We start from the raw sequence: 230,686 nt of genomic DNA, 5'->3' as shown, positions 1-230,686 counted from the left end.
CGTTTCAGACCGAAATCGAGTTTTCGCTGCCCAAAGGTTATCTTGACGGCGACGGAAATCTGCACCGCGACGGCACCATGCGCCTGGCCACAGCAGCAGACGAGATCCTTCCCCTGAAAGACCCACGGGTGAAACAGAACCCTGCCTATCTGGCAATCATCGTTCTGTCGCGTGTTGTGACCCGACTTGGGTCTGTACCCGACATCAACACCAAGGTCGTCGAAGGGTTCTTTGCGTCTGATCTGAATTACCTTCAGGCGCTTTACGAGACCTTCAATGACGGCGAAGCTGATCTGCCGGATCATGGCCAGCAAGCGGTCGGGCGGCCGGAAGGGTTCGGTCTGGTGGGGGAGGTCTGAGGCTTTATCCCCTCGGTGAGCTCTACCAGGAGATGGCCTTTATCGCGTTCCACTTTCACTGGTCGAGTGCAGAGCTTCTAGACCTCGACCACGCCGAAAGGCGGCGCTGGTGTTCCGAGATTTCAAACATCAACCGCCGTCTCGATGGCCCGCAGAACCAAAATCTGCTGGCAGCGCTTTAGACAGGAGTTACCGCAATGGCTGACCCGCATCGCAGTTTCCGCTTCCGGATTGAGGCTCAGGGCCTTGATCGCGGCGGTGTGCAGACGGTGGGCGGGCTGGAACGGACGACCGAGTTGGAACCCTATCGGGAAGGCGGCGTGAACGATCACGAAATTCAACTGGCTATCAAGACGACGCAGACAGCTCTGACCCTGAAAAGAGGGCTTCTGGATACTTGGTTCTGGGACTGGCACGAGGACGTCGTACGCGGTGAGATCGAACGGCGCACGGTGTCGGTGATCCTGCTGGATGAAGCGGGTGAAGAAGCGTGGCGTTGGGTATGTGCGGATGCCTTCCCGACAAAATGGACCGGTCCGGAACTTGACGCTGTTGGCAGTGCCGTCGCGGTGGAGACCGTAGAACTGGCCCATCACGGACTAACCCGTCAATGACACGTGCACCTCGGATATCACCTCGGCGGCCTCTGGTCGTTCCACCTGATTTTGGGGTGGTGGTCACGGGTTGGCCGATGCATCGGCAAGGTCGTGCCGGGCAGCATTCCGGCGAACACATCCATGAGGTTGATCGCCATTTCCGCGTCGAAAAACCGACGCAGCCTGCGCAACATTCCGAAGCGCCGATAAACCTGTCGGTCGCGAATTTCCATCTGTCGCCTCGGTTCTCGGTTATCTGGAATGAATGGAATGCTGCGGTAGAGCGACTACGGCAGCCCTTGAAGTCGAACATTGCAACAAACCGCGCGGAAACCTGGGACACGCACAAGGTCCGGCACCGCGTCAGGGCATCCTATTTCCATACGGAGACGCTGCTGGAACGCGTTCACCGCGCGTTGCCCGGGCCGCCGTCCTATTCACGATCTGCTGAGGTTTCGAAACCCCGCCATGGGCGATTGACGGCAGCGCTGTCAAAGCTCCGCTTCCGCGCTGTGATGCAAGATGAAGACGCAGGACCGTCAAGAACCGGTAAAGCTGCACGTGTCCATGGCGACGCAGTCGAGCAACGGACAGGCCGCTACGGTACAACTGAACACCGTGCGTTGCGCCACATCATCAGCACAGTCACGCGCCGCAATCTTGGCGTCGAGCCGGTCGAGATCGGTGAGGCGCAGATTACTGAGAGCAATCGAAAAGACTGGCGCAGCCTCCCTTCAACCGGGGAAACGGTCGCACCAAGAACCCGGTCGGTTCAGCAAACTGACGCGCCAACCAGCGTTCCTACACCTGCCCAACGGCTCTTTGCCAAGCAACCCTCGGCCGCGCTGGCCGACGAACCGACAACAACGCGCATGTCGCGCAGTGCTGCCGAACGAACGTTCCGGTCACCGGATCGGCAAACGCAACCTGAACGTCAGCCCGAGGTTCAAAGGCGCGTCCAGAAACCTCAAGAACCGAAAATCGACATTGCCCGGCTGGACGCCCAGCTTTGGCAACGTTTCCAGAAACGCCTTCGCATCGAACGCGAACGGCGGGGAAGGGGGTGAGTCATGGCAACTCAACTCGTCAAGGCCACGATCAAAATTCTCGAAGGCCGCAACAAGGATCAGGAACTAACCGTTCACTTCAACCCCACCGAATACGCGGTGGAATATGGTGCGAGTTATCAGGAAACTCCGGTTCCCGGCCTGTCGAACCCGATCCTGCAATTCGTCAACGGCAATTCGGAACTGCTGTCGATGGACCTTTTGTTCGACACCTACACGGATGGTGGCGGTCGTGATGTATCAGAAGACACCCGACGTTTTACCGATCTTCTGTCTATCGATGCCGACACACATGCGCCGCCGAGGGTGGAGTTCAAATGGGGCGTATTTGCTTTCCGGGCCATCGTGGAAAAGATCAGCCAACGCTTCACGATGTTTCAGGGCGACGGAACACCGGTTCGCGCGACACTGTCGGTCAGCTTCAAGCAATACCGGACCATCTCGGAACAGCTTGAAAATCCACGCCGCAACTCTGCCGACAAAACAAAACGCCGGGTGCTGGGCAAGGTGGAAGGTTTCCGGCCGACTGCCGCCACGCTGTGGCAACTCGCGGCCGAGGAATATGGCGAGGCCCGGTTCTGGCGGCAAATTGCGGCAGAGAACGGCGTTGAGGATTTGCGGGCATTACGACCCGGAGACGTGATGCGCGTTCCGCCGCTGGAAGGTTTCGCAACGAGGGAGAGTCTCAGTGGACGTCGAAACGCTTGAACAAAAGCACTCTGACTACTTCGCACCGGCATTTGTTATCACCGTTGGCGGCGATGATCTGGTGCGGGATCTGTTCCTGACGGTTGCTTCGATAAACGTTGATCTGAAGGAAAAGACCGCTGGTCGGTTTTCGATCACGGTCACCAATGCATTCAACTGGGAGCATCGCGAATTCGTTGCCGGTGAAACCGAAGAGCGTGTTGATCTCCTTGAACTTTTCGCCTTTGGAGCTGAGGTTGAAGTAAAGCTTGGTTATGGCGAACCGGCGCGGCTGGAAACGGTGATTGTCGGAACCGTCACCGAATTGAAGACAACCTTTGGGGCCGGGGGAACGCCCTCGCTGGAGATCGCGGGTTACGACAAGTTGTACCCTCTCACCATCGGTAAACAGACCCGGAATTGGGAAGACGTTCCCGATAGTGATGCCGTGGCCGACATTGCGTCTTTGCAAGGCCTGGACACTGAAATCGTCGCTACGGCGCCTGCCAAGCCGCGGATAGACCAGAACGAGGAAACCGACATGGCATTCCTCGAAAAACTGGCCGAGCGCAATTCGGCCACCTTCTACATTACGGATCGCAAGCTTTACTTCGGCCCGCGTCGGCGCGACCACGCGGCCGAGATCAGCCTGCCGTGGGGCGGGGGCCTTACGACCTTTTCACCCGAAGCCAATCTGGCCAAGCAGATTGCGGCCGTCGAGGTTGTCGGCACATCCGCCACCACTGGGGAACAGATTGTTGGCCGCGCCGAGCGCGGACAGGAAGAAGGCCGCGATCCGGGTGATGAAAGCGGCCCCGAACGCCTTGCCGGGGCGTTGGCCGCTCAGCCGGTCCTGCGTGTCCGGTCGGGGGTGCATACACAGGAAGAGGCTGACGCTCGCGCGCTTGCGATATTGCAGGAGCGTGCGCAGGACTTTGTGACCGGCAGCGCCGAGTGCATCGGCCTGCCGGAGCTGCGCCCCGACATGAACGTCGCCTTCGACGGGCTGGGACGGGGATTTTCAAAAACCTACTGGATCAGTGGGGTTGTTCACGACATTTCGGGAGGCGGCTTCACCACGACCCTCAGCGTACAGGAGCCATCCCTATGAACGATATGTACAACATAATGGCCGGTGGCGGCAGCGAGGAAGATCGTGGCAGCGGCTATCCCAAGGGCCTCGCCTTTGGGACAGTTCAGGGCGATCATGACCCCAGTGGTCTTGGTCGTATCCGTGTCAGGCTTGAACTGCATCAGGATGACGAGACAAGCTTTTGGGCACGGCTCGCGGTGCCGATGGTCGGCAATGAAACGGGAACATGGTTCCGGCCGCACGAAGGTGATGAGGTGCTTGTCGGGTTCATTGGAGAAGATGCCTCGCACCCCGTTATTCTGGGCGGAGTTTGGAACAGCAACGCCCCCCCGCCGGAATTCCAGTCGGATGAGAGCAACGAGGTTCGGGTCATCCGAACGCCAGACCGGCATGAATTGCGTTTCAATGATGGTTCCGACGCCGAAATCGAGCTTCAGATGAGCGATGGCAGTCGCCTGTTCCTGAAGGACGGTGAAGCGACGCTTGAAGACCGCCAGGGGACCAAAGTGTCGATGAAGGACGGCACACTGACTTTGGAAGCACAGACCAAAATCGAACTGTCGGCCCCGACGATTGAAATCAAGGCGCAGACACAGCTGAAGCTGAGCGGTGGCGGAAGCTGCAAGATCGAAGCCGGATTGGTGGAGATAAACTGATGGGACAACCTGCCGCCCGCCTCGGAGATCAGACCAGCCACGGTACACCGCTTGCGCCGGGAATAGGTGCGACGACCGTCCTGATCGGCAAACAGCCCGCTTGGCGCGTTGGTGTCGATACCCATGTCTGCCCGCTGGTCACCGGTGTTGTTCCGCATGTTGGTGGAACGGTCGCCATCGGTTCCCTGACCGTGAAAATTCAAGGTTCCTTTGCTGCCCGCCTGGGGGATCAGGTTGTCGAGGCTGGCCCGCCGAACACCATCGTCAAAGGTGCCTCTAACGTATTGATTGGATAGAAATATGCCGCGATCGATGACAGAAACCGACTATCCGCCTTTCCTCGGGCGCGGCTGGCGCTTTGGAACACTGCCCGAGGGTCGTCTGGGCGTCACGCTCGACCGTCGTTGGGGTCGCGTGGAGATGGTTGAGGGCGAGGAAGATGTTGAGCAATCCATCGCCATCATCCTCGGTACGGCCCGTGGCGAGCGTGTGATGCGACCGGATTTCGGATGCGGAATCCATGAGCTTCCGTTCGAGACAATTTCGTCTCCGCTCGTTGCCGAAGTTCGCCGCGTCGTGCGCGAGGCGCTGGTCCGGTTCGAGGCACGTATCGAAGTGCTGCGCGTCGAGGTTCACACAGGGCAGGCCATCAAGGGCAAGCTTGAGATCGAACTCGACTACCGCGTCCGCACGACGAACCAGACCGGGAACTATGTCTATCCCTTCTACTTCAAAGAGGTTTCGTGACCCGTTCGCCCGCATATCCCAAGGTCGATGGCCGCCGCGTCAGTGATTTGCGCTCTGATCTGTTGCGCGACATTGCGGCCCTTGCACCTGATTGGCGGGCGGTCTCGGCAGAGACAGGCGCCGATCGCGCGATCGTTGAAATCGCCGCGAGACTGGCCGAAGAGGCGACGCGCAGGCTCGACCAGACGCCCCAACGAGATGCCCTTGCGTTCCTCGAGCTATTTGATGTCGCGCCACCGCGCCCCTCTGCGGCACGCGGTGTTTCTGTTTTTGCATTGAAAGAAGACAATCCCGGGCCGGTCACCGCTGCCGCCCGAACCGGGCTGGAGATCGCGACCATCTCAGGAGAGGCCGCAAAATTCGAAACAGCCGAAGACATTCTTATACAGCCCACTCGGATCGGCCTGATTGCGACCTCGGATCCTTCAACGGATCGGTTAGAGGTAGCACCTGCCCAGATATCATCCTTCGATCCTGACCTTACGCCCCGGCCAGCTTACCGTCTTGCGACTTCTGCCGGCCCCGGTGCCACGGTTATCTCCATCGAGCCGCCCATAGGCATCCTGCCCGGCGATTTGCTGCGCATCGAAAGGATCGGCGCTGAACCGGTTTTTCTCGAAGTTGAAACATTTTCCGAGGATGGTCTTGCCACGCTTGTGACGCCGGTTGGGGAAACCGGTCTGCCGGTGGCCATGGTTGCCGGTATCGAACGCATGACCCGTCTTGACGCGTTCAGCATGCCTGACCAGCAGGAACATGGCCTTTATATCGGCGATGTAGATCTGTTGAACGTCAATGAACCGGCAACGATCACGCTCCGTTTTGATCCGGCGCCGATTGCTGCGCTTCTTGGCCCGAATTCGGTGGAATTCGAGCTTTGGGGTACGCGCGAAGCCCCCGGTGAGGCCGAGGACGCGCCGCGTTGGCACCGTCTGGTTCCGCTTGCAGGTGGCGCCGGACAGGACATTCGGTTGTATAAATCCTGGGTTGGCCCAGCCGATGAACTGGACCTTGGCGAAAAGAAAGCCCGTTTCATCCGTGTCCGTCCCAAGGACCCGATAGTTCCAACCGATGGTGAGCACCCGTTGACAGGCCGGGATGCGATGTTGGAGACAGTTCAACTGGGCATCAAGACCGAGCAGCCAGCGGATGCGTCAGGGGAAACCGTTGCGCAAATTGCCTACAACGGAACGCCTTTGCCGCTGACAACGGCCTTTCTTCCGTTTGGCGCGGAACCGCGCCGCTTTGATACGTTTGCTCTGGCGGCGCCCGAGGCATTCACCAAGCCGGGTGCAACGGCGACGCTGTCGTTCCACCTGACGGATGCGACTCTTGCGTCGGTTTCCGCGGCCTTCCGGTTTGATGGTGAGCGTCACGCCTATGGTGTCGGGTTCAACGGTCGCCTTCAGGCGCTGATTCTGACTGGTGAACGGACGGTCTGGCGCGATCTCGGCGGTCCACCGACCGAAGATGGTTCCAGCGATATGCTGCCGTTGGAGCCGAATGCAGGCGCGGTTGCATATGGCCGATCCATCGCCGGTGCGGGCGATGACGAGGCCAGCGATATTGTCGTCACTGCAAGCACGTCAGGCCGTGTGTTCACCGGCCGTATTCGTATCCAGCGCGACGCGCAGGCAAGTGCCGAGGATTCTGCCGCACTGGAACAATGGTACGAGATGCCCGGATTGCCGGACGGCTTCCGAGCCGAGGAGGGCACTCTGGCACTGGCGGTGGCGCCTCAGAAACTGGAAAATTCCGCAGGTTATCGCGGCTTCATTCTCGCGGCAGGGCAGGGTGGTGTTGCCTTCGTCCGCAATCGCTATGCAGGGTATGCGTTTACCAATTCCAACTGGCAGGCGGTGCCGCTACCACCGGACCTGACTGTGCCGGACCGGCCGGTCCTGCAGTTGATTGATGGTTCGGTGACCGATGACGAAGCACTGTATCTGACGGTTGACGCCGCAAGAAATGTTTGGGTTCTGACGATCAATCTTGATGGGACCAATCCCGTCTGGAACCCGCTTGAGGATGCGATTGGCGATCGGGTCATCTTGCCGGTTAATGCCCGGCCCACGGGGTTCTTTACAGGCGGCGCTGCCGGGCATTTGCTGTTAGGTTATCCGGCGGATGACACGCTTGATATCTGGGAATTCGATCGCGCCACAGGGTTTGGATATGTCGACGATTTCCAGTCTGCAAATGCCCAAGGCACTACCGCCACGACCCGCCTGCGCATCGTGCCGGGCCTTGAGACGGGTCTGGTCGCACCTCATGTGATCGGGTATCGCAACGGCCCCGGACCCGGAGAAGTCTTTGAATGGGCACCAACAAGGGACGTGTTTGCCCGTCACGTGCCAACCCCCGACATGGCACTTGATGATCCGCCATTGCATTCGGTATGCGCGATTTTCCCGCCCACCTCCGATGATCCGCGCGCGCGTGTCGTCTTCCCGGCGCAGGATCAGCGGTTCGCAAGCCTTCATGTAAACCCGTCCGTTCAGGTAACAGATCTGGAACATTGGGTGGCGGTTCCTGCCGCGTCGGGCGCTGGTTTGACCGATGTTTTGGTTGGTTTTTCGGATGCCAATACCGGTGACGCGCTTGTCGCACCCGGACTTGAACGCGGAAAGAACGAAGCCGGGGAAGAGGTTTATGCCTTTGGCGGAAACGCGGATTGGGATCCTCCACTGGACCTGTATCGCGCTGGGCCAACAATCGACGTGGAATACGAGGGCGCTTCACCCAATTCCGGTGAGTTAACCGGCGATACCGGAACTGCGCCGGCCGCTCTGATCGGGCGGACGATACTTGTGCGCACCAGTCAGGCCGATCAGAATTTCGAGCTGTTTACCGTGGCCGCCACCAACGACGATGACGTGTTGACCGTCAATGACGCCGACAGACTGGATGACCTGCTTGGGAACCCCGCCGACGGTGACATCGAAACCGCCGTCTGGGCCGTGGTTGAACAGGTTGGCACTGTCGCCGGGGCCCAGAGCAGCGAAAACGACAATACGCTGGCCGAGCTTGGCAATGCGACTTTCCCCGACGCCATCGCTGCGGGACATTTCTCCGAACCGGGACTTGCTGACAGCCCGCTGTTGACCGACACCACCGGTTCCGAACATGCGATCCTGCCGGACTGGGGCGGTAACGTACCACTGCCAAACGAGGTGTTCCTGAAGCTCGTTCCGCAAAATGGCGGCCCTGAGATTCTGACCATCCACTCCTTCTCATCCGAATTCGCGGAACCGGAACTGTCGTGGGAATACTACAACGGTGATGGCTGGAAGTTGCTGGATCAGGGCTTTCTGGACACCACTTCGGATTTCCAGCGCAGCGGCAGGGTACAGTTCACCGTACCGCGTGATCTATCGCTAACTGAGATCGGTGGGCAAGAAGACTATTGGGTCCGCGCTCGTCTTGTCGCCGGAGACTATGGTCAGCCGGAATACAAGGTTCAGATCAGTAACGGTGGCAATACCCAGACGGTTGAGATCGACACGTCCAAGCTGCATCCGCCCCAGGTTGCCAGCGTCACGGCTGCTTTCGATCTGCCGGTTGGCGCGTTACCCCAGTTTGTCGTTGCCCGGAACAATCTGCGCGATCTGGACCAGAGTTCTGCAAACAGCCTGAAGGGGGCTGAATATGCGATGTTCGAGGGTGCCTTTGCCGAACCGTTAGGCGCAGACGGAAGTCGCGCTATTTTTCTCGGCCTCACCCGTCCTCTCGAACCCGGTTCGGCAAGTCTTTTCGTGGCCGCATTGGACAATCCGGCCAAGGGAGAACTGGTTCTAGAAACTCTTGGGCCTGACAACACGTGGGCACCGGCGCCGTTGGCCGAAGAGGACCCGACATTTGGGTTGCATCGCACCGGATTGATCCGATTCACAGTGACTGAGCGCCCGGCGCAGGTGTTTCTGTTCGGCAAGGTCCTGCATTGGTTGCGGCTGAGGGTTCGGGAACTTACCGATTGGCAGCCGCAAATCACCGGCATTTGGCTGAACGGTGTACGGGTGGTGCAGGCGGAAACTGTCCGGCAGGAACTGCTTGCCTCATCAGCGGGTGAGCCGGACCTGCAACTGACGCTGTTGAAGCCGCCGGTGTTGGCCAACTCGCTTGAATTGCGCATTCGTGAACGCATCGGTGCCGAAGAAATAGAAAAACTGAACGCCGAAGGCGATCAGAGAGGCCCGATCCAGGTCCTCATCGATCCCCCTAATCTGCCGGGGAAATGGGTACTGTGGCGGCAGGTCGACAGCCTACAGAACCAGTCCGCAGATGCGCGGGTCTATTTGTTGAATCCGGATGGGCGACTGCGTTTCGGAAATGGCCGCAATGGTCGCATCGCTCCTGCGGGACGCGATAATATTCGCGCCTTCGTCTATCAAAGTGGCGGGCAGCGGGTAGAAACCCAAGCATTTGCAGATACCCGGCTGACCGGTTCCGTTGAAGGGCTGGAAGAGACGCTTACGCCTTCGCCCATCGCCGGAGGTACACATCCGCCGACCGAGCCGGAACTGGTTGCCCGCATGCCGGAAGCTCTGCGTAACGCCGGGTCCGCCCTGTCACTTGCTGATCTTGAGGCGCAGGCCCGTGATGCCGACAGTGAAATCGTTCAGGTTCGCGCTTTTGCTCCCGATACGGATGGTGGCAGTGTGCGTCTTGCGGTCCTTGCCCGGTCGGAAAGCCGGATTCCGGTTTATTCGCTTGCCCAGCGGGAAAATCTGAAACGCGTACTAGCTGCAAAAATGAGCGATGCCTGGGGCACGGTCTGTCTGGATGTGCAGTCGGCTGTTTTCGTGCCGGTCAAGGTCACGGTGCGTCTCCATTCACGACCGGGTGGGCTTGCGGCGCTGGAAACGGTGGCGTCCGCACAGTTGCGAACCTTCCTACACGCTGTATGGGGCGGCCCGGGCCTGAGCGGCTGGCCCCCGGGGCGCGCGCTTTGGCCCACCGACATTCGCCGGGCCTTGTCCGCTATCGATTCACTTGACCGGATCGAATCCGTTGAAATTGAAATGCCCGGAGACCGCGCGCTGGGCGAGATTGCCGCAAATGAGGTCATTACAACCGCAAGCTCTGCGGATATCCGCGTGCTGGTACTGGGGGAGGCTGAAACATGACTTCCTTTGTCCCTGTTCTGGACGACATTGAATTCGATCAATTGGTCGTGGATGGCCGCAGCCAAATTCCGCGCTATGCGCCCGACTGGACCGACCACAACCTGTCTGACCCCGGCATCACTCTGATTGATTTGCTGGCATGGCTGACCGATCAGCAAATCTATCGCATCGGATTTGTCGGAGACAGCCTGCGCGCCGCCTTTACTCGCGTCATGGGCATCGTCCCTCAAGGGCCAGTGGCAGCAGAAATGCTGGTCTGGCCGGAAAGAGGGGGGCCGGTGACCAGCCTGCGTGCCGGAACCCAGCTGCATTCCCCGGATGCAAACGATGCCCGCTTTACCCTGACCCACGATATTCGGACCGTCGAGCCCAGGATCCTCGAAATATACCTCTGGCAGGACGGTGCCCGACGCAAGCTTGGGACGGGGCTGACCGAAGGCCGCGACCCGCTGGACCTGTATCCCTATTCAGGCGGCGGCCCCGCGATGCTGGAAATCGAATTGGAGCACGAAATCACACCGCTTTCCGATGCTGGTCCGGTTTCACTGGGTTTGCAGATGGAAACCGAAGACGGAAACACTGAGTGGGGTGCCGTAACCGTCGAACAACAAGATGATACGGGCGATTTCTGGCACGTTCTGGAGACAGAAGACCTGACCGGCGGTTTGCGCAAAAGTGGCGCCATACTGTTTTATCCGAACACTGCAACCCGGGCACAAAGATTGCGCATTCGTCTTGATAAGGGGTTCCGCCCCGGTCTGGCGCGACTTTCCCGGCTGGCGCTTAACGTTCTGCCCGCCCGAGAAGGCGTGGATGATCCCGGGGGCGTAATCGGAGAGGGCACCGGGCTTCCCGATCAGTTGGTGAAACTGGATACGGATGACATCGTCGATCGCGAAACGCAGCTGACAGTCGTAACAAGTTCAAACGGGACAGAAACCAACTGGACCGCTACCGAAGATTTATCCCTATCCGGTCCGGCGGATGCACATTTCCGCCTTACATCTAATGGTCTGCTTTTTGGGAACGGGCTGAATGGTCGAACAATTCCGCCCGGTTCCCCGATACAACTCAGGCCCGTCCGCCGAACATGCGGTGCTGAAGGGACCGTTGCCGCTGGCCTGCGCTGGTCGATTGCGGGAACTGTATTTGGCACCAATATCACGGCCTCCACCCGTGGTCGCAACCGTGATGATCTGCGCGCGCTTATCGCCCGGGCGCGTTCCGTCAGCCGAGCCCGTAACGGATTATTGTCTGCTGACGAAATTCGCAAAACACTGCTCGCCGCCGGACTTGGGCTGGCCGACGTACAGGTGACGGCGCGCCGCCGCCCGGGGCTTGATGGCAGGGAAACACCCGGGGCGCGGACAGTACTGCTCATCCCGTTGCGCACTCCCGACACTGTGCCGAGGCATCCGTCGCTCCGGCTGCGGCGCCGGGCGGAACGGGCCCTCGCGCCTTTGCGGTTGCTGGGTGAAAGGCTTTATGTTTCGTTTCCGATCTATAGCACAGTCGATATTTCCGTGACCGTGATCGTCGATCCCGCTACGGACGTTCAGGCATTCCGTGCTGAGGCCGAGATGACGCTTCGCGCCCGCTTGTGGGATTGTCGTCGTCACGCCGAAATTGCACCGTGGCAACCCGGTCGGGTTGTGACAGTGGGTGAGATTGAAAGCCTTCTGTCCAGACTGCCCCAAGCCTCGCGCATTGCTGATTGCCGTATCGGTCCCACTGGCCGGACACCCGGCCGCGATGACATTCAGATAGGTGACCGAGGAATTGCTTTGGCCGGTGCTGTCGACATTCACGTTATCCGTGACGGAGCCGATGGTGCCGAAGACATTCCTGTTTGGATTGACATTTCTGCCGAACTCACCGTCCAACCCGGAGCTGACCGTAGCGTGATCAAAGCAGCTGCCGAAGATGCGGTGCGGGGTTGGAGCCAGACCGGTGGCACCTTGTCGACCGAGCCGCTGGCAACCATCCTGTCCGGTATATCCGGCGTTTCGAATGTTCGCGCAATTCAGTTTTCACGCGAAGAAAGCCACCCGACCCAACTCCGCCCGAACGAAATCGCCCGTGCTGGTTCCTTATCGGTGCATGCACGCTATCCGAGTGATTGGGGGGCGACATGACCCATCCGCTCGACAAAGTATATCGCTTCTCTACCCATCAGCACTGGGGTCTGGGGCATGCCGAGAACTTTTTATTCGGCGCTGGCTCAGGCGGCGGGCTGGTGGCCCCGGGCAAGCTGGAAGCGTCAATAATCGCGAAGGGTGACAAAGGCTCGAAAAACGATCCGACAACCATCCGGGCTTTGGCCGCCGATCCCTGTGGCAGCTTGCTGTGGTTGCAGTCAGACGGGGCCGTGTTCACGCTGTATAACGAACAGGCCTTCCAAATAGCATCATTGCCAGCCTCGGACGCGGCCAAATCCAGCCGGCTGATCTGGGGTCAGCAAGTCGGTTGGATCGTGTCAAACGGTGCGATTTTACGTATCGACACCCGGACCGGAGATCGCACTGGGAATTTCACCGCGCAAGACTGGCATGTGGCCGATGCAGTTCAGGACATCTGCGATGGCGCAATCGTCGTTGAGACGCGCGGCGAAAACATGCGTCTTCGCCAGATTCGGCCGGAAGGGCGCAGCCAGGTCCTGACTCAAGTCGAGGGGGATTTCGAACTGCTTGCTGCCTTGCGATGGCAAACCAGCGAGTACGTCAATCTGGTAGTCGCCTCTGAGAACGGCGTGCGGATTGTCGCCCTGGCGCTTGATGGGCACATTCTGACGGACCTGCAATATCCGGGTTATTTCCCGGCAGGGCCCGCGACGTTGGAAGGGCCGGAAAGGGTTGTTCTCGCCCATCGCGGTGGTGGCGTATTCACCATTGCAAGCGGTCTGGCAGAACCGGTTCGCCGGATCACTTCTGCCGACCCGATGTCCGCCTTTTCGGCGCTTTTGTTTGCGAATGGAACATTGTACGCGTCTGCGGGGCGCCGCATTCTGGCGTTGCATGAAGTCCACGGTGCGGCCGAGGCTGAATCTTCCACATACTATTCGCCGGTATTGCGCTCGCCTCTTGGGGATCGATCGGGCTGGTTGCGTGCAGATGTCGAGGCATGGCTTCCACAGGGCGCGCGCGTTCGTATTTCCAGCAAAGTGCTGGCCGATCAAACGGCTGTTGCGGTCTATACCGCCGCGCTCGAATCCGATCCCTCAAGCGATCACGTGACCACTGGCTGGTCGGAAGAAACCGCCAGCACGCATTTCGGCGACGGTAAGGCCAGCGTTCTTCGACATTACCTTGGCCACGAAACCGCCGAACACATCGCGCTGCGCATTGAGCTGTCTACTCCGGCCTGCGCGCCCGCCGCCGGGATTGCCGGTATGCAGGTTTATTACCCCAACCGATCTCTGATCGACAATTTGCCCGCGATCTATCGCAACGGTACGAGTTCCGAGGCGCAATTCCGTCGAATGCTTGCACCATTCCAGGGGCTGGCAGACGAGATTGATGATCGTATTGATGATGGCATCCGTCGTGTCGATCCGGCCCATTCTGATGATTTGTGGACCGGTTTTCTGCTTGGGTGGCTGGGTCATGCAGACTTTTCACGGCTTCCCAGCGGGCTCCGGCAGACATTCCTGCGGGCACTACCGGAAATCCTGCGTTTGCGTGGCACGCTCGCCGGACTTGCGCGTGTGATGCAATGCCTTGTTCCGGAAGGGTTCATTATTGAGGATGGTGGCCTTTCGCCGGACGTTTGGGTGCTCCCCGACTCACGAGATCCTGCAGGTGCGCGTCTGGGAAGGGAAACCGCCGCCGCATATCACCAGCCATTGGCCCTTGCGCTGGGCAATTGCGGCACGCCGCTCGGCGATGCGGTCCTGAAAGAGGCGTGCCTCAGCCTGACAGCACAGGTGTCCTGCAGTGCAATAGTCACAGTTCGGGTGTCAGGTGGTGACGCCGTACACGAGCGTCTTGATCCGTTCACTACACACATTGCCCGTCATTTTGCGCCGGCCAACACCCGTCTGAACTTTGTCTTTGGCGATCACCAACCGCCGCGGTTGCTGGAACGCGCGCATCCCGTGACCGCAGGAACGGATCCCGAGGCACTGTTTACTCTCGACGAAGAAGGTAGTCGCGCGTTGAGCGCGTGGCGGCTGCCATCGGTCGGATCCGCAGCCCATAGCGGCCCGCCAGTTCTGGACGAAGCGCACCTCGATGGAACCCTGGTCCTGGCTTAACGCCCCGGTAAGGAGGAACGATATGAAAGACGAACATGCCCCAAAGGAATGCTGGTCCAGCACTCCGTATTATCGTCCGGGCACACGCCTGACCGCTGAACAATTGAACGCTGCGCAAGAGGATGCGGTGCGTCGCGACCGGTTGGTCAATGTGGCAATGCATGGTGTCGGCGTGGCATACGGGTTCGAAATCAGGACCAATGATGACGGAAGAATGATCGTCGAAGACGGGTGTATCTACGTCAGCTGCGGTCTTGCTTTTGATCGTTATGGCCGGATGCTGTTCTGGCGCGGTGGATATCTGCACGTTCGCGATATTGTCGGCCCATCTCCGCAGTGCGAAGGCAAATACACGCTGGTCGTGCACTATGCCGAACAGGCGGATCGCGACGACTGTTTCGATCCCTGTAGCGAGAGTTCAGGGTGGGTCTGCCGGTGCGTTGCCTTCACGTTGAAACGTGACTGCGAACAGGCGGAGTTTTGCGCTCCGGACATCCCCGAAGACGAATGTATGACCCGACGTGACTGGATCTGCATCCGGAATGGGTTCCAGCAAGGTACGGTGCCGATGGATGAGGTGTTGAAGTACGCCTGCGCTGACCCCGAGCCCATGAAGGAGACGGATTGCGGCCGGGTGGCCTATGATCCGTATTCAGGCATACCGCTGAGTTGCCTGGAGATTTGCGATGTTGATCGCGAAAAGGAGGATTGCCATCCGCGATTTGAATTCTGCCACTGCGGATGTGTCGAAAGCTGCTGCGTCAGGCCCGTCGCATACCGCAATCAGCTGCTCTATGAACTTATCAATCTGGACGATGTTCCGCTTGCCAAGGTCGAAAGCTACAGCTGGTCCAGATGGGAGCTCAAGCGCTGGTCCGACAGTGATCGGATGCCGTTTTCAGCCTTTCGCAGGCTTGTGAAGAACAGCCAGCAACTCAATGTTGCCGGGGGACTTTCCCTGATGTTCGACCGTCCTGTCCAGCGGGATACCCTGCACCCGATGAGTGTCATTCTGGACATCTATATTCTGGAAACCCGCGCCGACTATTGGGAGCCATGGCGTATTCCACTGGAGATTCTGCATCTGGACAAACACGGTCGCATCGTCGGTGACGATTGGGAAGACGAATGTGTCTGGGGCGTGCTCATCAAGCCCGAGGATGCGTGGATTGAATACGAGATCGACGACAAGAAATCGACAATCCTCGATTGCGCCAACCGAGACCGTCTGGCGCGGGTTGAAATCAAGCTGCGCTGCCAGATCATCCGTGACTGCTGCGGGTTGATGCTGGATGCGCGACCCGTGGACATCGATCTCGAAGATCCGGATGGCCGCTGCAAAATCCATTGTGGCCACAGGGCCGGTCAGGATCGCACCGGCGGGGATTTCCTCAGCCTGTTCAGAATTGGCCGCGACAAGGCCGAAGACTGTGACGACGACGAATATCCCGATTCCGAAGAATACGTTCATGGCGACAAGATTCCGGACGGCAGGTCCGAAAAGGAAGGCAACTACGAGCAAAGAGGCGCCTCGGAGCAGGCCAGCTAGGCCCCAGAGTGAAAGGAGTGTAAGATGAACAAGCCATTTTCCGATACGGGCCGGACCTTTCCGATGCCGGCGACCTCGGTCAATTTCACCAACGGTATGATTGTCACTGCGGAAGATTTAAGTGTCGCAATGACTTACCCGGTGATGCTAATGCAGAGCGTGAATCGCGCTGTCTATGGTTGTGGTGTCGCTTGCGGCTTTCCGCTTGAACCGGACCCTGACCTTTGTGGGCGCGAGGAACCATGCGATCCATGCGATGAAAACTCAGAGATGGCGTATCCCAGCTTCACCGTTCAGGTGGGGCGCGGCACTGCAATCGACTGTTCGGGAATGCCTGTGGAACTGTGCAAGCCCGCCAAGATCGACCTTGGTGACCGGTCCTGCGGTTGTGAAGTGAAAGAAGGGAAAGTCTGCATCTACATTCGGCGGGTCAGCGCGCCGCAGGCTGCACGCGGTGACTGTTGTGGTGGTCAAACGGGGGTTGCGCAATGCTCTCGCATGCAGGACCACGTCGAAATCAGGGCTTTCCCATGGGACGAGCCGCCCGATCATGCCTGTATGCATCCAATGGCCGAAGATAACGGTGACTGCGGATGTAACGGCGACGGCAACGACAACGGTGGCCGCGGTCGATCCGAACAGAACTCTGGCTCACTGCGGGAGGCCGCGAGGGACCCAGAGTACCGTTATCCCGAACGCGACGAAATCTGCAAATGCCTGCTGCAATGCGGTGACTGTGATTGCTGCGGAGAAGGATGGATTCTGCTTGGCTGCTTAACCCTCTGCAAAGGAGGCATCGTCTCGGACAGCTTTGAAAACCCGTACAGTCACCGGAAGTGGATCAAAACGATCGAGTGCTTCTGTCGCAAGCGCAAAGTCGAAGAACAAGTGGAGCCCGAATATTACGTCCAGCAAGCCCAATCCGATGCCGAGGTTGAATTCTCCAGCGGCAGATCGCCGGATTATGCGGTTTTATGGGCCGAAGAACCTGAGCCGGGATTTGAAGAGAAGCTTCACGACCTGATAGGCGATTACAAACGCGAAGCGACCTTTGTGGCGGCCGGGGCAACGAATCTCGAGCGGCTTCGCCATTTGCTTGAGGTCCGGCAGGCATATCTTCAGGGCGCTTTCGGCCTCAAGAGCCCGGACGTGTTGCGCAATTATCTGCGGCGTATTGATGAAGACCTGTCAAAGGAGCGTAAGAAATAGTGCAACGCCCTTGGCGCTGCCTGTTCCGCTGTGCGCCTGAAAGGCATAGCTGATGGCCCGTGCGACGACCTCAAGGCGGTCCTCCGGCCGCATCCGACCCCGCCCGCCCGCGGCGACCAGGCCACCAATGCAAAGGTTGCCCGGGTCGGGTCCCGGCGGGCTAAGCGCCGGTCAGGTGGGTCGTGATAGTATTGGTCTGGCGGAACGGGCGCTGACTGCGGTGCCTTCGCTGAACGGTGAACCTGTCTCGACAAGATCGGAACCCGCCGCAGCAAAGCTGAAACCTACGGCACCAACCACGCCCGCTGTCGTACCCGAAGCCGTTACGTCCGAGGCGGCAACCCCTGAACCTGTTACACCCGTACCTGTCGAACCTGCCGCAGTTTCGCCGATTGTCGCGCCAGAACCCGTTGCGCCGGATACTGCCGAGCCATCCGGCACACCTGCCGCCGCTGCGCCAGCTGGAGTTCCGGCCCAAGCCGACGAACCCGAGGCGGGATCTGAAACCGTTGCGGAGACCATGGCTACAGATGCGGGGGGCGAAGCAGGCGGCGCCTCTGGTGCGATGGGCGGTGCCATTCCGCCCAGCGGAGAGGTGGTTGAAGCGCCCGTTCCGGACACACCTGCACCCACAGATGCCACGACGGGTGATCAAGCCGCATCGGATGCGGAAGCGGAAGCACCCGAGCCTGAGCCTGAACCAAGCCCGGCTGAGGCCACGGCCCCTGTCACCGCGGCAGTCTCGCGCCGCGCAAGGGCGTCTTCGGCACACCAACCTGCGCCAGCTGCGGCCTCCAATGCGGTTGCGTCCGGCAACCAGCCGGATGTCACACAGCGCCGGGCGGCCCAACAGCAGGGCGTTGCAGGCGCAGACGGTGCAACCACAGGCGAGGTTGATCAGGACAGCTTCGAAAAGGCTCTGCGTACCGCGATTGAAAACGCGATGCCCAAGCCCAGAAATGAAAGCGAGGCCAAAGATGTAATGAACCATGGTGCTGAGCGCGCAAATCGTGCGCTGGGTGAAACCATGGGTCAACAACAGACGCAGGCAGTTGGCAACCTGCCGGAAGCGGTGGATGAAACCCAACAGCCCAATCCCGGAGATATGCCCGGTGGCGACGTGGTTGAAATCTCTTCTGACGAACCTGGCCAGCCGCCGGCTGCCGTTTCCGCCGCGCCCGTGGTTGCCCCGCCATCCACAGAAGCAGCCATCGATACGTCGGAAAACCGCGAGCGTGTCGATGCACTGGAAGCTGAAAACAACGTAACCCGCGATCAGCTTACAAAGGGCCAGGACCCGCAATTCGAAACCGCGCTTGGTGCGCGCGAAGAAGCTGAAACAAATGACCGCGAAGCGCCGCAGCGGCTGCGCGAAGCCGAGGCCGTGGATCGCGCGAGCACCCGCGACCGTGCCGCTGGCGCCCTTGCTGGTGGTCTGAACGATTTCCACGGCGAACGAGTTGGCCGTCTTGCCAATGTCGCTGGTCAGCAAAGCGCGACCAAAGGGCTGACCGAAGAGCGCAAGCGTCAGATCACCGCCGATATCGAGGCCATCGGCAAAGCCACCCGTGACGGCGTGACGCAAATCCTCAACGACATGGATGCCAAGGTGAACAAGACCTTTGGCGATGCGCTCGATCAGGCGATGAAGCTCTACGATGCCGAGTTCGAGGACGTAAAGGGCGGCTTTGGCACATGGGTCAGCGATGTCTTCTCGGGAACCTCCAGTGAAGAACGGCTGGAAATGGCGTTCCGCGCGGGCCGTTCGGTTTATGACGAGCACATCAGCGGGGCGATCACCGAGGTTGCAGGTATCGTCGAGGATCACCTTCAGCGTGCCCGCGATCGCGTCGCCGAGGGCAGGGCGGAAATCGACCGTTACATGTCCGAAGAAGTTTCGGAAGCCGAAGCGGATTATGCAGAACAGGCGACCGCAACCATCACCGCCGATTTTGACACGCTGGAAGGTGAGATCGACGGCCGCCGCGATGCGTTGGTTAATCGTATGGTCGGAATGTATCGCGAAGGGATCGAGCGGCGAAATGCGCGCGAAGAGCAGCTTCGCGAGGAAAACAAATCCTTCTGGCAACGCGTCTACGATGCGACCGTTGGCGTTATTAAGAAGGTGTTGGAATTCAAGAATATGCTTCTTGGAATCCTTGCCCGTGCCGCGGGCGTGGTTGAAGCGATTATTCAGGACCCGATCGGATTCCTTAAAAACCTCATCGCAGGTATTGGCGCGGGGCTGGAACGTTTTGTTTCTAACATCGGCGAGAACCTGAAAAAGGCGCTGATGGGCTGGCTGTTCGGCGCGCTGGAAGGGGCGGGGATACAGCTTCCGGACACGTTCGATTTCAAGGGGGTTCTCAGCATTATCCTTCAGGTTCTGGGGCTTACCAAGGAAAACATCCGGGCAAGGGCCGTAAGAATTCTTGGGGAAGAAACCGTTCTCAAGATCGAGGCAGCGGTCGATTTCCTCCGCATTCTCTTTACCGAGGGACCTGCCGGTATCTGGCAGATGCTTTTGGAAAAGCTCGGCATGCTGAAGGATGCGATACTCGACGAAATCAAAAGCTGGGTCATCACGCAGGTTATCACGGCGGGCATCAAATGGATCGTGAGCCTTCTGAACCCGGCTTCGGCCTTCGTGAAGGCTTGTCTCATGATCTACGACATTGTCGTTTTCTTTATCGAGCGTGGACGGCAAATCATTTCAGTCGTCAACGCGATAATCGATTCACTTGCCATAATTATCGCAGGCAACATCGGCGCGATGGCAAAAGCCGTGGAAGAGGCACTGAACCGTATCCTGCCTGTCGTCATTTCCTTCCTTGCGGCGCTTCTTGGCCTTGGCGGTATCTCGGACACCATCCGGGGCATTATCGAAAAGATACAGGAGCCGGTGAATAAGGTGATCGACTGGGTCATCAACATGGGTTTGGGGATCGCGCAGAAGATTGCCGGGTTCTTTGGTGGAAAGAACGAAAACGACCGCGTGACGGAAGAAGAGCGCGACACGTCGACGGACGCCGAAGTCAGCGTGACCGACTCGATAACCATGGATGGTCATGGTCATACGCTGATTGCTGAAGTCCGTGGCGGGCAGATGTTCATTGGCATGGCGAGCGCGCGTTTCGACTCGCTGGAAACACTGATTTATGGCGCACGCCGACAGGAACAGAAGGGACAGAACAGGGGAGAGGTCGTCGCCAAGCTGGATGAAGTGCTCGACAAGATTAAAGATCTTCGAGAGGATTGGGCCGCCGCCGCGTACAGCGAGGAAGGTGAAGCGAAGGCCAAGGAGAAGGTGCTGAGCTGGCTCGATCGTATCGGTGTATTCTTGCAGCGGTTCGGAGACGACTACGACATTCCCGACCTGAAAAACCTCGGAAATCCTTCCAGGTTTGTCGAAGGCAACCAATTGAAGGACGAATACCACGGACGGGAACGCGAACTGTTCTATCCAGGCCGGTATTGGGCGAATGTTGAGCAGTGGAAGCAGGACGAGCTGGCCAAGTACCCCGGCAACACATTCAAGGATGCATTGACCGGGAAGATGGAGCCCAAACTAAAAGCGACCGTGGATCACAAGCCGATGGTTTGGGAGCATTGGTCCAAGAAGGGAGGGAATGACATGAAGCAGTCTCAGCGGGCGGTTTATTACCAAGATCTGGCCAACCTGAGTCTCAGTACCCACGCCAACAACAGCAGCGATGGCGCGCGCGCCAGGGCGATGGGGGCAAGCTATGTCAAAACCGTTGGCCCCAACTTCCGCGGACCGGGTGAGGAGGACCTTTGATGGAGGACTATGCGGTTTGGGGCATTCGAAGCGCAGGTGAAGCCGGGGCTGCCATAGACTTGGCTTGTGGTCAGGCAACGAGTCTGCGCCACGCAGATAGGCAATTCGTGTCAGCTGCGCTTGACCTCTTCGACAAAGGTCTGACGCCGGAAAGCTGGACGGTTTCGACAACCCGATCCCTGTTTTATACAGACTATCTCGACTCCGCTGACTGGCGTGATGTCTGGACGCTTGGCTGGACAATAGACGTCAGGCTTGCCTCTGGTGAGGTTTCGGAAAACCGCTTTCTCATGCCCTATGCGTGGCTTGAGCCATCTGGCGGAAAGTGGGGTGGGGAGACTCAGATTGACGAAACGCAGGCGACTGCACTTTTTGTCGCCGGACGCCGCGATCCTTCAGCGCAGCCTACAGTCGGCAAGCTTGTTGATGCATTGGAGGCTAATGGCCTGACGCGAATCGAAAGTCAGCCATTTACGATGAAAAAGCTGGACCAAAGCCGGGTTCCTTTGGTTCGAGTGGCTGTGAATAACGTCGATTTCAGCAAAGATTTGCAACCTTTGAATGACACGGTATCCGAGCTGCAGGACTCCGGTTGGTTCCTGAACTGGCGTGATTTCATTTAGAGAATTCGGTCAGCGGTCTGGTCAGGGTGGAGCAGGAGGAAAGCTGGCGTACTTTACCTAGGGTCAATTTTTCCGCTATCGCTTGTGATTGTTCCGATTTGACGCAACCTGTGGTATAACTGAACTCATTAATGGATTTGTTGATTGAGTGAGAGCCACATGAGAATTCTCGTATTCTCAGGCAATCGCCTGTTTGGTCAATGTCTTTGCCGCGGACTTTCTGAACAGCCCGACGTCGAACATGCCCACGCATGTGATTCCGCTTCTGATATTCCCGCTATGGCTCTGAGCAACGATGCAAGTGCCGTTCTGATAGATCTTGGTGACCCCGAGGGCGAACAGGCCGCCCGCACAATTGCTGCCGCCATTCCCGATACGCCGATACTCGCTCTTTCCGTCGATGACAGCGTCGCGGCTGAGATCATGGATTGTGCCCGTCTCGGCTTTCGCAGCTTTGTGCCCCGCAAGGCATCCATTTCCGATGTGGTCCGCATAATACACGCCGCCGAACGCGGAGAAGTGACGATGCGCCCTTCAGTTGCGGCCTGTTTGATGCAGGCTATCGCGGAAAAGGACGTCGCTGATCCAAACGGTTTGCCGGAATGCCTGACGCGCCGGGAAAAAGAGATCTGTTCGCTTATTTGCGAAGGGCTTACCAACAAGGAAATTGCGCGCGAAATTGGCCGTTCGGTCGGAACAATCAAAAACCACGTCAGCTCGATCCTATCCAAGCTGGATGTGCCTCGCCGCAGCGCAATACATAACTGTCTTGGCCACGATGGTGTTCGCTGACGGGGCGCTTAAGGCGTAGCGGTCAAAGCTTTCTGAAATGCCCAGTGGACCGTTGAAAAAGGTTCCGGACATCAGGGCCATCGACATCTACCAATTTTCTGCATTTTATGCGATTTGTGTGCGAATTCCGGGCTTTGATTTGGGTAATCGCTCAGATTAGGCGGAAAAATCCACCGATATCGCTAAATTCGCTTGAATGGTGACCGAATTTTGTGCCCTTATGTGGGGGAATTTGGGATTTCGGAGGTAATCTTGAAAAAACGGGCGCCCCATACGCATCGAGAGCTTGAGTTGCTGGATGTTCTCAGGCGGCTTGGTGGTACTGCGCGAAATACCGATCTGGCCAAGGCGCTAGACGTCTCTGAGGAGACCGTGCGCCGCACGATTAAGTCTCTGTCGAAATCAGGGGCGATTGAGCGGGTCCATGGCGGTGCGTATCTGGCTGGAACTCAGGGCGACCCCAGTTTTTTCAAGCGAATTTCACAACATTCCGACGAAAAGCGCCTGATCGCGATTCAAGTCGCACAGGAGGTCAGGGATGGAATGACCGTGTTTCTTGATGTTGGCTCGACAACTGCATTTGTGGCTGAAGAATTGCGGGCAAAAAGCAACCTGACGGTTGTCAGCAATTCTATCGGAGTTGTGCAGACCCTTGTTGGGGTAAACGGCAACCGTGTTCATCTTTTGGGCGGTGAAATGCAAAGCGACGAGCGCGGCTCGTTCGGATTTGTCACGCAACGGCAGATGCAGCGATACGCCTTCGATCTGGCAATTCTGAGCGCCGATGCGATTTCTCCCAAAAAAGGCTTTCTATACCTGAGTTCGGCCGAGGCGGATCTGAGTGCAGTTGTCGTGGACAATGCTGATCAGGTCATGATGGCATCCGCTCATTTTAAGTTCGGTGAAACAGCGCCTTATCGTGGGCCTGATCCGCGGAAAGTGCATGTTCTGGTGACGGATGAACTGCCAAGGGGAGCCATGGCAACCGCATTCAAGGAATGGGGCGTAAAGGTTATTGACGCGAGTGGAGCTGAGCGGAATGCTGAATAAGAACGATTACGCAAAGCACGCGGTCAAGATCGCCGAAATAGCATCTCAAGCGGCCCGGGGGTATTTTCGCGGTCGGCTCGGGGTCGAGTTCAAATCGGATGAAAGCCCGGTCACGCAGGCCGACAAGGGTGTCGAAGCCGAAGTGCGTGCCTATCTGCAGCACCATTTTCCGGATCATGGTATTTTCGGGGAAGAACAGGGGTTTGAAGGGCGAGATTGCCGCGAGGTCTGGATCATAGATCCGATCGACGGCACCCGCTCTTTCCTGTCGGGACATCCGCTATTCGGATTTCTGCTTGGACATCTTGTCGACGGGTCCCCACAGCTGGGTGTCATAGGGATGCCGGCGCTGAACGAAGTGTTTGTGGGTGTTCCGGGCCAGTACGCCACTCTGAATGGTGAGGCCATTTCGACCTCGCGCCAAACGCGTCTAGACCAGTCTATTCTTTTCGTTAACGAAGGGGACAAGATTCACCGGGATTACCCGGATTTGTTCGGAAAGCTGATGCAGACCGGCCAGACGCGCCGGTTTGCCTATGACTGCTACCCGCATGCTTTGCTGGCTGCTGGTTACGTGGATGCTGTGATCGATTACGACCTGCAGCCTTACGACTATCTGCCGGTTGCGGCGGTGGTCGAAGCAGCGGGCGGGGTCATGACGGACTGGGATGGAAATTCACTGGGGCTGAAATCCGACGGCCGGGTGATCTCGGCCGCGACACCTCAGCTTCATGCTGAAATGCTTGAACTTGTGAACGGTTAGACGAATGGCGGTTGTCAGCTTTCTCATACAGCTTGCAGGCGCAACGATGTTGCTTCTGTTTGCCGTGCGTATGGTGCGCACGGGGATTGAGCGCAGCTATGGGGCCTCATTCCAGCGATTGATGACGAGACAGCGCAATTATGTGCAGGCATCGCTGGCAGGCCTGATCATGGCAGTTGTCCTGCAAAGCTCGGCCGCTGTTGCGTTGCTAACGTCTGGATTTGCCGCAAGCGGTCTGTTGGCGTTCCCCGCTGGTCTGGCCATTGTTCTTGGTGGTGATCTTGGCTCTGCTTTGATCATTCAGGTGCTGTCGTTCAGGCTGGATTGGCTGGTTCCTTTGCTGCTGGCGGTTGGCGGCTACCTGTTTGTAAAGACTGACGCAAAGCGGGCGAGGCAAACCGGACGTATCCTGATGGGCATTGCCTTTATCCTGATCTCGCTGCGCTTATTGCGCGAGGCAATGGACCCGATCCGCGATAGCGCCTTTCTACCAGCCATGGCAGACTATCTTGCACGCGATTACGTGACCGCCTTTATCGTCGGTGCTGTGCTTGCTTTTGTCATGCATTCCTCGGTTGCGGCCATTCTTATGTGCGTAACGTTGGTCCAGATCGGGGCCATCCCGTTTGCTGCTGGCCTTTCCCTTGTACTGGGCGCGAACTTTGGTTCGGCCTTCATCCCGGTGTGGCTGAGCCGGGGCATGGACGTGCGCGCGCGACGTATCCCGATTACCAATCTGGTGATGCGTGGCAGTTGGGCGGTGTTCTGTTTGTTTGCGGTCAATCTGGCCTTGCGAAGCGGTCAGTTGGGTGCGCCTGAGGGTGGTCAGATGCTTGTGAATGCACATCTGGCATTCAATGCCTCTCTGTTGCTTCTGGCATTACCGTTTTGTGGCCGGGTGCAACATTTGATTGAGCGCCTTATGCCCGAACCAAAATCCGAGTCCACACCTGCTGAGCGCGGGCGCCCGGCGAGTGCATTGGACCTGAGCAACATCGGCAGCCCCAGTCAGGCCTTATCCAGCCTTAAACGTGAATTGCTGCGCATGTGCGATCTTGTCGAAACGATGTTTCGGCCATCTCTTGAGCTTTATCGCGGGGCGAGCAAGGACCAGATTCGCGCGGTGCAGGCTGTTGACGAAGATGTAAACGCCTGCCTTTCGGGCATCCGGGCCTTTGTTGCCGCCATTCCGACCGACGAATTTGGCAAACAGAACGCCAAATCCGCCCGCGACCTGATGGAGTATGCAATCCGCTTGGAAACCGCGGGCGATGTCGTGGCCAAGCGCCTCGCGACGCTGGCGGATGACATGCGAAAGAAGGGGGCCGCATTCTCGAAAGAAGGGTGGGCCGAGCTTGAGCGGATGCACGAAGATATCCTGGCCAACCTAAAGCTGGCGACCAATGTCCTTATCTCCGACGATCTGGAAAGCGCCCGTTTGTTGAGTCTGGAAAAGAGCGAGATCAAGCGCGCCGAGCGCGACAGTCGCAAGCGTCACCTCAGACGACTGCAGCATGGCAGCACCGAAAGCTTTGAGACCAGCGATATACATCTGGAAACATTGCGCGCGTTTCGCGAGTTCAACAGCCATATATCCGCGGTGGCATATCCGATCCTCTATCGTCACGGGCAGTTGCTGGAAACACGACTGATCGAAGAGATGCCCAATATGGCCGACCGGGCCTCGGATGAGGTGGAGCAATGAGCAATCCGGTCGAGGTTCTGAACGAATGCGGCAAGGGCAGGGTCGTTTTGCTGTGCGAACATGCAAGCTGTCACATTCCGCCTGAATACGATGGTTTGGGACTGGCTGAAGCAGATCGGCAAAGCCACGCTGCATGGGACCCGGGGGCGCGACCTTTGACGCTGTTGCTGTCAAAGGCGTTAGATGCCCCGGTTGTCGCATCGACTGTTTCGCGGCTGGTTTACGACTGCAACCGCCCGCCCGAAGCGGCAAGTGCCATGCCTAAAAAGTCGGAACTGATCGAGGTTCCGGGAAACAAAGGCTTGTCGCCGCAGGATCGATCAGAGCGCACAAAATCGGTTTATGAGCCGTTTTGCCGTGCGGTATCCGACGTGCTTGACGCGCGCGGTCCGGAAACGATTGTCGTAACGGTTCATTCCTTTACGCCGGTTTATTACGGGCGGCCGCGCGCGGTGGAACTGGGCCTGCTTCACGATGAAGATACCCGCCTTGTGGACGCAATGCTGGACCATGTGGACCGCATTCCGCATCGCAGGACAGAGCGCAATGAACCTTACGGGCCTGCCGATGGTGTTACGCATTCCCTTCGTTTGCATGCGCTAAGCCGGGGTTTGCCGAATGTAATGATTGAGGTGCGCAACGATCTGTTGCGCTCCGAGGAACAAATTTCCGCCATGGCGGACGAGATACTGGCGCTGCTGCAACCGGCGCTGAACGACATCGCGATCAGGGAGGATGACTCGTGAGCGGAACTCTCAACTTTGATGATCTCAAGGCGCAGGTCGCTGCCGGAGAGGTGGATACTGTACTGGTCTGTATGGTGGACATGCAGGGGCGGCTGATGGGCAAGCGCTTTCATGCGGGTCACTTTGTGGCCAGTGCGTGGGAAGAGACGCATTGCTGCAACTATCTGCTGGCGACGGATCTTGAGATGGGGACGCCGGATGGCTATGCCTCGACCAGTTGGGAGCGGGGCTATGGCGACTATGTCATGAAGCCCGATCTGAGCACCTTGCGCCCTGTGCCGTGGCTGGAAGGCACGGCGATGGTGATGTGCGATGTGCTGGATCACCACACGCACGAGGAAGTACCGCATGCGCCGCGCTCGATCCTGAAAAAGCAGGTCAACCGCCTGAAGGCCATGGGCTATGAGGCGATGTGCGCGACCGAGCTGGAGTTTTTCCTTTTTGAAAAGAGCTTTGATGCGCTCCGCAAGGAAGGGTTCCGCGATCTGGAGCCGATCTCGGGCTATAACGAGGATTACCATATCCTGCAGACCACCAAGGAAGAGCATGTGATGCGGCCGATCCGCAATCATCTGTGGGATGCGGGCATTCCGGTCGAGAATACCAAGGGCGAGGCCGAGACCGGGCAGGAAGAGCTGAACATCAAATACGCGCCAGCGATGGACACAGCCGAATATCATTCGATTGCCAAGAACGCAGTGAAAGAGATTGCCTGGCAACACGGCCATGCGGCGACCTTCCTGCCGAAATGGCATCATGACAAGGTGGGCAGTTCGTCCCATGTGCACCAATCGCTCTGGTCCGATGGCAAGCCTGCGTTTTATGAGGCGGACGATGAACTGGGCATGTCGGCACTGATGAAAAGCTACATGGCCGGGTTGCTGAAATACGCCGCCGATTACACCTATTTCATGGCGCCCTACATCAACAGCTACAAGCGCTTCATGAAGGGCACTTTTGCGCCGACGCGGATCATCTGGTCGGTCGATAATCGTACCGCCGGGTTCCGCCTGTGCGGCGATGGAACCAAGGCCGTTCGGGTTGAATGCCGTATTCCCGGCTCGGACATGAACCCCTATCTGGCGATGGCCGGGATGCTGGCCGCCGGGATTGCTGGCATCGAAGAGGGGCTGGAGTTGCAACCGCCCACCAAAGGAGACGTCTATCAGGGCGACACCGGCATGATCCCGGGCAATCTGCGCGCGGCGCGGGATGCTTTGCACGGGTCAGAGATGCTGAGGGCGGCCATGGGGGATGAGGTGGTCGAACACTATGCCCGTGCGGCCGAAGTCGAGATCGAAGAGTTCGATCGTGTAGTGACTGACTGGGAAATTGCCCGCGGGTTCGAGCGGGCGTGAGCCAACAGGTTCGGGCGCTGTGCGCCCGGATGCCTTCGGCGAGAGTATTTGGGAAAAGATGAAGCAGGGGGCCCTGCTTTCTTTCGAGATGGAGTGGATATGGGGCAGATGTTGAAATGTGTCTCGCCGGTTGATGGATCGGTTTTTGCTGAACGTGAGGTGCTGTCACGGGATGCGGCGTTTGAGGTTGCGGGCCGGGCGCGGGCGGCGCAGGCGGGCTGGGCGGCGCGGCCGCTGCAGGAGCGTATTGATCTGGTGATGGCGGGTGTCGCCGCTGTTGGCGCGATGAATGACGAGATCGTGCCCGAATTGGCGCATATGATGGGGCGTCCGGTTCGTTATGGCGGCGAGTTCGGCGGATTTAATGAGCGTGCCAGCCATATGGCCGAGATTGCTGAAACCTCTCTGGCCGATATCGTGGTGGGCGAGGACGAGACGTTCAAGCGCTACATCAAACGTATTCCGCATGGGGTGGTATTTGTGGTGGCGCCGTGGAACTACCCCTATATGACGGCGATCAACACCGTCGCACCAGCACTGATCGCGGGCAATGCGGTGATCCTGAAACACGCCACGCAGACCCTGCTGGTGGGTGAGCGCATGGCGCAGGCTTTCCACGGGGCAGGTGTGCCCGAGGATGTGTTCCAGAACGTGTTCCTGAGCCATGACGTGACCAATGATCTGATCGCAGGCAAAGCGTTCGACTTCGTGAACTTCACCGGATCGGTCGGTGGCGGTCAGGCGATGGAGCGCGCGGCGGCGGGCACATTCACCGGCGTTGGCACCGAACTGGGTGGCAAAGATCCCGGCTATGTCATGGAAGATGCCGATCTGGAGGCCGCCGTCGATACGCTGATCGACGGGGCGATGTTCAACTCGGGTCAATGCTGCTGCGGGATCGAACGGATCTACGTGCATGAAAGCCTCTACGATGACTTCGTCGCCAAAGCGGTAGAGATCGTGAAAGGGTATAAGCTGGGCAATCCGCTGGAGGCGGAGACGACGATTGGCCCGATGGCCAATGTACGCTTTGCCGATGAGGTGCGGTCGCAGATTGCCGAGGCGGTCGCGGCCGGTGCTGTGGCCCATATCGACACCTTCCCCGAAGATGACGGCGGCGCCTACCTGACGCCGCAGATCCTGACCAACGTGACCCACGATATGCGGGTTATGCGCGATGAGAGCTTTGGGCCGGTCGTGGGCATCATGAAAGTGTCCTCTGATGATGAGGCCATCGCGCTGATGAATGACAGCGAATTTGGTCTGACCGCGTCACTGTGGACCCGCGACGTAGATCGCGCGGCCCGGGTGGGTGATCAGGTCGAGACCGGCACGGTGTTCATGAACCGGGCCGATTATCTGGATCCCGGTCTGTGCTGGACCGGCTGCAAGAACACCGGGCGCGGCGGGGGCCTGTCCGTGATCGGCTATCACAACCTGACCCGCCCCAAATCCTACCATCTGAAGAAGGTGACATCATGAGCCTTGTTGGAAATTGGTCCTATCCGACCGCAATCAAGTTCGGCGCAGGCCGCATCAAGGAACTGCCCGAGGCCTGCGCGGCGGCCGGGATGAAACGTCCTCTGCTGGTCACCGACAAGGGGCTGGCCGATCTGCCGATAACCACGGCGACGCTGGATATCATGGAGGCGGCCGGTTTGGGCCGGGGCCTGTTTGCGGATGTGGACCCGAACCCCAATGAAAAGAATCTCGATGCCGGTGTCGCTGCATACAATGCAGGCGGCCATGATGGGGTGATTGCATTCGGCGGCGGCTCGGGGCTGGATCTGGGCAAGATGGTTGCCTTCATGGCGGGGCAGACGCGCCCCGTCTGGGATTTTGAAGACATTGGGGACTGGTGGACCCGTGCCGATGCCGATGCCATCGCGCCGATCATCGCGGTTCCGACCACTGCGGGGACGGGCTCGGAAGTGGGGCGTGCCAGCGTCATCACCAATTCAGAGACCCATGTGAAAAAGATCATCTTTCACCCCAAAGTCCTGCCGACGGTGGTGATCTGCGATCCGGAACTGACGGTCGGTATGCCCCAATTCATTACTGCGGGGACGGGTCTGGATGCCTTCGCGCATTGTGTCGAAGCGTTCTCAAGCCCGCATTATCACCCGATGAGCCAAGGCATCGCCTTGGAAGGCATGCGACTGGTCAAGGAATACCTGCCGCGCGCTTATGCCGATGGCACTGATATAGAAGCCCGCGCCCAGATGATGAGCGCTGCGGCCATGGGCGCCACCGCGTTCCAAAAGGGGCTGGGCGCGATTCACGCCATGAGCCACCCGATCGGGGCCGTCTTTAACACGCATCACGGAACCACTAACGCGGTATGCATGCCCGCAGTACTTGAGTTCAATTCACCGGTTATCGCTGACCGATTTGACACGGCAGCGGCATATCTGGGGATAACCGGCGGCTTCGATGGGTTTCGAACCTTTGTTCAAGAGCTTAACGACTCGCTCGGAATTCCGCGCCGCCTGTCCGAGTTGGGCGTGACAGAGGCGTCAATTCCCGAACTGGTCGAAGGTGCGATCATTGATCCGTCCTGTGGCGGCAACCCGATCGAACTGACCAAAGACAACCTGACTGGCCTGTTCAAAGCAGCGCTGTAATGGTTTGACCAAAAACCGAAATCTGTAAGACCGGCCCAACAGACGGGCCGGATCTTGCTAGCGGATAAGGTGGTTCCGTGACTCTGTTTGTCGTCGTCATAATCCTGTCTGCGGCGCTGTTGCATGCCGTCTGGAATGCAATCGTGAAAACTGCGGGCGATCGCACAACGACATTGGGTCTGGTGGCTTTCGGCCACGTCATTCCCGCAGGCGTCATGGTGGCGCTGTTGCCTTTGCCAAGCGCTGAGAGCTTTCCATACATCCTCATCTCGACGGTGGTGCATTTCGGCTATTATTTCATGCTGGGCAAGGCGTACCAGCACGGTGATCTGAGCGTTGTCTATCCTATTGCCCGCGGCATCGTGCCTGCTCTGGTGTCTTTGTGGGCGATGCTTCTCGTTGGAGAGGTTCTTCCCCTGCAGGCATGGGCTGGTATCGCGCTGATCGCAGTGGGCATTCAGTTAAGCAGCTGGCGCGCCCTGCGGCATGGGATCGGGCGGGCGGCGCTGGGGTTTGCGCTGGGTACCGGGTTTTGCATATCGATTTATTCGGTTGTGGACGGTATCGGCGTGCGTTTGTCCGGCAATACCCTAAGTTATTGGGCTTGGGGCGCTTTTTTACACATTTTCATTGCGGGGTTCGTAGCTATCCGCAAACGCACAACACTGAGGGAACTCCCGGTTAGGACCTGGCTTGTGGGCATTCTGGGCGGGCTTGTTTCAATGACTGCGTATGGCCTTGTTCTGTATGCCAAGAATTTTGCGCCGCTTGGTGCAGTATCTGCCCTGCGTGAAACGTCGGTAATATTTGCTGCGCTGATCGGGTTTGTCTTTTTGCACGAAGGCAACTGGTTACGCAGGCTTGGTGCGGCGTTTCTGATGGCCGGTGGTGTGGCCCTGATCGGATTGGCTGTATAGGCCGCAAATACTCAGGGAGTACCGGGCAGCAGGGGCCACGTTGGTTTGCAACGCCCGGGCACATTCCGATCCGGTCTACAGTGTTGAATGAGTCAAAAAAGTTTCATGCGCTCGGCGTATTCATCGCCTGGTTGTTGCGCGAACTGACGTCGCGTTGGCGGCAAAAAGAAGCAAATGAATCCAGAGTTTTGACGCGTTTTATTAAATTTCTTGCGAGAGGCGTTCGAAAAGTTTCAAATCAAGGAGGCAATATGCAAAGCTAAGTGTATGAGCACGCGCGACGTTTGCCCGAGGCCAGTTTAAAGCTGCTTCCAGAGTTAGCTGTCGAAACTGGACCTACTGAATGTCGAAACTGTCACTTTGGTGGAGGAGGGGAAGTCGCAAAAGTCGTGTTTGTGTAGTTATACAATACAAAAAATCAAACAACCAACTTGGGAGATCAAATCAATGACTAAGAGATCAACAGTATCGCGCCGTTCGGTGCTGAAAGGGGCCGGTGCTGCGGCACTGGCGGCACCGCTCTACTCGAAAAGCGCGCTAGCATCTTCGGGTGAAGTGAACATCCTGATGTGGTCCGACTATCTGCCGCCTTCGTTCATTCAGGAGTTCGAGACCCTGACCGGTATCAAGGTCAACTATACCGGCATCGGTTCGAACGAAGAAATCATCAACAAGATGAAGGCCACCAAGGGTCAGGGCTTTGACATCGTTTCACCGACCAACAACCGCTCGCTTCAATGGGAGCCGCTGGAACTGCTGCAGCCGTTCGACCTGAGCAAGGTGAACATCGACGCCGTGAACCCGGCGATGGCCAAGATCGGCACGGACGCCTGGAACTTTGGCGACAGCGGCGCACATTGGCTGCCCCATATCTGGGGGACTGAAGGTATCGCATATCGCACCGACCTGTGGCTGCCCGAAGGCGACGCGCCGTCCTACGGCGACGTCTGGTCAGAGGAAAACGCAGGTAAAACAATGGGTCGCGCGCATTCGATGATGCTTGGTGCGGGTCTGTTCATGGAGCGCTCGGGCGAGATGGAGCCGGGCTCTGTCTGGGCTGCGTACAATGACGAAGACACCATGCGCAAAGTCTGGGGTCAGATCGCTGATTGGTGCATCGCGCGCAAGGATCGTATCAAGCTGATCTGGAACGACGCCGATACCCAAAAGAACGGCCTGCTGAACGAAGGCGTCGTTGTTGGTCAGACCTGGGATGGCCCGCCTCTGGCCCTGAAAACGGCAGGTGAGCCGGTTCACTATCAGGCACCGATCGAAGGTGCGATGGCATGGGTCGACGGTATGTCGATGCCGGTCGGTGCGACCAATGTCGAACAGGTCTATGCCTTTATCGAGTTCGCCTATCAGGCGAAACCGGCTGGCGTAGCTATCGACAGCCATGGCTACAACTCACCAGTTCTTGGTGCGGATGGCTATTCCGGCGATGTTTACAAAAAGAACTTTGCCGAAGCCTATCCGGGCGACTCGCTTGCCAACTTGAACCCGTGGCCGGCCGAAGCGCCGTGGTACGCCGAAACCCGGACCGAGTTCGTCAACAAGTTCAAGAGCGCTTGATCGCTTTGAACATGGGTTCCCTGCGTACGCGCAGGGGGCCCTCTTTGTATGCGGGAAACGCATACGCAACTAACAACAAGGCGCGGCAATGACCTGCGTCACAGGGAGAAGCCAAAGATGAGTGCTGGGGTCGGCGTTGATCTGGAAAACCTTTGGATCCGGTTCGGAGATTTCGTCGCGGTGCGCGACGCGAATGTGAATATCAATGGGGGCGATTTCTTTTCGTTTCTCGGGCCCTCGGGCTGCGGCAAGACCACTATTCTGCGCGCAGTTTCCGGGTTCCTTGAGCCGAGCGAAGGCAACGTTCTGATTGGCGGCAACAATATGAAGGGGATCGGGCCCAACAAACGCCCGACCGCGCTGATCTTTCAGAACCTGGCATTGTTCCCACTGATGAAGGTCTGGGAAAACATCACTTTCTCAATGGAGATCAAAGGGGCCAGCAGTGCCGAGCGCCGAAAGCGTGGCGATGAGCTGCTGGAGATGATCGCGTTGCCGGGGCAGGGTGACAAGCTGCCTAGCGAGTTGTCAGGCGGTCAGCGTCAGCGTGTCGCCATCGCCCGCGCCTTGTGCGCCGAGCCGGATGTGTTGCTGTTGGATGAACCGCTGTCTGCGCTGGACCTCAAGCTGCGCCAGCATATGCGGACCGAACTACGCGAAATCCAGCAGCGGGTGGGGATCACGTTCATCTACATCACTCACGATCAGGGTGAGGCGCTGACGATGTCCGATAACATCGCGGTCATGAAGGCCGGGGTTATTGACCAGATTGCGGATGGCAAGACGATCTATAATGACCCCACGACTGCCTTTGCAGCCTCATTTGTTGGCGAAAACAACGTGTTCCGCGGAAAAATTAAACGAGTAATGGGCGAGGAGGCGTTGATTTCAACCAATCGTTCCGGCGATCTGGTTGCGCGCATTTCAACCGCCAATCAGGGCAAGATGAAAGAAGGCGATGACGCCATGATGTTCATCCGCCCCGAGGCGTTTGCCCTTGCACCGGACGGAGCCAGCGGAGATCACTTTGTGACCGCTCGCGTGAACCACGAAGAGTTCGAAGGCAACGTCTTTAACATCTTCACGGAAGGCGAAGGGGGAAAAGAGATCAAGGTTTCGATCCCAAACCTCGGTCAGTCTTTCGAAGATCACACAGGCCGGAACATCACCCTGGAATACGAGACCCGCAATGCGGTTTTGGTTCCGGCTGGTGAGCTGGCCGCTGAATAAGGGGGCCAGACAATGCCGGGCTTCCTCAAGGAATTCTTTAACCGCAACGGCACAGGCATGGGAATTGCGATCCTGGGTCTGGTCCTGTTCTGGACCATTGGCCTGATCATCCTGCCTCAGCTGTCGATGCTCGACTTCTCATTCCGTCCGAACCTGCCGCCGCCGGAAATTGGTGGGCCAAAGGACGTCTATACACTGGAGAACTACAAGTACCTGGTCTTTGGCCCCGAAGGCGGCAGTCAGGACTACAACACCGTTGATCTCAGGATCTTTTTCCGCACACTTGTCGCTGCGGTTTGCGTCACGATCTTCAACCTGATCATTTGCTATCCGATTGCTTATTACCTTGGGCAAAGTAAAGGCAATCACATCCGCATTTTTGCGATCATGCTGATCATCCCCTACTGGATCAACGAGATTCTGCGGGCCTTTGCATTGCGCATCATCTTTGGCGAAACGGGCGTGCTGAACACCTTATTGGTGGGTTCGGGCATCTTCGATACGCCGTTCGACTTTATCCGCAACGATATCGCGCTCTATGCCGGTCTGGGCTACGCGTATATCCTGCTGATGATCTTTCCGATGTATAATGTGATCGAAAGCCTTGATGGCAATCAGATCGAGGCAGCGCGCGATCTGGGCGCGCCTTGGTGGCGGATTCACTGGCGCGTGGTCATTCCATATGCCAAGCCGGGTATCAGCTCCGGGTGCACGATGGTCTTTATGCTCAGCGCCGGTGCGCTGGCTGCGCCACAGATTTTGGGCGGACCGTCATCGTTGTGGTTCACTCAGTTGATCTATCAGCAATTCAACGACAATAACGACTGGCCGCAGGGCGCCGCCTACGCGATCGTGTTGCTTGTGACCTGTATCCTGTTCGTTCTGGCCGCGATGCGTCTGTTTAAGGTCAACATGGGGGATATCGGGAAATGAACAATTCCTTCCTCCGTGTAAGTATCTGGGTCTATCTGACGATTTTCTTCCTGTACCTGTTGGGTCCGCTGGTGATCATGTCGGTCACGGCATTCAACTCGTCCGAGTTCCCACGGATGACGCCATGGGAATGTCTGACGTTCCAATGGTTCGGTGAGTTGTTTCAGGATCAGCGTATCCTGAATGGCATCAAGAACTCGCTGATCATCGGGATCGGTACAGTGGTCTTGTCGGTCGCGATGGGGCTGGCCGGGGCGCTGATGTTGACGCAGATCTGGCCCAAGCTAAGGGCGACCTACTATACGATCATCATCGCCCCGATCCTGATCCCTGGCGTGGTTCTGGGTATCTCGACACTGGTGTTCTGGGACCGGATCAACCGGATGCTGGGGCTGGGGGCGGACAGCTTTCTGTCGAACGGGATATTCCTGACGGTGATTGGTCAGTCCACCTTTATCGCCAGCTATTGCATGCTGGTGCTGGTGGCCCGTCTGCAGCGTTATGACGTCGCTCTGACCGAAGCTGCGCTGGACCTTGGCGCGACCCACGCACAGGCGTTCCGCAAGATCCTGCTGCCGTTCATGCGTCCTGCGATTGCTTCGGCAGCGGTGCTGGCGTTCCTTGCGTCCTTTGAAAACTACAACACCACCACTTTCACCTTTGGTGAGTACCCGACGCTGACGATCGAACTGGCGCAGAAAGTGCGCTATGGGATCACCCCGGCGATTTCGGCACTGGCCTTCATCATTGTCGTGTTGACGGTGTTCTTTGCACTTTTGAACGAGGCAAAGATCAAGCGTCAGGAGCTGGTGGCGGCGGCAAGGCGTAAAGCCACGGTCGAAGAACTGGCGGGTAAGATCAAACTGCCCAGTTTCTTTGCCGGGAATGTTGCTGCTGTTCTTTTGGTGGTCTTTGCGATCGCCACGGTGACAGTCGTTGGTACGGCGACTGCCTATAATCCGGGGCAGTGTATTGCCAATGTGAAAGAGGAGAAGCGTCTGGAAGCCGCCGAACGCATTCAGGAACTACGCCGTGAGCGCGAGGAGCGCAGGCAGCGTCGTTTTGAAGGTGTGTTTGAACCTGACGACCTGACGCCCGGAACCGAAGAAAAGGATACCCCATCCGATGCAGGTACCAACAATTCGGGCTTTGGTAATGTCTTTGCTCCGAACACTCTGAGCGGAGACGAGGAAGAAGACGACTCCGGCGCCAATGAACAACCGTCAAACAACAGCGGTTTTGGCAACGTATTCGCGCCGAACAGTCTGCAAAAAGACGACGAATAGGCCGTCTTTTTTAAAAGAAAGAAAAAGCCCCGGGCCGGTTGGCTCGGGGCTTTTTGTATAAGCTTCAGCAGCTTTACTCAGGCAGGCCCGCTTTGCGCAAACCTTCCAAATAGTGCTCGAGGTCTTCTGTGACCCGCCAGGGCAGAGCTTTGCTGATGAAAGTGACCGACAGCTGCGGGTTTCTTTTTAATGCTGACGCCATGGCAGTTTCTGCCGGTTCAACTCTTTCCTGTTGAGCTTGCGCGGCCGCCAGACATGTCCAGCACCAGAATCCCGCCCCCGGTTGGTGCGTCGATTTCTTAGCAACCTCAATCGCATCCTCATAGCGACGCAAATGGTACAGGGCGTGCGCCTTTACCTGCAGAAACGTCCAAATCATCGGGTCGCGCGGGGAAAAGCGAAGGGCCTGATCGGCATGCACGATGGCCTCTTCGTGACGCCCAAGCAAGGTAAGCGGAGTGACGATGCCATGATGCGCCTGAGCTGAACTGGGGTTAATCTCCAGAGCTGCTTCGAAGTGCAGGATCGCTCCCTCAAGATCGCCGCTTAGGGTGTAGGCACGCCCGAGCCCGAAATGTGTGCTGGTATCCTTGTTGTCCAGTGCAACACCGTGTCGACCGGCGGCAACGGCCTTGGCAATGATGTTCTCGGGGTCATCGACATGTCCAAGCAATACAAGCGCATGCAGCGCCGAGGCAATGGTGCCGTAGGCGCGTGCAAACTCAGGGTCGATCTCGATCGCTTTTTGCAAAAGACCCATCCCTGTCGCGAAATCCTCTTTGGTGATCTTGAACAAGTGCCAGAGCGCGCGGTTGTAGCATTCCCAGGCATCCAGACTGTCAGGCGGTTTTGAGCGGGCGCGTGCACTTTCTGCCTCGGCCAGTTCGGGTTCGATTGCCCCAACGACATTCAGGACAATCTCATCCTGTACAAGAAACACGTCATCCAAGTCGCGGTCGTAGGATTCAGCCCAAAGATGTTGATCGGTTTCCGCATCGATCAACTGTACTGAAATTCGGACACGATTGCCGGCCCGCCGAACACTGCCTTCAATCAGATACCGAATACCAAGCTGCTTGCCGATATCCCTGACGGAAATTGATTGCCCCTTGTAGGTAAAAGAAGAATTGCGAGCGATCGTATAAAACCCCCGCACATGCGACAGAGCAGTGATCAGGTCTTCGGTGATCCCGTCTGAAAAATACTCCTGCTCCAGATCGCCTGACATGTTGTCGAAAGGCAGGACCGCGATCGAGGGCTTGGGGTCCAGGTTTTCAGAAGTTTGAGCTTCCTGAGTTGCAGGTGCTTTTGAATTCGCCCATTGCCAAACCCTTACAGGCCGATCGATGTTCTTCAGTTGCTGAAAACCCAGATCATCGAACTCGACGTTCACGCGGTTCCGAACCTGTTCATGCACGCCGTCTGAAATACAAATCCCTCCGTTTGGTGAAAGCTGTTCAAGCCGGGCCGCTACGTTGACGCCATCTCCGTGTATGTCGTCATTATCGATCAGGACGTCCCCAAGGTTTACTCCAATGCGAAACTCAATTCGCTGGGCAACCGCTTGGTCATTGGCGTCATGCGCGAAAGCCAATTGAATTTCGATTGCGCAGCGCACGGCCTCGACCACGCTTGTGAATTCGGCCAGAATTCCGTCACCCATGAATTTAACCACCCGTCCACCATGCTGGGTGATCTGTGGGGTTATTTCGCGGTCGTAACACTCAGCTAGGCGCTGAATGGTACCTTCCTCGTCGCGCTCGACGAGACGGGCAAATCCAGCGACATCCGCAGCCAGTATTGCGGCAAGCCGTCTTTGAACAGGTTTCTCCGGCATGGGCCACCTCAGAGAGGATGGCACTATAGTACACCAATTCGAGGGAATTACGCAGGTGCCAGTCGGCAGGGTACTGAAAGCGTAGTGATCGGTGCTTGGGATGGCGTTCTGCAAAATGGCAGCCCGTAGGGGAATCGAACCCCTCTTTCCAGGTTGAAAACCTGGCGTCCTAACCGATAGACGAACGGGCCATGCATCTGAACGACGCAAATACAAGGTGGCAGCCCGTAGGGGAATCGAACCCCTCTTTCCAGGTTGAAAACCTGGCGTCCTAACCGATAGACGAACGGGCCACGCTTGCTTGTGGAGGGCCTTTTACGGATTACACCGTTCCCCCGCAAGCCGAAAAGTGCGGTGGCGCGTAACTTTTTTGGCGCCACGCAATGAGGTGCGGAATGACCCTCAAACAGCCTCGGCTGCGTCTTCGATGCGCAGCTGTGCGGTTTGGCGGCCACCCCAGGTATTGACCTCAAGACGGCCTGCAAAATGGAACCTTGCTCCGCCATGATTTACAAGCCGATCGCCCATAGGACTGTCGAAAGCACCAAATGCGATGGCGTCGATGCCACCGTTCATGCCGTCCGACAGCGACAGTTTCAGATGGGATTCGCCGACACGTTTGGCAAAACGGATTTGCAGATCGGGCAGGGCATATCGCGGGGCAGGGGCACCGGCACCAAACGGCCCCGCCTGTTCAATCTGCTCAATCAGATCCACTGTCGCAGCCCCCGGCATCAATGCGCCGTCCAGTTTCATATCGGCTGGCCCGCCTTTTCCCGCCCCCTGTTTGGCAAGCAGTTCCGACAGGCGGGCCATCGTGGGTTCCAACTGATCGCGCATCACCGTAAGGCCCGCCGCCATTTTGTGCCCGCCGCCCTTGACCAGCAATCCCTCTGCCGCCAGCCGCTGAATTGAAGCGCCCAGATCGACGCCCGAAACCGAGCGACCGGATCCCTTGCCCTCGTCCCCGTCGAAACCGATGACAATCGCAGGCCTGTTTGCCGTCTCTTTAAGGCGAGAGGCCACGATTCCGACCACACCGGGGTGCCAGCCGTCTGCAGCGGCCCAGACCAGCGGTGCATCCAGCCCCCGCTCCTCGGCTTGCTCAAGCGCGGCCGCTCGCACGGCGTTTTCAATTTCCCGTCGTTCCGTATTCAACTCGTCAAGACGTTGTGACAGGGCCTCTGCTTCGGTTGGCGACGCAGTGCTGAGAAGCCGGGCCCCCAAATCTGCCTGACCGATCCGGCCACCGGCGTTGACCCGTGGCCCAAGCAGAAAACCCAGATGGTAGGAATTGGGTGCTGCATCCATGCGCGATACGTCAGCCAGCGCAACAAGCCCCGGCCTTTGCCGTTGTGCCATGACCTTAAGGCCTTGCCGAACCAGAGCCCGGTTGGCATCGATCAGAGGCGCGACATCGGCGACGGTCGCAAGGGCCACCAGATCAAGCATCGACATAAGGTCCGGACCTCTGTTTCTGGCCTCTCGCAACTGCCTTCCGGCTTCGACCAGCATCAGGAACACAACGCCAGCCGCGCATAGATAGCCCAGATCGCCGCTTTCGTCCTGCCGGTTCGGGTTAACTACCGCAACACAATCTGGCAAAGTTTCTGCGCCAAGGTGGTGATCCAGAACAATGACATCCGCACCATCGGCTGCTGCAATGGGATCGTGGCTGAGTGTTCCGCAGTCCACGCAGATTATCAGGTCGTGACCGGCTGCCAGTTCCCGCATGGCAGGTACGTTGGGGCCGTACCCTTCGTCGATGCGATCGGGCACATAAAGCGTCGCCTGCAAACCCATCTGCCGAAGCCAGACCAAAAGCAAAGCCGCGGAACTTCCGCCATCCACATCATAATCGGCAAAGACTGCAATCCGCTGCTTCTTTGCCACCGCCTCAAGGAAACGTCCCGCAGCCTTTTTCATATCTTTCAGGGTAAGCGGGTCGGGCAGCAGTTCTTTCAACCGGGGTTCCAGAAAACCCTTGGCCTCTTCGGGGGGGACGCCACGCCTTGCCAGAACCTGACATACGGCACGTGGCAGATCAGCCTGCTGCACAAGCATTTCCACGGCGCGCTCGACCTCTGGCGATGGTCCGACCCAACGCCGATTGGTCAATGATTGTTCAACCCCAAGAAAGCTCATGGCACATTCCTAACAGACCAAGGCCGGACCCAATCGGGGCCCGGCCTATTAGTTTTGTTGATCAAGGTCGCGATGCAACCCCTCAATCCTTGTCGTGAGGCCACATCGGTGTGCGATAGGTCATCCGACGAACCGATCCCGTTTTCGAGCGCATCAGCAGCGTCGTCGTCTCGACCCAGCCCGGCTCGCGCTTGATGCGCGGCAGCAACGAACCTCCGGTCACACCGGTTGCGGCAAAGATCACATCCGCCGTCACCATCTCGTCCCGCGAATAGATGCGGTCCAGATCGGTGATACCTGCCTTGGCCGCGCGCCCACGTTCATCGTCGTTGCGGAACAGCAAGCGGCCAAAAATCTGACCGCCCATGCATTTCAGTGCGGCTGCAGCCAGAACGCCCTCAGGCGCGCCGCCTTGCCCCATGTACATGTCGATGCCGGTCACTTCGCTTTCGGCACAGTGCATGACACCGGCAACATCGCCGTCGGTGATCAGACGGATCGAAGCACCGGTTTCCCGCACCTCGGCGACCATTGCTTCGTGGCGGGGGCGTTCCAGAATGCAGACAGTGATGTCGGCCGGATCGCAATTCTTGGCCTTGGCCAGCGCTTCAACACGTTCCCGCGGGGTCATATCCAGCGAAACGACACCTTCTGCATAACCGGGACCTACAGCAAGCTTGTCCATGTAGACATCCGGTGCGTGCAGCATGGAACCGCGCGGTCCCATGGCAATCACGGTCAGCGCGTTGGGCATATCCTTGGCCGTCAGCGTAGTGCCTTCCAGAGGATCCAGCGCGATGTCCACACCCGGTCCGTCACCGGTGCCGACCTCTTCGCCGATATAAAGCATCGGCGCTTCGTCCCGCTCACCTTCCCCGATGACCACGACACCGGCGATGTCGAGCAGGTTCAACTGCTCGCGCATGGCATTCACGGCTGCCTGGTCGGCTGCTTTCTCATCACCGCGACCCACAAGTGAGGCAGAGGCAAGCGCGGCCTGTTCCGCAACCCGCGCAAGGCCCAGAGACAGCATGCGGTCATTGAAATCGATCTTGGCAGCATTCATGTTTCGTAATCCTTTGATCAGAGGGGGCCTTTTGTCCGGCATAGCCTGCCGATTGCGCAGGCCGCAAGGGGTCAGACCTGTTCGATACGCAAAGCAACCGGCTCACCGGCCACAACGTTGGTAGTTCTGAGCCCTTCGAGAGCTACATCCAGAGAGGTTCGCGTCGTTTTATGCGTCACGATCAGAACCGGCGCGGTGTTTTCGGTGTGCGCATATTGGCGCATCCGGTCGATGGACACACCGGCGTCGCCCAGAATGGCCGCAACCTTGGCCAGCGCGCCGGGTTTGTCCAGTAGTCCAAGGCGCAGATAATAGGGGGCGGGCAGTCCGGTGCGGGCAGGGGTGGACTCTTCCAACGTGTTTGCCCGGCGTCCAAAGGTCGAAATTTGCAGGCCACGCGCAAGATCGCAGATGTCCCCGAGAACCGCACTTGCGGTAGGACCTTCGCCGGCACCAGGGCCGCGCATCACGATCTGTTCCACGGCGTCGCCTTCGATCACAACCATATTGGTTCCACCTTCAAGCTGCCCGATAGGAGAGTCGCTGGGCACGAGGCACGGTTGCATACGCTGCTCCAGCCCACGCGCACTGCGCTGTGCGACACCCAGCAGCTTGATGCGATAGCCCATGTCGGCGGCCTGATGGATATCGTCCAGACTGATGTGCTGAATGCCCTCAATTTCGATGCCGTCAAAGTTCGGTTTGGTGCCAAACGCGATCGATGCCAGCAACGCCAGCTTATGCGCCGCATCAATACCACCGACGTCAAGGTTTGGATCGGCTTCAAGGTAGCCCAGCTTGGCGCATTCCTCGAACAGAGCGTTATAACCCAGCCCCTGAGATTCCATCCGGGTCAGAATGTAATTGCACGTGCCGTTCATCACACCCATGACGCGGGTCACATCGTTACCCGCAAGCCCTTCGGTCAGGGCCTTGATGACGGGAATGCCACCCGCCACAGCGGCCTCGAACCGGATGATGCGGCCTTTGCTTTCGGCCAGTTCCGCCAATTCCTGACCGTGGATTGCCAGCAGAGCCTTGTTTGCGGTGACCACATCCTTGCCGGTATTCAATGCCGCTTCGACCGATGCCTTTGCCGGACCGTTCTCACCGCCCATCAGTTCGACAAACACGTCGATATCGTCGCGGTTCGCCAATGCGACCGGATCGGTTTCCCAGGCATATCCGGAAAGGTTGACGCCGCGATCCTTGTCTGCGTCGCGCGCCGATACCGCCACAATCTCGACAGGACGGCCCGTGCGGGCCTGCAGCAAATCAGAATGGCGACGGATGATTTTGACCACGCCAACGCCGACGGTGCCCAAACCAGCAATTCCCAACCTCAGCGCCTGTGTCATATAGTAGAATCCTCTATGCTCGGACCTTTGGTCCCGGACAATTCGCCCCTTGCCGGGTGCCTTAGCCGGTTCGCGTTTGGGGCGCAATCCGTCACAGCCCGGTTGTCCTATTCATTGTTCGAAAACTCAGTCGATCGACACTTCCTGAAGCGCCTTGGCGCGCTCATCCAACGCTTCTTTGCGTTGGGTGAGTTCTTCTTCAACTTCGGCGGCCTCATCCTCGGGTTTGACTGGGGGGCCAAGTGTTTCCTGCAACGGGATCAGGCGCGGATAGGCGGCCTTGCGCACCCCAGGAGCCTCACTGTCTTCGAGTTCCGGGATGTTGACGCAGCCGGTACAGGCTAGCAACAGGATCAGCAGTGGCGCGGGCTTCATAGTCGGCCTTTCAGAAGCATCTTGATGTGTGATGCACTTTTTGGGTTATGCGTGCAAGCGGGCTTCTATCTGAACATCCGTTCATATATTGTGGCGCTATGGCACGTACTCAAGGTTCTCATTCTGATATTACCGGACCCCGCATCCGAAAGGCTGCGCTGCAACTGTTTGCCCGGCATGGGTATGCGGCGGTGTCCATGCGCCAGATCGCCGGAGAGGTCGGTGTACAGGCCGGTGCGCTGTACAACTACACGCCGGACAAACAAAGCCTGCTGTTCAGGCTTATGCGCAACCACATGGAAGAACTTCTGTCCGCTCGCGGAGCATCCGAGGTTCCTGACGATCCGGTCCAGGCACTCAGACAGTTTGTCGGTTTTCATATCCGGTTTCATCTGGAGCGGTCCGACGAAGTGTTCATCGCCTATATGGAACTCAGGAACCTGACGGCCGAAAATTTCGCAGATATCGAAGCGTTGCGCCGCCAGTACGAGGACGACCTGGAAGGAATACTGCGCAATGGGCAGTCCGTCGGCGTTTTCACGGTCCCGGATACCAAGATTGCAACTTTGGCGGTGATTGCGATGCTCAATGGTGTCAACACCTGGTACCGAAGCGGTGGCAGATTGTCCTTGGATGAGGTTGAAACGATTTACTGGGACATGGTGCGCAAGGCCGTATCTTCGTAAATATCAACCTTCCTCAGCAAGATCATAGTGGTGCAGAAACCGTTCTTTCACGATCCCTTCTTCTTCGGGCAGAACATGTGGCTGTTGCCAGTCGGGGCCAGCAAATTCGGCCAATGCTTCCACCGACTCCCACACCATTACAAAGCAGAATTCGTTTTGCGCTTCCTCCCGTGGCAGCCCGGCTGTGATTGAAACCAGCCCGCTCTGCCTTTTCATGAACGGCAAGGCGGTATTCAGAAAAAATTCGCGGAACTCATCGACCTTATCGTCGAAAATTCGCGCGCGAAATACACGTACGATCATGATGGCCTCCTGATCGGATAGAAGGCCATCTTAGCATGAATCAGTGAGCCGGCTGGATAAAGGTTCCGTTCCGCAGTTCGCGAAACGCCTTTTGCAGTTCATCCCGTGTATTCATGACTATCGGTCCGTGCCAGGCGACAGGTTCATTTATCGGTGCGCCGGAAACCAACAGGAACCTGACGCCATTCGGTCCGGCCTGAACGGTTACTTCCTCTCCGGTCCCGAAACGGACAAGCGTTCGGTCACCAGACAAATCGCGAATATTGACTTCCTGTCCCGCCACTTCCTTTTCAAGCAGGACGCCACTTGGCTGTGAAGCATCAGCAAACGCCGCCTCTCCTTCGAAGATATAGGCGAACGCCCGTCGATACGTGTCTATCGAGAACGTCTTTTTCACACCCGGGGGGATCGAAATGTCCAGATATTGCGGGTCGGCAGCAATACCATCCACCGGTCCTTTCTTACCCCAAAACTCACCTACGATCACCTTCACTTTGGTGCCGTCGTCGTCGGTGATTTCCGGAATATCTGTGCCACGCACATCCTGATATCGCGGGGCGGTCATTTTTTGGCTTGATGGCAGATTGCCCCACAACTGAAATCCGTGCATCTGACCATGAGAATTCCCCTTGGGCATTTCCTGATGGAGGATACCCGATCCCGCAGTCATCCATTGTACGTCGCCCGCGCCGAGAGCTCCTGTATTCCCAAGAGAGTCCCCGTGCTCGACCGTTCCGGAAAGCACATAAGTGATCGTCTCGATCCCTCTGTGGGGATGCCAAGGGAATCCGGCCTGAAAATCGGCGGGGTTTTCATTCCTGAAGTCGTCGAACAACAGGAACGGGTCAAGTTCGCTTGGGTCCTGAAATCCGAATGCGCGGTGCAGTTTTACACCGGCTCCTTCAACGGTTGGCTTTGCTTTGCGTGTTTCGATTGTTGGCCTGAGAGACATCCGATCCTCCTGACTGTGCACGTCAATTTAACCAGTGCACGAACGTATTCAATTTGCAGCAGATCACCGGCATTGTGCGATTTTGCAAAGGCACGGCTGAATATACGCTTACCCTGTTGTTCGCTGTGAAATCCCGTTATTGGGTGCAGGGATCGAATTTGGAGACCGGTATGCAGGACGAAGTTCTGGCTGTTGTAGAAGCATCTGAGCCAAGGCGCTGGACCGGGGTAGGGATGCTTGTCGCGCTTGGTGCGTTGGTTATCTATGTCGCGCTATCAACTCCGCCCGCGTTTGGATGGCAAGTGTTCTTGTTGGCCGCCGGGGCCGCTGCTCTTTGGCTGGCGCGACGGCTTTGGGTATCGACTGCGGATCGGATCGAACTGACGCGTAAAGAACTGCGAACGGGGGCAGGGGATGTGATTATTCGCATCGACGATGTTCAAACAATCGACCGGGGTGTTTTTGCGTTCAAGCCTTCAAACGGTTTCCTGATCCGCGCTCGGGAAGCGTCGGGAAACAGCTGGGCGCCAGGTTTGTGGTGGCGGCTGGGTCATAGAATTGGAATCGGCGGCGTCACCGCCGCCGCACAAACCAAATTCATGTCGGAAATGATCGCCGCCCTGCTGGCCGAGCGGGATTGAGTTCAGAAATTGTCGACGATCTGATCAAAGACGCGTGGATGGGTGAAAACGAAGTTTTCCAACCGCACTTCTCTTTCAAAGCCGATTTTATAGGGCCGTTGATAAAGGTTGTTGGTTTCGACCAGTATCATTCGGCCATAGTTCGGCATGACTGGCAGCTTGTCTTTTATTTCGGCGATATCGCTGTTTGTCATGTCATTAAAAAGAGGACCGCGACTTCTGGACCAATGCACCTCGTGCCGTTTTTCATCGTCCAGGTATTCAAAATACGTGACGCGCAGGTTCATCTCGGTACCTTCAGCGACCATGAACTCCATCACTTCCATCAGCGTATCAATATATGCGTCGTTCACGACGCCATCTTCCCGTGACACGATATCTGCGACAGCATAGGCGGCCTTGATATTGGCGGCGCTCTGCCGATAGCCGTCGAAGAATGTGTAAGACGCGATGATGGACCAGAACAGCCAGGGAACGATGATAATCGTTTCAATGGCCAGCGAACCTTCTTCGTTTTTTGCAAAACGTTTCAGGAACGACGACAAAAGGTTTGGGCGTTTAGTTTGGTTCATGGACAAACACCGTCGTTGCATGCAGTTCGAATTGACCATCTGAGTCACGCTGTGCCATCTGGCCGATGTTCGAGCCGTGGAAAATCGGGAAAATCTCAACGCAGGCACGCAGAACCATCAGCTCGTTCGCCGCACCTTGATTATATTCTTGTCCGGTGCCGCTTTCGGTGTTCCGGATATCTTCTGGGGTATCGACGCAAAACGGGGTTTCATGCAGTTCGATGCCGTTGCGCAGGTCGACACTTTTCATTTCAAGCGCCAGATTGGCGTCACAGTCTTTGATGAAATCCGCGTTATCGCAGATGATTCTTTTGAGCAGGTCGTGATCCCATTCGGCACCCGGGGTAGGGTCGTATTTTTCGATATGATTCAGCCTGACATCACGAACCGTCTCGTCCAGCGCCCTTTCTAGATTGGCGTGGTGAAAGGCGATCACACCGATCTCGACCCCTGCCATCATCAGGTACAGGAAGATTGGAACAACGATCACAAATTCAATTGATAACGAGCCGTTCTCGCGCCGGGCAAATCGGCGAAGTAGGCCAAGCAGTCTGTTGGTCATTGTGTCAGCCTCAGATTACGGATCGTGGAACCGATCGAGTCGAACACGCTGATGATCTCGGTCCCATTCGCCTCGTAGTATGTGCCGACACTTGTCTTGCAGTCCCAGAGAATACTCTTGCCGGCTGAAGGGGCCTCGAAAGCGACGGAGAAAATGATAATGTTCTCTTCCTTCGCAGCAGCGCACAGCGATCTTACACGTGGGTCTTTTTCCGCCCGGGCATAAGGTTCAGTTACACCGGCATGCCAGACGTCTGCCTGAGCGTCTCCCATCCATTCGGCGTACAACTCCCGGACGACCTCCGAGCCCGTGCTTTCCCAAACGTCATGCCACTCTAGATGCCGCGGATCAGGGTCGGAACTGGATACTTTTTCAGAGCGAATTCGTGTCCTGCTTTCGTTCCTGCTGGTACAGATTTCAGTAGAACCACTAGTGGTCCAGCTTGTGCATCTGTAGACGGTGTATTGCCCGCTACCGAAAGGGTGGTCTTGCCACTCATCTCTCACCCAGCGGCGACCTCTGCTGTCAGGATCTTCCAGCAACTGTACGTCGTGCCAGTAATACTGCTCATAGTAGGCGCTGTCTGGATCATCGTTTTGAGTCGAATATTTATTTTCTGTTTCAAACCAATGGATATTGGAAAAACCAAAACGATAAGGATCATTCACCCGGTAGTTCGTTGTGTTGTATCCATCGGTCATCAGAATGATGACTTTCATGACGTCAGAGCCCGTGTAGTTCTTGGGCCGATCATCGAATTCGGTCGGTACGAAGTTGTCTTCGGTCAGTTCCTGTATGACAGGATTGAAGCCTGGGTCCAGCAGGGTCAATCCCCACTTCATTCCGATATCCATAGAGGTATTGCCGCCTGCTTGTAGCCCCTGGATATGGGCCTTCAGAGCGGTTGCATCCTTTTGTGCAACTGTGATCACGTTTGAGTTGGTCGCAGTCTTTCTGATGCAGGCTTCATTGTCCAGAATGTCTCCTGAATTCCGAACGTCATCGTCTATGTAGTTTATGTTCCACGGGATCGGATAGTGGAGCGTTCTCGGCAATGCCACCGTCTCATCAAACGCGGCAATGCTGAAGTCACTTTCCGGGAAATCGATGCAATTTGCGTGAGGGTTTTCACCCTGAGTGTTAAGCTCATTCATCAGGTAATCAGGCAATCTTACCTGATTCGAGTACGGGATGATCGAGATGGAGAGCTTGCCGTCTTCGGTTTTCTCAACCATTTCGTCCACAAAACGCTGAGCAGCAACTTTCAGGTTGGTCAAACGGCTATACCGGCCCATCGAGCCCGAAACGTCCAGCACCATGGAAATTTCGACGTCCCCGATGCTTTCTTCGGCGACGCTCGTGGCAACCGTTGGAATGTAGTCAATGCCGGTAAAGCCTCTGAAGTTCAGGAAATGCGTTTCCACGTCCATGCGAGCTGTCGCCTGGACACGGCGATATCCTTCCAGTGTCGCAGCTGTCGACCCACAAGTGTCAGGCTGAACATCGATGGAACTTACATCCAGATACCGCAAAAGCCCGTCTTTTTCGAAGAAATCGACAATTACGTCTCGGGGGCACAGTTCCTGATCCAAATCGGCGGCAGCCAGCACGGCTCGGTCCAGAGCGTATTGCAGTCGGGCTCGTTCGCGATCAAAACGCATAACGTCAACGGCAATGCCTGCAGCGGCGAAAATGCCCATAATCAGGACCAGAGCAAGAATTGTCATGGCTCCGTTTTCAGAACGCAAAAACCGGATCGGGTGCCGCGACGGCTTGTTGGCCGAAATCTTCTCGGCTAGTTTCAGTATCCGAAATTGCTTTTGCATAACGAAATCCCTCTGCAGGTTCCAAACGGCGGCACCAGAGCTTTGCAACTTTAAGAAAATAGTCGCACAACGTGGCGAGATTTGGGCGGGATGGTCACTATGTTGCTAATATCCGGCCAAAAATAGTTGCAGTATGGAGCTTCTGAGGGGGTCTGTTTCCCTGACGCGAACAATCAATTTGAAATCGTTAAGGCGCCAGCGACTCATCATCACAAATTATGCCGCTTTCGCGAAGTGATGAAAAAAGTGGCGAATTTCCATTGAACGGTAACGATATGGGTGCGACAAATCGTCGGGACGAGAGTCGTTGCAGGGCACGGAGGAATTTATGACCCGAGTTACCGAACCCAGTTTCCGAGAGAGCGTGGATCTGATGTTCAACAGGGCGGCCGCCCTTATGGATCTGCCGCCGGGGCTGGAAGAAAAGATCCGGGTTTGCAACGCGACCTATACAGTTCGTTTCGGTGTACGCCTGCGGGGCCAGATACACACATTTACCGGATACAGGTCGGTTCACTCCGAACATATGGAGCCGGTCAAGGGCGGTATCCGCTATGCTCTGGCCGTGAACCAGGATGAGGTTGAGGCTTTGGCCGCGCTGATGACCTACAAATGTGCACTGGTCGAAGCACCGTTCGGAGGTTCCAAGGGGGGGCTGTGTATCGACCCCCGCCAGTACGAAGAGCACGAGCTGGAGCAGATCACACGCCGTTTTGCGTATGAGTTGGCAAAACGCGACCTGATCAACCCGTCTCAGAACGTTCCGGCGCCGGATATGGGAACGGGTGAGCGTGAGATGGCCTGGATGGCGGATCAATATGCGCGAATGAATACGACCGACATAAACGCGCGCGCCTGTGTCACCGGCAAACCGCTGAATGCCGGGGGGATCGCCGGACGTGTTGAGGCGACGGGGCGCGGTATTCAGTACGCCCTGCGTGAGTTTTTCCGACATCCCGAGGATGTCAAAAAGGCTGGCATGTCTGGCAAACTCGATGGAAAGCGGGTGATTGTTCAGGGTCTGGGCAATGTGGGATATCACGCTGCCAAATTCCTGAGTGAGGAAGACGGATCGCGAGTAATCGGGATCATCGAACGGGACGGTGCCCTTTATGACCCCGATGGAATCGATGTCGAAGCGGTGCGGCAGTGGATCGTGAAACACGGTGGTGTCGCCGGATATCCGGATGCGACACACACCGCTGAAGGCGGAGCCGTGATGGAAGAGGAATGCGATATTCTGATCCCGGCTGCGTTGGAAGGGGTGATCAACCTGACCAATGCCGACCGGATCAAGGCGCCGCTAATCATCGAGGCAGCAAATGGTCCGGTAACCGCTGGCGCCGATGAAATTCTGCGCAAGAAAGGCGTGGTGATCATTCCGGACATGTATGCCAACGCTGGTGGTGTGACGGTTTCCTATTTCGAATGGGTGAAAAACCTGAGCCATATCCGGTTCGGCAGAATGCAGCGTCGACAGGAAGAGGCTAGGCACGAACTGATCGTCAGCGAACTGGAGCGTCTCGATCGTTATCTGGCTGATGCCTGGTCGATGACGCCTGGTTTCAAGTCCAAGTACCTGAAAGGGGCCGACGAGCTGGAGCTCGTGCGATCCGGTCTCGATGACACGATGCGAATTGCGTACCAGTCTATGAGTGAGGTCTGGCATGATCGCGCAGATGTCGACGATTTGCGGACTGCCGCGTACATCGTTGCCATCGATAGGGTGTCCAAGAGTTACCGGGCGAAAGGTCTGTAATCTAATCCGAACATCACGAAAAACGCGCCTTGCGAGGCGCGTTTTTTTTGGCCCTATTAACTCGGATAAGTGTGTGTGCTGCAGTCGTGCACGCCTTGCAAATGGTCGCCATCGGACCAGAATTTGTCGAAAAGCGATATGGCCCAGAGCGCGCCGCGTTGTTAGGTGTGTGCAGACGGTGCCAAAAAGGCTCGATCTTTAGGGAGTGGATCATGCGATTTTCCGGCCTCCGTGTGGTGATGGAAGGTTTGACCGGCAATAAAGGCTGGACGCCACATTGGCGCGACCCCGAACCCAAATCGGAATATGACATCATCATTATTGGTGGGGGCGGGCACGGCCTGAGCACAGCCTACTATCTGGCGAAAGAGCATGGGCTGACAAATGTCGCTGTGCTGGAAAAAGGGTACATTGGCGGCGGTAACGTCGGACGGAATACGACAATTGTGCGCGCCAACTACTTCTTGCAGGGAAATTCGGAGTTTTACTCTCATTCCCTGAAGCTTTGGGAAGGGCTGGAAGAGGATCTGAACTACAACGTCATGCATTCGCAGCGTGGGATCATCAACCTTTTCCATTCGGATGGTCAGCGTGATGCCGCTGCCAGACGTGGCAACATGATGATCAGCCAGGGCGATGACGCCATCCTGTTGAACCGGGATGAGTTACGGACAATGGTGCCCTATCTGAATTTCGACGATCTGCGGTTTCCGCTTTATGGCGGGCTTTATCACCCACGCGGCGGCACAGCACGTCATGATGCGGTGGCTTGGGGATATGCCCGTGGAGCAGATCAGCGAGGTGTGGATCTGATCCAGAATTGTGAAGTTACCGGCATCGATATTGAAAACGGCGTTGTTAAGGGTGTTCAGACATCACGTGGCCCGATCCGCGCCAAAAAGGTGGCGATGGTCGTGGCGGGTCGTTCCGGGCAGGTGGCGGAAATGGCCGGTATGCGCCTGCCAATTGAAAGCCACGTCCTACAGGCATTTGTGACCGAGGGTTTGAAACCCTGTATCGATCACGTGGTCACCTTCGGGATGGGGCATTTCTATATAAGCCAATCCGACAAGGGCGGATTGGTTTTTGGCGGGGATCTGGATTTTTACGCCTCATACGCTGCGCGGGGTAATCTTCCGACAGTGGAAAGCGTGATGGAGGCAGGGATGGCCTTGATGCCGATGATCGGCAAGGCCAAGGTTTTACGCAGTTGGGGCGGGATCATGGATATGTCGCCCGATGGATCGCCGATCATCGACAAGACGGATGTCGACGGGCTGTATCTGAATTGCGGCTGGAACTACGGCGGGTTCAAGGCGGTTCCTGGTTCGGGCAACGTGTTCGCTCATCTGATCGCCACGGATCGGTACCACGACAATGCCACGGGTTTCCGGCTGGACCGGTTCCGCACCGGACGCGGCATTATCGATGAAGAGGGCAAAGGCTCTCAACACAACCTGCACTGAGGGTGGCTATGTCGGATTTCCGTATTTTTGACGAGAAGAAGCAGGGGGTGCGGTCATGAGGATTACCTGTCCGCATTGTGGCGAGCGGGATCGCCGGGAGTTTTATTACCGCGGAGCGGCCGTTGACCTGGTCCGCCCTGCGCCTGACGCGGGTCAGGAGGCGTGGGACAACTTCGTTTACTTGCGCGATAACCCGGCGGGCGAGACCCGTGACCTTTGGTACCACGAAGGGGGATGCGGCGCCTGGATCGTTGTGACCCGAAACACCGTCACGCATGAGGTTGTCGCTACCGAACTGGCGTCGGAGGCTAGGTCATGAGAATTAATGGCAAGGGATTGCTGGACCGAACCAAACCGGTTTCATTCGTTTTTGATGGCGTAAGCTATACCGGTTTTGAAGGAGATACGCTTGCTTCGGCCCTGTTGGCCAATGGCATTCGTCTGATGGGGCGTTCGTTCAAATATCACCGTCCGCGTGGTGTGTTGACTGCGGGCAGCGAAGAACCGAACGCACTGGTCACTGTCGGGCGTGGGGCCTCGCAAGAGCCGAATGTGCGCGCGACGATGCAGGAGATTTTTCCGGGCCTCGAAGCGCGCAGCCAGAACCGCTGGCCCAGTCTGAATTTCGATCTGCAGGCCGTGAACGACCTCGGGGCCCCGTTCTTGGGCGCAGGCTTCTACTATAAAACGTTCATGTGGCCACGGAGCTTCTGGGAAAAAGTCTATGAGCCGATTATCCGTCGCTCCGCCGGTCTGGGGGCACTGTCTGGCGAGGATAATGCGGATAAATACGAAAGCGCCTACGCATTCTGTGATCTGCTTGTAATCGGGGCCGGTCCTGCGGGTCTGATGGCCGCACTGACGGCAGGCAGGGCCGGGGCGGATGTCATTCTTGCGGACGAAAGCAGCCGCATGGGTGGTCGCCTGCTGTCAGAGACGATCGAGGTTGATGGTAAGCCCGGTTCCGTTTGGGTCGATGAAGTTCTGGCTGAATTGCGCTCGATGAACAATGTGCGGCTGATGACGCGCACGACCGTCGCGGGTGCATATGACCAGGGTACGTTTGCCGCTTTGGAACGGGTGTTGCATCATCGTGAGCGCCGTCCGAACGGTGCGCCACTTGAAACATATTGGCGGATCGCGGCGAAACGGTCGGTTCTTGCGGCAGGCGCAATAGAACGCCCTGTCGCGTTTCGCGACAATGATCGTCCCGGAATTATGACTGCCGGGGCAGTGCGGGCATATCTCAATCGTTGGGGCGTTGCCGCGGGTAAGAACGTGACAATTTTCGGCAACACCGATGAGATTCACCGCACCGCCCGCGATTTGCTGGAGGCAGGTGTTCACGTCGCCGCAGTGATCGACAGCCGTCACGACGCGCCTGTGTCCGATGACTATCACGTGCTTCGTGGTGCGCAGGTCTGCGGCAGTGCGGGCCGCAAGGGGTTGGAGGCTATCACCGTGCGTCGCCCCAGTGGAGAGGAGAGCATTCACACCGATTGTCTGGCGATGACTGGTGGGTGGAATCCATCGATCCATCTGACCTGCCATATGAACGGGCGCCCGACCTGGCGGCGTGACATCGCGGCCTTTGTACCAACTCCGGGTGCGATTCCAGGTATGGGGACCGCTGGTTCGTGTAACGGATCTTTCTCGACCGCGGCTTGCCTGCACGAAGGAGTTGCCGCCGCGCGCGAGGCGCTGGAAGGGATTGGGATGACGGCACCCGATCTGGCAGCACCTGAGGCAGAAGATGCGCCTTATGAAATTTCGCCACTTTGGTCGGTTCCCGGTAAGGGACGCGCGTGGCTGGATTTTCAAAACGATGTAACGGTCAAGGACGTCAAACAGGCTGCGACGGAAAACTTCCGCTCGGTCGAACACATGAAGCGCTATACCACGCAAGGTATGGCGACCGATCAGGGCAAGAATTCGAATGTTGCGGCGCTGGCGGTTCTGGCCGATGCGACGGGGCGTGGGATTTCCGAGACCGGAACCACGACATTCCGGCCGCCTTATTCGCCGATTGCAATTGCTGCATATGGGGCGGGGGCTGAGGGTAAAGGTTTCAAACCTCAGCGCTTTACGACATCTCACAAGGCAACCGTGGCGCGGAGCGCCCCGTTGATCGAAGCGGGTCTGTGGTATCGACCCAGCTATTTTCCGAATTCAGGTGAAACAACCTGGCGCGAGTCCTGTGACCGTGAGGTGAAACTGGTTCGTGAGGCCGTTGGCATTTGTGATGTCTCGACCCTGGGCAAGATCGACATACAAGGGCCGGATGCGGGGGCGTTTCTGGATTTTGTCTATACCAACATGTTTTCGACGCTGAAGGTCGGGCGTGTGCGCTATGGTCTGATGTTGCGCGAAGACGGCTATGTGATGGACGATGGCACGACCGCACGTCTTGATGAAAACCATTACCTGATGACCACAACTACTGCTGCGGCGGGCGACGTGATGAAGCATCTCGAGTTCGTGCATCAGGGTCTGCGCCCCGATCTGGACGTGGCCTTCACATCGGTCACCGAACAGTGGGCCCAGTTCGCTGTGGCCGGACCAAAATCGCGCGAGCTTCTGAATGGGCTTCTGGACCAGCCGATAGATGAAGAAAACTGGCCATTTATGGCATGTGGTCCGGTTAATGTTCTGGGTGTTCAGGGACGGTTGTTCCGTATCTCGTTTTCCGGTGAACATGCCTATGAAATTGCCGTACCTGCCCGCTATGGCGCGAGCTTGTTTGGTATTCTGACGGAACGAGCCGAAGCGCTGGGTGGCGGTCTCTATGGAATGGAGGCTTTGAACGTTCTGCGGATCGAAAAGGGCTTTATTACCCATTCTGAAATCCATGGCCGCACGACGGCCTATGATATTGGCATGGGCCGGATGGTGTCGCAGAAAAAAGACTGTATCGGCAAGACAATGTCGGAACGCCCCGGTCTGGAGGAGGCCGGTCGTGAACGTCTGGTCGGCCTGAAACCTATTGGCGAGAGCAAGCAGTTGCTGGCAGGTGCGCATCTGTACAAGGAAGAAGCAGAGCCGGTTCGAACCAGTGATCAGGGTTATGTGACCTCGGTCTGCTATTCACCGACACTGGGCAGCATGCTGGGTCTGGCGTTTCTGGCAGATGGCCCGGACCGATACGGCGAAGTGATCAAGATGGTGGACCACCTGCGCGGTGTGACCACTCTGTGCGAAGTGGTGAACCCTGTGTTCTTTGATCCCGAAGGAGGGCGTGTTCGTGGATAAACTAATTGCCACATCTCCCTGCGAAGGGTTGCTGCCACTGACCGTTGGCAACGTCACCTTGAGTGAGGTCGATGCCGGATTCATTACGTCTGTCGCTCCGTTCAAAGGTAAGGAGAAATCCTTGTCGGAGGCCATGAAGTCAGCGCACGGGATGGCATACCCGGCCGCGAATCGCGCAACAGGAAAGGCTGGTGCGCGGGCCATCTGGTTTGGGCATTCGCAGGCAATGCTGATAGGACCGCCTCCGGATGAGTCTCTGGCAGATCATGCAGCTGTCGTGGATCAGTCGGATGTGTGGACAGTTGTCAGGTTGGAAGGGGATCGGGCCGAAGATGTGCTCGCCCGTCTGGTTCCCATCGATCTGCGCGCCACGCATTTCAAGCGTGGCCATACCGTACGCAGCTTGTTGTTTCACATGACGGCATCGATCACGCGGGTAGGGGACAGTGCTTTTCAGATCATGGCGTTCCGTTCCATGGCCGAGACTTTGGTTCACGATATGAAAAGGGCAATGGAAGGCGTGGCCGAGCGAGGATAAGCTGCCCCAAAGAAACGATTCCGGGAGAACCCCATGTTGCGTATCGCCGTCGCCGCTGCCTTTCTGGCTACACCTCTGGCTGCAGCTGAAACCAAGGAACAAAGCTGCCGGTATCAGGCAGATGTTGTTGCTGCGGTTCAGAAGGCCAGGCTCGATAAGGTGAAAGAGCGCGATGTGCCCGGGGCCGTTGCCGCAACCAGCCCCACATGGCCCGAAAACTACAATGCAGCGATCCCGCTGATTACGCCGTGGGTCTATGAGCAAAAGATGCGCGATGTGCGCAAAAAGGACCTGGGCGCGGCCTGGTTGGAGCTGTGCCTGCAGCAATAATCCACAGGACCGTCAATTCGCTGTGGACAAACGCTCGTCACTCCCTTGGCGAGCGTTTCCGTTTCTGTCAGGTTTGATGCATGTCACTGCCCCCTGGATTTCTGGATGAATTGCGCACCCGGCTGAGCTTGTCTCAGGTCGTCGGGCGCAAGGTCGTGTGGGACGCCCGCAAATCCAATCAGGGTAAAGGCGACATGTGGGCGCCATGCCCGTTTCATCACGAAAAGACGGCATCCTTCCATGTGGATGATCAAAAGGGGTTCTATTACTGCTTTGGTTGCCACGCCAAAGGTGACGCGATCAATTTCGTGAAAGAGACCGAAAATGTTTCGTTCATCGAGGCGGTCGAGATTTTGGCGCGCGAGGCCGGGATGCCGATGCCGGCGCGCGATCCCAGGGCGCAGGAAAAGCAGGACCGCCGCACTCAACTGGCCGAGGTGATGGAGCAGGCAGTGCAGTTCTTTCGCCTGCAACTCAAGACCGGGGCAGGGGGTGCTGCGCGCGATTATCTGGCCCGGCGCGGATTGGACACGCAAGCACTGGAGCGGTGGGAAATCGGTTTTGCCCCTGACGGCTGGCAGGCGCTGTGGGATCATTTGCGCGGTAAGAACGTCGCTGAGGACCTAATTCTGGGGGCGGGGCTGGCCAAGCCTTCGAACAAGGGCAAAAAGCCCTATGATACGTTCCGCAACCGCATCATGTACCCGATCCGCGACCCGCGTGGGCGCTGCATCGCTTTTGGCGGTCGGGCTATGGACCCAAATGACAACGCGAAATACCTGAACTCGCCCGAGACAGAGTTGTTCGACAAGGGGCGCAGCCTGTATAATCAGGGCCCTGCACGTCAGGCTGCGGGCAAGGGTCAGCCGCTGATCGTTGCCGAAGGGTACATGGATGTGATTGCGCTGGCTGAGGCTGGGTTTGGGGCATCGGTTGCACCCCTGGGCACCGCGATTACCGAACATCAGTTGCAATTGCTTTGGCGTATCTCTGATGAGCCGATCATCGCACTGGACGGGGATACGGCGGGCCTTCGTGCGGCAATGCGTGCGGTCGATCTGGCGTTGCCTTTGCTGGAGGCAGGAAAATCCCTGCGCTTTGCCCTGATGCCCGAGGGGCAAGACCCCGACGATTTGTTGCGTGCCGAAGGAGCAGGGGCTGTGCAGGCGGTTCTGGATAATGCCATTCCGATGGTAAAGCTTCTGTGGCAGCGGGAAACCGAAGGCAAGGTCTTTGACAGCCCCGAGCGTAAGGCGGCGTTGGACAAAACGCTTTGGGACAAAATTAAAGTGATCCGGGATAAATCAATCCGGTCCCACTACGAACAAGAGATAAAGGACCTGCGCTGGCAGTTGTTCCGCCCGCAACGGCAGACACAGAACCGCGAGTGGCAGCCGCGTGGCAAGTGGCAGCCTCAGAAACAACCGGCATCAGCCGGAGCGCGGGCGTCTTTTCTGGCTTCTTCCGACAATGCGGACATCCGGATGCGCGAAGCGGCAATTCTTGCGATCGCCATCCTCAATCCGCAAGTCGTCGTCCAGTTCGAGCATCAGCTAGAAGAAATTGATTGCCATGATCCCGATCACGCAGCCTTGCGAGAGGCCATTTTAAGGCACGCGATAGACGATCCGGACAACCTGCAAGACCACATAATTGCAGCAATGGGTCCCGATGCCCTTGAAAACCTGCTGGGCCTTCGCCATGTCGCAGTTATCCCCTGTGTGTTCAAACCGGGCGATGTTGAAAAGGCCGAGATGACGCTGGCCGAAGAACTCGCGAAAATCAAAGCGCTCCGGGGGTTGGATGCCGAGATTGCCGAAGCTGCGGAGGAACTGACCGATCTGGCGGATGAGGCACTGACGTACCGGCTGGCCCAGGCCGCCGAAGAACGCAACCGCACGAGTCGCAGTCAGAACGAAGACAGGGCCATATTCGACATCGCCGACAACGGCGCGCGAATCAACCGCGACGAGAAAGACGCCTTTGAGGCAATCATGTCTGGTATCAATTTCGAACGGAAACGCCGGTAAACTGGTGTTTTCGTAAGGCACTGGAAAAGAAAAACGGGTAAATGGGTGGCCGAATCACTTCTACGCGCTAATGATTCGGATCAAACGAATCACCCATCCCTGCAGGAGCACTGAATGGCCGCCAAGGACACGACCGAGGATCGCAAATCCGAAGAGCAGGAACAGGAAATCTCGCTGGACATGAGCCAGGCCCAGGTCAAAAAGATGATCGCCGAGGCCCGCGAGAGAGGCTACATCACCTATGACCAACTCAATCAGGTGCTGCCGCCTGATCAGGTCAGTTCGGAACAGATCGAAGACGTTATGTCGATGCTGTCCGAGATGGGCATCAATATCATCGAAGATGAAGAGGCCGAAGAGGAAGAGCAAAAGGGCTCGACCGAACTTGTGGCGACAGACAGCAACCGTGAGGTTACGCTGGCCGGTGCCCAGACCGAAAAGCTGGATCGCACCGATGACCCCGTCCGCATGTACCTGCGCGAGATGGGATCGGTTGAACTGCTGAGCCGTGAAGGCGAGATCGCCATCGCCAAGCGGATCGAGGCAGGCCGGAACACCATGATCCTTGGTTTGTGCGAAAGCCCGCTGACCTTCCAGGCGATCACCATCTGGCACGACGAATTGCTGAGTGAGGACATTCTGTTGCGGGATGTCATCGATCTGGAAGCCACCTTTGGCAATCAGATGGATGAGGACGGCGATGTCGAGGAACCCGTCGTGGATACCTCGGCCGTACAAGCCGCCAAGCCGGCCAAAGATACCGGTCCTGAACTGGATGCTGACGGCAACCCCATCGCCAGCGATGACGATGACGACGAAGACGATCAGGCCAACATGTCCCTTGCCGCGATGGAAGCCGCGCTCAAGGATCAGGTTCTGACCACGCTGGAGCGTATCTCGACCGACTTCGCAATGTTGTCCGAGATGCAGGATAGCCGGATTTCGGCCACGCTGAACGAAGATGGCTCGTTCAGCGAAAAGGATGAGGCCACGTATCAGAAACTGCGCGCCGAGATTGTGGAACTGGTGAACGGTCTTCACCTGCACAACAACCGGATCGAGGCCCTGATCGACCAGCTGTACGGTATCAACAAGCGGATCATGTCTTTGGACAGCGCGATGGTGAAACTGGCGGATCAGGCCCGGATCAACCGGCGTGAGTTCATCGATGCCTATCGTGGACGCGAACTTGACCCGAACTGGCTGTCAGAAATGGCGGAAAAACCGGGTCGCGGTTGGCAGATGTTTATCGAACGCTCCTCCGACAAGGTCGAGGAACTGCGCAATGACATGGCGCAGGTAGGCCAGTATGTCGGTCTTGATATCCCTGAATTCCGCCGCATCGTGCAGCAGGTTCAGAAGGGTGAGAAAGAGGCGCGTCAGGCCAAGAAGGAAATGGTCGAGGCCAACCTGCGTCTGGTGATCTCGATTGCCAAAAAGTACACGAACCGTGGCCTGCAATTCCTTGATCTTATTCAGGAAGGTAACATCGGTCTGATGAAAGCGGTGGACAAGTTCGAATACCGCCGCGGCTACAAATTCTCGACCTATGCAACTTGGTGGATTCGCCAGGCGATCACGCGATCGATTGCTGATCAGGCCCGTACGATCCGTATTCCGGTCCATATGATCGAAACGATCAACAAGCTGGTCCGCACCGGTCGCCAGATGCTGCACGAAATCGGTCGAGAGCCGACGCCGGAAGAGTTGGCAGAAAAGCTGCAGATGCCGCTGGAAAAGGTTCGCAAGGTGATGAAGATCGCCAAGGAACCGATTTCTCTAGAAACGCCAATCGGCGACGAGGAAGACAGCCAGCTGGGCGATTTCATCGAGGACAAGAATGCTGTGCTGCCGTTGGACAGTGCCATTCAGGAAAACCTCAAGGAAACGACCACACGCGTTCTCGCATCGCTCACGCCGCGTGAGGAACGTGTTCTGCGGATGCGTTTTGGTATCGGCATGAATACCGACCACACCTTGGAAGAGGTGGGCCAGCAGTTCAGCGTGACGCGCGAAAGGATCAGGCAAATCGAAGCCAAGGCGCTGCGCAAGCTGAAACATCCCAGCCGCAGCCGTAAACTCCGGTCTTTCCTGGATCAGTAAGTAAAAAAGGCGCCTTGGATACGGCGCCTTTTTTCGTTCCGGTTGCGGTTGACGCCGGATCGAATGGCAGGTTTCGGAAACGAATTGGCAGAAATTCAAAAGAAACCGGCAAGGTCAATTCATACATCCGATTTGTCCACTCATGGGACCGGCCAGGGCGAGGTACCGTGCCGTTGACCCCTGGCCACCCTACGTCACGAGACGATGGGATGCTCGACCCTGTTGCGGAATGCACTGGGGGCCTGACCAGTCCATCTTTTGAACGCTGTCGAAAAGGCCGCCTGATCCGCATATCCGAGGGAAAAGGAAATTTCCGACAGGTTCATTCCGTTCTTGATGAACGTCTGCGCCAGATCGCACCGCAGATCATCCAGTATCTCTCGGTAGCTCGCTCCTTCGTCCTTTAGCCTGCGGGCGAAAGTGCGGGGGCTCATTCCCAGATTGCCTGCCACTTCATCGGCCTGAACGATGTTGCCGGGCAGAGACCTGGTGATCAGCCCCTCAACCTTCGGCCGCAGTTTGTTCTGCGGGGTGGCGTATTCGTCCAGCAGCCGCGCTCCGTATTGGATCAGATGTTCGCGAAGGCGCGGATCGTAGGTGGGGATCGGCAGATCCAGTGAGGACAAGGACAGAATGATCTCAAGTTTTTCCGCGCCGAAGATAACCGGAAAGCCTGCCATCTTCTGAATGTCCTTTGCGCTTGGACCAGCTTCGTGCTGCAGGTGAATTTCGATTGGAAAAAAGGTTGATTGCGTAATCGACCTCATTCGCGCGACGGCTGCAAAGATCAGAAATTCAGTTCGACGGTGGTAGCGGGCAAAGCTTGGGTCTTTCCACTCGGCCTCGAAGGCCGCGAAGTTGCCGGCAATTCTCAGGCTGAACATAATCGCAGGATCAATAATATCGTGAAACCGCGACGTATTTTCCAGCGCTTGCCGCAAATCCCTGGAGTACTTTCCGATATAGGCGGTAATGCTGGATGAGGACGTAAACCCGATCCCGGTTTTGGCAGCAAATGTGATGTCACCCAGAGCGTCGCAAGCCGCCCGTACAAAACAGGCCTCCTTATTGGCGGGATAAGTCTGAACCGAGGGGAGAAGGTCGGCTTTGCTCAGTCCGCATTTCTCCAAGGCCATTTCAACTGCATTCGGATCATCGGAAAATTCTTCAAACGACCGTACCAAAAGGTGAAGCCTTGCAATATCAACATCCATTGAAATACCCGGAAATAAATCAAGTCTAAGGCTCCCAGTTTAGCGCTGTACGGCTTTTTTTGAAACTCGGGACCTTTTGTTTGGGTGATTTGACGGATCTTGAGTGCCCGTGCAGTGGTTTCCGAACGGGCAATATTTGCTTCTATTGCGACGCTTCCCATAAGCAATGGATTGGTTGTTTTGGCAGGAGATCGAAAATCCTTGACCATCAATCGCAAGCTCTTTGCGATTCAATTGTCTATCTGGCCTATGTTGCCGGGTCGCGCTCTTATTAGGGGAGAGGGCCTGAGCCCGCAAAAACCGGTACATAGAACCGACGGTGGGCTCCCCGGCACGTCCCGGATTAATGCGTCTGGCTTGGAAACTTCGCAAAACCAGGCAGTGAATGGGCGTTCGGCTTTTTTAGTGTCGCATCGCCTCCCACAAAATAGCGCAGGTGTATTTTATCTGACCGGCGTTCAATGAGCGTTGCTGACACAAAGTAACAAATATTTTTTAGATTTTTTCTGTGCGATACGGATCGATCAAACTACGCTCATAAGAACATCGCATTATGAAAGTCATAGACCTATGAGAAAAATTTGGATTCTTGCAGCGACTGCGGTCGTGGCGCTGAGTACTCCGGCTCAGGCTCAGGCATTCAGTACGCAAAACGGCTATCGCGCGTATCAGGTGAATAACGCGGTTTTCGAAGTGGTGCCGCGGGGGCGCAGCCGCACCAATGACTATTGGTGTGCCGCGGCGGATTTCGCGCGGCGCGGTCTGGGTGCGGGTTGGCGTCAGCAAATCTACATCGTTCGCGGATACGGACCCAGTGAGGCGACAGGGCGTAAAACGGCTGTTCAGTTCACGCTTGATCCTCAGGCAGCTGGCGTGACACCTCTAGAAGGTGGCGGCATTCGCACAGGGTTTCAGCCTGGTGACAGCATGAGTATTCAGCAAGCCAACGGGTTTTGTGAACCCGGACCGTTCAGGTCTTAAGGGCTACGATGCGCAAGTCGGGCCGTGTCGGCAGGGTAGGGAAAAATGCTGACTGAGTTTCACGTGCACACGAGCGGCCCCGGCCTCTATGAGTTTACTTCGCTTGTGCGCGACTGGCTTCGGCCCGAGGGCCGGGATGGATTGCTGACGCTGTTCGTTCGTCACACATCCTGTTCTCTGCTAATTCAGGAGAACGCAGACCCAGAGGTGCAAACCGACCTTCACGCCTATTTTGAAAGGTTGGTTCCGCCATCGGATGATCCGTCGATGTCCTATCTGCGCCACACATATGAAGGGCCGGACGACATGCCGGCCCATATCAAGGCGGCGATGATGCCAGTATCCTTGTCGATCCCTGTCACGGGTGGAGTACCTGTATTGGGTACATGGCAGGGGATTTATCTGTTCGAGCACCGTCGCGCCGCCCATACGCGGCGGATTGCCGGGCATTTCGGATGAAACCCTTTATTTAGCGGTGTGAAATTCTGTCTACCCAAACTCTAGCGTCTGTCCTATAGTTGTGGATAAGTGAGCCAGAGCACTCACAAAAAAGAGGCGGACAAGGGACGAGGAGACGGCGGATGCGCTGCCCGTTTTGCGGAAATATCGATACTCAGGTCAAGGATTCACGGCCAGCGGAAGACCACGTGGCGATCCGCAGGCGACGGTTTTGCCCGGCTTGTGGCGGACGTTTCACCACCTACGAAAGGGTGCAATTGCGTGATCTGGTCGTCATCAAAACAAACGGCAAGCGAGAAGATTTTGATCGCGACAAGTTAGAGCGGTCCATTCGTATCTCGATGCAGAAGCGCCCGGTTGATCCCGAACGCATTGATCAGATGATATCCGGCATTGTGCGCCGTCTGGAAAGTATGGGTGAAACCGATATTCCTTCGAACAGGATCGGTGAGATCGTGATGGAAGCGCTGGCGCGGATCGACACGGTGGCCTATGTTCGCTTTGCAAGCGTCTACAAGAACTTTCAGGCGGCCGACGATTTCGAGGAGTTTGTTCACGAATTGCGCCCGCCGCAACCGTCGACTGAAGAGTGAACGACATCGATAAGCGATATATGGCGTTGGCACTTTCATTGGGCCGACGCGGACAAGGATCGTGCTGGCCCAATCCGGCGGTCGGTTGCGTTGTTGTGAGCAATGGCAGAATTGTCGGGCGGGGGTGGACCCAACCCGGGGGCAGGCCCCACGCAGAAACTGAGGCGCTGGCGCGTGCAGGAGAGGCCGCGCAAGGGGCAACAGCCTATGTCTCGCTAGAGCCGTGCTCACATCACGGTCAAACGCCGCCATGCGCCGATGCCTTGATCGCAGCAGGTATCAGTCGCGTTGTCTGTGCTGTCGAAGACAGTGATCCGCGTGTTGCGGGACAGGGCTTTGCCATGCTCCGCGAGGCGGGGATTGAAGTAACAACAGGCGTGCTGAGCGATCAGGCATCGCGGGACCACGCCGGTTTCTTTCTCAAGACCGAACAGGGACGCCCCTTTGTGACCTTGAAGCTTGCAAGCAGCTTCGATGGCCGGATTGCAACCGCAACCGGACAAAGCAAGTGGATCACGGGACCCGAGGCGCGCCGGGCAGTGCATGCGCTCCGTTCCTGCCACGACGCTGTGATGGTTGGCGCGGGCACGGCAAGGGCCGACGATCCATCCCTGACCGTGCGCGATCTTGGGATTGACCATCAGCCAGTCAGAGTCGTTGTTTCCAGGCATCTGGATTTACCGCTGATGGGGCAGCTCGCCCGAACAGCAAATGACGTGCCGGTATGGCTGTGCCATGGTCCGTCACCGGATGTTGAGCGCGTGCGGGCGTGGGAAGGTCTGGGTGCACAACTCATCCCATGTGCCCTTCAGGGCCATCACATCGATCCAACCGATCTTTTGCAGCAACTGGGTCAGGCGGGGTTGACCCGCGTGTTCTGCGAAGGTGGTTCGGCGCTGGCCGCGTCTCTGTTGGCCGAGGATCTGGTTGATGAACTTGTCGGTTTTTCTGCCGGTTTGGCAATCGGTGCCGAAGGATTACCCGCAATCGGTGCGCTTGGGCTGGAGCGGTTGGAGGCCGCGCCCAGATTCGATCTGATCGAAGTAGAACCGATTGGGCCTGATGTCATGCATCGCTGGGCGCGGGCCCTGGGGTGAACGGCTCAGGGCCGGTGCCCGCGCCAGAGGTGGGCGTGGGTCGCAAGCGCCCCCTGTGCTTTGGACAGAAGCCGTAACAAAATGCCGTGGCGCGCTGTGCCTTGCTGGGCCAAACGCTCGACAGCGACCTCAACAGGGCAGGGCAAGCCGGTCAAAGGATCCAGATAGCGGGGGTAGTCGATCAATGCCGCGTGAACGAGCCCCATCAAAGATGGCTTTGCACCCCGGCGCGCAGGGACTGAGCCCAAATCGGTTGTCAAACCCCACCCGGCATAGAACGGAGCCCCCAAAGTGGTCACTTTTACGCCTCTTAGCAAAGCCTCGAAACCCATAAGGGACGTCATGGTCCAGACCTCATGAACCTGCGACAGCAGGACTGCGGGATCGGTGTTGGTCACGATCACATCGGCCAGCCCATCAGCCTCGATCCCCCCGTCTCGTAATCCAGCTTCGACGTCGGGATGCGGTTTGTAGATAATGATTGCAAACGGGTTCGCATTTCGGGTCGCGCGCAACAGGTCAAGATTTGTTCGCACTGTACTTGTGCCCTTGAGGATCGATGCATCATCCTCGACCTGCCCGGGCACCAGTATGCGGTGCCCTTCGGGCAAAACAGGGGGCTGGCCACCTTCGTTATATTTGCTGAGCCCGAATTTCAGAATTTGTCCAACCAGTCTTTCACTGCGCAAAAACTGATCCCGCCGCAAAGTTTCGCGCGATGAGATTAAGATTTCTAATTCGCTGGGGCGGGTCGGATCATAGTAAATCCCCTGATTGTCCGTCACCAGAGAAAGCGGCGGAACCAGACGCGCGCCCAGACCGCGAGAGCGCAAAAAACCGTCTTCAACCCGCACCGCGTCGTCTTCGTCCTTGGCATATCGAGCCCAGATCATATGCGGTTGCGCCAAGTCGGGATTTTCAGAAAAGCGGATTTTCTTGTAGCGACCGAACATATCCTGCAAATGCCTGCGTTTCCACAAGCGCATCCCGGAGGCCGTCCATCCATGTCGGTCTTGTCGCCACGCCCGGGTTTGGGCTTCCAGCGTGTCCAGAACGGTCTCCAATTGACACAGCCTGTCGCGGTAGGGGTCATACCAGGTTGGATAGAGCAGCATTGTGGCGGCAAACAGTTGTGCACGTGTCAGATTGCGTTGCCTGCGGGGCACTGGAACTTCATCCTGGGTTAGTCCCCAACCAGAATAAAACGGCTGCCCAAAGATGCGGGGCTTGTGCCCGGCCAGAATTGCTTCGAACCCAAGTTGGGACGACAGGGTGTAAACGGCAATGGCACCTTCCAGCAGCGACCATGGGCTGACGGGGCGATCCAGAATCTCTACCCGGTCCGAGGTGTCCTGAGAGGTAAAATGCCCGGCCCTGTGACCAGCCATGGTTTCGGGATGTGTTTTGATGATCACCCGTGCGCCCGGGTTTTCCTCCTGAGCTATCGCCAGCATTTCGCGGAACCGGGCATCATCGCCTCCGTTTGCAGTCACGGCGGCATCCCCGCGGGTCTGATCGACCACAAGCACGTACCCCGGCTGAGGCGGGGAAAGATCGGGATCGAATGCGGAATACTTGCTCAACTGCAATTCTCGCACCCTGTCCATCGCAAAACGTGCCCGGTCAAGCAATGCCGTGTCATCCAGAGGATGCGTCGCCAGCAAGATTTCCAGATCGGACTGGGTGGATGCATCGAAATGAAGCCCGGATTTATCCAAAAGCAATCCGAGTGGAGGATCGCCGCTGCGACCGGGATGGAGCGATCTGAGAAAGGCGTCTTCGACCCGCAGCACGCGCGTTTGCCGTTTTGCGGCAATATTCAATCCGCGGTGTGCCGTCGGGCTATTGCCCCAGACACCAACAAAATCTTCCGGCTGTGGCAGGCCAAGCCGAATATCGTATCCGGCCAGATCAAGGATGCGCCGAAGACGTTTCTGGGTCAAAAAACCACCGTTAAAAACATAAAGCCGGAGGCGTTCGCCCCCGGTCTCTGGTTCCCGTTCCGGGAACATTCCTCAGCTACCAGTAAGTGTTGCGACGTTTGCAATCGGCGTCAGGCCACCAGCGATGAGTGAGATTGACTTGGACCACTGCGCATACGGCGCTTCGGTCACGTAAATCGTGTCGTCGTCACGAATGACAAAATCCCGCGCGACGAACAGCCCGTTTGGAGCGGTCAGGTTCATCACATAGATCATCCTTTGAGACCCTTGCAGATCACTGCGGCCCATGACCGAACGTGCGATGTCCTGACGTTCCTTGCGCAACACGAAGATGCCGGTGGGATCGGACGACAGGGATTGCAGGCCGCCGACCTGAGCCAACGCTTCTAGAGCTGACAGGTCTTGGCTTTCGAACGCTACGCGCGACTGCCCGCCTGTTGCGCCCAAGGCGATATAGGACCGCGTATCCTGTTCGACCAGAATCCGGTCACCACCACGAAGGGCGATATCAAGACCGGGCTTGCGAAACAGGTCCTGATACCAGACCGTGCCTTTCTGATCGCCCCGCAGAACCGTTACCAGCGCAATTTCGGGCGCGACAGATACACCGCCAGCCTGCGCCAGCATCGTTGCAAGAGAGCGCGTCGGCCTTTCGATTGGATAGACCCCGGGCGCGCCAACCGCGCCGGTCAGTGAGACGGTAGAGCCGTCCCCCGCAACGCGGCGAACCTGTACTTGCGGATCGGGGGTTTGGTCCTGCAGTTTCGCAGAGATCAGATTGCGCAGTTCTTCCGGTGTATTGCCCGAGGCACGCAACCGTCCTGCATATGGCACAAAGATAAAGCCTTCGCTGTCGACCTGTACTTCGTCCAGATTGGTGGCAAGGCCTGTATCCCCTGACAAAAGCCCGTCATCGACGTTTTCCCAGATCGTCAGGCCCAGAACATCGCCCGGGCGAATGGTATCGGCTGTCAGGTTGGACAAGCTGCGAAATGAAGATGAAAAGCCAAGTTGCGGAACGGCAGAGGTTGCGCGTGCGACGCGGTCGTCGACTTCGATAACAAAGGCGTTTCCGCCTTTCTCGACCGAGCCTGCAAGTATCTGATTCTTGCTGGGGCCAGCTTTGGGCAGCTGACATGCTGCTGCAAGGCTACATGTTGCCAAAACGGCGAACAATCTTATCCATCGCATTGAAGGGCGCTGCACTGCTGGATTACCTCGGTCGTCTTTTTGTTTCTGTCAGATTTGCGCGCAATCTATCTGTTTCCGGTTTGAACATCCAGCAAGAGACGGGTTGTTTTACTTAACCAATCTCAACTGTGGCGTTGCGGCCTCGTAATCCGCCAGTAGCACGTGATATGGGTCGTCCCGGCGCAACATCATGTCCGATACCCGACGCAACAGTTGCCGCCGACCCCTGCGGGAATAAAAACCACCGGGTATCTGACTGGTTTCCAACAGGAACTGCCTGTACGCCCGATATGCTGTCCGGTCCGGCGGCGTGGGGGTGGAAAAAAAGGTCTCGACCGGTTGCTCAGACACAAATTCGGGCTTGGCATAAACCGATCGCCCGAAAACCTTCAGTGGAATGCCCCGCCATAGAACCTGTTGACCAGCGGTCGAGTTGATGGTCACGGCCGTTCTCGCATCGTCCAGCAGTTTGGCCAGTTTCCCACCGGGTATGTAATGGACCCGATCCTGAACACCGAAACTGCGGGCCAGTTGCCGAACTCGCCGCTGCAAAGGAACCCTATGGTTTTCCAGTGGGTGTTCCTTGACCACCAGTCGGTGGTGTTTCGGCGCGCCTTTGGCGAACCCTTCGATGACCTCTTCCAGAAACTCGGTCATGCAGGAATAGCCTGAATGATTCTGAACCGAGCTGTCATGCCCCAGTTGCAGAAGCACAAGGTGATAGGGAAACCCTCCCTTGCGCGCCCTCGCCGTTGCCCAAAACCGCTCAAGCCGGTGGATGGGCATGCGAAGCAATCGCTTGAAGTACAATCGAAATTCCTGAGAAACCGGCAGTTCGCGATGGGGCCGGAAGTTACGATACCTTTGATTCAGAAAAAGGACGAACCAATGATAGGCCGCACCATAAAAGACATGCTGTCGCATATCTCCCCAATGCGAAGGTGGCGGCGGCGACTCGGTATCAGAATATTCCAGCACATCCTGCATTCCGGATACGCTCATGTTCATGACCAGCGAATTCCCGTTTGATCCCCCGCGTTCGTAAGTGACCCACCACGGGCGAAGATACCCTTCTTCAAAAACGTGGACGGTCACGCCACGCGCCTTGGCGACCTTCACGGCCTGAGAGTGCACAGGGCGTGTATCGCCGTAAAGAACGATGTCGGTTACAACAAGCTCTTCGATCTTTTGTTCAAACGTTTCGGGCCATTCATCGGGTGTTCCGCGATAGGGAATGAAACCGTGGCGGTGAAACCAAAACGCCTGATCCCCGGCATTGAACCCAATCCGCCAGATATCTGCGCCTGAGGCGCGCAGGACACGGGCCAGCGCGGAAAAGAACGGGCCATGTGGCCCCTGCAAGAACAGAAAGACACGCTTCGCATGGCCTTTGGGGGGCTTGCTCGTCGTCACTGCGCGTCCTCATGTCTTTTGTTCTGGCAAAAATTATGCCTCTTAACGCGCCTGCGGGCAAGCCAGGGCTTGCCCGATCCGCCTTGGGGCATTACGTCGGCTTCAATGCTAGACTTCAGAGGGTTACGGAATGTTTACTGGGATCGTCACCGACATCGGCACCGTCACTGAACTGGAGCAGCGCGGAGATTTACGCGCGCGTATCAAAACCAGCTATGACACCGCGGGCATTGATCTGGGTGCATCCATCGCCAGTGATGGGGTGTGTCTGACCGTCATTGCGCTTGGCGACGATTGGTATGATGTGGAGATCAGCGCCGAGACGGTTTCGAAAACCAATCTGGACAGCTGGAATGTCGGCAAACGAGTCAATCTTGAACGGGCGCTCAAGGTTGGTGATGAACTCGGCGGCCATATCGTGTCGGGGCATGTTGATGGTGTGGCCGAAGTTGTGGACGTGACCGATGAAGGCGACAGCACCCGCGTAACCCTCAGCGCACCACAGCATCTGGCACGGTTCATAGCTCCGAAAGGGTCGGTAGCCCTGAATGGCACTTCGTTGACGGTAAACGACGTCGAAGGGTGCAAGTTCGGCATCAACTTCATCCCCCACACCAAAGAGGTGACCACCTGGGGGGACGTTGCCGTAGGCGACCGGATCAATCTGGAAATCGATACGCTGGCTCGCTACGTCGCACGCTTGGCCGAGATGTCCTGACGTTTGTCGCGTCAGGCTTCTCTCATCACCACATATCGCCAACTGTATATCCGGATGGGAACGGATCGCTTGGATCAAGTGACCAATTTGCGGTTCCGTGTATCCAGCCTTGCCCGGACAGTGTCGGAACAATGGCGGAGTAGGGGCCAACAGTCGTGGTTTCGACGATGCGGCCCGTAAAGGTCGTCCCAAGGGGGCCCGCATTCACGTAATCCTGCCCAGCTTGCAGTAGCCCGCGTGCATGAAGAACCGCCATTTTGGCGCAAGTCCCCGTGCCGCAAGGCGAACGGTCGAGGATTCCGGATGCGTCGTGGGGCTTTTCGGGGTCGAAGTTGCCGGTGGAAATGGTGATTGCGCCCCGGCCATGCGTACCTGCGTCTATCGGAGGTCCCCACAGGTTCGTAATCGTCGGCCCTGAAATGTCAGGGTTTTCCGGGTGCTGCACGGGCAATTGCTCGACCGTGGCGTGACGGATCGCTTCCGAGATACGGACGATCTCTGACCCGTTCTCTGCATCCAGAGAAATTCCAAGGGGTTCGGCTTCGGCCAGAACGAAGAACATCCCGCCCCACGCAACATCGACCGTAACAGTTCCAAGGCCGGCAACTTCGATATGTGCGTCCAGATGCATCGCAAAAGCCGGTACATTGCGGAACTCGACACGGGTGACCTTTCCATCGCGGCACTGGGCGCGCACGCTGATCAGTCCGGCAGGCGCTTCGAGTGTCAGTTCCGTGACCGGCTCGACCATTGGCAGGATACCGGTTTCCAGCAGCACGGTGACAACGCAGATCGTGTTCGAACCCGACATGGGCGGATATTCCGTCTGCTCCATGATGATAAACCCAGCATCCGCATCTGGATGGCTTGGCGGAACCAGCGCGTTGCAACACAGCCCCGGATTGCCGCGCGGTTCACGCAGCATCATCAGCCGGACGTCGTCCAGATTTGACTGCATCCACTGCATCTTTTCAAAGACCGAATGTCCGGGGATATGTGGCAGGCCGCCGGTGATGACGCGTCCCGGCTCTCCTTCTGCATGCGCTTCGACGGCAGTGATCATGCGGGACAGGCGCATTGGCGTTCTCCTTCGTTTCTCCGCGCACGCTATCCGCCCCAGCAACGCCGCGTCCAGCCCCGACAGTGCCGTTTGCGCTCTGGCCTTTGCGCCCCGGGTGGTCTATCCCGCCATGCAGGAGATGCTCTGCGAAAGGCTGCCCCATGAGCTTTGAAACCCCCGGACCCGTCGAGGCCCAACTGCGTGACGCGATAAGCCCGATCGAAGAGATCATCGAAGAGGCGCGCAAAGGCCGGATGTACATTCTTGTCGATCATGAGGATCGCGAGAACGAAGGCGATCTGGTCATCGCGGCCGAATTCGCAGATGCCGATGCGATCAATTTTATGGCCACCCACGGGCGCGGGCTGATCTGCCTGCCGATGACGGCCGAACGGGTAGACGCACTGGGCCTGCCGATGATGGCCGTCAACAACTCTTCACGCCATGAAACTGCATTCACTGTGTCCATCGAGGCGCGTGAAGGTGTTTCCACCGGCATCTCGGCTGCCGACCGTGCGCTGACCGTGGCGACGGCGATCAACGAACAGAACACGATGGCGCATATCGCCACCCCCGGCCATATCTTCCCTCTGCGCGCCAAGCGGGGTGGGGTGCTGGTACGCGCGGGCCATACCGAGGCTGCAGTCGATATCTCACGTCTGGCGGGCTTGAACCCTTCTGGCGTGATCTGTGAGATCATGAAGCCCGATGGAACAATGGCGCGCCTTCCCGATCTGGTGGCCTTTGCGCAAGAGCACGACATGAAGATCGGCACCATCAGCGATCTGATCACGTACCGATCGCGCAACGACAATCTGGTTGTTGAGACCTCTCGCGAAACCGTCACTTCGGAATATGGTGGCGAGTGGGAGATGCGCCTGTTCACCGACCAGACGCACGGCATTGAGCATGTGGTCATGATCAAGGGTGACATTACCACTGCTGAACCGGTTCTGACCCGCACCCATGCGCTGCACGAGGCGCCGGACATTTTGGGATTGGGTCCGAAATCCCCGAAGGAACTGCCGCGCGCGATGGAGAAGATTGCCGAGGAGGGGCGCGGTGTAGTCTGCCTGTTCCGCCAGCCCCACAACTCTCTCTACGCGGCCGAGGACGAAGGTCCGCGGACCATCAAACAAACCGGTCTGGGCGCGCAGATCCTGTCCAAGATGGGCATTCAGGAACTGGTGCTGCTAACCGACTCGCCGGAAACCGTATATCTTGGGCTCGACGCGTTTGGCCTGTCCATCGTCGGAACCCGCTCCATTCTCAAGGATGACTGATCGTGGCTGAACAAGACAAACACGGCGTGCTGCCGACGCCGACATTCGACGAACCGGTCAAGCTGCTGATTGTAGTGGCCCCGTTCTATCGGGCCATCGCCGACAATCTGGTCGCCGGTGCCAAGGCCGAAATCGAAGGGGCAGGCGGTACCTGCGAGGTCGTTGAAGTGCCCGGCGCGCTTGAAATCCCTACCGCCATCGCCATGGCTGACCGTCAGTGCAATTTCGACGGATACGTCGCGCTGGGCTGTGTCATTCGCGGCGAGACCACGCATTATGAAACCGTCTGCAATGACTCCAGCCGCGCCATTCAGTTGATGGGTCTGCAGGGGCTGTGCATCGGTAATGGTATCCTGACCGTGGAAAATGACGATCAGGCCGAAGTTCGCGCAAATCCTGAAAAGATGAATAAAGGCGGCGGGGCGGCCGCTGCGGCCTTGCATCTGATCGCGCTCAGCCGTAAGTGGGGCTCTTCCAAAAAGGGCGTTGGTTTCAAGCCGCCGTCCGAGTCCATCCTTGTGGCGGGCGACAGCAACGGATCCACGACAGCATGACCCAGACAGACGCGCCGAAACCGGCCAACCAGAAACGCCTGATGAAGTCCGCCGCCCGGCTCTATGCCGTGCAGGCGCTGTTCCAGATGGAGCAGTCGGGCCAGACGACCGAACAGGTTGTGAATGAGTTTCTGGATCACCGTTTCGGCGCTGTCTACGAGGGTGAGGAAATGCTGGACGGCGATATCCGCGTATTCCGCAAGCTGGTCGAGGATGCCGTGAATTATCAGGCTCCGATTGACCAGATGACCGACCGCGCTCTGGTAGCGAAATGGCCGATTGCCCGAATCGACCCTACTTTGCGCGCGACCTTCCGGGCAGCCGGGGCTGAACTGACACAGGACGACACGCCACCCAAGGTGGTCATTACCGAATTCGTCGACGTGGCGCGTGCCTTTTTCCCTGAAGGCAAAGAGCCGAAATTCGTGAACGCCGTGCTGGATCACATGGCGCGTGAGGCCAAGCCCGAAGCGTTCTGATCTAATACATCAGACTAATAGAATAAGGCGCAGCCACGGAAGCAAGCTGCGCCTGAACTTTTTTTAATGTGTTTGTTTAAACAAGCCTTCGGCGTTCACCACTCACAGTTTTATCCAAAGACACCAAGATTCTACCGGAATGCCGCTTGGCTGCCAGCTATCGATTCCGATAGTTCTGAGGATCGATCAGTCCCAGTTGCATCGCACGGACCAGTGCGGATTCACGGGTCGGGGCGCGAAGTTTATCGCGCGCGTTTTTCAGATGCGTGCGTACCGTGACCTCGGACAAACCCAATAATTCTGCAATCCTGTCATTCCGGTGGCCAAGCGCCAGCAGGTTCATGACCTGCAATTCACGGGGCGTCATGTCCGGTATGGTCGGAGCGATGCTGATAATATCGTAGACGCGGCCATGATTGCTGGGGATATCTGAGCCCAGATTGGTGGCCAGCACAGTGGCCAGAACGCGCATTTCTCGCTGTCGCTCTGTCATCATAAGCTGGGCGTCTTGTTGATCCGAAGACAGCACCACCAGCTTGGCCTCATTGTCAGGGCAAGGCACCACCAGAGAATAGAGGTGAATATAGCCGGCCTTTTCAAGGTCGTGATTCAAGGCCAGCGCCTTGTCCGAATGGCCATCCGCCGATCTCAGGCTTGCGGCCTGTACGTAAAGGCTCTCCTTCCCGTTCTGAACCTGCGCCAGCATGGGGTCCGCTTCTGCATAACCTTCGCTGTCATAACGATTCAGCCAGCCTTTGGACATTGAGCTGCGCACCCAATGGATCGCTCCGGTCTCGGGCGTGAAGCAAAGCATGTTCAGGGCATTGAAACCAATCTCGGCCAGCCGGTCTAATGTGAACTCCCAACGCTCCTGGTCGTCGTGACGCAGGGAAAGCTCTTCGAGAAGATCGAGCGTGAACAGGCTGAGAGCATTCATTGAAACTCCGAAAATAGTGTCGCACCCGGTGGGTAGCGATTTACTCTGCCCGACCATGCGCTATCATCCCTGTATCAGACAAGGAGCTTTGTCATGCCCAAACTGATCCGCCTTTACATCACGCAAGTTGTTTGGGGATTTGTGATCTCTGCAATCTTTGTCGGGGTGCTGCTGGCGCTGAACGTGGCCAATTTGCGCAGTTTGATCACCGGATCGGACATTGGTCTGATTGCGCTGCTTATGATCTGGTTCATGAACGGCATCGTTTTCGCCGGGGTCCAGTTTGCCTATGCGATAATGAGCATGGCCGAAAAGCCGGGCGGCCCGCGTCGTGGTTCGCCCGTAGTGCACAGCTTTGAACCTGCCGTGATCCGTCAGGACGCACCATCGGCGAAGTAATTAGAATTCAATGAAAAATGTGGCGGGACCACCAGTCAACCGTGCGGTGTGATTCCCGAGGACCTGTATGTACAGGTGGGCGCCAGGTAATCAGACCAGGATCTGAACAGAGCCAGCCCCCTCGGAATTGCTTAAGGCCACCAGAATGCTACCAGTCACAAGAAGGGCAGAACCCGCCACGCGCCTAAGTAGGGCGCGAATGCGCATTGCACAAGGGGTCATGCAGCCACAGTTTCGTGCAAGGCCGTGCGCAACTTGCCAAAATGCTCGTCCCAGCCCTTGTCCAGCGACAGGATCAAACCAAAAGCGTCCGCTGATTGCGGTAGACCTTCGTGTTGCAGGGCAAGTCTGGTGCCGCCGGAAACAGGTTCAAGCGTCCATTTGACGACGCTGACCACATCACCCATCGGCTTAACCGTGAACGTGTATTCCAAGTAATTTGGCGGGTTGGCGACGCGGACTTCGCCCCAGATCAACAGATCACCGCTGGTTGTCCCGAACATCTCCAGCTTGTTGCCTTCGGTCAATGGGCGCTCGGGCTTGTGGAACCACTCGGCCAGCCGGTCGGGGTCTGTCAGATAGGCCCAGACAGTTTCAGGCGTTGCGCGCAGGAAAATGGTCTTTTGCAAAACGGTGGGGGTCATTCCTCAATCCTTTCAATGGCTTCCTTTAGTCTGGCAAGGCGATCATCCCAGAACTCGTCGAAATAGTTGAACCAGTCGATCACGGGTTTCATTCCGGCGGGATTCAGGCGGTTGATACGTTCGCGCCCGCGTGGCTCAACTGTGATCAGGCCGCCGTCAGACAAAACTGTTAGGTGCTTTTTGACGGCCGCCCGTGTCATGTCGAAGCGGTCGGTCAGCTGTGAAATGGTCATATCGTTTGACGCCAGCAACTGAACGATTTCTCGCCGGGTTGGATCAGCCAGTGCACGAAACGCATTCTGAGTGTTCATTGCCACCTCACATACGATACCAAACGGTATCATATTAATGAGATACCATATGGTATCATGTCAAGATTGTATTTGCTTGCATTTTGTTCATGAATTGTTCACCCTTGGAGTATGATGTTGGACTTGCAACCCGGACAAAAGCTTGCGCGTGGTGTATCGCGCCACTTGATCGGCCATGGCTTTGTTTCGATTGAGGAATTTGTTCCGATGCGCGGCTTGCGCGTGGATGTAATGGGCTTGGGACCAAAGGGTGAGCTTTGGGTTGTCGAGTGCAAATCCAGTCTGGCCGACTTTCAATCCGATGCGAAATGGCAAGGCTATCTGGAGTGGTGTGACCGATTCTTCTGGGCGGTTGGCACTGACTTCCCCACAGACATCCTGCCAGCGGAAACCGGCCTGATCATTGCCGATGCCTATGATGCCGAAATCATTCGGATGGCACCTGAGGCCAAGGTAGCGCCGGCGCGCAGAAAAAAGATGATTCAGAAATTTGCAATGGATGCCGCCAGGCGATTGAACACACTTCGCGACCCCAGGCTGTGAGCGTCAGCCCTTGACGCTTCGGGCCGCTTGAGCAGCAGCGCGAATTTCCTCTGCGATTTCCTCGGCTTCTTCGGGGGTGAAATCCATAGGAATCTCAAGGCCGCCCGCCTCGATGAACAAGCGCACCATGCCCCGATCGGTCGGACCGATCTGAAGATTCGCTTCGATGTCGCGCTCGGTATTGATGCTCATGTCGGCCTCCGGGAATGAGCATTTGTGCTAGCCTGCAACGGATTGAGAATCAAGCGGACTTTGCGGCGGCCATGGATGACATCGTAATCAGAGAATTCTGCTCGGCTGACGCGCCTTGGTTGGTTGAACGTCATGGTCAGCTTTATGCCCGTGACGAAGGGTTTGATGGCACCTTCGCAACATTGGTTGCCGAAATCCTGAATGATTTCAATTCCAACCACGATCCTCAGCGGGAACGGGGGTGGATCGCCGAAAGTTCAGGTCAGAGACTGGGCAGCATTTTTTGCGTGTCCCAAGATGAGCAGACTGCCAAATTGCGACTTTTTCTTCTTGTTCCCGAAGCTCGGGGGCAGGGGCTTGGCAAACGCCTGTTGGCAACCTGCATGAGCTTTGCGCGGCAAACGGGATATCGCGAAATGGTTCTGTGGACTCATGAAAGTCACAGAGCTGCCTGTGGTCTGTATCGGTCCACCGGATGGGAATTAATCGGCAGTAAGCCTGTGCATTCCTTTGGTGTCGATCTGGTCGAACAAAGCTGGAGAATTCAGCTTTAATCCTCTTGCATTCCGCGTATGTGTTCGGTAAATCGCCCCTCACGAGTGCCGCCTTAGCTCAGTTGGTTAGAGCGCTGGATTGTGGATCCAGAGGTCCCCTGTTCAAGCCAGGGAGGCGGTACCATAAAGCCTTCATCCACCAGAAATTGACAGTGACCACCTTGGTTGCCAGTCGCCGCACTCGAATGGCGCCGATTCTATGGTTCCTCCGACAGGACGTTCAGTACGCAATGAGCGCCTTCAATCGTTTGAAACCGAAGGGTCGAAGGGTGTTCCCCCAGAATTCTATGCAGATTGCGAAGGTTTGCGTCACCATGCGAACCCCGGCGATGGTAGCTGTCCAATATCAGGTTCCCACCGGGTGATACCCGCGTCAAAACCTTTCTGAACGCCGCCTCAGTTGCCGGATCGGCCATGGCTCCTGAAAGGAAAGCGACATCCAAACTGTGTTTTGGAAACACCTTCATTACGTTCCGTGGTATCCCCCGAATAAGCGACAGCCGCCCGCTTTCAATTTCGTTTGAAAAAAGCGCCACATATTCCAGAAAAGCAACATCCTCGGCGATCAGGCTCGCATCGGGATTGCGGCGATTGATGGCAATGGAGTGATGCGTGGATTTGTAACCCCATGGCGAGATTACATACAGCTTTTCAGGTTTTTTCAGTTCAAGTATCTCTTTGGCGACCTGAGGGTTCTCCGCGTTCAGAAGTGCCCAGGTTTTATTCCGCTTTCCAATTGATTGTATTGCACGTTTGCGCATTTGCTGGCGCTTTGGGCGGTCTTGAAACCCCGTGGAAGGAATGTCTTTCAGATCACTTTCACTGATCGGCCGCAAATTCTCTGGGGCTTCTTCGGGCGACTGGCCGTGTGCCGAGAAACTCACCCCCAACGAGTCAAGATTTGCAAACCACGGCAGGCGATTGTGTTTCCGATAATGATGAACATGTGCCTGCCGCATGGCCAAAAGCTGGCGGCTATACGACTCCAGATTAAAAGCCTTACGACTGTTGTTCTGGCGTACAAACTTCAGTGTTGGGCATATGACGCCATCTTCACCAATTAGCCAAGTTTCGGGGGTTTCATAGTCGGAATACCTGTCCATGAAGGCCCGCGCCGCATCGGTCTGAATGACTTCGTCTATTTTTGTCTTATGATACTGATAGGCCGTGGCATGCAGCTCTTTCAGTTCCGGATCGCTTATCAGTTCATTAAATTTGATTCTGACACGTCCCGAAAAACGCTGAATTGACAGGTCTTCGACATTGTTCCAGCAGTGAAGCCGCCAATACTCGGCACCGGACGCCTCCATCTTTTTGTGAAACGTGGTTGTATTCACGTCTCCGCGTATACGTTTCATCAGGAAAGACTGTAAGGACCGCACTGCATAATGGTTGATCCTTGCAAGATCATTTCCAAATCCAACCCCGACGTTGTCACCATTCCAGCCGAGGTAGGCAAACGGTTTGGTCATGTCGTCGCCATCGCCATCAACCCATTTCAGTTTCTTGAACTGCCCTTTGTCGAGCTTCTTGGGTCGGTGCGTAGACAACTGAGAAAAAGGAACGTCTCCGCGGTACAGGGTTTTGAAGGCCCGGCATGTTGCGGGCCATTGTTGATAGGGGTGCGCCGAACGGGTGAATTGTTCGGTGACGAATTGATCATTGAAATCCACCACTCCGCCGTGCCCAAACAGTTGCCAGTTGAATGAGAACATATTGGCTTCGGGTACCGCCTGAAACAAAGCATCCAGAGTTCCGTCGCCAACTTTGATATTCAGAAATTCGTCGGCATCACAGACGAATATCCATTCAGCTTCAGCCAGTTTTGGATGGGCCATCGCTTTGTCATAGGCCCCACTCTGAGGGCCTTTTTCCCACGGTCCCGGGTTTCTGATATGTGATACCAGTCCCAGTTCCTGCAACCGTTCTGCGATCTGATCGGTGCCGTCGGAACAATCGTTGGTACAAATGATAAAGTGGTCAAAACCGATTGAAAGATGATAGGCCACCCATTCCAGAAGGAACGGGCCTTCGTCTTTCATGGTTGTCACGATAAGTCGCAAGGAAAATCCAATGATTATCTGCCGATTGATGTAGTCAGTGCACTCGGCCGCCTGAGTGGCGTGCCTAGGGCGTCACTTCATCCAGAGGTTCGATTTTTTCAATTGCGATCTGTGCACCTGCAACGGTTCTGATCCGCATCCGGTCAGGATATTGCCCCAAAAACTCGTTGATCGCCCGAATGACACCATCTCCCCACCAGCCGCGGCGATGGTAGTCGTCGAATGCCATGATGCCGCCGGTTTTCATCTTGGGGAAAAGGGCCTTGAGATCTGCACAAACACCTTCATAGGAATGGTCGCCGTCCACATACGCGAAATCGATGCTTTCCGCTTCGAACCCTTCAAGTGCAGTTCCCGAGAATTCCCGGATGAGTTCGACCCGGCCAGCCGAAATTTCCTTGCCAAAGCGCTTTTTCACCTTGTTGAAAATCCGCTCCATTTTTGTGTCTTCGGTCCGTCCCGCAAACGCCTCGGAATGGCTGGAGTCGGTAACATTTGCCCATGGGTCTATGAGAAACAGTTTCTCGGGTTCCAGAGCTTTCAGAATTTGTTCTGAAAAGTCGCCGTGCCAGACACCGATTTCAATGGCGACCCCTCCCTTTGGCAGACGCGAAAGAAAGACCTCGCGCACCTGATCTTTGGACAGGCGCCGCTTTTTGGTCGATTTCTGGGCTGACGCTGTTTTTCCGGATGCTTTTGGTTGCTTGCGGTTTTCTTTGGCCGTTTCTGCTGTCATTGCCTGTCTCTGCTCTTTCATGTCCAGCCGATCTAGCGGCATTCCGCTCTGCTTGTCAAAATAGAAGCCATGTGCTTCTCCGATTGATGCCCGGGAATTTGGTGCGTTACGTTGTGTTTTCCGTTGCTTGATCGACGGCACCATTTGCTTCAGAAAGAGTGATTGAAACGCCGGTTGTGCGATAGAACGCCCCGACACCGCGGGGCGGGCACAGGTACTTAAGGATTGATATTTCACATATGCCCAAGCTCTTCATAACTACGGGGTCTCGTCAGAATCCCTATTTGGGGATGATCTACAGTGCCTTCGATGGCTATGAACAACGTGTATTTCCATTGAGTAAATTCCATGGGGGCGAAAGTCCGTCGGCTGAAAAAGGTGACATTTTCTGGATCCACTGGGAGGATCGGCAGTTCGGTGACCGCAGGGATGAGCCGCAACATGCGGACAGATTGAAATCGGTGGAATCCGGTCTTTTGAAGCTGAAGGAAAAGGGCGTTCGCATCGTTTGGACCGCTCATAATTTTTACCCGCACAATTCCGCACGCAACATGGATTTGATTGATCAGGTGCGTCGGATGTTGATGACGGTTTCGGATGTCGTGCATGTCCACACGCCGTATGCGAAACAATTGCTGGCCGAGAACTACGATATTCCAGCTGAGAAGTTTCTTGTTGTGGCTCACCCTAGCTACTTTGGCTTCTATGAAGTCGAAGAGGTGACGCGCAGGCGCAGGGATATCCTGCCGGATCGCAAGAACCGAGCTTTTGTCCACATTGGCAGGGTCCAGGAAAACAGAGGAGGGCAATTGCTGTGGGCCGGTTTGGCGGCACTAGGCAAACGCAGAAACGATTGGGAACTGGAAATTGCAGGTAAGATTACCCGCAGCGAAAAGCGAGGTTCACAACGCATTCGCGAGATGGAGAACGTGACGTTTCACGACCAGTATCTACCCAATGATGAATTTGTCCGAGTTGTCGGTTCGTGCCACGTCTGCGTTGCGCCCTTTGATCGGCTGCTGACGTCCGGTTCGGTCAAAATGGCGCTGACGATGGGATTGCCTGTTGTAGGACCGGACGTAATAGCGCTGCGCCAACATCTTCCCGAACCGCTTCATGCCTATCTTCACACGCCCAAGAACAAGCGATCACTGATGTTTCGGATGAGAGACATGCTGGATTTGAGCGATTCCGAATTGTTGAGCCTCAGACAGCAGGGGCAGGATTTTGCGTGGGATATCCGCCCAGAGGTTCAAAGCGCGGCACTGCTGCAGGGTGTCGGCGGATAATGGTGGAAATCTTGGGTGCTGAGGCGGAAATTATCTCTGATACCGTCGAACGTTTTTGATTTGAAGGTGAGGCGTAATATTTTGATGTCGCGCCAGTGTGCTTCGGGCTCAATTTCGATAAAAATGCGGGAGGAAGGTGCTGAAAATGAAGATTCCCAAAGGTGATTTTTGCAATGCAGCGTTTGACTCCCAAGAAGTCACGCAGCCTACCACTCTGTTGGTAATTTTCAGTACGCCAAGAAGTGGAAGCACCTTTGCCAGCGATCTGATCCGCAGAACCGGTGTCTGCGTTCCTCACGAGTATTTCCAGTCTCATCAATACCGCCCCGCGCTGGCGGCACGCTGGGGGGTCGATAATGAAGACAACGCCGCATACGTTCAGGCACTCATCAAGCACAGGACCGGCCCCACGGGGATGCTGGGGGTGAACGTTCATGCCGGTCATCTGCCGGATTGGCGCGGCGCCAAACCTTACTGGCCCGCCAGTGTCACCGAGTTCCGGTATGCGCGCATCGGCAGAAAGGACAGAGTTTCGCAGGCGGTGTCATATTATGTCGCAAAAATGAACGGGGTCTGGAGTTCTGCCTTCGGCGAAGGGGAGGAAGTCTCGTATGACTTTGACGAAATTCGCAAAGCACACGTGAGGCTTGATCAGATGGAGCAACGGTTGAACCGTTTTTTACGTGTTGCGTCAATTAGCTGCGAGAAGTTCTTTTACGAGGACGTTGTCAAAGATCCCTTTTTGATGCTCGACCACTTTGGAATCTCCGAAGCCCCGACCAGAGACTGGTCGATGGTGAAGAAACAATCAAGCACATGGAAAAAAGAGCTGGTCCAGCGTTACAGGGAGCAACTGGACCAGCAGGACAGTCAGGGGGGGTGACCCGCTTTATTGGGTTGCCCACAATCCAGAATGCGGTTTGAAAACTCCGCTCACTCTGCCGTCTGCAGCTCTTTTTCCAACGGGGCGGATTGGGGGTTGATCTCCAGATCTCTCAGGGCCGAATGGATGAAGCCCCCTTCCTGTATGCCCAACTGTGGCAGGCGCCAGCGCAACCTCCGACCCCACAGGTGTACCGTTCGTGTATCTTCGGTCAGGAAATCGGGTTGAGGGTTCGACGATCTGAGCAGATCATCCAGCCGTTTAAAGCTTACCGGATAGTACACTTCGGCTGCTTCGGAATACTGGATTTCCCCGGTCGAGGTCAGGAAATGCGTCAGCGCGGGCGGGCCAAAGATATCATGCCGCTGATCGCTTGCGTGTTTCCACTGACCAGCAGCCTTCAATGTTCGGGCTTCGGCCTGTTTCTCGGCGCTCTCCCACGGAGCAATCGGATAGGGGTCCGAGACATAGTTCAGGTAACGCCGCAGCGCCTGACTGTCCGCGGGCAATCCCAACAACGCATTGCAGACAGAGGTTTTTGATTCGAACCCATGTACATGACCTGAGTTTCTCTGGACCGGGTTCAGGCAGTACACATCGGCATCGGCCCAAACCATCCCGGTCTGTTCAATTAGCTTCAGCCGGAAAATATCCGATTGCACAACCGGGGTCCCGAACCGGCTCAACAGGATCTCTTTGGGGTCGTGAACCTCGCGGGCGTCTACTACATTGACGTCTTCGGGGACATTAGCGACATCGCCATAGGTGAACAGTGTTACGGAATGGCCTTGCCTGACAAACGACAGCAGGCACATCTGTTCGACGAAGCTCAGCCTTTCACCAATCCACAGCGATCCGATGTCGGGAAGGGTATCGCCGTCCTGAGGGCGCAGAACTTGTTCCAAAGGCATCGCCGCACGAGGGGCAATGCCGGGCCGTTCCTTTGGCGGGGCCTCTTCCGTTTTACGGGTTGCACATTTTCCTTTTAATTCAACGTATTCCGGTTGCTGGATAAGTTCGGACACCATCGATTTGTGCCAGTTGAACCCTTTCTTGTGCAACCTGGCCAGCGTCGCGTCCGCGTAGTATTCCTCCAGCTTTTCCTCAACCTCGGGCAGATATCGATGAATGGTTTCGTCCTGTTCACCGCCGCGGTTCCAGCGATCCCAGTAATCGGTGCCCAACACATGTGACATATGATTTGCCCGGCCACGGTGGCGTTTCAGCAAATAGGCTTCGATCGACCGGACCGCATAGTGATTAAGCTGCGCGACGTCGTACCCAAAGGGTGGCTGGACATGTCCGCCCATCGGATTGTGACTTTTGCGGGCACCACCGGGAACCGACCAGACAAGGTCATTCTGGAATTCAGGCCGCAGGACCGGGCCATGCAGACCGATCCGTTGAAATTTCTCGTTGGGTTTGAACAGCGTCTTGACGAACCTGCGTGTTGCACCGCCCGAAACAGGCGGCAACTCAGCATCGGTGAACTGTTTCATGACCAAGGTGTTGCGCAGAATGCTTTTGCCGTTGTTCGAAAACAGCTTCCAGGGAACGCTGATTGCGTCAACCTCGCTGCCCGTTGCCTGGATCAGGTCGTCGATTTTGTGATTTCCGACGTGGATGTTCAGAAATTCGTCAATATCGCAGACAAAAACCCAGTCGGCCTTTTTGACCGTATCCAACCTGCGCGCCTGACGCAGAGCTGACCGGTGAACACCACCAGGGCCGACTTTGTTAATTTGAAACGTGACTTGCCCCAACTCCTGAAGGCGGGTCAGGATTCGATTGGTGCCGTCAGTGCAGTCGTTTGTGAAGACAACGATGTCGTCAAATCCAAGGACCTTGTAGAACGCGACCCATTCAAGAATGTAGGGGGCTTCGTTCTTGAATGTCGTGATTACAACCTTGTGTCCGCTCATCTTGTTCCGCCTCGTGACGTTGCCGCCGGGATTGATGGTTTTCCGCCGAAGCAAAGCCCATCCGCGATTTTCGGACAACCTTCCTTGCTTCGGGGACTTGTTTCAAGTCCGCGTTTTGCAGATTCTGCCCAGCTGGGTGTTCCTTGCCAGACACGCACCGGTCTTTGTATCTTAAATTCGTCTTACAGTGGAAATTGCTTGCAAATCGTTATTCGACTGCAACTTCTTGCCTGAGTTTCCCGGTTGTTTTGTCGAAAATCAGGATGCGCTGATCGTCGGTCACGACCGCGTACCAGTTGTTTCCGATGGTCACGGCCTGTGCTCTAGCCCCATCCGGCAATTCGACCTGATCCGGCAACGTCGGAGTTCGGTCCGATAGCCGGATGACAATCAGCGCGAATGTGACTAGAACGCCGCCAATCATCACCGCGGTCAACAGCATGACCATGCGCCTGAGCAGCCTGAGCTGTGGCGTTTCCTGCGGTTCTTGCGGTTCGGAAGGGACAGTCATGAGCACTCGCCGGATAGAGTTTGTTATTGCGGCTGCGCCGCCGCCACGCCTTGATAAGGCGCTTTCGCGGGATGTGCCAGACGAGGCGAAACTGTCGCGGACACGTTTGGCCCGGCTGATAGAAAGCGGCACTGTTTCGGTGAACGGCGTCCTGACCACTGACCCAAAGGCTAAGGTGCCGGAAGGGGCGTTGGTCACCATCGATGTGGAAGACGCCGAAGACAGCCACATCGGGCCTGAAGATATTCCGCTAGACGTTGTATTCGAGGACACCGACCTGATTGTGGTCAACAAACCGGCGGGGATGGTTGTACATCCTGCGCCGGGCTCCCCCAGTGGCACTCTGGTGAACGCTTTGTTGCACCATTGCGGGAAGGACCTGTCGGGCGTCGGAGGGGTAAAGCGCCCCGGCATCGTGCACAGGATCGACAAGGATACCAGCGGTCTTTTGGTTGTCGCCAAGTCGGATGCGGCGCATCAGGGACTGGCAGCTCAGTTTGAAGCTCATAGCGTTGAACGTTACTACCGCGCCATCTGTTATGGCGTGCCGGATGCAAACGATCCACGCCTGCGCGGCATCAAGGGTGTCAGTTTCGAGCCCGGCAATATCCTGCGCCTGACAACCCAGCTGGCGCGGCACAAGACGGACCGACAAAGGCAGGCCGTGCTGTTTCATGGCGGCCGCCATGCAGTGACGCGTGCTCGTGTTATCGAAACCTTTGGATCCGCAGGTGTTCTGGCGATGATCGAATGCTGGCTCGAAACCGGGCGAACGCATCAAATCCGCGTTCATATGGCCCATGCGGGTCACGGTCTGGTTGGCGACCCTGTTTATGGAAACAAACGCAAGCTACCGGCAAAAGCGATCGATGAAGGTGCGGCGCAAGCAGTCCGTGTATTTGAACGGCAGGCCCTTCACGCAACGGTGCTGGGCTTTGAGCATCCTGTTACAGGAAAAAATCTGCGGTTCGAGGCGCCCTTGCCGGATGACATGCAAGGCCTTATCTCGCAATTGCGCGGGAAGTGAAATGAACCGCAAAAAGGCGTGATTAACGCATTCTTACCTTTCCTTAATCAAAGCTTAATCCCAAACTGTTACCGCTCCCTCTTGAAAGACAGGATTGGTGACCCATATCCTATGTTAAAGAAGTAAACATTTACTGAAGGGACATGATACATGGCAAATTATGCAAATCTCCCCGCGCCAACGCCCGAAGGTGGATTGAACCGTTACATGCAGGAGATTCGCAAATTTCCCCTGCTTGAGCCGGAAGAAGAATACATGCTGGCCAAGCGTTGGGTTGAAGAGCAAGACACTGAAGCTGCGCACAAAATGGTGACGTCGCATTTGCGCCTCGCGGCCAAGATCGCGATGGGGTACCGCGGCTATGGCCTGCCGCAGGCTGAGGTGATTTCCGAAGCCAACGTAGGCCTGATGCAGGCGGTCAAAAAGTTTGACCCGGAAAAAGGGTTTCGTCTGGCGACCTATGCAATGTGGTGGATTCGCGCCTCGATTCAGGAATACGTCCTGAGATCGTGGTCGATGGTCAAGCTGGGGACGACCTCGGCGCAGAAGAAGCTGTTTTTTAACCTGCGCAAGGCCAAAGCCCGCATCGGCGCGCTGGAAGAGGGTGACCTTCGCCCAGAGAACGTTGCCCAGATCGCCAATGATCTCGGCGTGTCCGAAGATGACGTGATCAGCATGAACCGCCGTATGTCCGGCGGCGATGCGTCGCTGAACGCCACAGTCGGTTCCGAAGGCGAAGGAACCATGCAGTGGCAGGATTGGCTGGAGGACGAGGACGCCGATCAGGCAGGCGACTATGAAGCGCGAGACGAGCTTGAAGCGCGGCGCGAGTTGCTGACAGCAGCACTGGACGTCCTGAATGATCGTGAAAAGGACATTCTGACCCAGCGCCGCCTGATGGATCAGCCCGTCACGCTCGAGGAATTGAGCACGCAATACAATGTCAGCCGCGAGCGTATTCGTCAGATCGAAGTGCGCGCCTTTGAAAAGCTGCAAAAGAAAATGCGTGAACTGGCACGTGAGAAGGGAATGCTTGCATCGGCATAACACTGCTGCAAGAGCCTAAAAAAACCCCACGAGGAACGTCCTCGTGGGGTTTTCTTTTACCTCTGGGCTGCCGCGGCCTAGTTCAGCCGCTCACTCAGTACCCGGACCATGTTTTCCCCCATGACCTTGCGAATTTGGGCCTCTGTCAGACCTTCATCCATCAACGCAGACGTCAATGCAGCAAGTTCCGACGTGTCAAAAGCGGTTTCGACCGAGCCATCGTAATCCGACCCCAGTGAAACGTGATCTTCCCCAACCGTGGCTACGGCGGTCTTGATCATTTTCGCGATCCCTGCAGGCGTGATATCCCCGCATGTGACATCGGCCCAGTACCCCATTCCGATTACCCCACCGGTTGCGGCGATATCCTTCATCAGATCATCCGGATAGTTCCGTTTGACCGGGCAGTGACCGTGCAGGCCACCATGGCTGACAATCAGTGGCATATCCGTCATTTCCAGCACTTCACGGGCAACCTGCGGACTGGAATGGGCCAGATCTACGACGACAGGGCGCTGTTCCAGTTCAGCAACGACTTGACGGCCAAAATCCGTCAGCCCGGAATTGGCCAAGCCATGCAGCGACCCACCCAATTCATTGTCAAAGAAATGATGCAGGCCAAAAACCCTGTGCCCTGACTCAAAAATCGGGTCCAAATTGGCCAGATCGCCCTCCAGCGGATGCGCGCCTTCGATGCCCAAAATACCGCCAACGACGTTTTCGCCTCGGGCGCGCGCCTCAAGTACCGCGTCCAAATCAGCCTTGGATTTGATGATTTTCAATTGCCCGTCCGAGGCAGCCTCGAACTTGTGCAGTTTCTGCGCCTGATAGATCGCACGCTCGCGCAAACTGTCCCAGGTGCGCAATGGCCACAACTGTCCGATCGCCAACAAGGTGATATTGTCGAAGGCCTCGGCCGAGTTGTTGTCGTAGTTCTGGCCAGCAGGCGATTTTGTAACGGCCGTAAAGACCTGCAAAGCGACGTTGCCCTCAAGCAGACGCGGAATATCCACCTGGCCCCGGTCACCGTGTTGCGTCAGATCGCGGCTCCATAGCAGTGGATCGGCGTGCAAGTCGCCAACGATCAGGGTTTCATGCAATGCTGCTGCCTCTTCCGAAACCGGGTAGGGGTCATGGTCGATAACGTTGTTGCGGGTGTCTTCGATGTAAGGTGGTAGAAAGACGAAAAAGACGACAGCCCCAATGATCAGGGCAATGACCGCCAAGCCCAAAATCCACTTCAAAATCCTGCGCATATTGAACCTCTCCAAATATTGGGTTCAGACTACGCAGGCTCACGACAGAGAAAAGCCTGACTTGACGTCGTTTAGTTGGTACAGGTTGAATCACTTCTGAAAACGCGCGCATTTCCGGGCGAAACATGCTTGGCACAGTTCGCATTCATCACCTTTGTCTGGAGAAGATTATGCAGGAACCGGTTCGTTGGGGCATTCTGGGTGCTGCAAAGTTCGCACGGCAATTCATGGGACCGGCCATTCATGGTGCCAACGGGGCAAAATTGGCGGGTCTTGCGACATCAGATGCCTCAAAAGCACTACAGTTTCAGGAATTTTGCCCGGACCTGCAGGTCTTTGAAAGCTACGACCGGATGCTGGCCGCGCCAAATATCGATGCGGTTTATATTCCTTTGCCGAACCACCTCCATGTTGAATGGAGCCTGAAGGCCATGAATGCAGGCAAACATGTCCTGTGCGAAAAACCGATGACCCTGAAAGCCAAGGAGTTCGATCAGCTTATCGCAAAACGGGATGAAACCGGGTTGCTGGCCGCCGAGGCCTATATGATCGTGCATCATCCGCAGTGGCAACTGGTCCGCAAGCTGATTGCGGATGGGGCCATAGGCAAACTGGTTCACGTCACCGGCGCGTTCAGCTTTGACAACCGCGCCGACACAACAAACATACGCAACAAGGCGGAAACCGGCGGCGGCGGGCTACGGGATATCGGTGTCTATGTCATCGGCGCGACCCGTTTTGCCACGGGGCAGGAGCCTGATACCGTCTCTGCCGCAATCCGGTGGGAAAACGGAATCGATGCATTTACCGAAATAAGAGCCGCCTTTCCGGGATTTACCTATTCCAGCTACGTGTCGATGAGGATGCACCCGCATCAAGAGATGGTCTTTCACGGTGAGGGTGGCGTGATCCGGCTGACTGCGCCGTTCAATGCGCGGGTATTCGGTGAAGCAAGGGTTGAGCTGCACCGCCCCGGGTTGGAGGTCCTGGTTACGCGGTTCCCGGGCGACGATCACTATAAGCTTCAGGTCGAGGCATTCTGTCGATCCATACGCGAAGGTGTTGCTTATTCCTGTCCGCTGGAGTTTTCGCGCGGCACACAGGACATGATCGACCGGGTTTTTGATAGCGCAGTGGCGTTATAAGCATCCCGCCCGCCAACTTGCCAACTGGAAACAGCGTCGTCTAATCTGTCCGGACACTGAATTGCAGAGGGTTTGTCATGGCAGGTGGTTGGGCACGTGACGGCGCGGTCAGCGAACAGATCGAGGCATCGATCAATGATGAGCTTGCCCGGATGCAGGCAAAAAAGCGACCTGTGGGTGAAAGCTTGACGCATTGCGCGGATTGCGACGAGCCCATTCCCGAGGCGCGGCGTGTCGCTATTCCGGGGGTCAAACTGTGCATCGAATGCCAGCAGGAAATGGACAGCGCCTTCAAACCCCGTGCCGGATTCAATAGGCGCGGATCGAAGGACAGCCAACTGAAATAACAGCGGCGCGCGACAACTGATTTTGGTCGCAGCGACATAAGCTGCCAAATTGATTGGAGTTGTTTGTGAAGGCAAAGCCTGCCCCTTCAGTTTCGTTTCTGAACAACGGATTGGCGTTGGGGTTTCTTGCGGCTTTTTTCTGGGGAACGCACAGCGTCATCGTTCGTTATCTAACGGGTGATCTGGGCGGTCTACAAATCGCTTCGACAAGACTTTTCATCGCTGCGGCAGCTATTTACGGGTTATTGCGCGTGCTCGATGCGAAGGTCCGGATTGATTTCAAAAACTGGAACTTTCGGCTGGCGGTCATCTCGACCGTCGTGAACTACATCCTGTTTCACATTGGCTTGGAACACACGGGTGCAGCCAGCGCGATGGTCCTTGAAAACACCGCTCCGTTTTTTGTTCTGGCCTTCCTCTATTTCTTCGCGGACGGCACCGTTGGCCGTAAAGAGGTGATTGCGACCCTTTTGGCGATCATCGGGGTGTTCCTGACCGTCTATCGCGACTTTGAGGGTGGCGGTGATCCTGTGATCGGAGATTTGATGGAAATTGGGGCCGGGCTAAGTTGGGCAGTGTTCCTGGTTTCCAGCAGCCGCGCGATGCAATCGTCGACCAATACGGCCGAACGGCTCAACTTCCTGTTTGGGATTTTCCTGTGTGCAGGGGTAATTCTGGCACCGCTATCTCTGTTCGGAGCGGATGTTCCAACTGCCAAAGATCTGTTGTTTCTGGTCCTGCTTGGCGTGTTTCCGACAGCGATTGCATATTACCTTTGGTACGAGGCCGCGGCCAAAGTCTCGACCGTTTCCGCGTCGTTGATGTTCGCGATGTCGGTTGTGTTCACGTTTGTGAATTCGGCCATTTTTCTGGGTACACCCATTACGTTACTGGCCATTGTTGGTGCGGTGCTGATCGTCGGCGCGGTAATACTGGCGACGAAATCGGACACCAAGGAAACGGAATAGCCTGGTCAGTGACGGGTCCTACGACGCCGCCACCGCCGGTACAGATTGACATCCATCGCTGCAACCATGATGCCCAGCGGGATCATCCAAAAGCCCAGAACAGGCAGAAAACCAAAAATCCCGCCGACAATCAGCAGCATTCCGACGACGATGCGCAGCCCTCGGGGAACATTGCGGCGAATACGGGCAAGGGCAGGGCGCAGGTGCGTCTTTAACACGTCCCAGCGCCCTCTGAGGCCGCTCAATCCTCCATCGCCTCCAGTTCGTCGATGAAGCCTGAAATCATGCTCAGGCCCTTGTCCCAGAATTTGGGATCGCTTGCATCAAGCCCGAATGGCGCCAGAAGTTCCTTGTGGTGTTTGGAACCGCCCGCTTTCAGCATGTCGAAGTACTTGTCCTCGAAACCTTCCGCGCCGCTGGCATAGACCGAATACAGCGCATTCACCAAGCCATCGCCAAAGGCGTAGGCGTAGACGTAGAAGGGCGAATGCACGAAGTGGGGGATATAAGCCCAGAATGTTTCGTACCCATCCATGAATTCGAACGCCGGGCCAAGGCTTTCTGCCTGGACGCTCATCCACAGCGCGTTGATGTCATCTGGGGTCAATTCGCCTTCGCGTCGTGCGGCATGCAGCTTGCATTCAAAGTCGTAAAACGCGATCTGGCGGACGACGGTATTGATCATGTCCTCGACCTTACCCGCCAGCAGAACCTTGCGCTGTTCCGGTGTCTCGGCCTGATCCAGCATCTTGCGGAAGGTCAACATCTCACCAAAGACCGACGCCGTTTCGGCCAACGTCAACGGGGTAGAGGACAACATCTCACCCTGATCCGCTGCCAGAACCTGATGCACGCCGTGTCCCAGCTCATGCGCCAGCGTCATCACGTCACGCGGTTTGCCCAGATAGTTGAGCATCACATAGGGGTGCACTTCGGTAACGGTCGGGTGCGCAAACGCGCCGGGCGCTTTGCCGGGTTTCACTGCCGCATCAATCCAGCCTTTTGAGAAAAACGGCTCCGCGATTTCGCCCATGCGGGGGTCGAAGGCGTTGTAGGCATCCATGACCATCTGTTCGGCTTCGGCCCAGTTCACGATGCGCGTGTCCTCCATCGGAAGGGGGGCGTTGCGGTCCCAGACCTGCATTTTGTCAAGGCCAAGCCACTTGCGCTTTAGCTCATAGTACCGGTGGCTCAGCTTGGGATAAGCGGCAACCACCGCCTCGCGCAGCGCTTCGACCACTTCCGGTTCCACATCGTTGGACAGGTGGCGGCCGGTTTGTGCCGTTGGCATGTTGCGCCAGCGGTCAACAATCTCTTTCTCTTTTGCCTGCGTATTATGAACGCGCGCAAAGGTCTTGATATTGCTTTGGAAAACCTGCGCCAGTTCACGCGCTGCAGCTTCGCGTTTGTCCCGGTTCTTCTCGGTCAGAAAGTTCAGCGTGCCTTCGATGTTCAACTCTTCGCCATCGACGGTAAAGGTCAGCCCGGCGATGGTTTCATCAAACAGCCGTTCCCACGCATCGCCAACGACGCCCAGATCGTGCAGGAATTTTTCCAGCTCATCTGACAACTGATATGGTTTCATCGCGCGAATGCGGCGGAACACGGGTTCATACCGTGCAAGATCAGCGTTTTCAGCGAAGCGCGCTTTCAAAGTGTCATCTTCGATGCGGTTGATTTCCAGCGTGAAAAACACCAGAGGCGTCGTGAAAACGGTGATTTGTTCCTGCATGTCCGACAGGAATTTGGCGCGGTCGGCATCTGTGGTCAGTTGATAATACCGCAAGCCTGCAAAAGACATGATGCGGCCCGCGATCGTGTTGATCTTTTCGTTTCGCTGGACGCAGTCCAACAGCTCGGTCGCGCTCAGATCAGCCAGCTTACCTTCGTAGTCGGCGGCGAAGGCCGCGCATTCGGTTTCCAGCCATTCCAGATCGCGCGTCAGTTCCGGTGCCTCTTCGGATGTATAGAGGTCCGTCAGGTCCCATTCCGGCAGATTGCCCAGATTGTCGGAACCGCCCGCTGCGTTGGCATCACGAACGGGAAATGGAAGGTCGAGCATGGAACACCTCAAGAAACTGCGTTTGCCAACATCTAGGTGCAGGCCAAGGGGATCACAAGCAGCGACGCAGGCTAACTGGGTTCAAATCCAACGAAACCGCGACCCGGATCAGCGCGTGCAGGCCGGCTCGGGCGCGCAGTTTTTCTGTTCTTGCGAAAACAGATTCGAGAGCGCATCGAAGACCGGGCCGCGAACCTCCGGTGCTTCCATCAGGACCTCATGTTCGCCATCAGGAATTTCGATTAGTCGCCCTCTGGGCCAGTTGGCCATGCGGGCCCGAATCGCATGGCGATCCACGATTTGCTCATGACTGCCCAAATAAGTCAGACAATCCACGTCCGGGGCGGGTTGCTCCATCAAATATGCGCATTCGTTCAGCGCTTCGCGCAGCCAAAGGGTCGAGGGTGCGCCAAGTGCAAGCTCTGGGTGGGCCGCCAGTTGGTCTTTCATCATCTGATACATTGCCGGATCGCGGGTCAGCACATTCCCGTCAAACGGTTGCGTGGCCACATAGCTTTCCAGAGATGTCGTTGGCGGCGTTTTGGTGCCAAGGCCGAATTTGGGCCCCCAATAGGCCGTGACCCAACTCAGCGGCTTCATGATGGGGGTAAAATAAATGCCCCACATCGGCCCGGTAAAGGCACAGGCTGCAAAGCAATTGTTCTCCATCGCCGCGCGCAGACCAATCGCACCACCCATGGAATGCCCGATCACATACCACGGTTTGGGCAGATTGAGTTCCTCGGCCAGTTTCAGCGTTGCAGAAACGTCGCGCTGATAGTCCGTGAATTTATCGACATGTCCCACGCGCGGGTCGGGCAACAGCTTGTCCGCCAGCCCCTGACCCCGCCAGTCAATCGCCAGAAAGGCAAAGCCGCGCCCAACGAATTCGCCCGCCGCATTGCCGTATTTTTCAATGTATTCCGTCCGACCCGGAAACATCATCACAGTTCCGGTCGGTTTGTTTTCAGGTCGCCAGTGGCCGACGCGAATGCGTTTGCCGTCCGAGGTCTGAATCCAGTGCGCTGTTCCACCGGCGGGTCCGCCGGCCACGTCTTCGAAAAAAGGGGCCGGCGTCAAACTCATCAGGCCAGCACCGAGGCTAATTTCATGGCAATTCCCATATCGCCATCCACGCTGAGTTTACCGGACATGAATGCGCCGGTCGGGTTCATCTCGCCGCTGAGGATCTGTTCGAACGTATCCGCATCGGCGCTGAGGGTCACATCGGCTTCGTCGTCGCTGACGCGCGCGCCGTCACCATCCAGAACAATAGCGCCCAGATCGGCAATTGCGAACTTGGCGGAAGCATCAAAGCCGCCGCCTGCCAGTTTCTCGTTCAGTGCAGCTGCCGCTTTTTCAAGAATGTCACTCATGGTATTCCTCGTGTTGTTTCAGCGCCGTGATTGGACATCCTCAGGCGCTACGCTACAGTGAACTCTGTTATGAGCATTGAAAACACCAATCTCAAAGGTATCGTCGCGGCAATCGCGTTCATAGTCATGTTTTCCGGAAGTGGTACCGCGCAGGTGGCTGATTCCGGAAACGAAACAGACCTGCTCGAACAACTTTCGCAGGCCGACCCGGTTCAGGCCATTGGAATCGACAGGCAGCTCAAGGCGATCTGGGAACAGTCCGGTTCCGCTTCGGGCGATCTGTTGCTTGAGAGGGGGCGCGAAGCGCTGGAAAAAGGCGATGTTTACGCGGCGCTTGATCATCTGACAGCTCTTACCGATCACGCTCCGGACTTTGCCGAAGGATGGCACGCCCGGGCTTCGGCCCTGTTCGGGATGGAGCGGTTCGGGATGGCCGTAGCCGATCTGGAACACGCACTGACCCTGAATCCCAATCAGTATGACGCGATCTATGGGCTTGGTCTGATTTTCGAAGTGATCGACAAGCCCGAACAGGCGTATGAGGCCTATTCACGCGCTCTGGCTATACATCCCCATCACGAGGAAGTAACCAATGCCCTGAATCGGCTGAAGCCCCGGATCGAGGGCAAGGCACTCTAGCGCTCCGATGCCGGGGCAGGGGGCAAAGGTGAGCGGGTCATCCCGAATAGTGGCCGTTCTCGGCCCGACGAACACAGGCAAGACTCATTACGCAGTTGAGCGCATGCTGGGTTACCGGTCCGGCGTTATCGGCCTGCCGTTGCGCCTGCTGGCGCGCGAGGTCTACGACAAGATCGTCGCCATTCGCGGCCCATCGGTTGTCGCGCTGGTCACCGGCGAAGAGCGTATCGTGCCGCCCCGCACCCAATACTGGGTCTGTACCGTCGAAGCTATGCCCGAAGGAATGGGCGCGGATTTTGTGGCGATTGACGAAATCCAGCTCTGCGCCGATCCCGAACGCGGCCATGTTTTCACGGATCGCCTGCTGCGCGCTCGCGGAACGCACGAAACGCTGTTTCTGGGCGCGGATACCATGCGCGGTCCAATTGCCGCGCTTGTCCCCGAAGCGCAGTTCGTTCGCCGCGAGCGGATGTCTCAACTGGTCTATTCCGGTTCGAAAAAGATCAGCAGGATGCCGCCCCGCAGTGCGATCGTCGGGTTTTCCGTGGAAAACGTCTATGCAATCGCCGAACTGATCCGCCGTCAAAAGGGCGGTGCGGCGGTTGTCATGGGTGCGCTCAGCCCGCGGACCCGGAACGCGCAGGTGGCGCTTTATCAGAATGGCGAGGTCGATTACCTCGTGGCCACCGACGCCATCGGGATGGGCCTCAACCTCGATGTGAATCACGTGGCGTTTTCGGCGCTGTCCAAATTCGACGGGCGGCGAATGCGGCCCTTGGCCCCGAATGAACTGGCCCAGATCGCCGGCCGGGCAGGGCGGGGGATGTCGGACGGCACCTTTGGCGTGACGGGTGAAGCCCCGCCTTTGGACGAGGGTGTTGCGCAGGCCATTATGGACAGCCGATTTACGCCACTGAAAAAGCTGAATTGGCGGAATGCCGCCCTTCGGTTTGGCTCGGTCGATGCTCTGATCGACTCGCTTGAAGTCAGCCCAAGCGGCGAACACCTGACCAAGGCGCGCCCTGCCGACGACCTGAACGTCCTGAAATCCCTGTCGCAAGTGGCCGAGATTGCAGCGCGCGCAAGCGATGGTCCATCTATCCGCATGCTGTGGGATGTTTGCCGAATCCCCGATTTTCGCGATATCAGCCACGCCGAACATGCCAGCCTGCTTGAGGTGATCTATGGCCACCTTCACGAACGCGGCGCCATTCCCGCCGATTTCATGGCGCGGCAGATTCGCCGCATTGACCGAACGGATGGGGATATCGATGCATTGTCCAAAAGGTTGGCATATATTCGCACCTGGACATATGTTGCGCAACGAAACGGCTGGGTGCGTGACGAATCACATTGGCGCGCAGAAACCCGCGCTGTAGAAGACAGGGTGTCGGACGCGTTGCATGACCGTCTGACTCAAAGATTTGTGGACCGGCGCACGTCCGTTTTGTTGCGCCGGCTCAAACAGAAGGAGGCCCTTTTGGCCGAAGTAAATGACAAGGGTGAAGTGACTGTCGAAGGCGAATTCGTCGGTCGTCTGGAAGGGTTCCGGTTCATTCCGGACAAAAGCGCGCAAGGAGCCGAGGCGAAAGCCCTGAAATCGGCATCGATGCAGGCGCTGGCACCGCAATTCCATCTGCGTGCCGACCGCTTCTACAATGCGCCGGATACCGAAATAGATTTTACCGATCAGGGTGGCCTGATGTGGGGCGAATATGCTGTCGGCAAGCTTGTTGCCGGGGCTGAGCCGCTTAAGCCGCAGGTCGAAGTATTTGTGGATGAGGCCGCTGGCCCTGACGTCGAACAGAAGGTGCAGCGCCGTCTGCAGCACTTCATCGACCGCAAGGTGGCGGCATTGTTCGAGCCACTGCTGAACCTGTCCCGCGACGAGGAACTGTCCGGTCTGGCCAAAGGCTTTGCCTTCCGCATGGTCGAAGCACTGGGCGTTCTGCCACGCGCGGATGTAGCGCAAGAGGTCAAGGACCTTGATCAGGATGCTCGCGGTGCCCTGCGCAAACATGGGATCCGCTTTGGTCAGTTCACTATATTCATGCCCTTGCTGCTGAAGCCTGCGCCGACGCGCCTGCGTCTGGTGTTGTGGTCCCTGGCTGAAGGCCTGCAGGAATTTCCCGAAGCGCCGCCGCCGGGCCTTGTGACTGTTCCGACGGCCAAGGATGCGCCCAATGGATATGACACCAAATGCGGCTATCGCGCAGCAGGTGAGCGTTCGATCCGCATCGACATGCTAGAGCGTCTGGCCGACATGTTGCGCTCGGAAGACAGCCGTGGCGGGTTTGAAGCCAAGCCCGACATGCTTTCGATCACGGGCATGACACTCGAACAGTTCGCCGATCTGATGCAGGGGCTGGGCTATAAGGCCGAGAAGGGCGAGCGCGAGAAAGCCAAAGTCGCACCGGCGGAAAACGTAGTCAAAGACGAACAACCTGCCGCAGAAGCGCCCGAACAACCTGCCGTTGAAGAGGCGCCAGCGACCGAAGGCACTGCAGAAGAAACTTCGGCACCCGCCGAGGCGTCAGCCGAGGCCACTGAAAGCCCCGAGGCGGCGGCCGAGGCCCCGGTCGCGGAGCCGACAGCGGACGAGCCCGAGGTCGAAGTGTTCTATACCTTTACCTGGGGTCGCCAGCGTCAGGCCGACCGGGGACCGCGCCGCGAACAGCGTCAGGGTCAGCCCAAGGGCAAACCGCGTGGAAAACCGCAGGACGGTCGTGGCAAGCCGCACGGCAAGAAAGGTGGCAAGCCGCAACAGGGTGGCAAGACCTTTACTGCACGGCCGCCGAAAAAGGAAAAGGCGATTGACCCGGACAACCCGTTCGCTGCGGCGCTGATGGGGTTGAAGGAAGGTAACTGACCGACGATGGCCGAAGCACAGGCCAAACTGCGGATCGACAAATGGCTGTGGCAGGCGCGGTTCTTCAAGACCCGCAGCCTTGCCGCCAAACAGGTCAGCGGCGGTCATGTGCGGGTGAACGGAAACCGGGCCCTCAAACCGGCGCAAGCTGTCGGGCCCGGAGACGTACTGACGTTTTCTCAGGGGCGTGCCATTCGTGTCGTTCGGATCGAGGCGTTGGGCGAACGCCGCGGCCCGGCAACCGAGGCGCAAACGCTTTACGCCGATTTGTCGGAAAAGCGGGACAAACCTTTGGACAATCCCAAATTCGAGGGAAAAGGTCGCCCTTCCAAGAAGGATCGGCGCGCAATTGATCTTTCTCGCCGTTCCAACGAGTGATCCACCCTTGAAGCGGGGGCCACTCTGATTTAGCTAGTCGCCCAAACCTCAAGTGGATTCCGACCATGACCTACGTTGTCACCGATAACTGCATCGCCTGCAAATACACCGACTGTGTCGAAGTTTGTCCGGTCGACTGTTTCTATGAGGGCGAGAATGCGTTGGTCATTCACCCGGACGAGTGCATTGACTGTGGCGTGTGCGAACCGGAATGCCCAGCCGATGCGATCCGCCCCGATACTGAGCCTGGTATGGAACAGTGGGTCGAATTCAACCGCAAATTCGCCGAACAATGGCCGGTGATCGTAACCAAGAAAGATCCCTTGCCCGAGGCCGAAGAACGTGACGGTGAAGAAGGCAAACTGGACAAGTACTTCTCGGAAGCACCCGGCGAAGGCGGCTAAGCGATTCGTGCCGCAGGGCTTCCTGCCTGCCAGCGAAACATCGCGCGCAGCCCCTTGAAAACAGGACTTAGTGCCCGATTTATGCGGGGTTAGCTTTCAGGTGCCGCTTTTTTGTGGTATACTGGTTCTCAATATGATGACAGAAACTGGGATGCGCTCCGAAAGTATGCTCGCTTTGGGGTTTTAATTTTGTGACAATTACGCCGCCAGCCGGGGCTGTGAACGCTCCGCTTGTGGCTTTTTGTTGCTCGCAATCCGGTCTACAGCCAAGGATACACGTGAATGACCAAGTCGAAAAAGCTCGAATTCCGCCCCAACGACTATGTTGTCTACCCTGCGCATGGCGTGGGACAGATCGTTTCGATCGAGGAACAGGAAGTCGCAGGGTTCTCGCTCGAGCTGTTCGTGATCTCTTTTGAGAAGGACAAGATGACGCTTCGGGTTCCGACCAACAAGGTCACTGAATCCGGCTTGCGGTCCCTCAGTTCGCCGGACGTGATCAGCCAGGCGATGAAAACGCTCAAAGGCAAGGCAAAGGTCAAGCGGGCCATGTGGTCCCGCCGGGCGCAGGAATATGAGCAAAAGATCAATTCCGGCGACCTGATCTCGATCGCCGAAGTTGTTCGTGATCTGCACCGTACCGACGATCAGCGCGAACAAAGCTACTCTGAGCGTCAGCTGTACGAAGCAGCGCTGGAACGCCTGACCCGCGAAGTGGCGGCAGTTTCCGGTGGGGACGAGATCTTGGCCGCCAAGCAGGTGGACGAAGTTCTGATGTCGCGCGCAGCCTGACACTACACAATTGATGCATTAGGGCCGCCCCATTCGGGCGGCCTTTTTTGTTTCAAAAAGTTGCATCTGTTCCTGTTTTCCCACTTAAAATGGTGTGGAGGGCGGAGTGATAGATGGTGCGGCTAAAGCAACTGGTAAGATTTCTATATATCGGAACCGGAACGATACCAGTCTGGTTCCGATATTTCCTGATCCTGTTTGACGCGGTTACAATCGTGTTCTTTGTGGCAACCGCACACATAGATCACGGGCCACTCATTGTCGCGGCCAGCTGGGCAGTTGGCTTCCTTATTCTCCTGGATTTTTCGGCACGCCTGTGGATCGCAAGGAACAAGTGGCAGTTACTGCGGAAAATTTACACAATTGCCGACATCGTCGTTATCATTTCTCTTCTGCTCGATCCGTTTCTGACGGGCAATCTGGCTTTTCTTCGTATCCTCCGCGCCCTGCGCCTCATTCACTCATATCACCTGCTTAGGGATCTTCGCCGCGACAGCGTGTTTTTCCGCACTCACGAAGATGCGGTTATCGCGGCCATCAACCTGCTGGTTTTTGTGTTTGCAACAGCAACGGCGGTACTGGTTTATTTCATCCCGGAAACCAGCGAAACGCCTTACATCGATGCGCTTTATTTTACGATGGCGACGCTCACCACGACCGGTTTTGGCGATATTACCCTGCAAACGCCGTTCGGCAAGCTGTTCTCGGTCTTTATCATGGTCGTTGGCGTGGCCCTGTTCGTACGGCTGGCGCAGGCCATTTTCATGCCTCAGAAGGTGCGGCACAAGTGCGGGGGATGCGGGCTGTATCGGCACGATCCGGACGCGGTCCACTGCAAGCATTGTGGTGGGTTATTGAGGATCGAGACTGGAGGCGTCAGTTAAGCTGGGCGATCAACGCGACCAAAAAGGCGATTTCACTCATCTGCTGTGTCGCACCCAGAATGTCACCGGTCTGACCACCGATTTTCCTTTTGGCAATCGCGGCCAGAATGAACGCGGCCAGACCCGCGACCATCATAGGCACCAACGCCTGCGTGCCGATCGTCATTAGGCAGATCAATAAGGCCAGAAAAAGCCCCAGTGCTGCCGCCCGTGTCGGCGGGGTGCCGACCCGGTGGCTCAAGCCCGATCCTCGCGCATTTGGTAACGCGCACATAAGCGTGGGCATCAGTGCACGCGACCATGTGGCGGCGGCCACCAGGCCCCAAATCGCACCCGATCCAAATAGGGCGCCAACCGCGAGAACGCGCAGCAGCTGGGACAGGATCAGCGCCAGAACGCCGTAGGTCCCGATATGGCTGTCCTTCATGATTTCCAGTCGGCGCTCTTTGGTAAACCCGCCCCAGAGCCCGTCAGCAGTGTCGGCAAAGCCGTCTTCGTGCATTGCCCCGGTCGAGAGGATCAGGGTCGCCACAGCCAGCACGGCACAAATAGACGCCGGTATCTGGGCGGCGAGGCTTATCCAGCCAATAGCGCCAGCCAGAAGCCCAACCAGAAGCCCGGCAATAGGGAAGGCCCAGACTGCCTGTTGTTGCCGCGCGAATTTCTGCTCGGGCAATGCAGGCAGGGGCAGGCGTGTCAGCAGCACAAGCGCCACAGGGATGTCCCACGCAGAAATCAGGTGTGTGTCGTTTTTGATCACTCCCAGGCCTTTCAGGGTCTTGTGGCATCGAGTGCATTGGTTAAACACGCAGGACCACTCTGATGCAACGAGGCTTTACATGCTGCCCGATCTCAAAGACCTGAATTCCTTCCGTGATCTGCTCTCCAATGCGCCGGGGCCGGACAGTGCGGCGACACAAGGCGCAGAAGAGCGAAACGGACAACTGACCAAACCACCCGGAGCTTTGGGTCGGTTGGAGGATTTGGCGATCTGGTATGCGGGTTGGCGCGGGGATGCGCGGCCACAGGTCTCTGCGCCGCAGGTCATCGTGTTTGCAGGAAACCACGGTGTCACCGCGCAAGGCGTTTCTGCCTTTCCCGCAGAAGTGACGGAACAGATGGTTCTGAACTTTCAGCACGGCGGGGCCGCGATCAATCAGCTTGCCAAATCAGCGGGTGCCAAACTGGACGTGCATGCGCTTGAGCTGGACCGCCCCACCGCGGATTTCACACAAGCCCCCGCGATGAGCGAGGACGAGTTGCTGGAAGCGCTTCAGGCGGGCTGGAACGCGGTCGATGCCGGGTCCGACCTGTTGGTCGTCGGAGAGATGGGCATTGGCAACACCACACCTGCCGCCGCAATTGCTTGCGCGCTTTTTGGTGGGGACGCGGCGGACTGGACCGGGCGGGGAACCGGCGTTGATGACGCAGGTCTGACAAACAAGACCCGCGTTGTTGCCGAAGGTGTTGCGCTTCACGGCGGATCGAAGGACGGCCTTGAAATTCTGCGCTGTCTGGGCGGGCGCGAAATTGCAGCCATGGCCGGCGCAATTGCTGCGGCACGCGTGCTGCGCATTCCAGTAGTGCTGGATGGCTTTATCTGCTCAGCCGCAGCGGCCTGTCTGGCCCAATCCGCCAGCGGATCGCTGGATCACACCGTTGCTGGCCACCAAAGCGCTGAGGGCGCTCATGGCGCAATGCTTGAGAAACTGGGCAAGGCACCTTTGCTCAGTCTAGGCCTCCGTCTGGGCGAAGGCTCGGGCGCGGCGCTTGCCATCAATATCGTGAAATCGGCCGTCGCCTGCCACTCTGGTATGGCGACTTTTGCCGAGGCTGGCGTTTCAGACAACTGATCACAGCGCAGACCCGGGCAGGCGCCCGGGTCACGCCGACTTTTTGGCGTGCTCTTCAGCCAGTTCCAAAAGTGCGGTTTCCAGTTCCTTCTGCAACTGCTGCGCCCGATCAATATACTTCTTGTTCTCGGCGGTAGGCATGCCCGGTATCCACAACTCGGCCAGATCACGGACCGTATTTCGGTCATGATGATAAAACGTCTGCTCGGCCTGCGCGGCCTCGTACTCGCTCAGGCCAATGTTCTCAAGGACATAGCGTCCGGCGCGCAGTGAACTGTCGAACATCTCGCGCACGATGTCGTTTGCACCGGCCTGATACAATTCATAGACATGGTTGCGATCCCGCGCCCGCGCGATGATGTGCAGATCAGGGCGTTGACGGCGGGCATAGCCCACAAGCCGCGTGACCTGTTTGTAGTCGTCCATGGCGGCCACCAGAACCTCGGCCTTTTCCAGCCCTGCCGCACGCAGCAGCTCGGGCCGGGTCGGATCGCCCAGAAATCCCTTTACCCCGAAACGACGCATAAGCTGGATCGTCTCGATATCGTGATCCAGAACCACGGTTTTGAATCCGCTGGCCTGCACCAGCCGGTTCACGATCTGACCAAAGCGCCCAATACCAGCGATAATCACCGGCCCTTTCTCGTCGATCTGATCCGGTTCGGGTTCCGGGCTGGCATCCCCGATCCGCCGGGACACCATGTCAAAGATGATGAACAGCAGCGGCGTGATCAGCATCGTCAACGCGATGATCATCAGCAGTTTCTGCGACAGATCGGGCGGTATGACATTCTGCTGCGTGGAAAATGCCAGCAGGACGAAACCAAACTCACCTGCCTGCGCCAGCCCCAGCGTAAACAGCCAGTGATCCCGCCCGCGCAGTTTGAAGGCAAGGCCCACGAGGAACAGGATGATCCCTTTGGCCAGAATGACCAGCAGCGCCAGCCCAAGCAGGTCCAGAGGTTCACTGAAGAAATAGCCGACATTTATTCCGGCGCCGACAGTGATGAAGAACAGCCCCAGCAATAGCCCCTTGAACGGTTCAAGGTCGCTTTCCATTTCGTGGCGGAACTCGGAACTGGCCAGAACGACGCCGGCCAGAAAAGCTCCCAGCGCGGGTGACAGGCCAACAAGCATCATCAGGAACGAAATTCCCACGACGATCATTAGGGCCAGCGCGGTGTACATTTCCCGCAGGCGCGTGGCGTGGATGAAACGGAACAGAGGCCGCGTCAGGTACACACCCGCAAGCACGACAAACACCACTGCGCCAATTGTAACCAGCGTAACCGCCCAACCGGGCAGACCCTCGACCAGCGAAAGGGAATGGTGGGCGTCAACACCATGTGCCGCCCCCGAACCCCGGTCGATCGAACCATCGCTTTCAATGTGAAGCCCTGGGGAAATGGCCAGCAATGGCAGAAAGGCCAGAATGGGAATAACCGCGATATCCTGCGTCAGCAGTACCGAAAATGTGGCCCGCCCGCCGTTTGTCTGCATCAACCCCTTTTCAGACAGCGTCTGAAGAACGATTGCAGTCGAAGACAACGACAAAGTCAGGCCAACCGCCAGCGAGACTGACCACGGGTGATTGGCATAGAAGGCAACAGCGGCAATAGCGATTGTCGACATCGCGACCTGCAACCCGCCAAGCCCCAGCAGCTTGTCCCTCATATCCCATAAGGCGCGCGGCTCCAATTCCAGTCCGATGAGGAACAGCATCATGACAACGCCGAATTCCGCAACGTGCTGAAGGCTTTCGGTTTCAGCGCCGACAAGTCCAAACACCGGCCCGATGGCGATACCTGCTGCCAGGTATCCCAGAACCGACCCCAATCCCAAGCGCGCTGACAATGGTACCGCGATGACAGCGGCAGCCAGATATATCGAGGCCTGGTATAGGAATTCTTCCATGTCTGTCCTTTCTCGTCCCCGTCAGGTGGGCAGTGGAGCATCGCGTTTGAGTTGGTCCATGACGATCTGGCTTTGAACGCGTGCTACCGCAGGATGCGGCAGGATCACTTCGTGAAGCAAGCGGTTGAGCGCCGGAAGATCGTCGCAATAGACATGCAGCAGATAATCCGCCTCACCGGTCATGGTCCAGGCGCTTGTGATCTCGGGACGCAGGTCCACCATGCGCGCGAAACTGGCCGATTGATCGGGCCCGTGCGTACCAAGGTGAACCTGAACAAAGCCCTGTACCCGAAGCCCCAGCTTTTGCGGGTCCAACTTGGCGGCATATCCGGTGATAAGTCCGTCAGCTTCCAGTCTTTGACGTCTCCGACCCGCCTGACTGGGGGACAGGTGCAGCATCTCTCCCAACTGGTGCGAGGTCAAATGGGCGTTCTCTTGCAGCGCGGCCAGCAGGCGTGCGTCAGTTGCATCCAGCATGTGCGGCGATTCTCCAAAAATCCTGAACTTCGTGCGTACTTTCCGCATACACTGTTAGGTTACAGGAAAAGAACGCGCAGAAACAGCATCAGATAAAGCGTATTTTGGAATCAGCAAAGAAATTCCTGTTTCACGGAGATGCGCCATGGGTCCTTTCCCGCACAACGCCCCTAAATCCACTATCACTGACGAAAACCCGGCCGGTACTGACGGGTTCGAATTTGTCGAATTCGCGCATCCTGAACCACAGGAACTGCGCGACCTGTTCGCGAAAATGGGATTCGAACTTACCGCCAGGCACAAGAACAAGCCCTTGGTCGAGCTTTGGCAGCAAGGCGATGTCACCTATATTCTGAACGCCGATCCGGACAGTTTTGCGGCAAAATTCGTTGATGCTCATGGCCCTTGTGCACCGGCGATGGGCTGGCGTGTCGTTGACGCGCAGCAGGCCTACGAGCATGCGATCGCGAAAGGCGCGGAACCTTATGATGCCGCCGACAAGACCATGGATGTCCCGGCGATCAAAGGCATCGGCGGCTCTCTGCTCTATTTTGTGGACCAGTATCACGACACGTCGCCATACAACGAAGAGTTCGAGTGGCTGAAGCAATCCAAGCCGCGCGGCGACGGGTTCTACTACCTCGATCACCTGACCCACAATGTCTACAAAGGCAACATGGACAAGTGGTTCAAATTCTACGGCGACCTGTTCAACTTCAAGGAAATCCGCTTCTTTGACATTCAGGGTAAATTCACCGGCCTATTCAGCCGTGCATTGACATCGCCTTGTGGCCGCATCCGCATTCCGATCAACGAAGACCGCGGTGAAACCGGGCAGATCGTTTCCTACCTCAAGAAATACAAGGGCGAAGGCATTCAGCATATCGCGGTGGGGTCGGATGACATTTATGGCTCTACTGATGCCATCGCCGCGAAGGGGCTGAAATTCATGCCCGGTCCGAACGAAACCTACTACGACATGTCCTATGACCGTGTGCAGGGGCATGACGAACCGAAAGATCGCATGATGAAACACGGCATCCTGATCGATGGCGAAGGTGTGGTCGATGGGGGCGAGACGAAGATTCTGCTGCAGATCTTCTCGAAAACAGTAATTGGCCCGATCTTCTTCGAATTCATCCAGCGCAAGGGCGATGACGGTTTCGGCGAAGGCAACTTCAAGGCTCTGTTCGAATCCATCGAGCGCGAGCAGATCGAGTCGGGGGAAATACCAGCCGCCTGATTGGCCTGATTACTCAGTCGGTGTGCGGACATTAAGCTGTCTCAGGCTTACGTCCGCGCGCCTTTTGTCAGCCGTTGCCCCGGATCAGCTGTTCGGCATGGTCAAGGTCACGTTCCGGCTGCTTTTTTGATAGACCAACTGGCTGTCGCCGATTGCAAGTACCCGGCCACCGTCAAGACGGTCTCCGATTTTGACCTTTTTGTAGCGGCCGCTTGGAAGACGGATCAGCGCCCGCCGATTGGAAGGGGTTCCGTAGACCCCGATCAGATTGACGCGGCGCAGGTTGATGGCGTTGTCCAATGTGGCCTGACGCGCGACCGAAGCCGAGCTTGGTATTTTGGGCGAAACCGATTTGGGCGTGAAGGTACCGGCCTCAGTTCCGCCGCTTACTGCCGCTGTTGAGCCAAGCGACCCATCGCTGTTCGCTTTTGGCCGTTCAACCGCAGGCGCGGCGGTGACAGGCCGCAATTTCGGGCGGGGCACCAGCACAACGGCCAAAGCCGTTGGCGTTTCGTCGACCTGTGGTTCTACCTGCAGCGATTCCGGGCGCAACTTTGGGCGAACGCCAGCAAGTTCTTCAAGCGAGCGCCCGCCAAGTTGCTGCCGTTCAAAGCTTTCGACCAGATCATCGGGGCGCGGTGCCGGGCGAAGACCGGCAAGACGTTCCTGCGCTTCATCCACCACCGGCTCTTCTTCAAACCGAACTGGCACGTCCGGCGGGACACGGGCAGGTCTTCCCAGATACACGATCACCCCATCAGGATTGAGCGTGCCATCCTCGGTTGCGGTAACCAGACCCCGATCATCCAGTTCGAACTGGGTTCCGGCAGCAGTCGGCAGTCCGGCCTGCTCAACCGGAAAATCGGTGTCAAAACTTTGCGCGCCGGGCAGGGCAAGCGCATCTTGTGACAAATCAGATCGATCGATTGACGCGAGATATAGATCGTCCGCAGGTTCCAACGCCCTTTCCAGCAGAGCTTGCGGAGGTTCGGGCGATACGCCGGTAGCCTCCAGTTGCGCCTGTTCCGCCACAGGATCACGTTGCACCGTGTCAACGGGTGTCGGTTCGACCTCAAGTGCGTCCAGGATAGCCGTATCCGTTGTATTGGGGTCGACAGGTTGGTCTGGGTCCTTAGCCGTTTCAGGTGGGTCCTGCGGAACGTCGTCTGACGCGTTGCCAACATCGTTCTCAGGCTGGGCAGAATCGACAAACGCTGTCCGCGTTTCTGGCTGCGGTAACTCTGCCGCTTCATCCCCCTGCGGCCACAAGGCCCATCCGCCAATTACAATGCAGGCCAAAACGACCGATGCAGCCACAGGAGCCGTGATCCCGATACGGGATTTTTTGCGGCCCCGCGCGCCAAAGATTGTCAGGCGCTCTGTTTCATCCATTGCCCCCTTACCCACGTTCGGCAGGGCATTGAAATTTGCTGGGACAGCAGGTTCGGCAATCGGATGAACGGGGGTTGCAGGCGGCAAGTCCGCATCGCTTTCTACGACTGACTGCTTTTCTTCACTGTCTGCTTCGGCAGCTTCGGCTTCGGGCAGTGCATCTGTTTCTTCCTCGGTGTCGTCCAAAGTAGGACGGCGGCATGAGGAAAAGCTGGCCTCTTCAGAATCAGACGGCGGGTCCGCGGGCTCCGTATCCGGTTGTTCCTCCAAAGCAGCCTCGGCGGCGGGTTCTTCGACCTCGCTCTCCTCAGGTGCAGGATTTTCCGGTTCGGGCTCAATTGCGACGCTCACCTCGGGCGCTGGGCTTTCCGGTTCGGGTGCAACTGCGACGGTGATCTCAGGTGCTTCCTGAAAATCCGGTATCCGGGGGAACTCACCGTCCGCAGGTTCAGCCGAAAACAATACCGGCCTGAAACCGTGCTCGGTTGTAAAAGTTCCGGCCTCGGCCAGCGTCTCCTTGGCGACGGCGGCTACATAGGTCGTGGTCCCTGAGGCTTCAGTGTCATACGCAAGGTCCGACAATGCATAGGGCGTTGCCTCGCCAAGGACTTCCTCAATCCGCGCTATCCGCTCTGCGTCGTCAAGATCTTCTGTCTCAACCGTCAGATACCGGATTTGCGGATCAGGCAGCACAACCCTGCAACTCAGATCGTTTTCAAGGGCAAAGGCCTTTGCGCGCAGATCTTCGAACGCCGCCTTCAGATCAGGCGTGTCCAGCGAAACGGAACCAACACTGTACCATTCGCCGTCCGCATGGTGCAGCAGCGAAATTCCTTCAACGGAAAAAGACAGCGTAAAGGCAGGCTTCATAATCTGGCGGAACCGTAATTGTCAGTCTTGCGCAAACGCCCCGGCGTTCACGCGGCGAGATTAAAGCAGGATATCGCCGAGGGAAAGAAAAAGCCGAATTCTCCCCTTGTGCGGCGAAGGCTTGCCAACCCATCTATTAGGTACAACAACAGGAGAGATCACATTGAAGAACATTGCTTTTCTCGTGATGATGCTTGCCGTTACTGCAGCTGGAATGGCCAATGCGCAAGAACGTCGCATCATTGTTGACGGCACAGGCACGGCCGAGGCCGCACCGGACATGGCGACCATCACGCTTGGCGTCACAAACGAAAACACCGAGGCCGCCGCAGCCATGCAGGCAACCTCTGAGGCGGTTGCTCAGATTCTGTCCCGGCTGGAACAGGCAGGGCTTGAGGCGCGCGACATCCAGACCCGCGATTTGTCATTGTCGCCACTTTGGGGCGGGCGCGACATCCAGAACGGCGACCGTCAAAAGATTACGGGATTCGTCGCCTCGAACCGCGTATTTGTCCGGGTGCGGGACCTGTCCAATCTGGGGCCGATCCTCGACGCCGTGATCGAAGGGGGCGCAAATGACTTTGGCGGGCTGAGCTTCAGCGTTCAGGATCCCAAACCGCTTGCGGCCAAGGCGCGTGCAGACGCTGTCGCGGATGCTAGGGAAAAGGCTGGACAACTGGCGGAGGCTGCAGGGGTTGAGCTGGGCCAGGTCGTCTCGATCACCGTGGGTGGTGGCGGCCCGCGGCCGTTGATGCGCGTGGCCGAGTTTGCGGCCGCGGATGCGGGCGGCATTCCCGTCGCCGGAGGTGAGATTTCGGTTCAGGCGAACGTATCAATGGTATTCGAAATCGCCGAGTAACGCTCAATCCGTCTGGCGGGCCATCAGGGATTCACGTTGCTGGCCCGTCGCATCAAAATTGTCCGGTGAAAGCCAGGCTTCAAATGCGTCGCGTATGCGTGGCCAATCCGTGTCGATGATGGCGAACCATGCCGTATCCCGATTGCGTCCTTTGTAATGTGTCGCCTGCCGGAAAACGCCTTCGAATGTAAACCCAAGACGTTCGGCTGCCTGACGCGATGGGGCATTCAACGCGTCGCATTTCCATTCGTATCGGCGATAGCCCAGTTCATCGAACACACGCCGCATCATCAGATACATGGTTTCTGTCGAAGATGGCTTTCGCTGCAATAGCGGCGAAAAATGAATATGGCCGACTTCAATCGAGCCTGCTGATGGCTCAATCCGCAGATACGATGCAATGCCAACAGGGATTCCATCTGCATCAAGAACGGTATGAAACAACGGGTCCGGGCCTGTGCAACTCGCTTTCAGCCACTCGGCAAACGCGTTTTCCGAGTCAAATGGGCCGTACGGCAGGTAGGTCCAGTTCCGACCGTCCATATCCTGTGCAAACGCCCGGAACAGGCCGGGCGCGTGCAGGGTTTCGTCAAGCGGCACCACCGAACAGTACCGCCCCTGCATCGCACTGCGCGGGGGCAGGGGGCGCGGAAAGTCCCCCTTTACCGGCGCCCCGATAGGTTGGCCCAGATCGTTGATCTTATGTTCAGACATGATGCCGCTCACTTTGTGTCAGGTGCAGGCTTTGGCCAGAGCTTGATCCAGATCGGCGATCAGATCATCCGCATCCTCGATCCCGATAGAGACCCGAACCACATTCGGGCTGGCGCCTGCCGCCTCCTGCTGTTCCGCTGTCAGTTGCCGATGCGTGGTCGAAGCCGAATGGATGATCAGCGATCGCGCATCACCCAGGTTCGCCACATGGCTGAAAATCTCCAGCGCGTTCACCAGCTTCACACAGGCCTCGTACCCGCCTTTTATGGCAAAGGTGAACAGCGCACCCGCGCCCTTGGGATAATGCTGCTGCACCCGCTCATGATAAGGCGACGAAGGCAGGCCGGCATAGGTTACGTATTCCACGCGATCGTCGGCCTCCAGCCACGTTGCGATCTTCTCGGCGTTTTCCACATGGCGCTGCATCCGAAGGCTCAGCGTTTCAATGCCCATCAGGGTGTAATGCGCCGCCTGCGGGTTCATCGTCATGCCAAGGTCGCGCAGACCAACCGCAATGCTGTGGAAAGTAAAGGCCAGTGGCCCGAAGGTTTCGTGGAATTTCAGGCCGTGATAGGCAGGTTCCGCCGCGCTGAGTGACGGGAACTTGTCGCTGGCGGACCAGTCGAATTTACCCGAATCCACAATGCAACCGCCGGTCACGGTACCGTTGCCGGTCAGGTATTTTGTCGTCGAATGCACGACCAATGACGCACCTTGGTCGATGGGGCGGCAAAGGTATGGCGTGGCCGAGGTGTTGTCCACGATCAGCGGCACACCCGCCTCGTCCGCGACATCGGCCAATGCGCGGATGTCGGTGACATAGCCGCCGGGGTTGGCAATGGATTCGCAGAAAACGGCGCGGGTATTTTCGTCGATGGCGGCCTTGACGGCCTCAAGATCGTCGGTGTCCACAAACTTGGCCGACCAGCCAAAGCGTTTGATGGTCTGGCTGAACTGCGTGACCGTGCCGCCATACAGACGGGTCGAGGCGATCACGTTGCAACCCGGCCCCATCAGCGGGAACAGCGCCATGATCTGTGCCGCATGGCCTGATGAACAGCACACGGCCCCAACGCCGCCTTCCAGCGTTGCAACACGTTCCTGCAACACCGCCACTGTCGGGTTCGTCAGGCGTGAATAGATATAGCCCACTTCCTGCAGGTTAAACAGCGCCGCTGCGTGATCGGCATCGCGGAACACATATGCGGTGGTCTGGTAAATCGGTGTCTGCCGCGCGCCGGTCGCGGGATCAGGGCGCGCGCCCGCATGAATTTGCAGCGTGTCAAAGCCATAAGTAGGGCCATTGGACATTTCGAAAGTCTCCCTTTGGAATATGTTTGTCAAAATCTGTAGGGCATCAACCGCTTACACACAACGACATGGTCGCCGCACGTTGCCAAGGCCGGATCACCGCAGCCAAAGCCCGTTGGATTTGATCTTGTTTCGAATGACCTGCTCGCGCTGAGGCAGGTTCTCGCGGTCGAACAAGGCCCGGACCCGGGCCCCCTTGCCCTGAAAGACCAGTTTTTTCAGGGGCTCATAGTTCTTCAACACTTTTTTGAATTTGTTGGGGGCTGCAACCGTTTCCAGCACTTCGACAACCCGGTCGCTTTCCCGCGCATAAAGCAATGGGAACAACCGGTAGTGGCAGCTGACAGAACCATCAAGCAACCCACGGGGCAGGGCATCGCGCCCGCCACCGAATGAATGGATGACCAGGGGCAGGGCAACCTGGTCCAGCCATGGATCAAGACTTTGCGCGGTAAGTTCCGGCAGGTTCTCGTCGCGGATGGTCTTGGCGAACTGCAGGAAACGCTCTCCGAACCGGCGCGGGCAGGAATAAAAGAAGAAACCCGCGTTGAAATACAGATATCTCCGCCAGTAATCATGTGGCTGGCTGGTATCCAGAGAACTTTCGAAATCCAGATCGAACCGCTGGTACAGAGCGCGCCAGATGCCGTCATAACCGGGGCCGTAAAGGGTGGGTTTGGGCCACGTCCCCTCGACCTTCAGCGACGCGCCGGGGCGATCGAAATCAAACGGAACACTGGTCAGGTCGCCGGTGATCAGCGTATCGGTGTCAAAAAATACAAAGGGCTCCCCTTCGGGCAGGGCCAGCAGCGCCTCGATCTTGTTGCCGTATGGATAGCTTTCGCCAAATACATTGCTCTCGAACGGCAGAATTTCCGCGCCAAGCTGTTTCAGCGCCCTGAGGACATCTTCGTTCTGTATGCGAGGATCCTGTTTCCATTTCGGTCCAGGCTGCGGAACTGCGACAAACAGCTTTCCGTCAAAGCCGGGCGAATTGTGCCGCAGCGAAGCTGCGAACAATATGGCCTCGTATTGCAGACGATTGTTCTGACCAATAATGACGATGTTGAATTTGGGGTGGTCCGCCTGCTGCATTTTTCTCTTTCTCGACCAAACCGGGGTTCGACGTTTCTTTGTAAGGACCGGCCTACATCAAGCGGTGAATGCAGTCAAAATCTCTGCGCTGACCGGCAGCCACCGTTCAGTCAGGAACCCCACGTTTTCGTGAACCTGTTTGCAATTCGCGGGGCAGGGGCCAATTCTACGGAAACACTCTGATCAGGAGAACGCGGATGCTTATCAATGCTGACTTCACGAAACGAGTAGCGGTGCATTTCAACGAGGCCGATTGGGTTCAGTCCCCCGCAGCCGGGGTCGAACGCAAGATGCTGGACCGGATCGGCGACGAAGTGGCGCGCGCCACGACGATTGTGCGCTTTGCGCCCGGAAGCGCCTTTGCGGCCCACACCCATGACGGTGGCGAAGAATTTCTGGTTCTCGACGGTGTGTTTCAGGATGAAACCGGGGATTTCCCTGTTGGCAGTTATGTCCGCAACCCTCCGACAACCTCGCACACGCCTTCCGCGCAGGAAGGAGCGACCATTCTGGTGAAGCTTCATCAGTTTGACCCTGAGGACCGGACCGAGGTTCGCAAGTCAATCGGTCAGGGTCAGGAGACCCAGTTGTTCAAGGATCAGCGCGAGGATGTGCAGGTTCGCACCTGGGCCGCGGGTGAACAGGTTTCCCACGACCTGCCGGGCGGAGCCGAGATCTTTGTCGTTGACGGTAGTTTTGTCGAGTCGGGTGAAGAGTTCGGGGGATGGGACTGGCTGCGCCTGCCGCCCGGATCATCGTTGAATGCCTCCGCCGGACCTGAGGGCGCCAGAGTCTGGATGAAACTGGATCATCTGAAAGAAATGGTCTGATTTCCTCAGACCTGCATAAATTTCTAGCAATAATCCGCCAAATCCGGGTCTCGCGGCCCGGATTTTGCATTTTTTGACCATTTGGCAAATTTTACCAATTGATAAAATTTTTGTTTGTGGCAAGCTGGGGTCATAACAAACATATCTACAGGGAGTAGAGTGATGGCACAGGGCCAGATGGCTCCCGGCGTCGTGGCCGGGCGGCTTTCCAGCGATGAGCTGACCTCGAATTTCGCGGATCTGCATCCGCCATTTGCGCCGCACGAGGCGGCAGTGGCTGCTGATCGGTGTTATTTCTGCTATGACGCGCCATGTGTCACGGCGTGTCCGACGGACATCGATATTCCGGTGTTCATCCGACAGATTCAGGCGGGACAGCCCGAAGCGGCGGGCAAGACCATTCTGGATCAGAACATCTTGGGCGGCATGTGCGCCCGGGTCTGTCCTACGGAAACGCTCTGCGAGGAAGCCTGCGTTCGCGAAACCGCCGAAGGCAAACCGGTCGAGATTGGCCGGCTTCAGCGATTTGCAACCGATAGCGTGATGACAGCGGGCGAACACCCGTTTGACCGCGCAGCCCCTACCGGCAAAACAGTTGCGGTTGTCGGGGCAGGGCCGGCGGGTTTGGCCTGTGCGCACCGTTTGGCGATGTTTGGCCATGATGTGGTTATCCACGAATCCCGGCCGAAACCCGGCGGGCTGAACGAATACGGCATTGCCGCCTACAAGGCGACGAACAACTTTGCCCAGGCCGAGGTCGATTGGCTGCTGCAGATCGGCGGCATCGCGATCGAAACCGGGTCATCGCTTGGCGATACGATTTCTTTGGACGGGCTGCAGGATGCGTATGACGCGGTGTTTTTGTCCATCGGTCTGGCAGGCGTAAATGCGCTGCGTGCCGAAGGAGCGGACAAGGACGGCGTGCATCACGCGGTTGATTTCATTGCCGAAGTGCGGCAGGCGGACGATCTGGCAAACCTGCCGGTAGGGCGCAATGTCGTGATCATCGGCGGTGGCATGACTGCGGTGGACGCAGCAGTGAAATCGAAGCTTTTGGGCGCGGAAAACGTAACCATCGCCTATCGCCGCGACCGCGACGCAATGGGTGCCAGCCGCTATGAACAGGATCTCGCCGCAGCCAATGGCGTCAAGATCATGTGCAACGTGCAACCCGTTGCAGTTCACGGCAACGGCACTGCGGCTGAGATCGAGCTGGAGTATACCGCAACCGTCGACGGCAAGCTGTCGGGAACCGGCGAAACCACGCGGGTGCGCGCCGATCAGGTTCTCAAGGCTATCGGCCAGACCCTGGAGGGCGCGCCGGACGGTCTGACGCTGGACGGCAACAAGATCGCTGTAACCGGGCCGGGGCGAACCTCGATGGATGGCGTCTGGGCCGGTGGCGATTGCGCGTCAGGCGGTGACGACCTGACCGTGACAGCCGTCGCTGAAGGGCGGGATGCTGCAATGGACATCCATGCGACGCTGATTTCGTGATAGATTGGGGTATTCCACCCCATTTTTGTCGCTGAGGTATTGCAAATGTCCACGATCGAAAACGCAGTTGCGCGCCACTATTCGACCGGTGCCCTGACCCAAAGAGTAAGAGAGGCGCTGCAAGCCAGCGGCGTCGATCCCGATGCCGCCACGGCGGCTGATCTGAAGGCCGGGGATGAATTCCACACCGGCGGCGTTGCTGCGACGGACCACCTGTTCGCGCAACTGTCGCCAAATCACGCCACCCGTGTGCTGGACGTGGGGTGCGGGATCGGCGGTACATCGCGATATGTCGCGGACCACTACGATTCGACGGTAACCGGCATCGATCTGACTCCGGAATTTGTGGAAACCGCCACGGAGTTGAGTGATCTGGTCGGGCTGGGTCACAAAACGACGTTTCTGGTCGGCAGCGCATTGGATATGCCGGTGCCGGATTTCGGTTTCGATCTGGCTGTCATGCTGCATGTCGGCATGAACATCCAAGACAAGGCAGGGCTGTTTGCCGAGGTTGCAAGGGTGCTTGCCACTGGGGGGACCTTTGCGGTGTTCGATGTGATGGGCGGCAGCGTTGACGAGGCGCTGAAGTTTCCGTTGCCTTGGTCAACTGCCCCGGAAACGTCCTTTGTTGACGCGCCTGACACCTACAAGAACGCGGCAGCTGCGGCAGGGCTGGATCTGATCGCGGAAACCGACCGGACCGAATTCGCAACCGCATTCTTCGAAGAGGCCTTTGCCCGCATTGCCGAAAGCGGCCCCCCGCCTTTGGGGATTCACTTGATGATGGGTGAAACCGCACCGGAAAAGTTCGGCAACTACGTCGAGAACATACACGCCGGGCGCATTCGCCCGACAGAGATGATATTCAGGAAATCCGGCTGAGCCGGTAAGGAGGACCCATGGCCAATCTGACGACAGACTTTCTTGGAATTTCCAGCCCAAACCCATTCTGGCTGGCATCAGCACCGCCAACGGACAAGGAATACAACGTGCGCCGCGCGTTCGAGGCCGGATGGGGCGGGGTGGTCTGGAAAACTCTGGGTGAGGAAGGCCCGCCGGTGGTCAACGTGAACGGGCCGCGCTATGGCGCGATTTATGGTGCAGACCGCCGCCTGCTTGGCCTCAACAACATCGAACTGATCACGGATCGCCCCCTTGAGGTCAATCTTGAGGAAATGGCCCGGGTCAAGGCGGATTACCCCGACCGGGCGCTGATCGCGTCGATCATGGTGCCTTGCGAAGAAGGGGCATGGAAAGCAATCCTGCCGCGTGTGGCCGAAACCGGGGCCGACGGGATCGAGCTGAACTTCGGCTGTCCCCACGGGATGAGCGAGCGCGGAATGGGCAGTGCCGTGGGGCAGGTGCCGGAATATATCGAAATGGTCACCCGCTGGTGCAAGCAGTACTACGACAAGCCGGTGATCGTGAAGCTGACGCCGAACATCACGGATATTCGCAAACCGGCGACGGCGGCCAGAAACGGTGGCGCTGATGCGGTCTCGTTGATCAACACGATCAACTCGATCACCAGTGTCGATCTGGATACCTTCAGCCCCGAACCGTCGATTGATGGCAAGGGCAGTCACGGTGGCTATTGCGGACCGGCGGTCAAACCGATTGCTTTGTCGATGGTCTCGGAAATTGCCCGCAACTCCGAAACGCATGGGCTTCCGATTTCGGGCATCGGCGGGGTCACCACATGGCGCGATGCGGCAGAATTCATGTCGCTGGGCTGCGGGACAGTTCAGGTGTGTACCGCCGCGATGACCTATGGATTCAAGATCATCGACGAACTGACGGCTGGATTGTCCAGATGGATGGACGAAAAGGGCTACACGAACGTCTCCGAGATCGTCGGCCGCGCTGTTCCCAATGTGACCGACTGGCAGTACCTGAACCTGAATTACGTCGCCAAAGCCAAGATCGATCAGGATCAGTGCATCAAATGTGGCCGTTGCTATGCGGCGTGCGAAGATACCAGCCATCAGGCCATTTCGATGTCACCCGACCGTGTGTTCGAGGTGATAGACGAAGAATGCGTGGCCTGTAACCTTTGTGTCGATGTCTGCCCGGTCGAGAACTGCATCTCGATGGTGCCGATGGCTGCGGGCGAGGTTGATCCGCGCACGGGAAAAGTTGTTCAGGAAGAATACGCCAACTGGACGACCCATCCCAACAACCCGATGGCGAAGGCGGCAGAATAGGCAGAGAATTTTCGTCGAGAAATCTCAATTGGGAAACTCGGCGAATTTTCTCCGAACAGAAAATCCACCGGCCCGTTGTGGCAAGTGACGATGTACTGGTAGGCGGTGCGGATCAGATGAAATCCGCGCCGCTTTCTTTCTGATTTGAAGCAGTCATACCCGACCTCACGTTCAACCCTTGCCACCGACCGGCGCACGACGACACCCCGTCGCGCCGATTTGGTCGAAAACAGTTGGGCAATCCATGCTCAGGATTGAGGCTGGTTACAAGCATGCGCAAAAGTTGCCTGATTGTGGGTAAGCGATTCTTAAGGCGCCAGAAGTTTGCGATACACCGTATCGATAAAGGGTTCGGCCCCCTCAAACGGGTCTTCTTCGCCCAGAATTGCGCGCACCTGAACGTCGAAATCGGCATAGTGCTGGGTCAGCGCCCAGATGGAAAACACCAGATGATAGGGGTGAACCCGCGCGATTTTACCCTGATCCATCCAACGCGTCAGAATTTTGGTCTTGTCGTCGACAAGCCTTTTCAGATCCTCTGAAAGAGCCTGATGAATACGCGGCGCGCCCTGAACCAGCTCATTGGCAAACAACCGGCTTTCGCGCGGCAGTTCACGGCTCATCTCAAGCTTGCGGCGCGTGTAGGATAGGATTTCTTCAAGCGGATCGCCGTTTTCGTTCAGGTCGTGCAGCGGTGCCAGCCATGTGTCCAGCAAGCCGGACAGCAGAGCGGTATGAATCGCCTCTTTCGATGGGAAGTAGTACAGCAGGTTGGGTTTGCTCAAACCGGATTCGGCTGCAATCTGATCCACCGTTGCCCCGCGAAATCCATGTGCTGAAAAGACATTCAATGCTGCCTCCAGAATGGCGGCGCGGTTCTTTTTCTGAATGCGGGTCGGTGCGCGATCCTTGGGCATGTTCTTCGGTTGTCTCTTTTTCTGCCAATCAGGGGGCAATTATGCCGAAATTTCCGGCTGTGCCATGCAATTTCTTGACTGATGTTGAACCCGTGATAGCGTGAGTTTGACCAGATGGTCAAATCACGACACCAAAAGCGAGCCAATTCGCAAGCAACAGGGGAAAACACATGGCAGCTCCGGCGCAGAATCTCAGAATCAATGGTGACCGGTTGTGGGACAGTCTGATGGAGATGGCCACGATCGGGCCGGGTATCGCGGGTGGTAACAACCGCCAGACCGTGACCGACGAAGATGCCGAAGGACGCGCCCTGTTTCAGAAGTGGTGCGAGGATGCGGGCTGTACCATGGGGCTGGATCAGATGGGCAACATGTTTGCCCGGCGCGAGGGAACCGATCCCGATGCGCTGCCTGTGTATGTCGGCTCGCATCTGGATACGCAGCCTACGGGCGGAAAGTATGATGGGGTTTTGGGGGTTCTTGGCGGGCTCGAGATCATTCGCACCCTGAACGATCTGGGTATCAAGACCAAACATCCCATCGTTGCGACAAACTGGACCAACGAAGAGGGGACGCGCTTTGCCCCGGCGATGTTGGCCTCGGGTGTGTTTGCGGGGATGCATACGCAGGACTGGGCCTATGATCGCGAGGATGCCGAGGGAAAGAAATTCGGTGACGAACTGCAACGGATCGGCTGGCGTGGCGAAGAAGAGGTCGGTGCCCGAAAGATGCACGCGTTTTTCGAGCTGCACATCGAACAGGGACCCATTCTCGAGGCCGAGGAAAAGGACATCGGCGTCGTCACGCATGGTCAGGGGCTAAGCTGGACGCAGGTGACAATTACCGGCAAGGACGCCCATACCGGATCGACTCCGATGCCGATGCGCAAGAATGCGGGTCTGGCGATGGCACGGGTGCTGGAAAAAGTGGATGAGATCGCCTGGTCCCACGCTCCCCACGCCGTCGGAGCCGCAGGGCATATCGATGTCTTTCCCAATTCGCGTAACGTGATCCCGGGCAAGGTGGTTTTCACTGTCGATTTCCGCTCACCCGATCTGGAGGTGATCAAGGATATGGAGGCCCGCCTGCGCGTTGCGGCCCAAGACATCGTCGACGAAATGGGGCTGTCCGTTGAATTCGAAAAGGTCGGCGGATTCGATCCGGTCGATTTCGATGAAAACTGCGTCACGGCAGTACGTAATGCAGCGGAAAGGCTGGGTTATTCGCATACGGACATCATTTCGGGCGCGGGGCATGATGCCTGCTGGATCAACCGTGTTGCCCCGACGGCGATGGTGATGTGTCCCTGCGTGGATGGCCTGAGCCACAACGAGGCCGAGGAAATAAGCAAGGAATGGGCGGCCGCCGGGGCTGATGTTTTGTTTCACGCGGTCGTCGAAACCGCGGAGATAGTGGGGTGAAACCGGATCGCCTCTCAAAAGGGTCAATCCTGTTTGCCAGCTTTGCAATATTGCTGGGCCTGCTTGCTGTTTACTTTCTTGTCGATCGGTATCGATCAATGCAGCAAGAGATCGAAGACGCTAATCTCAGTGTCGAATATTATCAGGAACGAGAAACGCTGTTAATCGAGTTGTTCCTTGTCGAGAACAACGTCCTCGGGATGTTCGACCGGGCCCAGAACGCCGAAACGCCGGAAGAACGGATGGCCGCCGTTCAGGAGTTGGAGGTGCTCATTCTCGAGGCGATGGCGCTGCTGACAGACTTCCCAACCGGCTCGATCGGGGACGCCTCTGAATGGGTCAAACTGTTTAGCGCCATTGCGGCCGTGGTTGGTTCACTCAGTTCGACAGTGATTGCGGTTATGCTTTTTCTCCGGGATTCCAAGAGGTCCCAGCTGGAGAATGAAAAACTTGCGGTCGAAATCGCCCAGCTGAAACTTGATTTAGCGAGAACTACGCCCGCTAAAGGTACAGAACATATAAATAAAACAAATCCGAACGGAGCCAGCTCATGACCACAGTGATCAAAAATGGAACCATCGTTACTGCCGATCTGACGTACAAGGCCGACGTAAAGATCGAAGCAGGCGTAATCACGGAAATCGGTCCTGATTTGAAAGGCGACAAGGAACTGGATGCAACCGGGTGCTACGTCATGCCCGGTGGCATCGACCCGCATACGCATCTGGAGATGCCGTTTATGGGGACATATTCCAGTGATGACTTCGAAAGCGGAACGCGGGCTGCTCTGTCCGGCGGAACCACAATGGTGGTCGATTTCGCGCTGCCCAACCCGGGCGAAAGCCTGCTGGACGCGCTGAAACGCTGGGACAACAAATCGACGCGTGCCAATTGCGACTACTCGTTCCACATGGCGGTGACCTGGTGGGGCGAGCAGGTGTTCGATGACATGAAAACCGTGATCGAACAGCGTGGCATCAACACCTTCAAGCACTTCATGGCCTATAAGGGCGCGCTGATGGTGAATGATGACGAGATGTATGCCTCGTTCCAGCGTCTGGCCGAGCTTGGCGGGATCGCCATGGTCCATGCCGAGAACGGCGATGTGGTTGCCGAACTTTCCGCCAAACTGCTGGCCGAGGGAAATACCGGCCCCGAGGCGCATGCCTATTCCCGACCGCCACAGGTTGAGGGCGAGGCCACAAACCGGGCCATCATGATCGCTGACATGGCGGGTGTGCCGCTCTATGTGGTGCATACGTCCTGCGAAGAAAGCCACGAAGCCATTCGCCGGGCACGGATGCAGGGAAAACGGGTCTGGGGCGAGCCGCTGATTCAGCACCTGACACTGGATGAAAGCGAATATTTCAACGCCGATTGGGACCATGCGGCGCGGCGCGTGATGTCTCCGCCGTTCCGTGACAAAAAGCATCAGGACAGCCTGTGGGCCGGGCTGCAATCCGGATCGCTGTCGGTTGTGGCAACCGATCACTGCGCCTTTACGACCGAGCAAAAGCGCTATGGCGTCGGCGACTTCACCAAGATCCCGAACGGGACCGGTGGGCTGGAAGACCGGATGCCGATGCTGTGGACGCATGGCGTCAGCACGGGGCGCCTGACGCCGAATGAGTTCGTGGCCGTGACCTCGACCAATATCGCCAAGGTTCTGAACTGTTATCCCAAGAAGGGCGCGGTTCTGGTTGGAGCGGATGCGGACCTGGTTGTCTGGGACCCGGAGAAATCCAAAACTATTCAGGCATCTACGCAGCAATCTTCAATCGACTACAACGTGTTTGAAGGCAAAGAGGTCAAGGGCCTTCCGCGCTTTACCCTGACCCGTGGACAGGTCGCCGTTCATGATGGTGAGATACGTACACAGGAAGGCCACGGCAACTTTGTCGCGCGTGAGGCGAACACAACCGTGAACAAGGCGCTGAGCACCTGGAAAGAGCTGACTGCGCCCAGACCGGTCGAGCGGAGCGGTATTCCGGCAACCGGCGTGTAAACCTCTGGAGCTGCCGGTTCGGCAGCTCTCAACGATCTCTTTTCAAGGCAATAGAATGGACACTGAAAGCAATACCCAGCCCGTTATCGAGGCAAGGCAGTTGGATCTGGTGTTTCAGACCAATGACGGGCCGGTCCACGCACTCAACGATGTGAACCTGACGATCGACAAGGGCGACTTTGTCAGTTTCATCGGCCCGTCGGGCTGTGGCAAAACCACCTTTTTGCGATGCATCGCGGCACTGGAAAATCCAACCGGCGGCACGCTGAGCATCAATGGCATGACTCCGGACGAGGCGCGGCGGAGCAGGGCTTATGGCTATGTGTTTCAGGCGGCGGGACTTTATCCGTGGCGGACAATCACCAAGAACATAAAACTGCCGCTTGAGATCATGGGTTACTCTCGCGATCAGCAGGAAGATCGCGTTAATAAGGTTTTGGAACTCGTTGATCTTGAAGGGTTTGGCGGAAAGTTCCCATGGCAGCTATCGGGGGGAATGCAACAGCGTGCGTCGATCGCGCGTGCCTTGGCCTTTGATGCCGACATCCTGCTGATGGACGAACCTTTCGGCGCACTGGACGAGATCGTGCGCGATCACCTGAATGAACAGTTGTTGCAGCTTTGGTCGCGCACGGACAAGACCATCGGCTTTGTCACGCACTCGATCCCCGAGGCGGTGTATCTCAGCACAAAGATCGTGGTGATGAGTCCACGCCCCGGGCGGATCACCGACGTGATCGAAAGTCCCTTGCCAAAGGAACGCCCGCTGGACATTCGCGATACGCCCGAGTTTCTGGAAATCGCCCACCGCGTGCGCGAAGGACTAAGAGCGGGGCATGCCTATGACGATTGATATCGCCGTGAAAGAGGGCGCCGCATGAAGAACCTGTTGCCCATTCTGGCGGTTCTCGCCGCCATTGTCGCCATCTGGTATGCCGCCGTTGCGCCCATGAATATCCGCGTGGCACTGGATCAGGCCCAGCGGTCCGGTGAAGTCGTCACGCCCGAAACCTCGCGCGTTCGACAGAACACTTCGGTCTGGTACCTGATGGCGGTCAATCCGTCACATATCTCCAAAGGCTATGCGCTGGATCGTCCGCGGCTGCCGACGCCGGGGCAGGTCGGACAGGAGTTGTGGAAAACCACCGGTGAGATGGCGCTGCGTGGACGCGCGCTGTCGAAACGCTCGTTGATCTATCACGCCGGCATCACCTTGCAGTCGACGCTTTGGGGGTTCCTGCTGGGCACCACGCTGGGCATCGCGGCGGCGGTGGCAATCGTCTATTCGCGTGTTGTCGACATGAGCCTGATGCCGTGGGCGATCATAAGTCAGACCGTGCCCATCGTGGCGCTGGCGCCGATGATCATCGTGGTCAGCTCACAGGTCGGGATCGAAGGGCGAGGCGTGCCCAAGGCCATCATCTCGGCCTATCTGTGCTATTTCCCGGTGCTGGTGGGCATGGTCAAAGGCCTGCGCTCACCATCCGCATCTCAGCTGGATCTGCTTAAAACCTATAATGCGTCAGGGGCGCAGGGGTTCTTCAAGCTGCGTCTGCCCTCATCGATGCCCTACCTGTTCACGTCGCTCAAGATCGGCATCGCCGCGGCGCTGGTGGGGACTATTGTAGGCGAGCTTCCGACCGGGGCTATCTCGGGGCTGGGCGCGCGCATTCTGATCGGGGATCAGTTCGGTACGCCATTGGCCATCTGGGCCGCCTTGTTGGCAGCCGCAATATTGGCTGGGCTGTTGGTGACGCTGCTGGATATCCTGCAGCGCGTGGCCCTCAAGCGAATGGGGATGAACACATGACCTGGTTATCCCTTGCATTGCTCTTTTGGGGGCTGGCCTGGTGGGCCAACTATCGTCTGGCGATTTCAAAGTGGAACAAGACACGGGGCGTCCGCGTTCTGGTCCCGGTTCTGTTCGGTGTCACCCTGTTAGTCTTGTGGGAAGGTCTGGTGCGGGGGCTTGATGTCTCGCCGGTCATCCTGCCACCGCCGTCTGATGTGGCTGAAGAATTCTTCAGCTCGACCGGCACACTTTGGGAGGACTTCCGCCAGACCGTTTTCAAAGGTGCGCTTACCGGGTTTGTCATCGGCAGCGCCGCGGCATTTGCCTGTTCGATCGCCATCGACCGCTCGTCCTTCCTGACACGCGGGCTGCTGCCGATCGGCAATTTCGTGGCAGCACTACCAATTGTCGGCATCGCGCCGATCCTGGTCAGCTGGTTCGGGTTCGACTGGCACTCAAAAGCGGCCGTGGTCGTGGTAATGGTGTTTTTCCCGATACTCGTGAACACGGTGCAGGGCCTGCGTGAAACCGACGCTATGCAGCGCGATCTGATGCGAACCTATGCGGCCGGATACTGGCAGACGTTGCTCAAACTGCGCCTGCCCGCTGCGATGCCATTCGTATTCAATGGCCTCAAGATCGCGACCACGCTGGCGCTGATCGGCGCGATTGTTGCCGAGTATTTCGGATCACCCACGCGTGGCATGGGTTTCCGCATTTCAACCGGTGTCGGCAGTCTGGATATCGATCTGGTCTGGGCCGAAATCGTAGTGGCGGCAATGGCAGGAACGGTGTTCTATAGCGGTGTTGCATGGATCGAAAAGGCGGTGACATTCTGGCACCCGTCACAACGAAGATAAGAGGAACCGAGCCAAGACATTAACCGACAAGACCCCCGCATCAATAAGGGGGCGAAGTTTCAACAAGGAGAAAAGACAGATGAAAAAGCTACTTAGTGGGGTGACTGCGGCCTTCACACTGGCAGCCGGTGCCGCATTGGCCGCTGACGAGGTCAATCTGCAGCTGAAATGGGTCACGCAGGCCCAGTTCGCCGGATATTACGTTGCCAAGGACAAAGGGTTCTATGAGGAAGAGGGGCTGGACGTCACGATCCTACCGGGTGGCCCCGATATCGCGCCGACGCAGGTAATCGCCGGGGGCGGTGCGGATGTCACGGTCGAATGGATGCCCGCGGCGCTGGCTGCGCGCGAAAAGGGGCTGCCGCTGGTCAATATCGCCCAGCCGTTCAAAAGCTCGGGCATGATGCTGACCTGCTGGAAAGACGCGGGCATCGCCTCGCCCGAGGATCTCAAGAATCGCACTTTGGGTGTCTGGTTCTTCGGCAACGAATTCCCGTTCATGAGCTGGATGAGCCAGCTGGGCATTTCAACCGACGGCAAGGGCGAGAGCGGTGTCGAAGTTCTCAAGCAGGGCTTTAACGTCGATCCGCTGCTGCAGCGTCAGGCCGATTGCATCAGCACCATGACCTACAACGAATATTGGCAGGTCATCGACGCAGGCGTGAATCCAGATGACCTCGTGACCTTCAAATACGAAGATCAGGGCGTCGCGACGCTTGAGGACGGCCTCTACGTGCTTGAGGAGAACCTGAGCGATCCGGCATTTGCCGACAAGATGGAGCGTTTCGTTCGCGCCTCGATGAAGGGCTGGAAATACGCCGAAGAGAACCCGGATGAGGCCGCGCTGATCGTTCTCGACAATGATGAGACCGGTGCCCAGACCGAGACGCATCAAAAGCGCATGATGGGTGAGATCGCCAAGCTGACCGCAGGGTCGAACGGTGCGCTGGACCCGGCGGATTTCGAGCGTACGGTAAACACTCTGCTGGCCGGCGGTTCCGATCCCGTCATCACCAGTCAGCCTGAAGGTGCCTGGACCCATCAGATCACGGATGCGGCTCTGAACTAAGTCGCCAAAGCGAAACGGCGGATGTCGGTAACGCGGTCCCAACGGGGCCGCGTTTTTCGTTGCACTTGCCGGTTTTGACGTTTGATCGCGACAAGGAATGACCTAGTATTACTGTGAAATAACGCGCATTTAATCCCGTTGCCAACCGGATGTGGTAGATAATGCAGAATTTTGCAACAGAATTCAGTCAAGCGGCCTCTCTGATCCTGGAAGGGGATGCCGAGCTGTGGGCTATCGTTCTGCTTTCTCTGCGCGTTTCCGTCTTTGCGGTGCTGATTTCGGCGCTGATCGGGATGCCTGTCGGGGCCGCGCTGGCGGTTTCGCGTTTCCCCGGGCGGCGCGCCCTTATCGTGTTGATGAATGCCCTGATGGGGCTGCCGCCCGTCGTTGTGGGCCTCACGGTCTATCTGATGCTCTCGCGTTCCGGGCCGTTGGGTGTGCTGCAATTGCTGTACACGCCTACCGCCATGATCATCGCTCAGGTGGTTCTGGTCACGCCGATCGTGGCCGCGCTGACGCGTCAGGTGATCGAAATGCTGGCCGAGGAATATTCGGAACAGCTTCGCTCGATGGGCGTATCCCGGCTGGCATCCGTGCCGGTGTTGCTGTGGGATGCACGACTTGCGCTGATCACGGCTTTGCTGGCCGGATTTGGCCGCGCCATCGCCGAGGTCGGCGCGGTGATCATCGTCGGCGGCAATATCAACCACGTGACGCGTGTCATGACCACATCCATCGCGCTTGAGACGTCCAAGGGCAATCTGGCGCTTGCGCTTGCGCTGGGTGCCATTCTGATCGGCATCGCGGTTGCAGTGAACGCGCTGGTCAGTTTCCTCGGCCTGCGGGCGGAACAGGAAGGGCTGCGGCATGCGTGATCTGGCCCCTGATATGTTGAGTGGTCTGAAAGTCCAGAACCTGCGTATTGGCCGCAACGGCAGCACGTTGTTGGATGTGCCGGGGCTTGTGTTGGACGGGCCCGGACCCACCCTGATCCTTGGTCCCAACGGAGCGGGCAAAAGCCTGTTGCTGCGTTGCCTGCACGGGCTGATCCTGCCGGATCAGGGGCGGGTGCTGCAGGATAAAAAGCCGCTGAGGGCCGAGCAAAAAGCGCGACAGGCGATGGTGTTTCAGCAACCCGTTCTTTTGCGCCGTTCCGTTGCGGCCAATCTGGACTTTGTGCTCAAGCGACGGCAACTGACGCGTGCTGTCCGAAAACAGCGTATCGCCGATCTGCTGCAAGAGGGCGGGCTGAGTGGCAAGGCCCGGCAGGCCGCGCGCTCGCTTTCGGGCGGCGAGGCGCAGAGGCTTGCGATCTTGCGCGCGCTGGCATCCGATCCCGAAATTCTGTTTCTGGACGAACCCACCAGCGCCCTTGATCCGACGGCCACCCAACAGATCGAGCGCATGATCATGCGCGCTTCGACGCGCGGTGTTCGGATCGTGATGGTCACCCATGACATCGGACAGGCGCGCAGACTTGCAGCGGATGTTGTAATGATGCATGGCGGGCATGTCGTTGAACATGGCGCAACAAAGCAGGTGCTGGACGCCCCCGCAAGCACTGCCGCGCGTCGCTATCTGGCCGGTGGGCTGGTGACTGAGCTGTAAGTGAGCAGGAGAATCCCGAATGATCGGAAATCTGATCCGCGCAGGATTGATTGCGCTTGGCCTGACCGCAGGGTCCGTCAGCGCCGAAGAGCCGTTCATCATCGTGCAATCCACCACCTCGACCCAAAATTCCGGATTGTTTGACCATATCCTCCCGGGGTTCGAGGCCGAGACGGGCATTGATGTGCGTGTGGTCGCGGTTGGCACAGGTCAGGCCATAAGGAACGCGGTAAACGGTGACGGAGACGTTCTGCTGGTACATGCCAAACCGGACGAAGAGAAATTCGTGGCCGATGGCTGGGGCGTGGAACGGCTCGATGTCATGTACAATGATTTCGTGCTTGTTGGCCCGAAATCCGATCCGGCGCAGGTAAAAGACAGCGCGGATATCGTCGCGGCGCTGACCGCGATTTCGCGTGCCCAAGCCCCGTTTGCTTCGCGTGGGGATGACAGCGGTACGCATAAGGCCGAGCTAAGCCATTGGGACGCGGCCGGGGTTGATGTCGCCGGTGCATCAGGTGACTGGTACCGTGAAACCGGATCGGGCATGGGGGCCACGCTGAACATCGCCAGCGGAATGGGTGCGTATGCACTGACGGACCGCGCGACATGGCTGTCCTTCGGCAATCGGGGCGACCTTGAGGTGTTGGTCGAAGGCGACCCGAGGCTGTTCAACCAGTATGGCGTCATTCTGGTGAACCCCAAAAAGCACCCCAGCGTTCGCGCGGCGGCGGGCCAGCGGTTTATTGACTGGCTGACGGGTGAGCATGGGCAGGCTGCGATTGCATCCTACACGCTTGAAGGCGAGCAATTGTTCTTTCCGAACGCCAACTGAATTCGCCCCAGCGGTGTTTCTAGCCGCTGGCCCCGTTGTGGTGGATGCGGCCCAATGACGAAATGTCATAACCGCCCAGTTCGGCAGCGCGGTCCGCAAACCGGCTGCTTTGCAGGAACCGGATCAGCTTTTGCATCGGCTCGTCAAAAAAGGCCCTGCGCCAGATGGCCAGATCAAACCGTTCCTCATGCGTTGCGGCAAAGCCCAGCCCGTAAAGACCGGCAAGGGCGCCCAGACCAAAGCCGGCTTCGGCCTTGCCATCATGCAGAGCAATAGCCAGTTCCTCTTCGGTTCGCGCACACGCAGGCGACGGCTCCAGATCGTCTCGTGCCAAACCGTGTGCCGCAAGTTGTTCGTCGAACAGGCGTTGACTGGCTGCGCTGTCCTGACGAAGCATCACGCGCCGCCCCTTGAGATCCTCAAAACCGGAAATGCCTGTGACTCCGGGGGCCAGCAACAGCCCACGCTGGCGGCAGGCGACTTCGTACAGAACAACCGGCGCTTCGCCCAGCGTGTCCCGCAGGGATTGCGTGTTGAACCCGTTTTCCTCGTGGATATGGAGGGCTGCGGCCTGTGCGGCCCGATCCGCCAGGCGGGTCAGCCCGTCAAACGATCCGTCGTAGTAGGTGGCCAATCCCGACCCGCTTTCCCGCAAGGCCCAGTCCAGCAATGGATCATGGCTGCCCGCGACAATCGGGGGCAGGGGCGGTTCCGCCACCTCGGGGCCGGATCGGGATGCATTCAGCCAAGCGATCACCTCGGCGCGCGGGAACAGCAGCTTGCCCATGGCGCGAACACAGGGAACCTCGCCCGACGAGGCCAGATCGTAGGTTTTGCGCTCGCCGATGCGCAGCAGGTCGGCCAGTTCACGGGTGGTCAGATACTCGGACATTCAGTCGAGACGCACCGCAGAACCCGCGCTTGTGTCAGCCGAGGTTGGCCCCAGCCGATCCAGCGTGAACGGCGCAGCAGCAGTGATGACGATCATCGCTGCGACGGCTGCAAGAAAGGCTTTCATCTGTTCCTCCGGCTCAGTCCTTCGTTGCCGTAGCGCGGCGCAGAAAGGCGATCAGATCGGCGCGGTCCTGCGGGCCCGTGATCCGTTGCATCGGCATCTTGGACCCCGGAATGTAGTGATCCGGCCCCTGATCGAACAGAGCGTTAATCGTTTCGTCATTCCAAACGATATCAGAGTCTTGCAGCGTGTCCGAGTACAAATATTCATCAAGCGTACCGGCCCGGCGTCCGAAAACTCCGTACAGGGTCGGACCGGCGCGTCGTTGCCCGTCCGGTGTCAGGCTGTGACAGATTGAACATTTCCGCGCGAATTGCCGCTCGCCATTGTCCATTTCACCGGGGTTTTTCAGAAATTCGGGCTCAGACCCCGCCATCTGGTCGTGTTGGCCCAGCGAGGCAACCGGCCAGCTATACATCGCCTCATCAATTCCGCCCGCGTGAATGTTCAGTCCATCCGCCGAAAATGCCAAGGCCCAGACCGGGCCGCGCAAGGTGGCACGGAAATCATGTGCGATGCGCCAATCCACCGTGTCGATCACCATGATGAACCCTTCGCCGTCCCCAACCGCCAGTAATCGTCGGTCCGGGCTGAGGGCGAGGGCCAGAATGGGGCGGCGTTCCAGCGTGAAGTCGCGTTCCTCGCCGGATTCCAGATCGAATACGCGCGTCACACCATCCACCGCGCCATAGGCGATCCAGCCGTCTTGTGCGTTCAGGGCCAGTTCGTTGATGCCAAACCCATGCTCGACCAACCGCTCGGTTTCCTGACCGCTGGTCAGGTCCCAGACGCGCAGCGCCCCGTCCATGCCCGCAGAATACAGAACGGACCCATCGGGTGAAAACTCCACCGCGTTCACCCCGCTGCCGGTCGGGCCCAGCATTTGCGGTTCCGAACCATCTACCGGCCATATACCGATTGTGCCGTCCCAGCTGGCCGTCGCGACATGAGTTTTCGAGGCGGCGATGCCCACGATCTTGCCTTTGTGCCGACCAACGATCTTCCCACCGGGCCAACGCCGCAGCGTAAAGTCGTCACCCGCCGAATAAATTGCCGTGCCGTTAAAGGCGACGCTGGTCACGGCGGCCTCGTGCCCCTCCAACCATTCCGGTCTGCGCCCCGACCAGACGCCGATGGAATTGTCGAAACTGGCCGTCGCAATCCGACCGTCCGGCGCGGTTGCAATTCCCATGATCGGGCCGCCATGGCCTTTCAGCGTAAAGAACTCTGCCGCGCCCGGAAGCGGCAGCAAGGCAAAGGCCAGAATCAGCGCGCGCATCTATTCCGCTGGCGAGGCCGCGCCGTCCTTGGCCTCTTCCGCCTGTACATCTTCCAGCCACAGCGAATGATGTTCCCGCGCCCATTGCTCTTCGACTTCACCGGTGCCCATGGCGTCGAACGCGCCTTCCATACCGATCGAGCCCAGATAGATGTGCGCCAGAATGATCGCGATGAAGGCATAGGCCACCATGACGTGCCAAATCTGGGCATACTGCATCTCTTCCTGCGGGGACATCTGTTCGGGCAGGCTCAGACCCACGGCCTGCGGCAATCCGGTCGCATTGGCGATCGAGAAGGTTTTGGCAAACAGCGGCATTTCGAACGGGAACAGTAGCGACAGCCCTGACAGGCTGATCGACACGCCCAGCAGGATGCACAGCCAAAAGATGACCTTTTGCCCTGCATTGAATTTCTTTGCGGGCGGGTGGCTGCCCTTGGTGAACAATCCGCCACCAGCGGCCAGCCATTTCAGGTCGGTGCGGTCGGGCAGGTTATGCGCGATCCAGTTCAGCGTGACGATCACCAGCCCCAGCATGAAGGCCCAGGCGATATTGTTGTGCAGCCATTTGCAGGCCTGCGCCACAGCCGCAAAACCTTCTTTGCCAAAGACCGGAATCAGGAAGTCTCGGCCATACAGCGTCAGCAGGCCAGTGACACCCAGAACCAGAAACGACCCGGCAAACAGCCAGTGGCCAAACCGCTCGAACCCTGAGAACCGGGTGACGGTGCGCCCGGTCCTGTCGCCCTCGATGCGAATACGGCCCCGGATCAGGAAGAACAGCAGTAATACAACCAGCATCCCGCCCAGAATGTATGTCCCGTACTCCCGCAATGGCCCGGTGCGAAAGGTCAGCCACCACATGCCGCCGTCCTGAATGACGACGCCCGAAGCAGGCCCGCGGGAAGAAACCGTGACATCAGCTGACCCGTATCGCAGCGCCCGGTAGACATCGCTGTCCGAGGCTACGCCGCGGGTTCCAAGCTGGCCGATCAGACCCTCGGCATTGCCCTGTCCGGTATTGTCTGAACGATAAGTGTTGTCGACTTTTTCGCCGCGCTGGCGGGCCAGAATATCCTCCAGCGTCGTCGCGCCTCCGGTTTCCGGGCGCTCGGGCGCCTCCTGTGCAAAAGCGGGCAGGGACAGGCAGAAAAGACAGATCAAAAGTCGCAGAAACGGCATGGCACCCTCTTCGACGGATTGTGGGAATTCATCCCGCGATCAAGCGGGACCAAGAATTTTCGTCGAAAACTCTCCTGCGGCAGGGGCACGCAACACCGCGCCCCTGCCAGCGATCAAAGAGGATCAGCCGCCTTTTTGGTCGTAGGCGGTGCCCCAACCCCAGGCGCCCGAGCCAAATCCGCGCGCCACGACGCGTTCGCGGTAAACGGCGGACACCACATCGCCGTCACCGGCCAGCAGCGCCTTGGTCGAGCACATCTCGGCACATAGCGGCAGCTTGCCTTCGGCAATCCGGTTGCGACCGTATTTGGCGAACTCGGCGGTTGAATGGGTTTCTTCGGGGCCGCCGGCGCAGAAGGTACACTTGTCCATCTTGCCACGCGATCCGAAATTGCCCGCCTGCGGATATTGCGGCGCACCGAACGGGCACGCGTAAAAGCAATAACCGCATCCGATGCACAGGTCCTTGGAGTGCAAAACCACACCATCCTCGGTCTGATAAAAGCAATCCACCGGGCATACCGCCATACAGGGCGCGTCCGAGCAATGCATGCAGGCCACCGAGATCGAACGTTCACCCGGTTTGCCGTCATTGATCGTCACCACCCTGCGGCGATTGATACCCCAGGGCACCTCGTGCTCGTTCTTGCACGCGGTCACGCAGGCATTGCATTCGATGCAGCGTTCAGCGTCGCAGAGAAACTTCGCTCTAGCCATTTTCGTCCTCCTTACGCTGCCCAGATCTTGCAGAGAGTACACTTGCTCTCCTGCATCTGGGTCACTGAATCATAGCCATAGGTCTGAGCGGTGTTCGAGCTTTCGCCCAACACATAAGGATCGGCCCCTTTCGGGTATTTGTGCCGCAGATCCTCACCCTGGAAATGGCCGCCGAAATGGAACGGCATAAAGGCCACCCCGGCACCGACCCTTTCGGTCAGCATCGCCATCACCTTGACCTTGCCGCCTTCGGGACCTTCGACCCAGACCTGACTTCCGTCGCGAATGCCAAGGTTGTTGGCGTCGCGTGGATTGATCTCGACGAACATGTCCTGCTGCAACTCGGCCAGCCACGGGTTCGACCGGGTTTCCTCGCCGCCACCCTCATACTCGACCAGACGACCTGACGTGAGGATTATCGGATAATCCTTTGAAAAGTCGTTCTTTTGGATCGAGGCATACAGGGTAGGCAGGCGATAGGCCTGACGGTCCTCGTAGGTGGGATAATCCTCGACCAGATCGCGCCGATTGGTATAGAGCGGCTCGCGATGGATCGGGATCGGGTCCGGGAAGGTCCAGACAACCGTCCGAGCCTTGGCATTGCCGAACGGCGCACAGCCATGGGCAATCGCAACCCGCTGGATACCGCCTGACAGGTCGGTTTTCCAGTTGGTCTTCTCAGCGGCCACGGCGTCGATTGCGGCTCGCTCTTCAGCCGTCAGGTCGCCGTCCCAGCCAAGGTCCATCAGCATTTGCATCGTGAATTCGGGATATCCATCCTGAATCTCCGACCCGGCGCTATAGACACCTTCGGCCAGCAGGTTCTGACCGTCCCGTTCCACGCCAAAGCGGGCACGGAAGGTCAGGCCGCCTTCGGCCACCGGCTTGGACATGTCATAAAGGTTCGGCGTACCGGGATGACCCATCTCTGCCGTGCCCCAGCAGGGCCATGGCAAACCGTAGTATTCGCCGTCATTCGGACCGCCGATGGCCTGCAGCGTGGTTCTGTCGAACGTATGCTGGTTGGCCATGTGGCTTTTGATCCGCTCTGGCGATTGCCCGGTGTAACCGATGGTCCAGAGGCCCGAGTTGAACTCACGCGTGATGCTTTCAACATTGGGGGTCTCGGCATCCTCCATCTCGATATTGCGGAAGAACCGGTCAGCCCAGCCGAACTTGTTGGCGAACTTGGCCATGATGACCTCATCCGGCAGGCTTTCGAACAGCGGCTCGACAATGCGATCCCGCCACTGCAACGAGCGGTTCGAGGCCGTGACTGAACCACGGGTTTCGAACTGCGTACAGGCAGGCAGCAGATAGACACCATCGGTACGGTCATGCAGCACGGCGGAAACGGTGGGATACGGGTCGATCACGACCAGCATGTCCAGCTTTTCCATCGCCGTCTTCATTTCCGGCCCGCGTGTCTGTGAATTGGGCGCGTGGCCCCACAGAACCATGGCGCGAACGTTGTTGTCCTGATCCATGTTGGCCGGGTCTTCCAGAACACCGTCGATCCAGCGCGAGACCGGGATACCGCGTTCGTTCATCAGCGGCTTGTCCTTGCCCTCCTTGTCTTTAATCGAGGCGAACTGGCCTTTCAGCCATTCGACATCTTCGCCCCAGACGCGGGACCAATGGCCCCAGGCGGCGGCGCTCAGGCCGTAATACCCGGGCAGGGTGTGGGACAGAACACCAAGGTCTGTCGCGCCCTGAACGTTGTCATGGCCGCGGAAGATGTTGGTGCCGCCACCCGATGTGCCCATGTTGCCAAGCGCAAGCTGCAGCACGCAATAGGCGCGGGTGTTGTTGTTGCCATTGGTGTGCTGGGTTCCACCCATGCACCAGATCACCGTACCGGGACGGTTATTGGCCATGGTGCGCGCAACGCGGCGCAGCTGCGATCCGGGCACGCCGGTGACACGCTCGGTTTCTTCGGGCGTCCAGTTGGCGACCTCTTCGCGGATCTGATCCATGCCCCAGACACGGGTGCGGATGAACTCTTTGTCCTCCCAGCCGTTGTCGAAGATGTGCCACAGGATACCCCAGATCAGACCGACATCGGTGCCCGGACGGAACCGGACATATTCATCGGCATGTGCCGCGGTGCGCGTAAAGCGCGGATCGCAGACGATCAGCGGCGCATTGTTCTGCTCTTTCGCGCGCAGAACGTGCAGCAGCGAAACGGGGTGCGCCTCGGCCGGGTTGCCGCCGATGATGAATATCGCCTTGGAGTTATGGATGTCATTGTACGAATTGGTCATGGCGCCGTAGCCCCATGTATTCGCAACACCCGCAACGGTGGTCGAGTGACAGATACGGGCCTGATGGTCCACGTTGTTCGTGCCCCAATAGGCGGCGAACTTGCGGAACAGATAGGCCTGTTCATTGTTATGCTTGGCCGAGCCCAGCCAGTAGACGCTGTCCGGCCCGCTTTCCTCGCGGATCTGCATCATGCCGTCGCCGATCTCGTTGATCGCCTCTTCCCAGGTGATGCGCTTCCACTCACCGCCTTCCTTCTTCATCGGATATTTCAGGCGGCGTTCGCCATGGGCGTGCTCGCGAACCGAGGCCCCCTTGGCGCAATGTGCACCTAAGTTGAACGGGCTGTCCCAACCGGGTTCCTGCCCAATCCAGACGCCGTTTTGCACTTCGGCAATCACTGTACAGCCGACAGAACAATGGGTGCAGACGGATTTCACGTTCTCAACGGCCCGATTGGCCGCTGTCTGGGCGCTGGCTGGCGTCACGGTTCCACCCGTGGCGCTGATCGCGGCAAGGCCGCCGATCGTCAGGCCCGAGCCACGCAGGAATGCGCGGCGATCGACGGTTTTCTCGCCGATCTGGGACAGGATACTTGTCCGCTGGGGGCGTCTCGCAACCCCGTTGGTCTTTTTCCTAAGCATTGGTTTCCTCCCTTGCGCGCCATGTGAGCCATGGCTGGCTTGGTACTTCTCGTGCCGACATCAGGGCCAATCGCAACCGTCAGTCGGGGTGAAGGCGTCCGATCCTAGAACCGGGTGCTTTCGACGTAGGCGCGGGTATGCGCGGTGTCCTGAATGCGGGTCTCGTCAACGGGCAGTTCAGCCGCCTCCGCTTCACCGCTCAGGCTGGCAGCGGCGACGGCAGCGGGTGCTGCGGTTCCGGCCAGTTTCAGGAAGTCACGGCGGGTTGCGCCGGTTTCCTTGGTCTTGCTCATGGGACTCCTCCTTTCCCATTTGCGATTTAGCGCCCGGTCGGACGCTGGCGAGTGGCAGCGGATCACGCTGCCGTCATCCGGAAGGCCTCCCGCTCGATCTCCATGAAAGTCCGACCGGCAGTGCCGACGGATGCATAGAGAACCGAGTTTTCGGCAGCTTCCAAATCCGAATAGAAATGCCCGGCCCAAGGGCTGATATGCCTGTTCCAGAACGTCTTTTGATCGTCCAGCGGGGCAGGCGGCCCAAACCGGCCAATGATCATCCCCGCCATGACCTCCATCAGCGAGGCGATGTTGTCTTCGGGTTCGAATACGTTGGGTGCCCGCGTAATGCCGCGCGCGGCCATATCGTTGCGCAGTTGCGCCAGCGGTTTCTCATTCAGAAAGCCGGTTAGATAGAAACTGGCATAAGGCAGCAACTCACCGCGTCCCAGACCGATGAACAGGGCGTTGAACTCTCGCTCGGCGGCTGCGGGCTTGGTCACTCTGGCAACCCGTGACATGGCCTGAATGGCCTGTCCCAACTCGGTCTCATCTCCGCTCAGCCCGGCCATCTGGTCCAGAAGCATCTGATCGGGCGGGCCGGACAGCAAGAGGCCCAGAAAGTTGTAGAAATCAGCGCGCAGGCGATCCTCAGCCGAGATATCCAGATTTTGCGCGTTGTTTGTGGTCATTGGGTCATCCTTCAAACTCGAACTTCATGCGGCGTGGGGCGGGTGGGGGCGCCTGCGGCTCCTCCACCTCTGCCGTTTCGACGATTTGCACCTCGGCCTGCACCGTTTCTTCGACCAGCTCCGGCTGATCGTCGGCTTCGGCCGCTTCGGGTATATCCTCGACTTCCGGGCTTTCCTCGTCAGCTGCCGCAAGCGCCTGGACATGCGCCAGCATTCCCTTGCCGACCTGATAGGCGGTCGGGATGTTCTCGATCACGCAGGCCGCATCGGTATAATCCTCGCCGTAATCGACCAGCCCATCCACATTGGCCAATACCGGGTTCAGGCGCCACAACCGGCGCAGTGCACGGCGACGCAGACGATCCGGCACCGCTTTGGCCATGAATCCGGATACATCATCTCCGGGTTGCAGGTGATCCGGATCGGGCAAGTTGAACTCGGCCAGAATTTCGGCGTCCGGTTTTTCTTCCAGCTCAGCGTGTTTTTCAGCGATGGCCTGCGCTTCTGCCGCGGCGCCCTCAGCCTCGGTTTCCGCCTGAACGGCGGCCTTGCGGCGGGACCAGAAATCGCGGGCCTGAGTCATTGGACAACCCTCCGCGGCGACCGGTAAACGTCCGAGTCCTGCCGGATGCGCGCATCGCCCCGGCCGTCCTCGACCAGATCCACCCGCTTCTTGTCGCGGCGGCGTTTGACGAACGCATCCTCGCGGTGGTGCTGCAGCGTGAAATCCCGAACCCAGGCAATCAGCCCCTGGGTCATCGGAACCTTCTCGACTATCTCTTCGCCCGTATCTGCATAGTCCTGCCCCTCGAACGGAGAGGCCGTGACCAGCGCAGCCGTCAGCGGACGGTCCCCGTCAGGTTCATTGCGCAGCACCAGATATATCGAAGGTTGCCCATCGGCGAGGTTCGCCATGTAGGCTTCGGTCTCGGCGGCCCACAGGGTCAGGGGCAGGGTGGCCGCATGGTATTCGATCGCGTCACCCTCGCGCCGCAACTCGACCCAGTCCGCAGGTCCGGCACCGGGCAGCACCGCCACCGCGCGCCAGTTCCATTTTGCCCAGCGGGTCACGCCGGGCGTTTTGCGCACGACGACTCCCAACGGCATTTCAATGTGGATTGCGGCCTTGGCCACGCGGTCCTCCCCAGAAGGCTCTCCCCTGCCTTCTCTGATGTGTACTATGGTACATAAATTGGCCTCGTGCCAAGTCCAGATCGATTGATGCAGGCAGGAATCACCATTTTTTGTCTATTGCCGTGCGGATATCCGACACCTCTGGTAATGCGCGGGGTGTGAACTATAGTGCACAAACATTCGCGAGCCACCGCGTTGCCTTACCAAAGCCCGGCTTTGCGCTATGGTTGACACAAGGCCGAACCAAAGCCCGAGGGGAGGATATGGGTAAAAAACTTTTGCTATGCGACTGCGAGGGATCTCAGTCGCTGGACGCTGCCTCACTCAGCACCTCTTGCGGCGTTGAATGCACACGGGTTCACTCCGCTCTTTGCACCCGGGAATTGGGAATGGCTGCCGAGCTGCTTTCGCAGGATGATCAGGTTGTAATCGCCTGCGGACAGGAGCAGCAAGTGTTTCAGGAACTGGCCGAAGAACTGGGCGTGGACGAACCCGGCTTTGTTGACCTGCGCGACCGTGCCGGCTGGTCAGGGCAGGGCGACTCGGCAGGGCCCAAAATGGCAGCGCTGGCGGCCGAGGCACTATTGCCGCAACCGATTACGCCCAGCGTCGATGTGATCAGCGAAGGCGTCTGTTTCATTGTCGGGCCGGGTGACGTGGCATTCGATCTGGCCGAACGATTGTCGGATGTGCTTGCCGTGACCGTACTTGCGACGGATGACGCCACTCCGCTCTCTCGCAAATTTGATACCGTCCGGGGCAGGCTGCAAACTGTAGACGGTGCGCTGGGTGGGTTCGACCTTAAACTGCGCGCGCTTCAGCAGACGGAACCGGGCGGGCGGGGCGATTACCGCTGGACCGATCCGCGCGATGGCGCCACCTCTCGCTGCGATATCATCATCGACCTGACTGGCGGCACGCCTTTTGTTCAGGCACCCGACAAGCGCGAAGGGTATCTGCGTGCCGATCCCCGTGATCCCGTCGCGGTTGCACGGCTGGCGTTTGACGCCGCACAACTTGTCGGGACGTTTGAAAAACCCCTTTACGTACGGCTCGAGGAAACGCTTTGCGCTCATTCCCGCGCCGGCCAGACCGGATGTTCCAACTGTCTGGACATTTGCCCCACAGGGGCCATCACGCCCGCCGGGGACCATGTGGCCATTGACCCGATGGTTTGCGCCGGATGTGGTGAGTGCGCGGCGCTTTGCCCCTCGACTGCCATCACGTATGAGGACCCTTCCGTGTCCTCCCTGTTGGCACGCATCCACATCCTTGCCCGCACCTATCGGCGGGCTGGCGGAACCGCGCCCCGGCTGCTGGTGCACGACGCCCATGGGGCAGATATGATCCGCCTGTTGGCCCGCTTTGGTCAGGGCTTGCCCGCTGATGTGATCCCGCTGGAGCTGGGCGTCGTTTCCGGCTTTGGCCATGCCGAGATGCTGGCCGGGCTGGCCCACGGCTTCGCCCGCGTAGACGTCCTGCTTGCCCCAACGACCGAGAGGGAGGCACTCACGCGCGAAATTGCACTGGCCGAAGCCATCGCGGGCAAAGGACGGCTGGGTATGATAGACGAAAGCGACCCGGAACTTCTGGCTGATCTGCTTTATGGTCAGGACGTCCCGGTTCCATTGTCCGATCCGGTGCTTCCCATGGGCAACAGACGACAGATCGCGCGTCTTGCGGCGCAGGCTTTGAATCCCGTTGCCGAACAACCGCTGCCGCTGCCTGATGACGCGCCCTATGGGGCGATTGCGGTGAATACGGATGCCTGTACCCTATGCCTGAGCTGCGTGTCTCTCTGCCCGTCCGGCGCATTGATCGACAACCCCGACAAACCCCAGCTCAACTTTCAGGAGGGCGCCTGCCTGCAATGCGGGCTGTGCCGCACGATTTGCCCGGAAAGTGCAATTGCACTTGTTCCGCAACTGAACCTCAGTGACGCCGCCCTTTCGCAGCAGGTCCTGAACGAGGAAGAGCCGTTTGCCTGCATCGAATGCGGGGCGCCTTTCGGGGTCAAATCGACGGTCGAGCGGATCATGCAGAAACTGGCGGGCTCGCACCCGATGTTCGCCTCGTCCGAGCAAGCCAAAATGATCCAGATGTGTGACGATTGCCGTGTGCAGGCACAGTTTCACAGTCAGGACAATCCGTTCACGTCAAATCCCAAACCGCGTGTGGTGACAACGGATGACTATTTCAGCAAGCGCAAGGATCACTGATGCTTCAGCGGCGCGCCCAGATCGGCGGCGGCAACGATGGATACAAAGCCCAAAATCGCCTCCAGTTCATCCAGCGTGATCGTCACGGGATGGATCGGCGACGGGCGCTCGGGGTCGAATGGCGGGGTAACGCCGTCAATTTGAGTGAACGCGGGGTGCGGGTTGAGAACATAGAACTGCTGAAACCGCTCAGACCAGTCAGGAAAGGACCGCAATACTGAAAAGGACGGGGTAGACCCCAATCCGTTCATCCGGTTCTGCGGGCCAATCACATGGCAGCGCCCGCAATGGGTCAGGGCAAGTTTCTCACCAAGGGCCGTGTCGGCATCGGGTTCCGCCACTTCCTGAATGTCCGCGACCTCGAAATGCGCGGTGAATGGCCCGCCTGTGTCAGGAGTGAAACTTTCGACCGTGCGCTTGCCGATATCCGACAACAGCCAGTCGCGGAACTTTTGCTGGGGTGGGGTATCCTTGATGCTTAGATGATAGATAACATCATCCCGTGCAAAAACCGGATCGCCCGACGGCTCGACACTCAGCTTCATCACGCCGTCTTTTTCTGCGACAACGCGAATCCCGGTCTTGAGAGAGAAGCGTGGAAGGATATGTTTCAGGATACCGGATCGTGCCAATTCGTCCGGGGCCGCCAGTCCAAGAGCTTCCTGCGACGAGGAAGGGCTGGCGGAGAGCATCAGGCTCAGGCACAAAAGGACAAAGCGCATGGCTCAGCCTAACGGTGGCGGGGCAAATGCGTCAAATGAACAGAATGAGACGGAGACACATGCAATGAGCGGCGACTACAACATGTCGATGCGCAAATTCCTCAAGCAGGTTGGCGTAACCAGTCAGCAGGCGATCGAGGAAGGTCTGCGCAAAGCAGGCTCGCCTGCCGGAAAAAGCTTTGAGGCCCGCGTGGTTCTGACCATCGATGGGCTGGAGGTCGAGCATGTGGTGACAGGTCAGATCAAGGATGACGAGGCATGAGCGTCCGTGACGCGGTTCTGGCGAACCTGAAAAAGATTACCGATCCTGTCTCGGGGCAGGATATTGTCAGCGCGGGTATTGTCCGCGCCCTGAATGTCGAAGGCGACACGGTTCGCTTTGTGCTTGAGATCGACCCGAAACAGGCCGAGCGGATGGAGCCTGTTCGTGCAACGGCCGAACAGGCGGCGCAGATGGTCGAAGGGGTCGCGAATGTCTCGGCCATGATGACCGCGCATTCGGAAAAGGCGCCGCCCGATCTGAAACCCAAACCCAAGCCCTCGCAAACCGGTCCGCAGGCGGTGCCGGGCGTCGACAGGATCATCGCCGTTGCATCGGGTAAGGGCGGCGTCGGTAAATCCACCGTTTCGGCGAACCTTGCCTGCGCATTGGCCGCCGAAGGTCGCCGGGTGGGCCTGCTGGATGCCGATGTCTATGGCCCTTCCCAGCCGCGCATGCTTGGCGTGTCCGGCCGCCCGGCCAGCCCGGATGGCAAAACCATCCTGCCGCTTCGCAATCACGGCGTGACCATGATGTCTATGGGCTTGATGGTAAACGAAGGACAGGCGGTTGTCTGGCGTGGCCCGATGCTGATGGGCGCATTGCAACAGATGATGGGTCAGGTGCAATGGGGCGCTCTGGACGTACTGATCGTCGACCTGCCACCCGGCACCGGTGACGTACAGCTTACGCTGAGCCAAAAGTTCAAGGTGGACGGCGCCATCGTCGTCTCGACCCCGCAGGACGTCGCGCTGATCGACGCGCGCAAGGGGATCGATATGTTCCGTCAGCTCAAGACACCGATCCACGGTATGATCGAAAACATGTCCACCCATATCTGCTCGAATTGCGGGCACGAGGAACATGTGTTCGGCCATGGCGGCGTTGCGGCCGAGGCCAAGGAACTGGACGTTCCGCTGTTGGGTGAAATCCCGCTGCATCTGGATATCCGGGTTGCTGCGGATGGCGGCGCGCCGATTGTCGTCAGCAAGCCCGAAAGCCAGCAGGCCGAGGCTTTCCGCAGGATTGCCCGTGACCTGATCGCTAAAGGCAACGCATGAACCAGCCGGTCTTTCCCCCTTTGCTTCAGGGTTATCCCGTGCAGGGCGGGGAAGACCCCTTTGACCGCGCGCAGGCGCTTGCCGCGCTGGGCTGCGACGCGGGTACCATCACCTACAACATTCAGGCCGATCACCTGCGGGTGGCCATCGTTTTTGCTCCGGAAATACCGTTGCAGGACGCAATGGCGATGTTGCCTCTCTGTGCGGTCGGGTTCCAGAACGCGCTGGGCGCATTGGCCCCGCCCGAGGTTGCCGTTCATCTGGGCTGGGGTGGGCTGATCTGTGTCAACGGGGCCAGATGCGGGCAATTTCACGTTGCCGCCTCAACCTCTGATCCGACTCAGGTTCCAGACTGGCTCGTGGTCGGCTGGGATCTGACATTGCTGCAAACCGGCCACGCTCCGGGCGAGACACCGGATATTACTGCTCTTTATGATGAAGGCTGCGCCGATGTTTCGCCGGTTCAACTGATCGAAAGCTGGTCGCGCCACTCACTGACCTGGCTCAACCGGTGGGAAGAGGATGGCAACGCCCCATTGCACGGCGAATGGATGGGCCTGCTGCGTGGCGTCGGCGAACCGATCGAGCGGCAAGGGCATTCGGGGATATTCCTCGGCACTGATGAAAGGTTCGGAATGTTGATCCGCGATGGCGCGGACACGCACCTTCACCCCCTGACAACCCTGTTGGAGAAACCGTCATGAAACTGGCCCGCGCCATTCATTTCGATGAAAGCGATACACATGTCTTTCATTCCCCGGCCCGGACCGGCGAATGGTGCATCTCGGGCGGGTTCGAGTTCTCCAACTGGGGCGAGGGCGATCTGGAAGGCAAGGCGCGGCAGGCCTTTGCCAATGGCTGGCTGGGTCTGGAAACCTTCGGTCGGGTGACGTTTGTGGCGGTGACGCAGATCGAACAGGCCGAGCGTGAACGGCTGGCCGACGCATTGGCTGCGCATTTCGTGCAGCTATACGGCGCACCCTCGATCGAGGCGGCACTGGGCGTCGCCCGCGAAGAAATCGCGCATATGTCCGAACTCTGCGACGACCACGACCCCAACACCCTGCTGACGGTCGCGCGCGAGTTGACCGATGCCGGTGTTCACGAGGCGTACCGGGCCATCACCCCACAGGATGCCGAGCTGGAGGCGCTTGCCGTCCATGGATCGCTGGATGAATAGCCTTACAGCAGGTCGATGAACGACCCGAACTGTCCGCGCTTGAATATCAGCCCCTTACCGGTGCGATGCATCACATTCTCAACTTCACCCACAAGGATCAGATGATCCCCTGCGTCGTGACGGTTGAACAGTTTGCAGTCAAACCGCGCGAGACATCCGGACAGCACCGGCCTGCGTTTATGGTCATGCGCCCAGTCTGCATGAGAAAAATCCAAACCGTTCCGCGCAAAGCGAAGCGCCTGATTTTGCTGTTCCTCGGCCATGACATGGATGGAATAGTGATCGGCCGAGTGGAACGCGTCAAAGCGGTTGGAATCCTTGCCCAGACACCAAAGAACCAGCGGCGGGTCCAGAGACACTGAGGAAAAAGAGTTCACGGTTATGGCGACAGGGGCGTCACCCATCGTTGTCGTAACGACAGTCACACCGGTACCGAAACATCCCAGAGCCTCGCGAAATGCAAGGGTTTGATCCGGGCTTGGGGTAAAGACGTTTTCGGTCATCGCGTGCTCATTGGGTGGCCGCGCATCACGTGCCACGCCGCGAGGGGATTGTCCATGGAAAGCTGACTCTGACCTGCGCCTTTCGTATTCAGTTCAGATCTTCCAGCAACCGCCCATGCTTGCGCGTCTCGGCGATCACATCGCCAAACGTCCTCATGCCACGCGATTTCAGCATCGGCAGCATCTTCACCAGAACCTCAGCCGTGGCGACGGCATCCCCCAATGCCGTATGGCGCAGGGTTTCCGGTATCGTGACGCCCAGACGATCACAGACCGCGTCCAACGTATGAACCTCGCTTGCCCCGAACAGAACGGCGGACAACAGAACCGTATCAAGGATCGGATGATCCCAGCTGACATCCATCTTCGCGGCATGACGGCGCAGAAACGCCATGTCGAAAGGTGCGTTATGCGCAACTATCACCGCGTCCCGCGCAAAGTGGTGGAACCTGCGGCCGGCCTCGGCAATATCCGGCGCGCCCTGAACCATTCTGTCGCTGACCTTATGCACTCTGGTCGACGCAGGCGGAATCGGCATGCCCGGATCAACCAGCGTGTCCATCTGTTCGCCTTCGATGATCCTGCCCCTGAGAACGCGAACCGCGCCGATCTGAACGATCTCATCCTTATGGGGCAGAAGGCCGGTGGTTTCGGTGTCGAAGACGACAAAACACAGATCGGATAGTTTGCGGTTCTCGAACAGATCATCGCCCGGCGTGTCCAGCAGCTCGAAATCGTAAACCAGCGGCCGCGCTGCTTCGGGCGGAATGCGGGCGACGCTGTCCTCGAAAATCAGCATGTAACCCGGGGCATCCCCCAGCGGCTTCATTCGGGCTGTATAGGTCTGCGCGCCGTCAACGCTGCTGAGCGTGCAATAGGCATCCATCCCGGTTTTGACCAACTGGGCATAGGCTTTTTCCAGCGGCTCCCGATCCAGATAGTCGAACAGCGACGCGTTCAGCCGCGGATGCGCGATCTGCGCCAGAACCTCAGCCGCCTGAGCGTCATATAGAACGATCTTGTGTGTCGGCCCGGCCAGCAGCATCGCAACCGGAATTTCGGTCAACAGGGCAGTCAGGCGCTGTTTCTCTGCTGACAGATGCGCGGTCTCGGCAGCGACGGCTTCGGCGGTGTTCATGGCCTTGTCGGCCAGTTGCTCCGCCAGACCGGCGGCGGCGGGCGCGAGGTCGCCAAGATAGCGGGCGGCCTGCACGTCCATATCGGAACTGACCCCGGCATGGGCCCGGGCGCGCAGCTCGGCCGAAAGACGTTCGATCGGTTTGGCAACGTTGTCGTCGAACAGCAGCCAGACACCGGCCACCAGCGCAAGCAGACCGAACGAGATCACAATCCCGGCAAAGACAAACGCATCTGAGACATCCGGATCGCCCAGCCGTGCGTAGCTGATCCACAGCGCCAGCGTGCTGACAACAAGGCCGCCTACGGCCAGCAGGCAGAAAAACAGAAAGATTCTCAGACGCAGGCTCAGCCGGGTCAGCATGATCAGACCTCGCAGGTTGCCTCGATGATCGGATCGTTGGTACCGGCCTTCACCCAGGACGCATTCAGCAGGGCGCCGTCATCGCCGAACTCGGCCCCGTCGATCAGGTTGGCCCGCCGGTTTCCGGCGCAGTCAACGGCGACGGGCAGTTTCGAAACCGGAGCCCAGCGACCAAAGAAATACAGATCGACCAATCGCTGATCCGGAACCTGTTCATTGGTACGAACCGACGTGGTGTCGATGGCGGCAAACCTGTCCACGAAGGGAACCGCATAGGTCCAAGGGCGATAGATGGCGCGGCTTTCAACCTCCTGCACGACGGCCAGACCTTCGGGCAGGGCGTCGCGCGTGCGGTCGTACCACGAATATTCGCTGCCGATGGTGACGGCGATCATCCCAACCCCGGCCCCGACAGGCGCGGCCCAGCGGGGCAGGCGGCCGCCCGTCACCATGTTCAGCAGCATTACGATACCGGCCACGGCGAAACCCGCGAAAACTGTGCCGATCAATTCCAGAAACATGGTGTCTCTCCGTCCTGCGGCGCTGTGCGCCGGTATTGGTGCCGCCCGGGGCGATACACTCAAATGTTATTACCTTGATGCTAACTCAGCATCCCTTTTCCGTGTCCAACCGCCGACTGCATCGTTTTGGCCACCACAAAAGCGTCCCTCAGATGGCTGCGTTCGAAATCCGAAAGCTCGGTCGGTGGCATGTAGTTGTCCGGTTTTCCGCCCGACCTGACCAGCGCCACCTGATGCTCCAGCCGGGTTTCTGCGATCAGATCATAAGCATCCAGCAGATCGCGCGCACCCGAAGGGCTGATGACGCCGGCGGCTTCGGCCGCCTCCAGCCTGGCCCGCGTATTTGCCTCGGTCAATTGCCCCTTTAGCGCATAAATGCGCGCCAGATCGACAATCGGAACCACGCCGTTGTGTTTCAGATCCAGCGTGTTGCGATGCTCGCCCGACCGGATGGTGGCAAACCCCCGCAGCAGTCCCAGCGGTGGTGTGTGTTTCAGCGAGTTCGAAATCATATGGGCCACAAAGATCGAATTGTTGCTGGCGGCCTTCAGTGTATCGGCCTGCAAGTCCTGAAAAAGCCCGAACGCGCCGCCAATCGGGCGCAGATCGAACATGACCGAGGCCAGCATTTGCGCCTCTGGGTTTGGCTTGGCAATCCAGCCCGAAAAATACTCGCGCCAGACCCGAACCGGCTGGCACCAGCGCGGATTGGTCGCCATCATGTCGCCGGGGCAGTAGAAATACCCGCAAGTGTCCAGACCGTCCGAGACGAATTTGGCCAGAGCGTGGAAATACGGCATGTCGGCATCCGTCACGCTGTCATCCAGCATCAGGCAATTGTCCTGATCCGAAACGCCGGTCTGTTCCTGCCGCCCCTGCGATCCGCAGGCCAGCCACAGATAGGGAACCGGCGGCGGCCCCAGCTTGTCCTCGGCTAGTGTCAGCAGGCGGCGCGTGGCCGTATCCGCAATGTCGGTGATCAGGCGCGTGACGATCTCGTGCCGGTTGCCACCGGCCACCAGTTGCACAAGCAGTTGCGGGATTTCGGCGGTGACATGCGCCATGTCCTTTGCCGATGGCGCATGGGCGATGCGGCGCACCAGCTCAGCTGAACTGACAGCCTGATAATGTGTCAGATCCGTTTGCGTGACCATGCCGACAAGCCGATTTCCCTCGGTAATCGGTATGTGGCCGATATTGCGCTCCATCATGGCATGCAGCACATCCGACCCGATATCGCCCGGTGACAGAGTGATCGGATCGGCGGTCATGACCTGTGAAATGGGGGTCGATGCGGGCAGCGCCTCGGCAACGACCTTTCCGGACAGATCGCGCACGGTGACAATGCCCTGCAGCGCATCGCCATCGGTGATGCACAGGGACGAGATTCCGCGATCCCGCATCAGCTGCGCAGCTTCCTGCACCGAGGTGGCCAGAGGGCAAATCGCCGGGTCACGCGTCATCAGCGTGTCGATACGGCTGGTGGCAAGCGTCGGCTGCTCCGGCCGCGGAGCGCGGGAGCGGTTGAAAAACCGGGCCACGATCTGATGCTCGGAAATAAGTCTGCGGAACAGGGCAGGGGGCAGCACCAGCAATGTCGTGGGCGCATCTGCTCTTGCATGGGTGGCGGCTTTGCCGTCCCGCAACAGGCCACGCTCGCCAAACGAATTGCGCAGGCCCAGATGGGAAACAACCACGCCGTTTGCGTCGGTGATCTCGATCTGGCCTTCGTAGATGATGAACAATCCGGGCAGTGCGTCACCCAGCGCGTATATGCCCATGCCCTGTTCGATGTCCCGCACCTCGATCTGCGGTGCCATGGCGTTCAGCTCGTCCATCGGCAAGGCGTCATACGGGTGTACGGATTTCAGAAACCGCGTGATGTGATCGGACGACAGGGCCATGTGTGGTCTCTTGATGTCTTAACGAAAAGCCCCGCCCGGTGGTGTGCCGGGCGGGAACAGTGGGTCGAAGGTTGCGGCCAGAGTGTCAGACACCGCCAGCCGCATCCGACTCAGTGATCCTGAGCCGCGCCCGCGCCACGGGGAATGCGCACGCTTTCGACCAGATCCTTGATCTCCTGCGGAGTCTCCTTGGTCATGCCGGCGACCACATAGGCGACGCCAAAGTTGACCATTGCACCGATGGCGCCGAACGAGGTCGACTTGATCGGACCCAGAAGCGGATCAGCATCGGTGAACGAGTTGGTGCCCGGAATGAACAACCAGCCCTTGTGCAGGAAGATGTAGACCAACGTGACCGTCAGACCTGCCAGCATACCTGCAACCGCACCGGTGTTGTTGATGCGGGTCGAGAAGATCCCCATCATCAGCGCCGGGAAGATCGAGGCAGCCGCCAGACCGAATGCAAGCGCAACCGTTTGCGCCGCAAAGCCCGGTGGGTTCAGACCCAGATAGGTTGCGACAACGATGGCCACGGCCATAGCGATACGCGCGGCCAGCAGTTCACCCTTTTCCGAGATATTCGGGTTGATCGCACCTTTGACAAGGTCGTGGGACACAGCCGACGAGATCGCCAGCAGCAGACCCGCAGCCGTGGACAGAGCAGCAGCCAGACCACCGGCAGCAACCAGACCCACAACCCAACCCGGCAGGTTGGCGATTTCAGGGTTTGCCAGAACCAGGATGTCACGGTTGAACTTGGTCAGCTCGTTACCAACCCAGCCTTTTTCCTCGGCAAGCGCCTGCATGTCGGCATTCTTGTCGTTGTAGTACTGGATCTTGCCGTCGCCGTTTTTGTCTTCCCAATCCAGCAGACCGGTTTTCTGCCATGTGGCCATCCAGTCATAGCGCGGATCGTTGTCGATTTCCTCGACCGAGACAGCGCCACCTTCGATGCCACCATTGGGCCACATCATGTCGGTGATGTTCAGACGGGCCATTGCGCCAACCGCAGGGGCGGTCAGGTACAGCAGCGCGATGAACACCAGCGCCCAGCCAGCGGACCAACGAGCGTCGGACACTTTCGGCACGGTGAAGAAGCGCATGATCACGTGCGGCAGACCGGCGGTACCGATCATCAGCGACAGCGTGAACAGCACCATGTTCAGCGTGTTCGAATGGTGCGCCGTGTATTCGGCAAAGCCCAGCTCGGCCACGATGGCGTCCAGCTTGGTCAGCAGCGGCTCACCGCCTGCGGTGTCACCGAACAGACCCAGCGCCGGGATCGGATTGCCGGTCAGCTGCAGCGAGATGAAGATTGCCGGGATGGTATAGGCTGTGATCAGCACGCAGTACTGAGCGACCTGAGTGTAGGTCACGCCCTTCATCCCGCCAAACACTGCATAGGCGAATACGACGCCCGCGCCGATCAGCAGACCAGCGGTGTTCGACACCTCGAGAAAGCGGCCAAAGGCCACGCCCACGCCGGTCATCTGACCGATCACGTAGGTCACCGACGCAACGATCAGACAAATCACCGCAACGATACGTGCGGTCTGGCTGTAGAAGCGGTCGCCGATGAACTCCGATACCGTGTACTTGCCGAACTTGCGCAGGTAGGGCGCCAGCAGCAGCGCCAGCAGCACGTAGCCGCCGGTCCAGCCCATCAGGAACGAGCTGTTGTCGTAGCCGGTAAAGGCGATAAGGCCCGCCATCGAGATGAACGAAGCCGCCGACATCCAGTCAGCCGCAGTCGCCATACCGTTGGTGACCGGATGAATGCCGCGACCGGCGGCATAGAACTCTGATGTGGACCCCGCGCGGGCCCAGATCGCGATGCCGATGTAAAGCGCAAAGGACGCGCCCACAAACAGCAGGTTGATGGTAAACTGATCCATTGTCCCCAGCCCCTTAATCTTCGCCCACGCCGTGTTCGGCGTCCAGCTTGTTCATCCGCCAGGCGTAGTTGAAGATCAGCACCAGAAAGACCAGAATCGATCCCTGCTGAGCGAACCAAAAGCCCAGATCGGTGCCGCCAACGGCGATGCCGGACAGCAACGGACGCAGCAGAATGCCGAATCCGAAAGACACCAGCGCCCATATGATAAGGCTGATGACGATGAGGCGCAGGTTTGCCTGCCAATAGCCCTTGTCGGCTTCGGCAGTCTGCGCGGAGTTTGTTGAATGATCCGCCATTGCGGTACCTCCTTGCTTCCTCCTCGGGCGGCCCCATGCCCAACTCCTCCAGTACGTTGGGCCACCCTTTGATGCGCCGAACGCCAGGTCGACGTCAGGCATAACTTCTCCGGTCCGCCAGGGCGGGTCCATTGAAGTATTCTTTTGCAGGATCAAAGCCCTTGGTCGGGCTCGTCTCCTCCCCTTAATTCATCGCGTCGCCGACGATCCTCTCCAGATCGCGGGCGATGTCGTCGATCTTGCCCATGGCGTCGGTGCGCACCAGAACGCCATTGCCATCGTAATATCCGATCAGCGGTGCGGTCTGCGCGTGGTACGCCGCAAGGCGCGAAGCCACGGTTTCCGCGTTGTCGTCGGCGCGGCGGCTGAACTCAGTCTTGCCGCATTTGTCGCAAACGCCTTCGACCGCCGGTTTCTTGAACTGGTCGTGAAACCCTTCGCCGCATCCGGCGCAGGTGTAGCGGCCCGAGATACGGATCACCATTTCGGCATCCTCGACCTCAAGGCTGATGGCGGCGTTGATCTTCTGATCGGTTTCCGACAGCAGACCGTCCAGTGCCTCTGCCTGAATCGTGGTGCGCGGAAAGCCGTCCAGAATGACACCGCGCGCGCAGTCAGGTTCGACCAGACGGTCGCGCAGGATGGCAATGACGATCTCGTCACTGACCAGATCGCCCGCTTCCATGACAGCCTTGGCAGCCTTGCCCGCCTCGGTGCCTGCGGCAACCGCCGCACGCAGCAAATCACCGGTGCTGAGTTGCACCAGCCCGAACTTGTCTTCCAGCATCCGTGCCTGTGTGCCCTTCCCGGCGCCCGGAGGGCCGAGAAGGATCAGTACGGCGGGGGTGGTGGTTGTGGCAGCGTCCATCACACCCTCACTTGTTCGCGCGGTTTTCGATCAGGTCTTCGACAACCGACGGATCGGCCAGTGTCGAAGTGTCACCCAGCGAGCCAAAGTCGTTCTCGGCGATCTTGCGCAGGATACGGCGCATGATCTTGCCCGAACGGGTCTTGGGCAGGCCGGGGGCCCACTGGATCACATCCGGGCTGGCGATCGGGCCGATTTCGGTCCGCACCCATGTCCGCAGCTCTTTCAGCAACTCATCGCTGGGTTCGCGGTCATTCATCAGGGTGACATAGCAATAGATGCCTTGCCCCTTGATTTCATGCGGATAACCAACCACGGCAGCCTCGGCGACAGCGGCGTGTGCCACCAGCGCGCTTTCCACCTCGGCCGTACCCATGCGGTGACCCGAGACGTTGATCACGTCATCGACGCGGCCGGTGATCCAGTAATCACCATCCTCGTCGCGGCGGCATCCGTCGCCGGTGAAGTAATAGCCTTTGTAATCCGAGAAATAGGTCTTCTCGAACCGCTCATGATCGCCCCAGACGGTGCGCATCTGACCGGGCCAGCTGTCCTTGATGCAAAGAACGCCCTCGACCCCGTTGCCCTGAATTTCGACACCGGACTGCGGGTCCAGAACAACCGGAAGGATGCCAAAGAACGGCTTCATCGCCGAACCGGGCTTCATCGCATGCGCACCGGGCAGAGGGGTCATCAGGTGACCGCCGGTCTCGGTCTGCCACCAGGTGTCCACGATGGGACAGCGACCACCGCCCACAACTTCATTATACCAGTTCCAGGCTTCGGGGTTGATAGGCTCGCCAACGGTGCCAAGAACTTTCAGATCGCTGAGGTCGCATTTCTCGACCCACTCGTTGCCCTGACCCATCAGCGCGCGCAGAGCGGTGGGAGCGGTATAGAACTGGTTCACCTTGTGCTTTTCACACACCTGCCAGAACCGGCTGGCATCCGGATAGGTCGGCACGCCCTCGAACATCAGCGTCGTCGCCCCGTTCGCAAGCGGACCATAGACGATATAGCTGTGCCCGGTGACCCAGCCCACATCCGCCGTACACCAGTAGATGTCGCCTTCGTGGTAGTCGAACGTGACCTCATGTGTCAGCGAGGCATAGACCAGATAACCGCCTGTCGTGTGCACCACGCCCTTGGGCTGGCCGGTCGAACCCGAGGTATAAAGGATGAACAGCGGATCTTCGGCATTCATCTCGGCGGGGGCGCAGTAATCATCTGCTTCCAGCGCCATTTCGTTATAGTCATAGTCGCGCCCGTCGACCCATGTGGTCTGACCGCCGGTGCGCTTGACCACCAGACACTTCACCGTGTCCTTGCAATGCAGCAGGGCGGCGTCCGCGTTGGATTTCAGCGGCGTCTTGCGGCCCCCGCGGGGGGCTTCGTCGGCGGTGATGACAACCTTGGCCTCACAGCCGTTGATACGGGCGGCCAATGCATCCGGCGAGAACCCGGCAAAGACGATCGAATGAATGGCGCCGATCCGCGCGCAGGCCAGCATGGCATAGGCCGCTTCGGGGATCATCGGCAGGTAAATCACCACCCGGTCGCCCTTGCGAACGCCCATCGATTCCAGAATGTTGGCCATCCGGCAGGTACGGCGATGCAACTCGGCATAAGAGATGTGTTGTGCCGCATCGTTTGGATCATCCGGCTCCCAGATGATCGCGGTTTGGTCGCCGCGGGTTTTCAGGTGGCGGTCCAGACAGTTGGCAGAAACGTTCAGCGTACCATCGGCATACCAGTTGATGCCGACATTCCCGAAGTTGTAGTTGACGTCCTTGACCTGCGTATAGGGCTTGATCCAGTCGACCCGCTTGCCTTGCTCATCCCAGAATTTCTCGGGGTCGTTAATCGAGGCCGCATACATGTCGGCATATTTCGCGGCATCAACGTGGGCACGTGCGACGGTTTCGGCGGATGGCGGGTACACCTTGGCATCTGCCTGGGCAGCGGTCGTCATTTCTGAGGCTCCTCCCTCTGGACTGGATTACATGAACCGATATTGCCCGTAGTTCGGGTAATGTCGATCCGGTTCCTCCCCAAGTCGAATAATACGGGGTTCGGAAAAGAAAGAAATAAATTGCCGTATTTCCTGAATTTGTTTGTAAAGAAATTTTTACTTCTGTGGTCAATTTGTAAACTTTTTCGAAATAGATGAAATTAATTTAATGATAGCAATGCTCTAGTTGTGGATTTTAGATCCCCTCATTACCCTGTAAATTATCGGCGCTCCCGGTCGCAACCTGACGGATCACGAGCGATTGCCGTGCTCCCGTTTGCCGGGTGGCTAGATCTGGCACCGGCGGCAGGGGTTGGCAGGCACAAGTGTTGGCGCTAGCTTGACCGTCAAGCGCCCTGACAAAGGGGCGTCGCACAGGGAGAGAATAAAATGCACAAGATGTTGAGCGGCGCGGCAGTAGCCGCCATTAGCCTTGCTTTTGTCGCCGAGGCGTCGGCCACGGAATGGAATGCCTCGGTCTGGGGCAAACGACGCGCCTTTACTGAACACGTCGAAAAACTGGCCGAGCTTGTCAACGAAAAGACCGGCGGCGACTTTACCATCAACGTCAGCTATGGCGGCCTGTCCAAACCCAAGGAAAATCTGGACGGCATCGAAATTGGCGCGTTCGAGATGGCCCAGTTCTGCGCGGGCTATCACCGCGACAAGAACCGCGCGATCACGGTTCTTGAGCTGCCTTTCCTCGGCGTGAGTTCGCTGGATGAAGAGGTGGCCGTCAGCCACGCCGTCTATGCCCATCCGGCAGTCAAGGATGAAATGGCGCAGTGGAACGCGCGTATCCTGATGACCTCACCGATGCCGCAATACAATCTGGTGGGTACCGGCGACCCGCGTGACCAGCTTGCAGAATTCGACGGCATGCGCGTGCGCGCGACTGGCGGTCTGGGTCAGGCGTTCGAAGCGGTCGGCGGCGTTCCGACATCCGTACCCGCGACCGAGGCGTTCAATGCGATGGAATCCGGTGTTGTTGATACCGTGGCCTTTGCCCAGCACGCCCACCTGTCTTTTGGCACTATCAACGAAGCCGACTGGTGGACCGCCAACCTGAACCCCGGCACCGTGAACTGCCCCGTTGTGGTCAATATCGAGGCGTATGAGGCCCTGCCGGCCGAACATCGCGAGGCGCTGGACAGTTCCATCGACGAAGCCATCGCGCACTACCTCGCCAACTATGGCGAACTGCTTAAGAAATGGGATGGTGTTCTGGAAGAGAAGGGCGTGCAGAAAGTCACGATCGACGATGCCGTTCTTGACGAATTCCGTGCCAAGGCGGCTGACCCGATCCGGGAACAGTGGATCGCCGATATGTCGGAACAGGGGCTGCCTGCACAGGACCTGTACGATCTCGTTCAGGCCACGCTGAAGCAGCAGCGCGGCGGTAACTGAGACCTGAAACCGGGCACCCTCGGGTGCCCGGATCACGACTGATTTCGCGACACAAGGGAATTCCGGGATGGCAGGACATGCCACGGTGCTGGAGGATGGCAGCCTCCTAAGCCGTTTGGATCAGCGTTTGCTCAAACTTGAAAGGGTGCTGGCCCTGCTCAGTGGGTTTGCTGTGTTTTCGCTGATGGTGCTTGCCGTTGTATCCGTCGCCGGCCGAAACGCCTTCAATGCACCGCTGCCCGGCTATGTGGACTGGATCGAGCAGGCCATGCCCCTGATCGCCTTCCTTGGCGTTTCCTTTGTTCAGCGCGATGGCGGGCATATCCGGATGGACATCGTCATCTCGCGCCTGCGCGGGCGGGCATTGTGGCTGTTCGAGCTGATCTCGGTTGTCCTGATCCTCGTCCTCATGCTGGCTTTGGTCTGGGGCAGCTGGGCGCATTTTGACCGGTCCTTCGATTTTGGCGCGCCGCTATGGAGCCGCGACAGCTCGATCGATATCGGCATCCCCCTTTGGCCCGCCAAACTGCTGGCGCCAATTGCCTTCTCGGTTTTGTGCCTGCGGCTGATCCTGCAAATCTGGGGATACGGGCGTGCATTCATAATGGGTCTGGAAGAGCCCGCCGGAGTGCCGCTGATACAGGACACCGCCGCACAGGCCGCAGCCGAAGCCGAGCAGCTTGAGGGGCAGGAATAGCGCATGGACACGATTGACATCGGCCTTTGGGTCACAGGCGGGCTGCTGGTCCTTGTCGTTACCGGTATGCGGGTTGCCTTTGCCGCGGGCCTTGCGGGTCTGGTAGGGCTTGTCTGGATATTCTGGGCCAAGTTCGGCTATGACCCGGACCGTTTCGGCAAGGCGCTGACCGTTGCAGTCAAAACCGCAGGGCAGGTGCCTCATTCCAAGGTCGCCTCGCACACGCTCAGCCTGATCCCGACGTTTATCCTGATTGGATATCTGGCTTACTACGCGGGTCTGACCCGCGCATTGTTCGAAGCCGCAAAACGCTGGGTGGCCTGGGTTCCCGGAGGGCTCGCGGTCTCGACCGTCTTTGCAACCGCAGGATTTGCCGCCGTGTCCGGCGCTTCGGTTGCCACATCGGCGGTTTTTGCCCGCATCGCCATCCCTGAAATGTTGGCCGTGGGTTACAACAAGCGCTTCGCCGCAGGGGTCGTTGCGGCGGGTGGAACACTCGCCTCGCTGATCCCACCATCCGCAATTCTGGTGATCTACGCCATCATCGTGGAACAGGACGTGGGTAAACTGCTGCTGGCAGGGTTCATTCCCGGCGCCTTTTCCGCAGTGATCTATGGGTTGCTGATCGTCGGCATCGCGGTGATCTTCAAAACCGTCGGCCCGCCGGTGACTGGATTCAGCTGGCGCGAACGCTTCGTCGTGCTGCCCGGAGCCTTGCCGATCGTTGCCGTCATCCTGATCATCATCTGTTTTGTCTACAACCCGTTCGGCGATCAGGCCTGGGGAACCCCGACCGAGGGTGGCGCCATCGGTGCCTTCATCGTGTTCTGCTTTGCGCTGTTCCACGGAATGCGGTGGGCCGAGTTCAAATCCGCATTGCTGGAAACGGCCAAACTGACGGCCATGATCTTTTCGATCATCTGGGGGGTACTGATATACGTTCGCTTTCTGGGCTTCGCTGACCTGCCGGGCGCGTTCTCTGACTGGATCACGTCGCTGCAGATGTCCCCAATGCTGATCCTGATCTGCATTTTGCTGGCCTATGCCGTGCTGGGAATGTTCATGGATGCCATCGGAATGCTGCTTCTGACCCTGCCTGTCGTCTATCCGGCGGTTATGGCCCTGAACGGCGGGGAAACTGTGAGTGCGGCAGATAGCGCCTTTGGCATGTCCGGCCCGATGTGCGCCATCTGGTTCGGAATTCTTGTGGTGAAGATGGCCGAATTCTGTTTGATCACCCCGCCAATCGGTTTGAACTGCTTCGTGGTGGCGGGTGTGCGCCCGGACCTGAGCGTACAGGACGTCTTTCGCGGCGTAATGCCGTTCTTTATTGCAGATGCCGCGACAATCGCGTTGTTGGTGGCCTTTCCGGCCATCGTCCTCTATCTGCCCTCACTTGCCGGTTAGATGCCGCAACCATCTGTTCGTGGCCAATCAGTTTTTTTGCGAGGCTCTGCCTCGCGCTCCGGAGTATTTTTGGCCAGATGAAGTAACGGATCCTTAACCCATTGGTGCGATCAAGAACCTGCGGTACAGGCGGGAGCGCCGATGACCGCGCCAGGTGAAGCTCTCTGGCTACGGTCGGAGAGCGGATCCCCTGTTCATCTGGCTGAAAATACTCCGGGGGAGGCGCCGAAGGCGACGGGGGCAGCGCCCCCTTCCGTTCTGACGGTTTAATGGTCCGCCGTGTATGTGATTATCTGGCGCGCATCAGCATCCCGAACAGGTCGCGCGGATCGTCAGGATCGGCCAGCATGTCCAAAGGTTCAAAATAGCTGGTGCCTTCAATCGCGCGTTTGATGTAGCGGAGCGCCGAAAAATCCTCGATCGCAAAACCAACACTGTCAAACAGGGTGATCTGCCGGTCATCTTTACGCCCTTCGGCTTGACCAGCCATGACCTGCCAGATTTCGGTGACGGGGTGATCGGCTTCGAGGGCCTGAATTTCCCCTTCGATGCGGGTCTGTTCGGGATACTCCACGAAGATGTCCGAGCGCAGCAGGATGTCCCGGTGCAGCTCTGTTTTACCGGGGCAGTCTCCACCGATAGCGTTGATATGCACACCGGGGCCGATCATGTTGTCGGTCAGGATTGTTGCGTATTTCTTGTCTGCGGTGCAGGTGGTGATGATCTGCGCGCCCTCAATCGCATCTTCGGCGGTTTTGCACAGGACCACGGTCAACCCGCTGCGTTGAAGATTTGCGGCACATTTCGCGGTTGCATTCGCGTCTGTGTCGTACAGGCGAACCGTATCGATGCCGCACATTGCCCGGAAAGCCAGACACTGAAACTCGGACTGGGCGCCATTTCCGATCATCGCCATCGTTTTTGCGTTCTTCGGGGCAAGGTAGCTGCCGACCAGCGCAGAAGTCGCCGCCGTCCGCAGCGCTGTCAGCATCGTCATCTCGGTCAGAAGGGTCGGGTATCCGGTATAGACATCTGCCAACAGGCCAAAGGCAGTCACGGTCTGCAGACCTTCGGACGTGTTCTTGGGATGACCATTCACGTATTTAAAGCCATATGCCTCACCATCCGATGTCGGCATCAGCTCGATCACGCCATGCGGGGAATGGGCCGGAATGCGGGGGGTCTTGTCAAAGCTCTCCCAGCGTTTGAAATCCGCTTCGATTTGCGCCGCAATTTCGGTGATCATCTGCTCGACACCGATGTGGTGGATCAGCCGCATCATGTTGTCGACCGAAACGAATGGCACAAGCGCCTTATCTGATGGCTGGGTCATTTAGAAACTCCGGGTTGGGCGGTCAAAGATACGGCGCCCCATGAGTGAGGCGGCCAGATCTACCATCAGTTTTGCGGTGCGGCCGCGTTCGTCCAGAAATGGGTTCAGTTCGACCAGATCCAGCGAGCGGACCAGCCCGCTTTCATGCAACAACTCCATCACCAGATGCGCCTCACGCTCGGTCGCGCCACCGGGGACGGTTGTGCCGACGGCGGGTGCGATGGCGGGTTCTAGAAAGTCCACATCCAGTGATACGTGCAGAATACCATCCGCTGCCCGCACTCTGTCCAGAAACGCCATCAGGGGCGCCTTGATGCCATGTTCGTCGATGCTGCGCATGTCGGCCAGCATGGCGCGATCCTTTTCCAGCGCCGCGCGTTCAGCGGGATCGACCGAGCGCAGGCCGATCATGCCAACGCGGTCGGTCGGAACCGGCGCGGGCAGGGCGGGGAAGGCTTCAAACCCCGGCTGCCCGGTAAAGTAAGCCACCGGCGTACCATGCAGATTGCCGCTGCCGGTGCTGTCCGGTGTGTGAAAATCGCTATGCGCATCCAGCCAGAGCACGAACAGCGGCCGGCCATGTGCCTGCGCGTGCGCGGCCATACCGGTGACGGTTCCCATGGACAGGGCATGATCACCGCCCATGAAGATCGGCACGCCCTTTGCGGCGCATTCCTGTGCCGACCGGCTTAGGGCTTGGGTCCAGCCCACGCATTCCGGCAGGGAAAACAGATGGTTGTGCTCGGGGATGTCGACGGCGTCGGGCGCGACGTCGCCCAGATCGGTGACCTGATGCCCCAGATCAGCCAGTGCGCGTTCCAGACCGGCAACGCGATAGGCGTCCGGGCCCATCCGGCACCCCTGACGTCGTTTGCCGGCATCCAGTGGGGCTCCGACCAGAAGAATGTTTTGCGTATCCATGATGCCATTTAGCGATACCTAGCGGGTTGCCGGAAGAGAGCAAATTGCTCAAAATGAAACCGAATTGACCAAAGTGGAATCGGATGATGGACGATCTGGATAATCGGCTGCTGAACGCCCTGCATCGGGACGCGCGTGCCTCGCTGTCGGAACTCTCGGAACAACTGGGGGTGACCCGCACCACCGTGCGCAGCCGGTTGCAGCGGCTTAAACAGTCCGGAGAGATCATCGGCTTTACCGTAACCACGCGACAGGACGTGGCGCAAAGCCCGGTGCGCGGCCTGATGATGCTGGGGATCGAGGGGCGCGGTACCGAACGGATCATGTCCCGGATATCCGCCATGCGGCAGGTACGCGCGGTGCATTCGACCAACGGCCATTGGGATTTGATCGCCGAGATCGGCACCGGGACGCTCGAAGAACTCGACGAGGTGATTTTCATCATCCGGCGCATGGACGGGGTTACACGGTCGGAAACCAACCTTTTGCTGTCAACGCGCAAGGGGCGTCTGTAGGCCCGGCCCGGAAAAAGCCACGCAAGCTGGCGCAGTGCTTTGAACATCAAGGAAAATGTGCCAGATTGCGGTGAAGTCTTTATTCGGTCCAGCGGCCACAGCAAATGGGGATGCCCGATTGCGCGGTTGCACAGAACCAAAGGTCGTTTCATGGCATACGGGCAGGGAATTCCATCATGACCGCGCAGGAACAAAGTGAAGAGCCCCGCGTCGAACAGTGGGTCGAACGCATTGCGGCGCTGCTGGAAAAGCCGCTGGTCAGGATTTCGGTCCCGATCCTGATCACGCTGATCGCCCTGATGGTTCTGCACGAGCTTTCGTCGCACGTGAAATGGACCGATGTGCAAACGGATATCGCGGCCAAGTCCTGGTGGCTGATGTTCATCGCGGTGTGCTGGACGGCTTTCAGCTTTCTGTCACTGTCGTTGTACGACGTTTTCGCGGTTCAAAGCGTGGCCGAAGGCAAGGTGCCCCTGCCGGTCGCGGGCATGGCTGGTGCAAGCGGTTATGCGGTGTCGAACTGCCTTGGCTTTTCGTACATCACCGGCACGGCCATCAGATACCGTATTTATGCCTCGCTCGGGCTTGATCTGGGGCGTGTGGCCGGTGTGATCGCAACCTCGTGGGTGGCGTTCTGGATGGGACTTGTGCTGATCCTTGGCCTTTTACTGACCTTTCACCCGGACGGCATTTCCCAGGTTCTGCCGATCAGCGAGATTACCGAAACCGGCATTGGCGTTCTAATGCTGTTTGGCCTGGCATCCCTGTTCATCTGGCTGGCCCGTGGCGGGCGCAAGTTCTCGTTGGCCGGGTTTGCCTTCAACCTACCGGGCGGTCGTCTGGCCGGTCTGCTGACACTGGCCGCGATCGGCGATCTGTTCGGCGCGTCGATGACCCTGTACGTGCTGATGCCGGATGATCTGGGCGTCGGATTTCCCTACTTTTTCACCGTCTATATCGCCGCCATCGCCGTCGGAATCCTCAGCCACGCACCCGGCGGGATCGGCGTGTTCGAGGCCACCCTGATCGCCGGGCTCGGGGCGTCGGGCAGGTCGGATATCATCGCGGCGCTGTTGCTCTATCGGGTCGTCTATACGTTCCTGCCGTTCGCCATTGCCTGCCTGTCCATCGGGATCGCGTGGGCCGTATCCCAACGACGTGCAATCGGCGGGGCGGCAAGCTGGGCCTATCGGGTGACCAGACCGATCATTCCGATGGTTGCGGCGGGTGTTTCAGCGGTCGCCGGGGTGATCCTGCTGGTATCAGGCGCATTGCCCGCCAGTTCCGCAAATCTGGGCGTCCTGCGTGAATTCCTGCCGCTGTCGTTTGTCGAGGCATCGCATCTGCTGGGCAGCATTGTCGGCGTGCTGCTGATCCTGATTTCGCGCGGGTTGTTCCGCAAGCTTTACCGCGCGTGGATACTGGCCATGGGGCTGATGGTTGTGGGGTTCTTCGCCTCACTGGCCAAGGGGCTGGATTCGCATGAGGCGCTGTGCATGCTGGCGACCATCGCCATGCTGGCCCTGTCTCGAGGCGCGTTCTACCGCGTCAGCGGCGCGTCGATCTTTCGGCTGAACATCCCGTGGCTGGTCAGCATCGTGGCACTGATGGCCGTGATCTTCTGGGTGGGCCTCTTTGCCTATTCCCACGTGGATTATCAGAATGCGCTGTGGTGGGATTTTGCCTGGAACGGCGACGCTTCACGCTTTTTACGCTCCAGCCTTGTGGTGGCCGTGATCATCGGTGTGGTCGCAGTCAATTCGTTGTTCGGTCACGAAATTCCCGAAATAAAACAGACCGAAATCCCCGAAGTTGTCCGCCGTCTGGCGATGGAGAGCGAAGATACCGAGGCGCAGATATCCCTGACCGGAGACAAGCAATTCCTGATCTCGCCGGATGAATCCGCCTTTATCGCCTATGCCGATACCGGCAATGCGCTGATTTCCAAGGGTGAACCGGTGGGCGACGAAAAGGCGGGCCAGCAGCTGGTCTGGCAACTGCGCGAGATGGCAGATCGCGAGGGCAAGCTGTGCGCCTTTTACAGTGTCTCCACCAAATACCTGCCCACCTTCCTTGATCTGGGCCTGTCGATCCTGAAAATCGGCGAGGTCGCGCGCGTGCCGCTCAAGGATTTCTCGCTCGACGGCAAGCCCAAGAAAGGTTTCCGTCAGGCACGTAACCGGGCCGAGCGTGAAGGATACGTGTTCGAGATCATCCCAAAAGAGGAACTTGGCCCGGTCCTGCCTGAATTGCGCGCAATCTCGGACCACTGGCTTACTAACAAGGCGGGGGAAGAGAAGGGCTTTGCTCTTGGCGGATTCAGCGAACATTACCTGTCCTATTTCGACCACGCCGTTCTGCGTGATGGTGAAACCGGCAAGATAGTCGCCTTTGCCAACCTGTTTCAGGGCGGCAACAAAAGCGAGCTGTCACTGGACCTGATGCGATACGAACCCGATAGCCCAAGCTTTGTCATGGACGCCCTGTTCGCTGAGATGATGCTATGGGGATCAGCACAGGGGTTTCACTGGTTCTCTCTGGGTGCCGCGCCGTTTTCAGGCATTGAAAATCGACAGCTTGCCTCGATCTGGAATCGGATCGGCGGATTTGTCTATCAACACGGCGAACAGTTCTATCACTTTGAGGGGCTGCGGTCCTTCAAACAGAAATTCGATCCGGAATGGAGCCCGAATTATCTCGCCAGCCCCGGCGGTCTGGCCGCGCCGCGTGTATTGTACGAGGTCAACATCCTGATCTCGGGCGGTATCCGTGGGCTGACGAAATAGGCTTATTCCAGACTGACGCCAGTCGGGTCCTTCTCCAGCAGATCACCCCAGTCTGTGCGATAAGCCATTTCCGCAAGTACGGTTTCGGGCAGGAACTCCTGATTTTGCCGGATCTGCCATCCGCCACCCAGACCCTTGTAGATCGCCACCAAATTCGACGACACCTGCTGACGCGCCTCGATCAGATTGGCCTGTGACCGCAGCAGGGCGGTCTGCGTGTTCAGAATACGCGAATAATCCGCGATGCCGTCGGTATACTGGCTGACCGCAATGCCTGCCGCGCGTTGCGAGGCTTCGACGCTGCGCTGATAAAACACCACCTGCTTGCGCGCTTCGGCATAAGCCACCATCGCGCTTTCAACCTCGGAATAGGCCGACAGGACCGTGTTCTGATAATTCGCGATCAACCCTTGATAGGCCGCGTCCTGTGCCCGCACGTTGTTCTTGATCCGGCCATAGTTCAGCACGTTCCAGACTACCCCGGCACTCGCCAGACCGGTGCCGCTGTTCGAGCTGAACAGGTCGCGCCCGCTGGAGGCCTGTAACCCGATCGAACCGGACAGGATGAACTGCGGGTACAGATCCGCCATCGCAATTCCCACCTGCGCCGATTGCGTCGCCGCCGCCAGCTCAGCCGCCCGGATATCGGGACGCCGGCGCAGCAATTCTGCCGGAACGCCCACGGCAACATTGGCCCGCGCCGTTGGAATGGGGCGCGAACTGCCCAGCAATCCGGTCATGCGCGAAGGCGTCGTGCCCAGCAGCACCGCCAGCGCATTCTTGGCCTGTTGCAGATCGCTTTCCAGCGTGGGCACCAATGCCTTGGTGTTGTTCAGCAACGCCGTCGATTCCTGCACGTCCAGTTCGGTCGTGACGCCGTTGTTGAACCGCAACTCGGTCAGATCCGCCGATTCCTGCTGCAGCCGGATGTTTTCACGCGCTACTCCCAGCGTTTCCTGCAACGCCCGGATATTGATATAGATCGCGGCCACATCTCCGGTCAGCGTGACCAGCGCATCGTCATAATTCGCCACTTGCAACGCCAGATTGGACCGGGCCCCCTGAACGCCCCGCCGCTGCGCGCCCCAGACATCCAGTTCCCACTGGGCATCAAAGCCAACCTGAGAGGTCGCGAATTCGGTATCCAGCGGAATGACCCGGTTGATGTCCGCGATGGGGTTCAGGTTTTCGCTGATCCTGCGTTGCGAGATGGACCCGCCGACCGCCTGCGATTGCGGGTAAAGCTCGCCAAACGCGATCCCAAGCTGCGCACGGGCCTGCAGAACGCGGGCCCCCGCCACTTGTAACGACAGGTTCTGCGCGTATGCGTCCGCGATCAGCCGGTTCAGTGTGGGATCATTGAATGTTTCCCACCATTTGACCACCGGCGCGCTGCGCGAGGTCAGCCCGCTGCCCTGACTGGCGTTGGGGCTGTTCACCTCGATCCATTGCTTGACGACCGGCGAGCTGGGTCGCACGAAATCCGGCCCGACCGGTGCGCAGGCTGCCAGCAATCCCACTACACAGATGGCCGGGGCGACCGACCTGCCGAATATTCCAAACCGTCCTGCCTTTGCCCGTATCATGTGCTCACCGTTTTTGTTTTGGGGCATCCTCAGATGTCCAGCGGTCTGATGAAGTTGGCGAACGAGTAGAGGCGGATATTGATGCGCCTCAGGAACTCAAAACTCTTGCCCTGACCGGTATAGATGGCGACCGCCGCATGGCCGCCTGCCGGAAACTGATGCCCTTCGGGGACGTCCACCGTAATCTGAACGGCGATCCGGCCGGGCAGTTTCGGCAGTTCAAAGCCGGGCAGGCGGCCTGAAGGCAGGTACTGCCCCTGCCGCGTGGCCCACCAGACCGCCTCGACCTTGCCATTGAGGATTTCGCCCGGATACAGGTCCAGCGCCACCTCGACCGGCTGGCCGGGTTCAACGAATTTCAGGTTCTGCTGCCGGAACGTGGCCAGAATATACGGAGCGTCTTCGGTGACAAAGCTGGCAATGGCGCCCAGTCGAATGTCACCGACCACCAGTCCCGGACGGGCCTGCTGCGATACGATCATGCCGTTTTCCGGGGCGTAGATCGTTGTGTTCTCAAGGAAATACTCGGCCTCTGCCAGTTGCGACTGCGCCTGCAGGATACCTGTATTCACCCCGTCGATTTCGGATTCCAGCGCCAGTTGCGCCTTTTGCAAATTAGCCTCGGCCTGTTTGACCTGCGCCAGATCTTCGTGAACCTGCTCGTTCCAGCGGTCCAGTTCATCCTGCCGTGCGCCTCCTGCAGGAACCAGATTTTCGTACCGGGCTTTTTGGGTCTGGGCATAGGCCAGCTGTGCATTTGCGCGCTCCAGCCCCTCGGTGGCGGCGATGACATCCTGTTCAAGGATCTTGGCGTTCTGCTCGGCGGCAACCAGCTGTGCCTTGGCGTTGTCCACGGCCAGCGAAAACACCGTGTCGTCGAACCGATAGAGCGGATCGCCTTTCGTCACTATCGTATTCGGCTCGACCAGGACTTCGGTCAGAATGGTTGGCTGGGTCAACTTGGGCACGATCTGAATGGTCGAGCGCACAACGTGGCTGTCGATCGAGTAGGGCTGAAAGAACCGCAGCGCCACAAGGAATATCAGCAACAGATGCGCGCCGACCCAAAATGAAACGACCCCCCAGACGATGTTGAACTTCAGCCATTTCGCCTTGAAGAAAATGAACCAGACGAAAATGATGTAGAAAAGCGTGATACTCAGGGCGACGAACATATTATTTCTGGCCTTCCGGGATCAGCTTTTCTGCGTGGTGTCGGGGTCAGAACCTTGATCGGCATGGTCCTGATATTCGGGCTTCACCTTGCCGCCCATGCGTTCGATTTCCTTGCGGATCGCATCACGCTCTTCCTTTGGAAATCTGCGCAGATCGACGGTTATCCCTTCGTGGAACGCCCAGATAAAGGCGTGAATCCACGGGATTACGGCCAGAAATCCGGCCCAGCCCATGATCTTGACCGCTTCGGCATGTGGATGGTTGCGCTTTAGGGCGATCCTGCCCGGCAGTCCCATGATGAACAAAAACAGGGCCATCACCGCAGCCAGCAGCAATATCAGCGCCACAAATGTCAGGTAGTCGTAATAGCCCAGCGGTTGCCCAAGCAGCCCCATTCCGTGCCTCCTTGCCTGTATCCCTTACATCATCGGGCTTAACCTTCGGCCTCGTCAATCAGTTTGTAGCTTGTTGGTGGGTCATCACAGATCCCCGGGCCGCATTCGACCAGAGTGGCCACCGCATTCAGCACCGCCAGCCCCAACATGAAGAAAAAGGCCGCCATTGCCAGCTTGCTGCCGCCAAACCGTGGCTGGGCCTTGGTTTCTTGGGATGTTCTGAACTGGCTGTCGAACATCAGCATGACCGCAGTTCCGAGAATGATCAGGAAAAAGCAGATCGCGGCCCAGGTGTAATAATGCAGCCCAAGTACGGGCGAACCATAGTGTCCGGTTCCGGGGACGATGTGCAGCAGTATCTGCCGCACCGCTACGCCGCCGCCGAACAGCGCGGCGATCAGCATCATCGCATAGTGGCGCGGGTGCGGGCCATAAAGCAGGTTCAGCCCCAGTCCAACGCCCACCGCGACAAAGCCAACCCGCTGCAGCAGGCATAAAGGGCAGGGCAGCTCATAGAGCTTCAGCTGATAGAAGAACGCAAGCAGCAACACGACACCAACGGCAAAGGTGGCAAGCGCGTTCAGGGTGCGGGACAATTCAGGCGTAATGGTCATGCGCATCGGCTCCGCATCCTAAAGTTGTATCGACAATTGGGTCGTTGCGTGGAACTTCAGCCAATAGGCGCTCAGCAACAGCGTCACAAAGAACAGCACGTCCCCGGCGGTTCTTTTTCCAAAGTAATTCAAGCCCATCGTGGCCGTAAACATCGCAAACAAAAGCGCAATCATTGCCCGGTCCTCCCCTCCCGTGCGACGACTTTCAAATTAACCGGATAGTGTCACCCCAACTCGCATCTGGCAAGCGGCAGGATTTTCCGCTCTCGTTTTATGAGAAATTTCCGTGGTCTGAACGGGGGTCATGCCAGATTACCGGCACACAACAACCTGCGTGTCCCAGTCCTGACACTGCCGCGTCAGATCGGGCGAAAGCGGGTGATCGGTATAGAAACGGTCGATCCGGGAAAGCGACGCGATACGCGCCGGGGCCGTGCGTTGAAATTTGGACTGATCGGCGACCAGACAAGTTTGCCGTGCCTGTCCGATGATCGTCTGGCTCACATGTACTTCCTGAAAGTCGAAATCCAACAGGTCGCCATCCTGATCCAATGCCGAACAACCGATGACAGCATAGTCGAACTTGAACTGTTTGATGGTTGTTTCCGTCAGGTTCCCGATCAGACCACCATCCGAGCGGCGCAAAACTCCGCCCGCCACGACGATTTCACAATCGGGGTTGGCCACCAGAATATTGGCAACGTTCATGTTGTTGGTCACGACCATCAGGTTTTTGTGGCCCAACAGCTCGCGGGCGACGGCTTCGGTCGATGTGCCGATATTGAGGAACAGCGACGCGCCATCTGGAATGTCGGCCGCGCATTTGGCGGCGATACGGGCCTTGGCCTCTTCGTTCAGGTCGCGACGGTCCTCGTATCCGATGTTCGAAACGCCCGACCGCAGAACCGCACCGCCATGAACCCGGTCCAGCTTGCCCGCATCCGAAAGCTCGGTCAGGTCCCGTCGAATGGTCTGAACCGTGACCCCGAACCGGTCCGCCAGGCCGTCCACGGTAACGCGGCCTTCCTGTTTGGCGATCTCAAGTATGTCGGATTGCCGAAAGGAAAGGGACATTTCAGGCTCCTGCGATTCGCGGTTCTGGTCGTTTTCGTTCTTTTTCGTTGTATCTGCAACTTTTTTGGGCTGTACGGGTCACTATCAAAGCTACTTCTTGCTCAAACGAACATAAACGAAAAAATAGATTGATCATCCGAATGCTGCTCGCATAAACATGCGCGTGGCGTTCAACGAGAGGAGTCGGTTGGCCGTGAGTAAAAACGACAGCCAGATTTTCGATCTTTTTGTCATCGGTGGCGGGATAAACGGATGCGGCATTGCCCGTGATGCCGCCGGGCGTGGCCTGTCGGTCATGCTGGCCGAGATGAACGATCTTGCCTCGGCCACATCCTCGGCCTCGACCAAGCTGTTTCACGGTGGTCTGAGGTATCTTGAGTATTTCGAATTCCGGCTGGTGCGCGAGGCGCTGATCGAACGGGAAACGCTGTTGCGCGCCATGCCTCATATCAGCTGGCCCATGCGCTTTGTGCTGCCATACCACACCGATATGCGCTTTGACGCCGAAACGCCGACCTCGCGCCTGTTGCGGCGCGTGATGCCTTGGATGCATGGTCGCCGCCCGGCATGGCTGATCCGCCTTGGTCTGTTCCTTTACGACCACCTTGGCGGGCGCGAGATCCTGCCGGGCACACGCTCAGTCGATCTGGCCACGGTCCCCGAAGGGCGGCCACTGCAACAGAAGTTCACCACGGCATATGAATATTCAGATTGCTGGATCGAGGATTCGCGGCTGGTCGTCCTAAATGCCCGCGATGCCGAAACCCGAGGCGCCCAGATTCTGGTACGCACCAAAGTTGAATCGGCCGAAAGGGCAGGTGATCTGTGGAATATCACGATCCGCGATCTCGCCAGCGGTACAACCCGCGTGGTGCAGGCCCGGATGCTGATCAACGCCGGCGGCCCTTGGGTTGGCGACATCATCCAGTCGAAAATCCGCATCGACTCGACCCATGGCGTGCGTTTGGTTCGCGGCAGCCATATCGTGACCCGAAAGCTCTATGATCACGACAAATGCTACTTCTTTCAGGGTGAGGACGGGCGCATCATTTTTGCCATTCCTTACGAACAGGATTTTACCCTGATCGGAACCACCGATCACGATCACACCGACCTGTCCGAACCACCGGTTTGTACCGAGGCTGAGCAGGATTATCTGTGCGCCTTCGCGTCGAAGTATTTCGAACGCACGATATCGCGCGACGATGTGGTTTGGACTTATTCCGGTGTCCGCCCGCTTTATGACGATGGTGCCAGCAGCGCGACGGCAGCGACCCGTGACTATACGCTCAAGGTTGATGCAGCAGGCGGGGCTCCGGTTCTGAACGTCTTTGGCGGCAAGATCACAACCTATCGCCGTCTTGCCGAAAGCGCGCTTGAAAAGATCGCGGAACACTTTCCCGATCTGCCCGGACCATGGACCGCAGGCGTGCCGCTGCCAGGTGGTGATTTTCCGGTGAATGGTGTTGCCGACGTGGTCGAGTGTCTGCAGACGGATTTCCCCTTTCTGACCCGGCCGTGGGCGCACAGGCTGGTACGGGCCTATGGGACCGAGGCGTGGGATGTTCTGGGCAGTGCCAAAAACCAGACAGATCTGGGTGGTGATTTTGGCGCAACCCTGACCGAACAAGAGGTCATCTGGCTGATGAACCACGAATACGCGCGGACTGCTGCGGATGTGGTCTGGCGGCGCAACAAGCTGGGCCTGCGCATGGATCAGCACCAGATTGCGGCGCTTGACGATTGGATGGCCGGGTACCGTAACAAAGGCGCTTCGGCTGCGGCGGAATAGTTCGGTCGGACTGGCATGGCCATGATGCGCCATTTTGTGCGAAACGTCTCTGTCGGACCGGGATGAAACACCATTCCAGGGGCTAGGCGGCCTCGGGATTTTCTTTATGATACACGGGGTTTATCTGGAAATGAGGGGCAGGGATGACGCACGTTCTAGCGATTGATCAGGGAACCACTTCAACGCGCGCAATCGTTTTTGATGCCGCCATGAACATCGCCGCTGTCGCGCAGGAAGAATTTGGGCAGCATTTCCCGGCCTCCGGCTGGGTCGAACATAATCCGGCCGATCTTTGGTCCACGACCGTTGCGACCTGTCGTTCGGCCATCGAACAGGCCGGGTTGTCCGCGGCACAGATTGCCGCCATCGGCATCACGAACCAGCGCGAAACAACGCTGGTATGGAACCGGCATACCGGTCAGCCCATTCACAACGCAATCGTCTGGCAAGACCGCAGAACATCCGACATGTGCCGCGCGCTGCGCGATGCGGGGCATGAAGAGATGGTGAAGAACCGGACCGGCCTGCTGCTTGATCCCTATTTTTCCGGCACCAAACTGGCGTGGATATTGAACAACGTGGAAGGTGCAAGGGAACAGGCCAACGCAGGGGATTTGCTGTTCGGCACCGTCGACAGTTTCCTGACCTGGAAACTGACGGGCGGCAAAGTTCACGCCACCGATGCAACCAATGCGGCGAGAACACTCCTCTATGACATCCGTAACGGCAGGTGGAGCAGCACGATCTGCGACATGCTCGACATTCCTCTTGCTATGCTGCCAGAGGTTCGGGATTGCGCCGCAGATTTTGGCGCAAGCATTCCGGAATTGTTCGGTGGTGAAATCCCCATCCTCGGCGTCGCAGGTGATCAGCAGGCCGCCACAGTCGGGCAGGCGTGTTTTGCGCCTGGGATGATGAAATCAACCTACGGTACGGGCTGCTTTGCGTTGCTCAATACGGGTGATGCCCCGGTGCAGTCGCAGAACAAGCTGCTAACCACCATTGCCTATCAGCTGGATGGCAAACCGACCTATGCGCTGGAAGGGTCGATCTTTGTCGCCGGTGCCGTGGTTCAATGGCTGCGCGACGGGCTTAAAATCATCCAGTCCGCGCCTCAGACACAGGCGCTCGCCGAACAAGCTGATCCAACGCAGGACGTGGTTCTTGTTCCGGCATTTGTCGGATTGGGCGCACCGTATTGGAATGCGGAATGCCGGGGCGCGGTCTATGGCCTGACCCGCAACTCGGGCCCTGCCGAATTTGCCCGCGCGGCACTGGAAAGCGTCGGTTATCAGACCCGCGATCTGCTGGAAGCAATGCGCGCGGATTGGGTTTCCGGTGACGCCGGACCGGTCCTGCGTGTCGACGGCGGGATGAGCGCGTCAGACTGGGCGATGCAATTCCTGTCGGACATTCTGGGCGCCCCGGTTGATCGACCCAAGGTTCTCGAAACGACCGCACTCGGCGCGGCCTGGCTGGCTGGAATGAAGGCTGGGGTCTATCCGGAAATGCAAGAGTTTCAGGCTCAGTGGTCTCTCGACCGCCGGTTCGATCCGGCCATGGAGGAGGCGACGCGCATGGAAAAGTATGACCGCTGGAAAAGTGCCGTGGACGCCACCACTCGCGTCTAAGGTTTCGGGGCTGTGGGCCCACGATCAGAAATGTACAAATCGGACAAAAGGGCGGTTTGAATGCGTACAAACCGGAAGGTTTGGCAAATTGGCCGACAGGCATCGGCACATCTGAAAACTAACCTGATCACCATCACGGCGACATAAAAAACGCCCCGCAGTGTTTGCGGGGCGTTTAGTTTTTTTTCGGCGAAATCAGGCAGCGTCTTCGGTGGGTTCCGGGCCCTTTCGGTTGGTCCCCTTGATCCATTCCCGCAGCCCCTGCATGACCGCATAAAGAACCGGAACCAGCACCACGCCGACCACCGTAGCAGCAAGCATCCCGCCAAAGACGGCGACACCAATGGCCTTTTGACTGGCAGCCCCCGCACCGCTGGCGGCCAACAGTGGGACAACCCCTAAAAGGAACGACAGTGCGGTCATCATCACAGCCCGGAAACGCTGATACGCAGCCTCGGCAGCGGCGTCGCGAACCGACAGGCCATTGGCGCGCTGCTCCATTGCGAATTCGACGATCAGAATGCCGTTCTTCGAGGCAAGCCCCACCAGCATGATCATCCCGATCTGCGTATACAGGTTGATATCGCTTCCAACGATAGCCACGGCAGCCACGGCCCCGAACAGGGCAACGATCACCGATAGCAGGATGGAAACCGGCAGGGTCCAGCTTTCATATTGCCCCACAAGGAACAGATAGCCGAACAGGATGGCCAACCCGAGGATCACGATCACCAGACCGCCCGAGGCCAGCTGCTGCTGCGCCGTACCCGTCCATTCGAACGCATAGCCCGGGGGCAGGGCGGTGGATGATTCCTCGGTCATGACGTTGATCGCGTCACCGGTCGACATCCCTTCGGCGGGCACGGCCGTCACCGTAGCCGACCGGAACAGGTTGTGCCGTTTAAGCAGAACCGGCCCCAGCACGTTTTCGATATCGATCAGCGTACCCAGCGGAACCATTTCGCCCTTGGTCGAGCGGACGTACAGGTTCGAGATATCCTCGACCTTGTCACGGTACGATCCCTCGGCCTGGATCATTACCCGGTAGACGCGGCCAAACAGGTTGAAATCGTTGACATAATACGATCCCAGCTGCGCCTGCATGGTTTGAAAGACCTCGGCCACCGATACTTGCAGCGTCTTGGCTTTTTCCCGGTCCAGATCGACGAACAATTGCGGCACGTTTGCGCGGAACGTCGTATACGCCTGACCGATTTCAGGCCGCTGATTGGCTGCATAGACAAAGGACCCAACCGCCGAGGCCAGATCCTGAGGCGATCCGCCACCGGTTTGCTGAACCTCCATTTCGACACCTGCCGACATACCCAGACCCTGGATGGGCGGTGGGTTGAAGGCAACGATTGAGGCCGCCGACTCTCCGAATGCGATGGCCAGTACCTTTTGCAGGATGGCATCTGCGCTCAGGTCGTCCTCGCGCCGCTCGTCCCAGTTGTCGAGATTGACGAAAATGGCCGCGCCGTTCGTTGTTGTGCCGTTGAGCAGGGAGAAGCCGTTGACCAGAACCGTGTTCGCAACCCCCGGAATCTCGCGGATCTGGTCGTCCACACGCTTTGTCACCGTCTCGGTCCGCTCCAGCGTCGCGGCATCCGGTAACTGGACATCAACGAACAGATAGCCGTTATCCTCAAGCGGAAGGAAACCGCTGGACGTGTTGGACATGATGGTACCTGCGCCCATAGCGATGGCCGCAATGATCCCCAGCGAAACGACCGGAATGATCAGCAACTTGCGAACGATTGCGACATAGCCGTTTCGTACGCCGCCGATGAACCTTTCAAACAGCGCCAGTACGCCCTTGGGCGGGCCAGAGCGTGCCTTCAGAACCAGGCCACACAATGCCGGAGAGAGTGTCAGGGCGTTGATCGAGGAAATCACGACAGCGGTCGAGATCGTGACGGCAAATTGCGAATACAGACGTCCCGAGATACCGGGCATGAACGTTACAGGGACAAACACGGCCAGCAGAACCAGCGTTGTTGCGATAACCGGTCCGGTGATCTGACCCATTGCTTTGCGAGTGGCCTCGGCGGGGGACAACCCCTCATCCGCGATGATCCGCTCGACGTTTTCCACCACAACGATGGCGTCGTCCACCACGATCCCGATGGCCAGCACCAGCGCAAACAGCGAGATCGTGTTGAGCGACATACCAAACAGCAGAAGGAACGCGAATGTGCCGATCAACGATACCGGGATCGCCACCGCCGGAATGATTGTTGCACGCCAACTGCCAAGGAAAACGAATACGACCGAGATAACCAGAATAAATGTCAGGATAAGTGTCGAGACCACATCGTTCAGCGATTGTTCGACAAAATCCGTGGTGTTGAATGGCACGGCATATTCGACATCTGTCGGGAAGGATCGGGACAGACGCTCCAGCTCTGCCTGAACACGTTCAGACACCGCCAGAGCGTTGGCGCCAGGGGCCTGATAGATGCCAAGAACCGTCGCCGGGACACTTTGGAAATAGCCTGAGGCGGAATAGAATTGGGCACCAAGCTCAACGCGCGCGATATCCTTGACCCGTACGATGGCGCCAGCATCACCGGTCCGGATGACAATATCGCCGAATTCATCAGCCGAGGTCAGGCGACCCTTAGTCTTGATCGTGTATTGAAAGGTCTGCCCTTCGGGAACGGGTGGTGAGCCGATCGAACCGGCGGAAACTTCGATATTCTGTTCCCGGATCGCATTGATCACATCGCCGGGCGAAATTGACAGCGCAGCCATCTTGTCCGGGTCCATCCAGATACGCATGGCATATTCCAGATTGGTCAGAACATCTGCCTTGCCGACGCCCTGAACCCGCGCCAGCGCATCCTTGAGGTTGATGGAGGCATAGTTCGACAGGAATACGCTGTCATAGGTGTTGTTCGGTGACGTCAAGGTCACCAGAAGCAGCATGTTCGTCGACGCCTTCTGAGTCACCACGCCCGAAGATGTCACCTCGGTTGGCAGCGACGACATGGCCTGCGCCACCCTGTTCTGCACGTTCACGGACGCAATGTCGGGGTCCGTGCCGACCTCGAACGTGACGTTCAGCGAGTAGGAGCCGTTATCGGCCGAGGTCGACGTCATATAGATCATGTCGTCGACGCCGTTGACCTGAGCTTCGATCGGGGCGGCAACGGTGTTTTCCACGGTTTCGGCGTTCGCGCCGGTATAAGTGGTCGTCACGCTGACAACGGGCGGGGTGATGTCCGGGAATTGCGCGACCGGCAAAACCAGATATCCGATGGCCCCCATGATCGTAAGAACCAGTGAAATGACCAGAGCCAGCTTGGGCCGGCTGATGAACAGGGCTGAGAACATCAGTTATTCTCCCGGCTGCTCGGCGGCCACAACGGCGTCAACGGCGACGCCGGGGCGAACACGTTGCAGGCCCTCGACGATCACGCTTTCCCCTTCGCGCAACCCGTCCAGAACGATGATCGCCGTACCGACAACGTCGCCGGTCGTGATGTAGCGCTGTTCAACCATTTGCTTGTCATTGACGACCAGAACAAATTCTCCTCGCTGGTCGCGCTGCAGGGCTGCCTGTGGGACCAGAACCTGCAGGGTCGGCTCCAGTGCTTCGATATGAACACTCAGAAAGGCGCCATCCACGATCAGGCGGCCCTGGTTTTCGAACTCGGCCCGGACAGTAATCGCGCCGGTCAGCGGGTCGATGCGGTTGTCGACGAAAATGATCTCGCCGGTTTCCGGCAATTCAGACCCGTTTGGCAAGATGACCTTCACCACAGGGCTTTTGTCGCTTTCGACCAGGGTGGTGGGATTTTCGCCAACAGTTTCCAGCACCGAGATGAACTGCTTTTCGTTGAGTGAGAAGTTCACATAGATCGGCGCTTCGCGCACCAGCGTAACCAGCGGTGGGTTATTGGGGCCGACGACGTCGCCGACACTTGTGGCGACCCGCCCGATGCGGCCCGAGAAGGGGGCCATGATCTGGGTATAGCTCAGGTCCAGTTCAGCCTGCTGAATTGCCGCATGGGCGGCTTTGACCTCAGCCTCGGCGACAAGTTCGTTGGCCCTGGCGATATCGCGTTCGGATTCCGGGGTGGCGTCGCGCCTGAACAGTTCTTCCTTTCGGGCCAGATCGACTTTGGCCAGTTCCAGATTGGCTTCGGCGCGGTCCAGATCCGCTTTGCGCGCTTCAAGCGTTGCTTCGTAAAGATCTGGTTCGATTGTAAACAGCAGATCACCTTCCTGAACGGGCGCACCATCTTCGACATTCTGGCTTTCCAGAAAACCGCTGACCCGCGCCACAATGTCCACCTTGTCGATGGCTTCGGCACGCCCGATGAACACCGCCTCGTCCACGATTTCCTCGGAATAGGCAGCTGCTATTGAAACCTTCGGAGCGGGCGCGTCGCCCTGTTCCTGAGCCAATGCGGGAAGGGCAATTCCCAAGCAGGCCAGAACAGCTGCATGACGGCAGACTGATGCAATCCCACCGTTGCGACGGGAATCTGAAATCTTCAAAGCAAGGGACATGGCAAAAGCCTCGTTCAATATGCACGTTTTTTTGGTCTGACAGGGCCGTTGGGATTAGCCGAGTCGACGGAACTCCGATGCAGGATGGCTGTTTTGCGGCAATATCTCAAGCGTGTTGGTGCGGATCCAGGTGTTGTGGATTAGAGATTTTCGCTGAAAGTTGGCGTACTTATGCCTACATCCGCACGGCACGTGGCGTATCGCATGATTACCTGACGCAAAAGAACATACCCCTGAAATAAAAAGGGAGCCGACATGGCCCCCTTTTCAGATCGTCTTGGGTAAATCGAAATCTAGTCCCGCGTTCCAGCAAATCGCCCTTGCCAGTCTTCACGCTGTTCATCGGCGATCTTGGCGAACAGAACCTCGGGAACCGTGAACTCATGCCCGGCGGACAGGGCACTCAGCGCGCCCGCGACGTCATCCGGCCAGCTTGTGTCGAGAGTGTTCATCGCGCTCAGCATCCGGGCCGAAGATTCCGGGATGAACGGCGCGCTGAGCACGGCATAGAGGCGGATCAGGTTCAGGCCCAGACGCACCTGCGCAGCAGCCTGTTCGGGGTCTTCCTTGAAGGTTGACCACGGGGCAGCAGCCTGCAGGTATTCGTTGCCTGCGACCCAGATTGCACGCAGCTCCTGCGCGGACTTGCGAACCTCCATCGCCCCCATATGCCCTTCATAGGCGCGGACGCGATTGGTCAGTTCTTTGATCAGCGCCTGTTCGCGGACACCGTAGGTGCCACCCTCGGGTACGGCTTCGCCGAATTTCGAGCGGCAGAACTTGGTGATGCGGCTGACGAAATTGCCCAGAACATCCGCCAGATCCTTGTTCACCGATTGCTGGAAGTTTTCCCACGTGAACTCACTGTCGCTGCTTTCGGGCGCGTGGCTCAGCAGCCACCAGCGCCAATAGTCGGCGGGCAGTATCTCCAGCGCCTGATCCATGAACACGCCACGGCCCTGGCTGGTCGAAAACTGGCCGCCGTCATAGTTCAGGTAGTTGAACGACTTGAGGTGATCGACCATCTTCCACGGCTCGCCCGAGCCCAGAATGGTGGCCGGGAAGCTGAGCGTGTGGAAGGGGACGTTGTCCTTGCCCATGAACTGCACATAGCGCACGTCATCGGCGCCCTTGTCGGTCCGCCACCAGCGTTCCCAATCGGCGTCAGTCTTGCCGTTAGCGTCGGCCCATTCCTTGGCGCAGGCGATGTATTCGATGGGTGCATCGAACCAGACATAAAAGACCTTACCTTCCATACCCGGCCAGTCCTGATCGCCCTTCTTGACCGGCACACCCCAGTCCAGATCACGGGTGATGCCACGGTCCTGCAGACCGTCGCCGTCGTGCAGCCACTTCTTGGCAATCGAGGTGGTCAGGATCGGCCAGTCTTTCTTGCTGTCGATCCATGCATCTAACTGATCCTTCATTGCTGACTGGCGCAGATACAGGTGCTTGGTCTCACGCACTTCAAGGTCGGTTGAACCACTGATCGCGCTGCGCGGCTCGATCAGGTCGGTCGGGTCCAACTGCTTAGTGCAGTTCTCACATTGGTCACCCCGCGCACGATCATACCCGCAATTGGGGCAGGTGCCTTCGATATAACGGTCGGGCAGGAAGCGGCCATCAGCGTTGGAATAGACCTGCTTTTCGGTGACTTCACGGATCAGCCCAGCGTCGTCCAGCTTACCTGCGAAATGCTGGGTCAGTTTTTTGTTCTGCTCGCTGGACGAGCGCCCAAAGTGATCGAAGCTAAGGCCAAATCGTTTGGCGATATCGGCCTGAACACCATACATTTCGGCGCAATACTCGGCCACGGGTTTTCCCGCTTTGGCGGCCGCCAGTTCTGCCGGAGTGCCATGTTCGTCAGTGGCGCAAAGGAACATGACCTCGTTCCCCCGGCCACGTTGAAAACGTGCGTACAGGTCGGCAGGCAATTGCGAGCCGATCAGGTTGCCGAGGTGCTTGATCCCGTTGATGTAAGGGATCGCCGAGGTAATGAGAATTCGAGCCATGTTCCGTATCCGCGTAACTGTCTGCGCGCCCGTCTACATTATGTGACCGGCCAGCAAAAGGCCGGGTTTGGCGCGGATGCTGTTTAAAGCAACAAATACACAGAAAAAGTGCGGTGCGGGGGATTGGATGTTGTATCTCTGCTGGTCGCCACAATACCCATAGGTTGAAATTCAGAATCACAACCTCTTGAAAAGCTTGTTATGGCTACCCATCTTCAGTGTATACCAAAGTATACAAAAACGGGGACAACCTGCTAATGTTCAACTTTCTGCTCGAGGGCGCATTTGCGCCCTTTACACTGGCGCTTGCGTTGCTGTTCGGCCTTCTGGCGCTGGAACTGGTCGCACTGGTGTTGGGCGGAAGCTTGATGGCGGGTGAGGGCGAGGTCGATCTGGACATGGTCGATGCCCCCGATCTTGAGGTTGCTGACTTCGATCTGGATATCGACGCCGATGTCGATCTTGGCGACTTTGAGTTGGCCGAAGTCGAAGCAGACGCACCCGGTGCTGCCCCGGCGGGCCCGTTGGGCTGGCTTGGGATCGGCAAGATGCCTTTCATGATCTGGCTGGCCGTTCTGCTGGCCGGGTTCGGCCTAAGCGGTATGGGTCTGCAACTGGCGCTGCGCGATTTGCTGGGCTTTGATCTGCCAAGCTGGATGGCCGCAATCCCGGCAGGTGCATTTGCCCTGTGGTTCGCGCGTGGCTTTGGCGGTGTGTTTGCCCGCCTGCTGCCCAAGACAGAAACCGAGGCAATGTCCGAACGGATGCTGGCCCGCCGTCGTGGCGTGGTCACCCAAGGCACCGCAACGCGTGGGCGCCCGGCCGAGGTTCGGGTCATGGATCGCTATGGCAACGCTCACTACCTGCGCGCTGAACCGCTGCAGGACAAGGACGCGCTGAAACAGGGCACCGACGTGCTGGTGCTGCGCGACCGACGGCGTGACCGGTTCGTTCTGGTCGGCTTGTCAAACTAATCAAATTTCAAACCCCATCACGGAGGATTATGCATGGAACTTACATTCCTGGCCGTCACAGTTGTGACCATTTTAGCAGTCGTTTTGTTCATCGGCCTTGTGCTTGGCCGACTTTACCGACGCGCAACCCGCGAGGTCAGCCTTGTGAAAACCGGCGCCGGCGGCAAAAAAGTCATCATGGATGGCGGTGTCATCATCGTACCGCTGCTGCATGAGGTCAGCCCGGTCAACATGAAGACCCTGCGCCTGGAGGTGCAGCGCAGTGGCGAGGCCGCGCTGATCACCAAGGACCGGATGCGTGTTGATGTAGGCGTCGAGTTCTACGTCTCGGTCATGGCGACCGAGGAGGGGATCTCGCGCGCAGCCCAGACCTTGGGTGGCCGTACCTTTGACGTCGAGCAGCTGCGCGAGATGATCGAAGGCAAGCTGATCGACGGTCTGCGCGCCGTGGCCGCTCAGATGACCATGGACGGCCTACACGAGAACCGCGCCGACTTTGTGCAAGAGGTGCAGAATGCTGTGTCGGAGGACCTGCTGAAAAACGGTCTGTCTCTGGAATCCGTCTCTTTGACCGCGCTGGACCAGACGCCGTTTGAGGCATTGGACGAGAACAACGCATTTAACGCTGTAGGTATGCGTAAGCTGGCCGAGGTGATTGCGACCTCAAAAAAAGAGCGTGCGCAGATCGATGCGGATGCCGAGGTTGAAGTACGCCGCGCGGCGATGGAAGCGCAACGTCAGAAGCTGTTGATCGAAAAGGACGAAGAACAGGCCCGTATCGAACAGGCACAGCAAGTCGAAACCCTGCGCGTGGCGCAAGAGGCCGAGATTGCCGCACGGACAGAAGACTCGGTGCGTGAAACCGAACGTGCCCGCATCGCGCGTGAGGAAGCCATTCGTGCCGCCGACATTGAGCGCGAGCGCAAAATCCGCGAGGCCGAGATTTCGAAAGAGCGTGAGCTGGAAGTGGCCGAGCAAGAACGCCAGATCATCATCGCGCAGAAATCCGAAGAGGAAAGCCGCGCGCGTGCGTCCGCCGATCTGGCAAGGGCCGAGGCCACCAAGGCGACCGAAGCCGTGGCAACCGCCCGTGAAGTGGCCGAGGCCGAGCGCCAGAAACAGATCGTTCTGATCGAAGCCACGCGTGAGGCCGAGCGTCAGGCCACCGCGATCCGTCTGGCCGCGCAGGCCGAGAAAGAGGCCGCCGCCGACCGCGCCGAAGCCCGCCGCGAGGAAGCTCAGGCCGAAGCGGACGCGCTGAACATTCGCGCCGAGGCCAAGAAAAACGACATGCTGGCCGAAGCGGAAGGTAAGCGCGCGATTGTCGAGGCCGACAACGCTCTGTCCGCCGAGCAGATCCGCATGAAGGTCGATATGGCACGGATCGAGACCATGCCGTCGATCATCTCGGAAATGGTCAAGCCTGCGGAAAAGATCGACTCGATCAAGATCCATCAGGTAGGCGGCATCGGTGGTGCGTATGGTGGCGGTGCTGCCAATGGCGACAAGCCGGTGGTCAATCAGGCGCTGGACTCGATCATGGGTATGGCCGTGCAGATGCCCGCGCTCAAGAAACTGGGTGAAGAGCTGGGTCTGTCCATGGAAAACGGTGTCGGCGGCGTTGTGAACGGCGCGCTGGAGCCGACGAAGGAAGTCTCAGAAGAAACAGAATCGGCAGAAGAAACGCCGCGCTCGGACCACTAAAAGAAGAGGGCCGGGAATCTCCCGGCCCTTTTTTATTGTCGCCCTTCGCGGGACCGTTTCAGCAGCCGTCCGATGGTAAACGAGGTACGCGGGGCATAGACGTAGTTTGTGCGCTCTTCCGGGGTTGGGCGTGACCGCATCCGGGCCAGACCAAAGATTATCAGGAAGACATGGCCCAGCGCGACGAAAGCGAACAGGGCGCCGGGGCCGAATTCCTGAATCAATGTCGATGAGATGTAGGGCGAGGCAATCGCGCCCAGAGCGTACCAGAACATGAGTGCAGCCGACAGTTCGACCCTCTGTTCCGTCGTGGCAAAGTCGTTCGCGTGCGCCGATGAAACCGAGAAGATGGGGAAGGTCGTGAACCCAAAGAACCCGGCGGCCAGCATGACCCCCAGCGTGCCTGTGCCGCTGGCTATCATCGTGATCCCGCAGCTCAGGACTGCTACGGCCGACAGCCAGATCAGAACCCAGCGCCGGTCATACTTGTCTGCCAGCCACCCCATCGGATACTGCGCCAACGCCCCGCCCAGAACAAAGGACGCAAGGAAGAACGCGATCTGATCCACGCCCAGGCCAACCTCCTGTCCATAGACAGGCCCGACCATTCGGAATGAGGCTGAGCTTAGTGCCGCCACAATCACGCCTGCAACGGCCAGCGGCGAGCTGCGCCAGGCCAGTTTAGGTCGCAACCGCGGGGCGTCCGGTGTCTGGGGCTGGCTGGCGCGGGTCAGGGTCAGGGGCAACAGCGAAGCGCAGCACAGAATCGCCAGCAGGTTATACGAGACGTAGGATGCAGGTGGCAGAACCGCAATGATCAGCTGGGCGCCAAGCGAAGCCCCCATGTCGACGATGCGATAGGTCCCCATTGCGCGGCCACGGTTTTCATTCGTCACCTTTGCGTTTAGCCACGCCTCGATCACCGTATAGCTGCCCGCAACGCAGGTACCCGAGGCGATCCTGAGTGCTGCCCAGATGTATGGATTGTCGGTCAGCGTGTGCCCGATTAGCCCCATCGCCCCCAGTGCGGTGCAAACGGCAAAGGCCCGCGAATGGCCAACGGTGCCCATCAGGCGCGGCGCCCACCAGCAGCCGATGAAAAAACCCAGAAAGTGCGCCGAACCCAGCAAGCCGATTTGTTCAGTGGTGAAATCCAGCGTCAGGCCGGAAATTGCATCCAATGGACCGACACCGCCCGTGGATAGCTGCAGCAGAACAACGGAAAGGAACAGGGCGGTAAATGAAATGATTGTGCGCATAACGGTTCTAACATGACCTCGGGCCAGAAGGATGCGCGCGGTAATCCGACTTTTCGGCGTCGGATTCTGGCCATTCCCCTGCTTTAGGCCACTCTGTCAATTTCGGCATGGATGTCCAGTCCGACAGTTTCCCCCACAAGGTCGCCGTAACCTGATGCGCCAAATGCGTTCCGGTTCAACGCACCCGTCAGTCGAATGGAAAGGTTGTCCAGATCGTCCGGCGCGCTGCCCCTTTTTCGATACAGGCTGGCCTGCAAGGTGAGGGGGCGGGTGACATCCCGAATGGTCAGATCGCCCGAGACCAATGCCCCGTCGGATAAGCGTCCGCCCGCGCCCAGACGGATGCGGGTCGAGCGAAAGTGGATGGTCGGGAACCGGGCGGCATCCAGAACTTCGGGGCCCAGCATCGCAATCCGGGCAAAGGGCAACCTCGTTCGGGCTTTGCTGACATCCAGCGTTACGTTCACGCGGCTGTTTTGCAGCCGGGCCATGTCAATCCGTATGTCGGCCGATGCAATCGGCATCGTGCCGCTTTGCGCTACGCCGGACAGGTCGAACTTAAAACGGACCGAGGTGTTGCCCGGTTCCAGCCGATAAGGTGTCAGTTCTGCGTGGGCGGGGCGGGCCAGCGGTAACGAGGCCAGAATCGCCAGAGCCCGGCGTCTGGACAGGCCGGTCATGCCGGAACCTGTTGCCGCCCGGGGCGTGAGCGTTTCAGCAGCATCAGCATGATCGCGATATTCAGCCCGTTCCAGAGGATGCCATTGACAAACGCCAGTTGGTAGTTGCCGGTCACGTCATAAATCCAGCCCGACATCCAGCCGCCCAGCGCCATGCCCAGAATGGTCATCATCAGGACAAAACCAACACGTGCTCCGGCCTCGCGCGGGGGCATGTATTCGCGCACGACTAATGCATAGCTGGGCACGATGCCGCCCTGCGCCAGTCCGAAAAGCGTACTGATGACGTAAAGCGAGACCATCCCATCATAGGGCAGGAATAGGAACAACGCTATGCATTGCAGGACTGACCCGATCAACAAGGTCATTACTCCACCAAGCCTGTCTGCGACGATGCCAGAGATCACCCGGCTCACAACGCCACCCAACAGCATTAGTGACAGCATTTCCGCGCCCACAGCCGGGCCATACCCCAAACCGACGCAATAGGCGACGATGTGAACTTGTGGCATGGACATTGCCACGCAACAGCCGATGCCAGCCAGCCCCAGAAGATATTGCAATGTCCGTGGGGAAAACCCGGCGCTCCGGGCATTCAGTTGCGCTGCCGCCTCGGCGGTTCCGTGGGCTTCGGCTGGAACCTGTCGCCGCAGCAGAAGCGACAGGGGGATCACGGCCGCCAAAGTGATAACGGCCAACGTAAGATAGACCTGTTGCCATCCGTTTTCGGCCAGAATGCCGGACAGCATAGTTGGCCAGATTGCACCCGACAGATAGTTACCGCTGGCCACAAGGGCCACGGCAATCCCCCGGCGGCGCATGAACCAGTGGGATATGTCCGCAATCAAAGGTCCGAATCCGATTGATGTTCCAAGGCCCAAAAGCAGATGCGCAACGGACAAAAGCAGAATGTTGGGGGCCAGAGTTGCCAGAACATAGCTTATCGCACTCAGAACTGCCGCACCGATCAGGGCTTTGGTGACCCCCAGTCGATCCACCATTTGCCCCAGCCACATGTTGCCAAGTGCAAACCCGATCATGGTCAGGGTATAGGGCAGCGACGCCTGCGCACGGGTGGCTCCGAACTGGGCCTCAATATCCGGCATGACGATGATCACGGCCCACATGCCCACATTTACCACTGTGGCGATGGCAAGCGTGATCAGCAGTCTGATCCAGGAATAGCGGCTGTCATGGATCGGGTGGGTCATGCGGGCACGCTAGGGGCGCAAGAACGCTTTGGCCAGTCACAAGTTTCGTGATCTTGGGTCGCGCGCGTAGTCAGGTGGTTTCGTCGTCGGTTCCGATCCGCTTCAGTTCCAGCCCGGCGCGGGCGGCAGTCTGGGTGGCCTGCCATCTGGCCGGGGGCAGGGCGCGGGCGCGGCGGCGGGTCAGAACCCAGCGCCGGGCCTCGTTCTGATGGGCCGGGGCCATATGCCAGCGCGTTTCGACCCCCTGCGCACCGCCATCGCCCGGGGTCAACAACAGGCCCAGTGGTGCCTGCTTCATTGCGCCACCCTGTTCAGCGGCCAGATGCATCCGCCGTACCGGCGTCAGCCCGGGTGCGCCCGGCAGGTCGGCCACGATCAGCGGTATGGCCCCGCTGCGCAGGGATTCCTCGACGCACCACAACAGATCTTCGGCCCGCCTGGGATGGACAAAGAGAAACCGGCCCGGATCGGCAAAAGGCATCATCCCGTCCGGGTTAAGCTGATTGGCCTCCCACGCGGGGGAAATCCACAGGACCGGCCCCTGCGTCTGGCCTGCCAACCACATGGCAAAGCTGTATCGGGAAGGCCCGCAGGCCTCGTGCACACGAGACAGGGTCAGGGTGATCTGGGGGTGCAGAACCACCCCCGGCGTGGCACGTGCTGGTTTGCGGCTGAGAAGGTGGGCAGACATGCGAAGAAGTTAGCATGTTCTCATTTTGTTCTCAATGATATTATGGCGGGCCAAGCGATCCTTGCAGTCCGGGAAATCAGCAATCCTGCGCGGGGAGCATCTTGATCGAGGTATACCGGCCCTCATTGGTTTCGATCTTTGCACAGGTACCGGAAGCGCGGTTCAGCCAGTATTCGGTCACATCGCTGCTTCTGATCCTCTCGAAACCCAGTTCCTCCAGATTAGGTTCCGCCTGAACCGAACGTGCGCCGACAAAGGCCGACAGGTCGGTTGAGCTGGCTGCAGGTGCAGAAGCCGAATCCGCCAGAGTGTGACCGCTGGTTAGCCCGTATGAAACAGCTGTACAGAACGCAAAAAAGCCGAATGACCTCATCAAACCCTCCTGAATATTCTGCAGTATTTCGTCAGCGCGCGCCAATTTGCAAGGGAGCGGTCGGACCAGATCTACCAGACCTTACCGTGACAGGATCAGCTTTCCATCGGCAAACTTCATGCTTGAGAACCGATGCAGGTAGTCCATGCCCAAAAGCGATTGATCCAGTTTCCCCTCGTTGATCCAGGCTGAAACATTGCTGTCCGTAATCGGCCCCACAGCGATACTGTCCAGACGAACGGGCGCGGTTCGAACCGTGCCGTTCGCCGTCGCAGCGCGGCCAAAGTAATTCAGGTTGTTGGTGTCGATACCAACCCGCTCGGCGTCATGATCGCTCAACACGATCTGGCTGGCTCCGGTGTCGACCAGAAAGTTGACCGGTTTGCCGTTCACAAGCAGCGGCAGGTAATAGTGGCCATCGACCGAACGGGGAACCTCGATGGTGTCACCCGTCACAACCATCTGCGGTGCCGGGCTGACTGTTGTGCGGACGTCCTCCCACAGACCAACGGCGGCGATCACACCAATGAAGATGAATACCCATGCCAGCGCCTGTTGCATGGTCTTGCCCAGCGACTGCCGGTTCTGCGTGACGAACCACATCAGTACGGCGGCGCCGAGCAGGACAAGATATGTCAGACGGGCAATGTTGTCGGTATCCATGGCGTCACTCACTAAAAGCTATTCCGTGAATATATGGGGATTCAGGAAGCAAAACCAAAGGCCTTGAGGCCATCGAGGATGAACTGAACTGATAATGCGGCCAAAAGCATACCCAAAAGCCGGGTCAGCACGTTAAGGCCGGTCTTGCCAAGTAGGCGCGCCACCGCGCCCGAGGACAGATACATCAAAAAGACCATGGCCATAACCGACAGCATGACGCCGATCACCACGGCCAATCCTTCGATACCCGGTTGCTGACCGGCCAGCAGGATCATCGTCGCGATCGAGCCCGGACCCGCGATCAGGGGTATACCCAGCGGGAACACAGATGGGTCGGAATGCTCTTCTTCTTCCGCGCTGCTTTCCCGCCGCTTGGTGCGCCGCTCGAACAACATGTCCAGCGCGGTCAGGAACAACAGAACCCCGCCTGCGACCCGAAAGGCAGGCATGGAGATGCCGACAAAGCCCAGCACCGCCTCGCCAAACGCTGCAAACATGGCCAGAATGCCGGCAGCGGTCAGACAGGCTCTGATGGCAATGCCGCGCCGTGTCTGTCTGTCCATTCCCTGTGTCAGGGCCACGAAAATCGGCGTTTGTGCGGGGGGATCGATAACGACAAAAAGCGTTGTGAACGCCGTGATCAGAAATGCTGCATCGATCATGCCACGGCCTCTGCTGTTTCAAGCCGCTCGGCCGCTGCAACCCACAGGGCTTCGGCCCGCTGCATGGCTTCGACAACTTCGGCGAACTTGCGGTTCCAGTTCTCCAGTTCCCCGATCCGGCTATCTTCGTACAGCGCCGGATCGGCCAGTTTGGTCGAGAGCTTCTCGTGCATTTCGGTCAGCTTCTCGATCCGCTCTTCGCACTTGCGCAAGTCGGCCCGCAACGCCAGCACCGTGTCCCGAGAGGGGCGCTTGGGTTTGGCTGTCTGCGGCTTTTCCTTGGACACAGGCTTGTTGCGTGCCAAAAGAAGATCCCGGTATGCCTCAAGGTCGCCTTCGAACGGCTTTACCGTTCCATCCGAGACCAGCCACAACCGGTCGGCTACAAGGCTCAGCAGGTGCATGTCGTGGCTGACCAAAATTACCGCACCGGAATAGGCGGTCAGCGCCTCGACCAGCGCCTCGCGGCTTTCGATGTCCAGATGGTTTGTGGGTTCGTCCAAAATCAGCATGTGCGGCGCGTCGATGGTGGCGATCAACAGCGAAAGCCGCGCCTTTTGACCGCCCGACAGACGGCCCACCGCCGTTTCCGCCTGATCCGCGCCAAGGCCGAACCCGGCCAGCCGCGCGCGCCATTTCGCAGGCGCTTCGGCGGGGCGGAGGCGACGCAGATGGTCCAGCGGAGTTTCCTCAACGCGCAGTTCATCCACCTGATGCTGCGCGAAATACCCAATGCGCAGCTTTGAACTGCGGGTCATCTTGCCCGCCATCAGTGGCAGCCGGTCCGACAACAGTTTGGACAGCGTGGATTTGCCTTGTCCGTTTTTGCCCAGCAGCGCGATGCGGTCGTCCTGATCGATGCGCAGGTTCAGGCGGCGCAGCACCTCGGTTTCACCATAACCTGTTACACCGCCTTCCAGATGGATGATCGGGGGCGACATCTCTTCGGGTTCGGGGAAGCTGAAGGCGCGCAGCGCTGCTTCTTGTGGGGATGAAATCGGCTGCATCCGGGCCAGAGCCTTGAGACGCGATTGCGCCTGTTTGGCCTTGTCGGCCTTGTAGCGGAACCGGTCCACATAAGATTGCAGATGCGCGCGGCGGGCTTCCTGTTTTTTTGCCATCGCCTCGGCCAGCGCCAGCTTTTCGGCGCGTTGGCGTGCGAATTGGTCATACGGCCCCTGATACAGCGTCAGCTTGCGATCTTCGAGGTGGAGGATCGAACCCACCGCTCGGTTAAGCAAACCGCGGTCGTGCGAGATGATGATCACCGTGTGCGGGTATCTGGTCAGATAGCTTTCCAGCCACAGCGCCCCTTCCAAATCCAGATAGTTGGTCGGTTCGTCCAATAGCAGCAGGTCGGGCTGCGAAAACAGCACCGCCGCCAGTGCGACGCGCATCCGCCAACCGCCCGAAAAGTCCGAGCAGGGCTTTTGCTGTTCGTCATCATCGAACCCAAGCCCCTTGAGGATCGAGGCCGCGCGAGCCTCGGCCGACCACGCGTCGATATCTGCCAGACGTGTCTGAATCTCGGCAATACGGGCAGGATCCGTGGCAGTATCGGCCTCGGCCATCAGCGCGCTGCGCTCGGTGTCGGCCGCCAGTACGGTGTTGAGCAGGGAAACATCCGAGGATGGAACCTCTTGCGCCACGCCGCCAATCCGAGCCTGACGGGGCAGGGCGATCTGACCCGATTCCAAGGCCAATTCCCCCCGGATCAAGCGGAACAGAGTTGTCTTGCCAGTCCCGTTGCGCCCGACCAGACCGACCTTGTGGCCAGTGGGAATGGTGGCGCTGGCCCCGTCAAACAGGGGGCGGCCTTCGACAGCGTAAACGATGTTCTCGATCCGTAACATGCGACCGCTCTTAGCAGAGCCGCGATTGAGCCGCCAGCGGCTTGGCATGTTCAATGCGCGGGCTATGTGATAGCGCTGTTTCGAATTTGAATTTGATCGGATTTCCGAATGCGTCCCGCTCAATCGCCCCCGACTCTGGGAACATTGATTCTGGCCACCGCGCTGTCGGTGTTGTCACTGAACATGTTTCTGCCGTCACTGGCGCAGATGGGCGTGGATTTCCGGGTCGATTACGCTTTGGTGAACCTGTCCCTCGCGGGGTATCTGGCCATTTCCGCGGTGCTTCAGTTGATTATTGGGCCGCTGTCGGATCGGTTTGGGCGCAGGCCCATCCTGCTGATTTGCATGGGGATATTCGCGCTGGCCTCGGTGGGATGCACGCTGGCCGACTCGATCTGGGTGTTTCTGGGCTTTCGTCTGCTGCAGGCAGTTGTCGTCGCCGGGCCGGTACTGTCCAGCGCATCGATCCGCGACATGTACCCGCCAAACGAAGCGGCAAGCAAGCTGGGCTATGTCGCGATGGCGATGGCGCTGGCGCCGATGCTTGGGCCGATGCTGGGCGGTGCGCTGGACATGTTGTTTGGCTGGCGCGCGGGGTTTGTTCTGTATTCCGTTTTCGGGGCCGGGATGCTGGCGTTGCTCTGGGTCGATATGGGGGAAACCAATACCAGCCGTTCATCGACATTTTCGGCTCAGCTACGGCAGTATCCCCATCTTTTTCGCGCGCGCCGGTTTTGGGGATATGCGCTGTGCGCTGCGTTCTCGATCGGCGCGTTCTACACATTCATCACGGGTGCCCCACTTGTCGCCGCCGCATGGTTTGATCTGAGCCCTGCGTTGCTGGGATTGGGCATCGGCATCATAACCACGGGTTTCATGGCCGGAAACTTTGTCACCGGGCGTATCGCTGCACGGACGCGGTTGAGCACGATGATCCTAGTGGGACGGCTGATCGCATCAACAGGTCCGTTGGTCGGGCTGATCGTGTTTCTGAGCGGCGCAGGATCGGTCTGGGTCTTCTTCGGATCGGCGGTTTTTGTGGGTTTTGGCAACGGTCTGACAAATGCCAACGCCATGGCCGGGCTGATGTCCGTCCGTCCGCAGTTGGCAGGCAGCGCGTCGGGGTTGTCGGGGGCGATGACCGTGGCGTTGGGTGCGGTTCTGACCTCGGCCACGGGGGCACTGGTCAGCCCGGAAAACGCGCCGTATCTCGTGCTGGGGATGATGTCCGCCTCAAGCTTTGTCGGGCTGCTGGCGGTACTCTATGTGCGCTGGATCGACGTAAAAGACCCGCTGCCTGACGCGATCTGAACCGCATTCGTCTATGTGACCATCATAACACTTTTCATGTCTGTCATACCGTGTTAGGCGGCGCGCGATATGTCTCGGCGCGGAGCGGTCCGCGCCGCCAGCTTAAGGAGAGGCCCGAAATGGCACTGGAACGCACGTTTTCGATCATCAAACCCGACGCAACCCGCCGCAACCTGACCGGCAAGATCAACGCCAAGTTCGAAGAAGCAGGCCTGCGCATTGTTGCGCAGAAGCGCATTCACATGACCAAGGAACAGGCAGGCAAGTTCTACGAAGTGCATGCCGAGCGTCCGTTCTATGACGAACTGTGCGAATTCATGTCGTCGGCTCCGGTTGTCGTACAGGTTCTGGAAGGCGAAGGCGCCATTGCCAAGAACCGTGAAGTCATGGGCGCAACCAACCCCGCAGACGCAGCCCCCGGCACCATCCGCGCCGAGTTTGCTGAATCGGTTGGCGAAAACTCGGTCCACGGTTCGGATGCACCTGAAACCGCCGCTGTCGAGATCGCATACTTCTTCTCGGGTATCGAACTGGTCGGCTAATCCGGTTTGACACAAATTTTGAGGCCGCTCTCAATTTTTGGGGCGGCCTTTTCTTTTGAGAGGCTCTGTCTCGCGGTCCGAAGTATTTTCAGCCAGATGAATGAAGGATCGCTTATTCGTCCTTCCTTGGTTGTGACAGAGCGGTGGGCGAAGCCCGTTATGCGTCTGGATTAAGGTCTGTTGGACTGACACGAACACCGAGCGCGTCCAACTCGGCGGCGATGCGCCCGGGGACCGATTGGGTGTTTTCGGCCTTGATCGCGTCGAACCGCACGCGAAGGGCTTTTTTCTCTTCCCCTTTGCAGTCATTCCAAGGGCGGCCCTGCAGTCCCATAACAAGCACATAGTAGCCGATGAAATGGGCCTTGGTTCCCGCTCTGAGCAACTGGGCATAAGCCGCGTCGGCCCCAATATCACGCAATTCCTGGGCCGAATGAATGCCCGCGCGTGTGCAGGCCTGTTCAAAGGCGGGGCCAAGGTTTCGGATTGAGGATACCGGGTCTGACATGCCGCAGGTTTAGCGCGGCAATTCCTACCTGTCACCCTTGGCTGCTTGTTATGGAAGGCGCCGTGCGATACCCAGTTGAGTGAGGGAGAGAGAGATGGACGCACCGGACATTGCGATGGCCGCACAAGGGCTTGAGCTGACAGACCCGCCGCCGGGGTTTGTTGAGGATCCGTTTCCATTTTATGATGCGCTGCTGACCCATGCCCCGGTTCTGCCGCAACCGGACGGATCGGTTCTGCTTAGCCGCCATTCCGATCTGGATCGGATTTATCGAGATACCCGGCTGTTTTCTTCGGACAAGAAAGCCGCGTTCGGGCCGAAATTCGGCGTCGGTTCGCCGTTGTTCGAACATCATACGACCTCGCTGGTGTTTTCGGATCCGCCGCTGCATACGCGTGTCCGCAGGATCATGACATCCGCACTTACCCCACGGGCGATTGCAAAGATGGAGCCCGGCCTGATTGAAACGGTGGATCATCTGCTGGACGCGATGAATGGCAAGTCGCAGGTTGATCTGATCGAAGATTTCGCATCAACCATTCCCATTCAGATCATCGGCAACCTGCTGGATGTTCCTATGGATGAACGTGGTCCGTTGCGTGACTGGTCTCTGGCCATTCTGGGGGCGCTGGAACCTGCATTGACGGATGAACAACTGGCGCGAGGGCACAGGGCCGTCGAAGAGTTCAAGGCGTATCTGACCGACCTGGTGGGGCGCCGACGCGCTGTGCCGGGTGATCCGGAAACGGATGTTCTGACGCGGCTGATCCGGGGGGAAGGTCCGGATGAACAGTTGAGCGAGATCGAGCTTCTGCAAAACTGTATCTTCATTCTGAATGCAGGGCACGAGACCACCACCAATCTTATCGGCAACGGGCTGGCCCTGTTGAATGACCATCCTGTGCAACGCCAACGTCTGATGGACGATCCCGATCTGATCACTCCCGCAGTCGAAGAAATTTTACGCTTTCGCTCACCCAACCAGTTCGGAAATCGTGAAACCACTGAGGACATTGAACTGGACGGGCGGTGGATTGCCAAAGGAACAAATCTGCACCTGTGCATCGGTGCCGCTAATCGCGACCCCGACGTTTTTGAAGACCCCGGGCGATTTAACATCTCGCGCAAGCCGAACAGGCATCTGGCATTTGCAGGTGGACCGCATGTCTGTGTTGGTCTGACACTGGCCCGCATGGAAGGGCGCATCGCGTTGGATCGATTCCTCAACCGATACCCGGATTTTCGTTTGCTGGACGGGCGAGTACCGGGCGGACGCATCCGGTTTAGAGGATATGCATCACTCCCAGCCACGATTTAACGGTTTCGCTTGCTGTCTGGCTGGCAAAGTCCGGATCATTACATTCAAATTCAAGCTTGAATGGTGGGGGAAACGCCGATTTTATAACACTGATTACGCCAAAAGGGTGGCCCACCGGTTCTCGTCGACCCAGGGAGATTTGTCATCAGGTAGCAATATTTCACCTGAATTGTAGAGCAACGACAAAGGGAACGGACTTCCGAAAACAAGTTGAGACTTTTCTGGCGGCTGATGGAGACACCCAAGAGGGGACAGGAATGATCGATACGTCGGGTGAACTTTTTGTCGTTCCCGGTGCAATTGATGTGCAGGAAGTGGCCCGATCGCTCGGGAAGCTGACGCTTGAAATCGGCCTGCCTTCCGACGCCCTGAAGTTTTCCGTTTTGGACTGCTTTGATCAATCCTTGCTTCGATCAGGCCGTCTTTTGTTGGAGGCAGGAGGGGAGCTGCATCTCTGGGGCAGCTCGGGCCAACACTGCGTTCAGACGGCAAAGCGGTCCGGCAATTTTGTTTCAGACCTCGGCGCAGGATCGGTTCGTGATGCGCTGGCTGACTTTCCCGCCTTGCGGGCCTTGATGGAAATAGGCTCCGGCAGGTTTGTGACACGGGAGATGTCGGTACTGGACGAATGGCGAAAAACCCTTGTCCGCGGGCGGATCATTGAACTCAGCTCGGACAAGGCGGTAGCCAATCTGGTTCTGCTGCAAAGGATGCGCGGCTACGACCGGGCCTATGAAAAGACGCGCGACGGGATAGCAGACATTGCCGGTGTGACTGATGACATTTCGTCCGTGGTTTCGGTGCTTTTTCCCGAAGTGGAGCCCTATCAGGCAAAACCGGTTATCCCGCTGGGTAATACCGAGCCTGCCATTCAGGCCGCCAACGATATCATTCGCACCTATCTGACCGTTGCACGCCGGAACGAGACCGGAGTGATTGCCGATATCGACACGGAATTCCTGCATGACTACCGTGTGTCCCTCCGTAAAATCCGATCAGTGCTGAGCCTGTTCAAAGGTGTGTATTCCGACGACCAGACCAGACAGTTGAAACAGGCATTCTCTGATCAGATGGAGCCGACCGGGCGGATGCGTGATCTGGATGTGTATCTTTTGGAGAAAGAAAGATATTTCAGCCTGTTGCCTGATAACCTTCATCCCGGACTTGAAAGAATGTTTACAGAGTTCGGGAAAGAACGCGCAAGGGAATATTCCAAGCTAAAACGACGCTTTAACTCTTCTGCCTACAGGGATTCCATATCCGATCTGGCCGCCATGTTCGATGAGGTGAATGTGTTATCTGCGGGCAAAAACGCTGAGCTGGGCGCGTATGATTATGCCTGCAGGCTGATCTGGAAAAGGTATCGGAAGGTCTGCAAGCTTGCCCGTTCCATCACCGATACGACTCCGGATGATGATGTTCATGACTTGCGCATCGAGTGCAAGAAACTGCGCTATCTCATGGAATTCTTCGGGCCTTTATTCGGAAGAAAAGAATTCAAAACGATTTTCAAGCCTCTGAAAAAGCTTCAGGATAATCTTGGATTGTTCAACGACTATTCGGTTCAGCAAGATGCGCTGTCGGAGTTCATCAAGGTCCGCGATGACCGCTCGGGTCGCGCGGATTCTGAACTGATCATGGCTGTTGGTGGGTTGATCGCCGTCCTGCATCAGCAGCAAAGGGCCGAACGCGCGCGCGTTGTCTCTTGTTTTGAACACTTTGACAGTCCCGGAATCCAGCGCCTGTTCCGCACTCTGTTTTACAAGCCGGAGGATTGAGGGATGAAGGTCATCGCCTGCTACAGCAACAAGGGCGGCGTCGGCAAAACGGCGACGTCGGTCAATCTGGCCTATGCGTTTTCCCGGTCAGGAAAACGGGTATTGCTGTGCGATCTCGATCCGCAGGGAGCATCCGGCTATTACCTGCGCGTAAAACCTTCGAAAAAGCTGACCGAGGCGCGGTTTTTCGAAGATGTAAAACGGTTTACCCGTGCTATTCGGGCCAGCGACTTCGACGGGCTGGATGTGTTGCCCGCGAACATGTCCTATCGCGATTTCGACGTTTTTCTGTCCCGGATGCGCAATAAACGCTCGCGCCTGAAGAAAGCACTTAAGTCGGTTGGCGGGGACTATGACGTCATTGTTCTGGATTGTCCGCCCAACTTTTCGATGCTGTCCGAGAACATATTCCGGGCCGCCGATCAGATCGTCGTGCCGGTCATTCCGACAACCCTGTCCGAGCGTACGTTCGAGCAATTGGTGGGCTTTTTCGACGAACACAAACTACCCAAAAAGAAACTCCGTGCCTTTTTTTCAATGGTGCAGCTTCGCAAAACGCTGCACACCGATACGATGCGTTTGATGAGCAAAACACACAAGAAACGGTTCCTGAAGGCGTGGATTCCCTTTTCGACTGACGTGGAACGCATGGGGTTGCATCGCGCGCCGGTCAGCACATTTGCGGCGCGTGGTCCGGCTGGTAAGGCATATCGCGCGTTGTATCAGGAACTGGAAACCGGGATGGGTGTTTGACACATGAGCAAGGAAATCGAACGGAAATTTCTGGTGGCCGAAATGCCCGACCTGAGCCACGCACGTAAAGCAGTGGTGCGACAGGGGTATCTGACCGGACCTGACGATTCCACCGAACTGCGGCTGCGTCAGAAAAACGATCAGTTTTTCCTGACCCTGAAAGGGGGCGGCGGACTGGTGCGGACTGAGCGTGAGGCCGAGATATCGCAGGAACAATTCGAAACCTTCTGGCCGGAAACCAAAGGTCGCCGCGTTGAAAAGGAACGCTATACCGCTGCTTTACAGGGTGGGCTGAGCTTTGAACTGGACCTTTTTCTGGGCGACCTGAACCCGCTGCGTCTGGTCGAAGTGGAATTCGCGTCTGAAACCGAAGCCAACAATTTTGAACCTCCGGCATGGTTCGGCACCGAGGTCACCGTGGATAAACGTTACAAGAACAAGATGCTGGCGATCACCGGCATCCCGACCTAGCCGGCGTTTGCACGGCGCGCCAGTTTCAGCGTCGCCTCCAACCCCGGATTGATATTGCGCGCCAGAAAATCACCACCATGCATGCGGGAAATGGCAGCGACCAGCGCAAGACCCAATCCGGAATTGCGCCCTGTTCGTGCGGGGTCGAGTGTAACAAAAGGTTCTTGCAAGCGTGGCAGGTCGGCTTCGGGAACTCCCGGTCCCTGATCGCGCACGCTCAGCAGGGCAAATCGCTTATCCTCGCTGAGGTCGACAGTTATCGTCGAGCCGCTGGGGGCGTAACGCAAGGCGTTCTCCAGCAGGTTGGAAAGCGCTTGCGACAACAGGGGCCTGTGCCCCTGGATCGGTGTGGCCTCGCCCTGCATTTCCAGCCTGACCATGTTGTCAGCGGCGAGGGGTTCGTAAAGCTCGACCACATCCTGAACCAGTTGTTGCAGGTTCACTTCTTCGAACTGTTCCCGCCCCAGACCTGCCTCTGCCCGCGAAATTTCGGTCAACTGACCGAGCACACGCAGCAGATGATCAATTTCACCTACGGCGCGCGCAGTATCCGCCTCGCGCTCGTCTTCACTTTGACACGGATCCGACAGCGTCTCGACCCTTTGCCGCAACCGGGACAGGGGAGAGCGCAAATCATGCGCGATGGAATTCGAGGTGGTCCGCAGATTGCCGACCAGTTCTTCGATGCGATCCAGCATGTGGTTCAGGGTTCTGGCCACCTGATCGAACTCATCACCGGTTCCACGCAGGGGGATGCGGCGGGTAAGGTCGCCGGATACGATGTCATCGGCGGTATCGGCAAACTCCTTGAGGCGCGAGAAGACAAGGCGGGTCAGCAATCCGCCGGTCAGGATGCTCAGCGCCAGAGCTGCGGCAAGTGCCAGTGCAACCGAATGAAACAGAACCCTGTCGAATTGCTGCCGGGCCGAGGCGTCGCGCCCGACCAGCAGACGCTCACCTCCGCGCAGCCGGATCGAGGCGGCAGAGATCGGGACATATTGATTTGTATCGGCTTTCAGCAACTCAAGCTCGACCCAGCCGCTGCCGGGCGCCACGCCTTCGGGCCATTGATCCATGTTTCCTGCAAGGATTTCGCCAAACCGGTCCGTCAGCAAATATAGGGCATCGCGTTCTGCAGCATTGGTTAAACGGCGCTCGATCGCCGTCATCAGACCGATCAGCCCTCGGCGCTCATACTCATCCGCTAGCCCGGTTAACTCAGCCGTTACGACTGACCGGGTTTCACCGGCAATGGTTCGGTTCGCGGTGACGTAAACCAGCGCCAGAACGGTGGCGGTCAAAAGCGTGCTCAGCACCATGCTGGCCAGAACCAGCCGTGTTCGGGAATTATTCAGGGAAAGTGAAGGGTTACGCATCAGACATCATGTAACCTGCGCCCCTTACCGTTTCAATCAGCGGTTCAGACCCGCCTTCGTCCAACTGGCGCCGAAGCTTGGAAATATGAACATCGACAACGTTGGTGTGAGGGTCGAAATGATAATCCCACACGCCTTCAAGCAACATCGTGCGGGATACGACCCGGTTCTTGCGGCGCAGGAAGTATTCGAGAATCTGAAACTCCCTGGGGGTCAGGGTGATTTCGTGTCCATCCCGGGAAACCTTACGCGTCAGCAGGTCCATTTCCAGATCGCGGCAGGTCAGCGTCGAAGCCTCTTCCGCCTCTTGCGGTCTGCGCAGCAACGCCTCGATCCGGGCGTGAAGCTCGTGAAATGAAAATGGCTTGACCAGATAGTCATCTGCACCGGCCCGCAACCCCTTGACCCGTTCGTCCACGGCGCTCATTGCGGTCAGCATCAGAACAGGTGTGTTAAGGCCCGCAGCCCGCACCGACTTGATCAGGGACAGCCCGTCCAGTCCAGGCAGCATACGGTCCAGAATGATTGCATCGAACCCGCCATCGGTGGCGTGATACAGTCCTTCGCGCCCGTCCGGGGCGCTTTCCACGGCATAGCCTTCTTCGGCAAAACCCTTTGCGATGAAGTCCCGCGTTTCGGTGTCGTCTTCAACGATCAGGAGGCGTCGGCTCATAGTCAGAGTTCCTTTCAACACGGATATAATCACAGACTACGGAAAATGCACATGCCGGGTGCGGGGTCCGCACCCGGCTGCCCGGCATAAGGGGGACAATCCTTGTGTGCCGGGAGGTGCGCGCGTGAAACTCCCCAATTTCAGCGCGCGCAGGGCCTCGGGTCAGGCAATTTCGACCGCAACGAAAATCTGGTTTCCGCCGCGATTGATCAGCACCAGCGCCGGATCCGTCTTTTCGCTTTCCAGTGCCGCTTTCAGAGCCTTGGGTGTGTCGGTGGCCTGTTCGCCCAGCTGGACGATCACGTCGCCGCGTTGCAGACCCGCTTTTGCGGCAGGGCTATCAGGCTTGAGCGACGTTACGACCACGCCATTAACACCCTCGGCAACGCCCATCTCGGCACGAGCGGCTTCGTTCAGCGGTGCGACCGTTACGCCCAAAGTCGCATCGGATGCATCTTCACCCTGAACAGTGCCGGTATCGGCAGCAGCCGTCTGGTGCTGACCAACCGTGACGTCCAGTTGCTGCTCCTTGCCGTTGCGCAGGACGGTAATCGTGCTGTCGGTCCCGGCTTTGGTTGCACCGACAATGATCGGCAGGTCGCTGCTGGATTTCACGGTTTCGCCGTTGAAGGACAGGATAACGTCACCCTGTTGCAGTACACCCTCGGCCGGGCTGTCGCCCATGACTTCGGACACCAGCGCGCCCTTGGCCTGATCGATTCCCATGGCTGCGGCCAGTTCAGGGCTGACAGTCTGAATGGAAACACCCAGCCAACCGCGGCTGACCTGACCATCGTCACGCAGATCCGCCGCAATGTGCTCGACGATATTGGATGTCACGGCAAATCCCAGGCCGACCGAACCGCCGCTGGGCGAATAGATGACCGAATTCACGCCAACAACTTCGCCTTCCATATTGAACAGCGGACCACCCGAGTTGCCCTTGTTGATCGCCGCATCGGTCTGGATGAACTCGGCATAGGGTCCTTCCGAGATGTTGCGGCCCTTGGCCGAAACGATGCCGGTGGTGACTGTCGAGCTCAGCCCAAAGGGGTTGCCGATGGCGACCACGTCTTCGCCCACGCGGATGTCGTCGCTGTCACCCAGTTTGACAGGTTGCAACGCTTCGCCCGCATCAATCCTGAGCAGCGCAATGTCGGTCAACGGGTCGGTTCCGATCACTTCGGCTTCGAACGACCGGTCGTCGCTCAAGCGCACGGTAACGGCGGACGCCCCTTCAACCACGTGGTTGTTGGTGATGATGTAGCCGTCCTCGTCCAGAACAAATCCCGACCCCAGACCATGGCTGGGCCCGCGCTGTGGCGCGTCAAAGCCCTCGGGCATACCAAAGCGCTTGAAGAACTCACCAAAGGGATGGTTCTCGAACTCTTTCATGTTCGCCGGGGCTGGTTTGGCGCTTTGTTCGGCGGTGATGGTCACGACCGACGGCGAGACTTCCTGTACCAGATCGGCAAGGGCCGCATCGGCCAAAGCGGGCAGGGCGGTGCTTGCCATCAGTGCTGCCCCCAGCGCACTGGCGCCTGCCAGACTCGCCGTGCCCGGCAGAAGGCGTGTGGTTTTTCGAATGCTCATTATATTCTCCTGCAATCAGCCCCGGTACCTTTCCGGGCATTGATGCAGGAGATACGGCCACAACATTTGCTTCTTCTTTTGCGAAGATTAAGAGTTCTTCATCTTTCCCTGCTTTGCCGGGTTATCCCGGATCGTCATCTGATTGCAGAAAGTTACCCAACGGAAGCTCTTTTAAGGCGCGGTCTTGCGTGCCAAGCGAATCGGTGGATTGTTGCCGAAATCGGCCGATATTTTCGAAAAGGGTTGTATTGAATTAAAAACGTAAACAAAATTTTTCCAATTTTCGGGTCGATTGGCGCGATCTCCTAGAGGTTGTTCTCGAATTTCTTACTAAATTTATAAGAATGTGCCTATGTCTTTGCATATCATGCTAAAAGACAGTGTATCTCCTCTAAAAACCTGCTGTTGATCACTCAAGTGCACATTGCACCACACTTTCAAGTTGATCGACGTCCAATGTGATGTTGCGAAAAAGCCAACGCGAATTTTGAAAAGCGCTTACTCGATACAAATTTTACGTTGTTTGAGAGCGCCTAATGGGTGACGATGAAAGTGCCCAAATGAGGGGGAACTGCTGGCACTAGGGGGTGTCGACGGTTGTAACTCAGTCACTGGGAGTGGGTGTCGCTAAGTTAACGAGGGGGTCTTGTTCCAGGTTCGGCGGCATATCGTTCGGAACAGCTGTACAGCGTTCTGATCGCTGCTTTCAGGGTTGGTGAATGGTGGATATCTTATCTTGGGCACCGGCCCGGTCTGCAAAGACCGGGCCGCGTTACTTTCAGCATTTCAGATTTTCTGCCGTGACCGTGCCCTTTCCCAATCCGACCATGCCTTGGGGGTATCCAGATCCAGCCTTGCATGAACGCCTGGCAGTTTGACCAAGTGCACTTGGCTCGAATGTGCCTGAACCACCTGTTGTGCACCGCTGTCGCCGGTCAGTGCGGTCAGATCCCCGAACAGCGAGCGGTCAAAGATCACCGGATGACCGGGTTTGCCGTCCTCTGTGGCCCCGCGCCAGATCATTTTGTCAGGGCAGGTTGAAACTGAGTGAATGACCGCGCGCAAATCCAGCGCCGTCAAGTCCGGCAAATCGGCCAGCAAAACCATCACGGCCCTTGCCTCGGAAGGTACCGCACGCATTGCCTGTCTAAGGCTGGCATTCATACCTTCTGCCGCATCTGGTACAGCAACCGGCCGCACGTCCAGCCCCTTTAGCACGTCGTATCGCGCGTGGGGTTCCCGGGGCAGGGCGACGATGACAGGGCCAGCCGACAGCGCCGTTTCGGCGCTGCGCCTCAACAAAGGTACACCGTCGATTTCCTTCAACAGCTTGTCCGCGCCTTTCATGCGGCTCGACTGACCGGCGGCCAGCAGGATGATGGGAATATCCGTCATCCCGCCACCATGGCGATTGTTCGGCGACCTGTCACCCACGCATACGTGCGCCATCCGCATCGAAAAGCGGTTCCGAGATGACCCGGGCCTTTCGCATCTGACCAAGGATTTCGATTTCTACTTCCAATCCGTCAGCAATCCGATCGGTTGGCAGAAACCCTTGCGCAATGGACTTTTCAGCAAAGTGTGAATATCCGCCCGATGTACAGAACCCTACCACCTTGCCGTCCAGCCAAATCGGCTCATATGCGTTTACATCGGCGTCCAGCGCATCGACTTCGAACGCTACCAGTTTGCGTGTGGCATCAGATTCACGCTCGGCCTCGGCGGGGGTGCGACCGATGAAATCCACGTTCTTTCTGAACGAAATGAACCGATCCAGCCCGGTTTCCGCTGCGGTGTAGTCAGGCGAGAATTCTGCCATCCACGACCCAAAGAACTTGTCGAGCCGCAGGCTCATCATCGCGCGCATTCCGAACGGTACCATTCCATGTGGCTGACCCGCCTCCCACAGTGTCTGCCAAAGCTGACGCTGGGCCATGGGATCACAATAAATCTCGTATCCCAGATCTCCGGTATAGCTGACCCGCTGCACGATGCACTCATTCATTCCGATGGTCATGCGGCGTACATCCAGAAACTTCAGATCGGAAACGTCGTCTCGGGTACAGGCTGCCAGAACCTGTGCAGCCTTTGGGCCCGCGATCTGAAAGCCGTTCCGTTTGTCACTGACATTCTCGATGCTTACGCCATCTTCGGCATTTCGCAGGAACCAGCGCATGTGGAACGCCTGCGATCCGTAGGACGCTGTAAGCTGGAACTCTTCTTCACCCAGACAAGAGATGGTGAAATCCCCGATCAGCTTGCCCTTGTGCGACAGCATCGGTGTCAGACTCAACCGCCCGAGGGCAGGTATCCGGCCTGCCATGATCCGATCCAGCCAAGCGCGGGCGCCTTTGCCGCTGATCAGGTATTTTCCAAAGTTGTGCACCTCGTTGATGCCGACACCTTCGCGAACACCACGTACTTCGCGACCTGTGGCCCCAAAGGCATCCGAACGCCGGAATGACGGTGTTTCATACGCAGGTTCGTCGCCCTGCGCGAAATAGTTCACAACCTCCAGACCATATTGCTGGCCCCAGACAGCGCCCATCCCGCTGAAGACATCATACATGGGTGTCGTGCGGTTTGGTCGTGCGGCGGGTAGTTCCTCGTTGGGGTAGGCCACCGAGAAACGTTTCTGGTAGTTTTCGATAACTTTCGGGCGGGTATATCCGGTGCTGATCCAGTCTCCGAACCGGGCCACGTCCATGGCCATCACATCGCGTTCGGGTTCACCCTCGATCATCCACTGCGCCAGCATCAGGCCTACGCCGCCGCCCTGGCTGAACCCGGCCATCACACCGCAGGCCGACCAATAGTTGCGCATCCCCGGCACGGGACCGACCAGAGGGTTGCCATCAGGCGCAAAGGTGAACGGCCCGTGGATCACCGATTTCACTCCGGCTTCGGCCAGAACAGGGAAACGGTTATAGGCAAACTCGATACTGTCGGTGATCTTGTCATAGTCGTCCGGCAACAGTTCATGCCCGAATTCCCAGGGCGTGCCGTCCACTGCCCAGGGTTTGCAGGGCTGTTCATAGAAACCGATGCAAAGGCCACGCCCCTCCTGCCGGAGATAGCTTTCGCCCGCCGGATCCATCACATGCGGATGCTCGCCGCCCGCATCGATGATTGCCTCGATTTCCGGGATGTTGTCGGTGACCAGATACTGGTGCTCCATCGGGTGCAGCGGGAAATACACGCCAGCCATCGCACCGACTTCCCGAGCCCACAGGCCGCCCGCATTGACGACATGTTCCGCATGGATGGTGCCCTTGTTGGTGACGATATCCCACGTTCCGTCAGCGCGCTGATTGGTTTCGCGTACCATGCAGTGCGTTTCGATCGTGGCGCCACCCATGCGCGCAGCCTTGGCATAGGCATGGGTTGTGCCGGACGGGTCGAGGTGGCCATCCAACGGATCGTAAAGCGCACCGATAATACCGTCAGTATTGGTGATCGGCGCGATCTTTTTGATCTCGTCCGGTCCGACAATCTCGGTCTCCAACCCCATAAACCGGTGCTTGGCGCGTTCGGCCAGCAGCATGTCGAACCGGTCCTGATTGTCCGCCAGTGTCACCCCGCCCACATGGTGCAGCCCACAGGACATGCCGGTGATCTCTTCAAGCTCTTTGTACAAACGAATTGTATACCCTTGCAGCGCGGCCATGTTGGTGTCGCCATTCAGCGTGTGAAACCCGCCAGCGGCATGCCACGTCGATCCCGAAGTCAGCTCGGACCGTTCCAGCAGCATGACATCGGACCAGCCGAGCTTGGTCAGATGATACAACACCGAACATCCAACGACGCCGCCACCAATGACGGCCACACGAGTGGTTAGTTTCATGACTGTCTCTCCTCGGAATTTGCCGCCAGTCTGAAGGTGTTGAACCGGTATGCAATGCCAATCGCGACAAAACATGTCGTTTGACGCTTCTCAATTTTTGGGTTCATAGGACGCGGCGGGGCGAACGGTCATGAGGCTGTTACAGAATCAAACTATCGGCGCCCCACTTCGACGTGACGTCAATTACTCCACAAGGACAACGAAATGAGTAAATTCGACCCCAAACCCAAATCCCTTAGCCGCCGTGAATTCATTGCCAAGGCCGGCGCTCTTGGTCTGAGCGCTGCGGTAGCCAACCTGATTTGGGCCGAAGCGGGATTGGCTGAAACGCCCAAAAAGGGCGGCCACTTTGTTCTGGGGCTGAAGGGCGGCGAAAGCACCAACACCCTTGATCCTGCCTTGTCGGCGTCGCATGTGACGGCCAAGGCGCTGCGTGCCTTTGGCAACACCCTGACTGTTGTGACCCCGGAAGGTGGCATTGCCCCAAGCCTCGCAGAAAGCTGGGAGGCATCGGAAGACGCCAAGACGTGGTATTTCACCATTCGCAAGGGCGTTGAATTCCATAACGGCAAAACCCTGACCCCCGAGGACGTTCAACTGACGCTGGCGCGCCATTCGAACGAGGATTCTCAGTCCGGTGCGTTGGGCATCATGCGTGGGATCGAAGACGTGCGTGTAGACGGCGACAAAGTTGCCATCACCCTGACCACGCCCAACGCCGATCTTCCCTATCTGGTGTCGGACTATCACCTTGTGATCCAGCCCGGTGGCGGCATGGACAACCCGGCGGCTGGCATCTCGACCGGCGCGTTCAAGGTCGTGGCCGACGAACCGGGTGTTCGCTATGGCTTTGAAAGGTTTGCCAACCACTGGGATGACACCGTCGGCCACTATGACAGCCACGAAATTCTGGTTCTGAACGACGATACAGCCCGTGCGGCGGCTTTGCAGGCCGGGCAGGTCCACGCCATCAACATCGTGTCCCCACGTACCGCCAAGCTGTTCGGTCGTGCGCCGGGCGTCACCATCAACGCCACATCGGGGCGTGGGCACTATATCTTTGTCATGCACACGGACACCGCGCCGTTCGACAACAAAGACCTGCGTCTGGCGCTGAAATACGCCATCAACCGGGATGAGCTGGTGGACAAAGTGCTGCGCGGCTATGGAACGGTCGGCAACGATATCCCGATCAACGAAGCCTATCCGCTGTTTGACGGATCACTTGAACAGCGCAGCTTTGATCTGGCCAAAGCAGCCGAGCACTACAAGGCATCGGGCCACGACGGATCTCCCATCGTGCTGCACGTTTCCGATGCGGCCTTCGCCGGTGCGCTGGATGCAGCCCAGCTGTTCCAGCTGTCAGCGAAAGAGGCGGGTATCCCGCTGGAGATCAAGCGTGAACCGGCAGATGGCTACTGGTCCGAAGTTTGGAACAAGAAACCTTTCTGCGCTTCTTACTGGGGTGGACGTCCGGTACAGGACCAGATGTGGTCGGTGGGCTACCTCTCGACCGCGGATTGGAACGATACCCGCTTCAAGAACGAGGAATTCGACGCGTTGCTTCTTAAGGCGCGCGCCGAACTGGACACCTCGAAACGTCAGGAAATCTATGCCCAGATGGCGCGTATCGTCTGGGAAGAGGGCGGGTTGATCAACCCGATGTTCAACCAGTTCATCGACGGCTATTCAGAGACCGTGACCGGCTGGGCCGCTCATGCAAATGGTGACCTGATGGATGGCTATGTGGCCAGCCGCACCTGGTTCGCATAAACCAAAATACAGATCGGCGCCCGTTCTTCGGGCGCCGGTTCTACAGTTGTAAGGCTGGCCGGGTCAGGGCTTGCCGCGTTACAGCGGGCGGATTTTCAGGCCGGTGATCCGGTTACCCTCGCGGTCGGTCACCTCGAACCGGAAACCGTGGAACGAGAATACCTGTCCCACTTCGGGGATCATCTGCGCCTCGTGAATGACCAGCCCCGCCACGGTGTTGGCCTCTTCGTCAGGCAGCGACCAGTCCATCGCGCGGTTGACGTCGCGAATGGTCATTGCGCCTTCGACAAGGTACTGACCATCCTCGGTCCGCGTCACCGGAACGTCTTCTTCGATATCGAACTCGTCCGCGATTTCACCCACGATTTCCTCAAGAATGTCTTCCAGCGTGATCAAGCCGCGCAGTGACCCGTATTCATCCACGACCAGCGCAAAGTGGCTGCGTATCCGCAGAAACTCTCGCATCTGATCATCCAGAGTGGTCGTTTCGGGCACGAAATAGGGGGCATTCGCGACCTTCGAGACATCAAAGCTTTTCAGTCGGTCCGCATCGCCTTCGGCACCCCCGACCTGCGCATACATCGCACGAAACAGGTCCTTTGCGTGGACAACGCCGATGACATTCTCCGGTTCGTCCCGAAACACTGGCAGTCGGGTATGGCGGCTTTGCAGACATTGCTGCAGGATGGTTTCGGGTTCGGCATCCGCATCGATCATTTCGATGTTCGAGCGATGCAACATGATTTCTTCGACCGTGCGGTCGCCAAGATCCAGTGCGCCCAGAATGCGGTCACGGTCTTCCTTTTCGACGACGCCTTCGGAATGTCCCAGTTGCAGCGCACCCGCAATTTCCTCGCGGACAGCCAGCACGTGACTATCGGGGTCGATCTGTACGCCGAACAGCCGCAGCACACCGCGCACCAGAAGGCGCACAGCGGCGACCACCGGCGAAAACAGCGTCACGATGATGCCGATCGCAGGGGCAACTGCCGCCGCCGCTTTTTCAGCATTTGTGATCGCGTAGGTTTTGGGCAGAACTTCGGCAAAGACCAAAACCAGCAGGGTCATCACCAGAGTCGCAAGTGCAACGCCGCTTTCACCAAAAAGCCGTGTGAATAGGGCCGTCGCAAGCGAAGCCGCCAGAATGTTCACAAGGTTGTTGCCCAGCAGAACCGACCCTATCAGGCGTTCGTTGTCTTCGGTGATATCCAGCGCCTTTTGCGCCCCACGCGATCCTTTGTCGGCCTGCGCCCGCAGCTTGCCGCGCGAAGACGCCGTCAGGGCGGTTTCAGAGCCTGAGAAAAAGCCCGACAAGACGAGCAAAAACAGGATGGCGCCGGAGATTGTCCAGAATGCGCCGTCGATCAGGGAAGGGTTGGGTTCCATCGGTCCTTGGTTGTTCTGTGTTCTGCATCCGTTATGGGGCCGGTGCCTCGCCCGATCAAGGGGTTAGCCCTTATCCTTGTTTTTGGCCAGCGGGTGATGTTCCAGCACAAGTTCGGACAGACGTTCGTCCAGAACATGCGTATAGATTTCCGTCGTCGCCACATCCGCATGGCCTAGAAGCGTTTGAATCGCGCGCAGATCAGCCCCGTTTGCCAGCAGATGCGTAGCAAAAGCGTGGCGCAGCGTGTGCGGAGTGACCTTTTCAGGCGAGACGCCCCCCTGAACCGCAAATTCCTTGATCAGCAAAAAGAACCGGTGGCGGGTCAGATGGCCGGATTTTCCACGTGACGGGAAAAGAAAGCGCGAAGGCTGGCCGCCTTTTTCAACGGTTTTTTCCTCGACCTCGTCCCGAACGGTCAACCACGCGGCCAAAGCATCGCGCGCAGGCGGTGACAGTGGCACCATCCTTTCCTTGCCGCCTTTGCCAAGGATCAGCAGCATTCGCGGATCGCCGCGCGCCGAGGAAACGGGCAGGGACACCAGCTCGGTTACCCGCATACCTGTCGCGTACAGCAACTCCATCAGGCAGGTATTCCGCACACGGTCCGCCGCATTGCGGCCCGTCATTCGGGCCGCTTCCAGCAGGCGATCGACTTCGGTCACTTCAAGCGTTTTCGGCAACCGCTTTTGCCGTCCGGGCCCCTTGATCTGAATGGCCGGGTTCGACTCGCGCCAGCCTTCCTCGAAGGCAAACCGGTACAGCTGTTTGATCGCAGACAATCGCCGCGCGCGGGTCGAACGCGAAAGCCCCTGCGCATCGCAGTCTATCAAATACCCCTCGACCCGATCCCTGTCGGCAGCCATAAAATCGGATTTGTGCCGGTCCAGCCAGTCGGCAAAGTCCTTGAGGTCGCGCCCATAGGCCAGCAGCGTATTGGTCGCGGCACCCAGTTCAGCGGCCTGCGCCTCGAGAAACGTGGAAATCCAAAGATCCTGCGTATCGGGCGCTTTCATGGTCAGCTTCCGTTCAGGATCATCAATTGCAGCGCCGCCCGGCGCGCCGTGTCCTCCAGACCCACGCGGCGGAATGTGGCCAGTGCGGCGGTCAGGTCAACCAGATTGCCACGTGCGCCGTGGGTGAACAGTTGCATTGATTTCAGAATCGCCTCGCCCAACTGACCGTTGGACAGCATCGCATCGATGTCCCTCGGGACGGGGGCAGACCATGCAAACCCTTCGGATATCGCATCGGCCAGCGGCGAGGGCGAAATCGCGCGCCCCGGATCGCCCTGTGCCAGAGCGGCAAGAAACAGGTTCTGTTCGGACTCTTCGGGCAGGGTCAGAGCAGCGGTTTCATAGGTTTCTGAAAGCAGCAGAATGCGCCAGCGCAGGTTTTCCGCGTTAGGCGACGACAATTCAACCTTCGACAAATCCTCGGAAAACAACTCTGCAAAAGGTACTTCCAGCCCGACGCTTTGCATCATTTCCCAGACAGGGGGCAGGGTTTTGGAAATTACCTGCGGATCACCGGCGTTCAGCGCGGCCTCAAACCGTTGAACGGCCGCCACCCGATCCCAAACACCGCCGGACGCTGCGGGATCGCGTTCCGTATAAAGGCCCAGCAGCTGGTTGGGTGTCAGTGCGCCAATGCGGGTCAGACGCTCGGCGGCTTCGATTTGCGCTTTCCATCCCGCGACGTCCCGCAGGTCAGCATTGGCAAAGGCCCGCGGCAGCGAGGCCGTCGGCAACCGCTCACCAATCGCTTCGAACATCCTGAACGTCAGAGGATCAGGGCGCTCTGGTTGCGGCAGGTATTCTGCGCCTTCGTACAACTCCGGGCTAAGAAACCTGTCTAGCAGGTCCAACTCTTCCGGCGGCAGAACCTGCAACGCGTGAGCGGCCTCCAGAGTCAGAGCGGCGGATGTCCAGTCCCCCCGGCGTGCTTTGCAAAATATCTGCGCCGCATAATCCCGCGACAGATGGGGCTGAGCGATCAGGGCGGTGCAACTACGCTCTTCGTCCCCAGTCAGCAGGGTGGCATCGAACCAGTGTTGAAACCTTTCCTGAGAATCCGTCGGACCGGCTAATTGAATCAGGGATTGTGCAGGGTCGCTGGCGCCCAGTTGCATCAGCCGGTCCAGCCGGGCGAACAACATTACCTCGTCCGCGCCAGGACCTGCGGGCGCACGCGCTTCGGTCAGCAACAGAGTGAACAACAAGCGCTGCATGGCCGGATTACGGCGTACCGGTACCTGCGATATCATTTCCGCAAGGCGTTGCGGGTCACTTCCGCGCCACAGGTCAAGCGGCAGCCCCGTGACCGAGGACGATACCAGCCCCAGCGGGCGCGACAGCGATTCCAACGGGGTGACCTCGACATTGGGCGACAGGCCCGTCTGGGTCACAGGCGGTTCAAGCAGTACTGTTCCCGGCAGGTTTTCGGGCGGATCGTTCAGCCACTCGATTGCTGAAAGGGGCTGTTGCGCAAAGGCCGGTCCGGTCAGGCAAAACGCAATCAGCGTTGCCCTAGTCAACATCCAATGTCACCGGTTCGCGGATTTCACTTTGCGGCGCAGAAAAGTCGGCGCCGAAAAACGGCCCGACATAAGCATACGCCACCAGCCCGATGAAGCCGAGGCAAATAAGGTATATCAGGAACTTGATCAGACGGCCCATGGTTTAACGCTGCCCCAATTTTCTCTTTTGGCCAAGTTATAACTGGCATTTTCCGCAAGATCACGTCATTCACAGGGAAATGAGCGAAATTAAGCATAACGCCCAACGATCCGACGCGGCGCAGGCATATGATCTGCACAAAACCGTGGTTATGGTTGGCATGATGGGGGCCGGAAAAACCGCTGTGGGGCGGGCTCTTGCCGCGCGGCTGGGAGTTCCGTTCCTCGACAGCGATGCCGAGATCGAATCGGCCGCCAACATGACCATCCCCGAGATTTTTGCCCGCGATGGCGAGCCGTTCTTTCGTCGGAAGGAAAGTCAGGTGATCGGCAGGCTTCTGGACGAGGAAAAAGGTATCCTGTCCACCGGTGGCGGCGCGTTCTTGTCGCCGGAAAACCGTCAGATGATATCCGAGCGCGGCGTGTCGGTGTGGCTGCGGGCCGATCTGGGCGTGCTTTGGAACCGGGTCCGGCATAAGGATACGCGACCCCTGCTGCGCACCGAGAACCCGCATGCGACGTTGCGGGCGCTGTATGATAAAAGGGTGCCCCTGTATTCCAAGGCCGATCTGGCGGTGGAATCGGACGCTGAAACCTCGATCGACAGGATGGTTGACCGGGTGTTGTCGGTACTGGAAACCCGCCCGGATGTTTTGGAACGGAAATAGATGCATCAGACAGTTCATGTCCCGTTGGGCGATCGCGCCTACAATGTCGAAATCGGTCCCGATCTTCTGGCTCAGTCCGGTGCGCGGATCGCGCCTCTGCTGCATCGTCCCCGGGTTGCTGTTCTGACAGACGAAACCGTTGCTGGCCTGCATCTGGAAGGGCTCCGTTCGGGTCTGGCCGCCGCAGGTATTGAAATGAGTGCGCTGGCACTACCCGCAGGCGAAGCCACGAAAAGCTGGCCCCATTTCGAGCGCGCCGTCGAGTGGCTGCTGTCGGAAAAGGTCGAACGCCGGGATGTGGTTGTTGCCCTGGGCGGTGGAGTGATCGGCGATCTGGCGGGATTTGCCGCTGCCGTTCTGCGGCGCGGAGTTCGGTTCGTGCAGATTCCGACCTCGCTGCTGGCGCAGGTGGACAGCTCTGTCGGTGGCAAAACCGGTATCAACGCACCGCAGGGAAAGAACCTGATCGGCGCTTTTCATCAGCCTTCGCTGGTGTTGGCCGATACAGCGGTTTTGGGCACGCTGACACCCCGGGATTTTCTGGCCGGGTATGGTGAAGTGGTGAAATACGGCCTGTTGGGTGATGCAGCCTTCTTTGACTGGCTCGAGGTCAATGGCCCAACTTTGTCTGCCGGGGATATGGCTGCACGAGTGCAGGCCGTGACGCGTTCGGTCCAGATGAAGGCCGACATCGTCGCCCGGGACGAGACCGAGCAGGGCGACCGCGCGTTGCTGAACCTTGGCCACACCTTCTGTCACGCGCTTGAGGCTGCGACAGGTTATTCCGACCGTCTGCTGCACGGTGAAGGCGTTGCAATCGGTTGTGCTCTGGCCTTTGAATTGTCCGCCCGGCTGGGCCTGTGTTCGCAAGAGGATCCAAGCCGCGTTCGCGCGCATCTCAAGGCTATGGGCATGAAAACCGATCTGGCAGATATTCCGGGTGATCTGCCCGGGGCCGAGGCGTTGGTCGATCTGATGGCGCAGGACAAAAAGGTTGTGGACGGACAGTTGCGGTTCATTCTGGCGCGCGGGATCGGGCAGGCGTTCGTCACCTCCGACGTGCCACGCGATGCGGTTATGACGGTGCTTGAGGACGCTCTGGCAACCTGCTGACATAAAAGGGGTTTAGCGCCCCTTGATCACCATAAGCTCACCGATGTTTTCGCGGGTGATATAGCCGACCATACGCCCGGTTTCGGTGCAGACTGCGATGGCGGGGGCACCTTGGTGAAGCTCTTCCAGAACCTTCTCCAGACCAGCCGTCAGTGCGACGGTGGGAATGTTCTCGTCCATGACCGTCGTCGCCGGGTCTGACCTAGGGTGATCACCGGCAAGGGCTGCAAACAGTTTTGAGCGGGTGACAAACCCCAAAAGCACCCCGTTGTCATCCAGGACCGGGAACTCGTGCTGCGTGGTGTGAATGACAGCCTGCGCTGCGGTGTTCAACGTGTCCCGAGGTGACAGCGCCTCGAACGATGTGATCATTGCGTCCCGCGCCAGAACGCGGCGCGCGACCGAGCGCATGGCGACATCCTGACTTTCCGCATTGGCCGCGATGAACACAAATACCGCTATCAGAACGAGGATTGGGTTGCCTGACGTCAGGCCAAGGAACCCCAGCAACACGGCCACCATTTGTCCACCGATGGCCGCAACACGCGTGGCTTTGACGCGATCCATGTTCATGCACAAAAGTGCCCGGAATACCCGCCCGCCATCCATTGGGAAGGCCGGGATCATGTTGAAGACGGCGAGGAACAGATTCACATAGGCCAGACGGCTCAACAGGTCGGTCCGGGTCGAGTCGATCTGGGCCAGTGTCTCCAAATTCATCCTGGCGCCGAAGATCACCAGAATACCCCAGATGACGACATTCACCGCTGGTCCGGCAAGGGCCACCATCACCTCTTGCATCGGCTTTTCGGGCATCCGCTCCAGTCGCGCCAGCCCGCCGATCGGCAGAAGTGTGATGTCAGGCGTCTTGATACCATAGCGCCGGGCCATCAATGCGTGGCCGAACTCATGCGCGACCACACAGGCAAACAGAGCCAGAACAAAAGCGATGTTTTCGATGGCGGCCTGTATTCCGCCGTCCGAATAGGCGGCAAATCCGACCCATGCGAGCAGCAGGAAAAAGGTGACATGGACCCTCAGTTCCGAGCCGAGCAATCGACCGAGTGAGAAGGACCATGTCATATATGTTCTCCGGTTGTCTTAGAACGGGATCTCGTCGTCGTCGATTCCGCCCGATGCCGGTGCCGGTGATCCTTGCGGAGCGCCATAGGGGTCGCCATATCCGCCACCGGACTGGCCTCCGCCATATCCGCCGCCACCACCGCCGCCGCCTTCGCCGCGTGCGTCAAGCATCACGAGGGTCGATCCAAAGCCCTGCAGGACAACCTCGGTAGAATAGCGGTCCTGTCCGGACTGGTCCTGCCACTTCCGGGTCTGCAACTGCCCTTCGACATAGATTTTCGAGCCTTTGCGCAGATACTGTTCCGCGACACGGACAAGACCTTCATTGAAGATAGCAACCGAGTGCCATTCGGTCCGTTCACGGCGTTCGCCGGTGTTGCGATCCTTCCAGGTTTCAGATGTCGCAATGCGAAGATTGCAGACCTTGCCCCCGTTTTGAAAGTTCCTGACCTCGGGATCCCGGCCCAGATTTCCGACCAGAATGACCTTGTTGACTGAACCCGCCATATGATTCCCCGTTCTTATTCATCTCGATCTGTCGCGAATCTCACGATCCGTTCTCCGTGACCCTATACGGCCTGCGTCATGGTTAAAACAGAGTTGATAGGGGCACAGTCCCGCCCGAAATTCCGGCCCCCGCGCAACCGGACTTTCCTTTCGGTTCGTAATTCATATAATCGCGCGAAGACTGAACGAGCAGGGTCTATTGATGCGCTTTCTGGTTGGCGGTTTTTCTGTTGTGTGCTTGGTGCTGGCGTCACTTCCGGCACAGGCTGACATGTTCTCGACAAAGAACCGCAAGGACATCTTTCAGAAACAGGCGAAATTCCTAGATTCCCGCGGTGCAACTCAGTACCGGGATTCCGACCGTCTGAAGCCAAAGACGGCGCAAACCGGGTTCAGCAAACGATATTCCGGAAAGTACCGGGGGCAATATCTGCAGATGGCCCGCGAGGCCGCGCGCAAACACAGCGTGCCCGAGGAACTTTTCCTGCGACTGGTGCATCAGGAATCCGGCTGGAACCCACATGCAAAATCGCACAAGGGTGCATTGGGTCTGGCGCAACTCATGCCACAGACAGCCAATCTGCTGGGGGTGGACCCACATGATCCGCGCCAGAATCTGGAAGGCGGCGCGCGCTATCTGTCCTGGCAATATCGCAAGTTCAAATCCTGGCGTCTGGCGCTGGCCGCCTATAACGCCGGTCCGAAAGCGGTGGAAAAGCACGGCGGCATACCGCCTTATGCCGAGACACAGAATTACGTCAAAAAAATCTGGGGCAGTTGATCGCTGCTATCCGCTTGCCATTTCGGATGATCACACGCGCACCGTCGTTCTGCTGAGATTGTCTTGAACTAAAAAAGGCCGGCGCAAGGCCGGCCCTTTCTGGTATTGATTGCACCTATTCGGCCGCGATCTTGATGACCGGCTCCATGCGGGCAAGGATATCTTCGGCCAGATGGCACTTGACCTGATGACCATCCGCAAGTGTCTGTACCGGCGGCACATCCTTTTCACACAAGCCTCCCGGCACTTCGGATTTCCAGCGGCACCGCGTCTGGAACGGACAACCCGGCGGCGGATTCATGGCCGACGGAATATCCCCTTCCAGAACGATATGCTGCTTTTCAACCGATGTGTCCGCGATGGGAACAGCGGACAACAGCGCCTCGGTATACGGGTGATATGGCGGCGAGAATACCTGATCGGTCGATCCCAGTTCCACCACATGTCCCAGATACATCACCATGACCCGGTCACTCAGATACCGCACAATCGACAGGTCATGGCTGATGAACAGCAACGTGGTTTTCTGCTCGCGCTGAATTTCCATCAGTAGATCGGTCACAGCCGCCTGCACCGACACATCCAGCGCCGAGACGGGCTCGTCAGCGACCACGATCCGGGCATCCCCCGCAAAGGCGCGGGCGATACCGACACGCTGTTTCTGGCCGCCTGACAACTGGCGCGGCATCCGGTCTGCAAACGCGCGGGGCAGTTTCACCAGATCCAGCAGTTCCAGCATCCGCTTCTTACGGTCTGCCTCGGAATTGCCGACGCCAAAGATTTCCAGCGCCCTGATGATTTGCCGCCCCACGGTCATGGACGGGTTCAGCGTGTCGAACGGGTTCTGGAACACCATCTGCACTTCGCCAACAGTCTTGGCGTCACGTTCTTCGATGGGCACCTGTTCGATGTTGCGATTATCCAGCAGAATCTGCCCGTCAGTTGCCGTCTCAAGCCCCATCAGAACCTTGGCGAAGGTGGATTTGCCGCAACCGGATTCGCCCACAATGGCCAGCGTTTCGGATTCGTGGGCTTCGAAACTCAGGGTCTCGTTTGCCTTGACCACCTTGGTCGCGCCACCTCCGAACAGCGCGTTTGCAGCCACCTCATAGTATTTCTTGAGGTTGTCCATCTTGAGGACGGTCCGGCCAATCGCGGCTTTTTCTTTCTGCTCACCAACCGTAATCGGCGCGTTCCAGTCGATCTCCTGAAACTTCAGGCAACGCGTGTGATGGCGGTCATTGCCGGGCACGGCACTCATCAGGATGTCCTGCGCGTCGCAGCGACCTTCTTCAAAGTAATCGCAGCGCGGGCCAAAGTTGCATCCCGGCGGGCGTTCATGGGGCAGGGGGAAGTTGCCCGGAATTGCCACAAGCGGGCGCGAGTTCTTGTCGGCCCCCGGCAGCGGGATCGACCGGAACAGCGCTTGCGTGTAGGGGTGCTGCATTTCGTCGAAAACATCGTGGATCGAACCACGCTCAACCGCCTCACCGGAATACATCACGCACAGCCGGTCGCAGGTCTCAAGAACCAGACCAAGGTTGTGGCTGATGAACAGCATCGAGGTACCGTATTTCTTGCCCAAGTCCCTGACAAGTTCCACAACAGCGGCCTCGACGGTCACGTCCAGCGCCGTCGTCGGTTCATCAAGGATCAGCAGCGCAGGCTTGGACATCAGCGCCATGGCAATCACGATCCGTTGCTGCTGTCCCCCAGACAACTGATGCGGAAAGCTGTTCAGCATCCGCTCGGGGTCGGGCAGGCGCACGTCCGTCACCACCTCCAATGCGCGGGCATAGGCTTCTTCCTTGCCGACACCCTCGTGGATCATCGGCACTTCCATCAGCTGCTTGCCGATCTTCATCGCCGGATTCAGCGATGCCATCGGCTCCTGATAGATCATGGCGATCTCGTTGCCGCGAACGTCACGCAACTCTTCTGCGCTCATTTCGCTCAGATCGCGACCCTTGAACTTGATCGAACCGCCAACGATCCGCCCGTTCTTGCCAAGGTCCTGCATCACACCCAGCGCCACGGTCGACTTGCCGCAACCGGACTCGCCCACAAGACCAACCGCCTCGCCGGGCTGGACGCTGACCGAGAAATCCATCACAGCCGGGATTTCACGCAGGCGGGTAAAGAATGAAATTGACAGCTTGTCGATCTCAAGGATCGGGCCGTCATAATCCGCCAGTTTGTTCATGTTGTTCTCCCTGTCGGCTCAGAAAAAAGATCCATCTTCATCTGGCCTCAAATACTCCGGGGGTCCGGGGGCAGCGCCCCCGGCCTCGATCACATCAGTCCTTCAGGCTTTCCTCGCGCAGACCATCCGCCAGCAGGTTCAGACCAAGAACCAGCGACAACAGGGCCAACGCAGGAGGCAGGGCAGGGTGCAGATAGATCGACAAGAGCTTGCGGCCCTCGTTGATCGTCGAACCCCAGTCCGGGCTTTCCGGCGGCAATCCCAGTCCGAAGAAACCCAATGTCCCCAAAAGGATGGTGGTATAACCGATGCGCAGACAGAAATCGACGATCAGCGGGCCACGCGCGTTGGGCAGGATTTCCCATAGCATGATGTACCATGGCCCTTCGCCCCGCGTCTGTGCGGCTGCCACATAGTCACGCGTCTTGATGTCCAGTGCCAGACCACGGACGATACGGAACACCGTGGGTGAGTTCACAAAGACCACCGAAACGAACACGACCAGAATGCCACCCGGAACGTCGAAGAGGTCAAGGTATGTCGGCAGACCCCAGATCCGGTAGGCGTCTGTGTTGATGATGTATCCACCGGTCGAGATCAGCGACAGATAAAGCCAGATCGCAATACCCAGAACTCCGATCAGCAAAGGCGTGCGGAACTTTGGTCGCGTGTAGTAGCGCGAATTCAGCAGAACACCGATGAACAGGATCGGGAACACGAACAACACCGCCGCCATATAGTTCGGCACACCCGTCGCCACGATTTCCGGCGTAACCAGCAGGTAGAACAGCAGGATAACCGGGAAGGCAAGGATCAGGTTGGCGAGGAAGGACAGGAACGTGTCCAGCCGTCCGCCATAGTAACCTGCCGGCAGTCCCAGCGTGATCCCGACCATGAATGCAAACAGCGTGGCCAGCGGTGCGATCTGCACCACAATCCATGCGCCCTTGACCATGCGGCTGAACACATCCCGGGCCAGATTGTCTCCACCCAGAAGGTACCAGGCGAACTCGCCTTCCTCCAGATTGGGTAGCGGAGTGCCCGGCACTTTGTTCTTCATACCCGAAACCTGATCCAGCGGATCATGCGTGACGATCAGGTCCAGTGCACCGAAGATGCCAGTGAAAACCCAGAACATGACCAATCCGAAACCGATCATTCCGATCGGGCTGTCAAACAGCTTGCCATATAGGCCAAGCCGACGCTTGAAGGCGATGGACATCGCAAACAGGATGATCATCGACACCCAGACGGGCAGGAACTGCTGCGAGATTGCGCCGATGATGCCGGCATTGGTTCCCAGGAAGATACCCAGCACCAGATAGGCAAGCGCGGCACCCACGCTTGCCATGAACGAATAGCGCAGCGCCATCTGCGACAGGCCGCGCAGACCGCCGCCCGAGCTCAGGGTTCCGTCCGCATTCACCGATACGGGCGCTTCGGCCTGAAAGATACTGGCCAAGATCCAGATCACGATGGAAATTGCCAAAAGCACCAGTGCGATCACCAGGATAGGATTCAGAAAGGCGATAGAGCCGGTCCAGCTTAGAGGTTCCATGTTCTATCTCCCTTACGAAATGCGAATGCGCGGGTTGAGGTAGACATAGCCGATATCTGATATCAGCTGCGTCACCAGAACCACAAAGACAGACACGACCGAAATCGCCAGCAACAGCTGGATGTCGTTGTTGCCCGCCGCCTGTACCAGCGCCCAGCCAAAGCCCTTGTAGTTAAACAGGGTCTCGACGATCACCACGCCGTTCAGCAGCCATGGGAACTGCAGCATGATGACGGTGAAGGGCGCGATCAGCGCATTGCGCAGCGCGTGTTTCATGACGATGTTCGAGAACGAGACGCCCTTGAGGCGGGCGGTTCGGATGTACTGCGCGGTCATAACCTCGGTCATCGAGGCGCGAGTCATCCGCGCGATATATCCCATACCGTAAAGGGCAATGGTCAGCACCGGCAGGAAAAAGTTCTCGAACGTCGGGTTGTCCATTGCCTGTGTCGCTGTTCCCTTGAACCATTTAAGGCCCACCGTCGACGACGTGAAAATGGCGATAAAGATAACGCCCGACACGTATTCCGGCGTTGCCGTTGTAATGATCGAGAATGTAGACAAGGACCGATCCAGCGCCGAACCTTCGCGCATCCCGGCCAGTACCCCGACGATCAGCGCCGAAGGGATCATCAGAACAAGCACCCAGAACATCAGATAGCCGGTGTTTCCAAGCCGTTTCGATACAATCGTTCCCACGTCATCCTTGAACACGGTCGAGTATCCCCATTCACCCTGCAGGACACCGCAGAATCTTGGGGTCGTCTCAGCGGTCGAGCCGGGGCGGACACAGGTGCCCACAAATTGGCCGTCAGCCAGCGTGTTGGTAAATCCAGGCATGACTCCAAGCCATTGCCCGTATTTGACCAGCGTCGATTGTTGATAGCCGCGATTTTCAAGCCAGGTTTGCACCTGCTCATCCGACATCCGCTGGTTGCCTTGCGTTTTTGCAAGCTTTTCAAGGTTTGGATAGAGGTTGGTCAAAAAGAAGACCACGAATGTCAGACATAAAGCTGTTAGCAGCATCACGCCTGACCGACGGAGGATAAAAAGTCCCATGAAGGCCCCGTTGTTCAGGTGTTCCGCAGATCATAGGACCATTATCTGGCCTCGGACTTCCGACCCCGTGTCGGTGTGTCTGCGGCTGGAAAGGGGCGCCCCGGTCAGGCGCCCCAAGATTTTTTTCGGCGGTTAACTTAGGCCGCCCAACCCCACTTGTACTGGTGGTGTTCGAACGAGATGTGCTGATCCGTACCCACAAGTCCGTCTTTCATGTGACGGTACAGGGCGCGCCAGTACGGCTGGATGGTGACACCTTCTTCCTGGATAAGCGCGGCGCCCTTGGCGGCCACGGCACGACGTTTGTCGGCGTCCGCAATCGCAAGTGCTTCGTCGAGGATCGCGTCGAAATCGGCGTTTGCCCAGCCGAATTCGTTCCACGCCTCGCCCGACTTATATGCCAGCGCCCAGATCTGAACGCCCAGCGGGCGGTGGTTCCAGTTGGTCGAGCTGTAGGGATACTTGACCCAGTCGTTCCAGAAGGTGCTGCCGGGCAGAACCGTCCGTTTGACCTTGATACCCGCGTCGCGCAGCTGTGCTGCAACCGCATCGGTGGTGTTGCGGCGCCAGTCGTCGTCGATCGAAAGCAGCTCATGCTCGAAATCGGCCATGCCGGCCTCTTCCAGCAATTTCATTGCGCCTGCCGGATCGGATTCCTGTTTGGGCAGTTCCGGATACTCGGGATGCACAGGTCCAACGTGATGGTTTTCAGCAGCCGATCCGCGGTTACCATAGCCCAATTCCAAGCAGACTTCGTTGTTAACAGCCATCTGCAGCGCCTTGCGCACGCGCTTGTCCGCATAGGGTTGCTTGCCATCAATTTCGGCCAACTGGTTCGGGCGGATCACAATGGTCGCCATGGTGATAACTTCGGACTTCACGTAGCCAAGCCCGTCCATCACATCGATGAATTCACCGACTGACTCGTGCAGCATGTCGACTTCGTCCGATTCCAGCGCAGCCAGCCAGGCCGACGGATCGGTTCCGTAGTCGATATACTCGACACGATCCAGCGCCGGACGACCGAATACGGCCTCGCCCCACCAGGCGTGGTTTTCGTTGCGGACCAAGGTGCACTTCACACCAACTTCCAACTCTTCGATCAGGTAGGGGCCGGTGCCGACGTTGTTCGTCAGATCAGTCTCGCTGAACGAGCTGTGAACGATAGCCGAAGGATAATCGGACATGCCTGCAATCAGCGAAATATCGGATTTCGGCAGGTTCAGCTGCACTGTGTGCGGATCTACTACCACAATGCCGCCTTCAATGGCCTGACCGGTACCGTCATCCACCAATGTGGCGAAACGGCCCGCCATCGAGTTGGTTTCCGAGCTCTTGTCACACCAGCGGGTGATATTGCGGGCCACGTCATCGGCTGTGAAATCGTCGCCGTTGTTCCACTTGACGCCCTGACGCAGTTTCAGGGTGTACTGGGTCGCGTCTTCGTTGATTTCCCAGCCTTCCAGCAGCATTCCGCGGAATGTACCGTCCGAGTTGTACTCGACCAGATATTCCAGTGTGCCGCGGCTCTGGTTGCCCATTTCCGACCAGTCATATGTGCGCGGGTCTTTCAGCGCGCGAACAGCGGCCTGCACACGCAGGGTTCCGCCTTCTTTCTTGGCGTCTTCGCCAGCAGCCATCGCCGGTGTCGGCAGACCGATCAGGCCATAGGCTGCGGCTGCGGTTACGCCAAGGCCGGTGGTGCGGGCAAGAAACTCGCGGCGGCTTAGCTTACCGTCCCGATATTCCTGGGCGTGCATCTCGGCGGCCCAGTGAATCGGTGCTCCGGTGGTTGTTTGATCTGTCATGTATGTCTCCCTGTGACACGCTTTTTGTTTGGAGGAGGGTTTCAAAGCACAAACCGGGCAGACATTTCCCGCCCAGTTGTGAGATTCCGTTTTTGGAACGTTGGCATCCCCATGAACGGTATTCGGCAACAGAAATCGGACAACGTCAATGTTCGGAATCGGCATAGATTGCACAAAAACGACATTAGCGACGAATGTGATCCTGATTTTCAATCATCTCAAACTGGGAAAGTCTCTGATTAATATAAAGATTTGCACCATCCCGGCGAATCTGGTCCGAGCACCCGCTAACAGGATGAATTCTTTTTCATTTTTCAGGGTCTAGCGGCTTTTTCGGTCGACAAGGCGGGAAAAATTACGCCACGGAATCAACCGGGTACCAAGATTTCATGCGTGCGCGAAACCACGTGCGTTGTCGTTTTGCGAACTGTCGTGTCGCAATCGTTGCCTTTTCCCGGGCCTCATCCAACGTCAGAGTGCCGTCCAGATGAGCCACCAGCTCGGGTACGCCAATTGCCTTGCAGGACGGTAATGACGGATCGTACCGGTCCCGCATTGCCGCGACTTCGTCCAGTGCGCCCTGTTCAAGCATCTGATCGAAGCGGCGCGTTATGCGATCCAGCAGCCAGTCCTTTTGCACGTCGAATACCAGAGGCACGGCATCCGCCAGCCGCAATGTGGGCGGAGGTGTATCGGCCTGCCATTCGGCGATCGACCGCCCCGTTGCGCGCTGAACTTCCCAAGCGCGCTGAACGCGAACACGGTTTAGCGTGTCGATGCCCTTCGCGGTAATCGGGTCAATTCCGGCAAGCAAATCGGCATGTGTCATCGAATCGGCTTCGGCCCGAACCTCGGGCGGGGTCGCCGGAATGTCGGCCATCCCTTCGGTCAGCGCCGTGAAATACAGCCCCGTCCCACCAACGATGATCGGCCGCCGGTCGCCGGATAGCAGCGGCACCACCTCGCGCAGCCAGTGGCCAGTGGAATAGGTCTGATCGAACGGAACGTGTCCATATAACAGATGTGGCGCCCGCGCTTCCTCGTCCACCGAGGGGCGGGCGGTGATGACCCGCCAGCAATCATAGACCTGACTTGCATCAGCATTCACGATAACCCCGCCAAACCGCTCGGCTATTTCCAGCGCCAGCGCGGATTTCCCGGATGCGGTCGGACCGGCAATCAGCACCGGTTTTCCATCCGCAATCTCTGGAAGCCGTTCCAAAAGCCGCGTCGCAGAGTTCTCAGCCATATGTGATTGCCTTATTCCCAACCATCCGCATTGAACCCACGGGGCTTTTGCTTCATTTTGCGCCGGAAATTAACCCCGTGCCAGCCCGGAGCGCAACATGAGCCTTTCCTCGACCATCGAAAACACGGAAATCCCCAAACCCAAGTACAGCCGCGTCATGCTCAAGATTTCGGGTGAAGCGCTGATGGGGGATCAGGGATTCGGGCTACACCCCCCAACCGTCCAGCGGATCGCGAAAGAGGTAAAGTCGGTGCACGATCTGGGCGTCGAGATTTGCATGGTGATCGGCGGCGGCAACATCTTTCGCGGCCTCAGCGGTTCGGCGCAGGGGATGGAGAGGACAACCGCGGACTATATGGGCATGCTGGCGACGGTCATGAATGCGCTGGGGATGCAATCGGCGCTGGAAGAGGTCGGCGTATTCACCCGCGTCATCTCGGCCATTCGCATGGATGAGGTCTGCGAGCCCTACATCCGCCGCCGCGCCGTCCGTCACCTTGAAAAGAAACGGGTCTGCATCTTTGCGGCCGGAACCGGAAACCCGTATTTCACCACCGACACCGCCGCGACCCTGCGCGCCAACGAAATGGCGTGCGAGGCGATCTTTATGGGCAAAAACGGGGTTGACGGCATTTACGACAAAGATCCCAAAACCAACGATGACGCAGTGCGCTATGATACGGTGTCTTATGACGATGTTCTTGCCAAAAGGCTCAAGGTCATGGACGCCTCGGCTATTGCGCTGGCGCGTGACAACAACCTGCCGTTGATCGTTTTCGGGCTGGACGAACCCGGCGGGTTCCGGGGCATTCTGGCCGGTGAGGGCACCTATACCAAGGTTCAGGGGTAAACTCGAAAATCCGTAATTCGGGAAAAGGCCGGGCAATTAGCCCGGCCTTTTTGGTTTGATTCACCTGAATCGTCAGAGGCTTCAGCTCTCAGTGTCTCTCTCGAACTTTCCATGTGGGTCCGGGTCGGAACCTGATGACGTTTTTGTGCAAAATGTCGTTTTCCGCTATCATCCTGTCTTGCCGGGAGAGCCCTGAAAAATTGCATTCCTTGAGAAGATGAATGTTCATTGGAGAGGAAGAGACAATGTCTGAAAGTACAGAAACCGACTATGAAGTCGGTCAGGACAATGTCCAGATATTAGGTCTGGATGTTCACAATCCGGTTTTTGCGGTATCGGGACTGACAATCGTAGCCTTCGTGTTCTTCTCGCTCGTGTTCCGCGAGCAGGCGAGCGAATTTTTCGGTTGGCTGCGGCCCGCTTTGACCAGCAACTTCGACTGGGTTTTCATGATTGCCGCGAACATCTTTGTCGTGTTTTCGCTGCTGTTGATCGTTACTCCATACGGTTCAATCCGTCTTGGTGGTGACGACGCAAAACCCGATTACAGCTATGCGGGCTGGTTCTCGATGCTGTTTGCTGCCGGGATGGGAATTGGTCTGGTGTTCTGGGGGGTCGCCGAACCTATTTCACATTACGGCGCATCCCTGGGCGGCGTCGCAACCGGCGAGGATGGCGTGCGCACCGACTGGGCGCCGCTGGGTGCAGGGCTGGAAGACCCCGAAGCCTCAAAGAAACTGGCCATGGCGGCCACCATTTTCCACTGGGGTATGCACCCTTGGGCGGTATATGCCGTGGTGGCGCTCGCGCTGGCGTTCTTCAGCTTTAACCGTGGATTGCCGCTGACCATGCGCTCGGTCTTTTATCCGCTGTTCGGCGAGGCGACATGGGGCCCTCTGGGGCACATCATTGACGTGCTGGCGGTGTTTGCCACCATCTTTGGTCTCGCAACCTCTCTGGGTCTGGGTGCGACACAGGCGCTGGCCGGTCTGAACTATCTGTTCGACGTGCCGATCACGGACGGGATGAAAGTGTTGCTGATCGTGCTGATCACGGCCTTTGCACTGGTTTCGGTAATCGCCGGTCTGGACAAGGGCGTCAAACGCCTGTCCGAGGCCAACATGATCCTGGCCGCAGCCCTGATGCTTCTGGTTCTGATCGTTGGTCCGACACTGGCCATCCTGACCGGCTTTTTCGACAGCATGATCGAATATATCGTTGCGCTGCCCACTCTATCCAACTGGGTCGGGCGCGAGGACACCAACTTTCTGCAGGGTTGGACCACGTTCTACTGGGCGTGGTGGATTTCCTGGTCACCGTTTGTCGGCATGTTCATCGCCCGCATTTCTCGCGGTCGTACCGTGCGCGAATTCGTCACCTGCGTCATCCTGATCCCGACCGTCGTCGGCGCACTGTGGATGAGCGTCTTTGGCGGCGCGGCGCTGGATCAGGTCATGTCCGGTTCGGGTCAGGCGCTTTCCGATGCCGCACTTGAACTGAAAATGTTCAAGATGTTCGAAGCGTTTCCGATGACGGGCCTGCTGTCCTTTGTCGGTATCATTCTGGTCGTCGTGTTCTTCGTGACCAGTTCCGACTCGGGCTCGCTGGTGATCGATACCATCACCGCAGGCGGCAAGACCGATGCGCCCACCGCACAGCGCGTGTTCTGGTGCATTCTTGAGGGTGCCATCGCCATCGTTCTGTTGCTTGGCGGCGGTCTGGGTGCGCTTCAGGCTGCGGCTATCGCCACGGGCTTTCCCTTTGCGATCGTTCTGGTTCTGATGTGCGTATCCATTTTCATCGGCCTTGCGAACGAGCGTCGCCGCCGTTGATCGCCGGATAATCTGACAACTAAAGCCCCGGTCCTTTGCCGGGGCTTTTTCTTTGCAGATCAATGCCTCAATTCTGGTCCGCGCTGCGGTGGCATTGTTGGTGCCGCTGAAACAGGGCGCGTCTTTGAGCCGCGAAAATTTGGCTTGAAGAGACGGCGGTGATCCATCACTTCTGCTGAAAGCTCTGCCGCAGTTCCGAATACGACTGGACCAAGGGCAGGCGGCCCCCGTGCTGCGGGCATAAGTTGAGGAGAATCGAGTGATGACTGCACTGGACATCGATTTTGTAAGAGCTCAGTTTCCGGCGTTTTCCGAACCGGATTTGCAAGGGCAGGCGTTTTTTGAAAATGCCGGTGGTTCCTACACCTGCAAGCCAGTGATCGACCGGCTGAACCGGTTCTACACTCAGCGCAAGGTCCAACCCTATGCCCCATATGCCGCAAGTCAGTTGGGCGGGCAGGAAATGGATGAGGCGCGGCATCGCATGGCCGCAATTCTGGGGGTCGAGAGTGATGAGCTGAGCTTTGGTCCCTCAACAACGCAGAACACCTATGTTCTTGCGCAGGCCTTTCGTCAGTGGATGAAGCCCGGCGAAGCCATCGTAGTGACCAATCAGGACCACGAGGCGAACTCGGGTCCCTGGCGGCGGCTGGCCGATGCCGGCATCGAGATTCGCGAATGGCATATCGACCCGGATACCGGATCGCTGAACCCGCAGGATCTGGAAAACCTGCTGGACGAAAAGGTTCGGCTGGTCTGTTTCCCGCACTGTTCGAATGTGGTGGGTGAGATCAATCCGGTCACGGAAATCACCGCCATCGCCCACGCCGCAGGGGCGTTTGTTTGTGTCGATGGTGTCTCTTATGCTCCTCACGGGTTTCCGAATGTCGGTGACCTTGGGCCGGATATCTATCTGTTTTCGTCATACAAGACCTATGGCCCCCATCAGGGCTGCATGGTCATTCGGCGAACGCTGGGCGAGATGCTTCCGAACCAGGCGCATTTCTTCAACGCCGATGTGCTGTACAAGCGCTTTACGCCTGCCGGGCCGGACCACGCCCAAATTGCCGCAAGCGCCGGAATGGCCGATTACGTGGAACTGCTCTGCGACCACCACGGCGGGCCGTCCTCGGGTGAGGCGGCACAAGGCGAATTCGTTCATGACCTGATGCGTGCCCACGAAGTTGAATTGCTGCAGCCCCTTCTGGATGCCGTGAAAGACAGGAACGCCGTGCGCCTGATCGGGCCATCCGATGCCTCGAAACGTGCCCCGACTGTTGCCCTGTCGCTGAATGGTGCGGCTGAACCGGTTGCCGCCGAGCTGACAAAATACGGCATCATGGCAGGTGGTGGTGATTTCTATGCCATCCGCCCGCTTCAGGCGATGGGGATCGAACCTGACAAGGGTGTTCTGCGCCTCAGCTTCACGCACTACACCTCACGGACGGAAATCGATCAGCTGCTCGACGCGCTGGACCGCGTTTTGTAGGTCGCTCTTCATATCCCAGGCGATCCGGGAACGAGCCCTGCGTTCCGGTTTCCGGTCGACGAATGCTCAAACGGGATTAGATAAAATAGGACAGTCCCGGATGGCCCGGGGCCGAATAACTCTTTTGTCCTGCCCGGTGACAAACTCCGGGCTTGCACCGCTCGCAATCGGCGCTTTTGGCCCCAAAAACTCCGGTAACGAACTGAAAACTTGCCAGAAACGGAATCTCGGCCTAGCCTGACTGAGACGCCGCAAAGGGGAGAGCGGATGGTTCATACATCGACAGAAGGGCAGGAAAATCTTCCAAGATACTTTGCCCAGGTTATGACTATGCTGCGCCAGATGGAGGCCGGCCGGTTGGATATCGCGTTACCCGATGGTCGGGTGTTCCGGTCCGAGGGCGCGCAACCCGGTCCCGTAGCGCGAATTGACGTGCACGATCCGGATGTATTCGCGCGCCTGATCCGAGAGGGCGATCTTGGGTTTTCGGACGCCTACCTTGAGGGTGAATGGAGCACCCCGGATCTGCGCGCCTTCATGGACCTGATACAACGAAGCGGAGACGCGGTTTATGATGATTTCACAGGGAGCTTTCTGATCCGCGCCTACGAACGCCTCAGGTTCTGGCTCCACAGTAACCACAGGGCTCAGGCCAAAAGGAATATTTCCTACCATTACGACCTGGGGAACGATTTCTACTCACTCTGGCTGGATGACACGATGACCTATTCCAGCGCAATTTTCGAAACCGGACAGGAAAGTCTGGAAAAGGCGCAAACGGCCAAGTACGCCAGTCTGGTTGACGAGATGGAGGCCAAGCCCGGTGACCACATTCTGGAAATCGGCTGCGGCTGGGGCGGGTTCGCGGAATATGCCGCAAAGGAACGTGGTTTACGGGTGACAGGGCTGACCATCAGTCAGGAACAGTTTAACTACGCTTCCCAAAGGATTGAAAAAGCAGGTTTATCTGATCGTGTACAGTTCAAGCTTCAGGATTATCGCGACGAGCGGGGGCAATATGACGGGATCGCCTCGATTGAGATGTTCGAGGCGGTTGGGCAAAAATACTGGCCCGTCTATTTCGAAACGGTGCGCGACCGGCTCAAGCCTGATGCAAAGGCGACCCTTCAGATAATCACCGTCGCCGACAAACGGTGGGAGGTTTATCGAAACGGCGTTGATTTCATTCAGAAATACATCTTTCCCGGTGGCATGCTTCCGGCGCCCCGGGTCCTGCGGCAACAAATCAGTCAGGCCGGTCTGCACCTCGTCCGGTCCAAGGAGTTCGGCAAAAGCTATGATCTGACCCTGCGCCGCTGGTACGACACATTCAACGAGAAGTGGGATCAGATCTCGGACATGGGCTTTGATGAGCGTTTTCGCCGCATGTGGAATTTTTATTTGACGGCGTGCGGCGCAGCCTTTGACACCGGCAATTGCGATGTGACACAGATCACTATTGCAAGACCCAGATAGGAACCGGACGCCCAATATGCCTACAGCTTCCCGCCTCGTTGCTGCCGTTTGTCTGGCAGTATTGGCCTTTTTCGTGTCAGGTCAGATCATCGACCACACGCCCGACGAAAGGGATTTTGGCTATTTCACCCCGGCCAATATTGCAATCGGGTTCATCTGCGGATGGGTGGTAATGGGCAAACGCGCAGGTCGCGGGATAACACCAGCCATCAACAACGGACTGACGGGTGCGGCCTCCATGGTGTTCTGGGGCCTGTTTTCGCAGGGCACTTACGAGATGTTCCGCCTTGCCATGCGCCATCGTTATGACGGTCCGTTCGAGGCAGTACTGGCCATCTTCAAGATTGGCATAAACTATGCCTACGAATTTCTGCTTCATCCGCAAATCATCTGGACCCTGCTGATCGGTGCCGTATTGTCCGGCCTGCTGACCGAAATGGCATCACGCCGCTGGCGGTAAGCGGAACCTGATCAAAGAAAGCCTGAACATTTGTCCGATCTGTTTTTCTACGGAACGTTGCGCTACGTGCCGCTGCTTGAGCTTGTGCTGGGACGCCCCGCGTCCGAAATCGACCTGTCGCCCGCTGTGCTGCTCGATCATGCAGCCCGCGCGGTGCAGGGTCAGATGTTTCCCATGATCATGAAACAGCCCGGCGAACAGGCTGAGGGCGTGCTTGTCCGGGGCCTGAGCGAGGATGATATTCAGCGGCTTGTCTTTTACGAAGGCGGCTTCGATTTCGATCTGGAACCAAAACCTGTGGAATTGCCTGACGGAAGTTCCGCAATGGCGCAGGTGTTTTTCCCTGAACCCGGTCTTTGGCGGCCGGGATCGCTTTGGTCGTTGAGCAGATGGGTGGATGAGTGGGGTGAGATCACCCTGAATGCGGCCGAGGAGGTCATGGCCTATTTCGGGCGTGTGGATGCAAAACGGATCGCACGCAGTTTCCCGGCGATCCGCAACCGGGCGTGGGCACGTGTTGCCGCCCGGCAGCGGGGGCAGGCAGGGCAGCGCGATGTCAGTAAGGACGTGGTCGTGCACCGGCACACGCGCGCCTATATCGATTATTTCGGTATGGAAGAGATGGAGCTGCAACACCGCAAGCTGGACGGCAGCATGAGCGAGGTCCTGAGCCGCAATGGTCTGATGCAGGGCAGCGCCGTTGTCGTTCTGCCCTACGATCCGGTGCGGGATTCGGTGCTGTTGGTCGAACAGTTCCGGCCTCCGGTCTATATGATCGGCGACCCCGAGCCTTGGATGTGGGAACCCGTGGCGGGCATGATTGACCCAGGAGAATCGCCCGAAGCCGCCGCCCGCCGCGAAACGCTGGAAGAGGCACATGTGCAACTGGATGCGCTGAAACCCGCGGGCAGGGCCTATTCCTCCAGCGGCTCGTCCACCGAATACGTCTATCTCTTTGTCGGGCTGGGAGATTTGGATAAAACCATCGACAATGGCGGGCTCGCCACTGAAGGAGAGGATATTCGCAGCCGCATCCTGCCATATGACGAATTCATGGCGCTTGTGGATGCGGACCGCTTCAAGGACCTGCCGTTACTTTCACTGGCGAACTGGCTTGCACGGCACCGTGATAGCCTTCGGCTGAATTGACCGTATCCCCGCTTGAGCTTGCCGCGGGGCGCCTGTACATCTGACCAGCATATTGAATTCATGAGGGCACCATGCGCATTGCACGAGATCTGGCGGACGCCGTTGGCAAAACACCTCTGATCCGGCTGCGCCGTGTCAGTGAAGAAACCGGTTGTGAAATTCTGGGCAAGGCCGAGTTCATGAACCCGGGCCAGTCTGTCAAAGACCGCGCCGCGCTTTACATCATTCGTGACGCTGTGGCGCGCGGCGACCTGAAGCCCGGCGGAACCATTGTCGAAGGCACCGCAGGCAACACCGGCATCGGTCTTGCGCTGGTCGGGGCGTCGATGGGGTTCAAAACCGTGATCGTGATTCCGGAAACCCAGTCTGAAGAGAAAAAAGACATGTTGCGCCTTGCTGGTGCGCAGCTGGTGCAGGTGCCGGCGGCACCCTACCGCAACCCCAATAACTTCGTTCACTATTCCCGCCGTTTGGCCGAAGAACTTGCGCAGACCGAACCGAACGGTGCGATCTGGGCCAACCAGTTCGACAATGTGGCCAACCGTCAGGCCCATGTCGAAACCACCGGCCCCGAAATCTGGGAACAGACAGATGGCAAAGTGGATGGCTTTGTCAGCGCGGTGGGGTCCGGGGGCACTCTGGCGGGCGTTGCCGAGGCATTGCAGCCCAAGGGCGTCAAGATCGCCTTGGCCGACCCGATGGGCGCTGCGCTCTATTCATACTACACAACCGGTGAACTGGCGATGGACGGCAGCTCGATCGCCGAAGGCATCGGTCAGGTGCGCATCACCAAAAACCTCGAGGGGTTCACACCGGACTTTTCCTATCAGGTCACCGATAACGAGGCGCTGCCATACATCTTTGACCTGCTGCGTGACGAAGGGCTGGTCATGGGCGGCTCAACCGCGATCAATATCGCCGGGGCAGTGCGCCTGGCCAAGGACCTGGGGCCCGGCCATACAATCGTCACCATCCTTTGTGATTTTGGCACCCGCTATCAGTCCAAGCTGTTCAACCCGAACTTCCTGCGTGAAAAAGATCTTCCTGTTCCCGACTGGATGACCGAAGCACCGCGCAGCATTCCGGGTGTGTTCGAGGACGTGTGATGTTCAGGCCCATCCGCCTGTATCTGACCATCCTGACGCTCTTTCTGATGGGGCTGGGCGGCCTTGCGTCGGCCCAGCTGTCAGAACAGCAAACTGAATATTATCAGAACTGGGTCAAAACCGCGGACCGGGCCGAAGCGGTGGTGAATGCCGATCGCGCATCCAATGCCGCGATGGAGAAATTGCGTTCTGAAATAAGTAATTACCGCGATATCTTCAACAAGGCGCGTACAGCAAATACCGAGCGCATACAAACCCTTGAAAGTCAGCTCAAGGCGCTGGGACCCAAGCCCGAGGACGGCTCGGAAGACCCGCCTGACATCGCTCGATTGCGCGAACATCTGGACGAGCAGCTGAACCAGTTGCGGGTGCCCCGCATAATCTCGGAAGAGGCTTATAATCGCGCCAACGGCCTGATCAACGAAATCGATCGCATTATCCGGGACCGGCAAACGAAGACCTTGCTTGAACGCGGCCCGTCTCCGGTAAACCCATTGTATTGGCGGGGTGCGTGGACAGATGTTCAGGAAGCCGTTCGTGCCCTTGTCAACGAAACAGTCAAGAATCTGAAAACCGACGTGGCCGCCGAGCGGATGCAAGAGCGCGCGCCTGCAATTATCGCATTGATTCTGGTGGCCACGGTTTTGTTGGTGTTCGGGAAAAGATGGTCCGAACGGGGCGGCGATTTCCTGCGCCGGCTGGGCGGACGGGGCACCGGTGTCTGGGCCTTTGTCATCTCGCTGTTTCGCATCATTCTGCCGTGGCTGGGCGTGGTCGCCTTGACGGCGGCGGTATCGCTGACCGGTGTGCTGGGTTTGCGCGGCACGTTGCTGTTGCAGCAGGTGCCGTACTGGGCGGCAATTATCCTGTACTTTGACTGGATCGGCCGACAGATTTTCGTGATGGGCGCGGCCTACAACTTCAAAAGGCTCAGCGCCCGTCAGATTTCGGAGTTGCGGGTTTATATGGATCTGCTCGCGGTCATGCTGGTTCTGCATGACATGGTCATACAGTTCGAGCAGATCGAGAATATTTCTGACGCAACCCGCGCAGTGGTCGGGTTTCCAATCATAGTGATAACGGCTCTGCTGCTGCTGCGCGTGCGCCGGGTGCGTCAGGTCGACAAAACAGCAACCGAGACAGACCAGGAGGCACCTTCGCGCACTGCCGGTTTCAGCCAGATGATCGAGGTTTTCCGCCGGTTGATGCTGTTGCTTGGAATTGCGTCGCCAATTCTGGCCATGATCGGGTATTCAAACGCTGCCGAAGCTATCGTTTATCCGGCTGTCAAAACTCTGGCGCTGATTGCCGCGTTTTTCATCCTGCAGCGTTTCATCAGCTCGGTTTACGGCTGGATAACAGGGCAGGGTGAGGCCGCGCGGGATTCACTCTTTTCCGTGCTTGTGGGCTTTGCGCTTGCCTTTCTGTCCTTACCGGTCCTAGCCATTTACTGGGGCGCACGGGAAACGGACCTGATCGAGGCATGGAAGCGACTTCTACAGGGATTCGACATTGGCGGCGTCACCATTTCGCCCACCAATTTCCTGACGTTTATCGCGGTATTCCTAATCGGATATTCGCTGACCCGTCTGTTGCAGGGTGGGTTGCGCAACTCTTTGTTGCCAAAGACCAGCATCGATCCGGGTGGACAGAACGCCATCGTATCGGGCACGGGCTATGTCGGGATTTTTCTGGCCGCCCTGGTGGCGATCACTATCGCCGGGTTCGATCTGTCCTCACTTGCTATTGTCGCGGGTGCGCTGTCTGTCGGGATCGGCTTTGGGCTTCAGACCATCGTGTCCAACTTTGTGTCGGGTATCATCCTGCTGGTGGAACGCCCGATCTCAAAAGGGGACTGGATCGATGTGAACGGAATGATGGGCTATGTCCGTGACATCTCGGTCCGTTCCACGCGCATCGAGACATTCGACCGTTCCGATGTCATCGTGCCCAACTCGGACCTGATCAGCGGTGTGGTTACGAACTATACACGCGGCAACACCGTGGGGCGGGTGATCGTGCCGGTTGGTGTCGCCTACGGGACTGATACGCGCAAGGTCGAAACCATTCTTGGAGAGATCGCGAACGCGCATCCCATGGTTCTGGCCAACCCGGCGCCCAGCGTTGTGTTTCAGGGGTTCGGAGCAGATTCACTGGATTTTGAAATCCGGGCGATCTTGCGGGATGTGAACTGGGTGCTTTCGGTCAAATCTGACATGAACCACGAGATCAACCGCCGCTTTGTCGAAGAGGGCATCGAAATTCCATTCGCTCAGCGCGATATCTGGCTGCGCAATCCCGAAACGCTGCACCCGCACCCTCAGGCACAGGGACCGGTCAAGCCTGTTGACGATCCTGAACCAAAGCAAAGCGAACCAACCCGTGCAAACAAGTCCCCCATCGAAATGACAGAGGGTGACATGGATACCGGAGGCGGTGATGAGTACTAAGATGCTTTTTCGTGATGACGCCTATCTGCGTCAGGCCGATGGCGTTGTTCAGTCCCAGACTGCGGACGGCGGTATTATTCTGGATCAGTGCCTGTTCTATCCCACCGGCGGCGGCCAGCCCGGCGATCAGGGTCGTCTGGACTGGGACGGCGGATCGCTTGAGGTCAAAACCACGATCAAAGGGGATGGGGGCGCTGTAGTACTCGTCCCGGCAGAGGGCAGCGAATTGCCGCCCGTTGGTATGAGTATCCGCCAAAGCCTTGATTGGGATCAGCGGTTCGGAAACATGCGCGTTCACACGGCGCTGCATCTTCTGTCGGTTGTCATCCCACTGGAAGTATCAGGAGGGTCCATCAGCCCGGTCAAGGGCAGGCTGGATTTCAACATGCCCGAAGCGCCGCAGGACAAGGATGCGCTACAGGCCCGATTGCAGGAACTGATCGACCGCGATCTTGGCGTAAGCGAAGAGTGGATCACGGATGCGGAACTGGATGCCAATCCGGGATTGGTCAAAACCATGTCCGTGTCGCCCCCGCGCGGCAGCGGTCGGGTGCGTCTGGTCAGAATCGGGCAGGGAGATGCGCAGGTCGATCTGCAACCATGTGGTGGGACGCATGTAGCCAGCACGGCAGAAATCGGGCGCATCCGTCTGGGAAAGATCGAGAAAAAGGGCAAACAGAACCGTCGGGTTTATTTGCATCTGGATGACTGAATTCGGCGCAAACGGGCCTTGCAAATCCTGTTGCGATGGTTCAAATACCCCGGCACGGAGAGGTGGCCGAGTGGTCGAAGGCGCACGCCTGGAAAGTGTGTAGGCGGGAAACCGTCTCCAGGGTTCGAATCCCTGTCTCTCCGCCATTCCCCTAAAGTGACACAGCGTTTTGAAGCGGCCAAAATTCACCAATTTCAGATCAGTGTAGCCGGTAACGGTGGAAATCTTACCCTTCAACAACTATCTACGCGTCCAGTGAAATGAAAGAGGGACAGCCCTGGCACCGGTTCGGGCGCTTGCGGGTTGGTACATTTCGGAACGTGGTGCTTTTGTAGATGTACAAAACAGAAGATCTGTGTTGAAACCCCCGTACCATACGGCGGCCAGGCGATACGATCCTTGCCCGGCTCCGAACTGAAAAGTATCTAACTTGAATGGGTTCCGGGTGGGCCTTAGGTCAGACAGGGCGTCCAGAAACTCTTGATGTGTATGGAAACAGGCTTTGCTTAACGCGAAAACAAAATTTCTCGACCAAATCGAAAGCTCAATTCTGTGGCGCCTGATGCGTGAAAGCCTGCCGTCGCAGAAAGTGCTTTACACCATTGCCGTAATAGCAATGGTTTTTGTCGCCGCAACGACAGCCGCGGTTGCCTATATTATGCGGGATGTCGTCGACTCGTTGTTTGAATCGGACAACCAGGCCAAAGTTTTTGGTGTTGCCTCGGCCGTATTCCTGATTTTTCTGGTCAAGGGCCTGTCCACCTATGTGCAGGTGGTCGCGCTGAGCCGCGCAGGCAACCGCATTGTGGCCCAGCAACAGATTAAGTTGTACGACAAGCTTCTTCGTCAGGGGGTATCCTTTTTTAATCTGACGGAAAGCTCGGACCTGTTGATGAAAGTCACCATGTCGGCACAGGCCGCAAGACAGGTCGTTAACCTGATGGTCACGACCGTCGTCAGGGACTTTCTGACATTGATAGGCTTGTTGGCAGTTATGTTCTATCAGCAACCTGTCCTTTCGCTGTTTTGTCTGGTCATCGGTCCTCTGGCGATTTGGGGGGTGCGGGTCCTGTTGCGAAAGGTCAGGGAACTCGTTCATCAAGAAACGCAGTCGCTGGCCGAAATCATGAAGGTCATTCAGGAGACATCCAGAGGTATCCGGGTGATCAAAGCGTTTGCGTTGGAAGCACGCATGGCGAACCGAATGTTCAGTGCGGTGAAGCAGGTTGAAAAGCGTCAGAACACGATATCGCGCCTTGAAGCCGTGACCAGCCCACTGATGGATGTTCTGGCCGGGTTTGCGGTTGCTGCCGTCATCGCGCTGAGTGCTGCAAAACTGTTCGGCTCGGATGCATCGACGCCAGGTGAACTGATGTCGTTCGTGACCGCATTGATGATGGCCTATGAGCCTGCAAAACGCCTGTCGCGCGTTCGCGTTTCGCTGGAAGTCGGTTTGCGCCGTGTCCAGATGATGTTCACCCTGCTGGATCAGCCGGAAACACTTGCCGAAGACAAACACCCCAAGGTTCTGGCCGAAGGCCCGGGTGTGATCAGCTTCAGGGATGTGACTTTTGGCTACAGGGACGATGAGTTGATCCTGAAGAATTTGGACCTCGATTTCCCTGCCGGTAAGACCACGGCGCTGGTTGGTCCGTCGGGCGGGGGCAAATCGACAATCCTGAACCTTGCACTGCGCCTGTATGATCCGAATTCGGGTGAAGTGTTGATTGATGGCAGCAGCATCAAGGGCGCGACGTTCGAGTCCTTGCGCAAGAAGATGTCATTTGTCGGACAGGACACGTTTTTGTTTTCGGCTTCGATTGCGGACAATATTCGTCTTGGGCGGGCCGACGCGACCGATGACGAGGTGATCGAAGCGGCAAAAGCCGCCAATGCCTATGATTTCATTATGGCGTTGCCCGAAGGCTTTGACACCCTTGTGGGCGAGGATGGGTCCTTTTTGTCCGGTGGGCAAAAACAGCGACTGTCCATATCAAGGGCCCTTCTGCGGGATAGCCCGATCCTGTTGCTGGACGAACCGACCAGTGCTCTGGATTCCCGATCCGAACACCTTGTTCAGGAGGCTCTCAGAAGGTTGACCAAAGACCGGACGACGATCATCATCGCGCACCGTCTTTCCACCGTTCTGGATGCGGACCAGATTGTTGTGATTGACAGCGGTTCGGTTGCCGAGATCGGTACCGCCAAGGAACTGCTGGACCGGCCCGGGCAATTCCGGAACCTGTATGAGCAACAGTACAAACATGCGCTGGTCTCCGGAGAAAGCTAGGATGCTGCGTGCCTGTCATGTTGGCCAGACATCAGGGGAGTATGTCTGTAATTTGGCAGGCGCGGGTTTCTAGCGCCCAAAAGAAAGAACGCCGATGACCGACGTTTTCTATATCAACCTGGATCGCGTGCCTGCCCGCAGATCGTTTATGGAGGGGCAGTTTGCCAGGGTCGGAATTTCAAGCGCCACAAGGGTCAGCGCCACTGATGCTAGCCTTCCCGGCGCGTTGGAGGGCAACGGATACGTGCCGGGAACTGGCAGCCGTTGGGGCCTGACACCCAGCGAAATCGCGTGTTTCGA

206 protein-coding genes and 4 tRNA genes (2 of these 210 only partly in view) are annotated in these 230,686 nt (G+C 58.0%); 117 read left to right on the top strand and 93 right to left on the bottom strand.

Going from position 1 to position 230,686, the window contains the following annotated elements; translation table 11 throughout:
- The 29 genes from ACR0NW_RS02400 to ACR0NW_RS02260 form a co-directional block, all read left to right on the top strand.
- Positions 1-359 carry the 3' portion of a hypothetical protein gene (locus tag ACR0NW_RS02400; RefSeq protein ID WP_480449048.1) on the top strand. The gene continues 4 nt to the left of window position 1, outside the view, so only the last 359 of its 363 coding nucleotides appear in the window; the start codon falls outside the window, past its left edge; the stop codon is at positions 357-359.
- Positions 356-541 carry a DUF6760 family protein gene (locus ACR0NW_RS02395; protein WP_480449603.1) on the top strand — a complete coding sequence of 62 codons (186 nt, stop codon included), beginning with the start codon at positions 356-358 and terminating at the stop codon, positions 539-541. The genes ACR0NW_RS02400 and ACR0NW_RS02395 overlap by 4 nt, the downstream gene beginning before the upstream one ends.
- 15 nt (positions 542-556) lie before the next feature.
- Positions 557-973 carry a phage tail protein gene (locus ACR0NW_RS02390; protein ID WP_170650595.1) on the top strand — a complete coding sequence of 139 codons (417 nt, stop codon included), beginning with the start codon at positions 557-559 and terminating at the stop codon, positions 971-973.
- A complete protein-coding gene (locus ACR0NW_RS02385) occupies positions 970-2,022 on the top strand; it encodes a hypothetical protein (RefSeq protein WP_480449049.1) in 1,053 nt (350 codons plus the stop codon). The genes ACR0NW_RS02390 and ACR0NW_RS02385 overlap by 4 nt, the downstream gene beginning before the upstream one ends.
- A 3-nt stretch (positions 2,023-2,025) precedes the next feature.
- Entirely contained in the window at positions 2,026-2,730 is a 705-nt protein-coding gene (locus tag ACR0NW_RS02380) for a CIS tube protein (RefSeq protein ID WP_480449051.1), read from the top strand.
- On the top strand, positions 2,711-3,820 hold the full coding sequence (locus ACR0NW_RS02375) for a phage late control D family protein (RefSeq protein WP_480449052.1): 1,110 nt from the start codon (positions 2,711-2,713) through the stop codon (positions 3,818-3,820). Before ACR0NW_RS02380 ends, ACR0NW_RS02375 begins: the two co-directional genes overlap by 20 nt.
- Positions 3,817-4,458 carry a phage baseplate assembly protein V gene (locus ACR0NW_RS02370; RefSeq protein WP_480449053.1) on the top strand — a complete coding sequence of 214 codons (642 nt, stop codon included), beginning with the start codon at positions 3,817-3,819 and terminating at the stop codon, positions 4,456-4,458. The genes ACR0NW_RS02375 and ACR0NW_RS02370 overlap by 4 nt, the downstream gene beginning before the upstream one ends.
- A complete protein-coding gene (locus tag ACR0NW_RS02365) occupies positions 4,458-4,754 on the top strand; it encodes a PAAR domain-containing protein (RefSeq protein WP_170650590.1) in 297 nt (98 codons plus the stop codon). The genes ACR0NW_RS02370 and ACR0NW_RS02365 overlap by 1 nt, the downstream gene beginning before the upstream one ends.
- Before the next feature lie 4 nt (positions 4,755-4,758).
- A complete protein-coding gene (locus tag ACR0NW_RS02360) occupies positions 4,759-5,205 on the top strand; it encodes a GPW/gp25 family protein (RefSeq protein WP_480449054.1) in 447 nt (148 codons plus the stop codon).
- Positions 5,202-10,331 (top strand): baseplate J/gp47 family protein, encoded by a 5,130-nt coding sequence (locus ACR0NW_RS02355; RefSeq protein ID WP_480449055.1) that lies wholly within the window; start codon positions 5,202-5,204, stop codon positions 10,329-10,331. Before ACR0NW_RS02360 ends, ACR0NW_RS02355 begins: the two co-directional genes overlap by 4 nt.
- Positions 10,328-12,466, top strand: coding sequence for a baseplate J/gp47 family protein (locus ACR0NW_RS02350; RefSeq protein WP_480449057.1), 2,139 nt, complete (start codon positions 10,328-10,330; stop codon positions 12,464-12,466). Before ACR0NW_RS02355 ends, ACR0NW_RS02350 begins: the two co-directional genes overlap by 4 nt.
- Complete coding sequence (locus ACR0NW_RS02345; RefSeq protein WP_480449058.1) at positions 12,463-14,583, top strand: hypothetical protein; 2,121 nt, start codon at positions 12,463-12,465, stop codon at positions 14,581-14,583. The genes ACR0NW_RS02350 and ACR0NW_RS02345 overlap by 4 nt, the downstream gene beginning before the upstream one ends.
- Positions 14,584-14,605: 22 nt before the next feature.
- The gene (locus ACR0NW_RS02340; RefSeq protein WP_480449059.1) at positions 14,606-16,132 is read left to right on the top strand and encodes a hypothetical protein; all 1,527 of its coding nucleotides are present in this window, start codon (positions 14,606-14,608) and stop codon (positions 16,130-16,132) included.
- Positions 16,133-16,156: 24 nt separating this feature from the next.
- Entirely contained in the window at positions 16,157-17,341 is a 1,185-nt protein-coding gene (locus ACR0NW_RS02335; protein WP_480449060.1) for a hypothetical protein, read from the top strand.
- A gap of 127 nt (positions 17,342-17,468) precedes the next feature.
- A complete protein-coding gene (locus ACR0NW_RS02330) occupies positions 17,469-21,140 on the top strand; it encodes a phage tail protein (protein ID WP_480449061.1) in 3,672 nt (1,223 codons plus the stop codon).
- Complete coding sequence (locus ACR0NW_RS02325; RefSeq protein ID WP_480449062.1) at positions 21,140-21,763, top strand: hypothetical protein; 624 nt, start codon at positions 21,140-21,142, stop codon at positions 21,761-21,763. The genes ACR0NW_RS02330 and ACR0NW_RS02325 overlap by 1 nt, the downstream gene beginning before the upstream one ends.
- 279 nt (positions 21,764-22,042) lie before the next feature.
- Entirely contained in the window at positions 22,043-22,555 is a 513-nt protein-coding gene (locus tag ACR0NW_RS02320; RefSeq protein WP_480449063.1) for a response regulator transcription factor, read from the top strand.
- Between the two features lie 252 nt (positions 22,556-22,807).
- Positions 22,808-23,605 (top strand): DeoR/GlpR family DNA-binding transcription regulator, encoded by a 798-nt coding sequence (locus tag ACR0NW_RS02315; RefSeq protein WP_480449064.1) that lies wholly within the window; start codon positions 22,808-22,810, stop codon positions 23,603-23,605.
- Positions 23,595-24,368, top strand: a complete 774-nt coding sequence (locus tag ACR0NW_RS02310) for an inositol monophosphatase family protein (RefSeq protein ID WP_480449065.1) — start codon at positions 23,595-23,597, stop codon at positions 24,366-24,368. Before ACR0NW_RS02315 ends, ACR0NW_RS02310 begins: the two co-directional genes overlap by 11 nt.
- Before the next feature lie 4 nt (positions 24,369-24,372).
- Positions 24,373-26,073 (top strand): Na/Pi cotransporter family protein, encoded by a 1,701-nt coding sequence (locus tag ACR0NW_RS02305; protein ID WP_480449066.1) that lies wholly within the window; start codon positions 24,373-24,375, stop codon positions 26,071-26,073.
- Positions 26,070-26,819: an N-formylglutamate amidohydrolase gene (locus tag ACR0NW_RS02300; RefSeq protein ID WP_480449067.1), complete on the top strand. Its 750-nt coding sequence runs from the start codon at positions 26,070-26,072 to the stop codon at positions 26,817-26,819. The genes ACR0NW_RS02305 and ACR0NW_RS02300 overlap by 4 nt, the downstream gene beginning before the upstream one ends.
- Entirely contained in the window at positions 26,816-28,177 is a 1,362-nt protein-coding gene (locus ACR0NW_RS02295; protein ID WP_480449068.1) for a glutamine synthetase family protein, read from the top strand. The genes ACR0NW_RS02300 and ACR0NW_RS02295 overlap by 4 nt, the downstream gene beginning before the upstream one ends.
- 99 nt (positions 28,178-28,276) lie before the next feature.
- A complete protein-coding gene (locus ACR0NW_RS02290) occupies positions 28,277-29,659 on the top strand; it encodes an aldehyde dehydrogenase family protein (RefSeq protein WP_480449070.1) in 1,383 nt (460 codons plus the stop codon).
- A complete protein-coding gene (locus tag ACR0NW_RS02285; protein ID WP_480449071.1) occupies positions 29,656-30,801 on the top strand; it encodes an iron-containing alcohol dehydrogenase in 1,146 nt (381 codons plus the stop codon). The genes ACR0NW_RS02290 and ACR0NW_RS02285 overlap by 4 nt, the downstream gene beginning before the upstream one ends.
- Before the next feature lie 77 nt (positions 30,802-30,878).
- On the top strand, positions 30,879-31,718 hold the full coding sequence (locus ACR0NW_RS02280) for an EamA family transporter (protein WP_480449072.1): 840 nt from the start codon (positions 30,879-30,881) through the stop codon (positions 31,716-31,718).
- Between the two features lie 447 nt (positions 31,719-32,165).
- Entirely contained in the window at positions 32,166-33,290 is a 1,125-nt protein-coding gene (locus ACR0NW_RS02275; RefSeq protein WP_480449073.1) for an extracellular solute-binding protein, read from the top strand.
- Positions 33,291-33,407: 117 nt separating this feature from the next.
- Entirely contained in the window at positions 33,408-34,520 is a 1,113-nt protein-coding gene (locus ACR0NW_RS02270; protein ID WP_170650561.1) for an ABC transporter ATP-binding protein, read from the top strand.
- A 12-nt stretch (positions 34,521-34,532) separates the two neighbouring features.
- Complete coding sequence (locus ACR0NW_RS02265; RefSeq protein WP_480449075.1) at positions 34,533-35,453, top strand: ABC transporter permease; 921 nt, start codon at positions 34,533-34,535, stop codon at positions 35,451-35,453.
- Positions 35,450-36,739 carry an ABC transporter permease gene (locus ACR0NW_RS02260; RefSeq protein WP_480449076.1) on the top strand — a complete coding sequence of 430 codons (1,290 nt, stop codon included), beginning with the start codon at positions 35,450-35,452 and terminating at the stop codon, positions 36,737-36,739. The genes ACR0NW_RS02265 and ACR0NW_RS02260 overlap by 4 nt, the downstream gene beginning before the upstream one ends.
- Positions 36,740-36,812: 73 nt before the next feature.
- On the opposite strand, the gene ACR0NW_RS02255 is transcribed toward ACR0NW_RS02260, so the two are convergent.
- The 7 genes from ACR0NW_RS02255 to ACR0NW_RS02225 form a co-directional block, all read right to left on the bottom strand.
- Positions 36,813-38,576 carry an adenylate/guanylate cyclase domain-containing protein gene (locus tag ACR0NW_RS02255; protein WP_480449077.1) on the bottom strand — a complete coding sequence of 588 codons (1,764 nt, stop codon included), beginning with the start codon at positions 38,574-38,576 and terminating at the stop codon, positions 36,813-36,815.
- 116 nt (positions 38,577-38,692) lie between these two features.
- Positions 38,693-38,767, bottom strand: a tRNA-Glu gene (locus ACR0NW_RS02250).
- A 27-nt stretch (positions 38,768-38,794) separates the two neighbouring features.
- A tRNA-Glu gene (locus ACR0NW_RS02245) sits at positions 38,795-38,869 on the bottom strand.
- Positions 38,870-38,978: 109 nt separating this feature from the next.
- The gene (gene recJ, locus ACR0NW_RS02240; protein WP_480449079.1) at positions 38,979-40,721 is read right to left on the bottom strand and encodes a single-stranded-DNA-specific exonuclease RecJ; all 1,743 of its coding nucleotides are present in this window, start codon (positions 40,719-40,721) and stop codon (positions 38,979-38,981) included.
- An 82-nt stretch (positions 40,722-40,803) separates the two neighbouring features.
- Positions 40,804-41,787, bottom strand: a complete 984-nt coding sequence (gene glpX, locus ACR0NW_RS02235; RefSeq protein WP_480449080.1) for a class II fructose-bisphosphatase — start codon at positions 41,785-41,787, stop codon at positions 40,804-40,806.
- Between the two features lie 71 nt (positions 41,788-41,858).
- The gene (locus ACR0NW_RS02230) at positions 41,859-43,145 is read right to left on the bottom strand and encodes a homoserine dehydrogenase (protein WP_170650546.1); all 1,287 of its coding nucleotides are present in this window, start codon (positions 43,143-43,145) and stop codon (positions 41,859-41,861) included.
- A gap of 126 nt (positions 43,146-43,271) precedes the next feature.
- Positions 43,272-43,520 carry a hypothetical protein gene (locus ACR0NW_RS02225; RefSeq protein ID WP_480449082.1) on the bottom strand — a complete coding sequence of 83 codons (249 nt, stop codon included), beginning with the start codon at positions 43,518-43,520 and terminating at the stop codon, positions 43,272-43,274.
- A gap of 98 nt (positions 43,521-43,618) precedes the next feature.
- Here ACR0NW_RS02225 and ACR0NW_RS02220 point away from each other — a divergent pair, with 98 nt between their 5' ends.
- Positions 43,619-44,206, top strand: a complete 588-nt coding sequence (locus ACR0NW_RS02220) for a TetR/AcrR family transcriptional regulator (RefSeq protein WP_170650542.1) — start codon at positions 43,619-43,621, stop codon at positions 44,204-44,206.
- Positions 44,207-44,209: 3 nt separating this feature from the next.
- On the opposite strand, the gene ACR0NW_RS02215 is transcribed toward ACR0NW_RS02220, so the two are convergent.
- Entirely contained in the window at positions 44,210-44,509 is a 300-nt protein-coding gene (locus ACR0NW_RS02215; RefSeq protein WP_480449083.1) for an antibiotic biosynthesis monooxygenase, read from the bottom strand.
- A gap of 40 nt (positions 44,510-44,549) precedes the next feature.
- Complete coding sequence (locus tag ACR0NW_RS02210) at positions 44,550-45,461, bottom strand: pirin family protein (RefSeq protein WP_480449084.1); 912 nt, start codon at positions 45,459-45,461, stop codon at positions 44,550-44,552.
- A gap of 170 nt (positions 45,462-45,631) precedes the next feature.
- Between ACR0NW_RS02210 and ACR0NW_RS02205 the strand changes: the two genes are divergently transcribed.
- The gene (locus tag ACR0NW_RS02205; protein WP_480449085.1) at positions 45,632-46,102 is read left to right on the top strand and encodes a hypothetical protein; all 471 of its coding nucleotides are present in this window, start codon (positions 45,632-45,634) and stop codon (positions 46,100-46,102) included.
- 2 nt (positions 46,103-46,104) lie between these two features.
- On the opposite strand, the gene ACR0NW_RS02200 is transcribed toward ACR0NW_RS02205, so the two are convergent.
- Genes ACR0NW_RS02200 through ACR0NW_RS02190 form a run of 3 tightly spaced genes read right to left on the bottom strand, consistent with a single transcriptional unit; the run spans position 46,105 to position 49,062 of the window.
- On the bottom strand, positions 46,105-46,674 hold the full coding sequence (locus tag ACR0NW_RS02200) for a TadE/TadG family type IV pilus assembly protein (RefSeq protein ID WP_480449086.1): 570 nt from the start codon (positions 46,672-46,674) through the stop codon (positions 46,105-46,107).
- A complete protein-coding gene (locus ACR0NW_RS02195; protein ID WP_480449087.1) occupies positions 46,661-47,236 on the bottom strand; it encodes a TadE/TadG family type IV pilus assembly protein in 576 nt (191 codons plus the stop codon). Before ACR0NW_RS02195 ends, ACR0NW_RS02200 begins: the two co-directional genes overlap by 14 nt.
- Positions 47,233-49,062: a pilus assembly protein TadG-related protein gene (locus ACR0NW_RS02190; RefSeq protein ID WP_480449088.1), complete on the bottom strand. Its 1,830-nt coding sequence runs from the start codon at positions 49,060-49,062 to the stop codon at positions 47,233-47,235. Before ACR0NW_RS02190 ends, ACR0NW_RS02195 begins: the two co-directional genes overlap by 4 nt.
- Positions 49,063-49,390: 328 nt before the next feature.
- On the opposite strand from ACR0NW_RS02190, the gene ACR0NW_RS02185 reads away from it, so the two are divergent.
- From ACR0NW_RS02185 to rpoD, 8 genes are all read left to right on the top strand, one after another.
- On the top strand, positions 49,391-50,821 hold the full coding sequence (locus ACR0NW_RS02185; RefSeq protein ID WP_170650530.1) for a Glu/Leu/Phe/Val family dehydrogenase: 1,431 nt from the start codon (positions 49,391-49,393) through the stop codon (positions 50,819-50,821).
- A 212-nt stretch (positions 50,822-51,033) separates the two neighbouring features.
- Positions 51,034-52,287, top strand: coding sequence for a sarcosine oxidase subunit beta family protein (locus tag ACR0NW_RS02180; protein WP_480449089.1), 1,254 nt, complete (start codon positions 51,034-51,036; stop codon positions 52,285-52,287).
- A 55-nt stretch (positions 52,288-52,342) separates the two neighbouring features.
- Positions 52,343-52,606, top strand: a complete 264-nt coding sequence (locus ACR0NW_RS02175; protein ID WP_480449090.1) for a sarcosine oxidase subunit delta — start codon at positions 52,343-52,345, stop codon at positions 52,604-52,606.
- The gene (locus ACR0NW_RS02170; RefSeq protein ID WP_480449092.1) at positions 52,603-55,536 is read left to right on the top strand and encodes a sarcosine oxidase subunit alpha family protein; all 2,934 of its coding nucleotides are present in this window, start codon (positions 52,603-52,605) and stop codon (positions 55,534-55,536) included. The genes ACR0NW_RS02175 and ACR0NW_RS02170 overlap by 4 nt, the downstream gene beginning before the upstream one ends.
- Entirely contained in the window at positions 55,529-56,074 is a 546-nt protein-coding gene (locus ACR0NW_RS02165) for a sarcosine oxidase subunit gamma (RefSeq protein ID WP_480449093.1), read from the top strand. Before ACR0NW_RS02170 ends, ACR0NW_RS02165 begins: the two co-directional genes overlap by 8 nt.
- Before the next feature lie 33 nt (positions 56,075-56,107).
- Entirely contained in the window at positions 56,108-56,404 is a 297-nt protein-coding gene (locus ACR0NW_RS02160) for a hypothetical protein (RefSeq protein WP_480449094.1), read from the top strand.
- 80 nt (positions 56,405-56,484) lie between these two features.
- Positions 56,485-58,434, top strand: a complete 1,950-nt coding sequence (gene dnaG / locus ACR0NW_RS02155) for a DNA primase (RefSeq protein WP_480449095.1) — start codon at positions 56,485-56,487, stop codon at positions 58,432-58,434.
- A gap of 114 nt (positions 58,435-58,548) precedes the next feature.
- Positions 58,549-60,537: an RNA polymerase sigma factor RpoD gene (gene rpoD / locus ACR0NW_RS02150; protein WP_170650516.1), complete on the top strand. Its 1,989-nt coding sequence runs from the start codon at positions 58,549-58,551 to the stop codon at positions 60,535-60,537.
- A 194-nt stretch (positions 60,538-60,731) separates the two neighbouring features.
- On the opposite strand, the gene ACR0NW_RS02145 is transcribed toward rpoD, so the two are convergent.
- Positions 60,732-61,751 (bottom strand): helix-turn-helix domain-containing protein, encoded by a 1,020-nt coding sequence (locus tag ACR0NW_RS02145; protein ID WP_480449097.1) that lies wholly within the window; start codon positions 61,749-61,751, stop codon positions 60,732-60,734.
- Positions 61,752-62,321: 570 nt separating this feature from the next.
- Between ACR0NW_RS02145 and ACR0NW_RS02140 the strand changes: the two genes are divergently transcribed.
- From ACR0NW_RS02140 to ribD, 4 genes are all read left to right on the top strand, one after another.
- Complete coding sequence (locus ACR0NW_RS02140; protein WP_480449098.1) at positions 62,322-62,732, top strand: hypothetical protein; 411 nt, start codon at positions 62,322-62,324, stop codon at positions 62,730-62,732.
- A gap of 45 nt (positions 62,733-62,777) precedes the next feature.
- The gene (locus tag ACR0NW_RS02135; RefSeq protein ID WP_480449099.1) at positions 62,778-63,191 is read left to right on the top strand and encodes a secondary thiamine-phosphate synthase enzyme YjbQ; all 414 of its coding nucleotides are present in this window, start codon (positions 62,778-62,780) and stop codon (positions 63,189-63,191) included.
- 122 nt (positions 63,192-63,313) lie between these two features.
- Positions 63,314-63,784: a transcriptional regulator NrdR gene (gene nrdR / locus ACR0NW_RS02130; RefSeq protein WP_170650506.1), complete on the top strand. Its 471-nt coding sequence runs from the start codon at positions 63,314-63,316 to the stop codon at positions 63,782-63,784.
- A 20-nt stretch (positions 63,785-63,804) separates the two neighbouring features.
- A complete protein-coding gene (ribD, locus tag ACR0NW_RS02125; protein WP_480449605.1) occupies positions 63,805-64,881 on the top strand; it encodes a bifunctional diaminohydroxyphosphoribosylaminopyrimidine deaminase/5-amino-6-(5-phosphoribosylamino)uracil reductase RibD in 1,077 nt (358 codons plus the stop codon).
- A gap of 5 nt (positions 64,882-64,886) precedes the next feature.
- On the opposite strand, the gene ACR0NW_RS02120 is transcribed toward ribD, so the two are convergent.
- The 3 genes from ACR0NW_RS02120 to ACR0NW_RS02110 all read right to left on the bottom strand — a co-directional run bounded on the left by ACR0NW_RS02120 (position 64,887) and on the right by ACR0NW_RS02110 (position 69,428).
- Positions 64,887-66,893, bottom strand: a complete 2,007-nt coding sequence (locus ACR0NW_RS02120; RefSeq protein ID WP_480449101.1) for a capsular polysaccharide biosynthesis protein — start codon at positions 66,891-66,893, stop codon at positions 64,887-64,889.
- A gap of 3 nt (positions 66,894-66,896) precedes the next feature.
- Positions 66,897-68,015, bottom strand: a complete 1,119-nt coding sequence (locus ACR0NW_RS02115) for a polysaccharide biosynthesis/export family protein (protein WP_480449102.1) — start codon at positions 68,013-68,015, stop codon at positions 66,897-66,899.
- A 108-nt stretch (positions 68,016-68,123) separates the two neighbouring features.
- A complete protein-coding gene (locus ACR0NW_RS02110; protein WP_480449103.1) occupies positions 68,124-69,428 on the bottom strand; it encodes a capsule biosynthesis protein in 1,305 nt (434 codons plus the stop codon).
- A 130-nt stretch (positions 69,429-69,558) separates the two neighbouring features.
- Between ACR0NW_RS02110 and ACR0NW_RS02105 the strand changes: the two genes are divergently transcribed.
- Positions 69,559-70,146, top strand: coding sequence for a riboflavin synthase (locus ACR0NW_RS02105; protein ID WP_480449104.1), 588 nt, complete (start codon positions 69,559-69,561; stop codon positions 70,144-70,146).
- 25 nt (positions 70,147-70,171) lie between these two features.
- Here the strand turns inward: ACR0NW_RS02105 and ACR0NW_RS02100 are convergent, their stop codons facing one another.
- Positions 70,172-71,224 carry a proline racemase family protein gene (locus ACR0NW_RS02100; RefSeq protein WP_480449105.1) on the bottom strand — a complete coding sequence of 351 codons (1,053 nt, stop codon included), beginning with the start codon at positions 71,222-71,224 and terminating at the stop codon, positions 70,172-70,174.
- A 143-nt stretch (positions 71,225-71,367) separates the two neighbouring features.
- On the opposite strand from ACR0NW_RS02100, the gene ribB reads away from it, so the two are divergent.
- Genes ribB through nusB form a run of 3 tightly spaced genes read left to right on the top strand, consistent with a single transcriptional unit; the run spans position 71,368 to position 73,522 of the window.
- Complete coding sequence (gene ribB / locus ACR0NW_RS02095; protein WP_480449106.1) at positions 71,368-72,489, top strand: 3,4-dihydroxy-2-butanone-4-phosphate synthase; 1,122 nt, start codon at positions 71,368-71,370, stop codon at positions 72,487-72,489.
- A 2-nt stretch (positions 72,490-72,491) separates the two neighbouring features.
- Entirely contained in the window at positions 72,492-73,043 is a 552-nt protein-coding gene (locus ACR0NW_RS02090; RefSeq protein WP_170650493.1) for a 6,7-dimethyl-8-ribityllumazine synthase, read from the top strand.
- Positions 73,040-73,522: a transcription antitermination factor NusB gene (gene nusB / locus ACR0NW_RS02085; protein ID WP_170650491.1), complete on the top strand. Its 483-nt coding sequence runs from the start codon at positions 73,040-73,042 to the stop codon at positions 73,520-73,522. The genes ACR0NW_RS02090 and nusB overlap by 4 nt, the downstream gene beginning before the upstream one ends.
- 157 nt (positions 73,523-73,679) lie before the next feature.
- Here the strand turns inward: nusB and ACR0NW_RS02080 are convergent, their stop codons facing one another.
- Positions 73,680-74,459, bottom strand: a complete 780-nt coding sequence (locus ACR0NW_RS02080; RefSeq protein WP_480449107.1) for a helix-turn-helix transcriptional regulator — start codon at positions 74,457-74,459, stop codon at positions 73,680-73,682.
- 93 nt (positions 74,460-74,552) lie between these two features.
- Between ACR0NW_RS02080 and ACR0NW_RS02075 the strand changes: the two genes are divergently transcribed.
- On the top strand, positions 74,553-74,858 hold the full coding sequence (locus tag ACR0NW_RS02075) for a hypothetical protein (protein ID WP_170650487.1): 306 nt from the start codon (positions 74,553-74,555) through the stop codon (positions 74,856-74,858).
- 218 nt (positions 74,859-75,076) lie between these two features.
- On the opposite strand, the gene ACR0NW_RS02070 is transcribed toward ACR0NW_RS02075, so the two are convergent.
- Positions 75,077-75,502 (bottom strand): SRPBCC family protein, encoded by a 426-nt coding sequence (locus ACR0NW_RS02070; RefSeq protein WP_480449108.1) that lies wholly within the window; start codon positions 75,500-75,502, stop codon positions 75,077-75,079.
- On the bottom strand, positions 75,499-75,813 hold the full coding sequence (locus tag ACR0NW_RS02065; RefSeq protein ID WP_480449109.1) for an ArsR/SmtB family transcription factor: 315 nt from the start codon (positions 75,811-75,813) through the stop codon (positions 75,499-75,501). The genes ACR0NW_RS02070 and ACR0NW_RS02065 overlap by 4 nt, the downstream gene beginning before the upstream one ends.
- Before the next feature lie 111 nt (positions 75,814-75,924).
- Here ACR0NW_RS02065 and ACR0NW_RS02060 point away from each other — a divergent pair, with 111 nt between their 5' ends.
- Positions 75,925-76,356, top strand: a complete 432-nt coding sequence (locus ACR0NW_RS02060; protein ID WP_480449110.1) for an MmcB family DNA repair protein — start codon at positions 75,925-75,927, stop codon at positions 76,354-76,356.
- A 3-nt stretch (positions 76,357-76,359) separates the two neighbouring features.
- Here ACR0NW_RS02060 and ACR0NW_RS02055 read toward each other — a convergent pair whose 3' ends face one another.
- Positions 76,360-76,548 carry a DUF6324 family protein gene (locus ACR0NW_RS02055; RefSeq protein WP_480449111.1) on the bottom strand — a complete coding sequence of 63 codons (189 nt, stop codon included), beginning with the start codon at positions 76,546-76,548 and terminating at the stop codon, positions 76,360-76,362.
- A gap of 71 nt (positions 76,549-76,619) precedes the next feature.
- On the opposite strand from ACR0NW_RS02055, the gene ACR0NW_RS02050 reads away from it, so the two are divergent.
- Entirely contained in the window at positions 76,620-77,102 is a 483-nt protein-coding gene (locus ACR0NW_RS02050; protein WP_480449112.1) for a GNAT family N-acetyltransferase, read from the top strand.
- Between the two features lie 47 nt (positions 77,103-77,149).
- Positions 77,150-77,226: transfer RNA gene (locus ACR0NW_RS02045), tRNA-His, on the top strand.
- Positions 77,227-77,299: 73 nt separating this feature from the next.
- On the opposite strand, the gene ACR0NW_RS02040 is transcribed toward ACR0NW_RS02045, so the two are convergent.
- Positions 77,300-79,144, bottom strand: coding sequence for a glycosyltransferase family 2 protein (locus ACR0NW_RS02040; RefSeq protein WP_480449607.1), 1,845 nt, complete (start codon positions 79,142-79,144; stop codon positions 77,300-77,302).
- 85 nt (positions 79,145-79,229) lie between these two features.
- A complete protein-coding gene (locus ACR0NW_RS02035) occupies positions 79,230-79,922 on the bottom strand; it encodes a class I SAM-dependent methyltransferase (protein ID WP_480791515.1) in 693 nt (230 codons plus the stop codon).
- Positions 79,923-80,140: 218 nt separating this feature from the next.
- Here ACR0NW_RS02035 and ACR0NW_RS02030 point away from each other — a divergent pair, with 218 nt between their 5' ends.
- Together ACR0NW_RS02030 and ACR0NW_RS02025 are read left to right on the top strand one after the other, a co-directional pair.
- Positions 80,141-81,190 carry a glycosyltransferase gene (locus ACR0NW_RS02030; protein WP_480449113.1) on the top strand — a complete coding sequence of 350 codons (1,050 nt, stop codon included), beginning with the start codon at positions 80,141-80,143 and terminating at the stop codon, positions 81,188-81,190.
- Between the two features lie 145 nt (positions 81,191-81,335).
- Positions 81,336-82,073, top strand: coding sequence for a Stf0 family sulfotransferase (locus ACR0NW_RS02025; protein WP_480449114.1), 738 nt, complete (start codon positions 81,336-81,338; stop codon positions 82,071-82,073).
- A 50-nt stretch (positions 82,074-82,123) separates the two neighbouring features.
- Here the strand turns inward: ACR0NW_RS02025 and ACR0NW_RS02020 are convergent, their stop codons facing one another.
- Together ACR0NW_RS02020 and ACR0NW_RS02015 are read right to left on the bottom strand one after the other, a co-directional pair.
- The gene (locus ACR0NW_RS02020; RefSeq protein ID WP_480449115.1) at positions 82,124-83,995 is read right to left on the bottom strand and encodes a glycosyltransferase family 2 protein; all 1,872 of its coding nucleotides are present in this window, start codon (positions 83,993-83,995) and stop codon (positions 82,124-82,126) included.
- A 208-nt stretch (positions 83,996-84,203) separates the two neighbouring features.
- Positions 84,204-84,506 carry a DUF6476 family protein gene (locus ACR0NW_RS02015; protein ID WP_480449116.1) on the bottom strand — a complete coding sequence of 101 codons (303 nt, stop codon included), beginning with the start codon at positions 84,504-84,506 and terminating at the stop codon, positions 84,204-84,206.
- Here ACR0NW_RS02015 and ACR0NW_RS02010 point away from each other — a divergent pair.
- Both ACR0NW_RS02010 and rpoH read left to right on the top strand, forming a co-directional pair.
- Complete coding sequence (locus ACR0NW_RS02010) at positions 84,505-85,533, top strand: RluA family pseudouridine synthase (protein ID WP_480449117.1); 1,029 nt, start codon at positions 84,505-84,507, stop codon at positions 85,531-85,533. The two genes, ACR0NW_RS02015 and ACR0NW_RS02010, sit on opposite strands and share 2 nt — an antisense overlap.
- Positions 85,534-85,683: 150 nt before the next feature.
- Complete coding sequence (gene rpoH / locus ACR0NW_RS02005; protein WP_170650463.1) at positions 85,684-86,580, top strand: RNA polymerase sigma factor RpoH; 897 nt, start codon at positions 85,684-85,686, stop codon at positions 86,578-86,580.
- A gap of 77 nt (positions 86,581-86,657) precedes the next feature.
- Here rpoH and ACR0NW_RS02000 read toward each other — a convergent pair whose 3' ends face one another.
- The gene (locus ACR0NW_RS02000) at positions 86,658-87,836 is read right to left on the bottom strand and encodes a dipeptidase (protein WP_480449118.1); all 1,179 of its coding nucleotides are present in this window, start codon (positions 87,834-87,836) and stop codon (positions 86,658-86,660) included.
- Positions 87,837-88,006: 170 nt separating this feature from the next.
- On the opposite strand from ACR0NW_RS02000, the gene ACR0NW_RS01995 reads away from it, so the two are divergent.
- The 3 genes from ACR0NW_RS01995 to ACR0NW_RS01985 all read left to right on the top strand — a co-directional run bounded on the left by ACR0NW_RS01995 (position 88,007) and on the right by ACR0NW_RS01985 (position 90,296).
- Positions 88,007-88,981, top strand: a complete 975-nt coding sequence (locus tag ACR0NW_RS01995; protein ID WP_480449120.1) for a Gfo/Idh/MocA family protein — start codon at positions 88,007-88,009, stop codon at positions 88,979-88,981.
- A 77-nt stretch (positions 88,982-89,058) separates the two neighbouring features.
- Positions 89,059-89,328 carry a DksA/TraR family C4-type zinc finger protein gene (locus tag ACR0NW_RS01990; RefSeq protein WP_170650457.1) on the top strand — a complete coding sequence of 90 codons (270 nt, stop codon included), beginning with the start codon at positions 89,059-89,061 and terminating at the stop codon, positions 89,326-89,328.
- Positions 89,329-89,393: 65 nt separating this feature from the next.
- On the top strand, positions 89,394-90,296 hold the full coding sequence (locus ACR0NW_RS01985) for a DMT family transporter (protein ID WP_480449121.1): 903 nt from the start codon (positions 89,394-89,396) through the stop codon (positions 90,294-90,296).
- 5 nt (positions 90,297-90,301) lie between these two features.
- Here ACR0NW_RS01985 and ACR0NW_RS01980 read toward each other — a convergent pair whose 3' ends face one another.
- From ACR0NW_RS01980 to ACR0NW_RS01965, 4 genes are all read right to left on the bottom strand, one after another.
- Positions 90,302-90,541 carry a hypothetical protein gene (locus ACR0NW_RS01980; protein ID WP_480449122.1) on the bottom strand — a complete coding sequence of 80 codons (240 nt, stop codon included), beginning with the start codon at positions 90,539-90,541 and terminating at the stop codon, positions 90,302-90,304.
- On the bottom strand, positions 90,538-92,358 hold the full coding sequence (locus ACR0NW_RS01975; RefSeq protein WP_480449123.1) for a M3 family oligoendopeptidase: 1,821 nt from the start codon (positions 92,356-92,358) through the stop codon (positions 90,538-90,540). The genes ACR0NW_RS01980 and ACR0NW_RS01975 overlap by 4 nt, the downstream gene beginning before the upstream one ends.
- A gap of 108 nt (positions 92,359-92,466) precedes the next feature.
- The gene (locus tag ACR0NW_RS01970; protein ID WP_480449124.1) at positions 92,467-93,444 is read right to left on the bottom strand and encodes an alpha/beta hydrolase; all 978 of its coding nucleotides are present in this window, start codon (positions 93,442-93,444) and stop codon (positions 92,467-92,469) included.
- Positions 93,444-93,734 carry an SCP2 sterol-binding domain-containing protein gene (locus ACR0NW_RS01965; protein WP_170650446.1) on the bottom strand — a complete coding sequence of 97 codons (291 nt, stop codon included), beginning with the start codon at positions 93,732-93,734 and terminating at the stop codon, positions 93,444-93,446. The genes ACR0NW_RS01970 and ACR0NW_RS01965 overlap by 1 nt, the downstream gene beginning before the upstream one ends.
- A gap of 69 nt (positions 93,735-93,803) precedes the next feature.
- On the opposite strand from ACR0NW_RS01965, the gene ACR0NW_RS01960 reads away from it, so the two are divergent.
- From ACR0NW_RS01960 to ACR0NW_RS01935, 6 genes are all read left to right on the top strand, one after another.
- Positions 93,804-94,373, top strand: a complete 570-nt coding sequence (locus tag ACR0NW_RS01960; RefSeq protein ID WP_170650444.1) for a tetratricopeptide repeat protein — start codon at positions 93,804-93,806, stop codon at positions 94,371-94,373.
- A gap of 28 nt (positions 94,374-94,401) precedes the next feature.
- Complete coding sequence (locus ACR0NW_RS01955; protein ID WP_480449126.1) at positions 94,402-97,242, top strand: helicase-related protein; 2,841 nt, start codon at positions 94,402-94,404, stop codon at positions 97,240-97,242.
- A gap of 6 nt (positions 97,243-97,248) precedes the next feature.
- On the top strand, positions 97,249-97,620 hold the full coding sequence (locus tag ACR0NW_RS01950) for an RNA-binding S4 domain-containing protein (protein ID WP_170650441.1): 372 nt from the start codon (positions 97,249-97,251) through the stop codon (positions 97,618-97,620).
- Positions 97,621-97,685: 65 nt separating this feature from the next.
- The gene (fdxA, locus tag ACR0NW_RS01945; protein WP_170650439.1) at positions 97,686-98,024 is read left to right on the top strand and encodes a ferredoxin FdxA; all 339 of its coding nucleotides are present in this window, start codon (positions 97,686-97,688) and stop codon (positions 98,022-98,024) included.
- A 282-nt stretch (positions 98,025-98,306) separates the two neighbouring features.
- Positions 98,307-98,816 carry a CarD family transcriptional regulator gene (locus ACR0NW_RS01940; RefSeq protein WP_170650436.1) on the top strand — a complete coding sequence of 170 codons (510 nt, stop codon included), beginning with the start codon at positions 98,307-98,309 and terminating at the stop codon, positions 98,814-98,816.
- 113 nt (positions 98,817-98,929) lie between these two features.
- Positions 98,930-99,700 carry a potassium channel family protein gene (locus ACR0NW_RS01935; RefSeq protein WP_480449127.1) on the top strand — a complete coding sequence of 257 codons (771 nt, stop codon included), beginning with the start codon at positions 98,930-98,932 and terminating at the stop codon, positions 99,698-99,700.
- Here ACR0NW_RS01935 and cobS read toward each other — a convergent pair.
- Positions 99,693-100,460, bottom strand: a complete 768-nt coding sequence (gene cobS, locus ACR0NW_RS01930) for an adenosylcobinamide-GDP ribazoletransferase (protein ID WP_480449128.1) — start codon at positions 100,458-100,460, stop codon at positions 99,693-99,695. The genes ACR0NW_RS01935 and cobS overlap by 8 nt on opposite strands.
- Before the next feature lie 79 nt (positions 100,461-100,539).
- Here cobS and cobT point away from each other — a divergent pair, with 79 nt between their 5' ends.
- The gene (gene cobT / locus ACR0NW_RS01925) at positions 100,540-101,553 is read left to right on the top strand and encodes a nicotinate-nucleotide--dimethylbenzimidazole phosphoribosyltransferase (RefSeq protein ID WP_480449129.1); all 1,014 of its coding nucleotides are present in this window, start codon (positions 100,540-100,542) and stop codon (positions 101,551-101,553) included.
- 30 nt (positions 101,554-101,583) lie between these two features.
- On the opposite strand, the gene ACR0NW_RS01920 is transcribed toward cobT, so the two are convergent.
- Positions 101,584-103,467 (bottom strand): monovalent cation:proton antiporter-2 (CPA2) family protein, encoded by a 1,884-nt coding sequence (locus tag ACR0NW_RS01920; RefSeq protein ID WP_480449130.1) that lies wholly within the window; start codon positions 103,465-103,467, stop codon positions 101,584-101,586.
- A gap of 21 nt (positions 103,468-103,488) precedes the next feature.
- On the bottom strand, positions 103,489-103,944 hold the full coding sequence (locus ACR0NW_RS01915; protein ID WP_170650416.1) for an Lrp/AsnC family transcriptional regulator: 456 nt from the start codon (positions 103,942-103,944) through the stop codon (positions 103,489-103,491).
- 145 nt (positions 103,945-104,089) lie between these two features.
- Here ACR0NW_RS01915 and hppD point away from each other — a divergent pair, with 145 nt between their 5' ends.
- Entirely contained in the window at positions 104,090-105,187 is a 1,098-nt protein-coding gene (gene hppD, locus ACR0NW_RS01910) for a 4-hydroxyphenylpyruvate dioxygenase (protein ID WP_480449131.1), read from the top strand.
- Between the two features lie 84 nt (positions 105,188-105,271).
- Here the strand turns inward: hppD and ACR0NW_RS01905 are convergent, their stop codons facing one another.
- Positions 105,272-107,449: a hypothetical protein gene (locus tag ACR0NW_RS01905; protein WP_480449132.1), complete on the bottom strand. Its 2,178-nt coding sequence runs from the start codon at positions 107,447-107,449 to the stop codon at positions 105,272-105,274.
- 163 nt (positions 107,450-107,612) lie between these two features.
- Between ACR0NW_RS01905 and ACR0NW_RS01900 the strand changes: the two genes are divergently transcribed.
- A complete protein-coding gene (locus tag ACR0NW_RS01900; protein ID WP_480449133.1) occupies positions 107,613-108,308 on the top strand; it encodes an SIMPL domain-containing protein in 696 nt (231 codons plus the stop codon).
- 3 nt (positions 108,309-108,311) lie between these two features.
- Here the strand turns inward: ACR0NW_RS01900 and ACR0NW_RS01895 are convergent, their stop codons facing one another.
- From ACR0NW_RS01895 to ACR0NW_RS01885, 3 genes are all read right to left on the bottom strand, one after another.
- On the bottom strand, positions 108,312-109,022 hold the full coding sequence (locus ACR0NW_RS01895; protein ID WP_480449135.1) for a GNAT family N-acetyltransferase: 711 nt from the start codon (positions 109,020-109,022) through the stop codon (positions 108,312-108,314).
- Between the two features lie 18 nt (positions 109,023-109,040).
- Positions 109,041-110,333: an O-acetylhomoserine aminocarboxypropyltransferase/cysteine synthase family protein gene (locus ACR0NW_RS01890; protein ID WP_480449136.1), complete on the bottom strand. Its 1,293-nt coding sequence runs from the start codon at positions 110,331-110,333 to the stop codon at positions 109,041-109,043.
- Positions 110,334-110,429: 96 nt separating this feature from the next.
- Entirely contained in the window at positions 110,430-111,428 is a 999-nt protein-coding gene (locus tag ACR0NW_RS01885) for a hypothetical protein (protein ID WP_480449137.1), read from the bottom strand.
- A gap of 197 nt (positions 111,429-111,625) precedes the next feature.
- Between ACR0NW_RS01885 and ACR0NW_RS01880 the strand changes: the two genes are divergently transcribed.
- The 4 genes from ACR0NW_RS01880 (at position 111,626) to preA (ending at position 115,959) form a co-directional block, all read left to right on the top strand.
- Positions 111,626-112,258 carry a cupin domain-containing protein gene (locus ACR0NW_RS01880; RefSeq protein WP_480449139.1) on the top strand — a complete coding sequence of 211 codons (633 nt, stop codon included), beginning with the start codon at positions 111,626-111,628 and terminating at the stop codon, positions 112,256-112,258.
- 162 nt (positions 112,259-112,420) lie between these two features.
- Positions 112,421-113,755 (top strand): NAD(P)-dependent oxidoreductase, encoded by a 1,335-nt coding sequence (locus ACR0NW_RS01875; protein ID WP_480449141.1) that lies wholly within the window; start codon positions 112,421-112,423, stop codon positions 113,753-113,755.
- A gap of 45 nt (positions 113,756-113,800) precedes the next feature.
- Complete coding sequence (locus ACR0NW_RS01870) at positions 113,801-114,637, top strand: methyltransferase domain-containing protein (RefSeq protein ID WP_480449143.1); 837 nt, start codon at positions 113,801-113,803, stop codon at positions 114,635-114,637.
- Positions 114,638-114,654: 17 nt separating this feature from the next.
- Positions 114,655-115,959, top strand: a complete 1,305-nt coding sequence (preA, locus tag ACR0NW_RS01865) for an NAD-dependent dihydropyrimidine dehydrogenase subunit PreA (RefSeq protein WP_480449145.1) — start codon at positions 114,655-114,657, stop codon at positions 115,957-115,959.
- Between the two features lie 308 nt (positions 115,960-116,267).
- On the opposite strand, the gene ACR0NW_RS01860 is transcribed toward preA, so the two are convergent.
- Positions 116,268-116,876 (bottom strand): TetR family transcriptional regulator C-terminal domain-containing protein, encoded by a 609-nt coding sequence (locus ACR0NW_RS01860; RefSeq protein ID WP_480449147.1) that lies wholly within the window; start codon positions 116,874-116,876, stop codon positions 116,268-116,270.
- A 170-nt stretch (positions 116,877-117,046) separates the two neighbouring features.
- Between ACR0NW_RS01860 and ACR0NW_RS01855 the strand changes: the two genes are divergently transcribed.
- The 10 genes from ACR0NW_RS01855 to ACR0NW_RS01810 all read left to right on the top strand — a co-directional run bounded on the left by ACR0NW_RS01855 (position 117,047) and on the right by ACR0NW_RS01810 (position 126,466).
- Positions 117,047-118,297 carry a Zn-dependent hydrolase gene (locus tag ACR0NW_RS01855; protein WP_480449149.1) on the top strand — a complete coding sequence of 417 codons (1,251 nt, stop codon included), beginning with the start codon at positions 117,047-117,049 and terminating at the stop codon, positions 118,295-118,297.
- A complete protein-coding gene (locus ACR0NW_RS01850) occupies positions 118,294-118,851 on the top strand; it encodes a hypothetical protein (protein ID WP_480449151.1) in 558 nt (185 codons plus the stop codon). The genes ACR0NW_RS01855 and ACR0NW_RS01850 overlap by 4 nt, the downstream gene beginning before the upstream one ends.
- Positions 118,848-120,302: a dihydropyrimidinase gene (hydA, locus tag ACR0NW_RS01845; protein WP_480449153.1), complete on the top strand. Its 1,455-nt coding sequence runs from the start codon at positions 118,848-118,850 to the stop codon at positions 120,300-120,302. The genes ACR0NW_RS01850 and hydA overlap by 4 nt, the downstream gene beginning before the upstream one ends.
- A gap of 55 nt (positions 120,303-120,357) precedes the next feature.
- A complete protein-coding gene (locus tag ACR0NW_RS01840) occupies positions 120,358-121,155 on the top strand; it encodes an ABC transporter ATP-binding protein (protein WP_480449154.1) in 798 nt (265 codons plus the stop codon).
- A 24-nt stretch (positions 121,156-121,179) separates the two neighbouring features.
- A complete protein-coding gene (locus ACR0NW_RS01835) occupies positions 121,180-122,112 on the top strand; it encodes an ABC transporter permease (protein WP_480449156.1) in 933 nt (310 codons plus the stop codon).
- A complete protein-coding gene (locus ACR0NW_RS01830) occupies positions 122,109-122,954 on the top strand; it encodes an ABC transporter permease (RefSeq protein WP_480449158.1) in 846 nt (281 codons plus the stop codon). Before ACR0NW_RS01835 ends, ACR0NW_RS01830 begins: the two co-directional genes overlap by 4 nt.
- Positions 122,955-123,033: 79 nt before the next feature.
- Positions 123,034-124,023: an ABC transporter substrate-binding protein gene (locus ACR0NW_RS01825; protein ID WP_170650389.1), complete on the top strand. Its 990-nt coding sequence runs from the start codon at positions 123,034-123,036 to the stop codon at positions 124,021-124,023.
- A gap of 161 nt (positions 124,024-124,184) precedes the next feature.
- Positions 124,185-124,898, top strand: coding sequence for an ABC transporter permease (locus ACR0NW_RS01820; RefSeq protein WP_480449160.1), 714 nt, complete (start codon positions 124,185-124,187; stop codon positions 124,896-124,898).
- Positions 124,891-125,631 (top strand): ATP-binding cassette domain-containing protein, encoded by a 741-nt coding sequence (locus tag ACR0NW_RS01815; RefSeq protein WP_480449162.1) that lies wholly within the window; start codon positions 124,891-124,893, stop codon positions 125,629-125,631. The genes ACR0NW_RS01820 and ACR0NW_RS01815 overlap by 8 nt, the downstream gene beginning before the upstream one ends.
- Before the next feature lie 19 nt (positions 125,632-125,650).
- Complete coding sequence (locus ACR0NW_RS01810) at positions 125,651-126,466, top strand: ABC transporter substrate-binding protein (RefSeq protein ID WP_480449164.1); 816 nt, start codon at positions 125,651-125,653, stop codon at positions 126,464-126,466.
- 19 nt (positions 126,467-126,485) lie between these two features.
- Here ACR0NW_RS01810 and ACR0NW_RS01805 read toward each other — a convergent pair whose 3' ends face one another.
- From ACR0NW_RS01805 to ACR0NW_RS01760, 10 genes are all read right to left on the bottom strand, one after another.
- Positions 126,486-127,358 (bottom strand): substrate-binding domain-containing protein, encoded by an 873-nt coding sequence (locus tag ACR0NW_RS01805; protein ID WP_480449166.1) that lies wholly within the window; start codon positions 127,356-127,358, stop codon positions 126,486-126,488.
- Positions 127,359-127,484, bottom strand: a complete 126-nt coding sequence (locus ACR0NW_RS01800) for a hypothetical protein (protein WP_480449168.1) — start codon at positions 127,482-127,484, stop codon at positions 127,359-127,361. It abuts the gene before it with no gap.
- Between the two features lie 13 nt (positions 127,485-127,497).
- Entirely contained in the window at positions 127,498-128,760 is a 1,263-nt protein-coding gene (locus tag ACR0NW_RS01795) for a c-type cytochrome (protein WP_480449170.1), read from the bottom strand.
- Entirely contained in the window at positions 128,761-129,942 is a 1,182-nt protein-coding gene (locus ACR0NW_RS01790; RefSeq protein ID WP_480449172.1) for a formate dehydrogenase subunit gamma, read from the bottom strand. It lies immediately after the preceding gene.
- 123 nt (positions 129,943-130,065) lie between these two features.
- Complete coding sequence (gene fdh3B, locus ACR0NW_RS01785) at positions 130,066-130,659, bottom strand: formate dehydrogenase FDH3 subunit beta (RefSeq protein WP_170650376.1); 594 nt, start codon at positions 130,657-130,659, stop codon at positions 130,066-130,068.
- 11 nt (positions 130,660-130,670) lie between these two features.
- Positions 130,671-133,565: a formate dehydrogenase subunit alpha gene (locus tag ACR0NW_RS01780; protein WP_480449174.1), complete on the bottom strand. Its 2,895-nt coding sequence runs from the start codon at positions 133,563-133,565 to the stop codon at positions 130,671-130,673.
- A 104-nt stretch (positions 133,566-133,669) separates the two neighbouring features.
- Positions 133,670-133,858 (bottom strand): twin-arginine translocation signal domain-containing protein, encoded by a 189-nt coding sequence (locus ACR0NW_RS01775; RefSeq protein WP_170650372.1) that lies wholly within the window; start codon positions 133,856-133,858, stop codon positions 133,670-133,672.
- A gap of 62 nt (positions 133,859-133,920) precedes the next feature.
- A complete protein-coding gene (locus ACR0NW_RS01770; RefSeq protein WP_170650370.1) occupies positions 133,921-134,532 on the bottom strand; it encodes a molecular chaperone TorD family protein in 612 nt (203 codons plus the stop codon).
- A 4-nt stretch (positions 134,533-134,536) separates the two neighbouring features.
- Entirely contained in the window at positions 134,537-135,115 is a 579-nt protein-coding gene (locus ACR0NW_RS01765) for a DUF3306 domain-containing protein (protein ID WP_480449176.1), read from the bottom strand.
- Positions 135,112-135,666 carry a DUF3305 domain-containing protein gene (locus ACR0NW_RS01760; protein WP_480449178.1) on the bottom strand — a complete coding sequence of 185 codons (555 nt, stop codon included), beginning with the start codon at positions 135,664-135,666 and terminating at the stop codon, positions 135,112-135,114. The genes ACR0NW_RS01765 and ACR0NW_RS01760 overlap by 4 nt, the downstream gene beginning before the upstream one ends.
- 263 nt (positions 135,667-135,929) lie before the next feature.
- On the opposite strand from ACR0NW_RS01760, the gene ACR0NW_RS01755 reads away from it, so the two are divergent.
- Positions 135,930-137,885, top strand: a complete 1,956-nt coding sequence (locus ACR0NW_RS01755) for a 4Fe-4S binding protein (protein WP_480449180.1) — start codon at positions 135,930-135,932, stop codon at positions 137,883-137,885.
- Here the strand turns inward: ACR0NW_RS01755 and ACR0NW_RS01750 are convergent.
- The gene (locus ACR0NW_RS01750; RefSeq protein WP_480449182.1) at positions 137,879-138,607 is read right to left on the bottom strand and encodes a hypothetical protein; all 729 of its coding nucleotides are present in this window, start codon (positions 138,605-138,607) and stop codon (positions 137,879-137,881) included. The two genes, ACR0NW_RS01755 and ACR0NW_RS01750, sit on opposite strands and share 7 nt — an antisense overlap.
- A gap of 64 nt (positions 138,608-138,671) precedes the next feature.
- Between ACR0NW_RS01750 and ACR0NW_RS01745 the strand changes: the two genes are divergently transcribed.
- Genes ACR0NW_RS01745 through ACR0NW_RS01730 form a run of 4 tightly spaced genes read left to right on the top strand, consistent with a single transcriptional unit; the run spans position 138,672 to position 141,107 of the window.
- Positions 138,672-138,869 carry a DUF6494 family protein gene (locus ACR0NW_RS01745; RefSeq protein WP_170651255.1) on the top strand — a complete coding sequence of 66 codons (198 nt, stop codon included), beginning with the start codon at positions 138,672-138,674 and terminating at the stop codon, positions 138,867-138,869.
- Positions 138,866-139,927, top strand: coding sequence for an Mrp/NBP35 family ATP-binding protein (locus ACR0NW_RS01740; protein ID WP_170650362.1), 1,062 nt, complete (start codon positions 138,866-138,868; stop codon positions 139,925-139,927). The genes ACR0NW_RS01745 and ACR0NW_RS01740 overlap by 4 nt, the downstream gene beginning before the upstream one ends.
- Positions 139,924-140,631 carry a biotin/lipoate--protein ligase family protein gene (locus ACR0NW_RS01735; RefSeq protein ID WP_480449184.1) on the top strand — a complete coding sequence of 236 codons (708 nt, stop codon included), beginning with the start codon at positions 139,924-139,926 and terminating at the stop codon, positions 140,629-140,631. The genes ACR0NW_RS01740 and ACR0NW_RS01735 overlap by 4 nt, the downstream gene beginning before the upstream one ends.
- Complete coding sequence (locus ACR0NW_RS01730; protein ID WP_480449186.1) at positions 140,628-141,107, top strand: DUF6505 family protein; 480 nt, start codon at positions 140,628-140,630, stop codon at positions 141,105-141,107. Before ACR0NW_RS01735 ends, ACR0NW_RS01730 begins: the two co-directional genes overlap by 4 nt.
- Positions 141,108-141,109: 2 nt before the next feature.
- Here ACR0NW_RS01730 and ACR0NW_RS01725 read toward each other — a convergent pair whose 3' ends face one another.
- The 8 genes from ACR0NW_RS01725 to acs form a co-directional block, all read right to left on the bottom strand.
- A complete protein-coding gene (locus ACR0NW_RS01725) occupies positions 141,110-141,610 on the bottom strand; it encodes a flavin reductase family protein (RefSeq protein WP_480449188.1) in 501 nt (166 codons plus the stop codon).
- A gap of 88 nt (positions 141,611-141,698) precedes the next feature.
- Positions 141,699-143,111: a 3'-5' exonuclease gene (locus tag ACR0NW_RS01720; RefSeq protein WP_480449190.1), complete on the bottom strand. Its 1,413-nt coding sequence runs from the start codon at positions 143,109-143,111 to the stop codon at positions 141,699-141,701.
- 2 nt (positions 143,112-143,113) lie between these two features.
- Entirely contained in the window at positions 143,114-143,632 is a 519-nt protein-coding gene (locus tag ACR0NW_RS01715; RefSeq protein WP_480449192.1) for a hypothetical protein, read from the bottom strand.
- An 80-nt stretch (positions 143,633-143,712) separates the two neighbouring features.
- Positions 143,713-145,536 (bottom strand): DUF294 nucleotidyltransferase-like domain-containing protein, encoded by a 1,824-nt coding sequence (locus tag ACR0NW_RS01710; protein ID WP_480449194.1) that lies wholly within the window; start codon positions 145,534-145,536, stop codon positions 143,713-143,715.
- A gap of 110 nt (positions 145,537-145,646) precedes the next feature.
- Complete coding sequence (locus tag ACR0NW_RS01705; RefSeq protein WP_170650350.1) at positions 145,647-147,431, bottom strand: sodium:solute symporter family protein; 1,785 nt, start codon at positions 147,429-147,431, stop codon at positions 145,647-145,649.
- A gap of 13 nt (positions 147,432-147,444) precedes the next feature.
- The gene (locus tag ACR0NW_RS01700) at positions 147,445-147,729 is read right to left on the bottom strand and encodes a DUF4212 domain-containing protein (RefSeq protein ID WP_170650348.1); all 285 of its coding nucleotides are present in this window, start codon (positions 147,727-147,729) and stop codon (positions 147,445-147,447) included.
- Between the two features lie 184 nt (positions 147,730-147,913).
- A complete protein-coding gene (locus tag ACR0NW_RS01695; RefSeq protein WP_480449196.1) occupies positions 147,914-148,597 on the bottom strand; it encodes an adenylate kinase in 684 nt (227 codons plus the stop codon).
- Positions 148,598-148,604: 7 nt separating this feature from the next.
- On the bottom strand, positions 148,605-150,569 hold the full coding sequence (gene acs / locus ACR0NW_RS01690) for an acetate--CoA ligase (protein WP_170650344.1): 1,965 nt from the start codon (positions 150,567-150,569) through the stop codon (positions 148,605-148,607).
- 429 nt (positions 150,570-150,998) lie between these two features.
- Between acs and ACR0NW_RS01685 the strand changes: the two genes are divergently transcribed.
- The 3 genes from ACR0NW_RS01685 to ACR0NW_RS01675 all read left to right on the top strand — a co-directional run bounded on the left by ACR0NW_RS01685 (position 150,999) and on the right by ACR0NW_RS01675 (position 154,119).
- Positions 150,999-152,015, top strand: a complete 1,017-nt coding sequence (locus ACR0NW_RS01685) for a C4-dicarboxylate TRAP transporter substrate-binding protein (protein WP_170650342.1) — start codon at positions 150,999-151,001, stop codon at positions 152,013-152,015.
- 67 nt (positions 152,016-152,082) lie between these two features.
- Entirely contained in the window at positions 152,083-152,712 is a 630-nt protein-coding gene (locus ACR0NW_RS01680; protein ID WP_480449198.1) for a TRAP transporter small permease subunit, read from the top strand.
- Positions 152,713-152,715: 3 nt separating this feature from the next.
- Positions 152,716-154,119: a TRAP transporter large permease gene (locus tag ACR0NW_RS01675; RefSeq protein ID WP_480449200.1), complete on the top strand. Its 1,404-nt coding sequence runs from the start codon at positions 152,716-152,718 to the stop codon at positions 154,117-154,119.
- 289 nt (positions 154,120-154,408) lie between these two features.
- Here ACR0NW_RS01675 and ACR0NW_RS01670 read toward each other — a convergent pair whose 3' ends face one another.
- Both ACR0NW_RS01670 and rocF read right to left on the bottom strand, forming a co-directional pair.
- Positions 154,409-155,452, bottom strand: coding sequence for an ornithine cyclodeaminase (locus ACR0NW_RS01670; RefSeq protein ID WP_480449202.1), 1,044 nt, complete (start codon positions 155,450-155,452; stop codon positions 154,409-154,411).
- On the bottom strand, positions 155,453-156,373 hold the full coding sequence (gene rocF, locus ACR0NW_RS01665) for an arginase (RefSeq protein ID WP_480449204.1): 921 nt from the start codon (positions 156,371-156,373) through the stop codon (positions 155,453-155,455). It abuts the gene before it with no gap.
- A gap of 86 nt (positions 156,374-156,459) precedes the next feature.
- Here rocF and ACR0NW_RS01660 point away from each other — a divergent pair, with 86 nt between their 5' ends.
- Positions 156,460-156,888, top strand: coding sequence for an Lrp/AsnC family transcriptional regulator (locus tag ACR0NW_RS01660; protein WP_170650328.1), 429 nt, complete (start codon positions 156,460-156,462; stop codon positions 156,886-156,888).
- A gap of 176 nt (positions 156,889-157,064) precedes the next feature.
- Positions 157,065-159,674, top strand: a complete 2,610-nt coding sequence (gene mprF, locus ACR0NW_RS01655; protein ID WP_480449206.1) for a bifunctional lysylphosphatidylglycerol flippase/synthetase MprF — start codon at positions 157,065-157,067, stop codon at positions 159,672-159,674.
- 2 nt (positions 159,675-159,676) lie between these two features.
- On the opposite strand, the gene ACR0NW_RS01650 is transcribed toward mprF, so the two are convergent.
- The 6 genes from ACR0NW_RS01650 to ACR0NW_RS01625 form a co-directional block, all read right to left on the bottom strand.
- Positions 159,677-161,287, bottom strand: coding sequence for an efflux transporter outer membrane subunit (locus ACR0NW_RS01650; protein WP_480449208.1), 1,611 nt, complete (start codon positions 161,285-161,287; stop codon positions 159,677-159,679).
- Positions 161,288-161,289: 2 nt separating this feature from the next.
- A complete protein-coding gene (locus ACR0NW_RS01645; protein ID WP_480449210.1) occupies positions 161,290-162,435 on the bottom strand; it encodes an HlyD family secretion protein in 1,146 nt (381 codons plus the stop codon).
- A 21-nt stretch (positions 162,436-162,456) separates the two neighbouring features.
- Entirely contained in the window at positions 162,457-162,831 is a 375-nt protein-coding gene (locus ACR0NW_RS01640) for a DUF3302 domain-containing protein (protein WP_170650318.1), read from the bottom strand.
- A gap of 38 nt (positions 162,832-162,869) precedes the next feature.
- A complete protein-coding gene (locus ACR0NW_RS01635; RefSeq protein WP_480449212.1) occupies positions 162,870-163,445 on the bottom strand; it encodes a disulfide bond formation protein B in 576 nt (191 codons plus the stop codon).
- A gap of 18 nt (positions 163,446-163,463) precedes the next feature.
- Positions 163,464-163,619 carry a DUF5993 family protein gene (locus ACR0NW_RS01630; RefSeq protein WP_170650315.1) on the bottom strand — a complete coding sequence of 52 codons (156 nt, stop codon included), beginning with the start codon at positions 163,617-163,619 and terminating at the stop codon, positions 163,464-163,466.
- Between the two features lie 138 nt (positions 163,620-163,757).
- Positions 163,758-164,519, bottom strand: coding sequence for a DeoR/GlpR family DNA-binding transcription regulator (locus ACR0NW_RS01625; RefSeq protein WP_480449213.1), 762 nt, complete (start codon positions 164,517-164,519; stop codon positions 163,758-163,760).
- Positions 164,520-164,712: 193 nt separating this feature from the next.
- Between ACR0NW_RS01625 and glpD the strand changes: the two genes are divergently transcribed.
- Both glpD and glpK read left to right on the top strand, forming a co-directional pair.
- The gene (glpD, locus tag ACR0NW_RS01620; RefSeq protein ID WP_480791498.1) at positions 164,713-166,311 is read left to right on the top strand and encodes a glycerol-3-phosphate dehydrogenase; all 1,599 of its coding nucleotides are present in this window, start codon (positions 164,713-164,715) and stop codon (positions 166,309-166,311) included.
- A 143-nt stretch (positions 166,312-166,454) separates the two neighbouring features.
- On the top strand, positions 166,455-167,942 hold the full coding sequence (gene glpK / locus ACR0NW_RS01615) for a glycerol kinase GlpK (protein WP_480449215.1): 1,488 nt from the start codon (positions 166,455-166,457) through the stop codon (positions 167,940-167,942).
- Between the two features lie 195 nt (positions 167,943-168,137).
- On the opposite strand, the gene ACR0NW_RS01610 is transcribed toward glpK, so the two are convergent.
- The 3 genes from ACR0NW_RS01610 to metG all read right to left on the bottom strand — a co-directional run bounded on the left by ACR0NW_RS01610 (position 168,138) and on the right by metG (position 174,472).
- The gene (locus tag ACR0NW_RS01610; RefSeq protein ID WP_170650303.1) at positions 168,138-171,278 is read right to left on the bottom strand and encodes an efflux RND transporter permease subunit; all 3,141 of its coding nucleotides are present in this window, start codon (positions 171,276-171,278) and stop codon (positions 168,138-168,140) included.
- 3 nt (positions 171,279-171,281) lie between these two features.
- Positions 171,282-172,460 carry an efflux RND transporter periplasmic adaptor subunit gene (locus ACR0NW_RS01605; protein ID WP_480449216.1) on the bottom strand — a complete coding sequence of 393 codons (1,179 nt, stop codon included), beginning with the start codon at positions 172,458-172,460 and terminating at the stop codon, positions 171,282-171,284.
- Between the two features lie 293 nt (positions 172,461-172,753).
- Entirely contained in the window at positions 172,754-174,472 is a 1,719-nt protein-coding gene (gene metG, locus ACR0NW_RS01600; RefSeq protein ID WP_480449217.1) for a methionine--tRNA ligase, read from the bottom strand.
- Between the two features lie 257 nt (positions 174,473-174,729).
- Between metG and ACR0NW_RS01595 the strand changes: the two genes are divergently transcribed.
- Together ACR0NW_RS01595 and ACR0NW_RS01590 are read left to right on the top strand one after the other, a co-directional pair.
- Positions 174,730-175,446 carry an OB-fold-containig protein gene (locus ACR0NW_RS01595; protein ID WP_480449219.1) on the top strand — a complete coding sequence of 239 codons (717 nt, stop codon included), beginning with the start codon at positions 174,730-174,732 and terminating at the stop codon, positions 175,444-175,446.
- A gap of 33 nt (positions 175,447-175,479) precedes the next feature.
- A complete protein-coding gene (locus tag ACR0NW_RS01590) occupies positions 175,480-177,150 on the top strand; it encodes a flotillin family protein (RefSeq protein WP_480449221.1) in 1,671 nt (556 codons plus the stop codon).
- Between the two features lie 32 nt (positions 177,151-177,182).
- On the opposite strand, the gene ACR0NW_RS01585 is transcribed toward ACR0NW_RS01590, so the two are convergent.
- The 8 genes from ACR0NW_RS01585 to ACR0NW_RS01550 form a co-directional block, all read right to left on the bottom strand.
- Positions 177,183-178,409 carry an MFS transporter gene (locus ACR0NW_RS01585; protein ID WP_170650293.1) on the bottom strand — a complete coding sequence of 409 codons (1,227 nt, stop codon included), beginning with the start codon at positions 178,407-178,409 and terminating at the stop codon, positions 177,183-177,185.
- Positions 178,410-178,492: 83 nt separating this feature from the next.
- Positions 178,493-179,089 (bottom strand): YceI family protein, encoded by a 597-nt coding sequence (locus ACR0NW_RS01580; protein WP_480449223.1) that lies wholly within the window; start codon positions 179,087-179,089, stop codon positions 178,493-178,495.
- Entirely contained in the window at positions 179,086-180,300 is a 1,215-nt protein-coding gene (locus tag ACR0NW_RS01575) for an MFS transporter (RefSeq protein ID WP_480449225.1), read from the bottom strand. Before ACR0NW_RS01575 ends, ACR0NW_RS01580 begins: the two co-directional genes overlap by 4 nt.
- Before the next feature lie 70 nt (positions 180,301-180,370).
- Positions 180,371-180,991, bottom strand: coding sequence for an ImuA family protein (locus tag ACR0NW_RS01570; RefSeq protein ID WP_480449227.1), 621 nt, complete (start codon positions 180,989-180,991; stop codon positions 180,371-180,373).
- A gap of 76 nt (positions 180,992-181,067) precedes the next feature.
- Positions 181,068-181,364, bottom strand: coding sequence for a hypothetical protein (locus ACR0NW_RS01565; RefSeq protein WP_480449229.1), 297 nt, complete (start codon positions 181,362-181,364; stop codon positions 181,068-181,070).
- An 81-nt stretch (positions 181,365-181,445) separates the two neighbouring features.
- On the bottom strand, positions 181,446-182,027 hold the full coding sequence (locus ACR0NW_RS01560; RefSeq protein ID WP_480449231.1) for a retropepsin-like aspartic protease family protein: 582 nt from the start codon (positions 182,025-182,027) through the stop codon (positions 181,446-181,448).
- Positions 182,028-182,068: 41 nt separating this feature from the next.
- Positions 182,069-182,689, bottom strand: coding sequence for a MarC family protein (locus ACR0NW_RS01555; protein ID WP_480449233.1), 621 nt, complete (start codon positions 182,687-182,689; stop codon positions 182,069-182,071).
- On the bottom strand, positions 182,686-184,542 hold the full coding sequence (locus tag ACR0NW_RS01550; RefSeq protein WP_480449235.1) for an ABC-F family ATP-binding cassette domain-containing protein: 1,857 nt from the start codon (positions 184,540-184,542) through the stop codon (positions 182,686-182,688). The genes ACR0NW_RS01555 and ACR0NW_RS01550 overlap by 4 nt, the downstream gene beginning before the upstream one ends.
- Before the next feature lie 108 nt (positions 184,543-184,650).
- On the opposite strand from ACR0NW_RS01550, the gene ACR0NW_RS01545 reads away from it, so the two are divergent.
- Together ACR0NW_RS01545 and ndk are read left to right on the top strand one after the other, a co-directional pair.
- Positions 184,651-185,853 (top strand): multidrug effflux MFS transporter, encoded by a 1,203-nt coding sequence (locus tag ACR0NW_RS01545; protein ID WP_480449237.1) that lies wholly within the window; start codon positions 184,651-184,653, stop codon positions 185,851-185,853.
- Between the two features lie 119 nt (positions 185,854-185,972).
- A complete protein-coding gene (ndk, locus tag ACR0NW_RS01540) occupies positions 185,973-186,395 on the top strand; it encodes a nucleoside-diphosphate kinase (protein ID WP_068334875.1) in 423 nt (140 codons plus the stop codon).
- Between the two features lie 157 nt (positions 186,396-186,552).
- Here the strand turns inward: ndk and ACR0NW_RS01535 are convergent, their stop codons facing one another.
- Complete coding sequence (locus ACR0NW_RS01535; RefSeq protein WP_480449238.1) at positions 186,553-186,903, bottom strand: TfoX/Sxy family DNA transformation protein; 351 nt, start codon at positions 186,901-186,903, stop codon at positions 186,553-186,555.
- 94 nt (positions 186,904-186,997) lie between these two features.
- Between ACR0NW_RS01535 and ACR0NW_RS01530 the strand changes: the two genes are divergently transcribed.
- The 4 genes from ACR0NW_RS01530 (at position 186,998) to ACR0NW_RS01515 (ending at position 191,223) form a co-directional block, all read left to right on the top strand.
- On the top strand, positions 186,998-188,221 hold the full coding sequence (locus ACR0NW_RS01530; RefSeq protein ID WP_480449240.1) for a cytochrome P450: 1,224 nt from the start codon (positions 186,998-187,000) through the stop codon (positions 188,219-188,221).
- A 257-nt stretch (positions 188,222-188,478) separates the two neighbouring features.
- Positions 188,479-189,999, top strand: a complete 1,521-nt coding sequence (locus ACR0NW_RS01525; protein ID WP_480449242.1) for a CHAD domain-containing protein — start codon at positions 188,479-188,481, stop codon at positions 189,997-189,999.
- 3 nt (positions 190,000-190,002) lie between these two features.
- Positions 190,003-190,752 (top strand): ParA family protein, encoded by a 750-nt coding sequence (locus tag ACR0NW_RS01520; protein ID WP_480449244.1) that lies wholly within the window; start codon positions 190,003-190,005, stop codon positions 190,750-190,752.
- 3 nt (positions 190,753-190,755) lie between these two features.
- On the top strand, positions 190,756-191,223 hold the full coding sequence (locus tag ACR0NW_RS01515; RefSeq protein ID WP_480449246.1) for a CYTH domain-containing protein: 468 nt from the start codon (positions 190,756-190,758) through the stop codon (positions 191,221-191,223).
- Here the strand turns inward: ACR0NW_RS01515 and ACR0NW_RS01510 are convergent.
- The 5 genes from ACR0NW_RS01510 to ACR0NW_RS01490 form a co-directional block, all read right to left on the bottom strand.
- The gene (locus tag ACR0NW_RS01510) at positions 191,220-192,599 is read right to left on the bottom strand and encodes a sensor histidine kinase (RefSeq protein ID WP_480449248.1); all 1,380 of its coding nucleotides are present in this window, start codon (positions 192,597-192,599) and stop codon (positions 191,220-191,222) included. The genes ACR0NW_RS01515 and ACR0NW_RS01510 overlap by 4 nt on opposite strands.
- A complete protein-coding gene (locus ACR0NW_RS01505; protein ID WP_170650261.1) occupies positions 192,592-193,272 on the bottom strand; it encodes a response regulator transcription factor in 681 nt (226 codons plus the stop codon). Before ACR0NW_RS01505 ends, ACR0NW_RS01510 begins: the two co-directional genes overlap by 8 nt.
- Before the next feature lie 162 nt (positions 193,273-193,434).
- On the bottom strand, positions 193,435-194,865 hold the full coding sequence (locus tag ACR0NW_RS01500) for a DegQ family serine endoprotease (protein ID WP_480449250.1): 1,431 nt from the start codon (positions 194,863-194,865) through the stop codon (positions 193,435-193,437).
- A gap of 786 nt (positions 194,866-195,651) precedes the next feature.
- Positions 195,652-196,260 carry a nucleotidyltransferase family protein gene (locus ACR0NW_RS01495; protein ID WP_480449252.1) on the bottom strand — a complete coding sequence of 203 codons (609 nt, stop codon included), beginning with the start codon at positions 196,258-196,260 and terminating at the stop codon, positions 195,652-195,654.
- A gap of 31 nt (positions 196,261-196,291) precedes the next feature.
- Positions 196,292-198,709, bottom strand: a complete 2,418-nt coding sequence (locus ACR0NW_RS01490; RefSeq protein ID WP_480449254.1) for a GcvT family protein — start codon at positions 198,707-198,709, stop codon at positions 196,292-196,294.
- Between the two features lie 204 nt (positions 198,710-198,913).
- Here ACR0NW_RS01490 and ACR0NW_RS01485 point away from each other — a divergent pair, with 204 nt between their 5' ends.
- Positions 198,914-200,482 carry an ABC transporter substrate-binding protein gene (locus tag ACR0NW_RS01485; protein WP_480449256.1) on the top strand — a complete coding sequence of 523 codons (1,569 nt, stop codon included), beginning with the start codon at positions 198,914-198,916 and terminating at the stop codon, positions 200,480-200,482.
- 78 nt (positions 200,483-200,560) lie between these two features.
- On the opposite strand, the gene ACR0NW_RS01480 is transcribed toward ACR0NW_RS01485, so the two are convergent.
- From ACR0NW_RS01480 to ACR0NW_RS01465, 4 genes are all read right to left on the bottom strand, one after another.
- Positions 200,561-201,868 carry an HlyC/CorC family transporter gene (locus ACR0NW_RS01480; protein ID WP_480449258.1) on the bottom strand — a complete coding sequence of 436 codons (1,308 nt, stop codon included), beginning with the start codon at positions 201,866-201,868 and terminating at the stop codon, positions 200,561-200,563.
- 63 nt (positions 201,869-201,931) lie between these two features.
- Complete coding sequence (locus ACR0NW_RS01475) at positions 201,932-202,882, bottom strand: site-specific tyrosine recombinase XerD (RefSeq protein WP_480449260.1); 951 nt, start codon at positions 202,880-202,882, stop codon at positions 201,932-201,934.
- 2 nt (positions 202,883-202,884) lie between these two features.
- Positions 202,885-204,405: a hypothetical protein gene (locus ACR0NW_RS01470; protein WP_480449262.1), complete on the bottom strand. Its 1,521-nt coding sequence runs from the start codon at positions 204,403-204,405 to the stop codon at positions 202,885-202,887.
- Positions 204,395-204,544 (bottom strand): hypothetical protein, encoded by a 150-nt coding sequence (locus tag ACR0NW_RS01465; RefSeq protein ID WP_170650243.1) that lies wholly within the window; start codon positions 204,542-204,544, stop codon positions 204,395-204,397. Before ACR0NW_RS01465 ends, ACR0NW_RS01470 begins: the two co-directional genes overlap by 11 nt.
- Positions 204,545-204,623: 79 nt before the next feature.
- Between ACR0NW_RS01465 and ACR0NW_RS01460 the strand changes: the two genes are divergently transcribed.
- Together ACR0NW_RS01460 and aroB are read left to right on the top strand one after the other, a co-directional pair.
- Complete coding sequence (locus ACR0NW_RS01460; protein ID WP_480449264.1) at positions 204,624-205,211, top strand: shikimate kinase; 588 nt, start codon at positions 204,624-204,626, stop codon at positions 205,209-205,211.
- A complete protein-coding gene (gene aroB, locus ACR0NW_RS01455) occupies positions 205,212-206,324 on the top strand; it encodes a 3-dehydroquinate synthase (RefSeq protein WP_480449266.1) in 1,113 nt (370 codons plus the stop codon).
- 12 nt (positions 206,325-206,336) lie between these two features.
- On the opposite strand, the gene ACR0NW_RS01450 is transcribed toward aroB, so the two are convergent.
- Entirely contained in the window at positions 206,337-207,407 is a 1,071-nt protein-coding gene (locus tag ACR0NW_RS01450; RefSeq protein ID WP_480449268.1) for a site-2 protease family protein, read from the bottom strand.
- An 18-nt stretch (positions 207,408-207,425) separates the two neighbouring features.
- Entirely contained in the window at positions 207,426-207,914 is a 489-nt protein-coding gene (gene ssb, locus ACR0NW_RS01445; RefSeq protein WP_170650235.1) for a single-stranded DNA-binding protein, read from the bottom strand.
- A 202-nt stretch (positions 207,915-208,116) separates the two neighbouring features.
- On the opposite strand from ssb, the gene ACR0NW_RS01440 reads away from it, so the two are divergent.
- Entirely contained in the window at positions 208,117-208,695 is a 579-nt protein-coding gene (locus ACR0NW_RS01440) for a lytic transglycosylase domain-containing protein (protein ID WP_170650233.1), read from the top strand.
- 115 nt (positions 208,696-208,810) lie between these two features.
- On the opposite strand, the gene ACR0NW_RS01435 is transcribed toward ACR0NW_RS01440, so the two are convergent.
- The 5 genes from ACR0NW_RS01435 to miaA all read right to left on the bottom strand — a co-directional run bounded on the left by ACR0NW_RS01435 (position 208,811) and on the right by miaA (position 216,572).
- Positions 208,811-210,898 carry an ABC transporter ATP-binding protein gene (locus ACR0NW_RS01435; protein WP_170650231.1) on the bottom strand — a complete coding sequence of 696 codons (2,088 nt, stop codon included), beginning with the start codon at positions 210,896-210,898 and terminating at the stop codon, positions 208,811-208,813.
- A 94-nt stretch (positions 210,899-210,992) separates the two neighbouring features.
- On the bottom strand, positions 210,993-212,456 hold the full coding sequence (locus ACR0NW_RS01430; protein WP_480449270.1) for an ABC transporter permease: 1,464 nt from the start codon (positions 212,454-212,456) through the stop codon (positions 210,993-210,995).
- Positions 212,457-212,468: 12 nt separating this feature from the next.
- Complete coding sequence (locus tag ACR0NW_RS01425; protein WP_480449272.1) at positions 212,469-213,515, bottom strand: ABC transporter permease; 1,047 nt, start codon at positions 213,513-213,515, stop codon at positions 212,469-212,471.
- Between the two features lie 137 nt (positions 213,516-213,652).
- A complete protein-coding gene (locus ACR0NW_RS01420) occupies positions 213,653-215,323 on the bottom strand; it encodes an ABC transporter substrate-binding protein (RefSeq protein ID WP_480449274.1) in 1,671 nt (556 codons plus the stop codon).
- A gap of 355 nt (positions 215,324-215,678) precedes the next feature.
- Positions 215,679-216,572 carry a tRNA (adenosine(37)-N6)-dimethylallyltransferase MiaA gene (gene miaA / locus ACR0NW_RS01415; protein WP_480449276.1) on the bottom strand — a complete coding sequence of 298 codons (894 nt, stop codon included), beginning with the start codon at positions 216,570-216,572 and terminating at the stop codon, positions 215,679-215,681.
- Positions 216,573-216,669: 97 nt separating this feature from the next.
- On the opposite strand from miaA, the gene pyrH reads away from it, so the two are divergent.
- The 12 genes from pyrH to ACR0NW_RS01355 form a co-directional block, all read left to right on the top strand.
- The gene (pyrH, locus tag ACR0NW_RS01410) at positions 216,670-217,422 is read left to right on the top strand and encodes a UMP kinase (RefSeq protein WP_170650221.1); all 753 of its coding nucleotides are present in this window, start codon (positions 216,670-216,672) and stop codon (positions 217,420-217,422) included.
- 245 nt (positions 217,423-217,667) lie between these two features.
- Positions 217,668-219,254, top strand: coding sequence for a BCCT family transporter (locus ACR0NW_RS01405; protein WP_480449278.1), 1,587 nt, complete (start codon positions 217,668-217,670; stop codon positions 219,252-219,254).
- 262 nt (positions 219,255-219,516) lie between these two features.
- Entirely contained in the window at positions 219,517-220,743 is a 1,227-nt protein-coding gene (locus ACR0NW_RS01400; protein WP_480449279.1) for an aminotransferase class V-fold PLP-dependent enzyme, read from the top strand.
- Between the two features lie 267 nt (positions 220,744-221,010).
- On the top strand, positions 221,011-222,219 hold the full coding sequence (locus tag ACR0NW_RS01395) for an SAM-dependent methyltransferase (protein WP_170650215.1): 1,209 nt from the start codon (positions 221,011-221,013) through the stop codon (positions 222,217-222,219).
- Positions 222,220-222,235: 16 nt separating this feature from the next.
- Positions 222,236-222,679 (top strand): TrgA family protein, encoded by a 444-nt coding sequence (locus ACR0NW_RS01390; protein ID WP_480449281.1) that lies wholly within the window; start codon positions 222,236-222,238, stop codon positions 222,677-222,679.
- A gap of 30 nt (positions 222,680-222,709) precedes the next feature.
- Positions 222,710-223,828, top strand: coding sequence for an NUDIX domain-containing protein (locus tag ACR0NW_RS01385; protein WP_480449283.1), 1,119 nt, complete (start codon positions 222,710-222,712; stop codon positions 223,826-223,828).
- A gap of 71 nt (positions 223,829-223,899) precedes the next feature.
- Positions 223,900-224,934: a cysteine synthase A gene (locus tag ACR0NW_RS01380; RefSeq protein WP_170650210.1), complete on the top strand. Its 1,035-nt coding sequence runs from the start codon at positions 223,900-223,902 to the stop codon at positions 224,932-224,934.
- Positions 224,934-227,384 carry a DUF3772 domain-containing protein gene (locus tag ACR0NW_RS01375; RefSeq protein ID WP_480449285.1) on the top strand — a complete coding sequence of 817 codons (2,451 nt, stop codon included), beginning with the start codon at positions 224,934-224,936 and terminating at the stop codon, positions 227,382-227,384. Before ACR0NW_RS01380 ends, ACR0NW_RS01375 begins: the two co-directional genes overlap by 1 nt.
- Positions 227,374-228,096, top strand: a complete 723-nt coding sequence (locus ACR0NW_RS01370; RefSeq protein WP_480449287.1) for an alanyl-tRNA editing protein — start codon at positions 227,374-227,376, stop codon at positions 228,094-228,096. The genes ACR0NW_RS01375 and ACR0NW_RS01370 overlap by 11 nt, the downstream gene beginning before the upstream one ends.
- Positions 228,097-228,152: 56 nt before the next feature.
- A tRNA-Ser gene (locus ACR0NW_RS01365) sits at positions 228,153-228,242 on the top strand.
- Between the two features lie 356 nt (positions 228,243-228,598).
- The gene (locus ACR0NW_RS01360; RefSeq protein WP_480449289.1) at positions 228,599-230,386 is read left to right on the top strand and encodes an ABC transporter ATP-binding protein; all 1,788 of its coding nucleotides are present in this window, start codon (positions 228,599-228,601) and stop codon (positions 230,384-230,386) included.
- Between the two features lie 94 nt (positions 230,387-230,480).
- On the top strand, positions 230,481-230,686 hold the 5' end (the start) of the coding sequence (locus tag ACR0NW_RS01355; RefSeq protein ID WP_480449291.1) for a glycosyltransferase family 25 protein. The gene runs 613 nt beyond the window's last position; the window shows 206 of its 819 coding nt (coding positions 1-206); its start codon is at positions 230,481-230,483; the stop codon falls past the right edge of the window.

The sequence above is a fragment of the Ruegeria sp. CF5 genome (genome assembly GCF_056537325.1).
Note: the sequence above shows the minus strand (reverse complement) of the source record. Positions and strands in the feature narration are given on the sequence as shown.

Excerpts from the sequence above, each read along its gene's own strand:
- ACR0NW_RS02370 (WP_480449053.1), top strand. The coding sequence starts at position 3,817 with ATGAACGATATGTACAACATAATGGCCGGTGGCGGCAGCGAGGAAGAT.
- ACR0NW_RS01720 (WP_480449190.1), bottom strand. The coding sequence starts at position 143,111 with ATGCTGACCCGGCTGAGCCTGCGTCTGAGAATCTTTCTGTTTTTCTGC.
- fdxA (WP_170650439.1), top strand. The coding sequence starts at position 97,686 with ATGACCTACGTTGTCACCGATAACTGCATCGCCTGCAAATACACCGAC.
- ssb (WP_170650235.1), bottom strand. The coding sequence starts at position 207,914 with ATGGCGGGTTCAGTCAACAAGGTCATTCTGGTCGGAAATCTGGGCCGG.
- ACR0NW_RS02285 (WP_480449071.1), top strand. The coding sequence starts at position 29,656 with ATGAGCCTTGTTGGAAATTGGTCCTATCCGACCGCAATCAAGTTCGGC.
- ACR0NW_RS02170 (WP_480449092.1), top strand. The coding sequence starts at position 52,603 with ATGAGAATTAATGGCAAGGGATTGCTGGACCGAACCAAACCGGTTTCA.
- ACR0NW_RS02345 (WP_480449058.1), top strand. The coding sequence starts at position 12,463 with ATGACCCATCCGCTCGACAAAGTATATCGCTTCTCTACCCATCAGCAC.
- ACR0NW_RS01475 (WP_480449260.1), bottom strand. The coding sequence starts at position 202,882 with ATGAAAGCGCCCGATACGCAGGATCTTTGGATTTCCACGTTTCTCGAG.
- ACR0NW_RS02115 (WP_480449102.1), bottom strand. The coding sequence starts at position 68,015 with ATGCGATGGATAAGATTGTTCGCCGTTTTGGCAACATGTAGCCTTGCA.
- ACR0NW_RS01670 (WP_480449202.1), bottom strand. The coding sequence starts at position 155,452 with ATGACCCAGCCATCAGATAAGGCGCTTGTGCCATTCGTTTCGGTCGAC.
- ACR0NW_RS01825 (WP_170650389.1), top strand. The coding sequence starts at position 123,034 with ATGAAAAAGCTACTTAGTGGGGTGACTGCGGCCTTCACACTGGCAGCC.
- ACR0NW_RS02340 (WP_480449059.1), top strand. The coding sequence starts at position 14,606 with ATGAAAGACGAACATGCCCCAAAGGAATGCTGGTCCAGCACTCCGTAT.
- ACR0NW_RS01405 (WP_480449278.1), top strand. The coding sequence starts at position 217,668 with ATGTCTGAAAGTACAGAAACCGACTATGAAGTCGGTCAGGACAATGTC.
- ACR0NW_RS01545 (WP_480449237.1), top strand. The coding sequence starts at position 184,651 with ATGCGTCCCGCTCAATCGCCCCCGACTCTGGGAACATTGATTCTGGCC.
- ACR0NW_RS01520 (WP_480449244.1), top strand. The coding sequence starts at position 190,003 with ATGAAGGTCATCGCCTGCTACAGCAACAAGGGCGGCGTCGGCAAAACG.
- ACR0NW_RS01755 (WP_480449180.1), top strand. The coding sequence starts at position 135,930 with ATGGGTAAAAAACTTTTGCTATGCGACTGCGAGGGATCTCAGTCGCTG.
- ACR0NW_RS01560 (WP_480449231.1), bottom strand. The coding sequence starts at position 182,027 with ATGGATACCGACAACATTGCCCGTCTGACATATCTTGTCCTGCTCGGC.
- ACR0NW_RS02140 (WP_480449098.1), top strand. The coding sequence starts at position 62,322 with ATGAGAAAAATTTGGATTCTTGCAGCGACTGCGGTCGTGGCGCTGAGT.
- ACR0NW_RS01835 (WP_480449156.1), top strand. The coding sequence starts at position 121,180 with ATGAAGAACCTGTTGCCCATTCTGGCGGTTCTCGCCGCCATTGTCGCC.
- ACR0NW_RS02330 (WP_480449061.1), top strand. The coding sequence starts at position 17,469 with ATGCAAAGGTTGCCCGGGTCGGGTCCCGGCGGGCTAAGCGCCGGTCAG.
- ACR0NW_RS01770 (WP_170650370.1), bottom strand. The coding sequence starts at position 134,532 with ATGACCACAAACAACGCGCAAAATCTGGATATCTCGGCTGAGGATCGC.
- ACR0NW_RS01425 (WP_480449272.1), bottom strand. The coding sequence starts at position 213,515 with ATGGGACTTTTTATCCTCCGTCGGTCAGGCGTGATGCTGCTAACAGCT.
- ACR0NW_RS02205 (WP_480449085.1), top strand. The coding sequence starts at position 45,632 with ATGCAGGACGAAGTTCTGGCTGTTGTAGAAGCATCTGAGCCAAGGCGC.
- ACR0NW_RS01390 (WP_480449281.1), top strand. The coding sequence starts at position 222,236 with ATGCCTACAGCTTCCCGCCTCGTTGCTGCCGTTTGTCTGGCAGTATTG.
- ACR0NW_RS01915 (WP_170650416.1), bottom strand. The coding sequence starts at position 103,944 with ATGCTGGATGCAACTGACGCACGCCTGCTGGCCGCGCTGCAAGAGAAC.
- ACR0NW_RS01965 (WP_170650446.1), bottom strand. The coding sequence starts at position 93,734 with ATGAGTGACATTCTTGAAAAAGCGGCAGCTGCACTGAACGAGAAACTG.
- ACR0NW_RS01625 (WP_480449213.1), bottom strand. The coding sequence starts at position 164,519 with ATGTCCCTTTCCTTTCGGCAATCCGACATACTTGAGATCGCCAAACAG.
- ACR0NW_RS01705 (WP_170650350.1), bottom strand. The coding sequence starts at position 147,431 with ATGGATCAGTTTACCATCAACCTGCTGTTTGTGGGCGCGTCCTTTGCG.
- ACR0NW_RS01695 (WP_480449196.1), bottom strand. The coding sequence starts at position 148,597 with ATGGACGCTGCCACAACCACCACCCCCGCCGTACTGATCCTTCTCGGC.
- ACR0NW_RS01725 (WP_480449188.1), bottom strand. The coding sequence starts at position 141,610 with ATGACCGAAAACGTCTTTACCCCAAGCCCGGATCAAACCCTTGCATTT.
- ACR0NW_RS02075 (WP_170650487.1), top strand. The coding sequence starts at position 74,553 with ATGCCCAAACTGATCCGCCTTTACATCACGCAAGTTGTTTGGGGATTT.
- ACR0NW_RS02135 (WP_480449099.1), top strand. The coding sequence starts at position 62,778 with ATGCTGACTGAGTTTCACGTGCACACGAGCGGCCCCGGCCTCTATGAG.
- ACR0NW_RS02380 (WP_480449051.1), top strand. The coding sequence starts at position 2,026 with ATGGCAACTCAACTCGTCAAGGCCACGATCAAAATTCTCGAAGGCCGC.
- ACR0NW_RS02065 (WP_480449109.1), bottom strand. The coding sequence starts at position 75,813 with ATGAACACTCAGAATGCGTTTCGTGCACTGGCTGATCCAACCCGGCGA.
- ACR0NW_RS02215 (WP_480449083.1), bottom strand. The coding sequence starts at position 44,509 with ATGATCGTACGTGTATTTCGCGCGCGAATTTTCGACGATAAGGTCGAT.
- ACR0NW_RS02255 (WP_480449077.1), bottom strand. The coding sequence starts at position 38,576 with ATGCCGGAGAAACCTGTTCAAAGACGGCTTGCCGCAATACTGGCTGCG.
- ACR0NW_RS01765 (WP_480449176.1), bottom strand. The coding sequence starts at position 135,115 with ATGACTCAGGCCCGCGATTTCTGGTCCCGCCGCAAGGCCGCCGTTCAG.
- ACR0NW_RS01470 (WP_480449262.1), bottom strand. The coding sequence starts at position 204,405 with ATGTTGACTAGGGCAACGCTGATTGCGTTTTGCCTGACCGGACCGGCC.
- ACR0NW_RS01995 (WP_480449120.1), top strand. The coding sequence starts at position 88,007 with ATGCAGGAACCGGTTCGTTGGGGCATTCTGGGTGCTGCAAAGTTCGCA.
- acs (WP_170650344.1), bottom strand. The coding sequence starts at position 150,569 with ATGACGACCGCTGCCCAGGCAGATGCCAAGGTGTACCCGCCATCCGCC.
- ACR0NW_RS01375 (WP_480449285.1), top strand. The coding sequence starts at position 224,934 with ATGTTCAGGCCCATCCGCCTGTATCTGACCATCCTGACGCTCTTTCTG.
- ACR0NW_RS01440 (WP_170650233.1), top strand. The coding sequence starts at position 208,117 with ATGCGCTTTCTGGTTGGCGGTTTTTCTGTTGTGTGCTTGGTGCTGGCG.
- rocF (WP_480449204.1), bottom strand. The coding sequence starts at position 156,373 with ATGGATACGCAAAACATTCTTCTGGTCGGAGCCCCACTGGATGCCGGC.
- ACR0NW_RS01555 (WP_480449233.1), bottom strand. The coding sequence starts at position 182,689 with ATGATCGATGCAGCATTTCTGATCACGGCGTTCACAACGCTTTTTGTC.
- ACR0NW_RS02210 (WP_480449084.1), bottom strand. The coding sequence starts at position 45,461 with ATGTCTCTCAGGCCAACAATCGAAACACGCAAAGCAAAGCCAACCGTT.
- ACR0NW_RS01780 (WP_480449174.1), bottom strand. The coding sequence starts at position 133,565 with ATGCTTAGGAAAAAGACCAACGGGGTTGCGAGACGCCCCCAGCGGACA.
- ACR0NW_RS01650 (WP_480449208.1), bottom strand. The coding sequence starts at position 161,287 with ATGCCCCAAAACAAAAACGGTGAGCACATGATACGGGCAAAGGCAGGA.
- ACR0NW_RS02030 (WP_480449113.1), top strand. The coding sequence starts at position 80,141 with ATGCCCAAGCTCTTCATAACTACGGGGTCTCGTCAGAATCCCTATTTG.
- ACR0NW_RS01605 (WP_480449216.1), bottom strand. The coding sequence starts at position 172,460 with ATGTCCCTTGCTTTGAAGATTTCAGATTCCCGTCGCAACGGTGGGATT.
- ACR0NW_RS01870 (WP_480449143.1), top strand. The coding sequence starts at position 113,801 with ATGTCCACGATCGAAAACGCAGTTGCGCGCCACTATTCGACCGGTGCC.
- ACR0NW_RS01515 (WP_480449246.1), top strand. The coding sequence starts at position 190,756 with ATGAGCAAGGAAATCGAACGGAAATTTCTGGTGGCCGAAATGCCCGAC.
- ACR0NW_RS01530 (WP_480449240.1), top strand. The coding sequence starts at position 186,998 with ATGGACGCACCGGACATTGCGATGGCCGCACAAGGGCTTGAGCTGACA.
- ACR0NW_RS01890 (WP_480449136.1), bottom strand. The coding sequence starts at position 110,333 with ATGTCCAATGGCCCTACTTATGGCTTTGACACGCTGCAAATTCATGCG.
- ACR0NW_RS01565 (WP_480449229.1), bottom strand. The coding sequence starts at position 181,364 with ATGAGGTCATTCGGCTTTTTTGCGTTCTGTACAGCTGTTTCATACGGG.
- ACR0NW_RS02230 (WP_170650546.1), bottom strand. The coding sequence starts at position 43,145 with ATGACACAGGCGCTGAGGTTGGGAATTGCTGGTTTGGGCACCGTCGGC.
- glpX (WP_480449080.1), bottom strand. The coding sequence starts at position 41,787 with ATGAATGCTGCCAAGATCGATTTCAATGACCGCATGCTGTCTCTGGGC.
- ACR0NW_RS02025 (WP_480449114.1), top strand. The coding sequence starts at position 81,336 with ATGAAGATTCCCAAAGGTGATTTTTGCAATGCAGCGTTTGACTCCCAA.
- ACR0NW_RS01735 (WP_480449184.1), top strand. The coding sequence starts at position 139,924 with ATGAACCAGCCGGTCTTTCCCCCTTTGCTTCAGGGTTATCCCGTGCAG.
- ACR0NW_RS01775 (WP_170650372.1), bottom strand. The coding sequence starts at position 133,858 with ATGAGCAAGACCAAGGAAACCGGCGCAACCCGCCGTGACTTCCTGAAA.
- ACR0NW_RS01715 (WP_480449192.1), bottom strand. The coding sequence starts at position 143,632 with ATGTTTCTGGAATTGATCGGCACAGTTTTCGCGGGTTTCGCCGTGGCC.
- rpoH (WP_170650463.1), top strand. The coding sequence starts at position 85,684 with ATGGCAAATTATGCAAATCTCCCCGCGCCAACGCCCGAAGGTGGATTG.
- ACR0NW_RS01510 (WP_480449248.1), bottom strand. The coding sequence starts at position 192,599 with ATGCGTAACCCTTCACTTTCCCTGAATAATTCCCGAACACGGCTGGTT.
- ACR0NW_RS01685 (WP_170650342.1), top strand. The coding sequence starts at position 150,999 with ATGCACAAGATGTTGAGCGGCGCGGCAGTAGCCGCCATTAGCCTTGCT.
- ACR0NW_RS01805 (WP_480449166.1), bottom strand. The coding sequence starts at position 127,358 with ATGTCCGAGTATCTGACCACCCGTGAACTGGCCGACCTGCTGCGCATC.
- ACR0NW_RS01495 (WP_480449252.1), bottom strand. The coding sequence starts at position 196,260 with ATGACGGATATTCCCATCATCCTGCTGGCCGCCGGTCAGTCGAGCCGC.
- mprF (WP_480449206.1), top strand. The coding sequence starts at position 157,065 with ATGACCGCGCAGGAACAAAGTGAAGAGCCCCGCGTCGAACAGTGGGTC.
- ACR0NW_RS01810 (WP_480449164.1), top strand. The coding sequence starts at position 125,651 with ATGATCGGAAATCTGATCCGCGCAGGATTGATTGCGCTTGGCCTGACC.
- ACR0NW_RS02200 (WP_480449086.1), bottom strand. The coding sequence starts at position 46,674 with ATGAACCAAACTAAACGCCCAAACCTTTTGTCGTCGTTCCTGAAACGT.
- ACR0NW_RS02225 (WP_480449082.1), bottom strand. The coding sequence starts at position 43,520 with ATGAAGCCCGCGCCACTGCTGATCCTGTTGCTAGCCTGTACCGGCTGC.
- ACR0NW_RS02105 (WP_480449104.1), top strand. The coding sequence starts at position 69,559 with ATGTTTACTGGGATCGTCACCGACATCGGCACCGTCACTGAACTGGAG.
- ACR0NW_RS02080 (WP_480449107.1), bottom strand. The coding sequence starts at position 74,459 with ATGAATGCTCTCAGCCTGTTCACGCTCGATCTTCTCGAAGAGCTTTCC.
- ACR0NW_RS02335 (WP_480449060.1), top strand. The coding sequence starts at position 16,157 with ATGAACAAGCCATTTTCCGATACGGGCCGGACCTTTCCGATGCCGGCG.
- hppD (WP_480449131.1), top strand. The coding sequence starts at position 104,090 with ATGGGTCCTTTCCCGCACAACGCCCCTAAATCCACTATCACTGACGAA.
- miaA (WP_480449276.1), bottom strand. The coding sequence starts at position 216,572 with ATGGCTGAGAACTCTGCGACGCGGCTTTTGGAACGGCTTCCAGAGATT.
- ribB (WP_480449106.1), top strand. The coding sequence starts at position 71,368 with ATGAGCTTTGAAACCCCCGGACCCGTCGAGGCCCAACTGCGTGACGCG.
- ACR0NW_RS01840 (WP_480449154.1), top strand. The coding sequence starts at position 120,358 with ATGGACACTGAAAGCAATACCCAGCCCGTTATCGAGGCAAGGCAGTTG.
- ACR0NW_RS02275 (WP_480449073.1), top strand. The coding sequence starts at position 32,166 with ATGACTAAGAGATCAACAGTATCGCGCCGTTCGGTGCTGAAAGGGGCC.
- ACR0NW_RS01630 (WP_170650315.1), bottom strand. The coding sequence starts at position 163,619 with ATGATTGCGCTTTTGTTTGCGATGTTTACGGCCACGATGGGCTTGAAT.
- ACR0NW_RS01740 (WP_170650362.1), top strand. The coding sequence starts at position 138,866 with ATGAGCGTCCGTGACGCGGTTCTGGCGAACCTGAAAAAGATTACCGAT.
- ACR0NW_RS01525 (WP_480449242.1), top strand. The coding sequence starts at position 188,479 with ATGATCGATACGTCGGGTGAACTTTTTGTCGTTCCCGGTGCAATTGAT.
- ACR0NW_RS01595 (WP_480449219.1), top strand. The coding sequence starts at position 174,730 with ATGTTCAACTTTCTGCTCGAGGGCGCATTTGCGCCCTTTACACTGGCG.
- ACR0NW_RS01790 (WP_480449172.1), bottom strand. The coding sequence starts at position 129,942 with ATGCCGTTTCTGCGACTTTTGATCTGTCTTTTCTGCCTGTCCCTGCCC.
- ACR0NW_RS01505 (WP_170650261.1), bottom strand. The coding sequence starts at position 193,272 with ATGAGCCGACGCCTCCTGATCGTTGAAGACGACACCGAAACGCGGGAC.
- ACR0NW_RS01950 (WP_170650441.1), top strand. The coding sequence starts at position 97,249 with ATGGCCGAAGCACAGGCCAAACTGCGGATCGACAAATGGCTGTGGCAG.
- ACR0NW_RS02305 (WP_480449066.1), top strand. The coding sequence starts at position 24,373 with ATGGCGGTTGTCAGCTTTCTCATACAGCTTGCAGGCGCAACGATGTTG.
- ACR0NW_RS01585 (WP_170650293.1), bottom strand. The coding sequence starts at position 178,409 with ATGCGCACAATCATTTCATTTACCGCCCTGTTCCTTTCCGTTGTTCTG.
- ndk (WP_068334875.1), top strand. The coding sequence starts at position 185,973 with ATGGCACTGGAACGCACGTTTTCGATCATCAAACCCGACGCAACCCGC.
- ACR0NW_RS02365 (WP_170650590.1), top strand. The coding sequence starts at position 4,458 with ATGGGACAACCTGCCGCCCGCCTCGGAGATCAGACCAGCCACGGTACA.
- ACR0NW_RS01935 (WP_480449127.1), top strand. The coding sequence starts at position 98,930 with ATGGTGCGGCTAAAGCAACTGGTAAGATTTCTATATATCGGAACCGGA.
- ACR0NW_RS01905 (WP_480449132.1), bottom strand. The coding sequence starts at position 107,449 with ATGAAGCCTGCCTTTACGCTGTCTTTTTCCGTTGAAGGAATTTCGCTG.
- ACR0NW_RS01480 (WP_480449258.1), bottom strand. The coding sequence starts at position 201,868 with ATGGAACCCAACCCTTCCCTGATCGACGGCGCATTCTGGACAATCTCC.
- ACR0NW_RS01460 (WP_480449264.1), top strand. The coding sequence starts at position 204,624 with ATGAGCGAAATTAAGCATAACGCCCAACGATCCGACGCGGCGCAGGCA.
- ACR0NW_RS02195 (WP_480449087.1), bottom strand. The coding sequence starts at position 47,236 with ATGACCAACAGACTGCTTGGCCTACTTCGCCGATTTGCCCGGCGCGAG.
- ACR0NW_RS02035 (WP_480791515.1), bottom strand. The coding sequence starts at position 79,922 with ATGAAAGAGCAGAGACAGGCAATGACAGCAGAAACGGCCAAAGAAAAC.
- ACR0NW_RS02145 (WP_480449097.1), bottom strand. The coding sequence starts at position 61,751 with ATGGATGTTGATATTGCAAGGCTTCACCTTTTGGTACGGTCGTTTGAA.
- ACR0NW_RS02100 (WP_480449105.1), bottom strand. The coding sequence starts at position 71,224 with ATGCGCCTGTCCCGCATGATCACTGCCGTCGAAGCGCATGCAGAAGGA.
- ACR0NW_RS01920 (WP_480449130.1), bottom strand. The coding sequence starts at position 103,467 with ATGGAAGAATTCCTATACCAGGCCTCGATATATCTGGCTGCCGCTGTC.
- ACR0NW_RS01855 (WP_480449149.1), top strand. The coding sequence starts at position 117,047 with ATGGCAGCTCCGGCGCAGAATCTCAGAATCAATGGTGACCGGTTGTGG.
- ACR0NW_RS01885 (WP_480449137.1), bottom strand. The coding sequence starts at position 111,428 with ATGCAGCAGGCGGACCACCCCAAATTCAACATCGTCATTATTGGTCAG.
- ACR0NW_RS02190 (WP_480449088.1), bottom strand. The coding sequence starts at position 49,062 with ATGCAAAAGCAATTTCGGATACTGAAACTAGCCGAGAAGATTTCGGCC.
- ACR0NW_RS01710 (WP_480449194.1), bottom strand. The coding sequence starts at position 145,536 with ATGGCCCTGTCGTCCGATCACATCACGCGGTTTCTGAAATCCGTACAC.
- ACR0NW_RS01640 (WP_170650318.1), bottom strand. The coding sequence starts at position 162,831 with ATGGGGCTGCTTGGGCAACCGCTGGGCTATTACGACTACCTGACATTT.
- ACR0NW_RS01820 (WP_480449160.1), top strand. The coding sequence starts at position 124,185 with ATGCAGAATTTTGCAACAGAATTCAGTCAAGCGGCCTCTCTGATCCTG.
- ACR0NW_RS01940 (WP_170650436.1), top strand. The coding sequence starts at position 98,307 with ATGACCAAGTCGAAAAAGCTCGAATTCCGCCCCAACGACTATGTTGTC.
- ACR0NW_RS02160 (WP_480449094.1), top strand. The coding sequence starts at position 56,108 with ATGTTGCGTATCGCCGTCGCCGCTGCCTTTCTGGCTACACCTCTGGCT.
- ACR0NW_RS01370 (WP_480449287.1), top strand. The coding sequence starts at position 227,374 with ATGAGTACTAAGATGCTTTTTCGTGATGACGCCTATCTGCGTCAGGCC.
- ACR0NW_RS02055 (WP_480449111.1), bottom strand. The coding sequence starts at position 76,548 with ATGAGCATCAATACCGAGCGCGACATCGAAGCGAATCTTCAGATCGGT.
- ACR0NW_RS02010 (WP_480449117.1), top strand. The coding sequence starts at position 84,505 with ATGAGCACTCGCCGGATAGAGTTTGTTATTGCGGCTGCGCCGCCGCCA.
- ribD (WP_480449605.1), top strand. The coding sequence starts at position 63,805 with ATGGCGTTGGCACTTTCATTGGGCCGACGCGGACAAGGATCGTGCTGG.
- ACR0NW_RS02265 (WP_480449075.1), top strand. The coding sequence starts at position 34,533 with ATGCCGGGCTTCCTCAAGGAATTCTTTAACCGCAACGGCACAGGCATG.
- metG (WP_480449217.1), bottom strand. The coding sequence starts at position 174,472 with ATGGCTCGAATTCTCATTACCTCGGCGATCCCTTACATCAACGGGATC.
- ACR0NW_RS02015 (WP_480449116.1), bottom strand. The coding sequence starts at position 84,506 with ATGACTGTCCCTTCCGAACCGCAAGAACCGCAGGAAACGCCACAGCTC.
- nusB (WP_170650491.1), top strand. The coding sequence starts at position 73,040 with ATGACCCAGACAGACGCGCCGAAACCGGCCAACCAGAAACGCCTGATG.
- ACR0NW_RS02320 (WP_480449063.1), top strand. The coding sequence starts at position 22,043 with ATGGCTCTGAGCAACGATGCAAGTGCCGTTCTGATAGATCTTGGTGAC.
- ACR0NW_RS02290 (WP_480449070.1), top strand. The coding sequence starts at position 28,277 with ATGGGGCAGATGTTGAAATGTGTCTCGCCGGTTGATGGATCGGTTTTT.
- ACR0NW_RS01550 (WP_480449235.1), bottom strand. The coding sequence starts at position 184,542 with ATGTTACGGATCGAGAACATCGTTTACGCTGTCGAAGGCCGCCCCCTG.
- ACR0NW_RS01635 (WP_480449212.1), bottom strand. The coding sequence starts at position 163,445 with ATGACCATTACGCCTGAATTGTCCCGCACCCTGAACGCGCTTGCCACC.
- ACR0NW_RS01435 (WP_170650231.1), bottom strand. The coding sequence starts at position 210,898 with ATGAACAAACTGGCGGATTATGACGGCCCGATCCTTGAGATCGACAAG.
- ACR0NW_RS02260 (WP_480449076.1), top strand. The coding sequence starts at position 35,450 with ATGAACAATTCCTTCCTCCGTGTAAGTATCTGGGTCTATCTGACGATT.
- dnaG (WP_480449095.1), top strand. The coding sequence starts at position 56,485 with ATGTCACTGCCCCCTGGATTTCTGGATGAATTGCGCACCCGGCTGAGC.
- ACR0NW_RS01875 (WP_480449141.1), top strand. The coding sequence starts at position 112,421 with ATGGCACAGGGCCAGATGGCTCCCGGCGTCGTGGCCGGGCGGCTTTCC.
- ACR0NW_RS02385 (WP_480449049.1), top strand. The coding sequence starts at position 970 with ATGACACGTGCACCTCGGATATCACCTCGGCGGCCTCTGGTCGTTCCA.
- cobT (WP_480449129.1), top strand. The coding sequence starts at position 100,540 with ATGCTGCCCGATCTCAAAGACCTGAATTCCTTCCGTGATCTGCTCTCC.
- ACR0NW_RS02390 (WP_170650595.1), top strand. The coding sequence starts at position 557 with ATGGCTGACCCGCATCGCAGTTTCCGCTTCCGGATTGAGGCTCAGGGC.
- ACR0NW_RS02220 (WP_170650542.1), top strand. The coding sequence starts at position 43,619 with ATGGCACGTACTCAAGGTTCTCATTCTGATATTACCGGACCCCGCATC.
- ACR0NW_RS01675 (WP_480449200.1), top strand. The coding sequence starts at position 152,716 with ATGGACACGATTGACATCGGCCTTTGGGTCACAGGCGGGCTGCTGGTC.
- ACR0NW_RS02325 (WP_480449062.1), top strand. The coding sequence starts at position 21,140 with ATGGAGGACTATGCGGTTTGGGGCATTCGAAGCGCAGGTGAAGCCGGG.
- fdh3B (WP_170650376.1), bottom strand. The coding sequence starts at position 130,659 with ATGGCTAGAGCGAAGTTTCTCTGCGACGCTGAACGCTGCATCGAATGC.
- ACR0NW_RS02040 (WP_480449607.1), bottom strand. The coding sequence starts at position 79,144 with ATGAAAGACGAAGGCCCGTTCCTTCTGGAATGGGTGGCCTATCATCTT.
- ACR0NW_RS02350 (WP_480449057.1), top strand. The coding sequence starts at position 10,328 with ATGACTTCCTTTGTCCCTGTTCTGGACGACATTGAATTCGATCAATTG.
- ACR0NW_RS01700 (WP_170650348.1), bottom strand. The coding sequence starts at position 147,729 with ATGGCGGATCATTCAACAAACTCCGCGCAGACTGCCGAAGCCGACAAG.
- ACR0NW_RS01830 (WP_480449158.1), top strand. The coding sequence starts at position 122,109 with ATGACCTGGTTATCCCTTGCATTGCTCTTTTGGGGGCTGGCCTGGTGG.
- ACR0NW_RS01990 (WP_170650457.1), top strand. The coding sequence starts at position 89,059 with ATGGCAGGTGGTTGGGCACGTGACGGCGCGGTCAGCGAACAGATCGAG.
- ACR0NW_RS01485 (WP_480449256.1), top strand. The coding sequence starts at position 198,914 with ATGAGTAAATTCGACCCCAAACCCAAATCCCTTAGCCGCCGTGAATTC.
- ACR0NW_RS01500 (WP_480449250.1), bottom strand. The coding sequence starts at position 194,865 with ATGAGCATTCGAAAAACCACACGCCTTCTGCCGGGCACGGCGAGTCTG.
- ACR0NW_RS02360 (WP_480449054.1), top strand. The coding sequence starts at position 4,759 with ATGCCGCGATCGATGACAGAAACCGACTATCCGCCTTTCCTCGGGCGC.
- recJ (WP_480449079.1), bottom strand. The coding sequence starts at position 40,721 with ATGAGCTTTCTTGGGGTTGAACAATCATTGACCAATCGGCGTTGGGTC.
- ACR0NW_RS01395 (WP_170650215.1), top strand. The coding sequence starts at position 221,011 with ATGGTTCATACATCGACAGAAGGGCAGGAAAATCTTCCAAGATACTTT.
- ACR0NW_RS02270 (WP_170650561.1), top strand. The coding sequence starts at position 33,408 with ATGAGTGCTGGGGTCGGCGTTGATCTGGAAAACCTTTGGATCCGGTTC.
- ACR0NW_RS02000 (WP_480449118.1), bottom strand. The coding sequence starts at position 87,836 with ATGCGCAGGATTTTGAAGTGGATTTTGGGCTTGGCGGTCATTGCCCTG.
- ACR0NW_RS01580 (WP_480449223.1), bottom strand. The coding sequence starts at position 179,089 with ATGACCGGCCTGTCCAGACGCCGGGCTCTGGCGATTCTGGCCTCGTTA.
- ACR0NW_RS02180 (WP_480449089.1), top strand. The coding sequence starts at position 51,034 with ATGCGATTTTCCGGCCTCCGTGTGGTGATGGAAGGTTTGACCGGCAAT.
- ACR0NW_RS01535 (WP_480449238.1), bottom strand. The coding sequence starts at position 186,903 with ATGTCAGACCCGGTATCCTCAATCCGAAACCTTGGCCCCGCCTTTGAA.
- ACR0NW_RS01380 (WP_170650210.1), top strand. The coding sequence starts at position 223,900 with ATGCGCATTGCACGAGATCTGGCGGACGCCGTTGGCAAAACACCTCTG.
- ACR0NW_RS01590 (WP_480449221.1), top strand. The coding sequence starts at position 175,480 with ATGGAACTTACATTCCTGGCCGTCACAGTTGTGACCATTTTAGCAGTC.
- ACR0NW_RS02310 (WP_480449065.1), top strand. The coding sequence starts at position 23,595 with ATGCTGAATAAGAACGATTACGCAAAGCACGCGGTCAAGATCGCCGAA.
- ACR0NW_RS01680 (WP_480449198.1), top strand. The coding sequence starts at position 152,083 with ATGGCAGGACATGCCACGGTGCTGGAGGATGGCAGCCTCCTAAGCCGT.
- rpoD (WP_170650516.1), top strand. The coding sequence starts at position 58,549 with ATGGCCGCCAAGGACACGACCGAGGATCGCAAATCCGAAGAGCAGGAA.
- ACR0NW_RS01750 (WP_480449182.1), bottom strand. The coding sequence starts at position 138,607 with ATGCGCTTTGTCCTTTTGTGCCTGAGCCTGATGCTCTCCGCCAGCCCT.
- ACR0NW_RS01570 (WP_480449227.1), bottom strand. The coding sequence starts at position 180,991 with ATGTCTGCCCACCTTCTCAGCCGCAAACCAGCACGTGCCACGCCGGGG.
- ACR0NW_RS01430 (WP_480449270.1), bottom strand. The coding sequence starts at position 212,456 with ATGGAACCTCTAAGCTGGACCGGCTCTATCGCCTTTCTGAATCCTATC.
- ACR0NW_RS01420 (WP_480449274.1), bottom strand. The coding sequence starts at position 215,323 with ATGACAGATCAAACAACCACCGGAGCACCGATTCACTGGGCCGCCGAG.
- ACR0NW_RS02300 (WP_480449067.1), top strand. The coding sequence starts at position 26,070 with ATGAGCAATCCGGTCGAGGTTCTGAACGAATGCGGCAAGGGCAGGGTC.
- ACR0NW_RS01960 (WP_170650444.1), top strand. The coding sequence starts at position 93,804 with ATGAGCATTGAAAACACCAATCTCAAAGGTATCGTCGCGGCAATCGCG.
- ACR0NW_RS02120 (WP_480449101.1), bottom strand. The coding sequence starts at position 66,893 with ATGTTCCCGGAACGGGAACCAGAGACCGGGGGCGAACGCCTCCGGCTT.
- ACR0NW_RS01490 (WP_480449254.1), bottom strand. The coding sequence starts at position 198,709 with ATGAAACTAACCACTCGTGTGGCCGTCATTGGTGGCGGCGTCGTTGGA.
- ACR0NW_RS02020 (WP_480449115.1), bottom strand. The coding sequence starts at position 83,995 with ATGAGCGGACACAAGGTTGTAATCACGACATTCAAGAACGAAGCCCCC.
- ACR0NW_RS01575 (WP_480449225.1), bottom strand. The coding sequence starts at position 180,300 with ATGACCCACCCGATCCATGACAGCCGCTATTCCTGGATCAGACTGCTG.
- ACR0NW_RS02185 (WP_170650530.1), top strand. The coding sequence starts at position 49,391 with ATGACCCGAGTTACCGAACCCAGTTTCCGAGAGAGCGTGGATCTGATG.
- ACR0NW_RS02060 (WP_480449110.1), top strand. The coding sequence starts at position 75,925 with ATGATGTTGGACTTGCAACCCGGACAAAAGCTTGCGCGTGGTGTATCG.
- ACR0NW_RS01745 (WP_170651255.1), top strand. The coding sequence starts at position 138,672 with ATGAGCGGCGACTACAACATGTCGATGCGCAAATTCCTCAAGCAGGTT.
- aroB (WP_480449266.1), top strand. The coding sequence starts at position 205,212 with ATGCATCAGACAGTTCATGTCCCGTTGGGCGATCGCGCCTACAATGTC.
- glpK (WP_480449215.1), top strand. The coding sequence starts at position 166,455 with ATGACGCACGTTCTAGCGATTGATCAGGGAACCACTTCAACGCGCGCA.
- ACR0NW_RS01815 (WP_480449162.1), top strand. The coding sequence starts at position 124,891 with ATGCGTGATCTGGCCCCTGATATGTTGAGTGGTCTGAAAGTCCAGAAC.
- ACR0NW_RS01450 (WP_480449268.1), bottom strand. The coding sequence starts at position 207,407 with ATGACATGGTCCTTCTCACTCGGTCGATTGCTCGGCTCGGAACTGAGG.
- ACR0NW_RS01975 (WP_480449123.1), bottom strand. The coding sequence starts at position 92,358 with ATGCTCGACCTTCCATTTCCCGTTCGTGATGCCAACGCAGCGGGCGGT.
- ACR0NW_RS02175 (WP_480449090.1), top strand. The coding sequence starts at position 52,343 with ATGAGGATTACCTGTCCGCATTGTGGCGAGCGGGATCGCCGGGAGTTT.
- ACR0NW_RS01800 (WP_480449168.1), bottom strand. The coding sequence starts at position 127,484 with ATGAAAGCCTTTCTTGCAGCCGTCGCAGCGATGATCGTCATCACTGCT.
- ACR0NW_RS01970 (WP_480449124.1), bottom strand. The coding sequence starts at position 93,444 with ATGAGTTTGACGCCGGCCCCTTTTTTCGAAGACGTGGCCGGCGGACCC.
- ACR0NW_RS01645 (WP_480449210.1), bottom strand. The coding sequence starts at position 162,435 with ATGTTCGTCGCCCTGAGTATCACGCTTTTCTACATCATTTTCGTCTGG.
- ACR0NW_RS01660 (WP_170650328.1), top strand. The coding sequence starts at position 156,460 with ATGGACGATCTGGATAATCGGCTGCTGAACGCCCTGCATCGGGACGCG.
- ACR0NW_RS01860 (WP_480449147.1), bottom strand. The coding sequence starts at position 116,876 with ATGCCCAAGGATCGCGCACCGACCCGCATTCAGAAAAAGAACCGCGCC.
- hydA (WP_480449153.1), top strand. The coding sequence starts at position 118,848 with ATGACCACAGTGATCAAAAATGGAACCATCGTTACTGCCGATCTGACG.
- ACR0NW_RS01610 (WP_170650303.1), bottom strand. The coding sequence starts at position 171,278 with ATGTTCTCAGCCCTGTTCATCAGCCGGCCCAAGCTGGCTCTGGTCATT.
- ACR0NW_RS01895 (WP_480449135.1), bottom strand. The coding sequence starts at position 109,022 with ATGTCTGAACATAAGATCAACGATCTGGGCCAACCTATCGGGGCGCCG.
- pyrH (WP_170650221.1), top strand. The coding sequence starts at position 216,670 with ATGAGCCTTTCCTCGACCATCGAAAACACGGAAATCCCCAAACCCAAG.
- ACR0NW_RS01795 (WP_480449170.1), bottom strand. The coding sequence starts at position 128,760 with ATGCGCGCGCTGATTCTGGCCTTTGCCTTGCTGCCGCTTCCGGGCGCG.
- ACR0NW_RS01400 (WP_480449279.1), top strand. The coding sequence starts at position 219,517 with ATGACTGCACTGGACATCGATTTTGTAAGAGCTCAGTTTCCGGCGTTT.
- ACR0NW_RS02050 (WP_480449112.1), top strand. The coding sequence starts at position 76,620 with ATGGATGACATCGTAATCAGAGAATTCTGCTCGGCTGACGCGCCTTGG.
- ACR0NW_RS02070 (WP_480449108.1), bottom strand. The coding sequence starts at position 75,502 with ATGACCCCCACCGTTTTGCAAAAGACCATTTTCCTGCGCGCAACGCCT.
- ACR0NW_RS01465 (WP_170650243.1), bottom strand. The coding sequence starts at position 204,544 with ATGGGCCGTCTGATCAAGTTCCTGATATACCTTATTTGCCTCGGCTTC.
- ACR0NW_RS01880 (WP_480449139.1), top strand. The coding sequence starts at position 111,626 with ATGCTTATCAATGCTGACTTCACGAAACGAGTAGCGGTGCATTTCAAC.
- nrdR (WP_170650506.1), top strand. The coding sequence starts at position 63,314 with ATGCGCTGCCCGTTTTGCGGAAATATCGATACTCAGGTCAAGGATTCA.
- ACR0NW_RS01730 (WP_480449186.1), top strand. The coding sequence starts at position 140,628 with ATGAAACTGGCCCGCGCCATTCATTTCGATGAAAGCGATACACATGTC.
- preA (WP_480449145.1), top strand. The coding sequence starts at position 114,655 with ATGGCCAATCTGACGACAGACTTTCTTGGAATTTCCAGCCCAAACCCA.